This is a genomic window from Sinomonas notoginsengisoli (assembly GCF_021554725.1).
Classification (GTDB): domain Bacteria; phylum Actinomycetota; class Actinomycetes; order Actinomycetales; family Micrococcaceae; genus Sinomonas; species Sinomonas notoginsengisoli.
Map to the genome: position 1 here is coordinate 1 of NZ_JAIZDP010000007.1, position 178,627 is coordinate 178,627.

The 178,627-nt window shown below is 69.0% G+C and carries 164 protein-coding genes, 2 tRNA genes and 4 riboswitches; of the genes, 74 read left to right on the forward strand and 92 right to left on the reverse strand.

Translation table 11 applies throughout. From position 1 onward, the window contains the following. Positions 1–390: 390 nt before the first annotated feature. The 7 genes from LF262_RS12015 to LF262_RS12045 all read right to left on the reverse strand — a co-directional run bounded on the left by LF262_RS12015 (position 391) and on the right by LF262_RS12045 (position 7,434). The gene (locus tag LF262_RS12015) at positions 391–966 is read right to left on the reverse strand and encodes a hypothetical protein (protein WP_235780637.1); all 576 of its coding nucleotides are present in this window, start codon (positions 964–966) and stop codon (positions 391–393) included. A 274-nt stretch (positions 967–1,240) separates the two neighbouring features. After that, on the reverse strand, positions 1,241–2,953 hold the full coding sequence (locus LF262_RS12020; protein ID WP_235780638.1) for a glycoside hydrolase family 13 protein: 1,713 nt from the start codon (positions 2,951–2,953) through the stop codon (positions 1,241–1,243). Between the two features lie 79 nt (positions 2,954–3,032). Beyond that, entirely contained in the window at positions 3,033–3,923 is an 891-nt protein-coding gene (locus LF262_RS12025; RefSeq protein ID WP_235780639.1) for an excalibur calcium-binding domain-containing protein, read from the reverse strand. A gap of 270 nt (positions 3,924–4,193) precedes the next feature. Beyond that, positions 4,194–4,511: a putative quinol monooxygenase gene (locus LF262_RS12030; protein WP_235780640.1), complete on the reverse strand. Its 318-nt coding sequence runs from the start codon at positions 4,509–4,511 to the stop codon at positions 4,194–4,196. Between the two features lie 19 nt (positions 4,512–4,530). Next, complete coding sequence (locus LF262_RS12035; RefSeq protein WP_235780641.1) at positions 4,531–5,565, reverse strand: NAD(P)-dependent alcohol dehydrogenase; 1,035 nt, start codon at positions 5,563–5,565, stop codon at positions 4,531–4,533. Position 5,566: 1 nt separating this feature from the next. Then, positions 5,567–6,391, reverse strand: coding sequence for an iron-sulfur cluster assembly protein (locus tag LF262_RS12040; RefSeq protein ID WP_235780642.1), 825 nt, complete (start codon positions 6,389–6,391; stop codon positions 5,567–5,569). After that, on the reverse strand, positions 6,388–7,434 hold the full coding sequence (locus LF262_RS12045; RefSeq protein WP_235780643.1) for an amidohydrolase family protein: 1,047 nt from the start codon (positions 7,432–7,434) through the stop codon (positions 6,388–6,390). Before LF262_RS12045 ends, LF262_RS12040 begins: the two co-directional genes overlap by 4 nt. Before the next feature lie 180 nt (positions 7,435–7,614). Between LF262_RS12045 and LF262_RS12050 the strand changes: the two genes are divergently transcribed. The 4 genes from LF262_RS12050 to LF262_RS12065 all read left to right on the forward strand — a co-directional run bounded on the left by LF262_RS12050 (position 7,615) and on the right by LF262_RS12065 (position 11,784). Then, on the forward strand, positions 7,615–9,114 hold the full coding sequence (locus LF262_RS12050) for an AAA-type ATPase lid domain-containing protein (RefSeq protein WP_235780644.1): 1,500 nt from the start codon (positions 7,615–7,617) through the stop codon (positions 9,112–9,114). A 108-nt stretch (positions 9,115–9,222) separates the two neighbouring features. Then, positions 9,223–9,615: a hypothetical protein gene (locus tag LF262_RS12055; protein WP_235780645.1), complete on the forward strand. Its 393-nt coding sequence runs from the start codon at positions 9,223–9,225 to the stop codon at positions 9,613–9,615. A gap of 109 nt (positions 9,616–9,724) precedes the next feature. Beyond that, positions 9,725–11,248 (forward strand): CYTH and CHAD domain-containing protein, encoded by a 1,524-nt coding sequence (locus LF262_RS12060; protein WP_235780646.1) that lies wholly within the window; start codon positions 9,725–9,727, stop codon positions 11,246–11,248. Then, positions 11,245–11,784: a flavodoxin domain-containing protein gene (locus LF262_RS12065; protein WP_235780647.1), complete on the forward strand. Its 540-nt coding sequence runs from the start codon at positions 11,245–11,247 to the stop codon at positions 11,782–11,784. The genes LF262_RS12060 and LF262_RS12065 overlap by 4 nt, the downstream gene beginning before the upstream one ends. 51 nt (positions 11,785–11,835) lie before the next feature. Here the strand turns inward: LF262_RS12065 and LF262_RS12070 are convergent, their stop codons facing one another. Together LF262_RS12070 and LF262_RS12075 are read right to left on the reverse strand one after the other, a co-directional pair. Then, the gene (locus LF262_RS12070; protein ID WP_235780648.1) at positions 11,836–12,957 is read right to left on the reverse strand and encodes an alcohol dehydrogenase catalytic domain-containing protein; all 1,122 of its coding nucleotides are present in this window, start codon (positions 12,955–12,957) and stop codon (positions 11,836–11,838) included. Between the two features lie 94 nt (positions 12,958–13,051). Continuing rightward, positions 13,052–13,918 carry an NAD(P)-dependent oxidoreductase gene (locus LF262_RS12075; protein WP_235780649.1) on the reverse strand — a complete coding sequence of 289 codons (867 nt, stop codon included), beginning with the start codon at positions 13,916–13,918 and terminating at the stop codon, positions 13,052–13,054. Between the two features lie 114 nt (positions 13,919–14,032). Between LF262_RS12075 and LF262_RS12080 the strand changes: the two genes are divergently transcribed. After that, complete coding sequence (locus tag LF262_RS12080) at positions 14,033–14,365, forward strand: TfoX/Sxy family protein (RefSeq protein WP_235780650.1); 333 nt, start codon at positions 14,033–14,035, stop codon at positions 14,363–14,365. Positions 14,366–14,420: 55 nt separating this feature from the next. Beyond that, complete coding sequence (locus LF262_RS12085) at positions 14,421–15,086, forward strand: hypothetical protein (RefSeq protein WP_235780651.1); 666 nt, start codon at positions 14,421–14,423, stop codon at positions 15,084–15,086. Positions 15,087–15,125: 39 nt separating this feature from the next. Here the strand turns inward: LF262_RS12085 and LF262_RS12090 are convergent, their stop codons facing one another. Continuing rightward, positions 15,126–16,136: an adenosine deaminase gene (locus LF262_RS12090; RefSeq protein WP_235780652.1), complete on the reverse strand. Its 1,011-nt coding sequence runs from the start codon at positions 16,134–16,136 to the stop codon at positions 15,126–15,128. A 98-nt stretch (positions 16,137–16,234) separates the two neighbouring features. Between LF262_RS12090 and LF262_RS12095 the strand changes: the two genes are divergently transcribed. The 4 genes from LF262_RS12095 (at position 16,235) to LF262_RS12110 (ending at position 20,287) form a co-directional block, all read left to right on the forward strand. Then, positions 16,235–17,263, forward strand: a complete 1,029-nt coding sequence (locus tag LF262_RS12095) for an ABC transporter ATP-binding protein (RefSeq protein ID WP_235780653.1) — start codon at positions 16,235–16,237, stop codon at positions 17,261–17,263. A gap of 1 nt (position 17,264) precedes the next feature. After that, positions 17,265–18,887 carry an ABC transporter permease gene (locus LF262_RS12100; protein WP_235780654.1) on the forward strand — a complete coding sequence of 541 codons (1,623 nt, stop codon included), beginning with the start codon at positions 17,265–17,267 and terminating at the stop codon, positions 18,885–18,887. Further along, positions 18,884–19,450 carry a GbsR/MarR family transcriptional regulator gene (locus LF262_RS12105; RefSeq protein WP_235780655.1) on the forward strand — a complete coding sequence of 189 codons (567 nt, stop codon included), beginning with the start codon at positions 18,884–18,886 and terminating at the stop codon, positions 19,448–19,450. The genes LF262_RS12100 and LF262_RS12105 overlap by 4 nt, the downstream gene beginning before the upstream one ends. Before the next feature lie 186 nt (positions 19,451–19,636). Further along, a complete protein-coding gene (locus LF262_RS12110; RefSeq protein WP_235780656.1) occupies positions 19,637–20,287 on the forward strand; it encodes an SDR family oxidoreductase in 651 nt (216 codons plus the stop codon). Between the two features lie 43 nt (positions 20,288–20,330). On the opposite strand, the gene LF262_RS12115 is transcribed toward LF262_RS12110, so the two are convergent. Next, positions 20,331–20,798 (reverse strand): hypothetical protein, encoded by a 468-nt coding sequence (locus LF262_RS12115; RefSeq protein ID WP_235780657.1) that lies wholly within the window; start codon positions 20,796–20,798, stop codon positions 20,331–20,333. A gap of 139 nt (positions 20,799–20,937) precedes the next feature. On the opposite strand from LF262_RS12115, the gene LF262_RS12120 reads away from it, so the two are divergent. The 5 genes from LF262_RS12120 to LF262_RS12140 all read left to right on the forward strand — a co-directional run bounded on the left by LF262_RS12120 (position 20,938) and on the right by LF262_RS12140 (position 26,036). Next, complete coding sequence (locus LF262_RS12120) at positions 20,938–21,360, forward strand: universal stress protein (protein ID WP_235780658.1); 423 nt, start codon at positions 20,938–20,940, stop codon at positions 21,358–21,360. A gap of 143 nt (positions 21,361–21,503) precedes the next feature. After that, on the forward strand, positions 21,504–21,827 hold the full coding sequence (locus LF262_RS12125; protein WP_235780659.1) for a hypothetical protein: 324 nt from the start codon (positions 21,504–21,506) through the stop codon (positions 21,825–21,827). A 183-nt stretch (positions 21,828–22,010) separates the two neighbouring features. Further along, entirely contained in the window at positions 22,011–22,583 is a 573-nt protein-coding gene (locus LF262_RS12130) for a dihydrofolate reductase family protein (protein WP_235780660.1), read from the forward strand. 91 nt (positions 22,584–22,674) lie between these two features. Continuing rightward, a complete protein-coding gene (locus LF262_RS12135; protein WP_235780661.1) occupies positions 22,675–24,864 on the forward strand; it encodes an McrB family protein in 2,190 nt (729 codons plus the stop codon). Next, complete coding sequence (locus LF262_RS12140; RefSeq protein ID WP_235780662.1) at positions 24,861–26,036, forward strand: 5-methylcytosine restriction system specificity protein McrC; 1,176 nt, start codon at positions 24,861–24,863, stop codon at positions 26,034–26,036. Before LF262_RS12135 ends, LF262_RS12140 begins: the two co-directional genes overlap by 4 nt. Positions 26,037–26,124: 88 nt before the next feature. On the opposite strand, the gene LF262_RS12145 is transcribed toward LF262_RS12140, so the two are convergent. Next, positions 26,125–26,622, reverse strand: a complete 498-nt coding sequence (locus tag LF262_RS12145) for a MarR family winged helix-turn-helix transcriptional regulator (RefSeq protein ID WP_235780663.1) — start codon at positions 26,620–26,622, stop codon at positions 26,125–26,127. A 54-nt stretch (positions 26,623–26,676) separates the two neighbouring features. On the opposite strand from LF262_RS12145, the gene LF262_RS12150 reads away from it, so the two are divergent. From LF262_RS12150 to LF262_RS12165, 4 genes are all read left to right on the forward strand, one after another. Continuing rightward, positions 26,677–27,393 (forward strand): hypothetical protein, encoded by a 717-nt coding sequence (locus tag LF262_RS12150; RefSeq protein ID WP_235780664.1) that lies wholly within the window; start codon positions 26,677–26,679, stop codon positions 27,391–27,393. A 56-nt stretch (positions 27,394–27,449) separates the two neighbouring features. Then, entirely contained in the window at positions 27,450–27,863 is a 414-nt protein-coding gene (locus LF262_RS12155) for a nuclear transport factor 2 family protein (RefSeq protein WP_235780665.1), read from the forward strand. A 135-nt stretch (positions 27,864–27,998) separates the two neighbouring features. After that, entirely contained in the window at positions 27,999–28,370 is a 372-nt protein-coding gene (locus tag LF262_RS12160) for an iron chaperone (protein WP_235780666.1), read from the forward strand. A 70-nt stretch (positions 28,371–28,440) separates the two neighbouring features. Further along, positions 28,441–29,145: a DNA alkylation repair protein gene (locus tag LF262_RS12165; protein WP_235780787.1), complete on the forward strand. Its 705-nt coding sequence runs from the start codon at positions 28,441–28,443 to the stop codon at positions 29,143–29,145. A gap of 26 nt (positions 29,146–29,171) precedes the next feature. On the opposite strand, the gene LF262_RS12170 is transcribed toward LF262_RS12165, so the two are convergent. The 4 genes from LF262_RS12170 to LF262_RS12185 form a co-directional block, all read right to left on the reverse strand. Then, a complete protein-coding gene (locus LF262_RS12170; RefSeq protein WP_235780667.1) occupies positions 29,172–29,852 on the reverse strand; it encodes an HNH endonuclease family protein in 681 nt (226 codons plus the stop codon). Between the two features lie 332 nt (positions 29,853–30,184). After that, entirely contained in the window at positions 30,185–31,060 is an 876-nt protein-coding gene (locus tag LF262_RS12175) for a pullulanase X25 domain-containing protein (RefSeq protein WP_235780668.1), read from the reverse strand. A gap of 242 nt (positions 31,061–31,302) precedes the next feature. After that, positions 31,303–31,971 carry a hypothetical protein gene (locus tag LF262_RS12180; protein WP_235780669.1) on the reverse strand — a complete coding sequence of 223 codons (669 nt, stop codon included), beginning with the start codon at positions 31,969–31,971 and terminating at the stop codon, positions 31,303–31,305. A 138-nt stretch (positions 31,972–32,109) separates the two neighbouring features. Further along, a complete protein-coding gene (locus LF262_RS12185) occupies positions 32,110–32,544 on the reverse strand; it encodes an acyl-CoA thioesterase (RefSeq protein WP_235780788.1) in 435 nt (144 codons plus the stop codon). 466 nt (positions 32,545–33,010) lie between these two features. Here LF262_RS12185 and LF262_RS12190 point away from each other — a divergent pair, with 466 nt between their 5' ends. Together LF262_RS12190 and LF262_RS12195 are read left to right on the forward strand one after the other, a co-directional pair. Further along, positions 33,011–34,411 carry an FAD-dependent oxidoreductase gene (locus LF262_RS12190; RefSeq protein WP_235780670.1) on the forward strand — a complete coding sequence of 467 codons (1,401 nt, stop codon included), beginning with the start codon at positions 33,011–33,013 and terminating at the stop codon, positions 34,409–34,411. 56 nt (positions 34,412–34,467) lie between these two features. Continuing rightward, positions 34,468–34,914: a pyridoxamine 5'-phosphate oxidase family protein gene (locus LF262_RS12195; protein ID WP_235780671.1), complete on the forward strand. Its 447-nt coding sequence runs from the start codon at positions 34,468–34,470 to the stop codon at positions 34,912–34,914. 28 nt (positions 34,915–34,942) lie between these two features. Here LF262_RS12195 and LF262_RS12200 read toward each other — a convergent pair whose 3' ends face one another. From LF262_RS12200 to LF262_RS12235, 8 genes are all read right to left on the reverse strand, one after another. Beyond that, positions 34,943–36,982 carry an ABC transporter ATP-binding protein gene (locus tag LF262_RS12200; RefSeq protein ID WP_372462772.1) on the reverse strand — a complete coding sequence of 680 codons (2,040 nt, stop codon included), beginning with the start codon at positions 36,980–36,982 and terminating at the stop codon, positions 34,943–34,945. Then, entirely contained in the window at positions 36,979–38,748 is a 1,770-nt protein-coding gene (locus LF262_RS12205) for an ABC transporter ATP-binding protein (RefSeq protein WP_235780672.1), read from the reverse strand. The genes LF262_RS12200 and LF262_RS12205 overlap by 4 nt, the downstream gene beginning before the upstream one ends. Before the next feature lie 160 nt (positions 38,749–38,908). Next, positions 38,909–40,978: an MDR family MFS transporter gene (locus LF262_RS12210; RefSeq protein ID WP_235780790.1), complete on the reverse strand. Its 2,070-nt coding sequence runs from the start codon at positions 40,976–40,978 to the stop codon at positions 38,909–38,911. A gap of 16 nt (positions 40,979–40,994) precedes the next feature. After that, the gene (locus tag LF262_RS12215; RefSeq protein ID WP_235780673.1) at positions 40,995–41,534 is read right to left on the reverse strand and encodes a MarR family winged helix-turn-helix transcriptional regulator; all 540 of its coding nucleotides are present in this window, start codon (positions 41,532–41,534) and stop codon (positions 40,995–40,997) included. A 164-nt stretch (positions 41,535–41,698) separates the two neighbouring features. Beyond that, positions 41,699–43,384 carry a thiamine pyrophosphate-binding protein gene (locus LF262_RS12220; RefSeq protein ID WP_235780791.1) on the reverse strand — a complete coding sequence of 562 codons (1,686 nt, stop codon included), beginning with the start codon at positions 43,382–43,384 and terminating at the stop codon, positions 41,699–41,701. A 56-nt stretch (positions 43,385–43,440) separates the two neighbouring features. Continuing rightward, positions 43,441–44,472: an agmatinase gene (gene speB / locus LF262_RS12225; RefSeq protein WP_235780674.1), complete on the reverse strand. Its 1,032-nt coding sequence runs from the start codon at positions 44,470–44,472 to the stop codon at positions 43,441–43,443. A gap of 247 nt (positions 44,473–44,719) precedes the next feature. Further along, complete coding sequence (locus LF262_RS12230) at positions 44,720–45,448, reverse strand: hypothetical protein (protein WP_235780675.1); 729 nt, start codon at positions 45,446–45,448, stop codon at positions 44,720–44,722. 220 nt (positions 45,449–45,668) lie between these two features. Beyond that, complete coding sequence (locus LF262_RS12235) at positions 45,669–46,244, reverse strand: cupin domain-containing protein (RefSeq protein ID WP_235780676.1); 576 nt, start codon at positions 46,242–46,244, stop codon at positions 45,669–45,671. 239 nt (positions 46,245–46,483) lie between these two features. Between LF262_RS12235 and LF262_RS12240 the strand changes: the two genes are divergently transcribed. Beyond that, positions 46,484–47,602 carry a VIT1/CCC1 transporter family protein gene (locus tag LF262_RS12240; protein ID WP_235780677.1) on the forward strand — a complete coding sequence of 373 codons (1,119 nt, stop codon included), beginning with the start codon at positions 46,484–46,486 and terminating at the stop codon, positions 47,600–47,602. A gap of 115 nt (positions 47,603–47,717) precedes the next feature. Next, positions 47,718–48,698: a matrixin family metalloprotease gene (locus LF262_RS12245; protein WP_235780678.1), complete on the forward strand. Its 981-nt coding sequence runs from the start codon at positions 47,718–47,720 to the stop codon at positions 48,696–48,698. 51 nt (positions 48,699–48,749) lie between these two features. Here the strand turns inward: LF262_RS12245 and LF262_RS12250 are convergent, their stop codons facing one another. Continuing rightward, a complete protein-coding gene (locus LF262_RS12250) occupies positions 48,750–49,664 on the reverse strand; it encodes a LysR family transcriptional regulator (protein WP_235780679.1) in 915 nt (304 codons plus the stop codon). Positions 49,665–49,761: 97 nt separating this feature from the next. Here LF262_RS12250 and LF262_RS12255 point away from each other — a divergent pair, with 97 nt between their 5' ends. Beyond that, positions 49,762–50,787, forward strand: a complete 1,026-nt coding sequence (locus LF262_RS12255) for an MBL fold metallo-hydrolase (protein WP_235780680.1) — start codon at positions 49,762–49,764, stop codon at positions 50,785–50,787. A gap of 37 nt (positions 50,788–50,824) precedes the next feature. Continuing rightward, on the forward strand, positions 50,825–52,165 hold the full coding sequence (locus LF262_RS12260) for an MFS transporter (RefSeq protein ID WP_235780681.1): 1,341 nt from the start codon (positions 50,825–50,827) through the stop codon (positions 52,163–52,165). A gap of 95 nt (positions 52,166–52,260) precedes the next feature. Here the strand turns inward: LF262_RS12260 and LF262_RS12265 are convergent, their stop codons facing one another. Beyond that, entirely contained in the window at positions 52,261–53,385 is a 1,125-nt protein-coding gene (locus LF262_RS12265) for an LOG family protein (protein WP_235780682.1), read from the reverse strand. 191 nt (positions 53,386–53,576) lie between these two features. Then, positions 53,577–54,152, reverse strand: a complete 576-nt coding sequence (locus tag LF262_RS12270; protein ID WP_235780683.1) for an HhH-GPD-type base excision DNA repair protein — start codon at positions 54,150–54,152, stop codon at positions 53,577–53,579. A 378-nt stretch (positions 54,153–54,530) separates the two neighbouring features. Between LF262_RS12270 and LF262_RS12275 the strand changes: the two genes are divergently transcribed. Continuing rightward, positions 54,531–55,271 (forward strand): GntR family transcriptional regulator, encoded by a 741-nt coding sequence (locus LF262_RS12275; RefSeq protein WP_235780684.1) that lies wholly within the window; start codon positions 54,531–54,533, stop codon positions 55,269–55,271. A gap of 29 nt (positions 55,272–55,300) precedes the next feature. Beyond that, the gene (gene iolB, locus LF262_RS12280) at positions 55,301–56,203 is read left to right on the forward strand and encodes a 5-deoxy-glucuronate isomerase (RefSeq protein WP_235780685.1); all 903 of its coding nucleotides are present in this window, start codon (positions 55,301–55,303) and stop codon (positions 56,201–56,203) included. Positions 56,204–56,237: 34 nt separating this feature from the next. Here iolB and LF262_RS12285 read toward each other — a convergent pair whose 3' ends face one another. From LF262_RS12285 to iolC, 7 genes are all read right to left on the reverse strand, one after another. Then, a complete protein-coding gene (locus LF262_RS12285; RefSeq protein ID WP_235780686.1) occupies positions 56,238–57,098 on the reverse strand; it encodes a hypothetical protein in 861 nt (286 codons plus the stop codon). 94 nt (positions 57,099–57,192) lie between these two features. Beyond that, entirely contained in the window at positions 57,193–58,248 is a 1,056-nt protein-coding gene (locus tag LF262_RS12290; RefSeq protein WP_235780687.1) for a Gfo/Idh/MocA family protein, read from the reverse strand. 27 nt (positions 58,249–58,275) lie between these two features. Next, positions 58,276–59,187, reverse strand: coding sequence for a sugar phosphate isomerase/epimerase family protein (locus LF262_RS12295; RefSeq protein ID WP_235780688.1), 912 nt, complete (start codon positions 59,185–59,187; stop codon positions 58,276–58,278). A gap of 15 nt (positions 59,188–59,202) precedes the next feature. Continuing rightward, the gene (locus tag LF262_RS12300; protein ID WP_235780689.1) at positions 59,203–60,702 is read right to left on the reverse strand and encodes a CoA-acylating methylmalonate-semialdehyde dehydrogenase; all 1,500 of its coding nucleotides are present in this window, start codon (positions 60,700–60,702) and stop codon (positions 59,203–59,205) included. Positions 60,703–60,773: 71 nt separating this feature from the next. Further along, entirely contained in the window at positions 60,774–62,717 is a 1,944-nt protein-coding gene (gene iolD / locus LF262_RS12305; RefSeq protein WP_235780792.1) for a 3D-(3,5/4)-trihydroxycyclohexane-1,2-dione acylhydrolase (decyclizing), read from the reverse strand. A gap of 11 nt (positions 62,718–62,728) precedes the next feature. Beyond that, positions 62,729–63,736, reverse strand: a complete 1,008-nt coding sequence (locus LF262_RS12310; protein ID WP_235780690.1) for a Cgl0159 family (beta/alpha)8-fold protein — start codon at positions 63,734–63,736, stop codon at positions 62,729–62,731. After that, positions 63,733–64,737 (reverse strand): 5-dehydro-2-deoxygluconokinase, encoded by a 1,005-nt coding sequence (gene iolC / locus LF262_RS12315; protein ID WP_235780691.1) that lies wholly within the window; start codon positions 64,735–64,737, stop codon positions 63,733–63,735. The genes LF262_RS12310 and iolC overlap by 4 nt, the downstream gene beginning before the upstream one ends. A 249-nt stretch (positions 64,738–64,986) precedes the next feature. Here iolC and LF262_RS12320 point away from each other — a divergent pair, with 249 nt between their 5' ends. The 3 genes from LF262_RS12320 to LF262_RS12330 all read left to right on the forward strand — a co-directional run bounded on the left by LF262_RS12320 (position 64,987) and on the right by LF262_RS12330 (position 68,047). Further along, entirely contained in the window at positions 64,987–66,234 is a 1,248-nt protein-coding gene (locus LF262_RS12320; RefSeq protein WP_235780692.1) for an MFS transporter, read from the forward strand. Positions 66,235–66,291: 57 nt separating this feature from the next. Next, a complete protein-coding gene (locus LF262_RS12325; protein WP_235780693.1) occupies positions 66,292–67,047 on the forward strand; it encodes a flavodoxin family protein in 756 nt (251 codons plus the stop codon). Between the two features lie 70 nt (positions 67,048–67,117). Then, positions 67,118–68,047: a DMT family transporter gene (locus tag LF262_RS12330; RefSeq protein WP_235780694.1), complete on the forward strand. Its 930-nt coding sequence runs from the start codon at positions 67,118–67,120 to the stop codon at positions 68,045–68,047. Between the two features lie 42 nt (positions 68,048–68,089). Here the strand turns inward: LF262_RS12330 and purU are convergent, their stop codons facing one another. From purU to glyA (LF262_RS12360), 6 genes are read right to left on the reverse strand one after another with little or no spacing between them, the layout of a single operon-like run. Continuing rightward, the gene (gene purU, locus LF262_RS12335; protein WP_235780695.1) at positions 68,090–68,995 is read right to left on the reverse strand and encodes a formyltetrahydrofolate deformylase; all 906 of its coding nucleotides are present in this window, start codon (positions 68,993–68,995) and stop codon (positions 68,090–68,092) included. Positions 68,996–68,999: 4 nt separating this feature from the next. Then, positions 69,000–69,725: a sarcosine oxidase subunit gamma gene (locus LF262_RS12340; protein WP_235780696.1), complete on the reverse strand. Its 726-nt coding sequence runs from the start codon at positions 69,723–69,725 to the stop codon at positions 69,000–69,002. Beyond that, a complete protein-coding gene (locus LF262_RS12345; RefSeq protein ID WP_372462773.1) occupies positions 69,718–72,696 on the reverse strand; it encodes a 2Fe-2S iron-sulfur cluster-binding protein in 2,979 nt (992 codons plus the stop codon). The genes LF262_RS12340 and LF262_RS12345 overlap by 8 nt, the downstream gene beginning before the upstream one ends. Further along, the gene (locus LF262_RS12350; protein WP_235780697.1) at positions 72,693–73,010 is read right to left on the reverse strand and encodes a sarcosine oxidase subunit delta; all 318 of its coding nucleotides are present in this window, start codon (positions 73,008–73,010) and stop codon (positions 72,693–72,695) included. The genes LF262_RS12345 and LF262_RS12350 overlap by 4 nt, the downstream gene beginning before the upstream one ends. Positions 73,011–73,046: 36 nt before the next feature. After that, positions 73,047–74,264 (reverse strand): sarcosine oxidase subunit beta family protein, encoded by a 1,218-nt coding sequence (locus LF262_RS12355; protein WP_235780698.1) that lies wholly within the window; start codon positions 74,262–74,264, stop codon positions 73,047–73,049. Continuing rightward, on the reverse strand, positions 74,264–75,580 hold the full coding sequence (glyA, locus tag LF262_RS12360; RefSeq protein ID WP_235780699.1) for a serine hydroxymethyltransferase: 1,317 nt from the start codon (positions 75,578–75,580) through the stop codon (positions 74,264–74,266). The genes LF262_RS12355 and glyA (LF262_RS12360) overlap by 1 nt, the downstream gene beginning before the upstream one ends. 123 nt (positions 75,581–75,703) lie before the next feature. Between glyA (LF262_RS12360) and LF262_RS12365 the strand changes: the two genes are divergently transcribed. The 3 genes from LF262_RS12365 (at position 75,704) to LF262_RS12375 (ending at position 78,225) form a co-directional block, all read left to right on the forward strand. Beyond that, complete coding sequence (locus LF262_RS12365) at positions 75,704–76,366, forward strand: GntR family transcriptional regulator (RefSeq protein WP_235780700.1); 663 nt, start codon at positions 75,704–75,706, stop codon at positions 76,364–76,366. A 111-nt stretch (positions 76,367–76,477) separates the two neighbouring features. Continuing rightward, complete coding sequence (locus LF262_RS12370) at positions 76,478–77,587, forward strand: S-(hydroxymethyl)mycothiol dehydrogenase (RefSeq protein ID WP_235780701.1); 1,110 nt, start codon at positions 76,478–76,480, stop codon at positions 77,585–77,587. 5 nt (positions 77,588–77,592) lie between these two features. Next, positions 77,593–78,225 (forward strand): MBL fold metallo-hydrolase, encoded by a 633-nt coding sequence (locus LF262_RS12375; protein ID WP_235780702.1) that lies wholly within the window; start codon positions 77,593–77,595, stop codon positions 78,223–78,225. 172 nt (positions 78,226–78,397) lie between these two features. On the opposite strand, the gene LF262_RS12380 is transcribed toward LF262_RS12375, so the two are convergent. Further along, positions 78,398–79,903, reverse strand: a complete 1,506-nt coding sequence (locus LF262_RS12380; protein ID WP_235780703.1) for a PucR family transcriptional regulator — start codon at positions 79,901–79,903, stop codon at positions 78,398–78,400. A gap of 152 nt (positions 79,904–80,055) precedes the next feature. On the opposite strand from LF262_RS12380, the gene LF262_RS12385 reads away from it, so the two are divergent. From LF262_RS12385 to LF262_RS12410, 6 genes are all read left to right on the forward strand, one after another. Further along, positions 80,056–81,648: a purine-cytosine permease family protein gene (locus tag LF262_RS12385; protein WP_235780704.1), complete on the forward strand. Its 1,593-nt coding sequence runs from the start codon at positions 80,056–80,058 to the stop codon at positions 81,646–81,648. A 115-nt stretch (positions 81,649–81,763) separates the two neighbouring features. After that, positions 81,764–82,558, forward strand: a complete 795-nt coding sequence (locus LF262_RS12390) for a creatininase (RefSeq protein WP_235780705.1) — start codon at positions 81,764–81,766, stop codon at positions 82,556–82,558. 149 nt (positions 82,559–82,707) lie between these two features. After that, positions 82,708–83,961, forward strand: a complete 1,254-nt coding sequence (locus tag LF262_RS12395) for an aminopeptidase P family protein (protein WP_235780706.1) — start codon at positions 82,708–82,710, stop codon at positions 83,959–83,961. 170 nt (positions 83,962–84,131) lie between these two features. Then, positions 84,132–84,989: an IclR family transcriptional regulator gene (locus LF262_RS12400; protein ID WP_235780707.1), complete on the forward strand. Its 858-nt coding sequence runs from the start codon at positions 84,132–84,134 to the stop codon at positions 84,987–84,989. A gap of 72 nt (positions 84,990–85,061) precedes the next feature. Beyond that, positions 85,062–86,426: an MFS transporter gene (locus LF262_RS12405; RefSeq protein WP_235780708.1), complete on the forward strand. Its 1,365-nt coding sequence runs from the start codon at positions 85,062–85,064 to the stop codon at positions 86,424–86,426. A gap of 123 nt (positions 86,427–86,549) precedes the next feature. Beyond that, positions 86,550–87,335, forward strand: a complete 786-nt coding sequence (locus tag LF262_RS12410; RefSeq protein WP_235780709.1) for an IclR family transcriptional regulator — start codon at positions 86,550–86,552, stop codon at positions 87,333–87,335. Between the two features lie 23 nt (positions 87,336–87,358). Here the strand turns inward: LF262_RS12410 and LF262_RS12415 are convergent, their stop codons facing one another. Both LF262_RS12415 and LF262_RS12420 read right to left on the reverse strand, forming a co-directional pair. Then, on the reverse strand, positions 87,359–87,796 hold the full coding sequence (locus LF262_RS12415; RefSeq protein WP_235780710.1) for a nucleoside deaminase: 438 nt from the start codon (positions 87,794–87,796) through the stop codon (positions 87,359–87,361). Continuing rightward, positions 87,793–88,866, reverse strand: a complete 1,074-nt coding sequence (locus LF262_RS12420) for a zinc-dependent alcohol dehydrogenase family protein (protein ID WP_235780711.1) — start codon at positions 88,864–88,866, stop codon at positions 87,793–87,795. Before LF262_RS12420 ends, LF262_RS12415 begins: the two co-directional genes overlap by 4 nt. Positions 88,867–88,945: 79 nt before the next feature. Here LF262_RS12420 and LF262_RS17130 point away from each other — a divergent pair, with 79 nt between their 5' ends. Next, the gene (locus LF262_RS17130) at positions 88,946–90,628 is read left to right on the forward strand and encodes a LuxR family transcriptional regulator (RefSeq protein ID WP_235780712.1); all 1,683 of its coding nucleotides are present in this window, start codon (positions 88,946–88,948) and stop codon (positions 90,626–90,628) included. A gap of 136 nt (positions 90,629–90,764) precedes the next feature. Beyond that, on the forward strand, positions 90,765–91,892 hold the full coding sequence (locus LF262_RS12430; RefSeq protein ID WP_235780713.1) for a flavin-containing monooxygenase: 1,128 nt from the start codon (positions 90,765–90,767) through the stop codon (positions 91,890–91,892). A 183-nt stretch (positions 91,893–92,075) separates the two neighbouring features. Here LF262_RS12430 and sucD read toward each other — a convergent pair whose 3' ends face one another. The 7 genes from sucD to LF262_RS12465 all read right to left on the reverse strand — a co-directional run bounded on the left by sucD (position 92,076) and on the right by LF262_RS12465 (position 99,170). Then, positions 92,076–93,011: a succinate--CoA ligase subunit alpha gene (gene sucD, locus LF262_RS12435; RefSeq protein WP_235780714.1), complete on the reverse strand. Its 936-nt coding sequence runs from the start codon at positions 93,009–93,011 to the stop codon at positions 92,076–92,078. Positions 93,012–93,023: 12 nt separating this feature from the next. Then, positions 93,024–94,202 carry an ADP-forming succinate--CoA ligase subunit beta gene (sucC, locus tag LF262_RS12440; protein ID WP_235780715.1) on the reverse strand — a complete coding sequence of 393 codons (1,179 nt, stop codon included), beginning with the start codon at positions 94,200–94,202 and terminating at the stop codon, positions 93,024–93,026. A gap of 218 nt (positions 94,203–94,420) precedes the next feature. Further along, the gene (gene pcrA, locus LF262_RS12445; protein WP_372462776.1) at positions 94,421–96,961 is read right to left on the reverse strand and encodes a DNA helicase PcrA; all 2,541 of its coding nucleotides are present in this window, start codon (positions 96,959–96,961) and stop codon (positions 94,421–94,423) included. 120 nt (positions 96,962–97,081) lie between these two features. Next, positions 97,082–97,330, reverse strand: coding sequence for a hypothetical protein (locus LF262_RS12450; RefSeq protein WP_235780717.1), 249 nt, complete (start codon positions 97,328–97,330; stop codon positions 97,082–97,084). A 50-nt stretch (positions 97,331–97,380) separates the two neighbouring features. Further along, entirely contained in the window at positions 97,381–97,890 is a 510-nt protein-coding gene (locus LF262_RS12455) for a DUF892 family protein (protein ID WP_235780718.1), read from the reverse strand. A gap of 132 nt (positions 97,891–98,022) precedes the next feature. Continuing rightward, complete coding sequence (locus tag LF262_RS12460; protein WP_235780719.1) at positions 98,023–98,211, reverse strand: hypothetical protein; 189 nt, start codon at positions 98,209–98,211, stop codon at positions 98,023–98,025. A 119-nt stretch (positions 98,212–98,330) separates the two neighbouring features. Beyond that, positions 98,331–99,170, reverse strand: a complete 840-nt coding sequence (locus LF262_RS12465) for an inositol monophosphatase family protein (protein ID WP_235780720.1) — start codon at positions 99,168–99,170, stop codon at positions 98,331–98,333. 76 nt (positions 99,171–99,246) lie between these two features. On the opposite strand from LF262_RS12465, the gene LF262_RS12470 reads away from it, so the two are divergent. Continuing rightward, positions 99,247–99,891, forward strand: a complete 645-nt coding sequence (locus LF262_RS12470) for a hypothetical protein (protein WP_235780721.1) — start codon at positions 99,247–99,249, stop codon at positions 99,889–99,891. A gap of 25 nt (positions 99,892–99,916) precedes the next feature. Here the strand turns inward: LF262_RS12470 and LF262_RS12475 are convergent, their stop codons facing one another. After that, the gene (locus tag LF262_RS12475) at positions 99,917–100,771 is read right to left on the reverse strand and encodes a hypothetical protein (RefSeq protein WP_235780722.1); all 855 of its coding nucleotides are present in this window, start codon (positions 100,769–100,771) and stop codon (positions 99,917–99,919) included. Between the two features lie 87 nt (positions 100,772–100,858). Between LF262_RS12475 and LF262_RS12480 the strand changes: the two genes are divergently transcribed. Together LF262_RS12480 and LF262_RS12485 are read left to right on the forward strand one after the other, a co-directional pair. Beyond that, a tRNA-Arg gene (locus LF262_RS12480) sits at positions 100,859–100,932 on the forward strand. A gap of 13 nt (positions 100,933–100,945) precedes the next feature. Then, positions 100,946–101,398 carry a DUF6314 family protein gene (locus tag LF262_RS12485; RefSeq protein ID WP_235780723.1) on the forward strand — a complete coding sequence of 151 codons (453 nt, stop codon included), beginning with the start codon at positions 100,946–100,948 and terminating at the stop codon, positions 101,396–101,398. 85 nt (positions 101,399–101,483) lie between these two features. Here LF262_RS12485 and LF262_RS12490 read toward each other — a convergent pair whose 3' ends face one another. The 4 genes from LF262_RS12490 to LF262_RS12505 all read right to left on the reverse strand — a co-directional run bounded on the left by LF262_RS12490 (position 101,484) and on the right by LF262_RS12505 (position 106,469). Next, positions 101,484–102,653, reverse strand: coding sequence for an alkaline phosphatase family protein (locus LF262_RS12490; RefSeq protein ID WP_235780724.1), 1,170 nt, complete (start codon positions 102,651–102,653; stop codon positions 101,484–101,486). After that, a complete protein-coding gene (locus LF262_RS12495; protein WP_235780725.1) occupies positions 102,650–103,930 on the reverse strand; it encodes an alkaline phosphatase family protein in 1,281 nt (426 codons plus the stop codon). The genes LF262_RS12490 and LF262_RS12495 overlap by 4 nt, the downstream gene beginning before the upstream one ends. A 152-nt stretch (positions 103,931–104,082) precedes the next feature. Further along, the gene (locus LF262_RS12500) at positions 104,083–104,502 is read right to left on the reverse strand and encodes an NUDIX hydrolase (protein WP_308190533.1); all 420 of its coding nucleotides are present in this window, start codon (positions 104,500–104,502) and stop codon (positions 104,083–104,085) included. A 65-nt stretch (positions 104,503–104,567) separates the two neighbouring features. Next, the gene (locus LF262_RS12505; RefSeq protein WP_235780726.1) at positions 104,568–106,469 is read right to left on the reverse strand and encodes an ABC transporter ATP-binding protein; all 1,902 of its coding nucleotides are present in this window, start codon (positions 106,467–106,469) and stop codon (positions 104,568–104,570) included. 185 nt (positions 106,470–106,654) lie between these two features. Between LF262_RS12505 and LF262_RS12510 the strand changes: the two genes are divergently transcribed. Both LF262_RS12510 and LF262_RS12515 read left to right on the forward strand, forming a co-directional pair. Beyond that, a complete protein-coding gene (locus LF262_RS12510) occupies positions 106,655–107,407 on the forward strand; it encodes a hypothetical protein (protein WP_235780727.1) in 753 nt (250 codons plus the stop codon). Next, complete coding sequence (locus tag LF262_RS12515) at positions 107,404–108,102, forward strand: hypothetical protein (RefSeq protein WP_235780728.1); 699 nt, start codon at positions 107,404–107,406, stop codon at positions 108,100–108,102. The genes LF262_RS12510 and LF262_RS12515 overlap by 4 nt, the downstream gene beginning before the upstream one ends. 145 nt (positions 108,103–108,247) lie before the next feature. Here the strand turns inward: LF262_RS12515 and LF262_RS12520 are convergent, their stop codons facing one another. From LF262_RS12520 to LF262_RS12565, 10 genes are all read right to left on the reverse strand, one after another. Beyond that, positions 108,248–111,331, reverse strand: a complete 3,084-nt coding sequence (locus tag LF262_RS12520; protein WP_235780729.1) for an alpha-mannosidase — start codon at positions 111,329–111,331, stop codon at positions 108,248–108,250. Between the two features lie 93 nt (positions 111,332–111,424). Then, positions 111,425–112,285, reverse strand: coding sequence for a formate dehydrogenase accessory sulfurtransferase FdhD (gene fdhD, locus LF262_RS12525; protein WP_235780730.1), 861 nt, complete (start codon positions 112,283–112,285; stop codon positions 111,425–111,427). 190 nt (positions 112,286–112,475) lie between these two features. Then, entirely contained in the window at positions 112,476–113,846 is a 1,371-nt protein-coding gene (locus LF262_RS12530; RefSeq protein ID WP_235780731.1) for a molybdopterin-binding protein, read from the reverse strand. Beyond that, positions 113,843–114,151, reverse strand: coding sequence for a DUF6457 domain-containing protein (locus LF262_RS12535; protein ID WP_235780732.1), 309 nt, complete (start codon positions 114,149–114,151; stop codon positions 113,843–113,845). The genes LF262_RS12530 and LF262_RS12535 overlap by 4 nt, the downstream gene beginning before the upstream one ends. After that, positions 114,144–114,953, reverse strand: coding sequence for an NTP transferase domain-containing protein (locus tag LF262_RS12540; RefSeq protein ID WP_235780733.1), 810 nt, complete (start codon positions 114,951–114,953; stop codon positions 114,144–114,146). The genes LF262_RS12535 and LF262_RS12540 overlap by 8 nt, the downstream gene beginning before the upstream one ends. Continuing rightward, complete coding sequence (locus LF262_RS12545; protein WP_235780734.1) at positions 114,917–115,417, reverse strand: HNH endonuclease; 501 nt, start codon at positions 115,415–115,417, stop codon at positions 114,917–114,919. Before LF262_RS12545 ends, LF262_RS12540 begins: the two co-directional genes overlap by 37 nt. Before the next feature lie 273 nt (positions 115,418–115,690). Continuing rightward, positions 115,691–116,488, reverse strand: coding sequence for an NlpC/P60 family protein (locus LF262_RS12550; RefSeq protein ID WP_235780735.1), 798 nt, complete (start codon positions 116,486–116,488; stop codon positions 115,691–115,693). Between the two features lie 106 nt (positions 116,489–116,594). Next, positions 116,595–117,362: a C40 family peptidase gene (locus LF262_RS12555; RefSeq protein ID WP_235780736.1), complete on the reverse strand. Its 768-nt coding sequence runs from the start codon at positions 117,360–117,362 to the stop codon at positions 116,595–116,597. 19 nt (positions 117,363–117,381) lie between these two features. Beyond that, positions 117,382–117,541: riboswitch (cyclic di-AMP (ydaO/yuaA leader) on the reverse strand. A 140-nt stretch (positions 117,542–117,681) separates the two neighbouring features. Next, complete coding sequence (locus LF262_RS12560; protein ID WP_235780737.1) at positions 117,682–118,500, reverse strand: M23 family metallopeptidase; 819 nt, start codon at positions 118,498–118,500, stop codon at positions 117,682–117,684. 3 nt (positions 118,501–118,503) lie between these two features. Continuing rightward, positions 118,504–118,720, reverse strand: a riboswitch (cyclic di-AMP (ydaO/yuaA leader). Between the two features lie 237 nt (positions 118,721–118,957). Beyond that, the gene (locus LF262_RS12565; protein ID WP_235780738.1) at positions 118,958–119,653 is read right to left on the reverse strand and encodes an iron-dependent transcriptional repressor DtxR; all 696 of its coding nucleotides are present in this window, start codon (positions 119,651–119,653) and stop codon (positions 118,958–118,960) included. A 199-nt stretch (positions 119,654–119,852) separates the two neighbouring features. On the opposite strand from LF262_RS12565, the gene serC reads away from it, so the two are divergent. After that, positions 119,853–120,986 carry a phosphoserine transaminase gene (serC, locus tag LF262_RS12570; protein ID WP_235780739.1) on the forward strand — a complete coding sequence of 378 codons (1,134 nt, stop codon included), beginning with the start codon at positions 119,853–119,855 and terminating at the stop codon, positions 120,984–120,986. Between the two features lie 111 nt (positions 120,987–121,097). Here the strand turns inward: serC and LF262_RS12575 are convergent, their stop codons facing one another. Together LF262_RS12575 and LF262_RS12580 are read right to left on the reverse strand one after the other, a co-directional pair. Beyond that, positions 121,098–121,616, reverse strand: coding sequence for a DUF3027 domain-containing protein (locus LF262_RS12575; protein ID WP_235780740.1), 519 nt, complete (start codon positions 121,614–121,616; stop codon positions 121,098–121,100). A gap of 2 nt (positions 121,617–121,618) precedes the next feature. Beyond that, positions 121,619–121,993 (reverse strand): cold-shock protein, encoded by a 375-nt coding sequence (locus tag LF262_RS12580; RefSeq protein WP_235780795.1) that lies wholly within the window; start codon positions 121,991–121,993, stop codon positions 121,619–121,621. A 180-nt stretch (positions 121,994–122,173) separates the two neighbouring features. Here LF262_RS12580 and LF262_RS12585 point away from each other — a divergent pair, with 180 nt between their 5' ends. The 10 genes from LF262_RS12585 to LF262_RS12630 all read left to right on the forward strand — a co-directional run bounded on the left by LF262_RS12585 (position 122,174) and on the right by LF262_RS12630 (position 135,525). After that, on the forward strand, positions 122,174–122,458 hold the full coding sequence (locus LF262_RS12585) for a hypothetical protein (RefSeq protein WP_235780741.1): 285 nt from the start codon (positions 122,174–122,176) through the stop codon (positions 122,456–122,458). Next, on the forward strand, positions 122,458–124,851 hold the full coding sequence (locus LF262_RS12590; RefSeq protein ID WP_235780742.1) for a helicase-associated domain-containing protein: 2,394 nt from the start codon (positions 122,458–122,460) through the stop codon (positions 124,849–124,851). The genes LF262_RS12585 and LF262_RS12590 overlap by 1 nt, the downstream gene beginning before the upstream one ends. Before the next feature lie 46 nt (positions 124,852–124,897). Next, the gene (locus LF262_RS12595) at positions 124,898–126,625 is read left to right on the forward strand and encodes a DNA repair helicase XPB (RefSeq protein WP_235780743.1); all 1,728 of its coding nucleotides are present in this window, start codon (positions 124,898–124,900) and stop codon (positions 126,623–126,625) included. A gap of 223 nt (positions 126,626–126,848) precedes the next feature. Beyond that, positions 126,849–128,957 (forward strand): MSCRAMM family protein, encoded by a 2,109-nt coding sequence (locus tag LF262_RS12600; RefSeq protein ID WP_235780744.1) that lies wholly within the window; start codon positions 126,849–126,851, stop codon positions 128,955–128,957. A 252-nt stretch (positions 128,958–129,209) separates the two neighbouring features. Beyond that, positions 129,210–129,668, forward strand: coding sequence for a DUF6220 domain-containing protein (locus LF262_RS12605; RefSeq protein ID WP_235780745.1), 459 nt, complete (start codon positions 129,210–129,212; stop codon positions 129,666–129,668). A 37-nt stretch (positions 129,669–129,705) separates the two neighbouring features. Then, positions 129,706–131,631 carry a multicopper oxidase family protein gene (locus LF262_RS12610; protein WP_235780746.1) on the forward strand — a complete coding sequence of 642 codons (1,926 nt, stop codon included), beginning with the start codon at positions 129,706–129,708 and terminating at the stop codon, positions 131,629–131,631. Between the two features lie 91 nt (positions 131,632–131,722). Further along, positions 131,723–132,436: a response regulator transcription factor gene (locus LF262_RS12615; protein WP_235780747.1), complete on the forward strand. Its 714-nt coding sequence runs from the start codon at positions 131,723–131,725 to the stop codon at positions 132,434–132,436. A 2-nt stretch (positions 132,437–132,438) separates the two neighbouring features. Then, a complete protein-coding gene (locus LF262_RS12620) occupies positions 132,439–134,001 on the forward strand; it encodes a sensor histidine kinase (RefSeq protein WP_235780748.1) in 1,563 nt (520 codons plus the stop codon). Between the two features lie 165 nt (positions 134,002–134,166). Continuing rightward, complete coding sequence (locus tag LF262_RS12625) at positions 134,167–134,457, forward strand: WXG100 family type VII secretion target (protein ID WP_235780749.1); 291 nt, start codon at positions 134,167–134,169, stop codon at positions 134,455–134,457. 132 nt (positions 134,458–134,589) lie between these two features. Beyond that, positions 134,590–135,525: a ribonuclease HI family protein gene (locus LF262_RS12630; RefSeq protein WP_235780750.1), complete on the forward strand. Its 936-nt coding sequence runs from the start codon at positions 134,590–134,592 to the stop codon at positions 135,523–135,525. A 142-nt stretch (positions 135,526–135,667) separates the two neighbouring features. On the opposite strand, the gene groL is transcribed toward LF262_RS12630, so the two are convergent. From groL to LF262_RS12650, 4 genes are all read right to left on the reverse strand, one after another. Next, on the reverse strand, positions 135,668–137,296 hold the full coding sequence (gene groL, locus LF262_RS12635; RefSeq protein WP_235780751.1) for a chaperonin GroEL: 1,629 nt from the start codon (positions 137,294–137,296) through the stop codon (positions 135,668–135,670). Positions 137,297–137,567: 271 nt separating this feature from the next. Continuing rightward, complete coding sequence (locus LF262_RS12640; protein WP_235780752.1) at positions 137,568–138,788, reverse strand: ABC transporter substrate-binding protein; 1,221 nt, start codon at positions 138,786–138,788, stop codon at positions 137,568–137,570. A gap of 38 nt (positions 138,789–138,826) precedes the next feature. Then, positions 138,827–139,465, reverse strand: a complete 639-nt coding sequence (locus LF262_RS12645; RefSeq protein WP_235780753.1) for a LytR C-terminal domain-containing protein — start codon at positions 139,463–139,465, stop codon at positions 138,827–138,829. A 48-nt stretch (positions 139,466–139,513) separates the two neighbouring features. Then, entirely contained in the window at positions 139,514–139,831 is a 318-nt protein-coding gene (locus LF262_RS12650) for a DUF3263 domain-containing protein (RefSeq protein WP_235780754.1), read from the reverse strand. Positions 139,832–140,023: 192 nt separating this feature from the next. Here LF262_RS12650 and LF262_RS12655 point away from each other — a divergent pair, with 192 nt between their 5' ends. Together LF262_RS12655 and LF262_RS12660 are read left to right on the forward strand one after the other, a co-directional pair. Beyond that, positions 140,024–140,707, forward strand: a complete 684-nt coding sequence (locus tag LF262_RS12655; RefSeq protein WP_235780796.1) for a uracil-DNA glycosylase — start codon at positions 140,024–140,026, stop codon at positions 140,705–140,707. A 45-nt stretch (positions 140,708–140,752) separates the two neighbouring features. Next, positions 140,753–141,622 (forward strand): siderophore-interacting protein, encoded by an 870-nt coding sequence (locus LF262_RS12660; protein WP_235780755.1) that lies wholly within the window; start codon positions 140,753–140,755, stop codon positions 141,620–141,622. 37 nt (positions 141,623–141,659) lie between these two features. Here LF262_RS12660 and LF262_RS12665 read toward each other — a convergent pair whose 3' ends face one another. Then, a complete protein-coding gene (locus LF262_RS12665) occupies positions 141,660–143,375 on the reverse strand; it encodes a threonine/serine exporter family protein (protein WP_235780756.1) in 1,716 nt (571 codons plus the stop codon). A gap of 12 nt (positions 143,376–143,387) precedes the next feature. Then, the gene (locus tag LF262_RS12670; protein ID WP_235780757.1) at positions 143,388–144,527 is read right to left on the reverse strand and encodes a lipid II:glycine glycyltransferase FemX; all 1,140 of its coding nucleotides are present in this window, start codon (positions 144,525–144,527) and stop codon (positions 143,388–143,390) included. Positions 144,528–144,644: 117 nt separating this feature from the next. On the opposite strand from LF262_RS12670, the gene LF262_RS12675 reads away from it, so the two are divergent. Then, the gene (locus LF262_RS12675) at positions 144,645–145,217 is read left to right on the forward strand and encodes a type 1 glutamine amidotransferase domain-containing protein (RefSeq protein WP_235780758.1); all 573 of its coding nucleotides are present in this window, start codon (positions 144,645–144,647) and stop codon (positions 145,215–145,217) included. A gap of 13 nt (positions 145,218–145,230) precedes the next feature. Here LF262_RS12675 and LF262_RS12680 read toward each other — a convergent pair whose 3' ends face one another. The 5 genes from LF262_RS12680 to gcvP form a co-directional block, all read right to left on the reverse strand. Then, positions 145,231–146,643, reverse strand: coding sequence for an L-serine ammonia-lyase (locus LF262_RS12680; RefSeq protein ID WP_235780759.1), 1,413 nt, complete (start codon positions 146,641–146,643; stop codon positions 145,231–145,233). A gap of 89 nt (positions 146,644–146,732) precedes the next feature. Then, a complete protein-coding gene (gene glyA, locus LF262_RS12685) occupies positions 146,733–148,067 on the reverse strand; it encodes a serine hydroxymethyltransferase (protein ID WP_308190534.1) in 1,335 nt (444 codons plus the stop codon). Next, complete coding sequence (gene gcvH / locus LF262_RS12690) at positions 148,064–148,444, reverse strand: glycine cleavage system protein GcvH (protein ID WP_235780760.1); 381 nt, start codon at positions 148,442–148,444, stop codon at positions 148,064–148,066. The genes glyA (LF262_RS12685) and gcvH overlap by 4 nt, the downstream gene beginning before the upstream one ends. 64 nt (positions 148,445–148,508) lie before the next feature. Further along, positions 148,509–149,669: a glycine cleavage system aminomethyltransferase GcvT gene (gene gcvT / locus LF262_RS12695; RefSeq protein ID WP_235780761.1), complete on the reverse strand. Its 1,161-nt coding sequence runs from the start codon at positions 149,667–149,669 to the stop codon at positions 148,509–148,511. 83 nt (positions 149,670–149,752) lie between these two features. After that, on the reverse strand, positions 149,753–152,650 hold the full coding sequence (gene gcvP / locus LF262_RS12700) for an aminomethyl-transferring glycine dehydrogenase (protein WP_235780762.1): 2,898 nt from the start codon (positions 152,648–152,650) through the stop codon (positions 149,753–149,755). A 42-nt stretch (positions 152,651–152,692) separates the two neighbouring features. Beyond that, a riboswitch (glycine riboswitch) is annotated at positions 152,693–152,789 on the reverse strand. A 1-nt stretch (position 152,790) separates the two neighbouring features. Further along, a riboswitch (glycine riboswitch) is annotated at positions 152,791–152,889 on the reverse strand. Between the two features lie 226 nt (positions 152,890–153,115). Between gcvP and LF262_RS12705 the strand changes: the two genes are divergently transcribed. Further along, positions 153,116–155,623 (forward strand): bifunctional YncE family protein/alkaline phosphatase family protein, encoded by a 2,508-nt coding sequence (locus tag LF262_RS12705; protein ID WP_235780763.1) that lies wholly within the window; start codon positions 153,116–153,118, stop codon positions 155,621–155,623. A gap of 87 nt (positions 155,624–155,710) precedes the next feature. On the opposite strand, the gene LF262_RS12710 is transcribed toward LF262_RS12705, so the two are convergent. The 4 genes from LF262_RS12710 to LF262_RS12725 all read right to left on the reverse strand — a co-directional run bounded on the left by LF262_RS12710 (position 155,711) and on the right by LF262_RS12725 (position 159,748). Then, positions 155,711–155,899 carry a hypothetical protein gene (locus LF262_RS12710; RefSeq protein ID WP_235780764.1) on the reverse strand — a complete coding sequence of 63 codons (189 nt, stop codon included), beginning with the start codon at positions 155,897–155,899 and terminating at the stop codon, positions 155,711–155,713. 169 nt (positions 155,900–156,068) lie between these two features. Next, a complete protein-coding gene (locus LF262_RS12715; RefSeq protein WP_235780765.1) occupies positions 156,069–156,704 on the reverse strand; it encodes a GNAT family N-acetyltransferase in 636 nt (211 codons plus the stop codon). A gap of 105 nt (positions 156,705–156,809) precedes the next feature. Beyond that, a complete protein-coding gene (locus LF262_RS12720; protein WP_372462774.1) occupies positions 156,810–159,443 on the reverse strand; it encodes a Tex family protein in 2,634 nt (877 codons plus the stop codon). 74 nt (positions 159,444–159,517) lie between these two features. Next, entirely contained in the window at positions 159,518–159,748 is a 231-nt protein-coding gene (locus tag LF262_RS12725; protein WP_235780766.1) for a hypothetical protein, read from the reverse strand. An 87-nt stretch (positions 159,749–159,835) separates the two neighbouring features. Here LF262_RS12725 and LF262_RS12730 point away from each other — a divergent pair, with 87 nt between their 5' ends. Next, positions 159,836–160,456, forward strand: coding sequence for an L-threonylcarbamoyladenylate synthase (locus LF262_RS12730; protein ID WP_235780767.1), 621 nt, complete (start codon positions 159,836–159,838; stop codon positions 160,454–160,456). Positions 160,457–160,530: 74 nt separating this feature from the next. Here the strand turns inward: LF262_RS12730 and LF262_RS12735 are convergent, their stop codons facing one another. Both LF262_RS12735 and LF262_RS12740 read right to left on the reverse strand, forming a co-directional pair. Continuing rightward, positions 160,531–161,463 carry a hypothetical protein gene (locus tag LF262_RS12735; RefSeq protein ID WP_235780768.1) on the reverse strand — a complete coding sequence of 311 codons (933 nt, stop codon included), beginning with the start codon at positions 161,461–161,463 and terminating at the stop codon, positions 160,531–160,533. 97 nt (positions 161,464–161,560) lie between these two features. Continuing rightward, positions 161,561–162,025 (reverse strand): GatB/YqeY domain-containing protein, encoded by a 465-nt coding sequence (locus LF262_RS12740; RefSeq protein WP_235780769.1) that lies wholly within the window; start codon positions 162,023–162,025, stop codon positions 161,561–161,563. 99 nt (positions 162,026–162,124) lie between these two features. On the opposite strand from LF262_RS12740, the gene LF262_RS12745 reads away from it, so the two are divergent. Together LF262_RS12745 and LF262_RS12750 are read left to right on the forward strand one after the other, a co-directional pair. Continuing rightward, positions 162,125–162,601: a hypothetical protein gene (locus LF262_RS12745; protein ID WP_235780770.1), complete on the forward strand. Its 477-nt coding sequence runs from the start codon at positions 162,125–162,127 to the stop codon at positions 162,599–162,601. Positions 162,602–162,640: 39 nt separating this feature from the next. Beyond that, positions 162,641–164,809: a transglycosylase domain-containing protein gene (locus tag LF262_RS12750; RefSeq protein ID WP_235780771.1), complete on the forward strand. Its 2,169-nt coding sequence runs from the start codon at positions 162,641–162,643 to the stop codon at positions 164,807–164,809. A gap of 176 nt (positions 164,810–164,985) precedes the next feature. Here LF262_RS12750 and LF262_RS12755 read toward each other — a convergent pair whose 3' ends face one another. Then, the gene (locus tag LF262_RS12755; RefSeq protein WP_235780772.1) at positions 164,986–165,750 is read right to left on the reverse strand and encodes a dienelactone hydrolase family protein; all 765 of its coding nucleotides are present in this window, start codon (positions 165,748–165,750) and stop codon (positions 164,986–164,988) included. Between the two features lie 25 nt (positions 165,751–165,775). Next, a complete protein-coding gene (locus LF262_RS12760; RefSeq protein WP_235780773.1) occupies positions 165,776–166,354 on the reverse strand; it encodes a TetR/AcrR family transcriptional regulator in 579 nt (192 codons plus the stop codon). Between the two features lie 57 nt (positions 166,355–166,411). Between LF262_RS12760 and LF262_RS12765 the strand changes: the two genes are divergently transcribed. Continuing rightward, on the forward strand, positions 166,412–167,149 hold the full coding sequence (locus LF262_RS12765) for an MBL fold metallo-hydrolase (protein ID WP_235780774.1): 738 nt from the start codon (positions 166,412–166,414) through the stop codon (positions 167,147–167,149). A 321-nt stretch (positions 167,150–167,470) separates the two neighbouring features. Beyond that, positions 167,471–167,719, forward strand: coding sequence for a hypothetical protein (locus tag LF262_RS12770; protein ID WP_235780775.1), 249 nt, complete (start codon positions 167,471–167,473; stop codon positions 167,717–167,719). 64 nt (positions 167,720–167,783) lie between these two features. On the opposite strand, the gene LF262_RS12775 is transcribed toward LF262_RS12770, so the two are convergent. Next, positions 167,784–168,443, reverse strand: a complete 660-nt coding sequence (locus LF262_RS12775) for a cyclodeaminase/cyclohydrolase family protein (protein WP_235780776.1) — start codon at positions 168,441–168,443, stop codon at positions 167,784–167,786. A gap of 126 nt (positions 168,444–168,569) precedes the next feature. Here LF262_RS12775 and LF262_RS12780 point away from each other — a divergent pair, with 126 nt between their 5' ends. Both LF262_RS12780 and LF262_RS12785 read left to right on the forward strand, forming a co-directional pair. Next, the gene (locus tag LF262_RS12780) at positions 168,570–168,872 is read left to right on the forward strand and encodes a DUF4193 family protein (RefSeq protein ID WP_235780799.1); all 303 of its coding nucleotides are present in this window, start codon (positions 168,570–168,572) and stop codon (positions 168,870–168,872) included. Positions 168,873–168,937: 65 nt separating this feature from the next. Continuing rightward, the gene (locus tag LF262_RS12785; RefSeq protein WP_235780777.1) at positions 168,938–169,618 is read left to right on the forward strand and encodes a DUF1345 domain-containing protein; all 681 of its coding nucleotides are present in this window, start codon (positions 168,938–168,940) and stop codon (positions 169,616–169,618) included. 103 nt (positions 169,619–169,721) lie between these two features. On the opposite strand, the gene LF262_RS12790 is transcribed toward LF262_RS12785, so the two are convergent. Next, positions 169,722–170,252: a hypothetical protein gene (locus tag LF262_RS12790; protein WP_235780778.1), complete on the reverse strand. Its 531-nt coding sequence runs from the start codon at positions 170,250–170,252 to the stop codon at positions 169,722–169,724. Between the two features lie 159 nt (positions 170,253–170,411). Here LF262_RS12790 and LF262_RS12795 point away from each other — a divergent pair, with 159 nt between their 5' ends. Next, the gene (locus LF262_RS12795) at positions 170,412–170,708 is read left to right on the forward strand and encodes a hypothetical protein (RefSeq protein ID WP_235780779.1); all 297 of its coding nucleotides are present in this window, start codon (positions 170,412–170,414) and stop codon (positions 170,706–170,708) included. Between the two features lie 156 nt (positions 170,709–170,864). Here the strand turns inward: LF262_RS12795 and LF262_RS12800 are convergent, their stop codons facing one another. Then, positions 170,865–171,083, reverse strand: a complete 219-nt coding sequence (locus tag LF262_RS12800) for a hypothetical protein (protein ID WP_235780780.1) — start codon at positions 171,081–171,083, stop codon at positions 170,865–170,867. 347 nt (positions 171,084–171,430) lie between these two features. On the opposite strand from LF262_RS12800, the gene LF262_RS12805 reads away from it, so the two are divergent. Next, positions 171,431–171,589: a hypothetical protein gene (locus LF262_RS12805; RefSeq protein ID WP_372462775.1), complete on the forward strand. Its 159-nt coding sequence runs from the start codon at positions 171,431–171,433 to the stop codon at positions 171,587–171,589. Positions 171,590–171,606: 17 nt separating this feature from the next. Here LF262_RS12805 and LF262_RS12810 read toward each other — a convergent pair. Next, a tRNA-Thr gene (locus tag LF262_RS12810) sits at positions 171,607–171,680 on the reverse strand. A 181-nt stretch (positions 171,681–171,861) separates the two neighbouring features. Beyond that, on the reverse strand, positions 171,862–172,758 hold the full coding sequence (locus LF262_RS12815) for a DsbA family protein (RefSeq protein WP_235780781.1): 897 nt from the start codon (positions 172,756–172,758) through the stop codon (positions 171,862–171,864). A 239-nt stretch (positions 172,759–172,997) separates the two neighbouring features. Between LF262_RS12815 and LF262_RS12820 the strand changes: the two genes are divergently transcribed. The 4 genes from LF262_RS12820 (at position 172,998) to LF262_RS12835 (ending at position 178,068) form a co-directional block, all read left to right on the forward strand. Next, a complete protein-coding gene (locus LF262_RS12820; RefSeq protein ID WP_235780782.1) occupies positions 172,998–174,455 on the forward strand; it encodes an alpha,alpha-trehalose-phosphate synthase (UDP-forming) in 1,458 nt (485 codons plus the stop codon). Between the two features lie 3 nt (positions 174,456–174,458). Then, the gene (gene otsB / locus LF262_RS12825) at positions 174,459–175,247 is read left to right on the forward strand and encodes a trehalose-phosphatase (RefSeq protein WP_235780783.1); all 789 of its coding nucleotides are present in this window, start codon (positions 174,459–174,461) and stop codon (positions 175,245–175,247) included. A gap of 236 nt (positions 175,248–175,483) precedes the next feature. Beyond that, positions 175,484–176,566 (forward strand): ABC transporter ATP-binding protein, encoded by a 1,083-nt coding sequence (locus tag LF262_RS12830; protein ID WP_235780784.1) that lies wholly within the window; start codon positions 175,484–175,486, stop codon positions 176,564–176,566. A gap of 125 nt (positions 176,567–176,691) precedes the next feature. Continuing rightward, positions 176,692–178,068: a DUF4032 domain-containing protein gene (locus LF262_RS12835; protein ID WP_235780785.1), complete on the forward strand. Its 1,377-nt coding sequence runs from the start codon at positions 176,692–176,694 to the stop codon at positions 178,066–178,068. 38 nt (positions 178,069–178,106) lie between these two features. Here the strand turns inward: LF262_RS12835 and LF262_RS12840 are convergent. Then, the coding region (locus LF262_RS12840) for an SRPBCC domain-containing protein (RefSeq protein WP_235780786.1) at positions 178,107–178,627 on the reverse strand (521 nt) is incomplete at its 5' end.

Here is a 178,627-nt window from a genome sequence, read left to right on the forward strand (position 1 = left end):
TAGGAGGTCCACCATCCGCAGCCGGGCGGGCTCGCCGAGGGCCGCGTGCACGGCGGCACGGCGCTCCAGCGAATTCATCTCAGTCTTCATTGAGTCAATTTTGACTGGAATGACGTCGGGAGCGCAAGCTGGTGGCAGGAGACCGACTTCCGTGAGGGCTGGGCCGCCGTCGGCGATCGCACCCTGCTCAAAGAACAGAGAGATATGAAGACATGCATGTGATGGGCCAGACCAGTATCGAAAGCAGGTTCCCATCACGTAAAGCAACTCTTACTGAACGCTAATGTTCAGGTTTCCTGACGAGTTGCTTTTCGGGGCGCGACGGCGCGAGGTCGCCTTTGCGGTGCGGGTGCCCGGCTCGGGACCGGGCACCCGCCGCATCGGTCGAGATCAGTCGTCTTCGCTCGGGGCAACCACGCAGGCATCCCCCACGAAGGCTCCGGCGTACCCCGGTGCGCCGAGCGCGGTCGCGGCAGCCTTAGTCAGGCTCAGTCCGGCCGCTGTGCCCGCGCAGGAGGGCAGGGAGCCGTTGATGGGCTTCGGAGCGCCGAGGGCGAACAGGTCGACCCGCCCCGGGAGGCGCTTCCCGTTCAGCTGCGCCTTCGCGTCGAGGAGGCCTGTCCCGAGGTTGATGTCGAAGTTGGTCAGACGGAGGTCGCCGCCGCCGAGCGGCGTGAACTCAAGTCCGCCGACGTGCCCGATGACGCCCTCGTCGACTTCGGTGATGGGGAAGGACACCTGGGCAACCCCGCCCGGCGCAGTCAGCTGGGCAGGGGCGATCGTCTTGACATGGAGGGCATTGACCAGGACCGGCACAAGCGCCGGGTTCAGCACCACGGTCGTCGCCCCGGAGCTAGTAGGGGCAGACCATTCGCCCGCGTCGGCATTGGCGGCGGGCGCGAGGAGGACGGATGAGGCAAGGGCTGCGGCTGAGGCAGCAACGGCAATGAAACGGCGAGTACGCATTGATCTACTCCAAACGACGAGGGCAACGATGGCCTGGGCTTTGCTCGATCAGACAGACGAACATTCCTGATTCGTGTATCTCGATTAACGAGCAATTCGACTGTCGAGATAAATTATGACCACGCTGACCGTCGAGCGCAAGCCCCAACAGCGGGAAGCAAACATGGCGCGGACTTGAACTGGCTAGATCCCTGCCAAACACCGCCCTCTGGACGGACATCCGCAGCACATGTCGGTGCCGCACCCGCGAAGGCGCGTCACCGGCGTCTTGCGCTCAGGAACCGGCGGTGCGGAGCCGGCAGACGAATTCCCACGGCTGCAGATCGAGGCCCGGGCTGTCCGGGTAGTTGCCAAGGAGCACCGCAGCTTCGGCCCACCCGGGGTCACCCACGTCCACTGCCTGCGGCTCGCCCGAGAAGTTTCCAAGGACCAGCAGCTCCTGCCCACCAAGGCGCCGGGTGAACGCGTAGACCTGCTCGTGGTCCGCTAGGAGCATCGTGAAGTCGCCATCTGCGATGACCGGCAGCTCGTGGCGGAGCCGGATGAGGTCCCGGTAGAAGTTCAGCACCGAGTCGGGGCGGTCCTGCTGCTCGGCGGCGTTGATGTGGGCGGTGTTGGGGTTGACCGAGATCCACGGCGTGCCAGTGGTGAAGCCCGCGTTGAGGCTGGCATCCCACTGCATGGGGGTTCGGGCGTTGTCCCGGTTGAGAGGTGCGATCGAGGCGAGGACCTGCAGCGGGTCGAGGCCGAGCGGGCCGGTGGCCTCCCGATAGTGGTTGATGACCTCGATGTCCCGGTGTGCGTCGATTCCGGTGAAGGACATGTTGGTCATGGCGAGTTCCTCGCCCTGGTAGACGTACGGTGTCCCACGGTGCAGGTGCAGGATCCCGCCGAGCATCTTTGCTGAGGCCTCGCGGTAGGCGCCATCGTCGCCGAACCGCGAGACGATGCGCGGTTGGTCATGGTTGCCCCAGTAGAGGCTGTTCCAGCCGCGGGCCTCGAGCCCCTTCTGCCAGCGGCCCAGGGAGGCCTTGAGGTCAGTGAGGCGCAGCTGGCGCGGGTTCCACTTGGTGCCGTGCCGGTCCAGGTTCATGTGCTCGAACTGGAACACCATGTCCAGCTCGGCCCGGGCCGGGTCGGTGAAGGCGACGGCCTCCTCGACCGTGACATCCGGCATCTCACCCACCTTCAGGAGGGCCTCGCGGCGGCCCGCGAACACCTCGCGGTGCATCTCCTGCAGGAACTCGTGGATGCGCGGGCCGGAGATGTAGCTTCGGCGGTCGTGGCTGTACAGCTCGCCCTCGTGCATCTCGCCGTCCGGCAGGGCCGGGTCCTTGGAGAGGAAGTTGATCACGTCCATGCGGAACCCGTCCACGCCGCGGTCCAGCCACCAGTTCATCATCGCGTAGACGACGCGGCGGACCTCCGGGTTCTCCCAATTCAGGTCCGGCTGCTTGCGGGAGAAGATGTGCAGGTAGTACTGGCCGGTGGCCTCGTCGAACTCCCAGGCCGGCCCCGAGAAGATGGACGCCCAGTTGTTCGGCTCGGCGCCCGGCGCGCCGGGCTCGTATCCGGGGCGGGCCGGTCGCCACCAGTACCAGTCACGCTTGGGCGAATCCAGGGACGCCCGGGACTCCGCGAACCACGGGTGCTCGTCCGAGGTGTGGTTGACCACGAGGTCCATGACCAGCTTCATGCCGCGGGCATGCAGGCCCGCGATGAGCTCGTCGAGGTCGGCGAGGGACCCGAAGAGAGGGTCGACGTCCTGGTAGTCGCTGATGTCGTACCCGTTGTCGTCCTGAGGGGAACGGTAGACGGGCGAGAGCCAGACGGCGTCGACACCGAGGTGCTCGAGATAGTCCAGCCTGCCGATGATGCCCCGCAGATCACCGATCCCGTCCCCATCCGAATCCGCGAAGCTGCGCGGGTAGATCTGGTAGACCACCGCGCTGTGGAACCAGTCACGCGAATCGCTCGGAATCGGCATGGAGCCCAGTATGCCCCTCGGCTCCCCTCTGAAACGTGAGCGCACGACTGCGGGTGGGAACCCGCCGTCGTGCGCTGCCCTACTTCTCGCAGGCGACTCCATCGCGGTCGCGGTCCAGCGCCAGCCGGTACCCGGGCTGGCCTGCATAGAGCGGGGCGGCCCCAGCGGCCTTCGCATCGGCACAGCTGGCGAAGTACACGCTGCCCGATCCTGGTGCTGCAGGTGCCGGGGCCGGAGCTGGCGCCGCGGGCGCGGGTGCCACCGGAGCCGCGGGCGCTGGCGCCGGCTGCTGACGTGCAGCCTCCGCCTTGCGCTGCTCCTCGGCCACGCGGGCGGCTTCGGCGTCCTGGGCCTTCTTGGCATCGGCCGCGCGCTGATCGGCGGTTGCCTTGTCGATCCACACGAGGCTGCCCGCCGCGTTCTTCGTGCAGACGAGGTCCACGCCGGCAGCGGCATAGCGCTCCGAGTCCACAGTGCAGGCGTCGTTCTCGTGATGGAGCGCGACGAGCACGGTGGACGTCGAGGTGGGACACGGCGCAGCCGACGCCGACGATCCTGCCGAGGACGCCGCCCGGCTCGGCTTCAAACTCGCCGCCGAAGATGCCGTGGACGTCGCCGTCGCCGTGACCGTCACCGTGGGCGCAGGTGTGGCACACGCGGTCACCGTCGGCGTCGGGCTCGCCGAGAGGGTCCCATCGCTGCCCGCGACGTTTGATGCCGTGGTGGTAGCCGCAGGCGCCGAGCGGCTCCCGGCGACGGCGGTGCTCATGCCGAAGACAACAAGCGATCCCGCCACTAGGGCGACCGCTGGACCCCGACGGACGTACTTGCTCCGGCGGAATAACCACACGAGTCCGATGACGAAGCCGATCGCGGCGATGACCGAAACGACCACAGGAATCACCCCGAGCAGGATGAGCCCAACGATGATACTTCCGAGAGTGATCCAGATCTTCGATGCCCTGCTCATGGCAGCGGCACCCCCCTTCCCCCATGCCCCCCAAAGGGGCTCCCCATTGGCGCGGATGCGGCGCCAGGCTCACCCTAGTTTCAGCGGGCGCGGAGGCCAAACCAGGCGGTGATCTTACGCTGGGAGTCTGATCGCCAGACTGCTTCCACCACTGAGACTCACAAGACTCACAAGACTCACAAGCCCCCCTTACCTCGCACACAAGGCGGGCGGACGACGCCGGGCCCGCACCCGCCGTCGTCCGCCCACCACTCGCGGTAGCGCGCCTGCCTACTTGACCGCGAGCTCCCCCAATTCGGACCAGCCGTCCACCTTCACATTGATGATGTCCGGCGTCCTGGAGAGGTACGCGGGCAGCTCCTCGGTGGCCTTCTTGAAGTGCGCCGACTTCACGTGCTCGCCACCGGCCTCGTCGTCGCGGAACGCCTCGAGGAGCACGTAGGTGTTCGGGTCCGCGAGCGAACGGGACCATTCGAAGAAGAGGCAGCCGTCCTCGGCGTTGGTGGCCTCGGTGAAGCCGCGGGAGATCTCGGGCCAGGCGTCGGCGTGCTCAGGCTTGACGGGGAATTTCGCGCTGATGTAGATCAAGGTCTTCCTCCTGGAAGGACTACGGGACGAGGATGGCGCGGCCGCGGACCTTGCCGGCGTCGAGGTCGGAGATGGCCTGCTGGAAGTCCGCGAGGGCGTACTTCTGGGTGTGCAGGGTCACGGCGCCGCGGGCGGCCAAGGCCATGAGGTCCTGCAGGTCGTTGTAGGAGCCCACGAGGTTGCCGATGATGTTGATCTCGGTGGAGATGATGTCGATCGTGGGAACATCGATATTCTCTCCATAGCCGACCACGTAGTAGTCCCCCGCCTGGCGCAGCATCCGCACGCCCTCGGAGGTTGCCCCGCCCTCGCCCACGAAGTCGATCAGGGCCTCGGCCCCGTGCCCGCCGGTGAGCTCGAGCACCCGCTCCACCTGGGACCCGTCCGCGAGCACGCCCTCGTCCGCGCCGATCGACGTCGCCAGCGCGAGCGCGTCCGGGTTCCGGTCCACCACCACGATCCGGGCCGGGGTCAGCGCCTTGAGGACCTGGATCCCGATGTGCCCCAGGCCACCGGCGCCGATCACCACGCACGTGTCCCGCGGGGTCAGCCGCTTCGCCGCCTTCGCCGCGGCGTGGTAGGCGGTCAGCCCCGCATCGGCCAGGGCCGCCACGTCCGCCGGCTCCAGCGCGTCGTCGATCTTCACCACCGACCGGGCCGAGGTGAGCAAGTACTCCGCGTACCCGCCGTTGGTGTCGATGCCGGGGAACCGGCTGTTCTCGCAGTGCACGTCGTCCCCCGAGCGGCAGGCCCGGCACAGCCCGCACGTGATGAGCGGGTGCAGGATCACCTTGTCCCCGGGCTTGACATTGCTCACCGCACTGCCGACCTCATCCACCCACCCGGCATTCTCGTGCCCGATCGTGTATGGCAGGTGCACCTGGGACTTCTCCGCCCACTGGCCCTCCAGGATGTGCAGGTCCGTCCGGCACACCCCGGCACCGCCGATCCGCACGACGACGTCCCACGGCCCCGTCGCCTCCGGCCTGGGCACCTCGGCCATCTTCAGATCATCGTGGTACCCCACGACCTGCACAGCACGCATCGAATTCATCTCAGCTCTCCTTGACGTGAATGGGAAGTAGGTGATGGTAGTCCGCCGGCTCGGCGCCGTCAGCCCTTCCAGCCTGGTCGCTGCCGGATCCCTCGTACCGGGTGCGCAGCAGGCCCCGGCAGAAGTGTGCGTTGCCGTCGATCGAGATCCTCGTGGACCGTGCCCGGCGCAGCGCGAGCGGCACCTCCTCGGGGGCGTACCCGCGCCCCGCGTGATCCACGAGCACGACGGCGTCCGACCGGTTGGGCAGGCCCAGCGCCTCGCGCCGGCGTAGCAGGGCGTCCTTGTCGCTGCCGACGCGCAGGTCCGCGAGGGTCACGGTGCCAACGGCGCCCTCGGGCAGGGAAGCATCTGCGCGGAGGAGGTCCGTGAGGCAGCGCTCCGCAGCGGCGGTGTGCGCCTTGCGGCGGAAGACGAGCCGGAGCTCCTCGAGGTCCTGCTCGGCCTCGTGCTTGAACGTGCCCTTGTACCCCGCGTCAGCGGCGAGACCCGCGTTGATCAGGTCCGAATCGTGGTGGTCGTCGAGCTCGACGACCACGGTGCGCATTCCGGCGATGGCCGAGACCGCGTCTTTCGCGTCCGAGGCCATGAGGTAGGCGAAGTTCGGCGAGCAGAACGAGGTGGGCAGCCGCAGGTGCACGATCGCCGCCCACGCTGGGGACGCGCCGTCGTGCGTCCGGCGGACCTCGACCGAGCGGACGAATCCCAGGCCGGTGATCGGCTCGTCGAGCTCGGGATCGACCACGGTGGCGAGGGCGTCGAGGACCTCTCCCCTCAGGACGGTCTCGGCGGCCTCGCTCGCTCTTGTCGCCGCGACGACCGTCATTGCGCCGCGCCCAGATCCGCCATGCCCGGCTGCCGCGGGCCGGTGGCGGTCTCGTCTGCCTCGGGGACCTGGAGCTCCTCGGGCACCGGGATCCCGTACATCTTCGCCGCGTTCAGGCCGAGGATCTTCTTCTTCTGGGCCACGCTCAGCTGCGCATACTCGGTCATGTCCTCCGGGATCTGGAAGTCCACGAACTGCTCGACGAGCCACCGCGGAGTCCAGAGGGCGTAGTCGCTCGAGAAAAAGATGCGGTCCTCGCCGAGCCAGTAGACGAGCTCGCCGATGATCTGCGCGAAGTACCGCGGACGGGTGTGCATGAACGGCATGGCCACCGCCAGGCCGCCGTAGACGTTGGGCTCCTGGGTGGCGATCCAGCAGAAGTCCTCGAGGCGCGGCAGGCCCACGTGCTCGACGATGAAGTTCAGGTCCGTGAAGTCGGAGGCCGCGTGGTCCACGTCGGCCACGTCGAAGGCGTCCCGGTCTAGCGGCCGGATCGTGGGGCCCTTGTGGACGTGGATGTTCGTCACCCCGAGCTTCTGGCACTCCTCGAAGTACCGGTACGTCTCGGGGTCCGAGAGCTTGTACCCTCGCGAGTCCCCGTGCCACTCGGCGGTGTAGAGCTTGACGCCTGTGAACTTCATCTTCTCGTGGTCCGCGCGGAGCCGGTCCAGGCCGTTCTCCCCGTTGCGGGGGTCGAAGCAGTGGTTGTACGTGAGCTTGTCCGGGTGGGCGGACGCGAGCCCGAACGCCTCCTCCGTCTGGCCGAAGCCCCGCTTGTAGAACTCCCCCAGGTACGCGGGCTGGAAGATCGCGTGGTCCACGTAGCCGTCCTCGAAGAGGTCCTTCATGAGCCGCTCGCCGCCCTGGTAGAGGTACTCCTCGTACGTCCAGAGCTCGGATTCCGGCGAGAGGTTGCGGTGGTAGTCGTAGAAGCAGTCGATGAACTGCTTGCCGTGAATGTTGCGCTGGTTCTCGGGCCGCGCGTCCCAGAGGGCGATGTGCGCGTCGACGATGAAGTAGTTCTCGCCATCCTTGGTGTACATGCCGTGGTCTCCTTCGCTGCGACTGCCGTAGTCGCGGTGAGACCACCGTAGGGACGACGGCGGCCGCTGGCACCACGCACGGTGTCTCACTTTGAGACGCGCATCACACATTCCTGAGGCGTCACGCTATCCTCGAGGGAGTGCCAGGATTCGGGGTCCAGGGCGAGGAGGTCGGCGCCGATGCCGGAGGACAACCTGCGGCCGGCCGTCGCGGCCCCGCACGGAGCGATCGTTCCTGCATCCCGGCGGCTCTTGGCCTCGTGGCAGCGCAGCGAGCGGTACGGCGTCTCCCCCGAGTCGATCGATCCGGTCTGGACCGGCGAGGTGGCCACGGACTCCCTGTTCTTCGAATGCGGCCGCGAGGTGCTCACCGACCTGCACACCACCTTGGCCGACGAGCCGGTCAGCCTCATGCTCACCGACGCGGAGGGGCTGGTCCTGAACCGCTTCAGCTCCAACCCGGTCCTCCTGCATGCGCTCGACGCCGTGCACCTCGCCCCGGGCTTCGCGTTCTCTGAGCGCGAGGCCGGCACCACGGGCCTGGGCCTGGCACTCGCCGACCGCGTTCCCAGCCTCGTGCGGGCTGCGGAGCACTACAACGCGAGCCTGTGCACGTACACGTGCGCCGCGGTTCCGGTCCTCGACCCGCTCTCGGGCCGGCTCGAGGGAAGCGTCAACATCACCACCTGGTCGCAGCAGTCGCACGCGCTCCTCCTGGCCCTCGCGCAGTCCGCCGCCAGCAGCACCGCCGCCCTCATGCTCGCGCGGTCGCATGGACGCACGCCCCGGCCCCAGCCCCAGGGCGGAGTATTCAGGATCCAGGGCAGCCGGATGGAACAGGGGCAGGAGACCCTCCAGGCCATGTCCCCTGCCTGGAGGGCTGCGGAGGCCGCCGCGGAGAGCGCCCTAGCCTCCGGCCACGCCGTCGCCGCCCTCGGCGAGCGCGGCTCGGGCCGGGCCACCCTGCTCGCCCAGGCCCTGCGCCGGGCACGTCCCCGCACCCGGGTCCTCACCGTCGATGTCCCCGCGCCGACTGATGTTCCGGCGTGGCTCGGCCTCTGGGTGCCGGAGATGACCAAAACCGGCACCGCCGTCATCATCGAGAACGCGGGAACGCTGCCGGCATGGGCCGTGCACGAGGTGCATGAGGCCATCGCCGCGGGGGCCACGTCGTCGCCCGCACACTGGGCTGTCACCGCGGAGCGGCTCGACGACATCCCGGCACCCATCGCGGCGCTGGTCGGCACCATGGTCGATTTGCCCCCGCTGCGCGAGCGCCCTGGGGACATCATGCCCATCGCCCGCCATGCCGCGCGCGAGGCTCGGCTGCGCGACGTCGCCTTCACCCCCGCCGCCGAGCACGCGCTCACCGCGTACGAGTGGCCGGGGAACGCGGACGAGCTCGTCCACGCCACGCGCGCCGCGGCCTCGCGCGCCGAGACGATCGACCTGCAGCACCTGCCCCCTGGCGTGCTCAGCCGACCGCCCGCGCGCCTCACGCGTCTCGAGGCCCTCGAACGGGACGAGATCGTCCGCAGCCTCTCCCGCCCCGGCACCACCGTTGCGCAAGCCGCCGCCGAGATCGGCATCAGCCGCGCCACCATCTACCGGCGCATGGCCCGGCTCGGCATCACCATGCCGAACGCCCCCAGCCCGCGCGACTCCGGGGCCCAAGAATAGGCCTAGGGTCGCACTGTCCACTAAGGGAGCCCCGCCCACACGCGGCTCACGCACTCGCCCGTCCCCGCGGCACAGATTCCGCCTCGAGGTTTGGGGGACGATGGAGCCATGAGCGATGAGACGGAGATGATCCAGCGCGGCATCGGAATCCTGACAGCGGCCCTGTCCTGGGAGCCCGAGGACCCGGCCGCGACAGCGATGTTCAAGGAGTCACTGCGGACGCTGGCCCGAGTGGACGACGCCGTGTCGGTGTCCTTCACCGGCGGCTCGCCGGAACAGGCGGCCGTGCTGCGCGAGGCCCTCCCCCAGGTGATCCGGCAGGTCATCGAGGCCATGGCCCCTGACTACACGCGCCTGGTCCTGGGGATGGCCATCGGGTTCAAGTCGGTGGCCGAGGCGTACCGGCGGGACGTGCCGGCCGCGGATGTCGCCGCCATCCTCCAGGCCGCCTCGCTGAACCTCGCCGAGGGTGCCGACGAGGACGAAGAAGACGACCAGTAGGATCACCGGAACGCGGCGCACAGCGACGGTGCTGGCCCGCGCGGTGCTGCGGCTCAGTGCGGGCCCTTCGTCCTGTGCACTCGGGTAGAAGGCGGCCTAGGCTGTGACCATGGCCGGTCACGACTCCCTTGAAGTGGAGCGAAAGTACACCGTCGACGACGGCATGACCGTCCCCTCCCTCTCAGACCTCCCAGGGGTGGACCGCGTGAGTCCCTCCGGCATCCACCGCCTCGAAGCCATGTACTTCGACACGCCACAGCTGGCCCTAGCGGCACACGGAATCACACTGCGCCGGCGCACCGGGGGGCCGGACGCGGGCTGGCACCTCAAGCTTCCCGCGGGCAAGGGTGCGCGCCACGAGGTCACCGAGCCCCTCGGCGTGGACCCGACAGTGGTCCCGGCGCGCCTGAAGGGCCTCGTGACGATTTATGTACGGGATGCCGAGCTGGTTCCCGCGGCACGGGTGAGCACCCGGCGCGCCACAGCACATCTGCTCAGTGAGAGCGGAAGGGTCCTCGCGGAGTTCAGCGACGACCGGGTCGAGTCCCAGGCACCGCCCGGCCTGGGCCCACTCCAGAAGTGGCGCGAATGGGAGATCGAGCTCGAGAAGGGCTCCGAAGACCTCCTTTCCGCCGCCGACGAGCTGTTGGCCGAAAGCGGGGTGCATCCCGCCACCCTCCCGTCGAAGCTGGCCCAGGCGCTCGGGCCCTCCCTCCCCCAGAAAGAGCCCGTCGAGGCCCCCACGCGCAAGGGGGAGGCCGGCGTCGTGCTCCTCGCCTACATGCACCAGCAACTCGAGGCGCTCAAGGCGGAGGATCCCGGCGTGCGCCTCGATGCCCCAGACGCCGTGCACCAGCTACGAGTCGCGGGGCGCCGCATGCGGTCCGCGCTCGCGACCTTCAGGAAGCTCGTCGACGCGGACACGGCGAACCGCCTCCGGGAGGAGCTCGCATGGCTGGGGGGCACCGTCGGACAGGCCCGCGACGTCGAGGTGATGCGCGAACGGCTCGAGGCCCTGGTCGCGGCCGAGCCGCCCGGAGTGCTGACCAGCGCGGCCACAGGACGGATAGAGCGGGAGTCGGCTTCACGCTACCGGCAGGCGCACGACGTCGGCCTGGCCGCCTTGGACGGGGAGCGTTACTTCCGCCTGCTCGACTCCCTCGAGGCGTTCCTCGCCGACCCGCCGCTGGCCGATCAGGGCCGGAAGAAGGCCTCCAAGACGATTGCGCGCCGCATAGAGAAGGACATCGAGCGGCTCCGTGCAGCGGTCCGTGCCGCCCACGAGGTGGAGGACGCCGAGACCGGGGACGAGGCCACTCTCGATGCCGCCCTCCATGAGGTGCGCAAGAAGGCCAAGCGCCTGCGCTACGCCGCCGAGGCGGCGACCCCGGTCCTGGGAAAGCGCGCCTCAAAGCTCGCCGCAGCGGCCGAGCAGATCCAGGACACGCTCGGGGCCCTTCAGGACTCTGTGGTGATCCGGGAACACCTGCGCGATCTCGCGGCCCAGGCCGAGGCCGACGGCGAGAGCACCTTCAGCTTCGGGCGCCTGCATGCGCTCGAGCAGCAGCGGGCCGCAGAGGCCCGCGCCCACTTCGCCCGCGATTGGGCCGATTTCACCAAGGAGCAGTCATGACACAAATCCTCGTTGCCTACGGGACCGCCGAGGGGCACACGCGCACGGTCTCCGAGTTCATCGCGGACGTGCTGCGCGGGCGGGGCCATGACGTCATCGTTGCTGACGTGGCGGAGACGGACAGGGTCCCCGAAGGGTGCTGTGCGGTGATCCTCGGAGGGCCGATTCACGTGAACAAGCACGATGCCCCGGTGGTCGACTTCGCCGCGAGGAACGTGGCGGCTCTCTCGGCCACTCCCTCGGTGTTCTTCTCGGTGAGCCTCGGCGTCCTCTACGACGTTCCGGAGGCACAGAAGCATGTGCGCGAATTCGCGGAGGCGAGCGGATGGCAGCCCCCTACCGTATGGCTCGTCGCCGGGGCGCTCCTCTACACCCAGTACAGCTTCGTCAAGCGGCAGCTCATGAGGACCATCGCCGCCAGCAAGCCAGGCGCGCTCAGCACGGACACCAGCAAGGACCATGACTACACCGACTGGGACGAGCTGCGGCGCTTCGCCGAGGACTTCGCGGACGAGCTGGCCACGGCCGCAGCCTGAGCCACCTGTCTGCATACGCCTGCTCGTGGGTGAGTCGGACCGCTAGGCCGCTCACCCGGCGTCGAACGTCACCACCTGCCGGATCACGCCGCCCGAGGCGAGCGCGTCCATGCCATCGTTGATCTCGTCGAGCGTGATCCGGCGCGAGACGAGCCGCTCGAGCGGGAGCCGGCCCTCCCGCCAGAGCCGCTCGAACCCGGGCACGTCCCGCTTGGGCACGGCGGAGCCGAGGTAGCTGCCCACCACGGTCTGCGCCTTGGCGGTGAGCTGTAGCGGCTCGATCTCCGCCGTCGCGCCGGGGGCCGGAAGCCCCACCGTCACGAGCGTCCCGCCCAGGCCCAGCAGCTTGAAGGCTGTCTCGAACGCGCGTGGGTGGCCCACGGCTTCGAGCACCACGTCAGCGGCCACGTTCCTCTCGATCGCCTCCGCCGGTGTGAGCGCTTCCGCTGCGCCCCACTCGCGCGCCGTCGCGAGCTTGGACTCCTGCGCGTCCACTGCGACAACATGGGAGCCGGTCGCGAGGGCCGTGAGGAGTCCGGCCATGCCAACTCCCCCGAGTCCCACAACGGCCACGCTCGTCTCCGGCGTGATCCTGGCGGCGTTGAGCATGGCCCCGCCGCCGGTGAGCACGGCACAGCCGAGCAGGGCCGCGACGGTGGGAGGCACGTCGTCACCGACGGGGACGATCGAGCGCTCGTCGACCACGGCGTGGGTCGCGAAGCCGGAGACTCCCAGGTGGTGCTGGACCGTCTCGCCTCCCCGCGTCAGATGGCGCGTGCCGGTGAGCAGCGTCCCCGCGGCGTTCGCCGCACTGCCCCGCTCGCATGGGAGCCGCCCATCAGTGGCGCACGCGGCGCATTCACCGCAGCGCGGCAGGAACGTCATGACGACCCGCTGGCCGGGGCCCACGGATTCGACACCCTCGCCGACGTACTCGACGATGCCGGCTGCCTCGTGGCCCAGCAGCATCGGCAGCGGGCGCGGCCGGGACCCGTTGACCACGGACAGATCGGAGTGGCATAGGCCGGCCGCTTCGATCCTGACGAGCAGCTCACCCGGTCCGGGCCCCGTGAGCTCAAGCTCGTCAATCGTGATGGGGCGTGAGTCCGCGTATGGCGGCTCGGCGCCCATAGCGTTGAGGACGGCGCCGCGGATGGTCTGGGTGGCGGGCATGGAGGACTCCTTCGACCGGCGTTGTGCTACTCGCAGTCAAGCAAGAATCGCCCGGCGGGCCAAGGCCGCACGCGAGAGCGCATCCAACCGCGGCTCAACCGCCGTGGTGGAACGCCTCGACGACCGCGGCCATGTCCTCGCCGCTGTGGCCTGACTCCAGGGCCGCTTCGAACCGTCCGCGCAACGCGTCCATGAGCGCCGAGCTCACCCCGGAAGACCGCAGCGCCTCGGCGATGAGAGCCGAATCCTTCGCGGCACCGTCGAGCGGGAACGCTGGCGGGAAATCCCCGGCGATCATCGCCTTGCCCTTGAGCTGGGCATAGGCACTGTCCGTCCCCGCGCCGGAGATGGTGTCGAGGAACAGCTGCGGGTCGAGCCCCAGCCCGCGTGCGAGGTCGATGGCCTGGGCCGTCCCGCCCACGAGCGTGAGCACCCACGAGTTCATGACGAGCTTGAGCCGCTGTCCGTCCCCCGGCTGCTCGCCGACCCAGACCGTGGTGGACCCGATCGCGTCGAACGCGGGCGCAACGGCCTCGCGCACCTCACTGGGGCACCCCGCCAGCACGGTGAGCGTCCCCTCCTGCGCGGGCTGCTTCGTGCCCATGACTGGCGCGTCAACGAAGGGCACGCCCGCCGCGCGCGCCTGGTCGGCGAGCCGCTGGGCCCCATCGGGCCCCACGGTGGCGCTCTGCACCCAGACCGCGCCGGGCTTCATGCCGGAGAACACCTCCGCCATGACATCGGCGGTCGCCTCCTCGTCGAAGAGCATGGTCAGCACGAGGTCAGCACCCGCAACCGCCTCGGCCGCGCTCTCGGCGACCCGCGCGCCGTCGTCCGCGAGTGCCGCTGCCCGCTCGCGGCTGCGGTTCCAGACGGCGACGTCGAACCCTGCCTTGGCGAGGTTCCGCGCCATCCCCGCGCCCATGATCCCCGTTCCGAGGACCGCTGCCTTTGTACCCATGTGTGCCTTCCTTTCGCCTCGGTCCACGCTAGTTCCCGCGACGCCACAGCCTCAAGGGGCATCGCCGCTTCAAAGGGCATTGCCGCGGCAGGCACACGCTGCGACGATGACTGCGTGGCGTACAGCACTGAGCTCGCGGAGCGGATCCGCGGCGTCCTCGCCGGCACCGCGGACTTCACCGAGAAGAAGATGTTCGGGGGCCTCGCGTTCCTGGTCGGCGGCAACATGGCGGTGAGCGCGAGCGGCGAAGGCGGACTGCTCCTGCGCGCCGACCCGGCGGCCAGCAAAGAGCTGTGTGCGAACCCCGGCGTCGAGCGGGCCGTGATGCGCGGCAAGGCCATGGACGGCTGGCTCCGCGTGGATGATGACGCCATCGCGGACGACGCCGGGCTGCGCCGCTGGGTCCAGGTCGGCGTCGACTACGCCCGGTCGCTGCCGGCCAAGTAGCCAACAGGGCGCGGAGCATTCCCCTCAGCGGAGCGCGTTTGGCAGACTGCGGAGGATGACCCAGTTGACCAGCATGTTCGGCCGCCTCTTCGCCGCCGGCTTCGGCGCTGTCAAGGCCCTCCGGCCGCACCGCCCCATCCACACGCAGGGCGTACTGCTGGCCGGGTCTCTCGAGGTTGACGGCGGCACCTCGGGGATCCCGTTCCTGGACACGCCCTCGTCGACGCCCGTGACGGCCCGGCTCTCGCGCTCGCTAGGCCTACCTCTTCCGTGGCCGGACATCATCGGGCTCGCCCTCCGCTTCCCGAAGCACGACGGCGACGCCGACCTCCTGCTCGCATCCACAGGCTGGGGCGTCCCCGGCAGGTTCTTCCTCACCATGCACCGCACGGCCGGACCGGCGAACCTGACGTCCCTCATGCCCTACCGGGGCAGTCGCGGTGCCGTCCTGCTGGGCGCCCGTACGCTCGGCTCGGACCCGGGCTCGCCGGGCCGGTTCGCGCCGGACGCCGAGTGGGAGCTCGCGCTGTCCTGGACCGCTCCGCGCGGAGTCTGGCATCGCTGCGGGAGGATCATCCTCGCCCCCGTCCTCGATTCCGAGGGCAGGGTCCAGGACACCCCAGAGCGCTTCGACCCGCTGCTCAACGAGCTGCCCACGGCCGGCACATACGGGTGGACGCGGCGCCTGCGCGAGCACTCGTACCGGCGGGCGCGAAGCTAGGCTTCCGGTTGCTCGAACGCCGTCTCGGTGATCCCGCGCTCACTCTCGCGGGCGCGCGCCCTCCCACCTCTCGATCTCGGCGAGCAGCTCGCCCTTTCGCTCCGCGGAGGCGAAGCTCGCGGTGACCGAGTTTCGGGCCAAGAGGCCCAGCTCCGCGGCGGAGAGGCCGAACTCCTCGGCGACAGCCTCCAGATTCTCCCCCGCATAACCGCCGAAGTATGCAGGGTCGTCCGAGTTCACGGTCACGTGGAGCCCAGCGGCGAGCATGGCCGGCAACGGATGGTCCGCCAGCCGGTCCACAGCGCGGAGCCGCACGTTGGAGAACGGGCAGACGGTGAGCGGGATGCCGTGCTCGGCCAAGTGCCGCACGAGCTCTGGGTCCTCGAGGGACCGGATGCCGTGGTCGATCCGCTCCGCGCCCAGCTCGCGCAGCGCGTCCCACACATACTCGGGCCCGCCCTCCTCCCCTGCATGCGCCACGGCGTGGAGGCCGAGTGCACGGGCCTCGGCATAAATAGGGGCAAACCTCCCTGCGGGGTTGCCCACCTCGGCCGAGTCCAGGCCGACACCGAGCAGCGCCTCGGGCCGCGTCCGCGCTTCAGCCCACACCTCCTCCGCCTCCTCCACTGGGGCGTCCCGCAGGAAGCACAGGATGAGCCCGCCGGTCACGCCCAGGTGAGCGGCAGCGTCGAGCGCGTCCTGCAGGCCCCCGATCACGTCTGCATACGGGACCCCGCGGGCGGTATGGGCCTGGGCGTCGAAGAACAGCTCGACGTGGCGGACGCCCTCGGCCGCGGCCCGGCGGAGATAGGCCGCGGCGAGGTCGCGGAAGTCCTCGCGCGTGCGCAGCACATCCATGCAGGCGTAGTACAGGTCGAGGAAGGACTGCAGGTCCGTGAACCGGTACGCGGCGCGCAACTCCTCAACGGACGCGAAGGGCAGGTCGACGCCGTTCCGCACCGCGAGCGCGAACGCGAGGTCAGGCTCGAGCGTGCCCTCGACGTGCAGATGCAACTCGGCCTTGGGCAGGGTGAGGGCGTCGGAGGTCATGCGCTCTACCCTCGCACACGGCGCCGCCTCCGGCCTTTACGCAATCTTTGCAGTTCTGAATATTCACAAAATTGTGAAAACGGAGTAGCCTTAATGGCATGGACACCGTCATCAAGACTGTCGACCTCCACAAGCACTTCGGCCGCGTCCACGCCCTCGACGGCCTCGACCTCGAGGTGGCGCGCGGAGAGGTCCACGGCTTCCTCGGCCCGAACGGGGCCGGCAAATCCACCACCCTGCGCATCCTGCTGGGCCTGGCTCGTGCCACCTCGGGCAGCGCCACCGTGCTCGGCAGGGACCCTTGGTCTGACGCGGTGGACCTCCACCGTCACGTCGCGAGCATCCCCGGGGACGTCAGCATCTGGCCCAACCTCTCCGGTGGCGAGGCTATCGACCTCATCTCGCACCTGCGCGGCGGCACCACCGACCACGCGGCCTATAGGGCGCGCAAGAAGGAGCTGTGCGAGACCTTCGACTTCGACCCCACGAAGAAGGGCCGTGCGTACTCGAAGGGCAACCGCCAGAAGGTAGCCCTGATTGCCGCCTTGGCCACGGACGCGGAGCTCTACCTCCTCGACGAGCCCACAAGCGGCCTCGACCCGCTCATGGAGGCGGTGTTCACGCGCGAGGTCCGCAGACTCGCCAACGCGGGCGCCACCGTGCTCCTCTCAAGCCACATCCTCTCCGAGGTCGAGCGGCTCGCCGACCGGGTCAGCATCATCCGCTCCGGCAGGATCGTGGACGGCGGCACGCTCGACTCGCTGCGGCACCTGACCCGGACGGAGATCTCCTTTTCCGCCGGGGCCCCGGGCACAGCCAGCCACATCGACACGGAGGCGCTCGCCCTGCGTCCCGAGGTCCACGACCTCACAGTCGCGGACGGCCGCGTGAAGTTCGGCGCCGACTCGGACCGCGTCCACGAGGTCCTGCCGCTTCTCGGCACCCTCGGCGTCAAGGGCCTGCTCGTCTCGCCGGCCTCGCTCGAGGAGCTCTTCCTCCGCCACTACGGCGACACGGTGGACCAAACCCCGTCAGAGGGCGAGAAACGGAAGCACGACGACGGCCATCACCATCGCCGCCACCGGACCCCGGAGAAGACCCCGGCCAACACCAGCACGGGAGCCTGACATGGGCACGTTCCTCACGCTCTACCGGCAGCGCCTGCGCCGTGACCGGTGGCAGCTCGTCGGCTGGATCCTCGGCATCGCGGCCATGGCGATGTTCTCGGTCGCCGCGGTCGCCAAGACCTATGGCGACTACACCACCCAGGCCGAGATCCTCAAGGTCGCCCTCGCGACGCCAGCGATCCTCATCTTCCGCGGGCTCGCCCGCGGTCCGGGGATCGGAGCCTTCACGTTCTTCGAGATCTTCACCTTCCTCGCCCTGCTCGCGGGCTGGATGAGCACGTTCATGGCGGTCCGGCACTCGCGAGCGGAGGAGGAGACCGGACGGGCGGAGATGGTCTCCTCGACGCCCGCTGGGCGCATGCTGCCCCTCGCCGCCACGGCGGTGCACGGTGTGGTCGCGAACATCCTTGCCGCAGCCGTCGTCGCACTCGGGTTCATCGCCTCAAACCTGGACCCGGCAGGCTCAATTGTGGCCGGCGCCGCGACGGGCGCCGTGGGCATCTCCTTCCTCGGGATCGGCCTCCTCGCCAGCGAGTTTATGAGCACCTCGCGAGGTGCCAACGCCATCTCGGCCTCGCTCGTGCTCGCGGCGTATCTCCTCCGCGGCTTCGGTGACGCCGCGGGCACGCCGGGCGCAGACGGCATGTCCATGACGGCCGGGTGGCCCAGCTGGCTCTCCCCCATCGGCTGGGGCCAGCAGACCTTTGCCTATACGGGCGACCGCTGGTGGCCCCTAGTACTCCCGCTCGCCCTCGGGGGCGTGTGCATCGCGGCGACCGCGCTGATCCGGGACCGGCGGGACGTCGGTGCCTCCCTTCTCGCGGGACGCACAGGACGCGCGGACGCCCGCCCCGTCCTGAACGGCTCGTTCGCCCTCGCGGCGCGGCTCCAAATGGGCTCCATCATCGGCTGGTGCATTGGCGGTCTGGCAACCGGGCTCCTGACGGGTGGCCTCGGATCGGCGGTCGGGGCGGTGACCCAGACGAACCCCGAGGCCACCAAGGCCCTTCGCAGCATGATCGAGGCCCAGGGCGCCTCGACGTCGCAGCTCCTCGTCTCGGTCTTCTTCCTCCTGGCGGGTGTCCTCGCAGCCGCGTGCGCGCTCCAGGCGATCATCCGCGCGCGGCAGGAGGAGGCGAGCGGAACCGGCCCGTGGCTCGTGTCCCAGCCGCTCGGCCGCATCCGCTGGTTCGCGGACTACCTCGCCCTCGGGTCGCTCACGATCGTGGCCGTCATGCTCCTCACCGCGGCGGGCGCGTGGGTCTCGCTCGTCGCCTCCGGCGACACCTCTGAGGCCGTGGGCAACGTCTGGATGTCTGCGATCGACCAGATCCCGGCCGCGCTCATCTTCCTGGCCATCCCGGCGCTCGTCTTCGTCGCCTGGCCGGAGGCGACGATCCCCGCCGGGTGGACTGTCCTGGGGGTCGCCGTGCTGCTGGGGGTCTTCGGCGGCCTGATCGGCGTCGACCAGTCGATGACGGACCTCTCGCCGTTCTCGCATACCCCCGTCCCGGGCCCGGGTGGCCGCGACTGGGCGGGAGGGTTGTGGATGCTCGGCATCTCCTTGGTGGCCACGGTCTCCTCGCTCGCGCTGATGCGCCGGCGTGAAGTGGGATCGTCGTGAGTGCTCAACCGAGCCGCTCCGCGGACGCGCAGGACGACGGTTCTGCCGCCACCGCGCGTGCCCCCGCCGGCGACCGGGCCGGCGTCGTCCGTCCCGAAGCAGAAGTGAGGCGCATCCCGGAGGCCGCCGAGACCTCCGCCGCGGTCATGATCGCGGCGGGCTTCCCCAAGATGCCGGCGCGGGCGCTCATGGCGCTCGTGGTCTCAGAGGACGGCGCTCTCACCGCGGCGGAGCTGGGCGAGGCACTCGGGGCGAGCCCTGCCGCGGTCTCCGGCGCAGTGCGCTACCTGCAGACCGTCGGATTCGCGCACAGGGTCTCGCAGCCCGGCAGCCGGCGCGACAGGTACGCGCTCCCCGAGGACCTCTGGTACGTGGCGACCCTGCGCCAGAACCCCGTCTACGATCGTCTGGGTGCACTCTCGGCGGCCCTTGCCGACGATCTCCCCGCCGGCTCCGCCGCCCGATCCCGCGCGGAGGACATGGCCCACTTCTACCGGTTCATTGCCGAGCACATGCCCAAGCTCTTGGATGAGTGGGAGGCTGAGCGCAACCTTGGCGGGTGAGCCGACGCGCGCTCCAGCCCTGTTCCTCGCTCGGCGCGTCGCTGTCCGGCGTGTCGCGTGCGATGTGCACCAGCGAGTGGGCACGAACGCGCGCGCGTGGCAGGCTGGTACCGACCCGAGCACGGTGTAGCCCAGGCTGCCAGGCACAGACCGGCAAGCACGGTCCAGCAATCACGAGGAGCACGCATGTCCCGCATCGCCATCATCGGAGGCCACGGCAAGGTCGCCCTCCTCCTCGCGCCGATCCTCGTGGGCCGTGGGGACGAGGTCACTTCTATCGTGCGGGACCCGGAGCATGTCCAGGACGTTGAGGCGACCGGCGCCAAGGCCGTCGTCGCGGACGTCGAGTCCCTCGATGAGCGGGGCCTCGCGGAGATCCTCGCCGGCCACAACGCCGTGGTGTGGTCGGCTGGGGCCGGCGGAGGGAACCCCGAGCGGACGCGCGCGGTGGACCGCGACGCCGCCATCCGTTCCATGAAGGCGGCAGCGACCGCGAGCGTCCCGCGCTACGTTATGGTTTCCTACCTCGGTGCGCGGCCTGACCACGGGGTGCCAGAGTCGAACCCGTTCTTCCACTATGCCGAGGCCAAGGCCGCCGCGGACGAGCACCTCCGGAACACGGCGCTCGACTGGACGATCCTCGGCCCGTCCGCACTCACCCTCGACCCCGGTACCGGGAGGATCGCACTGGCGGACCACTCAGACTCCCGCGGCGTGAGCCGTGAGGACGTTGCCGCTGTCGCGGCTGCCGCCCTGCGGGAGCCTCGCACGGTCCGGCAGTTCGTGGGCTTCACCCAGGGCGAGACCCCCATCGAGGAGGCGCTCGCCTCGCTCTGAGGCCCGCCTGCCGACATCAACCGCCTCGTCTGACGAACAATCGCTAGGTGGCCGCGTTCTCGATCGCCTCGAGGCCGCGTTTGAACGAGGCCTTGACTGGTTTGCCTCTGGAGAGCCTGATCATCCTGCAGATCGCCCTGCCCATCAAGGTGCTGCCAGTGCGGTTCCACACGACGTGGATGAGGCTGCCGCCGCTCCTGCCTGCGCGGATGCTGGCCCAGACGTAGCTACCGGGACGAGAGAAGTTGCTCTCCTGAACGGTCCATCGGACTGTAGTGGGATCTGACCAGTCGTAGAGCTCGCGCGCCCAGACCACCCCACCGGGTGCCTTGCTGCCCTCTCGCACCTCAGCTACGGTCTCGCCCACTGAGTAGACCTCGTAAAGGGAGGGCTCGATGCCGGGCCAGAGTTTGGGGCGCCGGTCGGAGAAGTCCAGCAACGCTGAACGCACCCTCTCCGGTTCGGCTGTGGTCTCCACATCGAACCCGACTGTGTGCTCCTTGACGTTCATGAGAACAGCTTGCCCTTCGGGCAGCGTCCGGACATCGCGCGATCGCGCGATTCCATCTGAGCGGAAGGGCCAGCCGCCCACCGGAACTGCGCCGGGTACTCTGGGCGGCATCAGGTGGTCTATCCGAGAGGGGCGCATCATGACCGGACCGATCGTTGTCGGCGTGGACGGCAGCGAGACCGCCCGCCGCGCCGCCGAGGAGGCGCGGGACCTCGCGGTGGCGCTGGGGGCGCCGCTGCACATCGTCTCAGCCTTCGAGACTGACCGTACCGAGGTCCTCGGCAGCGGCAGCGACACGTGGATCGTCTCGGACGCTGACTCGACCGTGAAGACGGCGAAGACGGTCGCCGCGGACCTCGAGACGCCGGGCCTCACAGTCACCTACGGCGCAGCGCGTGGCCGGCCCGCCGAGGCCATCATCGCCGAGGCGGAGCGCGTCGGGGCCCGCATGATCGTGGTGGGGAACCGTGGCATGCGGGGCCTCGGCAGGCTCCTCGGAAGCGTGGCCAACTCAGTGGCGCATTCCGCGCCGTGTGACGTGCTGATCGTCAAGACCGCCTAGCAGCGCTCATGCGCGAGGGGCACAGGCCCGGCGGGTCGAGACTCGATGCGTCCGAACCGGTGTCCGCGGCGATTGACGTTTCAATTGAGCAACAGGGCCTCGGAATCCACGGTTGGGTCACCGCACCGTGATAGGCGTTGACCATGCAGACGTGGGAAAGCGAACACAGTGACCAGTACGAGAGGATCGTCATCTCACAGCCCGTCACGGAGTCGGACCGCAACTCGGACGTGCTCCGCATACCGACCAGCGCTCTGGCGGTGTTCCCGGTGGCCCCAGAGGTGGTCCGGGTGTCCGTCAACGGCGACGAGCGGTCGGTGCTGTGGAGCCCGCGGAGCAACGACCGCCGCTCCGGGACGCTCGCCGTGGGCATGGACGTGATGAGCGGGCTCCCCATGCGCGAGGCCGTGCAGATCGGCGTCAAGGACGGGGTCTTCCACCTCCGCCCGGCCCCTGAGGCTGCCTGACGCGAGAATTGTCGGACCCCTCTGTTCTGCTGGGGGTGCGGTCGGCCCTGCCTGGGACGGCTGCGTCAGGGGGGCCGCTGCGTCGGGACAGGGCGCAGCGCGCAGGGGTGATGTCCGGGACGGCGAAGATGGGGGGCCGCCCCGGGCATTGCCGCGTGGACAGAGAGCGGCCAGAGTTGACCCATGGGCCGCCTCGTCTATATGAACCTCGCGTCCGTGGACGGCTACATCGCCGACCGCACGGGCAACTTCGACTGGGCTCGGCCTGACGACGACGTCCACGCCGCGGTCAACGACCTCCTGCGGCCCATCGGGACGTACCTCTACGGGCGGCGCGTCTACGAGGTGATGCGCTTCTGGGAGGACGCGGACATCACGGCCGAGCAGAGCGCCGTGGCACATGACTTCTCGGAGATCTGGCAGGCCGCGGACAAGGTCGTCTATTCCCGCACCCTCCCCGAGGTCACAACGGCGCGCACACGGCTCGAGCGCGCATTCGACCCGGACGAGGTCCGCACCCTCAAGGAGGGCTCGGCCTCGGACCTCGCGATCGGCGGCCCGGGCCTCGCTGCGGCCGCGTTCGCCGCCGGGCTCGTGGACGACGTCCGGCTGTTCATCGTGCCCGTCACGGTGGGCGGCGGAACGCCTGCGCTACCGGATGCGCGGCTCGATCTGGACCTCGCCGACGAGCGCCGGATCGGCCGCTTCGTGTACCTGCACTACGCCGTCCGGACCCCGGGAGGGGCGACCGTGTGAGCTCGGCGAAACCCGGGCGCGTCGTTCATCAGAACATGATCTAATGCTCTCGTGCCGTGGTCGCGGCGTGGGCGCAGGAGGCAAAGCATCAATGGTGGAAGCGGGCGTTCCCGAGGGGCAGTACTGGTTCGTCGGATCGTATTACCCGGACCAGGAACCGAAGGACCAGACCGAGCGGTTCATCTCCGAGCACATCTGGGAGAACGGCTTCGAGGACCGCTATCTGGACACCGTCAAGTCGATGAAGGTGGGCGACCAGATCGCCCTTAAGACCACGTACGTGCGCCGCACGGGGCTCCCCTTCGACCCGCACGGGCATGCCGTACCGGTCATGGCGGTCAAGGCAATCGGCGTCATCACGGCCAACCCTGGTGACGGCCGCAAGATCGGCGTCGACTGGACGCGCGTGGACCGCCCGCGTGAGTGGTACTTCTACGCGGGCCGCCACACCATCTGGAAGGTCACTCCCAGCCACTGGATGCGCGCGGCGCTGTTGAAGTTCACGTTCTGGGGCGAGGCGCAGGACACCGACCGGTTCCGCAACGGTCCTGCATGGGCTAAGCGCTTCGGCGACTTCGATCCGAAGCCCGAGCAGCGCTTCGAGTGGACCGCGTTCTACGAGGCGATGGCGACGGCGCTGCTGAGGTTCCGCAACCGCCGCACCGAGCTGCTCGACCACCTGCGCGAGATGCAGGAGCGCCACGAGGAGCTCGGCTTCCTCATGGACCGGGACTGGCGGGACAACCCGGTGCCGCTCAAGGACATCTGCCCCTTCACAGTCATGGGCACCTTCAACCGGGGGACGACCCCCGCCAAGCGCACGGAGATCGCTGCCGACTGGGCAGCGTTCCTCGGCGTCACCGTCCCAGCGCCCACCAGCTTCGACGGAATCCCGCTGCTGAACAACCAGAACTCCTGGTTCTTCCCGCCAGCCGGGACGCGCCAGCGGGACGACATTGACAGCCTGTGGGACGTGCTTGAGACGGCGCTGGCCGCCGCCGGCTCCGCCGAGGACCACGAGCGGTTCCGCCTCGCCGCTGCGTACGACCGCGCCCGCGATATCTACCGGGTGGGCACCAAGCTCACCATGGGCCTGTTCTGGATCCGGCCGTGGAACTACGTCCCGCTCGATGGCCGCTCGCGCCAGTACCTCAAAACCGAGCTCATGCTCGACCAGGACTTCTTCACGGCCGACGGCTCCGCCTACGTGACCCTCCTGGACACCCTCGCCTCGAAGTTCGAGGATCCCCAGTTCGCGGTGCACTCCTTCCCCGAACTGACCTGGACGGCCTACCTCGAGCGCTACGGCCACGGTGCCCACAGCGACCTGGGGGATGCGGACGAGGCGCCCGAGCCCGAGGACGACCCCACGCCGATGTCCCCGCAGGCCAGCTACACCGTGCATGACATCGTCACCGACGGCTGCTTCATTGACGAGGCCGACCTCAGCGACTACCTGGCACGGTGGCGGTCCAAGAAGAACCTCATCCTCCAGGGCCCTCCCGGCACAGGCAAGACGTGGCTCGCACGCCGCCTGGCGTATGCCCTCATCGGCACGAAGGACAACAAGTCCGCCCTCCGCGCCACGCAGTTCCACCCGAACTCGAGCTACGAGGACTTCGTGCGCGGATGGCGGCCGGGCTCCGACGGCAGGCTGACCCTCGTGGACGGCCCGTTCCTCGAGATGGTCGAGCGGGCGAACGCCAATCCGGACGTCCCCCACGTGATGCTCATCGAGGAGATCAACCGCGGCAACCCGGTGCAGGTCTTCGGCGAGCTCCTGACCCTCATCGAGGCGGGCAAGCGGTCCCCGCGCGAATCGCTGCAGCTGGCGTACCCGCGCTCGGGCACCGAGAGCGTCCACGTGCCGAGCAACCTCTACATCATCGGCACCATGAACCTGGCCGACCGCTCGCTGGCGATCATGGACCTCGCGTTCCGCCGCCGGTTCGCGTTCGTCTCCCTCGAGCCGAGTGTCAACGACGCGTGGCAGTCCTGGATGTCGGCCCGGCACGGCGTGGACTCCAAGGAGCTCGAGCTCGTCCGCTTCCGCTTCGAGGCACTCAACGACCGCATCGCCGATGACCCGACGCTGGGCTCCGAGTTCCGTCTGGGCCACTCCTTCGTCACTCCCCCCGCTGAGGAGCGCGTCGCCTCGTTCGCCGACTGGTTCCGGGGCGTCGTGGACACGGAGATCGTGCCGACCCTCGAGGAGTACTGGTTCGACGACGCGGCCAAGGCGGAGGCGGCATCGGCGGCGCTGCTCGAAGGCCTCGAGTGACCGAGGCGCACCCGGAAGAGCGCACGACGGCGCGCGGCCCCTCCGCCGCGGCTGACGGTTCCGTCGTGGTCGCGGACGGGGTGCGCATCCCCGTGCGCAACGTGTGGCTGCTCCTCCTGTACGCCTCGGAGTTCTACCAATCCGGCCCGGAGGCCTTCGACGGGATCGAGGAGTATCCCGAGAAGCTCCCCGAGCTCTTGGCCGAGCTGCTCGTCGCGAGCGCCGAGGACCGCCTGCGCAGGCCGCTCACGCCGTCGTTCTCCAAGACGTCGCGGGACCTCGCGAGGGTCCGCGGCGGGATCGACACACTCCGCACCGAATCGCACCAGCTGCTCTCCCGCGGGCTCGTGGCGTGCCGGTTCGAGGAGCTCACGGTGGACACCCCCCGCAATCGCCTCATCCGTACCGCCCTCGATTCGATTTCACGCCTGTGCGCGGACGAAGAGCTGATGCGCCGCTGCCAGGGACAGTCGCAGCGGCTCGCCCAGCTCGGCGTGGGCACGCTCGACCTGCGGGCGGGGCAGCGAGACCAGGCCGCGTCTGCCGCGGCGCGGCTCACGCGCAACGACCAGCGTGACCGGTCGGTGCTCCTCGCAGCCCGCCTTGCACTCCAGCTCTCGCTCCCGTTCGGGCGGACCAGGCCGGGCCATGGCCGCGGGGTCCTCGACGAACGCCAGTTCCGGAACCTGTTCGAGCGGGCCGTGGGCGGCTTCTACTCGGTGTACGGGCGCCCGCACGGCTGGACCGTGCAGCGCGGCCGCAAGGTCGGATGGAAGACGAGCGGTGCGACGCTGGGGCTGGCGGCCGTCCTTCCGCACATGGCCACCGACGTCTGGATCGACGTGCCGGCCCGGGGCCGCCGGCTCATCATCGACACGAAGTTCACAGCGGCCCTGCGGCCCGGGCGGTTTGCCCGCGAGACCCTGAGCTCGGGCCACCTCTACGAGCTCTACACGTACGTCCGGGAGCAGGAATCAGGCACCGACCCCGCCTCGCTGACGGCCGGGGGGCTGCTGATCTATCCGTCCGCGGGCAGCCCGCTCACAGAGTCCTTCATCTCCTCGGGACATCGCCTCGGGGCCGCGACCGTGGACCTCTCCGTGGCGTCCGTCCTCGTCCGGGACCAGTTCATCGCTGCCGTGGCGCCCTACCTCGGAGCGCCCCAGACGTAAGGGCGTCTCCCCACGGTCAGTAGTTTCGGGCTGGCAGCATTGGCGTGTGTCGCGCACAGAGTCTGCCACGGACGGGACTCTCTCGGCGTCAGCGGGAAGCGTCGCGGTAGCCCACGTGGACCTCGGTGTCGAGGCCGCGAAGGGAGCTCAGCCTCGAAAGGAGACCGAACAGCTCGGCTGTCTGATCGGGAGTCAGGCCCTCGACAATTGCGGCCTCCTGCGCCTCAGCGGCGCGTCGCAGTGAACGCAGCAGGCCTGCCCCCGGCTCGGTGAGCTGGAGCTCCTGGACCCGCCGGTCTGCCGCGCTCCGCGTCCGGGTGACGAATCCGGCGCCCTCCAGCCGGTCGATGAGCGCGACGACGCGGCTCTGGACGGAGCCGAGTCTCCCTGCGAGCTCGCGCTGGCTGATGCCCGGGGACCGGCCGATGATCCGGATCACACCGGCCTCCGACGGGGAGATGCCCAGGCCTCGGGTCTGGTCGGCGAAGAGCTCGGTCGCGTGCTCCCCGAGCTGGGAGAGCAGAAATCCGATGCGGGCTGGGCGCGGCCTGTCCCCGAGGGACGCGGCTGGCTGAGCGTCTGGCATAGACCCAAGAATACAGCATTGACTGTACGATTCACTGAGTGAATAATTATTTCTATGACTGATTCAGCAGCTCCCCTCGCCCACCAAGAGGACGCTCGCCAAGGGCGTCGGCCGGAGGGCCCCAACGCCGGGATCCTCGCGATCGTCGTGCTCGTGCTCTCGATCGCGGCCGTCGCCCTGCCTGCCATGGCAGCGGGCACAGCGTACCCTTCACCGTCGACTGCCTCCGACGCCATCGCGCGCTACTTCACAGATCACTCCTTCCCAGCGAACCTCACCGGATTCCTCACCTTCGGGGCCTCGGTCCCGCTCGGGATCTACGCGGCGACCATGTACGCACGCCTCCTCCGGCTCGGCATCCGCGTGCCGGGTCCCCACATCTCGTTCTACGGCGGCACCGCAGGCTCGGTCATGCTCGGCGCCTCCGGCCTCCTCATCTGGGCCATGGGCCAGTTGCCAGGCGAGGCCCCCGCCGCCGTCGTGCACCTCGTCGCGGACGCCGCGTTCGCGCTCGGCGGCTTCGGCTTCGCCGCAGGCACCGGGTTGCTCATCGCGGGCATCGCGGTACCCGCCCTCATCCTGCGGCTCACCCCACCATGGCTCGCGTGGGCCGGGCTCGTCCTCGCGGCCTTGGGCGAGATCTCGTTCCTGGGCATGTTCTGGCCGGGAATCGACTATCTCCTGCCGATCGTCCGCTTCGTCGGGCTGGCCTGGCTCACCGCAGTCGGCTTCATGCTCCCCCGATCCCGCCACGAGGTCCCGAAGCGCTGAAGCTGACCATCGTGGAGAATCCGCGAAAAGAAGACCCTTACGGAAGGAGCACCACCATGGAAACCGTCACTGAAGACGTCTTGGACGTGGTGAACGCGTGGGCCGCGGCCGAGCTGGAGGGAGATGTCGAAGCCTACGGCAACCTGCTCATCGACGATTTCCAAGGCATTGGACCCGTCGGGTTCGTCCTCGACAAGGGCCGCTGGGCCCAGCGGCATCTCGGCGACGTGGTCAACGAGGAGTTCGAGATCCTCGAGCCGCACCTACGCCTCTACGGCGACACGGCCCTCGTCGAGGCCGTCCAGCGGCAGAAGACCCAGGCCCGCGGGCGGGACGCGAGCGCGTCGTTCCGCGTGCTCATCGTGCTGGTCCGCGACGACGGTCGCTGGCTCATCGCAAACATCCAATTGAGCGGACCGCTCATCGCGCCCGGGGACTCCGCACCGTGGCTGCGGGAGCAGAACCGATGAGGACGGACACCCTTCGCGGGCAGCGTGTCAGTGGCACGCTGCCCGTTGCGGCGCATCCGAACTGAGGTCCAGCACCGTGAAATGACCGGGTGCTACAGCTAGTCTCCCCGCCCCCAGCGGTGCGAGGATGGGCGGATGGGCGAGGTTACCGACTATGTGGCAACCCTCGACGGATCCGATGCCGAGGCCGTGAGGCACGTCTACGACGTGGCCCGAGAGGTTGCTCCCGAGGCGTCCGAGGGGCGCAGCTACGGCATGGCAGCGCTGCTCCTGCACGGCAAGGGGTACGCGAGTGCGGTCGTGACGAAGAACCACCTCTCGCTCTTCCCCTTCAGCGGCCAGGTCCTCGCAGGCCTTGCCGAGAAGCTCCAGGGCTTCGACTGGGCCAAGGGAACGCTGCGATTCAGCGCCGAGCACCCAGTCCCGGACGATCTGCTGCGGGAGATTTTCGCGGCACGGATCGCCGAGATCGAATCGAAACTCGACGGCTCCAAAAAGCACGCCTGAGCTGCGGCTTTCCCGGTCAGTTGGGTCTACCCTCGAAGCACGTTCGGTGTTCAGCCTTGGGGGGTTGGCGATGGTGGCCGGCACGCGGACCGCGGGGGGCTTCCTGGCGGCGCTGGAGTCCCTGAGCTCCGATGACGAGCTCAGGAAGTACAAACGCGCGTTCCCGCTCGCCACGCGGGGCAGCGACCGGTTCCTCGGTGTGCCGATGGGCTCGGTGTTCGAGCTTGCCCGCGCCTCGGTGGAGATGCCTCTCGACGAGGTGGAGCGGCTCCTTGAGAGTCCGTGGCACGAGGCCCGTGCTGGCGCGGTCGGCATCATGGACTACCAGGCACGCTTGCGCACCACGACGCCCGAGCAACGCCGAGAGCTCTACGAGCTCTACCTGCGCCGTCACGACCGGATCGACTCATGGGACCTCGTGGACCGGGCCGCGATCCATGTGGTCGGCGGCTACCTCGCGGACAGGCCCCGGGACCCGCTCTATGCGCTGGCCCGCTCGTCGAGGCCTCTGGAGCGGCGCACGGCGATCGTCGCATCGATGTACTTCCTCGGCACCGAAGACAGCCGCGACCTGTTCGAGATAGCCGAGCTGCTCGCCAATGACCCGGATGAGTCGGTGCAGAAGGCCACGGGCTGGGCACTCCGGGCGGCCGGCAACCCTGAGCTCGAGGACTTCCTCGATCACTGGGCACCTCGCATGGCCCGCGTCGCGTTGAGGTACGCGGTCGAGAAGCTGCCCAAGGTGACCCGGGAAAGGTACCTCAAGGCCTCCTGAGCTTCAGGGCCGGCCCCGCGGGAAGCTCATGCCGCCCGGCACGCCCCGAGCAACTCGGCCGCCTTGTCATGCTCGGCCTGAGTCATCCAGAGACCGTACGCCGCCTTGACCTCGACGATGTTCACCGCGTACTCGCAACGGAACGACTTGTTGGGCGGGAGCCACGTGGCCAGGTCCGAGTCACCCTTCTCCTGGTTGGCCGCGCCCTCCATCGCCCGGAGGTTCGAGGGATCGTTCGCGAACTCAACCCGCTTCTGGGCCGTCCACTGCTGGGCGCCCTTCTGCCATGCATCCGAGAGCGCAACGACGTGGTCGATCTGCACGTCGGCTGATCGCTCGCCGCGCTGGAAATCGATAGTTTTGCCCGTATAGGGGTCCTGCAGGGTGCCCGAGACCAGCACGCAGTCTCGGGTGCCGGCCTTGAACGCAGGGTCGCGAAGGTCCCGCCGCAGGATGTCGTTCCGGGTATCGCAGCCGTTGTGGTCCGCGTCCGCCCAGGCTTGGCCGAACTGGGCACGGGTGTAGCCCGTCTTCGGCGCCCGGCCCTTCGCCGGAATCGCCGCCAGCGCGGTCTTGGCCGTCTCGAGGCGTGCAGCCGGAACGCTGCCGATCTGGGCCTGCACGCCGGGCAGCGGGGAGTCGAGGCCAGGGACGCTCACAAGGCCCACGAGCCAGGCAAGCACAACGCCGAGGGCCCCGATGCCCATGAGGAAGCCAACTGCGCGGGACCATCGCCGACTCCTGGCCAGCGGCCGAGACGATCGTTGGAACATAGTGAGCCCCCCACTGGATGACGACCTGACCCCTCCACCCTACGAGAATCGCCGACACTATTCGGGCCCGGCTCCCGCTATGTGGAGAGTGGACGCTGCGGAACGCGCGTCGACGCGAAGAAGCCTCGACGCCACGCGGCGGCCCGGGTCCGTCGGTCCGCCCCGGGCCGTCAGGCGTCCGCCCCGGGCCGTCAGGCGTCCGCCCCGGGCCGTCAGGCGTCCGCCCCGGGCCGTCAAGCGTCAGATCGGTCAGGCATCCGGATCGGTCAGGAGAACGCGATGTCCTTCGTGGCGTGGTCGTACGCGATGGTGACCGGGCCGCCGTCGTGCGAGAGCTCGTGGTTGGCTCCGTTGAAGGTGCCGAACGCGCCGTAGTTCTCATCCCAGGAACGGTTGATCGCGATCTTGAAGGCGTAGTGCCCAGCTGGGAGGTCAACGGTACGGACCCAGCGGCGGGAGGCCCGGTCGAGGCCCATCTGGACCGCGTCGGCGTTCGGCTCCCAATCGCTGTGCGCGCCGAGGTGTGATGCGAAATTGCCGGCGATCGCCACAGCCTTCGGCTGATCGAGGTCCACGGCGCCCGGCGCCTCAGCCTGCGCACCGGAAGCCTCAGGTGCGGCAGCCTCAGGTGCGACCGCTTCCGACAGCTCCACGGGCACCTGGACAGGCGTCGGGACGACGTCCGTGCCGGAGACGGCCTTGGCCGTCGCGGACTTCGGTGCGGCCCTCTTCGCAGGACTCTTGCGGGCCGACTTTTTCGTGGCCGGCGGCGCGGCGGGCACGGGCGTGCCAGCGGGGACTGGCGTGCCGGCGGCGAGCGCCTCGGCGAGCGACTGGGCGGTCGGGAAGGCGACCGTGGCTCGGAGTCCTTCCTCGGTGATAGCCCAGCCGGAGCGGCCCTTCACCATCCAGCCAGCCCTGACGAGCTTGGCCGTGGCGGAGGTCAGGGCCTTGTGGCCACGCGGGATGCCTCCCGCGAGGAGGACCGCCTCGTTCTCATCGAAGGGCACAGCGTCCACGGCAGCGGACAGTACGGCGCGGGCGTCCACCGTCTCATTGGCCCATGCAGCCCGTGCGAGCCCATCCAGCACCGCCTTGAGACGGAGATCGAGCTTCTCTGTCGCGTTCGCGTTCCTCGCCATAGCTACCCCTCGTTCCTTGCCTGATCCAGCCGAGCCCATGACTCATGAGCCCGCCTCTCCATGCTGGCCCGTTACTCGCCGGTTGCCTTTGTCGGTGACCGAGTGTGACGTGGCGAACAGGAGATGAGCCCCAGCATTCCGCCTCTCGGTTTCGTTCCGGTTACGCGCACGCGACCTCCGGGGAAAGAGACCGGGCGCGCCGGCGGATGCACCGCCGGCGCGCCGTGGTCCATTCGAGAGGGTCAGCTCGCCGTCGCTGAGCAGGATGCGGAGGCGGCAGCGCCGCTGCCCGTGTTCTTGGCGACGCTCTTGCCGTCGATCACGATCTCGCACGAGACAGCCGCTGCCTTGTTCTGGAAATCGGAGGACGTGACGGTCAGGAGGGCCGAGGTGAACCCGGTCGAGGTGACGTCCTTCGACCAGTCGGCCGCGATATCGGTCTGGCTCGAGCCGCCGGGCGTCCAGTAGTGGACTGAGGCAGCGCCGTTGCTCGCGACCTTATACTGGATCGTGTGCTTCGCACTGGCCTGGGCCGAATACGTCTCAAGGCCCTTGGAGATCGCCGTCGATGCGGTGGACACAGCGGCGGCGACCACGACATTGACGATGATCGCTGAGATGATCGCGATCACGGACAGGATGAGCCCGGTGATGGACATCGCCTTGCCGCCCATCTTCCGGAAGAGCGCGACGAGCGCGCAGGCGAGGCTGGCAATCGCCAGGGCGAAGGCGATGACGTTCACCACGGGGATGAAGCTGAACACGAACGCGAGCGCGCCGAGAACGAGCGAGACGATCGCGAGTGCCGAGCTGCGGCGCGGCGGCTGCGCACCTCCGTAGACAGTCCCCTCGGCCGGACGGCCTTCTGGCGTTCCCGAATCATTCATCGGAGACATGGGCGTGGTAGACATGGGTCCCCCCTTGGATCCTGACACGAGTCCGCCGGCCCCATGCCGGCAATCCTGCGCGTCGGGATGATGTTCTGCCCGGGGTCCGACATTTCTCGTGCTCTCACGGGCCAGGGTGAGGAAGGCCACTCAACTCGTCTGTCAGCGGGAGAACAGCCCCGGCCCGACATATGGGGCAAGGCGGGTGCGCTGCTCCTCGGTGAGCCGCATCAGGCGCCCGGAGGATTCGTCGACGAAGGCCAGCTGCGTGGTCGCACGCGCGCACTCGTGCTTCTCCACTGGATCGTGGACCACGTAGTCGAGTGTCAGGGCGGCTGCCTTGAGCCCGCTCACCCACACGTCCACCTGGGCCGGCACATTGCGGTAGTCGAGCGGGCGCAGGTACCGCACCCGATGCTCCACGACCAGGGCGAGCGTTCCTACCGCGACCTCAGAGAACAACGGCACGAGCGGCTCGGCGCCGGAGGCACCTGTTCCACCAGGAGGTCCAAACGCCGCGATCCGCGCCTCCTCGAGCATGCGGACGATCTGCACGTTGTTCACGTGCCCATACGCATCCATGTCTCCCCAGCGCATCGGGACAAGGACGCGAAGCCGCTGCGCGCCGTCGTGCGCCCCTGAAGGAGGTTCCCCTGCAGTGCTCTCAGTGCTCACCACACGGGTGTACCACAGACCTGCCACGGGACACCGCCCGGGACGCTTCGTGCCCCGCCAGCTCCAGCCCCGCGGCTGGCCCCTGCATAGCCCGTTTCTCTGCGGGACCGAGCGTTTCCTGCTCGGCGCCCCGCAGCGAACCGATGGCTCCAGCGTACGGACGGCATCTTGCACTGCGGTGTCCGAACTGTTTAATCGCGGTGACGCCTGCACCCGCCGCCCGGGTTCACGACGGGCTGAGCCTCATACCCGTCCTTGAAAGGGCTGGGCCGCGCACCACGCCCGCGAGGCGGCGCAATGCCCGCGACGGGACCGCTCTGTATCCCGACGTTGATGCTGTGAAGCGTGGATAGGATGGGAGCAACTCCTCACGGAAACGGCGGAATCCATGGATGTTCTAGAGTTCGACGACGTGTTCGTCGGCTGGGGCAAGGGCGGCAAGACGCTCGCTGGGATCCTCGGCCGGGCGGGCCGCCGGGTCGCGATGATCGAACAATCGGACGCCATGTACGGCGGCACGTGCATCAACATCGGCTGCGTGCCCACCAAGGCCCTGATCTATTCCGCACACCTCGGCCACGAGGGCGGGGACGCGGCGCACTACACGGATTCGATCACGCGCAAGAACGCCCTGACGGCGAAGCTGCGCGGCGTGAACTTCTCGATGCTCGACACGATCGACACCGTGACTGCCGTCACCGCCCGGGCGGAGTTCGTGGGGCCCAAGCGCGTGCGGCTGAGTGCGGGCAGCGACGAGCGCGAGATCACGGCCGAGCGCCTCTACATCAACACCGGTTCGTTGCCCGTGATCCCGGACATCCCGGGCCTCTCCGAGGGCGGCCAGGTGCTGAGCCCGCGCGTCCACGTGTCCACGGACCTCATCTCGGAGTCCAACCTGCCGGCGCGCCTCGTGATCGTGGGCGGCGGGTACATCGCCTACGAATTCGCCTCCATGTACGCCGCGTTCGGCTCCGAGGTCACCGTCGTGGACCGCTCCCCCATCCCGCTCAGGCATGAGGACCGTGACGTTGCCGAAGCCGTCGCGGCCGCCCTGGCCGGCGACGGGGTGCGGTTCCTCCAGGGTGCGCAGGTGACGGGCGCGCACGACGACGGATCCTCACCTCTGCGGGTGGATGTCGCCTCCGACGACGGGCCGGTCACGGTCGAGGCCGACGCCGTGCTGCTGGCGCTTGGGCGCCGTCCCGCGACCGAGGGTCTTGGACTCGACAAGGCGGGCGTCGAGACCGACGGGCGGGGCGCCGTCGTCGTCGATGAGCGCCTCCGGACCACAGCGACGGACGTATGGGCGCTCGGCGACGTGAACGGCGGACCGCAGCACACCTACGTCTCGCTCGACGACCACCGGATTGTACTTGCCCAGGTACTAGGCGGACCGGAGCGGACCACCACGGACCGGAACACCATCCCGACCACCACGTTCGTCACACCGCCGTTCTCGCGGGTGGGTCTCACCGAGGGCCAGGCGCGGGAGCAGGCCGCCGAGCGCGGCTGGGACGTGGGCGTGGCGTCGAAGGAGGTCTCCAAGATCGCGGCGATGCCGCGGCCCAAGATTGTCCGTGACCCGCGCGGGCTCCTCAAGGTGGTCGTCGACCGGAAGACCGACGCGATCCTCGGGGCCACGCTGTTCTGCGTCGACTCGCAGGAGATCATCAAGCTCGTCTCGCTCGCGATGGACAATGGGCTGCCGTACACCGCCCTGCGGGACCGCATGTACACCCACCCGTCCTCGTCCGAGGCCTTCAACGAGGTGCTCGGATCCATCGCCTGACCGCCACGTCCACTGCCACATGTCCGGCCGCGGGGCCGGGGAGAGAGGGGAACACGATGCTGTTCGACCACGACAACGACGAGCCGATCCGCGTCCTCACTGACGCCGAGAGCTGGGCACTGCTGGACAACGCGCGCCACGGGCGCCTCGCGACCACCGCAGCGGGCGAGCTGGACATCGTGCCGATCAACTTCAAGGCCTCACACAGCAAGCTGTACCTGAAGACGACGCCCGGCACGAAGGTCGCGGAGCTCACCATCCACCCGCAGGTCGCGTTCGAGGCCGATGGCATCCTCCAGGACGAGGCCTGGAGCGTGGTGGTCAAGGGGACGGCCCGCGTCCTCGAGCACTCGGACGACATCGCAGCCGCCGAGGCGGTGGGCATCGAGACGTGGCTGCCGACCACGAAGAGCGTCTACCTCGAGGTGACCCCCTCGTCCATCGCCGGCCGGCACTTCCAGCTGGGCGCCGAACCCGAGCAGACCACGGCGCGGGACTACTGACCACGGCCGACGAATGGGCCTCCCCCGTCTACGTCCGGGGGCCAGCCGACGCCGAGACCGCAGCTTCCTCCGCCTCGTGGTCGGTCCCGCCAGCGAACTGGCTCATGTAGAGCCGGCGGTAGGCGCCGCCGCGCTCGAGGAGCTCCTCGTGCCGGCCCTGCTCGACGATCTTGCCGTTCTCCATGACCAGGATCGTGTCCGCGTCCCGGATCGTGGAGAGCCGGTGGGCGATCACAAACGAGGTCCGGTCCGTGCGCAGCGCGGCCATGGCCTTCTGCACGAGCAGCTCGGTGCGGGTGTCCACGGAGGAAGTGGCCTCGTCGAGGATCAGGAGCGAGGGATTGGACACGAACGCGCGGGCAATCGTGATGAGCTGCTTCTCGCCCGCGGCGATGTTGGTGCCTTCCTCGTCGATCACGGTGTTGTACCCGTCTGGGAGGGACCGCACGAAACGATCCACATACGTGGCCTTGGCGGCAGCCATGACCTGTTCCTCGGTCGCGTCGAGGTTGCCGTACCGGATGTTGTCGTAGATGGTGCCGCCGAACAGCCACGCGTCCTGGAGCACCATGCCGATCTTCGAGCGGAGCTCGTCGCGGGAGAGGTCGCGGACATCCACTCCGTCGAGCAGGATCCGTCCGGCCTGGATCTCGTAGAACCGCATCACGAGGTTCACGAGCGTGGTCTTGCCGGCACCGGTCGGACCCACGATCGCCACGGTGTGCCCGGGCTCTGCCGTCAAGGAGAGGTCCTCGATGAGCGGATTGTCCGGCGAGTAGGAGAAGGAGACGTGCTCGAAGTCCACGTGCCCGTCCGTGACGGCCGGCAAGTGGCTCGTCGCGGTCTCGAGCTCCTGCTCCTCCGCGTCCAGCAGCTCAAACACGCGCTCGGCCGAGGCGACGCCGGACTGGAGCATGTTGGCCATGCCGGCGATCTGCCCGAGCGGCTGCGTGAACTGGCGTGAGTACTGGATGAACGCGGTGGCGTCGCCGAGAGTCATCTGGCCCGCCGCGACCCGCAGGCCTCCTACGACGGCGATGCCCACATACGCCAGGTAGCTGATCCAGTTCATGATCGGGAACATCATGCCGGAGACGAACTGGGCGCCGAACGAGGCCTTGTAGAGCTCCTCGTTCTTGCCGTCGAAGCCCTCGGCCATCTCCCTCTCGCGCCCGAACAGGATGGCTAGCTCGTGGCCGGAGAAGGACTCCTCGATATGGCCGTTGAGGACCCCCGTGTCCTTCCACTGCGCCTTGAACAGCTTCTGGCTGCGGGCACCGATCACGCCGGTCACCACTGCGGAGAGCGGCAGGGCGACGAGGGCGATGAGGGCCAGCTCCCACGAGACGATGAACATCATCACGATGATGCCCAACACCTGCAGGATCGAGGAGAGCAGCTGCGAGAACGCCTGCTGGAGCGCCTGCTGGACGTTGTCCACGTCATTCGTGACCCGCGAGAGGAGGTCGCCGCGCTGCCGGGTGTCGAAGTATCCGAGCGGCAAGCGGTTGATCTTGGACTCGACGTCCCGGCGCAGCCGGTAGACAACACGCATCACCACGCGGTTGAGGATGAAGCCCTGGGCCCACATGAAGAGGCTCGCCACGAAGTACATGACGAGGATGACCGCGATGAGGAACGTGAGCTCGTTGAAGTCGATGCCCTGGCCGGGCACAAGGTCCATGGCCGAGAGCATGTCCGCGAAGTTGTCCTGCCCCTGCGCGTGCAGGCCCTGGACCACCTGGTCCTTCGTGACGCCGGGCGGCATCTGCTTGCCGATGACCCCAGCGAAGATCACGTCCATGGCTTTGCCGAGGATCTTCGGCGCCACCACGGACAGCACCACGGAGACGATGATGAAGGCGACCACGACCCCCATCCACGCCATCTCTGGGCGGATCAGGCCCAGGAGGCGCTTGGCTGCGGCGCGGAAATCCTTGGCCTTCGGGGTGGGCATCTGCTGCCCGAAGCCTCCCCCGTCATGGCCGCCGCGGGCGCCGGTCCCTTCGCCCTCTTCGGTCTCCTCGGGCTCGGGTTGTGCGGCGGTCTGCTTGGCTTCCTGGCTCATGCCTGCTCCCCCGTGGTGCCCGCGCCCGCGACGCTGCGCACTTCTTCGACGCTGATCTGCGACTGCACGATCTCCTGGTACGTGGGCGAGGTCTCCAGCAGCTCCTCATGGGTTCCGCGGTCCACGATCTTCCCGTCGTCGAGGACCAGGATCTGGTCGGCACCCATGATGCTCGAGACGCGCTGGGCGACGACGATCATGGTCGCCTCCCGGGTGCGGGCCTTGAGAGCGCGGCGGAGCCGGGCCTCGGTCGTGACATCGAGGGCTGAGAACGAGTCGTCGAACAGGTAGACCTTTGGCTGTGCTACGAGCGCCCGGGCGATGCAGAGCCGTTGGCGTTGGCCACCCGAGACATTGGTGCCCCCCTGCGAGATCGAGGAGTCCAGGCCCTTCTCCTTCGCGCGGACGAACTCCGCGCCCTGGGCGACCTCTAGCGCATCCCACAGCTCGGCGTCGGACGCCGCCTCTTTCCCGAAGCGCAGGTTGTAGCCCACGGTCCCCGAGAACAGGTAGGGGCGCTGGGGGACCATCGCGACCCGGGAGGTGATCTCGTGTCGGGGCATCTGGGAGAGGGGGACGCCGTCGAGCAGGACCTCGCCCTGCCCCGCGTCGTAGAGCCGCGGCACGAGGTTCAGCAGGGTCGTCTTGCCTGAGCCGGTCGAACCGATGATGGCGACCGTCTGGCCGGGCCTGGCCGTGAAGGAGATCCCGCTCAGCACAGGAGCCTCGGCGCCAGGGTACGCGAAGGAGACGTTGCGGAACTCGACGACTCCCTCGGCCTTCTCGGGCACGACCGAAGCGGTGGGCTCGCCCATGGAGGGCTCAACGCCGAGGACCTCGCCGATGCGGTCGGCACACACGCTGGCACGCGGGATCATCATTGCCATGAAGGTGCCCATCATGACGGCCATGAGGATCTGCAGGAGGTACTGCATGAACGCGGTGAGGGAGCCGATCTGCATGTCCCCGGAATCCACGCGGTGGCCGCCGAAGTACAGGACGGCGGCGGTGGCCGCCTGGAGCAGCAGCATGATGATCGGGAACATGAGCACGAAAATCTGCCCGACCTTGAGCGAGATGTCCGTCAGGGCCTTGTTCGCGTCCGCGAAGCGGTCCTCCTCGAAACGCTCGCGCACGAACGCGCGGACCACCCTGATGCCGATGATCTGCTCACGCAGGACGCCGTTGATCGAGTCGATCTTCGCCTGCATCGTCCGGAACAGCGGCATGAGCAGGTAGACGAGGAGCCCAACAACCGCGAACAGCACGCCCACCGAGACCCACACGAGCCACGAGAGGCCCGCGTCCTCGTTGAGTGCCATGATGATGCCGCCCACACACATGATCGGGGCTGAGACCATGAAATTCAGGCCCATGAGCATGACCATCTGGATCTGCTGGACGTCATTGGTTCCCCGGGTGATGAGCGTCGGTGCGCCGAACCTCTGGAGGTCTTGGGCTGAGAACGACGTGACCTTCCGGAACACGCCCTGGCGCAGGTCGCGCCCGAAGGCCATGGCTGTCTTCGATCCGAAGTAGACGGCGGCGATGGCTGTGAGGACTTGAACGAACGCGATGCCCAGCATGAGGCCGCCCTGCCGCCAGATGTAGTCCGTATCGCCCTTCGCGACGCCCTGGTCGATAATGTGGGCGTTGATGCTGGGCAGGTAGAGCGTCGCGATGGTGGTGGCGAGCTGGAACACGACCACGGCAACGATCCATGGCCAGTAGCGGGCGCTGTAGCGCCGGATGAGAGTGACGAGCATCGACGTCCTTCAGGTCTGGGGCCTCGCAGGTATGCCGGACGGGGCGAGTCAAGCGTAGGCCCCCGGGAACGCGCGGGACATCAGCCTTGAGGACGAATCGGGCAGCCTGCGGACACGGTGCGTCCGCAGGCTGCCCGATGCCTTCCCCCTGGGGCGAAGGTCAGCTCGCGGTGTGCCGTCCCCGCGTCGCGAGGTACAGCGCCGCCTCCTTCTGGAGCTCCCGCTCGGCGGCGAGCTCCCGCTGGATCTCGGCTAGCGTTGCGGCGGCCTCGCCCTGCGAGCGTGCCGTCTGCCCCAGCTGGTCGGCGAGCTTCTGCTGGGCGTCGAGCTGGCCCGCGAGCCGGGCCATGAGCTCCGTGAGCTGCAGCTGCTGCCGGGCCAAGAGCCGTTGGGTCTCCTGGAGTGCCTCGAGCGTCCCCACGTCGCGGCCCGTCACCGGGGCCGTCTCCGCCTCGGCGAGGAGGAGTTGGAGCTCGCTGTCGAGCCCGCCCTCCTCCCCCGCCGTGCCTGCGAGGACCTCGCGGATGGCGGCTCGGCGCTGGGCGGACGACGGCGCGCCGGTCGCCGCAGGCGAGGACCCAGCCGAGGACGCGGCATCGTGCGCGATGGGTGCGGACGAGGGCGAGCCCGCCGCCGCGGGCGAGGACACAGCCGAGGACGCGGCGTCGTGCGCGGGGCCGGAAACGACGGGCAGCGCGGCGGTCGCCAGCGCATCGGCGCCCGGAGCAGGCTTGACGATGTCCACGGTTCGGCGCAGCGGGACCTCCTTGATGAACAGGACCGCGATGAGGGCCACGACCGCGATGACGGCCGCGATGAGGAAAACGCGGGCAGTCGCGTCGCCGAACGCGCCCCGGACGATGTCCGCGATCGGCGCGGGCATGTCCTTGAGGTCCATGCTGCCGCTGGCGGAGCCCCCCGCAGCCTTGATGCCGTGGTCTACCAGGCCCTGGACCACGAGGTCGCTCGAGCGATTGCTCAGGACGGCCCCGAGGACCGAGACGCCGACGGCGCCGAAGACCGAGCGGAAGAACGCGACCGTAGAGCTGGCCGTGCCGATGTCCGAGGCGCGGACGGTGTTCTGCACGCCGAGCACGAGGTTCTGCATCATCATGCCCAGGCCGGTGCCGAGAACGAACGTGTACAGGCCCGTGAGCCACAGGTCGGTGGTGTGGTCGAGCGTGCCGAGGAAGCCGAGGCCCGCGATGGTCAGGACCGAGCCGAGGACGAGGTACCGCTTCCACCGGCCGTAGCGAGAGATGAGCTGGCCGGAGACGACCGAGCCGAGGAAGTTGCCCGCGATCATCGGCAGGGTCAGCAGGCCGGCCTCGGTCGGGGTCGCGCCGCGGGCCACCTGAAAGTACTGGCCCAGGTAGGAGGACGAGGCGAACATCGCGACGCCGACGGCCCCAGACGCGATGATGCTGAGGGCTGTGGTGCGGTCCGCCACGATCTTGAGCGGGATGATTGGCATCGCGACGCGGGACTCCACGATCACGAGGAGGATCAGGCCCAGGACCGAGCCGCCCACCATCGCGGCGGTCTGCCAGCTCCACCAGTCGTAGTAGTCGGCCTTGCCGGCGAACGAGACCCAGATGAGCAGGGTGCTCACGGAGACCGTGAGCAGGATCGAGCCGAGCCAGTCGATCTTCGCTGCACGCTTGACGTGCTTGATCTTCAGCGTGGCCTGGATCAGGATCAGCGCGATCACGGCGAGGGGCACGCAGACGAAGAACGTCCAGCGCCAGCCCAGCGACGAATCCACGATGAAGCCGCCGAGGAGCGGGCCGCCCGCTGTGCCGACTGCCATGACGGCGCCCATGTACCCGTTGTACTTGCCGCGATCGCGCGGCGGGATCATCGTGCCGATGATCGCCATGGCCATGGCGGTGAGGCCGCCCATGGCGACACCCTGGACGACGCGGGCACCGATGAGCCACGGGATGTTCTGTGCGAACCCGGCCAGGACCGAGCCGGCCACGAACAGCACGATGTTCAGCTGCGTGAGGAGCTTCTTGTCGAACAGGTCCGAGAGCTTGCCCCAGATCGGGGTGGTGACGGCATTGGCGAGGAGGGCTGCCGTGATGACCCAGGCGAAGTCCGTCTGGGTGCCCTTGAGGTCCGCCATGATGGTGGGCAGGGCATTGGCCACGATCGTCGAGGAGAGGATCGCGGTGAAGAATGCTGCGAGGAGGCCCGTGAGGGCCTCGAGGATCTGCTTGTGGCTCATCTGCGGAGCCGCGGCCTCAGCGGGCTGCAAGGGCTTCCTCCTGTGTCTGCGTGGTCTGAGGGGTCGGGGGGGTCTGGAGAACCGGCGGGCTGCTCTGGATCGGGGCGGGGCGCATGGGGCGCGCCCCGGTGCGGAGGGCGTCCGAGAGCTGGCCGATCGCCAGGATGGCGTGGGCCGCCTGCTCCTCGTCCCAGCCGGCGAGGTAGCTCTGGAGACGCGAGATGCGGTGCTCCTCGATCTCGTTCAGGGCCGTGGCACCCGCTTCGGTGAGGGCGACCCGCTGGGCACGCCGGTCCTCGGGGTCCCTGTGGCGCTCGACGAGGCCCAGCCCCTCGAGCTCGGCCAAGTGCCGGCTCAGTACCGGGGCGCTCACGCCGAGCTGCCCTGCGAGGTCGACTGCGCGGCCTCCGTGCTCGGCGATCATGCGCAGCACACCTTGGGACGCGACGCCCAGCTCCCCGTGCTTGAGCTCGGACGTCGACAGGCAGCGGATCACGCGCTGGAGGTCGAAGACACGGTGGATCAGTTCGCGTGCGGATCCGGGATCGACGGGCATGACTGCACCTCTCTCGAATAATTGCTTGTTGCAACTATACATCAGATGGTTGCTTGCCCAAACTAATTCCCTAGGTGTCCTTAGTAACATGGAGGGTCCCTTAACGCCGCGCGGCCACGTCCGCAGGGGCCTCCTGCCGACGCGGCCGCACAGACGTTCCGGAGCTACTCGAGATGCGTGGGCGTGAACATCCTCAGGAGCGTCTCGACCACGACCACATTCGGCCCGTCCGCGGCGAAGGCCTCCTCGAGCGCCTCCCGCACGTCGGCGGGAACCACGCGGCGCGCGGGAACGCCGAAGGACTCCGCGAGGGCCACGAAGTCCGGCCGCGCAAGCTCGGTCGCGGTGGCCTTGCCGAAGGCGCCCACCATATATTCGCGGAGGATCCCGTAGCCGCCGTCGTCCACGATGAGCCACGTGACGGGCACGTTGTGCTGCCTCGCAGTGGCGAGTTCGGCGATCGAGTACATCGCCGAGCCGTCGCCGGAGACGGCGAGCACGCGTGCGGGCCGGCCCAGGGCCGCCAGCCCCACGGCCCCGCCGATGGCCGCGGGGAACCCGAAGCCCAGCCCTCCGGCTCCCTGGGCCGAGTGGAACTGCCCTCTCCGGGAGTCCCAGCAGCTCCACGCCCAGTACGCAGAGATGGTCATGTCCCAGAAGGTCTGCATGTCGTCCGGCACTGCGGCGCGGATGTCCGCCATGAAGCGCCGCTCCTTGGCCACGTCCTGCGACTCGAGCCGCTCGCGTACTCTCGCAAGCGAGTCAGCCACGACCTCCTCGGGCGCCTTCCCGTGCCAGTCCGGCTCGAGTGTCCGGCCGTCGAGCGCCGCGGACAGGGACGTGTCGAGGGCGGTGTTCAGCGCTTCCAGCGCTTGCCCGGCATCGGCCCGGATCCCCAGGCCCGGCCGGTTCGACTCGAGGACCCGCGGCTCGGCGTCGATCTGGATGATCCGTCCCCTCGGCTCGAAGGTGAAGTAGTTCGAGGTGACCTCGCCGAGCGAGGAGCCGACCACCACCAGCACATCCGCGTCCTCAAGCAGCTCGGTCATGTGCCGATCCTCGATCCAGGACTGCAGTGAGAGCGGGTGCTCCCACGGGAACGCGCCGTTGCCGCCGGGGGTGCAGATCACTGGCGCGCGCAGCTGCTCGGCCAGGTGCAGGAGGGACTTCTCCGCGTGCCCGCGCCGCGTCCCGCCGCCGGCGATGATCGCGGGCCGCTTCGCCTCGCGCAGCCACTTCACGGCCTCGCGCACGAGCTCGACCCGGGGCGGGTTGTCCGCGGCCTCGGCGAGCGCGTCCTCGACCGGCGGGACCATGATCGGGTCCAGCAGGACGTTCTGCGGGATCTCCACCCACACCGGCCCCTGCGGTGAGGAGATCGCGTCGGTCCACGCGTCCTGGATGGCGCTCGGAATCCCGGAGGCGTGCTGAATGAGCCGCTGGCTCTTGGTGACGTTCGCCGCTGAGGCCTTCTGGTCATCGAGCTGGTGCAGCATCCCCTTGCGCCGTGCGCCGAGGCCCTCGAGCGGGATCTGGCTCGCGATCACCACCATGGGCACGCCGGTAGCGTAGGCCTCCTGAAGACCCGCCAGAGACGTCAGCGCGCCCGGCCCAGTGGAGAGGAACAGCACCCCGACCTCGCCCGTGGCCCTCGAGTACCCGTCCGCGGCGAACGCCGAGTTGTTCTCGACGCGGCTCGAGACGAAGTGCAGGCTGCCTCGCCCCATCGCGTCGAACAGGCCGAGCGCGTGCTGGCCGGGAATGCCGAACACGGTCTTCGCCCCGAGCGCCTCGAGCGTCTCGACAACGAGGTCGCCGCCGTTGCGGACGTGCGCGTCGTCGCGTGCCACGGCGATCTGGGCGCCCGCTGCTGCGGCGTCACCAGACCACGGCGACTCGACCGGCGTCACTGCGCGCCCGCCGTCGTGTGCTGCTGGTTCCGACTCCGCTCAAGCCCCAGCCTGTCCTCAGCCTTGGGCAGTTCGCTCATGAGCGTCACGAGGTCGTAGGCCACATGGCTCGCGGCGACGCCGGTGATCTCGGCATGGTCGTAAGCCGGCGAGACTTCGACCACGTCGGCGCCGACAATATTCGCCCCGCGCAGCCCGCGGAGGATCTCGAGGAGTTCACGGCTCGTGATGCCGCCAGCCTCGGGTGTGCCGGTGCCCGGGGCGTGTGCCGGGTCGAGGACGTCGATGTCAACCGAGATGTACAGGGGGCGGCTGCCGATGCGATCGCGCAGCTTCGCGACGGTCTCGCGCACGCCCTGATAGTAGACGTCGGAGGAGGTGATGATGCCGAAGCCGAAGCGCCGGTCGTCCTCGAGGTCCTTCTTGCCGTAGAGCGGACCGCGGGTGCCGACGTGGGAGAGCGCATCCGTGTCGAGGATGCCCTCCTCGACGGCTCGTCGGAATGGCGTGCCGTGCGTGTACTCGGCGCCGAAGTACGTGTCCCACGTGTCCAGGTGCGCGTCGAAATGCAGCAGCGCCACCGGCTCCCCCGCGCGCTCACACGCGGCACGGAGCAGCGGCAGGGCGATCGTGTGGTCGCCGCCGATCGTGAGGAGGCGCGCGCCGTCGGCCGTCAGGTCCAGCGCGTTGTGCTGGATCGTCTCGATGGCCTCGTTGATATTGAAGGGGTTGACTGCCATGTCCCCGGCGTCCGCGACTTGGGCGTTGGCGAACGGCGAGGCGTCGAGCGCCGGGTTGTACGGGCGGAGCAGGCGGCTGGCCTCGCGGACGTGATTCGCGCCGAACCGGGCTCCCGGACGGTAGGACACGCCGGCGTCGAAAGGGGCGCCGACGACCTTCACGTCCGCGCGTGCCACTTGGTCCAGCCGCGGCAGCCGGGCATACGTGGCCGCGCCCGCGAAGCGCGGGATCCGGGACGAATCGATGGGGCCGAGGTTTCCGTTCTCCTCGATGCGCAGCTCTTGCAAGGTGACCTCCGTAGGTGTGGCGCGTTTGTGACCCACACTACAGGAAAAGTTGTCTAGGAAGCATCGCTTGTTTACTTCTATTGGGGTGATCGCGCTGTACACCACGCTCAGGAACAGCGCCCCGACCTGCTGGCCCTGCTCCCCCTGCCTAATCGCTCCCTCCGGCGCCGACGACGAGGCCGGGCTGGCTGGCGGCGCTTTTCCTTCCCTGCAGGCCGGCATACGCTCCGCAAGCCGAGGGGATGGATCAGGACGCGGTGAGGCTCAGGACGAGGGCCTTGACCTGCTGCCCCTCGGACGAGGCCCACCATGCCTTCGCGTGATCCGCCGATCCGCACTTCTCGACGTCCGGGCCCAGCTCGACGAAGACGCCATACGGGGCCTTCGAGGCGGGATCGGCCGGGGTGGGGCCACTCGGCGGCAGGCCACGGAGGACGCCCGCCCCGTCGGCCGGTACCGACTGTCCAACCTTGAGCGTGCAGATCCCGCCGGAAGCGCCCCCGCCGGTCGGCTGCTCGAAGAGCAGCGCGTACTGGAGTGGCGGAGACAAGCCTCCGCCGGACAATCCGGGAAGGGCTCCGGACTCCAGAACCGTGCGCTGGACCGGAACTCCGACGTCGTAGGACGTGAAGTTGACGAGCACCGTCACGACCACCTTTCCGGCGGCGTCCTTGAGCGGGACGTACTCCACCTTCCTCGGAACGTCTCCGTGCACGACCCGCTCGCCGGTCCAGGTAGCAGGATGCCGGAACGACAGCTTTTGGCTCGTGAACGTGAAGGTCGCCAGGTCGGCGGTCGGACTCGGCGTCGGAGACTGCGGCGCGGCGGTCGCGGACTGCGGAGCGGCGATCGCGGACTGCGAGCTGGGCTGCGCGCTCGGCGCGGCTGTGGAGCCGCAGCCGGTGAGTACCAGCCCGAGCGCGAGGGCGGCGCAGGAGAATGCCACGCTACGACCGGAGCGGGCGGTGGTTGTCATGACTGGCCCCCTAGGTGAGTGCGAATGAACAGAGCGTGAGGCGAATACAGGCATGCCTGCGTCCTCACCGTCGCACCCTGAACGCGGCCGCGATAGAGTCGAAGACTTATTCCATCGAAACGAAATAATATTTTGCCGAGCCAGCGGAAGTTGGCGCGATCCGAGAAGCAGTCTGGGAACTCGAGCATCGCCAGCCGCGCACGACGGCGCGAGCGCGCCGCTAGCGCGAGGCGGCCGGCACTAGAACCCACAGCACCGTGGTGGGCTCGCCTGTGGGATTGACCCACGAGTGCGGCTCACGTCCGGGGAAGGTCAGCGTGTCCCCCGCGCTGAGGGTGTAGCGCTCGTTGGTCATGATGAGCGTGAGCTGGCCTCGCACCACGTGGAGGACGTCCACGTCGCAGTCCACGGCGTACAGCTCGGATTCCCCGGCCCCGTGAGGCGCGATGTCCGCCTGCAGCAGCTGGACACGCCGCTCGGACCGCGAAGTGAGCAGCTTCTCGACGATCCCCTCGCCGCCGAGTGAGATGCGGGGGGCGTCCGCCGCGCGGGTGAGGTGGGTCTCGGGGACGGCGAACAGGTCGCCAATATCGAGTGAGAGGACCTGGCACAGCGTGACGAGTGAGGCGACCGACGGGGAGGTCAGGTCGCGCTCCACGCGTGAGAGGAAACCCTTCGTCAGCCCGGTGGCATCGGCAACCTGCTCGATCGTCATGCGCTGCGACTGGCGCGCAGCGCGGATACGCGAGCCAATGGCAACGGGCGCATTGCTCGGCTCGACGGGCAGGGCTTTCATGGGCTCTCTTTCCTGTTGGTCGCTCAAACATAGGCTACGTGACAACCCCTGTTGCCTCCTAGGCATCATGGCCGGCGGGGCGTGGGTCGCCGCCGCGGATCCCGTACACCCGGCCCAGTGAGTTCAGGCTCGCCTAACTCCCGAGTGAGGGGCAGCCGGGCGATAAATCGCACCGAATCGGTCTAAAGTGGCCGGGGCAATGGGGCTCGCACCGCACCCGTTTCCCGCAGGAGCCATTGATGCAGAAGATACTTCCCCCTTCCCGGGGCCACCGTCCCGAACCCACGCCAGCAGACATCCGCCGCTGGCGGCAGTACCTCGCGGACGAGAAGGCGGAGGCCGCGATCTACCGCGCGCTCGCCAGCCGTCGCGAGGGTGAAGAGCGGGACATCCTTCTTGGGCTGGCCGAGGCGGAGGGCCGCCACGAGGCGCACTGGACCGCGCTTCTCGGAGACAAGGTGGGCAAGCCGCGCGCCGCATCGCTGCGAAGCCAGCTGCTCGGATTCCTGGCCCGGCACTTCGGCAGTGTTTTCGTGCTCGCCATGGCGCAGCGTGCAGAGAGCCGTTCCCCCTACTCAGACGACCCCTACGCCACACCTGCCATGGCCGCGGACGAGCGGATCCACGAAGAAGTGGTCCGCGGCCTCGCCATCCGCGGCCGCACCCGCCTCTCGGGAACGTTCCGTGCGGCTGTCTTCGGTGCCAATGACGGCCTCGTGAGCAACCTTTCCCTCGTGGCCGGCATGGCGGCTGCTGGCGTGGCCAGCCATCTGGTGCTGCTCTCAGGAATCGCAGGGCTCCTTGCCGGCGCCCTCTCCATGGGCGCGGGCGAGTTCATTTCGGTGCGGTCCCAGCGGGAGCTGCTCTCCGCCTCGAAGCCCACCCAGATCACACTCACCGCCGCACCGGACCTGGACCTGACCGCCAACGAGCTGGTCCTCGTGTACAAGGCGCGCGGCATGAGCCAAGCGGCGGCCGAGCACCGCGCCGCCGAGCGTCTCGGGTACTTCTCGTGCGACTGCGACCCGAGCCTGTCCCTCCACCCTGAGATCGAGGCCGTCGAGGACGAGCACGAGGCGATCGGCTCCGCCTGGGGTGCGGCCATTTCCAGCTTCTGCTTCTTCGCCTCCGGCGCGATCGTCCCGATCATCCCCTTCCTCTTCGGCATGGTCGGCGTCCCCGCGCTGTTCGTGGCAGGCATCCTCGTGGGCCTCGTCCTGCTCGGCACGGGTGCGATCGTGGGCCTGCTCGCGGGCGCTTCGCCCCTCACCCGCGCATTGCGGCAGCTCGGAATCGGCTTCGGCGCCGCTGCCGTCACGTACTTCCTCGGGTTCGTCTTCGGGGTCTCGCTCGGCTAGACCTGCCCTTGGGCGGCCGCGTGCGGCCGGCCAATGCGCCTCCCCTCAAAGTGTCGGCGGTTCGCCCTAAGCTGACCGGAGAAGCGCGGTGCACGGCCGTGCCAGAGGGGGGCAGATGGACGACGGCGAGCGGAGACTCCCGCGGTCAAGCGACGGACGGATCCCGCAATGGGCCATCGATGAGGAGGCCCGGCGCGTACTCGCCGACCTCGACCGCCGCCTCCCACCGGATCTTGTCCGCGCAGCGCGGCCGGCACGCTCCCGCCGGAGGCGACGCCCTCAGAAGCTCGCGCAGGGCAGTAGGAGGACGGCTCTGATCCTGAGCGTCGCAGTGGGCCTTGTCTCCTTCGTGCTGTGGGTCCGCTGGCTGATTCCCGCAGCGGGGCCTGGGAATCGGGTGGGCTCCGACTCTATCGGGTCACTGCTCACGGTCGGCGACCGCCCGCCACCGGGGTTCGAGGAGGGCCAGCGGCCAAAGCTGCTGCCGCCGCCCGGTGGCGGCACGCACGTTTTCCTTCAGACACGGGCCGACGGCAGTCCCGTGGGCTATTCGCCCTGCCGGCTCCTCCACTATTCCGTCAACCCCAAGGGCGCACCGCCCGGCGCCGTCGAACTCGTTGACCGGGCCGCATCGCGCATCGCCGCCACCAGCGGGTTCGCGCTGCACCGCGATGATCCGACGGATGAGGAAGCATCCTTCGACCGGCCGGCCTATCAGCCCCAGCGGTACGGAGAGCGATGGGCACCCGTGATTGTCGGCTTCTCGACGCCCGAGCAGGTGCCTCGCCTCGAGGGCGACACGGCAGGGCTGGGCGGCAGCGCCGTCGTGCAGTTCCCGGGCAGGGATCCCGCCCTCGTCACCGGCGTGGTCATCCTGGATGGGCCGGACCTCAGCGCGATCCTCGCACGGCAGGGAGGCCAAGCCATCGCGGAGGCCATCATCCTCCACGAATTCGGACACGTGCTCGGCCTCGGCCATGTCAATGAGTCATCCGAGCTGATGGCTGAGCGGAACACGGGGCAGCTGGACTTCGGACCGGGCGACCGCGCGGGCCTCGCACAACTCGCAGCGGGGACGTGCCGCCCGGACATCTGACGCTTGCGCCGAAGCGGCGAAACAGTAGGACGACGCCAACGGGTGACCACGTCACCCCTCATCTACCCGGGCCGCAAGCTCTCGTGCCGCGCCGATCACCGCATCCACCCTCCGGGGGCGCTGCAGCCCCGGCGGAACGGCGGCGACCACAAAGTTGGACGGCGTGGCGTCCGCGATGGGAACGAGCACGACTCCTGCCGCCCGGAAATGCTCCTCCATGGCCTCCCACACGTTGATCACGGAGAATGCGAGGCCTGTCGCCACGATCCCCCGGATGTTCTCGGCGACGACGCTCTTCCAGCGGACACGCGGCTCGACTCCGGCCGAGCGGAACATGGCCATGACACGCTCTGCGCTGGGCGGGACGTCGAACAGCACGGCATCCTCGTCGGCGAGGTCCGCAAATCGCAGCAGGTCCCGGCCGGCGAGCGGATGGCCCTCAGCAAGCATGGCTTGCGGGCGGGACTCGGCGAGGGTGACGAGGTCGACGCCGCTGATCGCCTGGAGCGAGTAGACGAAGGCCGCGTCGAGCTCACCATCGGCGACGCCCCGCTGCAGCTCCTCCGCGGCGCCTTCGACGAATTCCAGCTCGATCTCGGGCCAGCGGGCCGCCGTCTCAGCGAGGAGCCTGGGCATGAGGCGCGGGCTGATGGCGATCATGCAGCCGAGCCGGACGCGCCCCCTCAGTTCCTCCCATCCCGCGCGGATGCTCGCCGGGATCTCCGCCGCTTCGTCGAGGACGCGCCGCGCCCGCGCGCCGAGGGCGATGCCGGCGGCGGTCGGGACGAGCCGCTTCGAGCGGCTCCGCACGAAGAGGTCCACACCCAGTGCGCGCTCAAGCTGGCCGACGGCCATTGACGCGGCGGCCTGGGAGATGCTGCTGCGCCTGGCGGCCTCGGTGACGGACCCTGCATCGAGCACTGCGACGAAATACTCGAGCTGTCGCAGCGTGAACTCCCCCGGCATAAGTGCTCCTGATAAGGCTCCTCGGATTGATTGATTATACAAATCCTGTGGTCTTCACCACACTGGAACGCAGACCAACCCAGAAGGAGTCCGCACCATGGCATCGAGCCTTGCGCCCCACGTCGTCACCCTCGGCACAGCCGGCGGCCCCCGCTGGTGGGCCGCCGCCGATTCCGGCGAGCGCACGGGGATCGCGACTGCGGTGGTCGTCGGGGACGCGTTCTACCTCGTGGACCTCGGTCAGGGTGCGGGCCGACGCATCGCCCAAGCGGGCCTGGACCTCGCGCGCCTCCGGGCGCTGTTCATCACCCACCTGCACTCGGACCACGTCTACGACCTCGCCGGACTCGGGATCTTCGGCCTCTACGCGCTCCAGGACCGCGCCGGCAAGAACCCGGTGCGCATCATCGGTCCCGGGAACCGGGGCGAGCTGCCCCCGGTGTCCCCGCGCGCCGTCGTGCGCCCCGAGCCGCTCGCTCCGGCGAGCCCCACGCCGGGCACGCGAGAGATGTTCGAGACCCTCATGGCCGCGCACGCCACGGACCTCAACGACCGCATACTCGATTCCCTCAAGCCGAGCCCCCTGGACGTCTTCAGCGCCGAGGACGTCGAGATCCCCGCGGGAATCGGGTACCACCCCAACGACAACCAGACGCCTGAGATGGACCCGTTCGAGGTCTACCGGGACGAACGTGTCACAGTCACCGCGATCCTGGTCGAGCACCCGCCCGTGGCCCCGGCATTCGCGTTCCGCTTCGACACCGTCGAGGGCTCAGTGACGATCTCCGGGGACACGTGCTACACCCCCAACCTCATCACCCTCGCCCAGGGCACCGACCTGCTCCTGCACGAGGCCATCGACTTCGACTGGGTCGAGTCGCTCTACGCCGACAAGACCGACGAGCCATCCCGCGCCGCCCGCGACCACCACTACAAGTCCCACACGAGCGTCCGCGAGGCTGCCAAGGCCGCCGAAGCCGCCGGCGCCGCGACCCTCGCTCTCCACCACCTCGTGCCCGGCCACGCGCCGGACGCCGTCTGGGCCGAGGCCGCGGAGCACTTCTCCGGCAGCTTCGTGCTCCCGAACGACCTCGACGTCATCCCCTTCGGCCGTCAGCGCTGACGCCCGGCTGAGTCCATCATTGGAAGAGGAACGAACTGTGACTACTGAAAGCACCCTGCCCGCCGCAAGCACTGTGGGTGGACAGCAGGCGGCGCCCGCCGAGACGCTCAACACGAAGGACATGCGCCGCATCCTGGCCTCCTCCTTCGCCGGCAGCGCGATCGAGTACTACGACTTCATGCTGTACGCGACCGCCGCGTCGCTCGTGTTCAACAAGGTGTTCTTCGCCAACCTCGGGCCCGGCTTCGCCCTGTTCGCCTCGTTCGTGACGCTCGCCGTCGGGTACGTGGCCCGGCCGCTCGGCGGCCTCATCTTCGGCCACTTCGGAGACCTCATCGGGCGCAAGAAGATGCTCGTGCTGTCCATGATGATCATGGGCGCGGGGACGATCGCCATCGGCCTTCTCCCCACGACAGCCCAGGTCGGCATGATCGCACCGATCCTGCTCGTGCTGCTCCGCCTGCTCCAGGGCGTGGCGGTGGGCGGTGAGTGGGGTGGCGCGGCGCTCATGGCCATCGAGCACGCGCCCAAGAAGCACCGGGGCTTCGCGGCGTCCTTCGCGAACGCCGGCGGTCCCGCGGGCGCGATCCTCGGCACGCTCGCCCTCTCGCTCTTCGCCGCGCTCTCGGGCAGCCAGTTCCTCGTCTGGGGCTGGCGGGTTCCGTTCCTGCTCTCCGCACTCCTGATCGCGGTGGGCCTCGTGATCCGCCTCAAGGTCTCGGAGACTCCCGCGTTCCAGCGCCTCCAGGACGCGAGCGAGAAGCGCCGCGTGCCGATCGTCGACGTCCTGCGCCATTCCAAGCGCGCCGTGCTGTTGGGCCTCGCCGCCACCACCGCGTTCTACGTGTGCCAGGCCATGACCACCGTGTGGGGCGTCTCAGTGGCCGTCGAGTCCGGCGCGGACAAGAACGGCGTGCTGAACATCAAGGCCGGTGCGGCTGTCCTCACGCTCATCATGTGCTTCGTCTCGGCTCGCCTCTCGGACCGATTCGGACGACGCCGCGTGCTCGCCTTGGGCGCGATCTTCGGCATCATCGCGGCGTACCCCACGATCCTGCTTATGACCAACGGCACGCTCTGGGGATTCGGCCTCGCGATCTTCATCGGCAATGGCCTCGTGCAGGGCATCCTCTACGGTCCGATCGCCGCCTACGTGGCAGAGCAGTTCCCGACCCGCCACCGCTACACGGGCGCCTCGCTCGCCTACCACACCGCGTCGATGCTCGGCGCTGGCTTCGCGCCGATGATCATCACGGGCCTCACCCTCGCCGCAGGCGGCGCGCTGTGGCCGGTGGCTGCGTTCTGGATCGCGATCCTCGCGATCGCACTCGTCGCCGTGATGTCGACCACGGAGGGCACGCGCCGCGAGATCGACTGACTCGAAACACTCTCCACGGACATGACCCCTCAACCGGGTTTCCGGTTGAGGGGTCATGTCCCTGCGTTGCGGGGTCATTTCCCTGCGTTGCGAGGTCACCCGAGGGCGGCGATGGCCTCCTCCGCAGAATCCACGAGGTGGAGGCTCTCCGCCATGCCGCGACCCTCCGCGAGGCTGCGCAGGAGCGGCCACGCCGGCAGGTCCTCGGTCCAGTGCTTCACCCCGACGAGCACCATCGGCGTGATCGTCTCCGCGGCGCCGTAGTAGTTCTCGCACGCGTCCTGGAAGACCTCTTGGACGGTGCCAGCCGCACCGGGCAGGAACACGACGCCGCCCGTGCACTTCTGGAGCAGCACCGCCTCCCGGACCGAGTTCGCGAAGTACTTAGCGATATGGGTCGCGAACATGTTGGGCGGCTCATGCCCGTAGAACCACGTGGGCACACCGAGGTTCCACGTCCCGCCCGGGCGCTTCCCGAGCACAGCGAGCGCCGCCCGCGCCCACGCACTCACCGATGGCCGGAACACGGGCACGATGGCGATCTCCCGCAGCGCCGCCTCCAGCTCGCCTTCGTCGAACGCGGACAGGTACGCGCCGAGGTTCGCCGCCTCCATCGCGCCCGGCCCCCCGCCGGTGGCCACCAGATGACCAGCCGCCGCGATTCCGCGCGCGAGGCGAGCGGCGTCGTCGTACGCCGCACCTCCCCGACGGGCGGTGTGCCCTCCCATGATGCCCACGATCTTCCGCCCCGCGAAGGGGCCCGTGAGCGCTTCCTGGAGTGCCTCACCGATGTGGTGGTCGTGGAGGGCCGCCGAGATCGCCGACTCGATGCCCGCGGGGCCTTGGCTCTTGGTCCAGGCGTAGATGAGCGCGTCGGGAGTCGCCTCATAGGGGCGCGCGGTGACGCCCTCATAGAGCTCCGGGCCGGTGTACAGGGCGGGCCGGTAGGGGTTGAACGGCAGGCCCGGCAGGATCGGGAACACGAGCGCGCCTCGTGCCCGGAGCGACTGCTCCATGCCCTCTTGGAGGTGGCAGCCGAGGAACATCGCCCCCGAGGGGTCCAGCGCCTTGAGCACCGTGGAACGCTCCGTGAGGTCAAGGGACTGCAGGTGCCATCCGGCCATTTCCGAGGCGCCGCCCGCGACGAGGGCGTCGAAGTCCCCGAGCGACTCAACCTCCAGGGTCCGCGGCGTCGGGCCCAAGGCCGGTATCGCATTCATGGGGTCAGGGTAGCCGGACCTCCCAATCAGTCCATCCTGCGGCGCAAGCCCATCGGGGAGATCGAGGAAGAACAGGACATCGCGCACCTGTCCAAGTCCCTCGGACTGTGGCAGCAGTAGATCGAGTGGCGAGGAGCGCACGACGGCGACCACTCGCCGTCGTGCGCCCCTCGCCGCCGCTGGATCCCCGCTCAGGCAGTCTTGGCCTTCGCGGCCGCCTTCTGGGCGCGCTTGTACTCACGCACCTTCGCGAGTGATTCGGGCGAGACGATGTCCGCCACGCTGCGGTACGAGTCCTGTTCGCCGTACGCCCCGGCGGCCTCCCGCCACCCGGCGCCCTGGTAGCCATACTGCTTGCCGAGCAGCGCGAGGAAGATCTTGGCCTTCTGCTCCCCGAATCCGGGGAGCTTCTTGAGCCGCTTGAGCGTCTCGGCCCCGTCCGGCGCGCCCTGGGTCCAGATCGCGGACGCGTCCCCATTCCACTCCTTCTCCACTGCCGCGCACAGGGCCTGCACGCGGGCGGCCATCGACCCTGGGAAGCGGTGCACCGCCGGTGTCTCCTTGAAGAGGGCGGCGAACTCGTCGGGGTTCAGGTGCGCGAGGGTGGCGGCGTCGAGGGTTCCGGCACGGTCGGCGATCTTGAGCGGGCCGGCGAAGGCGGTCTCCATCGGGACCTGCTGGTCCAGCAGCATCCCGATCAGCAAGGCGAGCGGATCCTCGGTGAGCAGACGGTCAGCGGCGTCATCGCCGGTGATGTGCAAGGTCATGCCGCCAGTCTTGCACCCCGGTGCGCCGGGGTCGACCGCGCACGGCGGGCCACGCGCCGTCGTACGCTGATGTGCCTCTGGTTCCGAGATGCAGGGCCGAGATATCAGGACCCATCAGCCATGTCCTTCCCGATGAGGCGTGCCGCTCGAGTGGGATCATCCAGGCGGTGGTCCGCAAGGATCAGTGACAAAGCCACCCCTACTTGCAAGCCGAACGCGGAGAGTTTTGTCCTGACATATGGTCACTTGACTCTTTCGCTAGGGCATGGCGCTCCCTACCGTGCATCGCACACAGTGCTACGATCGATCTATAGCTTTTGTCCTATCAACCAAACAAGCATGCCCGCATCGGCGCCGGGAATGCGACGCGGAGGGGTCATGGCAGCAACCCTCAACATTCCCATCGACCGCTCGTCCCCAGTTCCGCTCTACCATCAGGTGGTCCAGGGGATCGAGGGGATGATCCGCAACGGCGCGCTCGAGCCCGGGTCCAAGCTCGAGAACGAGATCGAGCTCGCCGCGCAGCTCAACCTCTCCCGGCCCACCATGCGCAAGGCCATGGATGAGCTCGTCCGCTCGGGCCTTCTCGTGCGCAAGCGCGGCGTGGGCACTCAGGTCGTGGCCAGCCAGGTCAGGCGGCACCTCGAGCTCTCGAGCCTCTTCGACGACCTTGCGCGCGGCGGGAAGAAACCCACCACTCGCGTGCTCAGCTTCCGCCACGGCCCTGCAGAGGCCGAGGTGGCGGACACTCTGCAGTTGCCCGCCGGGGTCGGCGTCTACCACTTCACGCGTCTGCGCGCGGTTGACTCCAAGCCGCTGGCCCTCATGGAGAACTGGGTGCGGGACGATATCGCCGAGCTCACCGAGGGTGGCCTCAGAGAGCACGGCATGTACCAGATCCTCCGGGATGCCGGCGTGAATTTCCGCCTTGCGAACCAGCGTATCGGCGCGGCCGTCGCGGACGAGCGGCAGGCCGAACTCCTCGAGGTCGCGCGGGGCTCCGCCCTCGTGACCATGGAACGCACAGCCGTGGATGACGCCGGCCGCAGGGTCGAAACCGGCCGGCACGTTTACCGCGCCGACTCGTACAGCTTCGAGATGACGCTGGTCCAGCGCTGACGCGCACGGCGTCTGGTGAAAGGAATCACATGGCGAAGTGGGTCTACCCCCTCGGTTCGGCGAGGGATGGCGACTGGCAGGTCTCCCTCGGCGCCCATGACTCCTCCACGGCCGTGGACGGCTGGCAGCACACAGGCGTCAAGGTCACCCACCTCGCGCCGGGAGCCGCGGCCTCGCTCGAGGCTGCGGGTGAGGAGCGGATAGTGATCCCCCTCTCGGGGGCGTTCGAGGTGACGGTCGACGGCGCCACGTACCATCTGCGCGGCCGTGCCTCCGTCTTCGCGGGCCCGACCGACGTGCTCTACACCGGGACCCGCAAGGCCGTGGAGATCCGAACGCACGACGGCGGGCGGGTCGCCGTGGCACTCGCCCCCGCCAAAGCCTCGTACCCGACTCGGCTGATCCGGGCCGAGGAGACCCCGGTCGAGCTGCGCGGGGCGGGGAACTGCTCACGCCAAGTGCACAACTTCGGCACGCCTGCGGCACTCGAGGCGGACCGGCTCATCGTGTGCGAGGTCATCACTCCGGCAGGCAACTGGTCCTCGTACCCGCCGCACAAGCATGATCAGGAGAAGGACGGCGAGACGTTCCTCGAGGAGATCTACTACTTCGAGACGCGGCTCGCGCCCGGCTCCCCCGCCGTGTCCGAACGCGCGGTGCAGGACCCGGTGGGCTACGCCCGCGTCTACGCCTCTGATGAGCGGCCCATCGACGTGGCGGCCGAGGTGCGGACGGGCGACGTGGTGCTCGTCCCGTACGGCTGGCACGGCCCCGCCATGGCGGCCCCCGGTTACGACCTGTACTACCTCAACGTCATGGCCGGACCCGGCCGGGTGCGGGAGTGGCTCATCAGCGATGACCCGCACCACGGCTGGATCCGCACCACGTGGGACGCCCAGCAGGTGGACCCCCGCCTGCCCTTCACCGCCTAGGCCTCGCGGCCAGCACGTCGCGGGGGCCCAAGGGTCAGCGGCCGGACGAGCTCGCCGTGCTCGAGGACGTCATCTGGCTGCTCGAGGTCGAGCCGCTCGACGATGTCGATGCCGACGACTTGGAGCTCGTCGAGGACGCCGAACCGCTGCTCGTTCCGGAGCTGGACGTCGAGGCCGAAGAGGTGGAAGAGGTGCCGGAGGCCTTGGCCAACATGTCGTTCACGAGGCCTTCGAGCTCGGACTGGTCTTTGTCGCCCAGACTTCCGCCGCTCTTCGTCGCCACCACGAGGAGGCGTCCTTGGGCGCCGGAGACCTGCATGAGCATGTCCGAGCTGTTCCCGCCGCGCGTGCTCACGGTGCCGAACGTCTCTGCCGCCTTGGTCTTGGCCTGGAGCTGCTTGCTCGTGACGGTGACCTTCTGGGTGAGCACGGAGACGGTGAACGTGGCGCACTTGTCCATCTTGCCGCTGACGTCCTTCAGGAGCTGCTGCGCGTCCGCTCCCTGGTCGCTCGACTGCGCGGACGCGGTCCTGGGCCTCTGGCTGTCGGAGAGGGCGACGGCAACGGACCCCTTGTCGACGCTCTTGACGAGGCCAGCGGTGGCGATCGACTTGCAGTCGCTCGGATCAACGGTCGCCGTGTCAAGGAGGATTTTCCCGAGGTCCTTGCCCTGGTTCACCTGATCCTGCGAGTAGAGCTTCAGCTCGTTGCCGTCCGAGTCTTTCAGGCCCGAAACCATGCTGCGGAGCTCGTTCTCCGAGTAGACCTTCGCCGTAGGGCTGGTGGACCCTGACCCCGACGACGACGGCGTGCTCCCGCCGCCACCTGTGCACCCTGCCAGGACCAATGCGGTGGCCCCTGCCACGCCCACACCGAAGACTTTCCTCATGTCCATCTCATCCTCCGTCCGACGCGGCGCGTCACGCGGGGGCTTTACCCCGAAGGCCGAACATCCAACCTCCGGGCCCTCGGAAGCCGGGACGGTGTCGTCACGGTCGAGGAAGCCGATCGCCTTCTCCAAGGGCCGCACTCGCGCGGTAGAGAGCAGGCTTCTGGTTGAGCACGACGGCGACCCGCTCACCGCTCTTCTGCGCCTCGACTCCCGCTTCGCAGCAGGCGGCAGTGGCGTAGCCGTCCCATGCGGAGGGACCGCCGATCTCGCCGCGGAGGGCGGCGTCCGCCCAAGTCTGGACCTCGACGTCGTACGCCGCACCGAAGCGCTCGATGAAGCTGGGCGTCACGACGCCGCCCCACCGGCCGGCACGCCGCACGTACGGGCCGCCGTCGTTCCCGATGTCCACGATGCCGTCCTCGAAGACCGCCTGCGTCCCAACCTCGTAGCCGAACTGGGCGTTGACGAAGATCTCGACGTCGACGAGCACGCCGAATTCGGTCTCGATGAGGACATGCTGGGGGTCGTGCTGGCCAGCCGGCGCCTTCGAGGTGGCCTTGCCGAGCCGGACCTGAACGGAGGTGATCTCCTCGCCGGTGAGGTACCGGATCACGTCGAACTCGTGCACCACAGAGTCGTTGATGAGCATCTCGTTGGTGAAGCCCGGGGGGGTGTCCGGGTTGCGGTGCCTGCAGTGGAGCATGAGCAGCTCGCCGAGCTCGCCCGAGCGGACGAGTCCGCCAAGCTGTGCGTACTCGGCGTCGAACCGGCGCATGAACCCGACTTGGATGCGCTGGCGGCCCAGCTTCTGCTCGGCCTCGACGATCTTCCACGCCGATTCGGCGTGCGTCGTGAGCGGCTTCTCGCACAGGATCGGGATGTCCAGTTCGAGGGCCTCGAGGAGCGCCTGCTCATGCAGGAACCCGGGGGTGGCGATGACGACGGCGTTCACGTCCCCGGACTCGTAGGCCTCAGCCGCCATGGCGAAGGCCCGGGCGCCGGGGATACCTGCAATCGCGGCCTTGGCCCGGTCGAGATCGATGTCGGCGACGGCGGCCACGTCAGCGCCGTGGATGCGTCGATGCAGGCGCTGAATGTGGTCAGCGCCCATGCGGCCGGCACCAATGACGGCAACGCGAAGGTTCTCAGACATGGGAAGATGCCCTTCTTCCTGGGCGGATCAGGAGACGCTCGTGCGGGATCCGCACGAGAGAAGGTACCTGCGGGTCCGTTTGGCAATGGGGAGCGGCACATCGAACGGGATCGGGTACATGTCCTGCTCGACGATCCCGAAGACTGGGCGGTCGAGCCGCTCGACAGCCTCGATCACCTCGCCGAGGTCGGGCAGCCCCGACGGCGGCTCGGCCATGACACCTGCGGTGTTGGCTGCTGCCCAGGTCAGATTCTCGGCGCGGACCTTCGCGAGGACGTCCGGGTCGATCTGCTTCAGGTGCAGGTAGCCGATGCGGTCCGGGTACTTGCGGATGAGGTCCACGCTGCTCGCGCCGCCATATTCCGCGTGGCCGGTGTCGAGGCACAGCGTGAGGAGCTGGGGGTCCGTGTTCTCGAGCAGCCGCTCGATATCGGCCTGCCCCTGGACGTGTGAGTCGGCGTGCGAGTGGAACTGCTGCGCGAGGCCGAACTGCTCCTGCAGCCGGCGGCCCAGCTCGTCGTGGCCCGCGAACAGGGAATCCCACTGCGCGGGGGTGAGGACCTCGTTCTCGACCGGCTCGCCCGTGACATCGTCGCGCCACATCGCCGGGATGACCACGATGTGCTTCCCGCCCATCGCAGCGGTCAGCTCGGCGACCTGGCGGGCCGGCTCCCACGCTTCTTCCCACTGGTCCCGTCCCCGGTGGAACGCCGTGAACACCGTGCCGGCCGAGACCCGAAGGTCACGGGCGCTGAGCTCGTCGGCGAGGCGGGAGGGGTCCGTGGGGAGGTAGCCATAGGGGCCCAGCTCGATCCACTTGTAGCCGGCCTCGGCCACCTCGTCGAGGAAGCGCTCCCACGGGGTCTGCTTCGGATCGTCGGCGAACCAGACGCCCCAGGAGTCGGGCGCGGTGCCGATGATGACCTTGTTCTCAGTCACGGTTCGAATCTGCCTTCAGTTCGAGGGGAAGCTGTAGGTGGCGCCGGATGCGTGGGTGGGCTCGGGCCAGCGCTGGGTGACCACCTTGGCGCGGGTGTAGAAGGCCACGCCCTCCTCGCCGTAGATGTGCTTGTCGCCGAAGAGCGAGTTCTTCCATCCCCCGAACGAGTGGTACGCGACCGGGACGGGGATCGGGACGTTGACCCCGATCATGCCCACGTGCACACCCCGGTGGAACCTTCTGGCGTTCGATCCCGAGGAGGTGAAGATGGCGGTGCCGTTGCCGTACGGATTGGCGTTGATGAGCTCGATGGCTTCCTCGACCGTCTCAACGCGGACCACGGACAGGACCGGGCCGAAGATCTCCTCGGTGTAGGCATCCATGTCCGTTCCGACGTTGTCGATCACGGTCGGGCCGAACCAGTTCCCGCCCTCCTTGCCGGCCACCGTGAACTCCCGGCCGTCCACGACCAGGTCAGCGCCGGCGTCAGCCGCGGAGGTCACGATGGACTTCATCCGGTCCTTGGAGGCGGCGGTGATGACTGGGCCCATCTCGGCGTCGGGCTCGGTGCCCTCGGCGACCTTGACGGCCTGGGCGCGGTCCTTGACCTTGCCCACGAGCGAGTCGGCGGCGTCGCCCACAGCGACGGCGACCGAGATGGCCATGCACCGCTCGCCAGCGGAGCCGAACGCGGCCGCCGCCAGATGGTCCGCGGCGTTGTCCATGTCCGCGTCGGGGAGGATGATGGCGTGGTTCTTGGCACCGCCGAGAGCCTGGACGCGCTTGCCGTGCGCGGTGGCGGTCTCGTGGACGTGCTTGGCGATGGGGGTCGAGCCCACGAACGAGATCGCGTCGATGTCGGGGTGGGTCAGGAGCCCGTCTACGGTCTCCTTGCCGCCGTGCAGGACCTGGAACACGCCATCGGGCAGGCCGGCCTCCTTCCAGAGCTTGGCCAGCAGCAGCGAGGCCGAGGGGTCCCGCTCGGAGGGCTTGAGGATGAACGTGTTGCCCGTGGCGATCGCCACCGGGGCCATCCACAGCGGCACCATGACCGGGAAGTTGAACGGCGTGATGCCGGCGACCACGCCGACTGGCTGGCGGTAGGAGAACACGTCGATGCCGGTGGAGGCCTGGTCCGAGTAGGCGCCCTTGAGCAGCTGCGGGATGCCACAGGCGAACTCGATGACCTCCAGGCCCCGGCCGATCTCGCCCTTCGCGTCCGAGATGACCTTGCCGTGCTCGGCCGTGACCAGCTGGGCCAGCTCCTCGATGTGGGAGGCGACCAGCTCGCGGAACCGGAACAGCACCGCGGTGCGCTTGGCGAGGGAGATGTCCCCCCAGGACTCGGCGGCCTTGCGGGAGTTCGCGACCGCGGTCTCGAGGTCGGCGGCGTCAGCCAGGCGCAGCTCGCCCGTCTGCTCGCCGGTGGCCGGGTTGAAGACGGGCTGCGTCCGCTCGCCGACGCCGTTGGTCTCCTCGCCGTTGAGGAAGTGGGGAATGGTCTTGACAGTCATCTCGAAAATGCTCCTCTGGGTAATTCCGATGGGGATCTGCGGACGACGACGCATTGCCGCCACCCGCGGGGTCAGCCGAGCAGCGTGCGCTGCTGTGCTTTGTGGTCGATGTAGGTGGCGAAGGCGGCCTTCGTGGACTCGAGCTCGGAGGCGCCCGAGACGGGGACGTCCCACCAGGACTCGGAGGACGGGGCGTCGACGAGCGGGTCGGACTCGATGTGGATCACGATCGGGCGGGTGCCCTCGGGTGCGGCCTTGGCCTTGCCGATCGCGGCCTCGAGGTCGGCGATCGCATTGGGGCCGGGCTCGATCCGGTACACCGTGACGCCGAGGCTCTCGGCGTTGGCAGCGAGGTCGATCGGGAGCTTCTCTCCGTCGTCGAACGTGTGGTGTTCCCGGTCCAGAGTGCGGTACTTGGTCCCGAAGCGTTGGGAGCCGAGCTGCTCGGAGAGCGCCCCGATCGAGGCGTAGCCGTGGTTCTGGATGAGCACGGTGATGAGCTTGAGGCCTTCCGCCACGGCGGTGACGAGCTCGGTGTGCATCATGAGGTACGAGCCGTCCCCGACCATGACGACGACGTCCCGGTTCTCGTCACCACGCCTTGTGGCATCCAGGGCGGCGCGCTTGACGCCCAAGCCGCCGGGGATCTCGTAGCCCATGCAGGAGTACGCGTACTCGACGTGGTAGCCGAACGGGCCGCGGATGCGCCACATCTTGTGCAGGTCCCCGGGGAGGGAGCCGGCGGCGCAGATCACGACGTCGCGCGGGTCCATCGCGCGGTTGACCGCACCTATGATCGCGTTCTGGGACACGAGGGGCTCATTGTCCTGGGCGAACGCCGCATCAACGGTCTCGTCCCAGCGCGCCTTCTCGTCGGCGACCACCCGCTCGAGGTCCGCGCCGACGCGGTAGCCGCCCAGCGCCGTCGTCAGTGCGAGCAGTGCCTTACGCGCGTCGGCGACGATCGGCAGCGAGGTGCCGTGCTTGTAGGCATCGATGGGGGCGACGTTGATGTTCACGAACTGCACGCCCGGGTTCTGGAACGCCGTCCGGGAGGCCGTGGTGAAGTCCTCGTAGCGGGTGCCGATGCCGATCACGAGGTCGGCATCGCGCACGAGCGCGTTGGCCGCCGTCGTACCGGTCGAGCCGACCGCACCGAGGGCCTGGGGGTGGTCCCACGCGAGGGAGCCGACGCCGGCCTGGGTCCACCCGACCGGGATGCCAGTGGCCTCGGCGAAGGCCCGCAGCTGCTCGGTGGCGAAGGCGTAGAGCACGCCGCCGCCGGCGATGATGACCGGGCGCTCCGCGGCGCGGATGCGGCGGGCGGCCTCGACGATGTTCTCGGCCTCGGGCTCGGGGCGGCGGATGCGCCACTCGCGCTCGGCGAGGAACTCCTCGGGCACGTCGAAGACCTCGGCCTGGACGTCCTGCGGCAGGGCGATCGTCACCGCGCCGGTCTCGGCGGGGTCCGTCAGGACGCGCAGGCCGTTCAGAAGCGCCGAGAAGAGCTGCTCGGGCCGGTTCACGCGGTCGAAGTACTTCGAGAGCGGGCGGAACGCGTCGTTGACCGTGATGTCGTAGCCGTGCGGCTGCTCGAGCTGCTGCAGGACCGGGTCCGCGGCGCGAGTCGCGAACGTGTCGCTGGGCAGGAGCAGGGCCGGGAGGCGGTTGGCCGTGGCGAGCGCCGCGCCGGTGAGCAGGTTGGACGAGCCGGGGCCGATCGACGTCGAGACCGCGAACGTCTGCCGGCGCCGGGTGTGCCTGGCGTACCCGACGGCCTGGTGGGCCTGGGCCTGCTCGTTCCTTCCCTGGTAGTACGGCATGAGCGCGGGGTCCGCGACCTGCCACTGCTTCAGGGCCTGGCCCACGCCGGCCACGTTGCCGTGGCCGAAGATCCCGAACATACCGGGGATGAGCCGCTCACGGTACTCGGTGCCAGAACCAGCGGGCCCCCCAACGGTATCAACTGTGTACTGGCGGCCGAGGAACTCCACGAGTGCCTGGGCCACCGTCATCGTGCGGGTAGTCACTGGGCCGTCTCCTTCGCGTCGGGTCCCGGGGGGATTCCGTTGGTGTGCAGCAGGGAAGCCGCGGCTGCGACGGCACCGGCCACGTCGCCGTCGGCCGGGTAGAGCAGGGTGCGGCCGACGGTGAGGCCCTGCACGCCTGGGAGCGCGAGCGCGCGGCCCCACGAGGCGAAGACCTCGTCCTGGTGGCCGGTCGGGTCCCCGCCCAGGAGCACGGTGGGCATGGTCGTCGCTGCCATGACCCGCTCCATGTCCGCCACGACGGGCAGCTTCATCCACGTGTACGCGCTCGTGGAGCCGAGGGCCTGGGCGATCGCCACGGACTTGATGACGGCTTCGGGCGAGAGGTCGTTCTGGACCCTGCCGTCCACCCAGGTCGAGAGGAACGGCTCGACCATCGCGATGAGGCCGCGGGCGGCCAGGGCGTCGACCGTCTTGGCCGTGTTCTCCAGGATCGACGCCGTGGCCGGGTCGTTCAGCGCGATGCGGGTGAGCATCTTGCCGCCGTCCGCACCGAGGGCCGCGAGCGCCTCGGCGGTGTGGCCGGTGAAGCGGTCGTCGAACTCGTTGACGAGCCCGGCGAGTCCGCCGCGGTTCATCGAGCCGAAGACGAGCTTGCCGTCCAGCGCGCCGAGCAGGAGCAGGTCGTCCATGATGTCCGGGCTCGCGAGCACGCCGTCCACGGCCGGGTTCGCGAGGGCGATCTGGAGCCGGTCGAGAAGGTCGCGGCGATCCGCCATGGCCTCCGGCCGGCCCTGCGCGGCGAGGGCCCCGCGGGCCGGGTGGTCGGCCGCAACGATGAAGCTCTGCTGCCCCAGGACGAGGCCGGGGTGGCGACGGCGCTCCGCGGCTGCGCGGGCCACCGCCTTCGGGTCCTCGAGGCGGATCTTGGTGAGGTGCTCGTAGCGGCGGGGATCGTCATCGTGGGCGTTGGCGAGCGGTGCGGAAGGAGCGGCCGTGCCGCGCACGACGGCGCCGCTCACCGTGGTCTCGGGCGTGGCCGTCATCGGGCCACCGCCTCGGGGACGAGCCGGCCGCGTTCGGCCAGCAGCGAGGTGACCTCGGCCGGCGTCGGCATCGCATCCGAGCACGCCAGGCGCGAGGCGACGATCGCCCCGGCTGCGTTCGCGTAGTCGAGGACCTGCGCGAGCGGCCAGCCGGACAGGAGGCCGTGGCAGAAGGCGCCGCCGAAGGAGTCCCCAGCGCCGAGGCCATTGAGGGTCTCGACCGGGACCGGGGCAGAGACGACGCGCTGGGTGCGGGTCTTGGCCATGACGCCCTCGGGGCCGAGCTTGACCACGGCGATCTCCACGCCCGCGGCGAGGAGGCGGTCGGCCTGTTCGTCCGGGGTGCCGTGGCCGACGGCGACCGCGCACTCCTCCTCGTTGCCGATTGCGACGGTGACGTGGGGCAGCACCTTGGCCACCTGCTCGCGGGCGGCGTCCTCGGACTCCCAGAACATCGGGCGGTAGTCGAGGTCGAGGACCGTGAACTGGGCCCCTGTGCTGCTGGCCTCTTCGAGGCCTGTCCGGGGGCGGGCCTCGTGGGCGGCGATGTGGGCGGCGCGGCTGGGCTCCTGGCACAGGCCGGTCACGGTGGACCAGAAGATCCTCGCCTCCCGGACCGCGTCGAGGTCGAGGTCCTCAGGGCAAATCTGCAGGTCCGGGGCCGTGGGGAAGCGGCCGTAGAAGTAGAGCGGGAACTCGTGCGTGACCGGCATGATCGCGCAGAACGTCGCCGGGGTCTGGAGGCCCGCGACGGGGGCAACGTAGCGGTCGTCGACGCCGAACGCGGCCAGCTCGCGGTGGAGGTACTCGCCGAAGGGGTCGTCGCCCGTTCGGGTGATCACCGCCGTCGTACGCCCATGGCGTGCGGCAGCGACGGCGACGTTCGAGGGCGACCCGCCGAGGTACTTGCCGAAGCTCGTCACGTCCGCCAGGCCGACTCCGATGTCGTTCGGGTAGATGTCGACGCTGATGCGCCCCATCGTGAGAAGGTCGTAGGTCACTTCGCGGTGCCCTTCCTGCTACGCCCACTGTGCCGGGCCGGCTTCGCTGCCTGTGGCGTCGGCCACAGGTCCACTCTGCTACACATTTAATGTCCTGTCAAAAGTTTGTACTGACATATTTACAATATCTTTAAGGTCTGAGTCATCGTACTTTGTCGTTACAAAGGGTTCCCCGCCCTCGCCGGATCGCGTGAGAGAGTGGGACTCGCGTCGCCCGCAACCACTCTCCCCGCACCTCGGAAGGACCCCGTGACCCGCCGGATCGGCCGCACCGCGGCGCTAGCCCTGATCGCCGTCGGCCTCCTGTCGCTGAATGCCCGTGCCCCGATCGTCGCGCTCGGACCAGTGCTCGGCGACATCCAGGCCGACACCGGGCTCAGCTCGGCCGTCGTGGGGCTGCTCGCAGCGATCCCGGTGCTGTGCTTCGGGCTCATCACCCCAGGCGCGGCCTGGCTCACCGGGCGGATCGGCATCAACCATGCGGTCCTGTACTTCTTCGGCGGGCTGGCGACCGGCGTCGTGCTGCGCTCCTACGGTGGCGCGACGGGCGCCCTCGCCGGAACCGTGGTGATTGGCGTGGCCATGACGATTGCGAATGTCGCCACTCCCCTGCTCGTGGGGCGGGACTTCCCCCTTCAGGCCGCGCTCATGACGGGGGTGACGACGGCGGCCATCAACGTCGGCACGACGCTCGCCTCCGCTCTCGCGGCGCCGCTCGCAGCGGCCATCGGCTGGCAGGCCTCGCTCGCCTCCTGGCTCGGCTTGACGGCCGTCGCGGCGGGCGCCTGGCTCTTCGTGTTCCCCCCGGGCAAGGACGGCCCGCGGTGGTCCGAGGCGGACTTCCGCGGCCGGGCCGCGAAGGCCCAGCCAAGCACCGAGACCGGGCCCCTCCCCCTCCTTCCGCGGGCCACGGTGGGTCCCGCGAACCGGCGCATGATGTGGCTCTTCACCGTCACGTTCGCGCTGCACAATGTGGGCTACTACGCGATGACCCTGTGGCTGCCCACCTACCTGGCGGACACGCAGGGGATGACGCCACCCGAGGCCGGGCTGGGCGCGAGCCTCCTGCAGGTGTTCGCGATCGCGGGGCCGATGCTCATCCCCGCTCTCATGCACCTCTTCGGGTGGGGTCCGATGCGGCTGTTCGCGCTCATGGCCGCATGCTGGATCATCCTGCCGGCCGGACTCCTCGTGGCGCCGGGGGCGTGGGTGCTGTGGGCGGTGCTCGGCGGTATCGCGCAGGGCGGGATGTTCACGGTCGTGTTCACGGTGGTGATCAGGCGGGCCCGGACCCTGGACGAGAACCGGCGCATGACAGCCGTCATCCAGTCCGTCGGGTATGCGATCGCGTCCGCAGGTCCGATCGTGATCGGCGGCCTGCACGAGGCCGCCGGCAACTGGGCGGCTCCGCTCGCGCTCGTCCTCGCGGCGCTCGTGGTCATGGCCGCCTCCGGCTTCCTGGCGATCCGTCCACGCACGACGCCGCCCCTCGCCTGACGGCACAGACGTCACCTAGCATCGTGGAGACGGGGAGCCTGACGGAAGGAGCCGGCCATGCTGCCGGAATCGGTCCAGACCTTCATTGACGCCGAGATCGCGGCGAGCACCACCGACTTCAGCGACCTCCGCGCGGTCTACTTCAACGGCACGCTCAAGCCCAGTCCCCAGCAGAGTCACACCGACGGGCTCATCGATGTCAGCAGGCACGTGCTCGAGGGGGTGGGGGCAAGCGTCGAGGTGGTGCGCGCCGTCGACCACGACTTCCCTCCGGGCGTCTACCCGGACATGCGCGAGCAAGGCGCGGCCACCGATGGGTTCCCTGAGCTGTACCACTCGCTCGTCGAACCCGCGGACATCGTGGTGCTTGCCACGCCGACGTGGCTCGGCGACCAGTCCTCGGTGACTCGGAGGGTGGTCGAGCGGCTGTACGGGTGGTCCGGCGAGGCCAACGCGAAGGGTCAGTGGGCGTACTACGGCAAGGTCGGCGGCGCGATCGTCACCGGCAACGAGGACGGCGGCAAGCACTGCGCCGCCCAGCTGCTCTACGCTCTGAGCCACATCGGCTTCACCATCCCGCCCCAGGCTGACGCGTACTGGAACGGGGAGGCCGGTCCCGGCCCCTCCTACCTCGACGACAACCGGGGTGCGAAGAACAACTGGACCACACGCAATACGGTCTTCGCCGCGTGGAACATGCTCCACACCGCGCGGCGCCTCAAGGACGCCGGGGGCATCCCCGCCCACGGGAACGTGATCTCCAACTGGGACCTGAGCAACCAGGACCACCCCAATCCGGAATACCGGGGCTAGGCTGGAGCGCCGGGCGATATCGCGCGATCGCGCGATGGCCGAGGTGGCGGCACGCGCGCACACTGATCGCATGAACACTGCTGGACGCAAGGACACCCAGACGGTTCTGGTCTTCGTTGGCGCCCTCATCGTCGCGGGCGGCAATGGGGTGGCGATCCGTTACAGCAACCGGGAACTGGACCCGCTCTTCGGCGCTGCCCTCCGCTTCGCCGTCGCCGCGCTCATCTTCGCCCTCGTGATGGCGGCCGAGCGGAAGAAGTGGCCCCGGGGTAGGCAGCTCGTGGGAGCGTTCCTCTACGGGCTGCTGAACTTCGGGCTGGCCTACGGGCTCATCTACGAGGGACTCCGAGAGGTGCATGCCGGCCTCGCCCAGATCGTGCTCGCCTCCGTCCCGCTGGCCACCCTCCTGCTCGCAGCCGGAGCGGGAATCGAGGCCTTCAGTTGGCGCCGGCTCACGGGCACCGTCGTCGCCATCGCCGGAATCGCCGTCATGAGCGGGGTCGGCACGACGATGCTGTCCGCATCCTCGCTGCTGGGCATCGTGGCGATAGTCGCGGCGGCCGTCTCCGTCGGCGCGGGCGCCGTGGTCGTCAAAGTCTTCCCGCCGACGCCGGGCGCCGCGCTCAACGCCATCGGTATGGGGACAGGGGCGCTGACGCTAGCTATCGCCTCGCTCGCATCCGGTGAGCACTGGACGGCGCCGACCCGGAGCACCACGTTCGGGGCGCTCGGCTTCCTCGTGGTCTCGACCGTCATCCTCTTCGCAGCCTTCCTCTTCGTTCTGAGGCGATGGAGCGCGTCGGCCACGGCGTACCAGTTCCTCTTCCTCCCGATCCCCGCTCTCATCCTCTCGTCGTTCCTGGACGGCGAGCCCCTCACACCTGGCCTGTTCCTGGGTGGGCTGCTCGTGCTCGGAGGAAGCTACCTCGGGATGCGCCCCCGCACGCGTGAGGGCCACTCCCGGGGAGCCGTCGTCAGGACGGTGGCTCATGGGAAGTGACCCTCAGCGACGGTGTCGGTGCCGTTCAGCCGGCGGATGATGCTACCGCAGCACCACCGTGCGGCTGCCGTTGAGGATCACGCGCCCCTCGCATTGCCACTTGACGGCGTTGGAGAGCGCCTTAGTCTCGGCGTCCCGACCCACGGCCACGAGGTCCTCGGGCGAGTGGGTGTGGTCCACCTCGATGACCTGCTGCGAGATGATCGGCCCCTCGTCCAGCTCGGCGTTGACGTAGTGGGCGGTGGCCCCGACCGTCTTGACGCCGCGCTCCCACGCCTGGTGATATGGCTTGGCGCCCTTGAAGGACGGCAGGAACGAGTGGTGGATGTTGATCACCCGTCCCGCCATCTTGGTCGCGAGCGCGTCGGAGAGCACCTGCATGTAGCGGGCCAGGACCACGAGTTCCACCTCGTACGAGTCCACGAGCGTGAGCAGCTTCGCCTCCGCCTCGGGCTTCGTCTCCTTCGTCACGGGGATGTGGTGGTACGGGATTCCGTGCCACTCGACCAGGCTGCGCTGGTCCTCCCAGTTTGAGACCACCGCGACGATCTCGATCGGCAGCTCCCCAATCCGCTCCCTGAAGAGCAGGTCATTGAGGCAGTGTCCGAACTTGGACACCATGAGCAGCACGCGGGTCTTCTCCGCGGCCGGGCGGAGCTTCCACGTCATCCCGAACTTCTCGGCAATCGGGCCGAACTCCCCGCGCAGGCGATCGCCGTCGTCGTCCGCCTCCGAAGCGGAGGGCGAATCCGACGCCACCTCGTCTCCGGTCTCGCTGCCGGCAGGCGCCTCGAAATGCACCCTCATGTAGAAGTGCCCCGCCCGGCGGTCCCCGAACTGCTTGATGTCGATAATGTCGCAGCCGCGCTCTGCGAGGAACCCGGAGACCGCGTACACGATCCCCGGCGCCTCGGCGCAGTCCAGCGTCAGGACGTACTCGGTTGTCATGCTGCTACCGTACGCCCAGCTCTGTGCGCTCGCGAACCGCGAATTCACGCATGGCGTCGACCAGCCAGCGGCCCACGTGGTCTGCGAAGGAGGCACGCGGCAGGATCCGGTAGCATTCCTCGCCGGTCTTCCACAGCAGGACGGGCACGTGGTCCAGGACGGTCGCGATCGCCCGGCCCGCGGCGAAGTTGCGCGGGTGCAGATCGAACGAGATGCCCTTCTCGAGCACTGCAAGGGCGCTCGGGCCGCTCAGCTCAAACGTGGTGCGGTTCGCCGAGAGGTCGACGACGGCGCCGGGCGTCCGGCCGCCGCCCTCGCCGAGCGCCGCGCCCACGCGGGCGGCCTCGGCCTGGCCGCGGTCGTGAGAGGCCGAGTCGTCGTCGATGCCGTCATTGCGGGCCACATCGCCGACGGCGAGGAACTCGTCCGGACCGATCCACAGGACGGTGTAGCCGCCTCCCGTCGTCGTGCTCCCGTGCTCAGTGGGCAGGGGCACCCCGAGGGCGGATTCGATGGCTGCGGAGCCGGCCGAGCCCGGCACGGCCCGAAGGCCGAGCTGGGTCAGGAACGGCACCTCGCGCACCGAAACGGGGCGGCCGGAGGCCGCCGTCGCCGCGCCAGCCGCTGCGAACGCGTCCGCGAGATGGGCTGCGGGGCTCCGCCGGAGGCTCGGGGCGCCCGGCCCGGCGAGCGGGGATTCAGCAGTGGTCACAATAGTCGTCTCAGCCATCACGGCGCTTCCCTTCAGGATCGAACAGGACGGTCTCGCTGACCGTGACATCCACGAGCCGGTCCCCGGCAACGGCGGTGAGGATCTCGCCGATGCGGTTGCGGCCGTTCTTGATGAGCGCGAGCGCGAAGGAGCGCCCGAGAGCAGCCGAGTGGTAGCTCGACGTCACGAACCCCTGCATCGGCACGGGGCCGTAGGAGGAGTCCGTGGACACGCCCTGCTCGATGATCTGTGTGCCCTCCGGGAGCCGGAAGGACGGATCGACAGGGAGCAGGGAGATCAGGTGCTTGCGGTCCGTCCGGGCCGTGTCGTCGCGGGCGTACGATCGCTTGCCCACGAAGTCCTTGGCCTTGGACACGATCCACTCCATGCCCGCGTCCTGCGGCGTCACTGTGCCGTCGGTGTCCTGGCCGACGATCGGGTAGCCCTTCTCGGCGCGCAGCACGTGCATGGTCTCGGTGCCGTACGGGGTGATGTTGAACTCCGCTCCGGCCTCGGCGACGTCCTCCCATGCCTGCAGCCCGTACCACGTGGCCACATTGATCTCGTAGGCGAGCTCGCCGGAGAACGATATGCGGCACACGCGGGCGGGGATGCCGGAGGCGAGGGTTGTCTCGCGCCAGGCCATGAACGGGAAGGCGTCGTTGTCGACGGTTAGCTCCGGCGCCACCTTGGCGATGACCGCGCGGGACTTGGGGCCGACCACGGCAACGGTGGTCCACTGCTCGGTCACGGACGTGAAGTTCACGTCGAGAGCGGGCCACTCGGTCTGGTGCCACTCCTCGAGCCAGTCGAGGACCTTCGCGGCACCGCCGGTGGTGGTGGTCATGAAGTAGCGGTCCTGGTCGAGGCGGAGGGTCACACCGTCATCGAAGATCATGCCGTCCGGCCCGCACATGACGCCGTAGCGGCCCAGGCCCGGGGCGAGCTTCTTGAACGCGTTGGTGTAGATGCGGTTGAGGAACTCGCCCGCGTCCGCGCCCCAGACCTCGATCTTGCCAAGCGTCGTGGCGTCCATGAAGCCGACGGACTCGCGCACTGCGGCGCATTCGCGCAGCACTGCCTCGTCCATGGTCTCCTCACCCTGCGGGAAGTACCAAGGGCGCAGCCACTGGCCCACGAACTCGAACTTCGCGCCGTGCGCCACGTGCCACGGGTGGATCGACGTGATGCGCTCCGGGTCGAACAGCTCGCCCCGCTTGCGGCCGGCCATCGCCGCGAAGGCGACCGGCGCGTACGGGGCGCGGAACGTCGTCGTGCCGATCTCGCCAATGCCCGCGGGAGCTTCGCCTGTTCCCTGCGCCTTCAGCGCGGCCGCGATCACGCCGATCGCGTTCACGCCGGAGGTCTTGCCCTGGTCGTTGGCCGTGGAGATGGAGGTGTAGCGCTTGACGTGCTCCACCGAGCGCATGCCCGCGCCCGTCGCACGCAGCACGTCGTGGACGGTCTGGTCGCGCTGGAAGTCCACGAAGTGGGTATTCCAGTCGGCCGGCCCGCCGGTCTCGCCCGGGACTAGCCAGACTTGGCGCGTCGGGGCTGAAGCGACCGCGGGACGGGACGATACCGCAGTGGCGTGCTGGCCCGCCTCGGTCACGAAGCCTGCATTGAACGCCGCGACCGCGCCGGCGTGGGCGCCCTCGGAGACCACGTCGGCGGTCTCGTACGAGCCGCGGGCCGACCCGACGACCTGCTGGGCGTCGACGGTGCTCGCCGGGACGAATCCGGCGAGGTCCTCGTCCCAGCGCAGCTTGCCCTGGCGCTGGCTGAACAAGTGCACGAGCGGGCTCCAGCCGCCCGAGACGGCCAGGAGGTCGGCCTCGATCCGCTCGGCAGTGCCGGTGAGACGGTTGGCGGCGTCGAGTCCCCGCACGACGACGGCGCTCACCCGGCCGCTCTCGGCCGAACCCTCGGTGCCGCTCACCACAGAGCCGGGAATCACGCGGATACCCTCGGCCTCTGCGGAGAGGGCCGCAGCGGTCCTCTGCGGCCGGGCGTCCACGACGGCCGCAACGGGAACGCCCGCCGCGACGAGGTCGGCCGCGGTCGCGTAGGCGGAGTCGTTGGTCGTGAAGACTACCGCGGAGGATCCCGGGCGCACGCCATAGCGGTTGAGGTACGTGCGGGCCGCGGAGGCGAGCATGATGCCGGGGCGGTCGTTGTCCGCGAACACGATCGGGCGCTCGTGGGCGCCGGTCGCGAGGACAACCTGGCCGGCGCGGATGTGCCAGAGCCGCTGGCGGGAGACGCCCTGGGCGCTCAGCTCGCGGGCCTTGGCCGCGCCGAGGTGATCTGTGCGGGACTCGAGCGCCACGATGTAGTTCGAGTCGTAGGAGCCGAACGCGTTCGTGCGGGTCAGGACGGTGACCTCGTCCGCTGCGGCGAGCTCGGCAGCGGCCGCCGCGACCCATTCGGGTGCGGGGACGCCGTCGACCGTCTCGACCGGTGCGGACAGCAGGGAACCGCCCAGCTCGGGCTGGTCGTCAATGAGGATCACGCGGGCGCCGGTCGCCGCGGCCTCGCGGGCCGCCGCGAGGCCGGCCGGGCCTCCGCCGATCACGAGCACATCCGTGTGGACGTGCTTCTTGTCGTAGTAGGCCTCGTCCTTGCGGGGATCGAGCGTGCCGAGCCCCGAGAGGTACGTGGCGTCGAGGCCGTCAGTCAGCTCGACGATCGTGGCGGGCAGCATCGTCTCGTCCACGCCGCCGGCGCCGCGGTCCTTGACGGTGAGCCGCGCGTTGGGCTCCTCGACGCCCGCGGCGAGGATGCCGCGCGGGCGGCCCAGGTACATGGATGGGCCGACCTCGGCCACGCCGTTGGCTAGGAGCGCAGAGGCAACCGTGTCGCCGGCGAAGCCGGTGTACTCGGTGCCGTCCACGGTGAAGGTCAGGGGGGTGCCGCGGTCAATCCGCGCTGTCTCCGTCCGCCCGCCGGCGGACTGCCCTGCGGGGAGACGGTGGCTCTGGCTGGTCACTTCTGGCCTCCATTCGTGGCTGCGGGTGCGGCGGCCGGTGCGGACCCTGCCGCCGGGGCCGCGCCGGCGTAGATGCTCTTGAACTCGTAGGTGGCGGTGTCACGGATCGCGTTGAACCACTTGCGGCAGCCGGCACTGTGGACCCAGCGCTCGGCGAAGGTGCCCTTGGGGTTCTCGCGGTAGAAGAGGTACCTGGACCACTCGGCGTCGCTCAGCTCGGCGGGGTTCTCCGGGTAGGCCACGTGGGCCTGACCGCCGTAGTGGAACTCGGTCTCGTTGCGGGGCCCGCAGTTCGGGCAGGTGATGAGAAGCATGCTCTTGGCTCCTTTCTGTCTTTCCTGGGCCTGGGCTCAGTGGGCCACGGCAGCGGCGCCGTGCTCGTCGATGAGTGCGCCGGTCTCGAAGCGCTCGAGGGCGAACGGTGCATTGAGGGCGTGCGGGGCATCGTTGGCGATCGTGTGGGCCATGGTCCAGCCGGCGCCGGGGGTTCCCTTGAAGCCGCCGGTGCCCCAGCCGCAGTTCACGTACATGCCTTCCACCGGGGCCTTGCCCACGATCGGGGAGGCATCGAGCGTGACGTCGACGATCCCACCCCACGTGCGCAGCAGGTGCGCCCGGGCGAAGATCGGGAACAGCTCGACGGCCGCGGCCATCTGCTCCTCGATGACGTGGAATGCGCCACGCTGGCCGTACCCGTTGTAGGAGTCGATGCCCGCGCCCATGACGAGCTCGCCCTTGTGCGCCTGGGAGACGTACACGTGGACGTGGTTTGACATGACCACCGTGGGGTGGACCTTCTGGTGGAGCTCGGAGACGAGCGCCTGCAGCGGGTGGGACTGGATCGGGAGGTCGAAGCCGGCGAGCTTGGCCAGGACGGACGAGTGGCCGGCCGCGCACAGGGCGACCTTGCCGGTGGCGATCGTGCCCCGGTTGGTCTCGACGCCGACCACGCGGTTGCCGTCCTTGACGAAGCCGGTGACCTCGCAGTTCTGGATGATGTCCACACCCAGTTCGTCCGCCTTGCGCGCGAACGCCCATGCGACGTGGTCGTGCTTGGCGATGCCTGCGCGTGGCTGGTAGGTCGCGCCGAGGACGGGGTAGCGGATGTCCTCGCTGGTGTTGATGATCGGGCACAGTTCCTTGACCTGGTCCGCGTCCAGCCACTCGGCGTCCACGCCGTTGAGCTTGTTCGCCCCGACCCGGCGGACGGACTCGCGCACGTCCTGGAGAGTGTGGGCGAGGTTCATGACGCCCCGCTGGCTGAACAGGAAGTCGTACTCGAGCTCCTCAGGCAGCTGCTCCCACAGCTTGAGCGAATGCTCGTAGATCGCCGCGGACTCGTCCCACAGGTAGTTCGAGCGGATGATCGTCGTGTTGCGGGCCATGTTGCCGCCCGCGAGCCATCCGCGCTCGAGGATTGCGATGTTCGTCATGCCGTGGTTCTTGGCGAGGTAGTAGGCCGTGGCGAGCCCATGGCCGCCGCCGCCCACGATCACCGCGTCGTACGAGGGCTTGGGGTCCGGGTTGTGCCAGAGGAAGTCCGGGTGCTCGGGCAGGAGGTCCGCCATCACTGGGCTCCGTTCTCGTGATCGGCCCCGGCGCTGGCCGGGGACAGGTTCGGGTAGAGGGGGTGCTTGTCGGCGAGGACGGCGACGCGGCTGCGCAGCGAGACGGCCAGCTCGTCGTCGAACTCGGGCTTGAGGGCGGCGGCGATGATGTCAGCCACCTCGAGGAACTCTTCGGCCCCGAAGCCGCGGGTGGCCAGGGCGGGTGTGCCGATCCGCAGGCCGGAGGAGACCATCGGCGGGCGCGGATCGAACGGGACGGCGTTGCGGTTCACGGTGATGCCGATTCGATGCAGGCGGTCCTCGCCCTGCTGGCCATCGAGCTCGGAGTTGCGCAGGTCCACGAGGACCAGGTGCACGTCGGTGCCGCCGTTCACGACGCCGATCCCCGCCTCCGCGAGGTCGGGCTGCAGGAGGCGCTCGGCCAGGATCCGAGCGCCCTCGAGCGTGCGGTGCTGGCGGTCCTTGAACTCCTCGGTCGCAGCGAACTGGAAGGCGACGGCCTTGCCGGCGATCACGTGCTCGAGGGGGCCGCCCTGCTGGCCGGGGAACACCGCGGAGTTGACCTTTTTGGCGAGGGCGGCGTCATTGGTGAGGATGGCGCCGCCGCGCGGGCCGCCGAGTGTCTTGTGCGTGGTGGTGGTGGTGAGGTGGGCGTGCGGGACCGGGTTCGGGTGGAGGCCCGCGGCCACCAGGCCCGCGAAGTGGCTCATGTCCACCAGCAGGTACGCACCGACCTTGTCCGCGATGCGGCGGAACTCGGCGAAGTCGAGCTGGCGGGAGTAGGCGGACCAGCCAGCGATCATGAGCCTGGGCCTGTGCTCGTCGGCAAGTCGCTCCACCTCGGCCATGTCGATCCGGTGGTCCTTCTCGGAGACCCGGTACGGGACGACCTTGTAGAGCTTGCCGGAGAAGTTGATCTTCATGCCGTGCGTGAGGTGGCCGCCGTGGGCGAGGTCTAGGCCCATGATCGTGTCGCCGGGCTGGATGAGCGCGTGCATTGCGGAGGCGTTGGCCTGTGCGCCCGAGTGCGGCTGGACGTTCGCGAATTCGGCGCCGAAGAGGGCCTTGGCCCGGTCGATGGCGAGCTGTTCGATGACATCGACGTGCTCGCAGCCGCCGTAGTACCGCCTGCCGGGGTATCCCTCGGCGTACTTGTTCGTCAGGACCGAGCCCTGCGCCTCCATCACGGCGGACGGGGCGAAGTTCTCGGATGCGATCATCTCGAGCGTTCCCTGCTGGCGGGCGAGCTCCGCGTTGATCGCCGCCTGGATCTCTGGATCGGCCTGGGCGAGGGGGAGATTGAGAAGATTCTCCATGGTGCCTCCTGGTCTGCCTTCGACTTTGATATTTAACTAATCATCAGCTGATATATTAGTTCTGCACCGATAGTATGGTCCAAGTCACAGGGAGTCAAGCAGGGTCTCGGAAGGAGGCGGAAGGTGAGCATTGAAGCGTTGGAGGGAGCGGCGTCGTCCGTCTCCTTGGCCGAGCAGGCGTACCTCGCGCTCCGTGATCGGCTCATCATGCTGGAGATCAAGCCGGGCGACCCGATCAACGACTCTGCCCTCGCTGCGGAGCTCGGTGTCGGACGGACCCCTGTCCGCGAGGCGCTCAAGCGGCTCGAGGTAGACCACCTCGTGGTCTCCTTCCCGCGGCGTGGGACGTTCGCGACCGCCGTGGACATCACCGAGCTCGCGGACGTCTCAGAGATCCGCGAGCAGCTCGAGCCCCTCGCGGCCAGACGCGCCGCCAAGGACGCCTCGGCGGCGATGCGAGCGCGCCTGAGGGGGGCCGCGGACGCGATTGAGGCGCTCGCCGAGCCGCTCGACCAACGCGAGCTCATGCGCTACGACATCACCGTCCACCGGCTCATCTACGCCGCGGCGGGGAACCCGCACCTCACGGACACGCTCATCCGCTACGACAACCTCGCCACACGCATCTGGTGCGTCGTGCTGGACAAGGTCCCCTCGGTGGCCGGACACGTCCAGGAGCATGCGGACCTGCTGCGCGCGATTGTCGGCGGGGACGCCGAGACCGCCGGACGCCTGGCCCTCGACCACGTCACGAGCTTCGAGGCCACGATCCGCAAGGCCCTCTGACCCAGGCCTGACCACCCAGAGGCCGCACCGCCGACGCGAGACAGGGGCGGCTCGGAAACCGGCTATGGTCATCATGAACCGACACCCTTTCGGACCCTCGGAGGCTTCCCCATGACCACTGCAGACCACGGACGGCAGATACACGAGGTGAAGGCCGTCGTCGTGCGCGAGAAGAACGCGCCCGCGACCGTCGAGACGATCCTCGTCCCTGACCCGGGCCCGGGCGAAGCGCTCGTTGACGTCCTCACGTGCGGCGTCTGCCACACGGACCTGCACTACAAGCAGGGCGGCATCGGCGATGACTACCCCTACCTGCTCGGGCACGAGTCCACCGCCGTGGTCTCCGCCGTCGGCCCCGACGTGACGGACCTCAAGCCCGGCGACCGCGTGATCCTGAACTGGCGGGCGGTGTGCGGCCAATGCCGCGCGTGCCGGAAGGGCCAGCCGCAGTACTGCTTCGCCACCCACAACGCGACCCAGAAGATGACGCTCGCCGACGGCAGCCCGCTCACCCCCGCCCTCGGGATCGGCTCCTTCGCGGAGAAGACGCTCGTTGCCGCCGGCCAGTGCACCACGATCGACGAGGACGTCGACCCCGCCGCAGTCGGCCTGCTCGGCTGCGGCATCATGGCGGGCATTGGCGCCGCCATCAACACCGGCGAGGTCAAGCGCGGCGAGTCCGTGGCAGTGATCGGCTGCGGTGGCGTGGGCATCGCGGCGATCGCCGGCGCCAAACTCGCGGGCGCGACGACGATCATCGCCGTTGACCTCGACCCCGCCAAGGTGGAGCTGGCCAAGAGCCTCGGCGCGACACATGGCGTCGTGTCCCGCGAAACGGACCCAGTCGAGACGATCCGCAGCCTCACCGGCGGGTTCGGCGCGGACGTGGTGATCGACGCTGTCGGCCGCCCCGAGACCTACAGGCAGGCCTTCTATGCCCGGGATCTCGCCGGCCGTGTGGTCCTCGTCGGCGTCCCCACGCCCGAGATGACGCTCGAGCTGCCGCTCCTGGACGTGTTCGGCCGCGGCGGCTCGCTCAAGTCCTCGTGGTACGGGGACTGCCTCCCCTCCCGCGACTTCCCCATGCTCGTCGAGCAGTTCAAGCTCGGCCGCCTGCCCCTGGACGCGTTCGTGACCGAGCGGATCGGCCTCGGCGACGTCGAGGCCGCATTCGAGAAGATGCGGTCGGGCGTCGTGCTCCGCTCTGTGGTGGAGGTGTGACCGCCATGGGCAGCGCCCGGATCGAGCGTCTCGTCACGTCCGGCACGTTCTCGCTCGACGGCGGCACATGGGAGGTGGACAACAACGTCTGGATCGTGGGCGACGACGCCGAGGCGATCGTCATCGACCCAGCGCACGACGCCGGCGCTGTCGCCGACGCGGTCTCGGGCCGCACCGTGGTCGCGGTACTGCTCACTCACGGCCACGACGACCACATTCGCCACGCGCGGGAGTTCGCGGACATGGTAGGCGCGCCGGTGCTCCTGCATCCGGCCGACCTCATGCTGTGGCAGGCCGTGTATCCCGGTGCTGCACCGGACGCGGAGATCGCCGACGGCGAGCCGTTCTCAGTTGCGGGCACCGAGCTCGTGGCCCTCCACACGCCGGGCCACTCGCCCGGGTCCGTGTGCTTCCGGCTCCAGGCCCTCGGCACCGTGTTCACCGGCGACACCCTCTTCGCAGGCGGTCCCGGCGCCACAGGGCGCTCCTACTCGGACTTCGGCACGATCATCGAGTCCATCCGCAGCCGGCTGCTCACGCTGCCCGCCGAGACCGTGGTCAACACAGGCCACGGCGACTCGACGACGATCGGCGCCGAGGCCCCGCACCTGCAGGAATGGATCGACCGGGGCCACTGAGGCCGCAGGTGTGGACGGCCCGCGTGCTGGGTACGGTGACGATCATGCGCGCCCACTCATCGTGCGCACTGAGCACGAGCGCGATACCTCCACCTGGACCCTGTCCATGCTCGACGACGGGCGAGGACGCCCTCATAGAAGAGCCTGCCGATGCCCGGGACATCGTCGCCGATCAAGGCCGCGGATCATCCTTCAGCTGGGCGTTCCCGCGCACGAGCTTCACCGCGAAGGCGAGCGTCCCGAGCTTGCCGCGGCCCCGAGGATCCCCACCGATCGCGGCGAAGATGCGCCGCAGCCGCTTGTGCAACGACTGACGCTCGAGGAAGAGGATCTGGGCGGCATCGGTCGCGTTGCAGCCGGTCGAGATCCACACGTCCAGCGTCCGAACCAGCTCCCCGCCGGTGCGCTGGTCAAGCCTGATGAGCTCCCCCAGCGCCTCCTCCACGATCGAGTCCACGGCCCCGCGGGTGAGCGAGCGCTCGGCCACCCGCTCCACGAGGAAGTCGGCGGCGTCGTGCACCGCGTCAGTCCACTTGGACGAGCGCCCGAGCCGCCACGTGGCCCGGGCCTCGGCGAGGGAGAAGGCCGCCTGCCGGATGGACGGCGCGGTGGGCCCAAGGGCCCCTGTGAGGCCGGCCCGGCCGACGGCCTCGCGCAGGACCCCGAGGAGCCGCTCGCGCTCGGCCTCCCCGCCGCCGTCCCCGAGGGGCATCAGAATGTCCACCCAGACCCCGTCCACGAGGAGCAGGGCGAACGGCAGGGCGGCCCGGGCCCGCTGCTCGATGTCCGAGGGCCCGTCGGCGGGGCGGCGGACCACCGCCATCGCCACCGGCTGGTCGGCGCGGATGCCAGCGGCCTGGCTCAGCTCGATGAGGCGGTCGCCGCCTCCCCCGGCGCCGATGAGGCGCAGCAGCTCATCCTCGGCCAGCCGGGCCAGACTGGGCCGATGCTGCTGGGCGAGGGCGAGCGCCGCGATGCTCCGCACCCGCGCGAGCACGGTCTCGAGGAGTTCTGCATCGGCATCCGGGGCACCCACGAGCTCGAGGCGGGCGACGCCGATCCCGCCGACCGTGAGCTCTGCATCCGGCCCGTGCGCTCCCTCCGGCGCGTCGGCCCCTGCCGCGGCGAGCACGGCCCCCCGACTGTCGACCACCCGAACATGCACATTCAGCGACTCGGCGATGAGTTCGGTCAGGGGGCCAAGCTGGGCACCCGAGCTCGCAATCCGCTCGGTGAGCGACTGCGAGAGCCGGTCGGCGACCTGGAGTGCGCTCACCTGGCCTGAGACGATGCGCCGGTTCACCGCCTCGGCAACCTCGACGAAGGGGACCACCTGCCGCAGCTCGATGAGGGGCAGGGCCGCCTCGTCTGCCGCCTCGACCAGTTCTGCGGGCAGTCTCCGTCCTGTCCCCGCCGTCTCGACGGCGAGCGCAGCCACCCGGCGCGAGGCAAGGCTCCAGACGTACTCCGCCTGGGCCGCGGGCTTGAGGGCGAGCAGTGCGGCGCCGCCCGTCAGCAGGAGCTCACCCCCGGAGAGGAGCGGGGCGATCTCAAGCACCTCGCTCGAGTGCACCCACCGGACGCGCGCAGCGGAGAGCCCGGCGCCACCGCCCACCACGACCGGTGCGCCGACGGCCAGGACGCCGCTGGCGAGAATGGCCGTCAAAGGCAGGGACACGGCAAACCTCCGGGGTGGAGCGACAATATGTCGCCGGGATACCGCTCGGTAGGCGACAGATCGAGTCTAGGAGGTGACGCGCCACACATCTACGCTTGAAGACAGCCGGCTACTCGCTCCCCCAGCGATTCCCTTCAAGAAAGTAGTCTCACATGAGCCTTCGTACTCAGAGCAAGACTGAGGACGCCACCCACGTCGTTGAAGACGTGCTGCAGCCCGTCCCCGAGTCAGCTCGCACCACCAAGGTCTCCGGGCAGTTCTGGATCTGGGCTGGGGCCAACGTTGCCCCCATCAACTGGATCCTCGGCGCCCTGGGCATCAACATGGGCCTCGGCCTCGCCGACACGATGACGGTGCTCATCCTCGGCAACATCATCGGCATGTTCGGCTTCGGCTTCTTCGTCCTCCTGGGCCAGAAGACCGGCGCCACCGGCATGCTCCTCGCCCGTGGCGCCTTCGGACGGCGCGGCGCCTACATCCCCGCAGCGATCCAGGCGATCGTCGCCGTCGGCTGGTCCGCGGTGAACACGTGGGTCATCCTCGACCTCGTCATGGCCCTCTTCGGCATGATCGGCTGGGTCGACCCGACCCAGATGAACCTGGGCTGGAAGATCGCCGTCGCGGCCGTGATCATGGGCGTCCAGGTCGCCATCTGCTACCGCGGCTACGGCGCGATCGCCAAGTTCGAGCGCATCACCATGCCGCCGACCCTGCTCGTGCTCGTCGCGATGTCGATCATCGCCTGGACCCAGCTGCCCATCGACTGGAGCTACGCCGGCCCGACCGGCAACGTGCTCGAGGGCGGCGAGCGCATCGCCGCGATGTCCGGCATCATGACCGCCATCGGCATCGGCTGGGGCATCGGCTGGTTCACCTACGCCCCCGACTACTCGCGCTTCGTCTCCAAGAGCATCCCCAAGAAGAAGCTGTACTTCACCTCGGTCCTCGGTCAGTTCCTGCCGGTTATCTGGCTGGGCCTGCTCGGCGCGAGCCTCGCCACGATGAACGGCACGGCGGATCCGGGCGAGCTGATCGTCAAGAGCTTCGGTGTCATGGCCATCCCGGTCATCCTGCTCGTGATCCACGGCCCGATCGCCACGAACATCATCAACCTGTACACGTTCGGTGTGGCCACCCAGGCCCTGGACATCCGGATCTCCCGCAAGAAGATCTCGATCATCGTGGGCATCTTCTCGATGTGCGCCGTGGTCCTGTTCCTCTTCGCCGAGGACTTCGCGACGCTCCTGGACGGCTGGGTCGTGGCCATCGCCGCCTGGGTCTCCACATGGGGCGGCATCATGGCGGTCCACTACTTCGTCTTCGAGCGCCACCACAAGAAGTTCGACTACCTCTTCCTGAGCCCGAAGGACACCCGCCTCAAGGCGGTCAACCCGGTCGCGCTGATCGCGTTCTTCGCAGGCCTGGTCATGACCTGGCTGTTCATGTACGGCGGCGCACCGATGTTCCAGGGCCCAATCGCCACTGCCATGGGCGGCGTGGACCTCTCGTGGCTCGCTGGCACGGCGACCTCGGCCGGCCTCTACTTCGCCCTCGGCTACCCGCGGTTCAAGAACCGGATCCACCATGGTGTGCCGCTGGGGATCATGGGCGGCGTGAGCGACCAGGACTACCTCGAGTCGCACGGCGATGCGTCGGCGCACGACGGCGAGTACGCGCCGTCGTCCGTCGCCTCGCCTCCCGCCGGGGTCCACGCAGCTGCCGCGGACTCGGCCACGGTCTCCTAGGCCTTCGCCACCTAGGCCTTCTCTCGACAGACGGCGGCGGGCCCATGGTCCGCCGCCGTCCCCTTGCCCCATGGCCTTCCCCCCGGCCTTCCCCACGCCCTTCTTAGGAGGAACCATGCCCAGAAGCGTCTTCATGGAGGAGATCGATGCGTTCACGTACCGCGAGGCGATCGCGGATGGCGCACCCGTCATCATCCCCGTCGGCTCGATCGAGCAGCACGGACCGCACCTCCCCCTCAACACGGACGTCATCCTGTCCAAGGCCATGAGCGCTCGGCTCGCCGAGTCGCTCCGCGGGCTCGTGGCGGCGCCAATCGTCTACGGGTACAAGTCGCAGCAGCGCTCGGGCGGCGGCAACTATCTGGGCGGGACTACGAGCCTGGACGGCACGACGCTGATCTCGATCGCCAAGACACTCACGCTCGAGTTCGCGCGGCACGGCGCCCGCCGGCTCGTGTTCCTCAACGGCCACTTCGAGAACTACCAGTTCCTGTACGAGGGCGTGGAGCAGGCCACCGCGGAACTCGCGATGCGCGGCCACGACGTCTCGGCCGTGCTGCTCTCGTACTGGGACTTCGTAGACGAGGACACCATCGAGAGGATCTACAAGGGCACGTTCCCCGGCTGGGACGTCGAGCACGGCGGCGTCCTCGAGACGTCCCTCATGCTGCACCTGCACCCCGAGCTCGTCCGTCTGGACCGCGTCATGGACCTCCCGGCGGCCCAGCTGCCCCGGTACGACGTGCTGCCCGTCCGAGCCGAGCTCACCCCGGCTTCGGGGTGCCTCTCGTCCGCCGCAGCCGCGTCGCGCGAGGCCGGCGAGCTGCTCCTCGAGCGCACGTCTGCAGCCCTCGCGGCGGAGGTCGGCGCCGAGCTCGGGGCGTCGCTCACTGCGGCCACAGGCCGCTAATCGTTGCGTCGAACGCAACGTTGATGCGTCACCCTTGACCGTAATGATCACCACAGCTAGATTGAAAACAACCAAGTTGCATTGAACGCAACTAGGATTCCAAACTTCACTTCACCCACGCATACACCACCCCTTCCAGAAGGAGACCCATGTCCGTCGACCTGAACCCCGTCACCAACGTCGCCGAGCTCGAGCGCCTCAAGGTGCTCCACAACGGCAGCAAGGGCAAGCTCACCTTCTCCGATGCCGAGTTCGAGCGTCGCCTCGCCGGCCTCCGCCAGATCATGGCGGCCAAGGACCTCGACGCCGTCATCCTCACCAGCTACCACGGCATCAAGTACTACTCGGACTTCCTCTACACGACGTTCGGCCGCAACTACGCCCTGGTCGTCACCGCCGACGACTCGGTCACCATCACCGCCAACATCGACGCCGGCATGCCGTGGCGCACCTCGTACGGCGAGAACATCGTCTACACCGACTGGCGCCGCGACAACTTCTACTTCGGTCTCCAGGAGGCCCTCCGCCAGCGCGGCGTCAAGGCCAACCGCCTCGGCGTCGAGGACGACTTCCTCCCCGGCCTGACCCGCGAGAAGATCGCCGCGGCCTTCCCGGGCGCCGAGCTCCTGGACGTCTCCCAGGACGCCATGCGGCAGCGCATGATCAAGTCCGCGGAGGAGATCGAGGTCATCAAGCACGGCGCCCGCATCGGCGACCTCGGCGGCGAGGCCATCCGCAACGCCATCCGCGAGGGCATCTCCGAGTACGAGGTCGCCCTCATCGGCACCGAGGCCATGGTCCACGAGATCGCCAAGACCTTCCCGGACCGCGAGGTCCGCGACACCTGGGTCTGGTTCCAGTCCGGCATCAACACGGACGGCGCCCACAACTGGGCCACGACCCGCAAGCTCGAGAAGGGCGACATCCTCTCCCTCAACTGCTTCCCGATGACCTCCGGCTACTACACGGCCCTCGAGCGCACCCTCTTCCTGGGCCAGCCCGACGAGGAGAGCCTGCGCCTGTGGAACATCAACGTGGAGGTGCACCGCCGGGGCCTCGAGCTCATCAAGCCGGGTGCGGTCTGCAAGGACATCGCCGCTGAGCTCAACGAGATCTACGTGGGCTATGGCCTCCTGCCCAACCGCACGTTCGGCTACGGCCACTCGTTCGGCGTGCTCTCGCACTACTACGGCCGCGAGGCCGGCCTCGAGCTCCGCGAGGACATCGACACCGTGCTCGAGCCGGGCATGGTCGTCTCCATGGAGCCGATGATCACGGTCGCGGACGGCCAGCCGGGCGCGGGCGGCTACCGCGAGCACGACATCCTCGTCATCGGCGAGGACACGGTCGAGAACATCACGAAGTTCGGGTTCGGCCCGGAGCACAACATCGTCGAGGCCTGATCCCCGGGTCAGCATGCCAGACGGCGATCCCCTCTTCCGGGGCCGGGCTCGTCACGGGGACTGGCCCCGGCGAGCACAGCGGCGCCGCATCCTGCTCAGGCAGGGTGCGGCGCCGCCGTCGTCCGATCCTCACGAGAACGCCACGCCCCCGCCACCGAAAGGGAACCACCGTGCTCGAGCGCACCGGCGAGAACGCCTTCGAGAACGACGACGGCGAGCAGCCCGAGGGGCGCGGCACATCCCCCACCACCAACGCGATCGCGGTGCTGCGTTGCTTCACCGCGGACGAGCCGCTCCTGGGCGTCACGGACATCGCCGCGCGCGTCGGGCTCCACAAGAGTTCGGTGTCCCGGATGCTCGCGACCCTCGAGGCGGAGCATCTTGTCGAGCGGGACGCCGAGACGCGGCGGTACCGGCTCGGACTCGGCGTCATCGGCATCGCAGGACCGCTGCTCGCGGAGCTGGATGTACGGAGAGTGGCTCACCCGGTACTGCGGGAACTCACGGAGCGTACCCGCGAGACGAGCGCGCTGCTCGTGTGGAGCGGCCATGAGGCAGTCTCGGTCGAGCAGGTCCCGAGCCCTCACCTCGTCAAGCACACCACGGCCCTCGGCACCCGGTACCGGACGGCGCTCTCGGCGTCTGTGCAAGTCTTCCTCAGCGCACTGCCCGCCGCGCGGATGCGCAGGCTGGTCGTCGACGGCACGGTCGCGCACGCACACACGGACGACGCCGGCCTGGACGCCCTGGCGATGCGGCTCGCCGCAGCTGCGGAGCGGGGATACGCCGTGAACTTCGGCGAGACCTCCCTCGAGGAAGTCGGGGTGTCCTCGCCGGTGCACGACCATCGTGGCGAAGTCGTCGGGGCGGTGCTCATCTCGGCTCCCCGGTTCCGGGTCTCACGTGAGCAGCTCGAGTCGCTCGGCGCTGCCTGCGCCCAGGCAGCTGAAGCCATTGGGCGCCGGCTCGGCGGGGAAGTCACAAACTCTTCATACGGAAGGACCCGCACACAAACCCTTGCCATGTGATGATAGACACACCTATTCTGATGCAACCGAGTTGCGCGAATCGCAACCCTGAGTTCAGGTGGTTTGTATTCCATGAACACCGAGCATTCCTCCAAGGCGGCCCCCGTGAACGTCGACGTCGACGCATCGCTGAGCGGCCAGCCCCGCCCCAATCACGGCCACGGCATCGGCAAGGAAGCCCGCCGCCGCGTCATCTGGGGCAGCTTCATCGGCAACTTCGTCGAGTGGTTCGACTACGCCGTCTACGGCTACCTCGCCTCAACGATCGCCGCCGCATTCTTCCCCGAATCGGACAAGCAGACCGCACTCCTGGCGACGTTCGCCGTCTTCGCCATCTCCTTCTTCGTGCGCCCGCTCGGGGGATTCGTATGGGGCCACATCGGCGACCGGCTCGGCCGACGCACCGCGCTCTCCCTCTCCATCCTCATCATGAGCGGCGCGACGTTCTGCATTGCCCTCATCCCCTCGTACAGCCTCATCGGGATCGGCGCGCCCCTCGCCCTGCTCGTGATCCGCGTGATCCAGGGCTTCTCGGCTGCAGGTGAATACGCCGGTGCCTCGGCCTTCCTCGTGGAGTACGCCCCCGCAAACCGCCGCGGGCTCTACGCCGCCGTCGTGCCGGCCTCGACCGCCGCGGGCCTCCTCCTCGGCTCGCTCCTGGCGGCGCTGCTCTCGATTGTCCTGTCCGACTCGCAGATGGCCGAGTGGGGCTGGCGCCTGCCGTTCCTCCTCGCGGCCCCCATGGGCCTGATCGGCCGGTACATCCGAACCAAGCTCGAGGACACCCCCGTGTTCCGCGAGCTGGCCAAGGAGGACGAGGTCATCCACGCCCCCGTCAAGGACATGTTCGCCAACCACTGGCGCTCGCTCCTGCTCGCTGTCGGCGCCGTACTGCTGAACGCCGTCGGCTTCTACGTGATCCTCTCCTACATGCCCACGTACCTCTCCACAGAACTCGGCTTCGGGGCCACGGAGTCCTTCTTCGCCACAACGATCGCGCTGCTGACGTACATCGGCTTCATCTTCCTGACTGGCCTCGCTTCGGACAGGTTCGGCCGCAAGCGAGTACTCATCTCGGCGTCGGTCTCGTTCATCCTGCTCACCGTCCCGGCGTTCGCACTCCTGGACACCGGGAACTTCCTGGTGATCCTGCTCGTCGAGGTGTTCCTCGGCGCCATGCTGACCCTCAACGACGGAACCCTGCCAAGCTTCCTCGCCGAGCTGTTCCCGACCCGCATCCGCTACTCGGGCTTCGCCGTCAGCTTCAACCTCGCCAATGCTGTCTTCGGCGGCACGGCACCGTTCATGGCGACCCTGCTCATCGGCCTCATGCACACCAAGCTCGCCCCCGCCTGGTACCTCGTGGCCGCGGCGGTCATCTCGCTCATCGCAGTCCTGTGCGCCAAGGAAACCTCGCGCAAGCCGCTCTCGCACTGACCCGTGCCCGGCACGCCACGGCGCCGCATCCCGGCTGACACTGTCAGCTGTGGTGCGGCGCCGTCGTCGTGCGCTCCTGTCGTGAGCCACGGTTCTGCCCTGCCGCGCCGATAGGGTGTGTCCATGAGCGACAGCAGCGACACGTCCGAGGGGCGGGGCTCCCCCGTCTCGACAGCCATCGCCGTGCTGCGCTGCTTCAGCGTGGACGAGCCGCTGCTGGGCGTCACCGAGATCGCTGCCCGCGTGGGCATGCACAAGAGTTCCGCGTCGCGGATCCTCGCCACGCTCGAGTCGGAGGAGCTCGTGGAGCGGGACCCCGCGTCGCGACGCTACCGCCTGGGGCTGGGAATCATCGCGATCGCGGGCCCGCTGCTCGCGGACCTGGACGTGCGCCGTGTGGCCCTTCCCATTCTGCGCGAGCTCACCGAGCGAACCGGGGAGACGAGCGCCCTCCTTCTGTGGAGCGGGCATGAGGCCGTCGCCGTCGAGCAGGTCCCGAGCCCTTCTCAGGTCAAACACACCACTGCGCTCGGCACGCGTTACGCGACCGCGCTCTCAGCATCGGTCCAAGTGTTCCTCGCGACGCTGCCCGTCGAGCGGGTCCGGGAGCTCGTCTCCAGCGGCGCCGTATCTCTCCCCGCGACGGACGATCCCGGTCTGGACGGCTATGCGGTCCGACTCGCCGAAGCGACCGACCGCGGATACGCGGTCAACTACGGCGAGACGTCGATCGACGAGGTGGGCGTGGCGGCTACCGTACATGACCACCGTGGGGACCCCATCGCGGCAGTCCTCGTCTCCGCGCCTCGGTTCCGGGTGTCCGAGGCGCAGCTCGCGGCCCTCGGCGCGGCCTGCGCGGAGGCCGCCGCGGACGTCACCCGCCGCCTCGGCGGAACCCCCTCACGCTGAGGGGTCCTCCCTGCGTCGATGGGTCACTCGGCGATGTCCTCAGCCCAGAGCTCCGGATTCGCGCCGATGAACGCCTCCATCATCGCAACGGCGCGCTCGTCGTCAAGCACCTCCACCTCGACGCCCCGGGAGCGCAGCAGCTTGAGCTCACCGCCGAACGTGCGGGCCTCCCCCACGACCACGCGGGGGATCTTGAACTGGATAATCGTGCCCGTGCACATCGCGCAGGGGGCCAGTGTCGTGTAGAGCACGGTGTCGCGGTAGGTGCGCTGCCGCCCCGCCGCGCGCAGCGCGGACATCTCCCCATGGGCGATCGGGTCGCCGGCCTGCACCCGCTCGTTGTGCCCGACGGCAACCATCTCGTCCCCGCGGACCAGGGCCGCCCCAATGGGGATCCCGCCCTCGGCCAGGCTGGCGCGGGCGGCTGCGAGCGCCGCCTCGAAGCCAGGGTGTGCGCTCACCGCTGCTGCGCGCCGGCCGGAACGAGCATGACCTTGATCGCCCGACGCTCATCCATCGCGCGGTACGCCTCGGCAGTGTCCTCGAGCGGCATGACCGAATCGAACACGAGGCCGGGGTTGATGGCGCCGGAGAGGACGTCCTCGAGCAGTTCCGGCAGGTACTCGCGCGTGGAGGCAGCGCCTCCGCCCACCGAGATGTTCTTGGAGAACATGGTGCCGATCGACAGCTCGGCCCCACCAGCGGGCACGCCCACGAATCCGACACTTCCGCCCGGCCGTGCACAGGCGACGGCTTGGTCCATCGACTCCTTGGTGCCAACGCACTCGAGGACCGAATCCGCAAGTAGCCCGCCGAGGATCTCGCGCACCTCCTTGGCAGCCTCCTTGCCCCGCTCCGAGACGACGTCCGTCGCGCCGAACTGCCGGGCGATCGCAGCGCGGTCCTCGTGTCGCGACATCGCGATGATCCGCTCGGCGCCCAGACGCTTCGCCGCGAGGATCCCGCAGAGGCCCACGGCGCCGTCGCCCACCACCACGACGCTCTGCCCCGGCCCCACATGGGCGGCGAGCGCCGCATGGTGCCCGGTCCCCATCACGTCAGAGAGGCTCAGGAGGCTCTTGGTGAGCGCCTCGTCCGGGTCCGTGACCCCCGGGACCGCAACGAGTGTGCCGTTGGCCAGGGGCACCCGGACCCGCTCGCCCTGGCCACCGTCCACGGGCAGGCCTTGCTCATCGGTGCCGCCCCACGCGGCGCGGTGCTCGCAGGCCACCTGCACCCCGTTGCGGCACGGGGCGCACTCGCCGCACGAGATGGCCCACGGGGCCACGACGAGATCGCCGACCTTGACCGCCGTGACGTCGTCGCCGACCGCCTCGACAACGCCCATGAACTCATGCCCGATCGGATGCGGCGACTTGGTCTCGCGCACGCCCCTGTAGGGCCACAGGTCCGAGCCGCACACGCAGGCGGCGGTCACCCGCACCACGGCGTCGCCGGGGAGACGGACCTCCGGGTCGGGGCGGTCCTCGACGCGGATGTCGCGGGTCCCGTGGATCATGGTGGCGCGCATGTGTTCTCCTGGAGGTCAGAGGGAAGGCTCTTTGGGCCGGGTAGTTCAGTCCCAACCTACTCCGGTCTATCCTCATCTCGTGGCCGTACACAGCTCCGCGCCGCTCCTCGACGACGGACGTCGGCTGTACGAGTCCGGTGCCTGGAGCCGCGCGCTTGAGGCGTTTGAGCGCGCTGACTCCGTCGAGCCCCTGCCGGGCCATGACCTCATGCTCACTGCGTTCAGCGCGTACCTGCTGGGTCGCGAGGACCGCAGCATCGACCTGCTCGCCCGTGCCTTCCGGGACTTCCTCGACACGCACGACGACGCCGCTGCCGCCCGCGCCGCGTTCTGGCTCTCCTTCGCACATGACACCCGCGGGGACCGCGCCCGCGCGGAGGCGTGGGGACGCCGGCTCGAGGGGATCGTCGAGGACGGCCGTCTGGGCGGCGAACGGGCGCTGCTGCTCTCGGGGATGGGACACCGCTCGCTGGCCTCCCCGGATCCGTCCGAGACCAGGCATGCACTCGAGCTCTCGCGGGAGGCCATTGCGCTCGCCCGGCTGGCCCAGGACACCGACACCGAGGTGTTCGCGCACCTGAGCGCCGGTTGGGCCCTCCTCCGGTTGGGGAGCGCCTCAGAAGGCCTCGGCGAACTCGACGCCGCCATGGCCGCGGTGACATCGAACGAGGTCCAGACACCGATCGTGAACGGCGTGGCCTACTGCTCCGTGATCTCCGCCTCGCTGTGGGCCGATGACGTGGCCCGCGCCCGTGAGTGGACCACTGCCGCGACCGCTTGGTGCGACCGGAACACGGAACTCGTCCCGTTCCGGGGCCAATGCCTTGTGCACCGGTCGCAGGTGAAAGTGCTCGACGGCGACTGGCCGGGAGCGCTCGACGAGGCCCTCATTGCCTGCAACCGGCTGCTGCCCGCCGACGCCGGATTCGCGAGCTACCAGCTCGGGGAGGTTCACCGACTCGCCGGACGGTTCGGAGAGGCAGAGGATGCTTACCGGATCGCCAACTCCGCGGGGCACCGCCCTGAGCCCGGACTCATGCTGCTCCGCCTCGCCCAAGGCCGCATAGACACGGCGGTTTTCTCGGCCAGGCGCCTCGCCATCGAGCTGACCAGAGCCTCGGAGCGGGAGGCGTTTCTGCCGGCCTACGTCGATGTCATGGCAGCCGTCGGCGATTCCGACGCAGCCTTGGTGGGGGCGCGGGAGCTCGCAGAGCTGGCGGGCGCGACCGGGCTGGCAGGATCCCGCGCCAGCCTCCGGCGTGCCCGCGCACTCACCGCAGAGGGGACGGCCCGCTGCGCTGCCGGCGAGGCGCAGCTGGCGGTCGCGAGCCTCCGAGAGGCCTCGATGGCGTGGCACGAGCTGGGCATGCCGTACCCGGAGGCCCGTGCCAGGGCAGTTTTGGGCCGCTGCTATGCGGTCTTGGGCGATGACGAGGCTGCGGCCCTCGAGGTCGACGCCGCCCGCGCCGCCTTCGAGCGACTCGGAGCCGTTCCGGACCTCGCGGCGCTGCCGGCGAGCCCGGCTCGCGGCGCCGCAGCAGCAGGAGGCGACGTCGCGCCGTCGCCCGTGGTCCCTCTCACAGAACGGGAGGCGGAAGTCGTGCGGCTCGTGGCAGAGGGCCTCACGAACCGGGCTATCGCCGGCCGGCTCGTGCTGAGCGAGAAGACCGTCGCGCGGCACCTCGCGAACATCTACAGCAAGCTGGGCATCGCCTCCCGCGCCGCGGCGACCGCCTACGCGTACCGCCACGGTCTCGTCTGAGCCCCTCCCTTAATGTTGCGAGGTCACCACCCAGCAACCCGAGGTCACCACGTGCACAGAATGACCCATCCCTCCACACGCGGGATGCATCATCCACCCGATGCAAGCCATCCGACCGCCACCGTACCGTCGAAGTATGACCAGCACCCAGCCCCAGACACCCCTTCCGCCACGGCATGACGACAACCCCCGCTCGGTTGAGACGATCATCATCGGGGGCGGCCAGGCCGGCCTCGCGACGGCGCACTGGCTCGCCGAAGCTGGCAGCGAGTTCCTCCTCCTTGAGGCGAGTGAGCGGATCGGAGCACAGTGGCGCGAGCGCTACGACTCCCTTCGCCTCTTCACCCCAGCAATCGCCAACGGTCTCCCCGGCGAGCCGTATCCTGGTCCGAGGTTCGCGTTCCCGAGCGCGCGCGAGCTCGGGGACTACCTCGAGTCCTACGCTGTGCCACTCGCAGACCGCATCCTCACCGGCGTCCGCGTCACGTCCGTGGTCGCCCTCGACGGTGCTGGCTTCCGCATCACGACCACTGCCGGCGAGTACCTGGCCGACAATGTCGTGATCGCGGTGGGCTCCGACGCGACGCCGAAGGTCCCGGAGGCCGCCGCACGACTGGATCCGGGAATCCGGCAGATGCACTCCAGTCAGTACCGCAACCCGGGACAGCTCCTCCCCGGCCCGGTGCTCGTCGTCGGGGCCGGGACCTCCGGGGCGGACCTTGCCCTGGAGGCTGTCCAGACGGGGCACGAGACATGGCTGTCCGGCCGCCACCCGGGTGAGATCCCCTTGAACGAGCGAATCCGCGGGCCGCTGTTCTGGCTCATCTCGACCTACGTCCTCACGCTCAAGAACCCCATCGGCCGCAGGGTCCGGCCCAAGATCCGGTCCGGCAGCGCACCCCTGGTCCGCACCAAGCGGGCCGATCTCGATGCCGCGGGCGTCCATCGGACCCAGGCGCGCACGGTCGGCGTCGTCGACGGGAGGCCGCAACTCGATGACGGCACCGTCCTCGACGTCGCCAACGTCCTGTGGTGCACGGGGTACCGCGGTGACTACTCGTTCGTGCCCGCCGCGACGATCGGCCCCGACGGCTTCCCTGCCCAGGTGGACGGGGCGGCCGACGACGTTCCCGGCCTCTTCTTCGTGGGCCTCGTGTTCCAGAGGGCCTTCAGCTCGCACCTCGTTGGCGGCGTCGGGAGGGACGCGAAAATCGTCGCGGACATGATCGCCGCCCGCTCCCGCGTCGGCGCGCCGGCCCGTTGAATCGGCCCGGATTCCGACCGTCTTTCGGCCGCTGCCACCGCGTGCCGCCCGGGACACGCCGCGAAAGAGAGAGTCTCGCGGGCAAGAAGTGGTCGGAATCCTTCGCGGGGACCTGATGACGACGACGGCCGGGCACCCTCCGCGAGGAAGGTGACCGGCCGCCGTCGTGCTCGAGAGAACCCGTTAGAGGTTCGAATCCGGGGTGTGCACCGGGTAGACCGAACGGAGGAGGTGGGCGGTTTCGGACGGCGTCCTGCCGACCTTCACGCCCGCGGCCTCGAGGGCCTCCTTCTTGGCCTGGGCGGTGCCGGAGGAGCCGGAGACGATGGCACCGGCGTGGCCCATGGTCTTGCCCTCCGGAGCGGTGAAGCCTGCCACGTAGCCGACGACCGGCTTGGTGACGTTGTTCTTGATGAACTCGGCCGCGCGTTCCTCGGCGTCGCCGCCGATCTCGCCGATCATGACGATTGCCTTCGTATCCGGGTCCTTCTCGAACGCCGCGAGGGCGTCGATGTGCGTGGTGCCGATGACCGGGTCGCCGCCGATGCCGATGGCGGTGGAGAAGCCGAGGTCACGCAGCTCGTACATCATCTGGTACGTCAGGGTCCCCGACTTGGACACGAGGCCCACGCCGCCCTTGCCGGTGATGTTGGCCGGGGTGATGCCCACGAGGGACTCGCCCGGGGTGATGATCCCGGGGCAGTTCGGGCCAATGATGCGGGTGGCCTGGTTGCCCTCGGCGTCCTTCTTGGACTGCGCGAGCGCCCAGAACTCCGCGGAATCCTGGACTGGCACGCCCTCGGTGATGACCACGACGAGGCCGATCTCGGCCTCGATGGCCTCGACCACGGCGTCCTTGGTGAAGGCCGGCGGGACGAACACGATCGTGGTGTCCGCACCGGTCTCGGCCATTGCCTCCTTGACCGAGGCGAAGACCGGGAGCTCGAGGGCGTTGCCATGCTGGTCCTCGTGGCTCACCGTAGTGCCCGCCTTGCGGGCGTTGACGCCGCCCACAATGTTGGTGCCGGCCGCGAGCATGCGCGCCGTGTGCTTCGAGCCCTCGCCACCGGTGATGCCCTGGACGATGACCTTGTTGTCCTTATTGAGGAAGATCGACATTTTCTCTCGTCCTTACTTCACTGCGTTCGAGGAGTTCGCCAGCTCGGCGGCCTTGTCGGCGCCCTGGTCCATGTTCTCGGCGAGGGTGACCAGCGGGTGGTTCGCCTCGTGGAGGATGCGGCGGCCCTCGTCGACGTTGTTCCCGTCGAGGCGCACGACGAGCGGCTTGTTGGCCGAGTCGCCGAGCTTGTCCAGGGCACCCACGATGCCATTCGCGACGGCGTCGCACGCGGTGATGCCGCCGAAGACGTTGACGAAGACGCTCTTGACCTGCTCGTCACCGAGGATGATGCCCAGGCCGTTGGCCATGACCTCGGCCGAGGCGCCGCCGCCGATGTCCAGGAAGTTGGCGGGCTTGACGTTGCCGTGCTTCTCGCCAGCGTACGCCACGACGTCCAGCGTGGACATCACGAGGCCAGCGCCGTTGCCGATGATGCCGACCTCGCCGTCGAGCTTGACGTAGTTCAGGTCGAGGGCCTTGGCCTTGGCCTCGAGCGGATCCTCGGAGTCCTTATCGGCGAGCTCCTCGTGCTCGGCGTGGCGGAAGCCAGCGTTCTCGTCGAGGGAGACCTTGCCGTCGAGGGCGATGATGTCCCCGGCACCGGTGCGGACGAGCGGGTTGACCTCGACCAGTGTGGCATCCTCGCCCTTGAAGACGTCCCACAGCTTGACCAGGACTGCCGCGACCTTCTCGCGCAGCTCCGGGGCGAACCCGGCAGCCTCGACGATCTCGGCAGCCTTACCTGCGTCGATGCCCGCGGCCGGATCGACCGGGACCTTCGCAAGGGCCTCGGGACGCTCGACGGCGAGCTGCTCGATCTCCATGCCGCCCTCTACGGAGCACATGGCGAGGTAGTTGCGGTTGGAGCGGTCGAGGAGGACCGAGAAGTAGAACTCCTCGGCGATGTCCGCGCCGGCGGCGATCATGACCTTCTTGACCGTGTGGCCCTTGATGTCCATGCCGAGGATGTTGGTCGCGTGCTCGAACGCCTCGTCGACGGTCTTGGCGACCTTCACGCCGCCGGCCTTGCCGCGGCCGCCGACCTTCACCTGAGCCTTGACGACGGTGACCCCGCCGATCTTCTCGGCCGCGGCCTTGGCTTCCTCGGGGGTGTACGCAACGATCCCGGCAAGCACGGGAACACCGTGCGCCTCGAACAGATCGCGCGCCTGATATTCAAACAGGTCCACGGTTCAGGTCCTCTACGTCGAAAGTAGTTCTGACTCGGAGCACGCACGAGAGTGCCGTGGGGAGCTCCCCTCGGCGGGCCTGATGCTCCAAGGGAAAACTGTAGTCCCTCACAGCGTTGCGGATTGAACCGGGCCGACTTTCGTGACCAAGCGCACAGCTCTACCATGTGTAGAATTCGCGCACCACGTTGCTCCCACGTCGGCGCAGGAGAAGGGCTCTAGCTGACCTTGGTCAGCGGCGCGTACCTGAGCAGGAGGCGCTTCTCGCCAATGTCGAAGCTGACCTTGGCGACGGTCTTGTCCCCGGCACCCTCGACCCCGATCACGGTGCCGTTGCCGAACGCCGTGTGGTTGACCTTATCCCCCACCGCCACGGAGATGACCTCCTTCTGCGGTTGCACTCGGCCCTTCCTCGTGGACGCGGACGCCGTGGAGGTGGCCGGGGAAATCGAGGAGAAGCTCGTGTTCCTGCTCGTCCCCGCGCCCCAGGAGGATCCGCCGAAGCGCCCACCGAGCCGGTCGTACCGGCCGTTCCCTTCGCTGCCCGCAGTGCCCACAGCGGGAGGCCTCTTGGAACCCTCCCGCTTCCAGTCGATGAGCTCGGCAGGAACCTCCCCGATGAACTGGCTCGCGGGGTAGTACTCGCTCTGGCCCCAGAGGCTGCGTACCTCCGAGCGCGTGAGGTAGAGCCGCTTGCGCGCCCGCGTGAGCCCCACGTACGCCAGGCGCCGCTCCTCGGCGAGCTCCTCGGGATCCGTCGCGGAGCGCCGATGCGGGAACACGCCGTGCTCCATGCCCGTGAGGAACACCACCGGGAACTCGAGGCCCTTGGCCGTGTGCAGGGTCATGAGGGTCACGACGCCCTGCCGCCTCGCCTCGGCGACCGCCGCGTCCACCTCAGCCTGGGAGGCTCCGTCCGGCGCATCGGGGATCTGGTCCGCGTCGGCGACGAGGGAGACCTGCTCGAGGAATTCCTCGAGGCTCCCCTCAGGGTTGTCCCGCTCGTATTCGCGGACGACGGCGACGAGCTCGGCCAGGTTCTCGACGCGCGACTCATCCTGGGGGTCAGTCGAGCTGCGCAGGCCCGCGAGATAGCCGGTCTGCTCGAGCACCGCTTCGAGCGCCTCTGCCGCGCCCGACCCCTCGGCCACGGCGGCGAGGTCGTCGAGGAGCTTGACGAAGGAGGTGACCGAGTTCAGGGAGCGCGTCGCGATCCCTGGGGCCTCCTCGGCCCGTCGCATGGCGGCCATGAAGGAGGTCCGCTCCCGCTCGGCCAGGGCGGCGATCGTGCCCTCGGCCCGCTCGCCGATCCCCCGCTTGGGCTCGTTGAGGACGCGTCGGAGGTTGACGTCGTCGTCCGGGTTCACCAGCACGCGCAGGTAGGCGAGGGCGTCCTTGATCTCCTTGCGCTCGTAGAAGCGCGTGCCGCCCACAACCTTGTACGGCAGTCCCACGCGCATGAGGATCTCCTCGAGGCTGCGGGACTGTGCGTTGGTGCGGTAGAACACGGCGACGTCGCCAGGACGGAACTCGCCGGTGTCCGTGAGCCGGTCGATCTCCTTGGCGATGAACCGCGCTTCCTCGTGCTCATTCTCGGCCGCGTACCCGATGATCTTCTCGCCCGACCCTTCGGCGGTCCAGAGTCGCTTCTCGGGCCGGTTCGGATTCCTTGAGATGACGGCGTTCGCAGCGGAGAGGATGGTCTGCGTGGAGCGGTAATTCTGCTCGAGCTTGATGGTCCGCGCGTTCGGATAGTCCTTCTCGAACTCCACGATGTTGCGGAGGTCCGCACCGCGGAACGCGTAAATGGACTGGTCCGAGTCGCCGACGACCGTCAGTTCGGAGGCGTCCTCCCCCGCCCCGACGATCTCCCGCACGAGCGAGTACTGGGCATGGTTCGTGTCCTGGTACTCGTCCACGAGGACGTGCCTGAACCGGCGCCGGTAGGTTTCGGCCAGCGCCGGGAAGGCCCTGAACATGTACACGGTTTCGGCGATGAGGTCGTCGAAGTCCATGGCGTTCGCCTGGCGCAGGCGCTGCGTGTAGCCCTTGTAGACCTCGGCGACGCCGGCCTCGAACGGGTCGTTCATGTTCGCACGGGCTGCGAAGTCGTCGGCGTCGATGAGCTCGTTCTTGAGCGAGGAGATCTTGTGCTGGATGGCCTTCGGAGCCACCTTCTTGGGGTCAAGTTCGAGGCCCTTGTGCACGAGCGTGATGAGGCGCAGCGAGTCGGCCGAGTCGTAGATCGAGAAGTTCGAGTTGAGGCCTACGGACTTGGCCTCCCTGCGCAGGATCCGCACGCACGAGGAGTGGAACGTGGAGATCCACATGCGCTGCGCCCGCTCGCCCACGAGGGACTCAATGCGCTCGCGCATCTCGGCCGCGGCTTTGTTGGTGAAGGTGATGGCGAGGATCTCGCCGTGGTGCGCGCGGCGTGTGGCGATGAGGTAGGCGATGCGGTGCGAGAGGACGCGGGTCTTGCCGGAGCCCGCTCCCGCGATGATCAGCAGCGGACTTCCCGTATGGGTGACGGCCTCGAGCTGCTGCTGGTTCAGGCCCTCGAGCAGGTGTGCGGCCTCAGCCTCGGCCTCGCGCCGGGCGTCGTCCGCCGGATCCGAGGCGGGCAGCCAACCCTCGGGAAGGTCCTCGGGCGCCCCGTACTCCTCCTCGGGGGCGGGCGGGAGCTCTTCGGGATCCGGTTCCTCCGCCCTGCCGGGCGTGCCGGACTTGGGCAGGTGGGCGTAGGGATCGAAGAGCATATCCATGATCCATCCATGGTAGTCCGGACCCCGACACTTCTGCGGTGGCGGCACCAGACACGCAGCCACGAGCGCGGTCCGGCGTGGAACCTCTGCCGGACCGCGCTCGCACGCGAGACGTCAGCCGCCGTCGCCGGCTCTCCGCACGCCGTAGTGGTGGCCTTCGCTGTCCGTCTCGATCTCGATCCCGGAGAGTTCCTTCTCCTCCTTGATGTCCTCGGGATTGTGGCCGTGCCGTTCAGGCTCCTGCATGCTGCGACGGTTGGCCGGACCGTACAGTGCACGCAGATGCCCCATGGCCCGCATGAAGGATTCGGGCTTCGTCTCATGCTCGCCCGGCTCCCGCTGGTGTGGTTCGTGATGGCTCATCGCGCACCTCCCTCCTGTGCCTGGTTCAACGATGCGCCGTCATGCAGAGTTCATTCAGGTCTGGTCTGGACCGTCTCACCGCTCGCGAAGACCTGGCGCATGAGATCGAGGACCCGGTTCCGGGATGCCAGCTGTTCCACGAGGCACCGCTCGAGCTGGTCGGCCAGATGGCCGCTGATCCATTCCCGGGCATACACGGTGAGCGGCTCGTACATGGCAATGGCCTCGTAGAGGACCTCGAGCGCCAGCGGCAGGACAGCAAGGTCCTTGATCCCCTCGGCGGTCTTGCGGAGAACTGTGTGTGCCTCCTTGTCGAGCCCCTCCGCGGCATGCCCTGGGGGGACGGCCACGTTCCGCTCGAGTTCCGCGAAGCAGTCCTCAAGCACCGCAGCGTGCAGGCGCGCCTCCTCGCTGAGATCGAGCATGAGCGCGCCGACTTCCCGGCGCTGCGACTCCTGCTCGAGGACCCCTAGAGTCACGATCGCGCGGCGGCTCGCCCCGCGGGCAATGCCGAGGCGGTACACGAACAGTTCATGCGCCTCGGAGAAGTACTCGAACATCGCAGAACCTCCCTCCCAGCGGGCCAATGGCGGGCGCGAGGTCTGGTGGCACCTGCGACGACGTCCGTCCCAGTCCTAGGACAATTCTCCCGCCGGCTCTCTGCCGGGGCAATGAACGGGCGTGCCCGTCGGCTACTCGTCGGCGCTGCGCTGCTGCTCGGCAATGTCCGCCGGATCGGCCTCGACAATGACCTCCTCCGAGTCGATCAGGCCGTCCTCCTCGTCCCATACCGTCTCGTCAGGCTCTACCGAGTAGTCGAGCGAAGGGTCCTCGTCTTCGCTAAGGCTGCGGGCCGGATCCTGGCCGTCGATGCTGGCCATCGTTCCCTCCTTGGCGGTGGTGGTTCAGGGTTCCTCCAGCAGATCACCGGGCCCGTACGGAGGTCAAGGCCGCCCGCGTCAAGGCCGTCCGAGGCCCCGGGGCAGCGTCATCCGGCCGTTCAGGTGAGCTGAGCAGAGGCGAGGGCCGAGACGATCTCGCGGACCGCCGTCGTGCCTCCGGCCGCGAACCACGTGAGGCCGTTGACCTCCACCGTGGCCGTGCTGCCCCCGGCCGCGGTGACGATCGCCTTGCCCGGGAGCCAGTCCCACTGGGGGCACGAATGCTGGAACCAGGCGCCGATCTCGCCCTCGGCGACTCGGCCGAGGTCGCATGATCCGGAGCCGAGGATGCGGAGCGAGGCCGACCGGATGGCCGCGGCGTGCCACGGCATTGCGGAGAACGGCTGTTCGAGCCAGCGCGGCTGGATGGACGTCGCAACCCCGAGCGCGCCCAGAGCAGCGTCTGCCGGACCCCGCAGTGGCACCCCGTTCAGGGTGGCAGGTACCTCCCGCCCGCCGAGCCACAGCTTGTCCTCCTGCGGCTGGAAGATCGCACCGAGGAGGGAGTCGGGGTCTGACTCGGAGATGGAGGCGGGTCCGCGCAGTGCGAGGGCTGAGCACCAGTAGGTCGATCCGGAGAAGAAGTTGTACGTCCCGTCCACAGGGTCTATCACCCAGGTCCGCCCGGACAGCGAGGGCACGTCGGTGCCCTCCTCGCCGAAGGCCCCGTCCTCGGGCCGGCAGCGGCGCAGCTCAGCCAGGATGTAGGCCTCCGCCGCCTTGTCCGCGGCCGTGACGATGTCGGACACGGAGGTCTTGCGCTGGGCCTCGAGCCCGGCCCGACGCATGGCGAGGGCGAGTTCGCCCGCCGTGCGCACGAGGGCTGCGGCGAGATCGGCGTCGGTCAACGATGGGTCGAGGTGGGGAAGGTCCAGGAGGGGGTCACGGGGCTCAGCCACGTGCCCAGCCTACCCGCGCAGCCTGACCGGCCCTCACTGTGCAAAGGCCCCTATCCGGGGGACGGATAATGGACGCATGTCGAAGACTCCCGCCCAGCGGGCGCGCAAGCACGGCGACCGCGCAGCCGTCGCGCCGGCAGCCCACGCCGGGCCGCCTGCCAACCCGACCACCAGGCGCACGCCCGAGCAGGCGCAGGGGAACGCGCGGCTGATCATCATCGCCGGACTCGCAGCGAGCGTGTTCATGTTCTGGTACTACCACCTGCTGGTGCTCTCGCAGATGGCCCAGCTCTCAGGCGGTCTCGCGATGCCGGACTCGCTCATCCTCGGCTTCTCCCCGGACTACGCGCACCAGCTCCAGGGCGCCCTCGACGACGCCGCACGCGGCCAGCTGAACTATGTCCACAAGACCGCCGGCACCATCTTCCCGCTCGCGGTCGGCTTCACGTTCCTGCTCGTCTTCGGCACCTGGCTCAAGCGGAAGGCACTGCGCTGGGCCGCGTTCGCGCTCATCGCGGTGTTCGCCGTGGTACGCCTGTGGGGCAACGTGGCCGTGGACAACGCTATAGCTCCCGGCGCGGACGCGGGCTCCGCGCTGCTCGCCTCGGTTCTCGTCGTGGCGGGATGGACGCTGCTGTTCCTCGTCCTCATCGGTGCCGGAGCCGCTGTCCTGACCGCGAGGCGCCCGAGCACCACGACGCCTGCCGACTCGGACGACTGACCTCGCCCTCTCAGGCTCTCACCTTCTAGGCCCGCGCCCTGGACGCCCGCTCCTGCCGAGCCGGGACCCCGAAACGGTAGGCGATGACTCCGCCCGCCAGGGCTATGCCGGCCGTGATCGGATACGCCATGAAGCGCTCGAACGTGCCCGGCTCGGGCACGTGGAGCGCCAGCGCGCCGCCCACGAGGGTCGCGACGAGCGAGGACCCGCCGCACAGCAGCACCGGCCACGCGGCCGCCGTGCGCCGGATCCAGAGGATTCCCAGAACCACCAGGGCCACTGAGCCGCACAGGAAGTAGGCTCCCGCCCCGACGAGGTGGATGGTCTCGTTGGAGTCCTGTGGGACTAGCCCAACGGTGGCAACTCCAGCGCCGGCGAGGCCCAGGAGGATGCGCACCGCGAGCGTCGCGGCCCACGGCACCGCGACTGCCGGATGGCCCGACCTGATCGCCGCGGCGAGCCCACCGCGGGAGGACAGGGGCGGCGTTAACCGCGGGCGGCCGCTGACGGCGCTCTCCTCCGCCCGCGCGAGGAGAGCATGGGACAGCCTCGCCTCGGCTCGGACGGCGGGCGCGTCGGCGGCGACACGCAGCACTGCGGACGTGATGAGAAGCGCGGCGATGACCATTCCGAGGCCCTGGAGCCCGAACGAGACATTCATGAGCGCATGCAGCGGCGAACAGATCTCGCGCGTGCCATGGGTGCCGCAATGCACCTGGCCGAGGTCGCTGATGAAGTTCAGCCGGCGGCTGTACGGAGTTGGGCCTCGCCACGCCGCGATCGTCGCCGCCTCCGCGACGAAGAACTGTAGGAGGCTGACCGCCGACCACGCGCCCAGATAGTGCCGGACACGTCCTGTCGGTGCGTCTGCGAATGCCACGCGCCCAGCCTAGCCACCCGCCGGGCGTGACCGGCGGAACCCGGCCACCCGGTATGATTGGGTCCGTGCCCGGGCCAGCCCGGGCGGGCCCCCGTAGCTCAGTAGGATAGAGCGGCCCTCTCCTAAAGGGCAGGCCATCGGTTCGATTCCGGTCGGGGGCACTTGTCATATCCAGTGGCTGACCTGGCCGCGTACCTCGCCGGGACGTGGACCGTGGAGCGCACCATGCTCGACCGGGCCAGCGGCGTCCGCGGCAGCTTCGCCGGCAGTGTCACGTTTGAGCCGATGCACGACGGCGCGCTCGCCCAGCGCGAGCATGGAACCGTGCGCTGGGGGAACCACAGCGGGCCGGCCTCACGTGAGTACACGTGGCAGCCGGGACCCTCCGCCGGGGTCATGGAGGTCTTCTTCCCCGACGGCCGCCCATTCCACACTGTGGACCTGACGGGCGCGTCCGCTGAGGGCGCGCACTGGTGCTCCCCTGACGACTACCGAGTGCACTACGAGGCCGTCGGGCCGGACGAGCTGCAGTACACATGGGACGTGCGCGGCCCCGCAAAGGACCTGCTCCTCGAGAGCGTCCTGCGCCGGGCCCAGGGAGTGGTTGTACGCGCCCACGGCGCATAGCAGGCCGGGAACGGCATGGCAGGCCGTGGCGCGCGCCTGTTATGCCCGGGACGGCCTGTTATCACGAGACCCGCGAGGGAGAGAGTCAGACGCCCTTGTTGTAGACGTCCAGCCCGAACCGGTTGAGCCCCGGGGCACCGGCGTAGCCGAGGTACGGAAGGCCGTACAGGTCCTCGATGCTCGCGAGCAGGCTGTAGTGGTTGTACGAGGTCGTGGACCAGGTGCCCCCGGCCGTGAACGGCGACACCACGAGGGCGCCCACACGCCCGCCGCCCATGCCGCTGATGCCCGGAAGCGCCGCATTCGGCCCGGGGCCCTCGCCGCAGCACGCGCTCGCGTCCTGCTGTGGCCCGTCCGACTCGTCGAACGTGATGACGAGGACGCCGTCCTGCTTGAACGCGGGCGAACCCGTGATCACTGGGACCCACTGCTTGAGCCACGCGTCCGCGGACACCAGTCCGCCCGGCTGGCCGTCCACGCACGGCGAGTCGTGCCCGTCGTGGCACAGGTTCGGCGTGATGAACGAGGCCGTGGGGGTGGTCGAGGCCGAGGCAAGGTCGCCGCTCAAGGCGGACAGGTCGACATCGTTCGCCGCGCAGGCGGGCGAGCCCGTGATGCCCGCGAAGTACACGAACGGGTTGTGCCGGGCCGCGTACTGGTCTCCAATCCGGGCTTTCTGCGTGTCGTCGATCGCGCCGAGCTGCGGGTGGCGGCAGGGCGTGCCCATGTCCTCCATGTAGCCCTTCCACGTCTTCCCGGCCGCGGTGAGCTGGTCCGGGAGGGTTGGGACGGCCGCCGGGTAGACGCACCCGGACCCCACGGCCTGGCCCTGTGCGGCCGTGCCGGTCTGGAGGAACGGCGTGTAGCTCTGGCAGTCAGCCTGTGTCTGGCCGTTCGGGCCCTGGCCGGAGATCTGCGAGATGTAGTTGTCGAGCGAGTTGTGCCCGGTCCCGTAGTACGTGTTGAGCAGGACGCCCTGGCCGCGCAGCGTCTGGGACAGATACGGCGCCTTGGACGCCGGGCCCCACGTCTCGTCGTACCCCTTGTTCTCGAGGTTGATGACAAAGACGTGCGCACTCGGTGGGAGGTAGTGCGGCGCCGCGTCGTCGGCCGTGGCCGGCTGGCCTGCCGCGCCGCGCACGATTGCGAGGGCGGCGAGCGCCAGCACCGCTAGGGCCGCGAGCACGACGGCGAGCGGGCGCCGTCGTGCGACGGCGGTGAAGCCGCTGTTCCGCGGCGGGACCGGGGGGGTCATGAGAGCTTCCATCCTTCCGCGATGGCGCGGGCCTTGAGCGGGTGCCACTCGTCCTCCGGATCCCCGCCGGGCAGCGGCGTACAGGCGGGTCCGGCGACGAACGGCGGGACGAGGTAGGTGGGCGCGCTGAGGTTCGGCGCGCTGGCGAGGTCGAGGACCTCGGCAATGTTGGCGGCGTTCGCATCACGGGGGGTGAGGGCCCGGAGGCCCCAACGCCACTCGATCGCCTTGAGGACCGAGGTGTGGTCGTAGGTGCCGGACACAATCGCGCCGCGGCGGGCGTACGGGGAGATGACCAGGGCCGGGACACGGAAGCCGCGCAGCGCCGTCGTGGGGCTGAGGTCTGGGGCGGTGGTGGGCGCCACGTGGTCGTAGAAGCCGCCCCATTCGTCGAAATTGACCACGAGCATGGTGCGGGACCAGACCGGGGACTTCGTGACGGCGTTGTAGATCTCGTTGAGGAACAGCTCCCCGGAGCGGATGTCCGCATGCGGGTGGTCGTCCCCGGAGGTGCCGGACCCCTCGTCCATGAACCGCGGGTCCACGAAGCTCACAGACGGCAACGTGCCAGCAGCACAGTCGGAGAGGAATGAGCTGTAGGGGGCCGAGATCGGCATGTATTTGGTGCCCCACAACGCCACGAACGGCACGTCCGAGTAGTAGTACTTCCCGCTCACGCCCGCGGCGGCGAGGCGGTCCCAAATGGTGGGTATCGTCGCGTTCGCCGACGAGTTGTGGATGCGGTCGGTCTGCGCCGCATGCTGATAGAAGCGGTTCGGGTACGTCTCGGCCATCACCGCGGCGTAGTAGTTGTCGCACACGGTCCAGCCGGGCGCGGCCTGGGCGAAGAACGCGAGATCGGAGGCGCTGTAGTAGCCGGCGGCGAAGTCGTCGTTGTCTCCAGCGCGGAGGAAGCCGTCGCACTTGCCGTTGTTGTAGGAGATGAGCCCGCCTTCGTGCGAGTGGTCGGGGTCGGGGTGCGCACAGCCTTGGTAGTCCGTCAGGTGGTGCGTGGCGTGGGGAACGCCGTAGCGGTCGATGAAGGCCAGGCCATCCTGCTTGCCGTTCGCACCCGGAAGCCAGCCGAGGAAGTGGTCGAACGAGCGATTCTCCATCATCACGACGACGATGTGGTCGATCCCCGACGTGGCGGGATTGCTGGGCAGGGCCGAGGGAGCGATGCTCCGGGCGGCCGACGGCGCGGCGCCGCCCGTGAGGGCGGCCGCGCTGGCTCCGAGCGTGGCGGCCGAGAGGAAGTTGCGGCGGGAGATGGTCACGCCACAACAAGTTACCTGCGAGTAGGCCGCGGACTGTCCGACTTCAGCGACTGTTCAATCGCGGTTCACGGACTTCCCATGGATCCCACAGCTTGGCGCCACATTCTGAAAGTTCCCTGACAACCGCGCCGAGCTCACTCTCCGCGCGGGGGTCACCGAGTTGCCCCGCCGCGTGCGAGCAGGGGCAGGATGTGATCCGCCAGCAGTGGCGCGAGGTCAGGCGCTGGGTCGGCGGCCGGGTCGATCCACCTGAGCTCGGCGATCTCCGCCGAGGGATGCACCTCGGCCGGGTTGTGGGTGCCGGGGGCGACAAAGACCGTCGCCTCGATATCCGTTTCCGCCTCGTTCGCCGCATGGGCGAGCCAGAAGCCCAGAGGCTCAAGATCCGCGGAAGGCACCACAATGCCGGTCTCCTCGAAGAGCTCACGGCTCGCGGTCTCCGCCGGGGACTCGCCCGCCTCGGGCTTCCCGCCGGGATGCATGAACATCCCGGTCCCGCGCTTGCGCACAGTCAGCAGGCGACCGTCCGGCGCGAACACGCAGACAGCGGATACAACGATGCGTTCGGGCACTGTCCGAGCCTACCGAGTGACCAGTCAGGGTTGGGACATGACCCCTCAACCCTCGACGAAGGGGGCTACTCGGCGCCCTCCGTGTATCCGGCCGCAGTGGCTGTCAGCTCCGAGAACTGGGTCGTGTAGAGCTCCGCGTAGCGTCCGTCGGCGGCGAGGAGTTCGCCATGGGTGCCGCGCTCCACGATCGTGCCGCCCTCGACCACAAGGATCTGGTCGGCCGCCCGGACCGTGGAAAGCCGGTGCGCGATCACAATGGCGGTGCGGCCCTCGAGTGCCTCCCCCAGGGCGGCCTGGACGGCGGCCTCGTTCGTCGAGTCCAGAGCGGCCGTCGCCTCGTCGAGGATCACCACCCGCGGCGCCGCGAGCAGGAGCCGCGCAATGGTCAGCCGCTGGCGCTCGCCGCCCGAGAGGCGGTAGCCGCGCTCCCCCACCACAGTCTCGAGGCCGTCCGGCAGCGAGCGCACCATGTCCTCGAGGCGCGCTCGGCGCAGCACCTTCCACAGGTCTGCCTCCGTGGCCCCCGGCCGCACGAGGCGCAGGTTCGAGGCGATGCTCTCGTGGAACAGGTGTCCGTCCTGGGTCACCATCCCTACCGTGCCGCGCATCGAGGCGAAGGTTGTGTCGCGCACGTCGGTTCCGCCGATCCGCACGGCCCCGGAGTCGACGTCGTACAGGCGCGAGAGCAGCTGGGCGATCGTCGACTTCCCAGCCCCGGAAGACCCCACGAGCGCAATGGTCTGCCCCGGCTGGACCCGGAATGAGACCCCGTGCAGCACCTCCTCGCCTCCGCGGGCGTCGAGCACGGCAACCTCCTCGAGCGAGGCGAGGGAGACTTTTTCCGCACTCGGGTAGGAGAACCGCACGTCGTCGAACTCGACTGCCACGGGGCCGCCGGGAAGGGGTCGCGCGCCGTCCTTCTCTCTGATGAGGGGCGTGAGGTCGAGCACCTCGAACACGCGCTCGAAGCTCACGAGCGCGCTCATGATCTCCACCCGCGCATTGGAGAGGTTGGTGATCGGCGCGTACAGGCGAGTGAGGAGCAGTGCGAGCACGACGACGTCCCCCGCCGCGAGCTGCCCGCCGATCGCGAGCCATCCGCCCACCCCGTAGACGAGCGCGAGCGCGAGGGCCGAGACGAGAGTCAGTGCGGTAATGAAGGTGTAGGAGAGCATTGAGGAGCGGATCCCGATGTCCCGCACGCGCCGGGCGCGCACGGCGAACTCGCGCGACTCCTCGTCCGGCCGGCCGAAGAGCTTGATGAGCGTCGCGCCAGGGGCGGAGAAGCGCTCCGTCATCTGGGTGCTCATCGCCGAGTTGTGCGCGGCGGCCTCGCGGCGCAGGTCGGCGACGCGGGCACCCATGCGGCGCGCCGGAACGAGGAAGACCGGCAGGAGGATGAGGGCCAGGACAGTGACCAGCCACGACTTCTGGGCCATGACGGCTACGGTGAGGATGAGCGCGACTGCGTTGCTCACGACGCCGGAGAGGGTCCCGGCAAACGCGGCCTGAGCCCCGATCACGTCATTGTTGAGCCGGCTGACGAGCGCACCGGTGCGGGTGCGCATGAAGAACGCGATGGGCATCTTCTGCACATGGTCGAAGACTGCACGGCGCAGGTCGAGGATCACGCCCTCCCCAATCGTCGCCGAGAGCCACCGCGTGAGCATTCCGAAACCCGCATCGGCGAGCGCGACCAGCGCAATCAGCGCTGCGAGCCAGACCACCGTGGACACGGATGCGCTGGACACGATCGCGTCGACGACCTGGCCGGCGAGCACCGGGGTCGCGACCGCAAGGAAGGCCGTGACGATCGAGGCCAGCACAAAGGCAACGAGCCGGGCGCGGTGCGGCCGAGCGAAGTCGAGGACGCGCCGGAGGGTCTCGCGGCTGAAGGGGCTCTTCCCGCCTTGGGCGCGCGAGATCTGGTGCAGCGAGCTCCACGCCGCACTCTGCATGCTGCTCATGAGTTCTCCTGAACGTGAAAGACCCGCCGACTCGCGATTGGGGGGTGCGCGAGCCGGCGGGCTAAATCCAGCATAGGCCAGCTGCAGGCCGGACGTAAAATTCATCTCTGCCCATCAGTAGAATCGATCTGCAGAACGTCGGCACGTGCGGGAACAGTCCCGGCGGGCGCATACAAGGGGGGTCCATGCCGGTTTCAGCTCTCGTCTTCCGGGACTGGCTGCAGGAGCTCGCTCCGGGACGGTCCGCGGCGGATGTATGCCGTCGCTCTGGGCTCAAGCGCAGCACACTCGCCCAGCAGATGGTTCGCGGGAAGGTCACGGAGGCCACGGTGGTGGCGATTGCCCGCGCCTATGGCGAGAATCCGGTTGTCGGCCTCGCTCGCTTCGCCCCGTACAAGGACCTCGCTGCAAGCACCGCCGCACCCACCGACGCAGAACTGCTGAGCCAGGTCTCCACGTCGCGGCTCCTCACGGAGCTGCTGGTGCGCAGCGGCGAGCTCGCCGAGCTTCGCGCAGGCCCCTCCGGGGCGCACATCCCCCATGACCGCCTCGACTGCACCACCTGCGAGCCTGACGTGCGGCACTGGGTGGACGCGATTGACGACGGCGACCTCCGCCACCGCGTGAGCGACGCCGCGGGGATCGCCCCCCAGAACTTCTCCGCCCAGCTGCGCGCAAACCGTCTCAGCCCCGAGCTTGCCGTCAGCACTGCGCGCGAGGCCGGCGTCGGTCTCCGCAACGGGCTCGTGGTGACTGGGCTTGTCACAGCGCAAGAGGCCGGATGGCCCGGCGAGGTGTGGGAGGGAGCAGTGCGGCGCCTGCCGGACGCCGAGCTGGCCTTCATGGCTGCCGACCGGCTCAGCCTGCTCGGCCGCGCCCTGCGCCGGCAGACCTCGGACGAGCGTGCCGTGCAGCGCGTGTGGGAGCACCTCGGGTGACCTGGCTCGCCTGGATTACCTTCGGACTGGCACTCGTGCTCGCAGCAGTCCGTATCCCTGCCGCCGTCAGGGGCCAGAACCGGCTCATGCTGGGCCTCTTCGCGCTGATCGCGGGAGCAGTACTGTTGAGCATCCAGGGCCCGTACCTGGCGATCGACGCCGCCTTGGGCGGGTTCAACCTCACCAATCTCGTCCTGAGGTTCCTCCTGTTCGCGATCTCGCTGCTGCTCGCCGTGCGGATCGCGCGCGCCTTCAACGCCCGGGACGCTCAGCACATCCTGCTCGGACCGTGGGGACTCGCGGCCCTCGGGCTCGTGTGCGTGGGGACGGTGGTGTCCTTCCTGCTCATGGGGGCCGTCCCCTCGAGCGTGGGACTCGGTGCAGGCGAGGACGAGCACTGGTTCGAGGCCTACGCGTCCTTGGGCCGCGTCTACCCGACGTTCACCGGCCTCGTGCTCCTCCCGTGCCTTGTCCGCGCCGTCCGGCTGCGCGGCCTAGGCGTGCTTCGAAGCGCTGCCGCCCTTCTCGCAGCGGGCTACGTTCTGCTCGCGCTGACGAACCTGTTCCCGCTCATGCCGGATGAGTGGGTAGCCGCGAAGCAGACCATGAACTACGGCTCCCTCCTGCTCCTGCTCACTGGCCTCGCAACTATCTGGATGGCCAGCGTCGTTACCCGCCGTCGTAGCGAAACATAGGGGTAAAATCCAGTCGCCGGAGGAACTGAATTCACATTTTCATTAGTTCATGCCACAATCATGAATGTGTGAACAAGCCCCTGCCGGGGGGACAGGGGTTCCGCATTGGGGGGATGAGTGGCGGCGGCCTTCGGGCCGCCACCACTCAGCCAAGTGAGGTGGCTTCCCTCGGCGCTGGCGCGTCAGAGGCGTTCGAACGCCGCAGCCGCAGTGTCACAAGTTCGAACGGGCGCAGCCGCAGCCGCGCGGCACCGTCAAGCACCGATTCCACCGGCGTCGGGGCACCGCTGCCAGAGGGCCGTTCAAGCAGGTCCACCGCTGCGATGCCAACGCAGTCGAAGCCCGCACGCACCTCGACGGATGCCCGGGCGCCAAGAGACTCGTAGAGCCGCACCACCACGTCCCCGGTCCCGTCCTCGGCCAGTTTCACTGCCTCGACCACCACTTGTGGATTGTCCAGCACCACGAGGGGTTCCACATCCCGCGCGCCGCGCACGATCCGTTGCGGGAGGTTGACGTCGTAGCCCTCGCGAATGGCCTCGGCAATGTCCGCACCGGGCGTCACGACCGTCGTAAAGCTGTGGACCCCGGCGTCCGCAGTGGGATCGGGGAACAGCGGTGACTTCAGCAGCGAGAGGCGGACGGTCGTCGTCGTCCCTCCGTCTCCGCGCACGCTCCGCGTGACGTCGTGGCCATACGACGTGCAGTTGGCGATCGCGATGCCGTAGTCCGGCTCGCCGACATGAATCCACCGGTGCGCGCAGATCTCGAACCGCGCCGCGTCCCACGAGGTATTGACCGGGATGGGCCGGAAGACGTGGCCGAATTGGGTCTCGGACGCGCTGCGGTCCGCCCGCACGTCCAGGCCGAAACCAAGCTTGAGCAGCTTCTGGCGCTCGTGCCAGTCAACCTCGGTCTCGATCCGCAGTCCTCGGGCACCTGGAGCCAGGACGATCCGCTGCACCACGCTCGAGTTCCTGAATGCCCGGCGAACCTCGAGCACCGCGTCCGCGCCGGTGCCGACGGCCGGCGCCACCGAGGCCGCCGCCGTGATGGCCTCGACGTTGTGCCGGTAGAACTCGTCGAGGTCCCACGCGTCCCACTCGTTGGGCATGTCGCGGTGCAGCTCGAGGAGATTCCCGCGGGCGCCCGGGGCGATCGCGTTGCGGCCTGTCACTGCGTCCACGAGGCCCACGAGGAGGCCGTCGCTGTCGATCTCTGCGGTCATGGTGCCGTTCTCGAGGATCCATCCGCCCGCCCGCCCGGGCAGCACGCGCGCCGCACTGCCCGGACGCACGACGGCGCCACCCCCCAGCGCGGGCACGCCACCTCGGGCGTGGGGGGCTGCGTTGAGGAGGATCTCCCGCTCCCCCGCCCCCACGAGCGTGCCCGCAGCGTCCGCGATGAGCCGATCGAGGTCATGGCCGATGGCCTCGTAGTTCCGCTCGGCATCCCGGTGCACCCATGCGATGGAGCTCCCGGGGAGGATGTCGTGGAACTGCTGGAGCAGGACGAGCCGCCAGATCCGGCGCAGCTCCTCGGCCGGGTAGGGCGCCGCGGCGCGGACGGAGGCGGTGGCGCACCAGAGCTCGGCTTCGCGCAGGAGGTGCTCGCTGCGCCGGTTTCCGGCCTTCGTGCGGGACTGCGCCGTGTAGGTGCCGCGGTGCTTCTCAAGGTACATCTCGCCCGTCCACACGGGAGGGCTGGCGTACTCGGCCTCGGCCTCGTGGAAGAACTCGCGAGGCGTGCCCACGCGGACCCGGGGCGAGCCCTCCAGGTTGCTGTAGCGGCGCGCCGCCGCCATCATCTCGCGCGTGGGGCCGCCGCCGCCGTCCCCGAAGCCGAAGGGGACAAGTGAGACTCCTGCCCGCCCGTGCTCGCGGAAGGTCCGCTCCGCGTGGGCCAGGTTGGAGGCGCTCAGGTCCGAGCTGTAGGTGTCAGCAGGCGGAAAGTGGGTGAAGACGCGCGACCCGTCGATCCCCTCCCAGACAAAGGAGTGGTGCGGGAACCGGTTGATCTGGTTCCAGGAGATCTTCTGTGTGAGGAACCAGCGGCAGCCTGCCGCCCTCACGATCTGCGGCAGCGCGGCCGAGTAGCCGAACGAGTCTGGAAGCCACGCTTCCTCGCACTCAACACCGAGCTCCTCGAGGAAGAACCGCTTGCCCTCGACGAACTGGCGGGCCAAGGCCTCGCCGCCGGGCATGTTCGTGTCCGATTCGACCCACATGCCGCCCACGGGCATGAACCGCCCCTCGGCGACCTTCTCCTTGATCCGTTCGAAGAGGAGCGGATACCCGTCCCGGATCCATGCGAGCTGCTGTGCGGACGAGCAGGAGAACGTCAGGTCCGGGTCCTGGTCCATGAGCGCCACGACATTCGAAAAGGTGCGCGCGCATTTGCGCTGGGTCTCGCGCACGGGCCACAGCCACGCGGAATCGATGTGCGCATGGCCAGTCGCGACGATCCGGTGTGCGCTGGCCTCCGCGGGCGAGGTGAGCACCTCCGCGAGCGCCGCGCGGCCGTCCGCGGCGGTGCCCGCCACGTCCTGGGGGTCCACGATGTCCGCCATGCGCTCGAGCGCCCGGAGGATCAGGTGGCGGCGGGGGCGGTCCATCGGCAGCTCGTGCATGAGGCCCCAGATGGCCGAGACGTCCTGGACGAGTTCCCAGACGGTGACGTCCCGCTCGGCGATGACGAGGGGGCCGAAGCGGTACAGAGGAGCGTCCCCGGCGGTATCCCTGTCCCCCAGGGGAGTCGGCTGGAAGAGCCAGCCGCCCGCAAGGTCCGGGTTCGCCGCAGCCTCGACGTAGAAGTCCACCTCCGGGCCGCCCCCGAGCGCCTCGAGCGGAACGTACCGGTTGCGGGGATTGAGGGCCTTGGCAATGCCGCCGTCAGGCAGCCACGCGAGGCCTTCGCACTGGAACCCGGGAAGCTGCGCGGTGTAGCCGAGGTCCACGAGGACCTCGACATCCGTGCCCGGTCCTCCCCAGCCCTCTGGCACTCGGCCCGTGAGGTGCAGCCACGTAGTCCCCCACGCTCGGCCCCATTCCTCGCCGGCATCAGCGGGGCGGAATGCCTGGGCGCGCGCCTGCTCGAACGGAACGGGCTCACTCGGGGCATCCCAGCGCTCTACGGCAAGCGGAACCACGCGCCGGTAGACGGCGGGGAAGATCCGCTCACGGAAGAACCGGTCGATACGGGCCTCGGTGATGAGCCGATCGTCATGCACGTGCCTGCCTCCAGCCCGGAAAGTCCAATCAGTTGACTAACCTGTGGATCTACAAGCTACCCCGAAGTACGCTCTGGCGGAACCGCCTGCCGGTTACGATACGGGCGCGAGCCGCTCATGCCCGGCGTACACATTGAAGCCTTCGCCCCTGCTGAACCCGATGAGGGTCACGCCGGACTCCTCGGCCAGCTCGACGGCGAGCGTCGAGGGCGCGCTCACAGCGGCCAGGACAGGTATTCCCGCCATCGCGGCCTTCTGCACGAGCTCAAAGGATGCCCGCCCGGAGACCTGCAGGACCGTTCCGGACAGGGGCAGGCGCGCCTCACGCAGGGCCCAGCCGACCACCTTGTCCACGGCGTTGTGCCGGCCCACGTCCTCGCGCAGGCACTCGAGCTCCGCGCGGCTGCCCTCGTCGTGGACCGAGAACAGGCCGGCCGCGTGCACGCCGCCCGTCTTGTCGAACAGCGCCTGCGCCGCCCGGAGCCGAGCGGGCAGTCCGGCGACGAGCTCGGGCAGGAGGCGCACGGCGTCGTGCGCGGGACTGTGGCGCGAGTTCCGGCGAACCGCCTCGATCGAGTCCGTCCCGCAGATCCCGCACGCGCTCGAGGTCACGACGTTCCGGCCGAGGTCGGGCAGCGCAACGCCGGGGCGGAGCTGGGCGTCGACCACATTGAACGTCTGGTGGCCCTCGGCGTCCTCGCCCGCGCAGAACCGCTCGGAGACAATCTGCCCGGGTTCCCAGACCACTCCCTCGGAGATAAGGAACCCCGCCACGAGGTCGAAGTCGTCGCCCGGAGTGCGCATCGTGACGCTGTACTTGAGGGTGCCGGCAGGTCCCGTGAGGCGGATCTCGAGCGGCTCCTCGACCGCGAGCACGTCCTCCTTGTGGCGGACGGGATGCTCGCTGCCGAGGACGTACTTGTGCACCTTCCGGCGCTGGCTCAGACGGCCCACGGCACCCTCCTTACATTGTCACCGGCAGACGCCTCAGCTCAATTGTCCCCCGCGTGCGCCACGGCCGTGGAGCCAGCCGTCTGCTTGCCGGCCACACGTGACTCGTTGCTCATAGTGACCCATCCTGCCGCGCCGCGGCGACAATCTCGACCCAGTGCCCAGCATGCGGGCATCGCCGGGGCACCGGGGATCAGGCGTCGAGGGCGCTCCAGTCGACCGGCCCCGTGGTGCCAACGGTCCGCCTTCTGGACTTCGCCTTCTCAGCGGGCGTGGACGACGGCGCGGACTCGCCGAACGGGCGGCCCCACGGCAGCGGCAGGCACGGCACAGGGGCGCCGAGCTCGAGCCCATGCGGCGGGACGACCATGAACCCATCCGCGCGTGCCAGTCCGCGCAGCATGCCCGATCCGATGCCCGCGGCCGGCGATGCCATGCCGTACATCCTTCGGAACGGAACGACCCGAGTGCGCTTGAGCTCCGGCTCGAATACCTCTCCCGAGGGAAGCTCGACGGCGCGCGCAGGCTCCCGCCCGGACAGCGCAGCGAGCAGCGGCTCGCCGACCGTGACAAGGCCGACGACGGCCGCGAGCGGGTTTCCTGGGAGACCGAGGAAGAACCGCCCGTCCGGAAGCTCCGCGAGGACGGTCGGATGGCCAGGGCGCATGGCGACCCCGTCGACGATGAGCCGGCCTCCCATCTGGGCCACCATGTCACGGAAGTGGTCGGAGCCTCCCTTGCCGGTTCCTCCCGTGGTGACCACGACGTCCGCCGGGTCCGCCGCCGGAGCTGCCCCCGCGGCGTCGTGCGCAGCGTGGCTCCCGCCCACTGGACGGTCTGCAAGGGCCGTAGACCACTCGGACGCCGCGTCTCCGATCTTCTCGTGCCCCACGAGGATTCCGCCGTAGGCCTCGATGAGCGGCGGCACGAGGTAGGTGAAGACGTCCCGCACGAGGCCCGAGCCCGGCAAACCGCTCTCGACCACCTCCGCGCCCGTACGGACGAGCTTCACGAGCGGCCGGCCGGTGACCCGGAGCGAGTCGTAGCCTGCGAGCGCCGCGAGGGCGAGCTGTGCCGGGCCCAGGGCTGCGGCCGCCTTGAGGAGTACATCGCCCTCGCGGGCCTCCTCGCCCGCAGGGCGAAGGTCGGCGCCCCCGCCGGGCGCACCGGGCGGAGCACCCGGGGCCACGCGGAGGTGCGGCAGGCCGTCCTCGTCCGGGGCGATCTCGCCGTACTCGCGGCGGAGGACGGCGCGCGCGCCGGGCGGGAGGGCCCCGCCGGTCACGATCGGCGCTGCCTGGTGCGCTGTCAGCGGCTCGCCGGGCTCGGCGAGGATCCATGGCCCTGTCCCGCACACCGCCCAGCCGTCCATCGCGGACGAGGTGTAGTGCGGCATGTCCCGCAGCGCCGTGAGCGGCTCGGCGAGGGTGCGGCCTCCGGCACTGCCAAGAGGCACGTCCCCCGGCGGCAGCGGCCCAGCAGCCTCCGCGGCGGCGGAGCGGGCCTCGGCCCACGTGAGATGGAGCGCGTGCGGTGCGGCGGCCGGATCAGGGCCGGCGGTCATCCCTCGGTCCCGGCCGCTCCGCGGGCCTTCGCGGCCTTCAGGGCGGTCGCGACTGCGGACTCCATGGCGGCCCCGGCCTCGGAGCGGCCGCTGCCTGCGGCGACGCCGGCGGCATACGCAGCCAAGAACGTGGTCAGCGGTGCCGCGGGGCGGACGATAGCGTGCGCTGCAACTCCCGCCAGACCGAGGACGGCGTCGAGGTCGACCTCGAAGCCGTTGAGCCCCAAGGCCTCGGAGAGTTCGGCGCACCACGCGCGCAGTACGGCGTCCTTGTCGCCGGGCTCGCCTGCGGATGGCTCACTCATGGGCTTCCTCCTGCCGTGGCGTGGCACCCGGAGCCTCTGCGCGTCCGGGCCCTTCAATGCCCCAGTGCCGCGCCGCTTCCCAGGTGTCGACGTCGTCGGACACATGGCCGGGCAGCCTCAGGGGCAGCAGGTCCAGCCTAGCAATGAGGTGCCTCAGCGGCCTGTCGGCGAGGCCGCCCTCTGCCGAGAGTTCCTCGAGAACCGCGGCGAGCGGTCCCGACCGGTAGACGGCCAGGAGCGGCTGGACGTGCCCGCCCTCGTCCACGCCGAGCACGCCGTCGGCGGCCGGCTCCTCCGCGGCGGCTGCCAAGAGCCGTGCCGCCGCCTCCTGCGCCCGAGGAAGGTCCGCTGCCAGGACCGCCACCCAACCCGGGGGTGTGCCCGGCGCGGACAGAAGCGCAGCAAGGCCCGATGCGAGCGCCGCGAGGGGCCCGGCGTAGGCTGGCTCCTCACGCGTGTAGAGCACGGCGCGGGCTTCTGGCGCGGGGACACAGCCGGTAGCCGAGGCCGGCCCGCAGGGAAGGGCGTCGGAAAGCGGGGCGGGGCCGCCCGGTTCGCCGGGACCCGGTCCCACGACGGCGGTGAGGCGTGCCGTCGCCACCGCGTCGAGGGCGTGCTCGAGGAGAGTTGCGCCCCGGTAGGCGAGCTGGGGCTTGGGGAATCCGCCGAGCCTTGACGCACGGCCTCCCGCGAGGATTACCGCGTCGAAGCCAACCGCCGCGGCGGGCGAAGGGTCCGCGGCAGGCGAGCCGTCGCCGTCGTGCGTCAGGCCGCCGACTCCGGGGCGAGGAATGGACTCCACTGCGCTGCGGGCTTCTCCAGTTCCTTGATCTGCCAGACGACGCCGACCGGTGCCGCGGGCGCGAAGCGCAGCTTCCAGCCCATCTCGCCTGGGGTGTGGTCGCCCTTGACGTTGTTGCACCGCAGACAGCAGGCCACAAGGTTCTCCCAAGAGTCCGCCCCGCCACGGGAGCGCGGGAGGACGTGGTCCACCGTGTGGGCCGCCTTGCCGCAGTACGCACACGCGTGCGCGTCCCGACGCAGAACGCCACGTCTGCTGACTGCAGTCCCGTGGGTCCGCCGCGGCCTGATGTACCGATGGAGCAGAATCACCGAGGGGCGCCCTAGCACATCGCGCGGTCCGACGACTGGCTCGCCGTCTTCCGCCACGACGCTCGCCTTTCCGGCGAGCACGAGCACGAGCGCGCGGCGGAAGGTGACCACTGCGAGCGGTTCATATCCAGCATTGAGAACGAGTGTGCGCATGCGCGTTCCTCACGGCCGCACCCGGTCAGGGGCACAGGGCCGGCTGCCCTGTGCGTAGCCGGGCTGATCGACTCTCCAAGAGTACTGAACAGTACCGCGATTAAACGAACACGGTGTCTGGAGGGACCCGGGCGGTCCAGCAGCGTTCACCGGCCAGACACCTTGTGACGTGGGTGTGACATACGCGAGGACGCCCCCTCCCGATGGGGAGAGGGCGTCCTCGACTGGGGGCTTTGGAGGCCGTTCGCTGCCTCCGCCAGATCTGCGCTGCGGTCAGCCGATGCGGATGGGAACGGGGCCGGAGCCGACGTAGGCGCTGAAGAGCGCCGTGGTGCCGCCATTCCATCCGCCGTGGACGGCCATGCCGTTGCCCACGTAGACAGCGATGTGGGCCATGCCCATGCCGCCGTTGGCGTAGTACAGCAGGTCGCCCGGCTGGGCCTCCGCCATGCTGACGGTGCGGCCGAGGGACAGGTAGCCTGCTGGCCACCCGTGGTAGTTGATGCCGACAGCCGCGAGCGAGTTGGTCGCGAGCATCGTGCAGTCCTGCGCGACGCCGAGCTGTGCATATGCGGCGGCGGCGATGGCAGCGCCCTTGCCCGACGAGGCGGCAGGCTTGGGGGCCGGAGCCGGGGCGGGCGCGGTGGCCGCGACCTGGACCTTGGGGGCCGGAGCGGGCTGGGCGGGAGCCCGTACGGCAGGAGCCGGAGCCGGGGCGGGGGCCGGAGCCGGGGCCTCGACCACCGGAGCGGGAGCGGGAGCCTCGACTACCGGGGCAGCGACCGACTCGACGGCCGGGCGCTCAAAGCTGAGATTCGCCGTGGCCTCGGCCGAAATCGGTGCCTGGACGGCACTCTCGACATCGAGCGCAACCGGAGCGGAGGCTTCCCGCTGGGTGGGGACGCCAGCATTGGCAGCGACGCTGCCGGTGAGCACAAGGCCACCAGCGGCGGCGACGACGGCGGCCTGACGGCCGACGCCACCGGCGTTCTCGGTGACGGCCTTCGCGATGACTGCCAGCGAGGAGGTGTTGGCCGCGCGGTGGCGGGCAATGCCTGCACGTGTGGTCATGGAGGGGGTTCTCTCTTTCGTGTTCTTCAGGCCGCAGGGGGTAGTGCGGCCTTCAGTGGGCAACACGGTCACGAGCAAGCCGCATCACCCGGGGTACGGATTGTTCTCAGCGGGCCATGGTGTAGAAAGCCGACGAGCCAGTAGCGCTCACCGCGTGGAGCAGGGTGCCCTGGGAGGGGTTCAGGGCACTGATCATCATCCCATTGCCGACGTAGATGCCGACGTGGGCGCCGCCGTTCTGGACCACCAGGTCACCCGGGGAGGGGGTGGCGGTCGGGGTCATGACGGACCACGCCTGGACGCGGGGAATGCTGATGCCGGCCTGCGCGTAGACCCACTGGGTGAAGCCCGAGCAGTCCCAGCCGGCAGGCGTGGTGCCGCCCCAGACGTACGGGTGGCCGATGCCGGTGTAGGCGATGCCAGCCAGGCTCGAGCCGGCTGCATTCACCGTCGCCGCGGCACGCGGTGCCGACGACTGGGTGGTGACAGCGGCCCGCTGGGCTGGCGCCGGCTGAGCGGCCGGCGCTGGCTGAGCGGCCGGCGCTGGCTGAGCGGCCGGCGCCGGCTGAGCGGCCGGAGCCTTCTCGACGACGGGCGCGGCAACCGTCTCGACGGAGGGGCGCTCGAAGGAGATCTGGACTTCATTGGACGCGACGACGCTCGGCGCAGAGGCGTTTGCCACGTCGGAGAGGGCGGAAGCCTCACGCTGGGTTTCCGCGGCCTGGGCGGGAAGCCCGGCGCTGATGATCAGACCGGACGCCGCCGCGATGACGGCCGCCTGGCGGCCGATCGTGCCTGCATTTCCGGACATTGCCTGCGCGACAGCCTCAAGCGGGCTCGTGCGGGCCGGAAGCGCGCGGTGGCGCGCAGTCAACGTTCGAGTCGACACAGAAATAGCCTCTCCCAATGCCTACGAGGTGAGCTGTCGGGTTCGGATGGAAAGTATCCGGCGCCCTGACGGATCAGGCCGCTTAACCCCAAGGCCCTCCGAAGAGGACCAAAAGTGGTTCCCCCGCCTCTGCCAGCGGTATGTGCGAACGGCTCCGGGAAGTGGCAGAGCTCGGCGAGCTTCCCGAATGTTCCAACTTGGTAGGAGCTGGAACAGGAATGACCCTACCCGAGACCAGACGAAAAGTCACATTCGGATCACGGCCAGAAAAACGGGCGTCACGAACAGGACACGGCGGCCGTGATCAGAGCCAGCCGGTCGGATCTACGACCTCGCCGTTCACCATGACTTCGAAGTGGAGATGGCAACCCGTCGAGGCCCCGCTGGTCCCGCTGAGGGCGATGAGAGAGCCTCGGTCGACCTTCTGCCCCACTGACACGGAGAACGATGCGAGATGGTTGTACGTCGTCTCTAGCCCGTTCCCGTGGTCGACCACGACGCGGTTGCCGCCGCCGTACGGATGCCAGCCGGCGAAGGTCACCGTGCCGCCCGCCGCTGCCTTGACCGCCGCGCCGCACTGGGCCACGAAGTCCTGCCCCCTGTGGAACTCGGCCACGCCCGTCAGGGGGCTCACCCGGGAGCCGAAGGGCGAGGAAGGATCGATGGAGTCCAACGGGGCACCAAGCGCATGGTGCGCCTCAGTCGGCGTGATCCTGCCTGCTGATTCCGACTCGAGCATGTGCCTGAGGCGGCCGTCGGGGTCCACCGTGCTGCCCACGGACGCGCGGGAGAAGGCCACAACAGCGTCCGTCGAGGCCGTCACCTCGGGCTGCTGCTGTGCGATTTCCATGGCGGGGGCAGTCTGGGGCGCCTGGCCTGCGGCCGTGGGGACAGTAACGGTGAGCACGAGCCCTGTGGCCGCGAGCGCTACGCCGGCCTTCTGCCCTACACCACCGGCCGCGGCCATCTCTGCCAGCTGGCGCATGGGGCCCGGGCGGGCGGCGGCCCGGCGGCCCCGCTGCCCGTCACTGCGCGAGCCTGCCCCTGTGGAGGTCGACGGCGTGGGGTGGTGGGCGGGCGGCACAGTGGCCCGCCGCCGCCCACGGGTGGCTAGCTGCGTCAAGCGATTCCCTCTCTGTCATCGCCTGCGAAGTTAGCTGTCGGGTTCGAGTCAGAGAGCCACAGACTCGGCCCAGCCGCGTCGGGCAAGGCAGGCGACGGCCTGAGGCTGGCGCGTGCGGGTTCTTCCGAAGCGTGCTGCGGGCTTCACCCCAAAGCGGCTCACGCCGCCACCGGTGGTTCCCCCGCCTCTGCCATCATCTGGATTCTGGTCCAGACCCGCTGGCAGAGCTCGGCGTGCAGGTCGGACGACGTCAAGACGTCTCGGCGTCGTTTCTAAGAATACGAGCGAAGTGCAGAATGTAACAATTCCGTGATCTTTAATGAGACTTAGCTCACAAGCTACTTGCGGGTAGGCATTAATCCAAGCGGTAGAGTTTTTGTCTCTTTCTGTGAACCTGTGTGAGGTCTCCGCGAGGTCGAGGTCCGCGGGCCGGGATCGCGAGGGGATGAGGGGCGAATCAGCCGACGGAGACGAAGACGTGGGCGGCGACCTCCGCGGGGAGCTCGAGAGCTCCGTCCACGCTCGCCACCCGAACGGAGATGTAGTCGCCCACCCGCTCGAGCGAGATCTCGGCGCCCGGATGGATGCCGCCCTCGTCGAGCTGGACGAGGAGCTCCGGATCCACCTGAATCGGCTCGGCGAGGCGGCACACCACCACGCGAGAGCCGGGAGCGTACTTCCCCATCGCCTCGACGAGCGTCACGACGCCGTCGGTGAACCCCTCGGACGCCTCGCCGCCCAGATCCTCGAGCCCTGGGATCGGATTGCCGTAGGGGGACTCGCTGGGCCGGCCGAGGAGCTCAAAGAGCCGGCGCTCCACCCTCTCGCTCATGACGTGTTCCCACCGGCAGGCTTCGTCGTGGACGTACGGCCAGTCCAGGCCGATCACGTCGGCCAGGAGACGCTCGGCGAGCCGGTGCTTTCGCATGACCTCGGTAGCGCGCTTGCGCCCCGCGTCCGTGAGCTCGAGGTGGCGATCGCCGGAGACAACCACGAGTCCGTCCCGCTCCATGCGCGCGACAGTCTGGGACACCGTAGGGCCGGAATGGCGCAACCGCTCGGCGATGCGCGCGCGCAGAGGAGTAATGCCCTCCTCCTCGAGCTCGAGGATGGTGCGCAGGTACATCTCGGTGGTATCGATGAGGTCGGACATGCGTGCTTCGAGCTCCTGGCGTGGTGGGCGGTGGGGGTCACTGCTCGATAGAGAGTCTAGCTTATTTTGATCTGCTCAGATTAGGCGCCGAGGGCGCTCAAGTGCGGATTCGCACGGTCCCGCGCGGGTGCGGCACACTTGATCCGGAGCGGGAGGGCTGAGCCCCCGCCCCAGACCGTATCCCAAGGAGGGCGCCCCCGTGAGCGAGACCAGCCAGCTTCAGATCCCCGCCGACCTCCTGCCGGCGGACGGCCGCTTCGGGGCAGGACCGTCCAAGGTCCGCAGAGAGCAGGTCGACGCGATCGCGGCCGCAGGCGCGAAGCTGCTCGGGACCTCCCACCGTCAGGCTCCCGTCAGGAACCTCGTCGGCAGCGTGCGCGAGGGCCTGAAGAGCTTCTTCAAGGCCCCCGAAGGCTACGAGGTCATCCTCGGCGTGGGCGGCTCGACGGCCTTCTGGGACGTCGCCTCGTTCGGCCTCGTCCGCTCGAAGGCCCAGCACCTCTCCTTCGGCGAGTTCGGCTCGAAGTTCGCCAAGGCCACGGACAAGGCGCCCTTCCTCGAGAGGTCTTCGATCATCGCCTCCGATCCCGGAACGCGCCCCGAGCCGAAGGCCGAAGCCGGCGTTGACGTATATGCCTGGCCCCAGAACGAGACCTCGACAGGCGTCGCCGCACCCGTGCAGCGCGTCGACGGCGCCGATGAGAACTCGCTCGTGGTCATCGACGCCACGAGTGCCGCAGGCGGCCTCCCGGTAGACGTCGCACAGAGCGACGTCTACTACTTCGCCCCCCAGAAGAACTTCGCCTCCGACGGCGGGCTGTGGCTCGCGCTGTTCTCCCCCGCCGCCCTCGAGCGCGCTGAGGAGATCAAGGCCACGGGCCGCTGGATCCCCGACTTTCTCGACCTCAAGACCGCGATCGACAACTCGAGGCTCAACCAGACGTACAACACCCCGAGCCTCACGACCCTCGTGAGCCTGGACGCGCAGGTCGAGTGGCTCAACTCCCACGGCGGCCTCGACTGGGCCACCGCCCGCACGGCGGACTCGGCGAGCCGGGTGTACGAGTGGGCCGAGGCCACCCAGTTCACGAGCCCGTTCGTGGCAAAGCCCGAGGAGCGTTCCAACGTCATCGCGACCGTCGACTTCGACGAGTCCGTCGACGCCGCACAGGTCGCTAAGATCCTGCGCGCAAACGGGATCGTGGACACCGAGCCCTACCGCAAGCTCGGCCGCAACCAGTTGCGCATCGCCACGTTCGTGGCCATCGACCCCGAGGACGTCAGCAAGCTGGTCCAGGCCATCGACTATGTGGTGGCCCAGCTCAAGGGCTGACACTCGCCGTTCCACCGATCCGGCAAAGCGGACGACGTCGGGCCCCCACCTCCGCGGGGGGGGCCCGACGTCCCGTTGGCTTGTCAGTGGTCGTCTGGTGCCGTCTCCGTCTCAGGAACCGGCATCGGGCTGCGCCGGCGTTTCGGACTGTCCCGGCGCTTCAGGCGCGGTGCCCTCAGAAGGCTCGCCCTCGCCGTCGTGCGGCGTGGGCTCCTCGGAAGCCGCAGGCTGCTCGGCGGCCCGCTCCTCGGGGCGGACTCGCTCCGACCAGGGCACCCACTCAGGGGCGAGGACGGCGTCGTCGGAGGGAACGAGTCCGATCTCGCTCACAGTGGCCACCTTCGAGCGCGTGATCCGGGCCATGGTGACGTACCACTGCCAGCCCCGATAGCCCGGCAGGAGCGAGGTGAACAGGTGGGTCACCACACGCTCGCCCTCGCTCTTGGCCGCCAAGTGTTCCCCGATGTCCTCGGGCCGGGCGATGTCGGCGAGGGCCGCCCTCGCCGTGTCCACGGCGGCAGCGGCCGCCAGGAAGGAGTCCGGCTTCCCAACACGCCAGACAGGCACGCCGGTCTTGCGCTTGGGGGCTGGTGCCGCGCCGGTCTGGGCGGGGACGGAGGCGTCAGTCATGGCTAAGCGTCGAGCTGGTCGGCGACACGGCGGAGGACGGCAGCGATCGAGGCACCCTTGTCGGGGTAGGTGCCCTTGGAGAGCTGGCCCGAAAGGTTGTCGAGGACGCTCACGAGGTCCTGCACGATCGGCGCGAGCTCACGGGCAGGCATGCGCTTGGCCCTGGCCACGGACGGAAGCTTGTCGAGGACCCGCACGGACAGCGCCTGCGGCCCACGGCGCCCGTCGGCGATGCCGTACTCGAGCCGAGTCCCCGTCTTCACCTCCGTCTCGGCGGGCACGGCGGAACCGGGCAGGAAGACCTCCTGCCCGTCGTCGCCGGCGATGAACCCGAAGCCCTTCGCCTTGTCGAAGAACTTGACCTTGCCTGTGGGCACTGCCCCAACCCCCATCCGTGAGGACTCGAAGGATCCGCTCGCGGCATGCGGGCCTCGTCCAGAGGACGGCCTGCACAGCTGTGACGAACGGGTTGCTGTACTGCATCTAGGTTACTGGCTCGCACCGCCAAAGTCGGCCCGGTGCCAGCACCTGCGCCCTCGCGCTGTTAGGTTGGAGCCATGGTGCCTTCCGTGCCTCATCAGGGGCCCCTTGACCCGACGGCGGGTGGCGAGCGCAGCGTTTCCCACACTGCCACGCCCACCTGGCGGCGCACAGTGACCGCTGCCGGCGTGATCCTCGCTGTGGTCTCGCTCGTGGCGTGGGCCGTCATCCTCGGCGCCGCGGCCGCCGGGGGCAGCGAGCCCACGTGGGTGGGCGCTCTGGCCCTGTACGGCCTCCCCGCCGCGTTCTTGCTCATGGGGGTCGCGATTGCGGGGGCCGTCATCGAACGGAGGCGCCGCTAGTGTCATCCATCCGCGCACTCGCCGAGGAGCTCTCGGCACGCGGCAATGATTCACTCCGCCGCCTCTTCCTGGCCCGGCCGGACCTCATCCTGCCCGGAGTGCCCGACTTCGCCGCCCTCGCCGCGCGGGCCTCTGCACGGGTCAGTCTGCAGCGCGCGCTGGAGGGACTGACCAAGCCCGAGATCCAGGTCCTCGAGGCGCTCGTCCTGACCACCAACGAGGACGAGGGCAGGAGCGGCAGTGCCGTCGAGCTGCGCCACGCCGTGGGCAACGCCACGCTCGGCACCCTCGAGACGATCCTCGCCAACCTCTCGCAGCTGGCCCTCGTGTACCGGGCGGATCCGCCGGACACGATTCACTCTGCCTCCGGGAGCCGCCGCCGCTACTACCAGCCGGTGACCCGTGTCCGGGAGGTTCTCGGCGCCTATCCGGCGGGCCTTGGTCGCTGCTACACCGAGCTGGCCACTGCATCCCCGGTGTTCGCTGAGCATGCCGCCCGGATCGTCAACGCGATCGGGACCCTGCAGCCGGACGGGCAGCACCAGCACGTTGAGCACCACATCGCGGCTGCCTACGCCCTCGAGCGCTGGGCTGCCCTGCCCGAAGCCCTCGATGGAGCCCCGCCGCGCACTGAGGAAGTCCTCGCCAAGTTCGCCAACTGGCCCGTCGGCGCCGTGCCTCGTGCGGCGTCCCGGATCAGGCCGGGCCACAGTACCGACAACCCTGTCGACTGGCTCCTGACGCACGGCATCCTCGTGCCGCTCGACGACGAGCATGTGGAGCTTGCCCGGCCCGCTGGCCTCGCCCTACGGGGCGGACGGATTGTCCCGGACCTTGCGATGGCTCCGCCTCCCGCGACGCTCGCAATGACCACCGCTGCACTGCGCCGCAACGCCGCCCTCGGCGCGATCGGTGACATTCTGCGCGCGGTGAGCGCCCTCGCGGTCGAGGCCTCCGAACGGCCGATCGAGACGCTTCGCGCCGGTGGGGTGGGCACTCGGGAGATGCGCCGCCTCGCGGTGGTGCTTCGAACCGATCTGGATCCGGCGGTGTTCGCCCTCGAACTTGCGGCCGCAGCCGGAGTCCTGAGCCTGGATCCGGACACCTCGACGTGGCGGGCCACCGGCGCAGAGGCCTGGCTGGCCCTCGCCCGTCCCGAGCAGTGGCTCGTGCTGGCTACCGCATGGCTTGACACGACCCGCGTGGCCTCCCTCGCCATGTCCCCAGAGGGCCGTGACCAGCTCGCCCCGCTGGCGGGCGAAGGCCAGCGCTCGGACGCGCCCGGCGTGCGGCGCAGGATCCTTGAGGTCGCGGCGCAGCTGGCCGACGAGGTTGCCCGGCCGGACGGACGGGTACCGGTTCCGGACCCGGACTCGATTCGGACGCGGATCGACTGGCTCCAGCCGCGGCTCGTCCGGCGCCTGCGTGGCCTCCTTGAGACCGTTCTGGCCGAGGCTGCGCTTTTGGGCTTCATGGGGTCCGGCTCCGTGACGGAGGTGGGCGCAGCAGTGCTCCGCGACGACTTCGACGCCGCTCGCGACAGCCTGGCGGGGCTGCTCCCGGCCGGCCTCGACAAGGTCCTCCTGCAGGCCGACCTGACGGCCGTGGCACCGGGCTACCTCGATCCCCTGCTCGCCCGCCGGCTGGGCCTCCTGGCAGACCCCGAGGGCCGCGGCCCTGCCACGATCTACCGCTTCTCGGAGGCGAGCCTGCGCCGTGCCTTCGATGCAGGCGAGGACGCGGCGTCGGTCCATGCCTTCCTCACCGCGCACTCCTCGACGCCCGTGCCCCAGCCGCTCGCCTACCTCGTCGACGACACGGCGGCACGGCACGGCCGCATCAAGGTGGGCCGCGCGGGAAGCTTCATCGCGAGCGACGACGAGGCCGCGCTGGCGGGCGTCCTCACGGATCCGGCAGCGCGCCAGCTCGGCCTCACCCAGATCGCACCGACCGTCATCGTGAGCAACGCCTCACCCCAGGAAGTCGCCAACGTGCTCCGCGAACTGGGCCACTCGCCCGCCGTCGACACGACCCTCGACCCCGTGGTCCGGCTCCGCCACGCCGGCGTCAGTCCCCTGCGCGTTCCCGCCCCGCGCCCGGCTGTCCCCGACCCCGAGTCGATCGAGACCCAGCTCGCGATCCTGCGGACCCAGTCACCCGTAGGCCCGAATGGTGACGAGGCCTCCCCGGCGATCGGCATCGAGACCCTGCAGAAGGCCATCCGGCTCAAGCGGGCGGTACGCTTGAACATTGTCGACGCGCTCGGCAACTCGAGCGTCGAGGAGCTGCGGCCGGTGTCCATCTCGGCCGGACGCGTGCGCGTCTTCGACCCGGAGCGCGAGACGGAGCGGGTGCTCTCTGTGCACCGGATCATCGACGTCGAGCTGGCCTGATCCTCGAAGGGGCTGGCGTCGGCCGGCCTGAGGAGGAGGCGCCAGCGTGAGTGACGGACCACTCATCGTCCAGAGTGACAAGACGATCCTGCTCGAAGTCGACCACCCCGACTCCACCGACGCACGCCACTCCATCGCCGCTTTCGCCGAGCTCGAGCGGGCGCCCGAGCACGTGCACACATACCGGATCACGCCGCTGGGGCTGTGGAACGCCAGGGCCGCCGGCCTCGACGCCGAGCAGGTCCTCAACACGCTCCTGACGTACTCGCGCTTCCCGGTCCCGCACGCGCTCCTGATCGACATCGAGGAGACCATGTCCCGCTATGGGCGGCTCCGGCTCGAGAAGGACCCCGTGCACGGGCTCGTGCTGCGGTCCGAGGACTTCCCGGTGCTCGAGGAGGTCCATAGGGCCAGGAAGATCGCCCCCATGCTCGGCCCGCGCATCGATGCGCAGACCACCGTTGTCCACTCCTCCCAGCGCGGAGCGCTGAAGCAGGCACTGCTCAAAATCGGCTGGCCCGCCGAGGACCGGGCTGGCTATGTTGACGGCACGCCGCACCCGATCGCCCTCACCGAGACCGTAGCGGCTCCCGCCGCGGAAGGCGGGACGCACGACGTCGGCACCTCGCCGGCGTCGTCCGCCTCACCGGCGGCGGCACGCGGCGGATGGGCGCTCCGGCCGTACCAGCGCGTCGCGGCGGAGAACTTCTGGGCGGGCGGCAGCGGCGTCGTCGTGCTCCCGTGCGGTGCGGGGAAGACCCTCGTGGGGGCGGCAGCGATGGCCCAGTCGTCCACCACCACGCTCATCCTCGTCACCAACACGGTCTCGGCAAGGCAGTGGCGCAGCGAGCTGCTCAAGCGGACCACGCTGACCGAGGACGAGATCGGCGAGTACTCGGGCGCAGTGAAGGAGGTCCGGCCGGTCACCATCGCGACCTACCAGGTCCTCACCGCCAAACGCGGCGGCCTGTACCCGCACCTCGAGCTGCTGGATGCAAACGACTGGGGCCTCATCATCTATGACGAGGTGCACCTGCTCCCGGCGCCGATCTTCCGCATGACCGCGGACCTCCAGGCGAGGCGGCGGCTCGGGCTCACGGCGACACTCGTGCGCGAGGACGGCCGCGAGGGAGAGGTGTTCTCACTCATCGGGCCCAAGCGGTACGACGCTCCGTGGAAGGACATCGAGGCGCAGGGGTACATCGCGCCCGCGGACTGCGTAGAAGTGCGCGTGGACCTTCCCCGCGACGAACGGATGGCGTATGCCATGGCCGACGAGGCGGACAAGTACCGGCTGTGCGCGGCGAGTGAGACGAAGACCGGCGTGGTTGAGACGCTTGTGGCCCGGCACGCGGACGAGCAGCTCCTGGTGATCGGCCAGTTCCTCGACCAGCTCGGAGAGATCGGCGAGCGCATCGGCGCGCCCGTCATCACCGGCGCCACGAGCGTCAAGGAGAGGCAGCGGCTCTTCGACGCATTCCGCGCGGGCGAGGAGAAGCGGCTCGTCGTGTCCAAGGTGGCGAACTTCTCGATCGACCTGCCCGAGGCATCGGTGGCCATCCAGGTCTCGGGCTCGTTCGGGTCCCGTCAGGAGGAGGCCCAGCGGCTCGGCCGGCTCCTGCGGCCCAAGGCAGACGGCCGGGCAGCCCGCTTCTATGCGCTCGTAGCCCGGGACACGCTCGATCAGGACTTCGCTGCGAAGCGGCAGCGGTTCTTGGCCGAACAGGGATACGCCTATCGGATCCTCGATGCCGGGGACATTCCGGGTTCCTGAGCGGTTTCCTGTGTGACGCGAATTGTCGCGATATGGGTCGCATTTCCTGGCTAGATCGCTCGTACAATGGGCACGGCAGGCCCGCTGGGGGCGGTGGACCTGCGGCGCTGGGGGCAGCGCATCCCGTCCGCACTACGGGTCCACGGGGCGTGTGTCTGACGCCCGCTGAGGCTGCTGGGGGCCGCTCGCGCGCAATGCCGCGCGGGCATTGGTATTCGTTCTCTTGGAAGAGAACTCCCAAATGAAACTCATCCATCGCACCCGATGGGGTGCGCTACTCGGCGTGGGCGTGCTCGTCTTCGCCACGGCCGGACCGATTAGCGCGGCCACGCTCCCGGGAACCAATTTTGATGCAGGCAACGGCTCACTCGCTGCGACGTCCCCTGAAGTCGATTGGACGACGCCTGCCTTCGGCGTCAGCTGTTCGGACAGCACATTCAAGTCCTTCTGTCGCGATGACCTTGCGGCCGGGAAGAACGACAATGCGTTCGGCAACGGCACGAAGGAAGACGACTTCACACCGTCGGTAGTCAGCGGAGCGATTCCGCCCAACAAGAGCGATCTCACGCGCTTCTTCGCCAAAGTCAAGACCGAGACCAATCCGACGACGGGCAAGTCAGCTGACTTTGCGTACCTCGCGTGGGAGCGGCAGAACAACCCGTCCGGCACCACAAACATGGACTTCGAGCTCAACCAGAGCAAGCTGGTCGATGCCAACGGAATCCCGGTCCGGACAAACGGCGATATCCTCATGGACTTCCATCTGGCCAACGGCGGAACGAGCCCGACCATCATCTGGTACCCATGGAACGCGACTTCTGGCACATGCCAATCAGCCGCGGCGCCACCCTGCTGGGGGATTGGCACTCAAATTGCAAACTCCAGCGGACAGATCGACAACTTCCAGGCGTCTGTCAACACAAAAACTGGCCAAGCCAGCGACCCGTTTGTTGGCACCGTACTCACCACGGCGCCGGGCGTACTCGACCCGTTCACGTTCGGTGAGACAGCCGTAAATCTCGAGGGAGCCGGCATCATCAAGGCGGACTCGTGCGTGACGCTCAACAACGCCTATGTCAAGAGCCGGTCCTCGGACTCGTTCACTTCTGAGGTCAAGGATTTTATCCTGCCGATCAACCTTGGCTTCCAGAAGTGCGGCTCGATCACCATCGCGAAGAAGTCCATTGGTGATGTGGGCACCTTCAACTACACCACTGCCTCGACGGCCACGACCATCCCCGGTTCGTTCAGCCTTACCACGACCGCGACCACTAACCCGGCAAGCGTCGCCATCACGCCGGTCGGCAGCACGGATACGAAGGCACTTCGTGCGGGGACGTACACATTCACTGAGGAGACTACATCTGGCTTTGATCCAACGGGCCTGAAGTGCAACGCGCTCAAAACTGACGGCTCACCCGGCACCTCGACGGCGCAGCTGACAGGAAACACGGCCGCGGCGGTCACTCTCGTGGCGGGCGAGAATGTCACCTGCACTTTCGAGAACACGGCGCATGGTGCGATCAAGGTTGAGAAGACGACAGTCGGTGGAGTAGGTACGTTCAACTACACCGACATCCTCAACGGGACCGCTGGTACGCCGTTCTCGATCACGACGACAGCGGCAGGAACGCCAACCTCGAACTCAAACTCGACGTTCGCCAGCATCCAGCCCGGCACCTACTCCTTCACAGAGGGGTCAACCACAGGGTTCGACCTCACGGGCCTGTCATGCACCAATGGCACAACTACCAAGACATTCACCACCTCGACCGCGAATGTCTCAGTGGCACCAGGCGACAACTGGACGTGTACATTCACCAACACGCATCGCGGCACGATCACCGTGCACAAGGAGGACGACGCGACGCCGCCTGCCGCCCTAGCCGGGGCAATCTTCACGCTCCTCGACTCGACGGGCAACGCGCTGCCAGCCAGCACAGCCGATAGCCTCACCTGCACGACCGACGCGAGCGGCAACTGCTCGTTCACGAACGTGTTGCCCGGCACCTACACGGTGCGTGAGACCACGACTCCGACCGGATACACCACCGCGCCCGACCAGACCGGGGTCGTCGTTGGGGCTGGTGCGACAGTACCGCTCAGCTTCACCGATCCGCGCGAGTTCACGGTCATCGTCCTAGTCTGCAAGAACGCCGATCACTCGCTGTACAGCAGCAGCGTTAGCCTCGATCGTTCGGCGCCCGTCCAGTCGCTTGGCTCGGCGCCAGTCGGTGGGCCGGACGCGGCGACGTTGTGCGGCCTCGGCGGAGCTACATTCAGCCCCGAAGGCACAGGCAGCCACTTGGCAGGTGTCAACATCCCGCAGTGACCCACTGCCCGCTTGAGCGGGCCTGAACCACCGGCACCGCCGGCATCCATCGGGAGCCCTGTCCGCCCAGGACGGGGCCCCCTCTTTGGCGTCTCCATCCATCAATTGGATAAATGTTTACAGCGTGCCGGACGCGGTCTACGCTGGAGGTGCTGGGAAGCACCTCCAGTCCTCGCTGGGCGCTCTGACCGGGGCGTGAGGACTCGATTCGGTCCAATCACCTCCATATCGCACACTCATCTGGAGACTCCCATGCGCAAGGCATTCCTCGTCGTCACTGCCCTCATGTTCCTCGACACCATCGTCCAGCTCTACCTCGCGGCCTTCGGCACCTTCGGCTCGCACGTGATCGGGGACGACGCATTCGACTACCACGCCTTCAACGGCCAGGTAGTGCTTCGTTCGCTCGCGCTGCTGTCGATTGTCTTTGCTGCCCTGGCGCGAGCCGGGAAGAACACCATCTGGCTGACGGTTGGCGTCTTCCTGCTGACCTGGGTCCAGCTTCTCGTCTTCATCGTCGGCGGTATCCTGACGGGCGCGGGTCGCGACAACCCGACGGTTGCCGGGGCTTGGGCCGTCTCGACGCACGCCGTGACGGGCCTGCTCATCATCTTCAGCTGCTACTGGCTGTTCCTGCGCGCCCGCCGCCTCGACAAGACCGGCTCGGTGACCAAGGCCTCCGAAGCTCCGCGGCCCGCAGCGACGGTCTGATCCGCACCCGCTGCACCGCCCTCCTCGGACACTTACCATGGCCAGCTCGGCCGTCCTCGGCGTCGACCTGATCCTCGCCGTGGCCTGCGCCGCGGCGTGGGCGGGTGCGCTCACCGCAACGCTGGTCCTCGCGCGCGCGACGCCGCCGGGCTGGCTCCCGCGGTGGGGCGCCGGGGCCGCCGCCGGCCTCGGAATAGTTCTCGGGGCCCTGCGAATCGGAGTCTTACTCACGGGCACACCCGCACTCACCGGCGATCGGCTGCTCGGGGCCACAGCGCTGGCCGCACCCGGCTGCCTGGCTGGCCTCGCCGCGGTCGTGATTCCGCCGCTCATTCCGGCCAAGGCCCCGCAGTGGCGCTCAGCTGGCCTTGCCGCTGCCGCCTCGCTCACGGCCGCCGGGGCGCTCGCAGCCCTCACCCTGGGAACGCCGGCAGGGTGGCTTCCCCTCGCCGTGCTCGCCGCAATGGCGGTGATCGGCACAGGGGTGGCGAGCGTCGGCCTCACGAAGGGGTGGCGGCACCGCGCCGTCGTGGCCGCCGGGGCTCTCGGCGTGGCTCTCCTTGCCGGGTCGCTCTCCGTGGCATGGATGGACAGCCGGGCGGCCGCGCCGTCGTCCTTCCACGAGGCGGGGCATCACACCGTCGGCTCAGCCATGCAGCCCGCATCCGCCGTCCGTGGCGTCGATACCCTCCGCGCCGCACCGCCCACGGGGGCGGTACGCGAGTTCACGCTGCATGCCCGCGCAGAGAAGGTGGCACTCGATGACGGGCGCACGGTAAGTGCGATCACGTTCGGCTCCCTGCCCGGTCCGGAGCTGCGGGCCGTCCAGGGCGAGACCATCAGGGTTACCCTCGTCAACGACTCCGTCGCGGACGGCGTCACGCTCCACTGGCACGGCTATGACGTGCCGGATGCCATGGACGGTGTGCCTGGGGTGACCCAAGATGCCGTCATGCCCGGTCAGTCCTTCACCTACGAGTTCCCGGCCGCCCAGGCGGGAACCTACTGGTACCACACCCACCAGAACGGATCGGCGGACGTGCCGCTCGGGCTGTATGGGGCGCTCATCGTGGACCCTTCACCAGGGAGTTCCTCCGGCGTCAAGGACCTCACCGTTCCCGTTCACTCAATCGGCGGGTCTACCCTGTTCGGCAGCCACGCCGGCACGTGGGCGGAGACGGTTGCTCCGGGCACCTCGGTACGGGTCCGGCTGATCAATACGGACCAGCTCTCCCAGCGGTTCAGCGTGGCCGGAGCCGCATTCCGGCTCGCCGCGGTGGACGGCGGCGACATCACCGGCGGCACGGAGCTCACCGGTGTAGCGCTGCCCCTCGCGGCAGGCGGGCGCTACGACGTCGCGCTCACCATGCCCGACCACGCGGTGCAGATCGCCCTTGAAGGCTCCCGCAGCGGCGGTCTCACCCTCGTCCCGCCAGGGGCGCCCGCACCGTCGTCCGCGCCCCGCTACGCCGCGGGACCGGAACTCGACCTCACCTCGTACGGCCTGCCAGCGGCGGCGCCGGCACCGACCGCAGACGCCGCGGCCACCTACGTCGTCGACCACCTCCTGCGGTTCGTCGACGGCCTGCCGAAATTCGCATTTACCGTCAACGGAGCGGTGTACCCGAACATCCCGCCGCTCGTGGTGCACCAGGGCGAGAAGGTGCTTTTGACCTTGGTGAACCGCAGCGACGACATCCACCCGATGCACCCGCACGGCCATCACGTCCGCGTGGTCAGCATCGACGGCAGAGCCGTCACGGGAGAGCTGCGCATGGACAGCCTGGAAGTGCGGCCAGGGCAGACTTGGACGGTCCTGCTCACCGCGGACAATCCCGGGATCTGGATGGACCACTGCCACAATCTGAACCACGCGCGGGACGGCATGGTGTTCCACCTCGCCTACGAGGGGATCGAGTCGCCCTTCAGACAGGACGGGTCATCCGCGAACCGTCCGGAATGAGTCACGTTCGCCAACCACCTCGGTTCCATCGAGGACGCCCGGCCACACCGCACAGCCAACGTCCAGAAGATTCTCAGAAACTGGGGGCACGATGGGGACTGTGAAGAAGACTGACCACGAAGCCAAGCTCCTCGTCGTCGATGATGAGCCCAACATCCGGGAACTCCTCTCAACCTCGTTGCGCTTCGCGGGGTTCGAGGTCGTGGCGGCCGGGAACGGGCGCGAGGCGCTGGCCGCGGCAGAGGCACAGTCTCCTGACCTCGTAGTCCTCGACGTCATGCTGCCGGACATGGACGGCTTCACCGTCACGCGCAAGCTCAGGGCGGCCGGGCGGCACGTGCCCGTCCTCTTCCTCACCGCGAAGGACGAGACCGAGGACAAGGTCCAGGGCCTCACGGTGGGCGGCGACGACTACGTCACCAAACCCTTCAGCCTCGACGAGGTCGTCGCGCGCATCCGCGCCGTCCTGCGCCGCACCCAACCGGTGCTGGACGACGACGCGGTGATCCGCGTTGACGACCTCGAGCTCGACGACGACGCGCACGAGGTGCGGCGCGGCGGCGTGAGCATCGACCTCTCCCCGACCGAGTTCAAGCTCCTGCGCTACCTCATGCTCAACCCGAACCGTGTCCTGTCCAAGTCGCAGATCCTTGACCACGTGTGGGAGTACGACTTCAACGGGGACGCCTCGATCGTGGAGTCCTACATCTCCTACCTGCGCCGGAAGGTGGATGCCAACGGACCCGGGCTCATCCAGACCAAGCGCGGGGTGGGCTACGTGCTGCGGACGGCGGAGAAGCGCTAGAGGTGCTCGCCCACTGGAAGAGGGCGTCGCTGCGCACGCAGCTCGTCGCGATCATGATGGTCCTCCTCACCGGCGCCATCTTCCTGACCGCGGCGGTCACCGTGACCCAGCTGCGGACGTACCTCGTGGGCCAGCTCGACCTCCGGCTGACCACAGCCTCCGACTTCGCCAAGAACAACCAGGACATCGACCTCCTGACCAACCCGAACCCCATAGTCCCGCAGGATTATGTGCTCGTCATCTACCCGCAGGGCGCATCTCCGAGCGTCTACTACGCGCCGGACGACGCCTCCGGCCGCCCCGACATCCCGGCGATCACGCCGGACGAGGCGCGGACGATGCAGCAGCGGGACGAGGTGCGCCAGGTCCGGGGGACGGTCAACTCGATCTCCTGGCGCTACACGGCGATACCGGTGCGGATCGTGGCCGGCAATGCCCCCGCCGCGATCGTCATCGCCCTGCCCCTGACCGATGTCGAGGACGCCATCCAGCACACGCTCGGCCTCACGGCCGGCGTGGGGATTGTGACGCTCGCCTCGGTGTTCGCCATCGCCATGTGGACGGTCACGCGGGCCTTCCGGCCATTGCGGCGAGTCGAGAAGACGGCGGCAGCGATCGCCGCGGGGGACCTTTCCCAGCGCGTCGACGGGGAGGCCCCGGGCACCGAGCTCGGACGCCTCTCCACCTCGCTCAACGCGATGCTCTCCCACATCGAGGTTGCCTTCCAGGCGCGCATGGCGTCGGAGGGGCGGATGCGGCGCTTCATCTCCGACGCCTCGCACGAACTCAGGACACCGCTCGTGACCATCCGGGGGTTCTCAGAGCTGTACCGGCACGGCGCACTCGCCACGGACGATGAGGTGGCGACGGCGATGGGCCGCATCGAGAGCGAGGCCAAGCGCATGGGCACGATGGTCGAGGACCTGCTCACCCTCGCGAGGCTAGACGAGCAGCGGCCGCTCGTGCTCAAGCCTCTGGACCTGCTGCCGGTGGGCCATGACGCGGTGGTGGACGTGCGCGCGTCTGCCCCGGACCGCGAGGTTCGGCTCGTGGGGCTCGACGGCCCTGCGCCGAGTGCGGCGCCGACGCTCGGTGACGAGGCCCGGATCCGTCAGGTGGTCGGCAATCTGATCGGGAACGCCCTTCAGTACACGCCAGCCGGCAGCCCGCTCGAGGTGGCGGTCGGCACGCGCCATCAGGGGCCCCGAGCGACGGCCGTCCTCGAGCTCAGGGACCATGGGCCGGGGATCGAGGAGAAGGACGCGGCGAAGATCTTCGAGCGCTTCTACCGCGCGGACACCTCCCGCACGCGCGAGACCGGCGGAACGGGCCTGGGTCTGGCCATCGTGGCAGCGATCATCGGCTCCCATCATGGCACCGTGAGGTACCAGGACACCCCCGGCGGGGGCTCGACCTTCGTGATCGAGATGCCGTATGTGCTGGTGCCGGACAGACCGTCCGAGCCCCCGACCGGATCCGGCGACGCGGGCGCGTCCGGGAACGGCTGGACCCGCAGCTCGGAGCGCACGACGGCGCACGGCGGCACGGGCACTCAACGCACCTGACGCTGCGTCGCCACCCGCACTGGTCACTTCTCCTCCGCGCAGACGGCACATTTCCGCGGGTTGTCCACATACGGGTGCGCGTTGCTGCAGCGCGGTGGCAGCCCTTCCTAGGGTCGAGGCAGAGGAGCGGATCGGCCGCGACTTATCAGGGAAGGAACGGGAACCATGGCGATCATGAAGGTGGACACCGAGGCGATCGGCTCGAGCGCCCAGGCCGTGCTGGCAACCTCGGAGCGCGTGCGCGCCGAGGTGCAGTCGATGCGAAACAACCTCGAGAACCTGCGAGCCACCTGGGAGGGGCAGGCGTCCAACAGCTTCCAGGCCCTCGTGGCAGATTGGTCGCGAACCCAGGCACAGGTCGAGGCCTCCCTGGGCCAGATCGGCGCGGCACTGCACCACGCGGGCACCGCCTACGGGGACATCGAGACGAGCAACATGCATCGTTTTGCCAGCTGAACCCCGCTCCCCTGACGTCGGCCTGCCCGCCCTTCCCGCAGCTGGGGCCGGGCAGGCCGAAGCCTGCGGCGGCGTGCAGCCGCGGGTTGCCGTTCTGCGAGCAGTGACAGCGGGCTCTGGCAGGATGGACCCATGACCATCACTGCCGCCGCAGACGGCTCCGCCCTCGGCAACCCCGGCCCCGCAGGCTGGGCCTGGTACGTCGACGAAGACCACTGGCACGCGGGCGGGTGGCCCCACGGGACGAACAACCAGGGCGAGCTCATGGCAGTCCTCGATCTGTTCCGCTCAACCGTGCACATGGCGGATGAGCCACTGCGCATCCTCTGCGACAGCCAGTACGTGATCAACTGCATCACCAAGTGGATGCCCGGGTGGAAGCGGCGCGGCTGGAAGAAGGCGGACGGCAAGCCGGTGCTCAACGTCGACCTCCTCGCACAGATCGACGCCGAACTGGCTGGGCGGGACTACACCTTCGAATGGGTCAGGGGCCATGCCGGCCATGCTCTCAACGAGGCCGCGGACGCCAAGGCCCGCGCCGTTGCCCTCGCGTTTCAGTCCGGCCGGGCGCCCGGCGAGGGTCCGGGCTTCGGTGTCCCCCTTGTGAGCGCGGCAGCGCCGGGCACGGCAGGAGCCCCGGGCCCCGCGGGCCAACCGGACCGGCCGGCGAGCGAACAGGCCAGCCTCTTCGACGAGATCGCGCCGGAGGCCGCCGAGGCCGGGCAGCCGCGCGACCTCGATGCGGTGGTCGAGCTTGAACAGTCGCTCCTCAACCCCGATGTCCGGACCGACTACGGCCAGCTCGCCTACCTCCTCCACCCCGACTTTCAGGAAATCGGCGCGTCCGGGCGCCTGTGGGATCGAGAGGAACTCATCGAGGAGCTCGTCCAGAGGGGCGGGCAGGCGCCACGCTTCGAGCTCCTCGACGCCGTGCCGCTTGCCGATGATCTCATCCACATCGTGTACCGGACCGTGGCTGAGACCGCCTCCGAGCTGCGCTCCTCGCTGTGGCAGCGCACGGAGGGCCGCTGGCGAGTCCGCTTCCACCAGGGCACGCCGGAGGCCTGAGACCCGCTCCCGCCTTCCGCCGGGTCCCGCACGTCTGACTCCACGAACGCCGACGGCGAGGTCCCCACCGAAGTGGAGACCCCGCCGTCGTGATTCGCGGCTCCTAGCGCCTCCCGAATCCAGGAAGGAGGAGGTGGGACGGTTAGAAGCCGCCCATGCCGCCCATGTCGTCGCCACCGGGCATGGCCGGTGCGGCCTTCTCCGGCTTGTCGGCCACGACGGCCTCGGTGGTGAGGAAGAGGCCCGCGATCGAGGCGGCGTTCTGCAGCGCAGAGCGGGTCACCTTGACCGGGTCGTTGACGCCAGCGGCGAGGAGATCCTCGTACTGACCCGTGGCGGCGTTGAGGCCGTGGCCGGCGGGCAGACCGCGGACCTTGTCGGCGACGACGCCGGGCTCGAGGCCGGCGTTGAAGGCGATCTGCTTCAGCGGCGCCTCGATGGCGACCTTGACGATGTTGGCACCCGTGGCCTCGTCGCCCTCGACGGCGAGGTTGGCGAACGCCTTGGCGCCGGCCTGGATGAGGGCCACTCCACCACCGGCGACGATACCCTCCTCAACGGCAGCCTTCGCGTTGCGGACGGCATCCTCGATGCGGTGCTTGCGCTCCTTGAGCTCGACCTCAGTGGCCGCGCCCGCCTTGATGACGGCCACGCCGCCGGCGAGCTTGGCGAGGCGCTCCTGGAGCTTCTCGCGGTCATAGTCCGAGTCCGAGTTCTCGATCTCGGCCCGGATCTGGGCCACGCGGCCGGCGATCTGCTCGGCGTCGCCGGCACCCTCGACGATCGTGGTCTCGTCCTTGGTCACGACGACCTTGCGGGCCTTGCCCAGAAGGTCGAGCGTGGCGTTCTCGAGCTTGAGGCCAACCTCCTCGGCGATGACCTGACCGCCGGTGAGGATCGCGATGTCCGTGAGCATGGCCTTGCGGCGGTCGCCGAAGCCCGGGGCCTTGACGGCAACGGACTTGAACGTGCCCTTGAGCTTGTTGACGATCAGCGTGGCCAGGGCCTCGCCCTCGACGTCCTCGGCGATGATCAGCAGCGGCTTGTTGGCCTGCATGACGCGCTCGAGGACCGCAACGAGGTCCTTCACCGAGGAGATCTTCGAGTTGACGATGAGGACGTACGGATCCTCGAGGACCGTCTCCTGGCGCTCAGCGTCAGTGACGAAGTACGCGGAGAGGTAGCCCTTGTCGAAGCGCATGCCCTCGGTGAGCTCGAGCTCGAGGCCGAAGGTGTTGGACTCCTCGACGGTGATGACACCCTCCTTGCCCACCTTGTCGAGGGCCTCGGAGATGAGCTCGCCGATCTGCGCATCGCCGGCGGAGATGGACGCGGTCGCGGCGATCTCCTCCTTGGTCTCGATCTCCTTGGCGGACTCGAGCAGCTCGGCGGTGACGGCCTCGACGGCCTTCTCGATGCCACGCTTGAGGGAGAGCGGATCGGCGCCGGCGGCAACGTTGCGGAGGCCTTCCTTCACGAGGGCCTGGGCGAGGACGGTGGCGGTGGTGGTGCCGTCGCCTGCGACGTCATCGGTCTTCTTGGCGACCTCCTTGACGAGCTCCGCGCCGATCTTCTCGTACGGGTCGTCGAGCTCGATCTCCTTGGCGATGGAGACACCGTCGTTCGTGATCGTGGGGGCGCCCCACTTCTTCTCGAGGACGACGTTGCGGCCACGAGGGCCGAGGGTGACCTTGACGGCGTCGGCCAACTGGTTCAGGCCGCGCTCGAGACCGCGGCGGGCCTCTTCGTCGAATGCAATGATCTTGGCCATGACGGCTTGGTCCTTTCGGGACGTGTCTGTCGGTAGGCCACCTGCTGCAGCGCCCGCGACGGCCGGCGCCCCTCCCGCGATGTCGCGGTCAGCGTGCGCCTCACCCCAGCAAGGTGTTCCTGTCTCCCGCGGATCAACTGGTTTAGCAGTCTCACCGCAAGAGTGCTAGGTCAATGTTTAGCACTCACCCACTCCGAGTGCAAGCGCGCGGGCGGGTTGTCACGCGCCTCGCCGCGCGCGTTCGCCCGCAGCGCACCAAGCCGCGCGCGGGTTACTGCGTGACGGTCACCTCGTCGTTGCGCGTGGGCAGGTTGTCGGCGCCGAAGCCGAAGACCATGAAGCGGGCCGTGGTGACATCGCCGTGGGAGTCGAACGCGATCGGGCCCGACTGCCCGTCATAGTCCACGGAGGTCCCCTTGGCCTGGGAGGCGAGGCATGCAGGGAGCCCCGTGCACTTCTCCCGCTGTCCGTTTCCCTGCACCGAGCCGTTTCCCTGCACCGAGCCGCCCGAGACGGAGACGAGCTTCGAGGCGATGGAGGGCCCGCCGTCGTCCTTCGCTGCGCCTGCCGAGAGGATGGCGAGCGAGGCAGCATCGTACGCCTCGGCGGCGAAGGTCATGTCCGTGAGGCCGGGCGCGTGCTCGAGCACGGCGGACTGGAACTCAGAGTCCGGGAACACGCCGGGGACCACCGCCTTGGCGCCTTCCAGCGCGCGGTTGGCCAGCGCCGGACCGTAGCGGCCCAGGAGCCCGCTCGAGAGGAGGAGCCTCGAGCCGGGGACCCCCGCGTCCCGCACGCCAGCGAGGATGGCCTGCCCCTCTGTCTGTGCAATCAGGACCACGGCGTCGGCGACCTTCGCCCCGCCCGCTGCCGCACCGGCAGCGTGGCCCGTGAACTCGGTGCTTCCGGTTTCCTTCAGGCCCACCGCCCGGGCCGCGGCGGAGGCACCGTCCGCCTCGGCCTTGCCGTGGTCCCCCGCCTGGTGGAGGATCGCAATGCTCTTCGCTCCGGCGCGCCGTGCGAGCTCCACGAGCGCGGCGCCCTCCGCGCCCTCGGGGGCCGCGGTGCGGAAGTAGTAGCCGCCGCTGCGGTAGGTGCTCAGCGAGGCGGCGGTGTTGGCCGGGGAGATCAGGGGAACCTTGGCCAGGGAGAGGACGTCGATGGCCGTGCGCGCGTGGCCCGAGTCAGTGGGGCCGATCACGGCGTCGGCCCCGGCTGCGATCAGGTGCCGAGCGGCGGCCTCCATGTCAGACCCAGTCTCGGGAGGCAGCATCTCCACAGGCTTGCCGCCGAAGCCGCCGGCTGCGTTGGCCTGCTGGACAGCGAGGACCACCGCCGCGCGCTGGGCGTCGTTGAGGTACTGCGACTCCCCCGTCGAGTCCAGGAGCAGGCCAAGCCGCAGCACGCCGTCGCCCGAGGCCGGGGGAGACGCATTGCGCGCATCCACCGCCCCTGCGCACGCCGCGAGCGCCAGCACAGAGGCGAGCGCCACTGCGGCAAGGGGCCTGCGCGCTCCCCGAAGTGGCACCATCAGCCGGCGTACCCCGGGCCGACCACGACGGCCAGCGGGAGCCCCAGCGCCGGAGCCTCCTGAACGGTTGCGATGCCGACATCCGCAGCGAGTGCCTTCGCCGAGGCGGCCTGCGCGGCGCTCTGGTAGTAGACGACCGAGGCGTTGACCGGCGCACCGCCCCAGTTGCCAACCGTCGAGACGGCCCATCCAGTTGTGCGGGCCGTGGCAGCCGCGCGGGTGCCAAGTCCAGCGATGCCGGACGCGTTGTACACACCGACCTCGAGAGACTTGTCCGCCTGCGCGGGCGCGGCCGTAGTGGGCGGCGCCGTGGGTGCGGCGGACGACGGCGCACGGCTGGCCGGGGAGGAGGCCGCCGGCGTGCTGGGGGAGGCGGGGCCGCTGGAAGCCTTTGGTGCGTTGGAGGCGGTGGAACTCGTTGCGGCGGCTGGCGACGGGTTGAGCCCGATGTTGGGAAGCACGAAGTAGGCGATGGCCCCGATCACGAGCGCGACGATCGCAGCGGCCAGAATCCAGCGGAGCCCCTGAGCGGACGGCGCCCCGCCATCGGCTCTCGTCCCCCCACGTGTCCTGTGCACGCCCTGTCTGCGGGGCGACTCGGGGACAGCGTCGAATTCGTCGCGCGAATACGTGTTCATGCCTGGGTCAGGTCCTTGTGGTGGCCAGCTGGGGGACAATGGGCAGCGTCAGGCGCCCCCGCCGATCCGGCGAGCAGTGCGGGCACGCTGCCGCGACGTCCTCAGTCTACGCAACCGCTTGACGAGCATCGGATCGTGCGCGAGCGCAGCCTCAGTGTCGATGAGCGCATTCAGCTGCTGGTAGTAGTGCGTCGCCGAGAGGTCGAAGAGTTCCCTGATGGCCTGCTCCTTGGCCCCTGCGTACTTCCACCATCCGCGCTCGAGGGCGAGCATCTGCACCTCGCGCTCGGTGAGCTCGGCGGGCGTCTGGCCGTGGGCCTGGGTGCTGTCGTCACGTGCATGGGCGTGGTGTGCGGCTGCCGACATGCCCCTAAGCCTAAGAGGGAACTACAGCGATGTCATTTCACCTCGCCCGGCTCTGGCACACTGGCTGGCGTGATGGATGCCGAGCCTCTCTTCGATCTGCCTGGCCCTGCGGAGGGCGAGCCGCGCCGCGGAGGCGCCAGGCCGGCGTCGTCCGCGCAAGCGCGCGTCTCCGAAGCCCGCCAACTCGACGCGATGGCCACGGCGCCGCTTGGGGAGCTAGTCCACCCCGAGTGGGCCCGCGCCCTCGCACCGTGCGAGCCCACGCTGCGCGCGGCCCTGCGCGCCCTCGCAGCAGAGGCGCACGACGGCGGTGAGATCCTCCCTGCCCCCTCCCGCCTGCTGCGGGCGTTCAGCCGCCCGCTGAGCGAGGTCAAGGTGCTCGTGGTCGGCCAGGACCCCTACCCGACGCCGGGCCACGCGATCGGACTCTCGTTCGCGTGCGACGCGCACGTCCGCCCGCTCCCCAAGAGCCTGGCGAACATCTACCGCGAGCTCGCCGACGATCTCGGCGTCCCCGCGCCCACCACGGGAGACCTCTCGCCGTGGGCGGACGAGGGGGTCCTGCTGCTGAACAGGGTGCTGTCAGTGCGCGCCGGCGCGGCCGGCTCGCATCGGCGACTGGGCTGGGAGGCCGTCACCGACGCGGCCGTGCGGGCCGTGGTGGGACGCGGGGCCCCCCTCGTGGCGATCCTGTGGGGCAAGGACGCCCAATCGCTCGCGCCGCTGCTGGGCACGACGCCGATCATCTCCTCCGCCCACCCCTCGCCGCTGTCCGCCTCGCGCGGATTCTTCGGATCGCGGCCGTTCAGCCGGGCCAACCAGCTGCTCACGGCGCAGGGGGCGGAGCCGGTCCGGTGGGCTGCGCGCGGGGGCTGAGGGAGCAACGAGGCGTCGAAGCGCCGGAAGGATACGCTGGGAGGCATGACGCAATCCCCTGAACGCGCCGCCGCGGCGCCCGCCGAGTCCGCGCGGCCCGTGAAGAAGCCGCGCCCAACACTCGATCTGACTGTCCTCCGCACCGAGCAGATCACGCCCCACATGGTCCGCGTCGTTGCAGGCGGCAAGGGGTTCGACGCGTTCGCGGACAACGGATTCACGGACAAGTACGTCAAGATCTCCTTCCCCACCGTGCTTCCGGGCGGGGTCTGGCCCGAGGGGCCGGTGGACCTTCCCGCGCTCAAGGAACAGCTCCCGCGCGAACAGTGGCCCGTGACGCGCACATACACCGTGCGCTGGTTCGATCCGGCCGCCCGCGAGCTCGCGGTGGACTTCGTGGTGCACGGTGACGAGGGCCTCGCCGGACCCTGGGCTGCTGCGACGGTCCCCGGCGACCGACTCGTGTGCGCGGGTCCGGGTGGAGCCTACTCCCCCTCGGCGGATGCCGAGTGGCACCTCTTCGCGGGGGACGAGTCCGCGTTCCCCGCGATCGCCGCCGCCCTCGAAGCCCTCTCCGAGGACGCCCGGGGCATGGCGTTCCTCGAGGTCGGCTCGGCCCTGGACGTCCTCGAGTTCGCCGCACCCAAGGGCATCGAGCTCCGGTGGCTCTCGCGCGAGGGATACCCGGCCGGTGAGACCGTGATCCTCGCCGAGGCCGTGGCGGGGGCCGCGTGGCTGCCGGGGACTCCCCATGTCTTCGCACACGGCGAGCGCGGCGCCATGAAGGAGCTGCGGGCGGTGTTCAAGGAGCGCGGCGTGCCGCGGGAGCGGCTCTCGCTGTCCGGGTACTGGGCACGGGGCCGCGCGGAGGACGAGTTCCAGGCGGAGAAGAAGCTACCGGTCGGGCAGATCTGAGGGTCGCCCTCCGAGGGTTGTCTCGTGCGCGTGAGGATCATCTCCTGCGCGCCCGGCGGCGGCGCTCGAGCGAGGTCGCGCTGCGCGTGAACGGCCGTGCGAGGTTGTCGCCCAGCACCACTCCCGCCGCCGCGCCCAGGATGATAGCCATCGCGGTGAGCATTCCGCCGGCACCGGAGGTGATCTGGGTGGCGTCGACCGTCGCGATGTACATGGATCGGAAGATCGTCAGGCCGGGCAGCAGGATGAGGGCCGCCGGCACGGCGACCACGAGCTGGGGAGCCCCGAGCCGGAGCGCCACAATCCGGGCGAGGAAGCCCATGACCACGGCGCTCACAGCGGGTGCGAGCCTGTCCCCCACCCCGAGCAGCTGGACTCCCGTCAAGGCGAGGTACCCGGCCACGCCCACGGCCGCCGTGGGCAGTACGAGCCGGCGTGCGCTCTGCTCCGTCACAGCGATCGCCGCCACGGCCACCCCGATGAGCAGCACCTCGACCACGTAGGGGTAGGCGGGCGGGAAGGTCTCCGTGACGTCGATCCGCTCGATCCCGAGCATCTCCCCGATGGCCGTCGCCACGGAGATGCCCGCCACGAGGGCGGCGAACGTCAGGAAAGCCGAGAGGTACCGCCCCGCTGCAGTGACGGGGAAGCCGTTGATGGCGTCCTGGGTCGCCGAGACGAGCCGCGCCGTCGGCAGGAGGAGGAGGATTCCCCCCACCACCACGATCGTGGGCGTAATCGGCAGGTGCGCGGCGAACATGAGCAGCGCGATCATCGTCACGAGGAACGAGCTCGCGAGGGTGGTGAAGAAGTCAGGCACCCGCCACCGGCCGAGCACCCGCCCCACGAGCGAGACGAGCAGGTTCGAGGCGAATGCGGTGAGCGAGGCGAGGAGCCCGCCCCCAAGCACCCCCACGAACGAGGCCGCAAACGCGCCGAACGCGACGGTCACGGCCCATTTGGGGAAGGGCTTGGCGCGGCGCGAGATGGACTGCAGTCTGCGTGTGGCCTCGTTCAGGCCCACCCCGCCGGCGGTGATCTCGGTGACGAGCTGGTGCACGAGCACGAGTCCGGCATAGTTGGACGTCCACGATCGCACCACCCTCAGGAGCGAGCTCGGAGTCCCCTCTTGGGGCGCATAGTTGATCGCGACCGACTGGTTGGTGATGTCCACCTCGACGTGGCGCAGACCGAGGGCGGTGGTCACGGCGATCATCGAGGTCTCGACCTCGAGTGCGCCCGCGCCGTACCGGAACATCGTCTCGGCAAGCTCGAGTGCGAAGTCGAGGGTTCGCCGCGCGGACACGTCGGGACCGGCCGGGATCGAGGGGTTGGCGTAGGGGCTTCCGGCCAGGCGCTCCACGATGCTCATCGGCGCGGTGGGCGGGTTCTCGCCCAGCATGAGCCGGGCCAGGACGCGCTTGGCCGCGGCGTTGGCCCGCACCTGGGACGCGGTGATCGGCTGTGTCGTGGGGCCGCCGCCCGCGCCGGGTTCCGGCGTGCCTGCCCCTGCCTGTGGCGCCCCGACGCGGGGCGGGGCGGACGACGGCGGTTCCCCACCCGCCGTCGTGCGCCTGCCCGCTCCGGAGGTGCTGGCCGAGGGGATGGGCCGCGCAACGGGCGCGACGTCCGTGAAGGCGACGGGTGCGATCTGCGGTATAGCCCCCGCGGGGATGTCCCCGTGGGGGTCGTAGCCGTCAGCGACGGGATCGCCGGCGGCTTCGCGTGCGGACGTCTTCCCCGCGTCAGCCATGGCGCGCCCCGATCAGTAGAACTGCTGGCCCGTGCGGCGCGTGTAGAGCTGGCGCGCGATGCGCTCGCCCGCCGTGCTCCACGCCCTGTAGCGGAGAGGATCGATCACGAAATCCCAGCAGCCCACGAAGTCCGTCACGGTCTTGGTGAACGAGGTCTTGAACAGGCCAAGGCCGTGGAACGGGTGCGAGGTGTCCTTGAGCCGGTCCGCCGGCGGGGTTCCGCAGAAGTCGAACTCGGTGCAGCCGAGCTCCTTGACCCTGTTGGTGGCGGTCCACTGGACGAGGTGGGAGTCGCCATACTGGGTACGCCGCTGGAGCGAACCGCCATCCTTGTATGTGCCCTTGCGGCCATAGTTGATCACGAAGGCGCCCACCGCGGGGCGGCCGTTCTCGTAGACAAAGTAGAGCCGGCCCTGGCCCCGGGAGGTGAACTCCGTCCAGAACTGCCGGTAGTACTCGAAGCCGCGCACCTGGGCCCCGGTGTTGGACTTGGCGTTGAGCGTTCCAGTCATGAGGGCGTGCATCGCGCGGTAGTTCTCCAGTGTGGGCTCGGCCTCGACCACCTCGACCCCCTCGCGCTCGGCGCGGCGGACGGCGTTGCGTCCGCGGGAGTGCAGGCTCTTGAGGACCAGCCTGGGCTCGGGGGCGATGTCCAGGATTGCCGTCGAGTCGTTGGGCTGGAGGTTCGGGACCTTGACGAGGCCCGCGCCTGTCAGCACGGCGCGGGCGTCCTCGGAGTCAATGATGTCAGGCTCAATTTTGACGGCGAAGACGCCGAGCCGCTCGCGCGCCACGAGGCCCTTGATCGCCTCGAGGGCCGCAGGGACCTCGTTGACGTCGACGACGTCGGGTCCCTTGATGAGGTACCAGAATCTGCCGAGGACGGGCAACGACTTCTCGAGGACGAGGTTGTAGCTCGGCTGTGCTGGTACCTCGGCCCCGCCCGCGTGGCTGGCAGGTTCGAGCACGAGGAACCTCACCTCCCAGCCGAAGTTCCGCTTGACTGCCGCGAAGGCGGCCGACTGCAGGAGATTTCCGCCATTCGGGTTCGCGGTGACGTGCTTGTCCCAGTGGGCGATCTCGTCCGGGCTCGCGAAGCGGGCGATGAACCTGGGGTCGGTCAGGGTGGGACGGGCAGGGAGGCTGCTCAAGGGGGCTGAGTCCTTCAATCGCGGATGGGGGCCTATGCCAGTCTAGTCAGTCGGCCCGCTTCCCCCTCGCCGGGGACGGGAGGTTTGCCCGCCGCCGCATCGGGAAATGCGGAAGGCATGACACAGAACACCACAGGAAACATCACTGGCAAGAAGGTCGCGTTCCTCCTCACCAAGGGCGTCGAGCAGTCTGAACTCACGGAGCCGTGGAAGGCCGTTGAGCAGGCCGGCGGCCAGCCGGTCCTCGTGTCCCCCGAGAGCGGACAGGTCACCGCCATGACGCACGACTGGGACCACGGGGAGTCCTTTGCCGTGGACGTTCCGCTCTCCCAGGCCCGCGCCGAGGACTTTGACGCGCTGGTGCTCCCGGGCGGCTCAATCAATGCGGACCGCTTGCGGCTCGAGGGGGACGCGGTGGCCCTGGTGAAGTCCTTCGCGGAGGCCGGCAAGCCGATCTCGGCGATCTGCCACGCACCGTGGATCCTCATCGAGGCCGGCCTCGTCCAAGGGCGGCGCATGACGTCGTACGCGTCCCTGCAGACGGATCTGCGCAATGCCGGGGCCGACTGGGTAGACGAGCAGGTCGTGACCGACCGCGGGCTGACAACCTCGCGAAACCCCGGAGACCTCGAGGCCTTCTGCTCGAAGATGCTCGAGGAGATCTCCGAGGGGCAGCACGCGGAGATCTGAGCTCAGCGCGGCCTCAGCACTCCACGACGTTGACGGCGAGCCCGCCCATCGCGGTCTCCTTGTACTTGCTGCTCATGTCCCTGCCGGTCTCACGCATGGTCACGATCACCTCGTCCAGGGAAACGCGATGGGTGCCGTCGCCCCAGAGCGCCATCTTCGCGGCGTTGATCGCCTTCGCGGCGGCGATGGCATTGCGCTCGATGCAAGGGACTTGGACGAGGCCGCCAATAGGATCGCACGTGAGGCCGAGGTTGTGCTCCATCGCAATCTCGGCCGCGTTCTCGACCTGCGCGGGAGTGCCGCCCATGACCTCCGCGAGCCCGGCAGCCGCCATGGACGACGCCGAGCCGACCTCGCCCTGGCAGCCCACCTCCGCCCCCGAGATGGACGCCTGCTCCTTGTAGAGCACGCCGATGGCACCGGCGGCCAGGAGGAACCGCACCACCACGTCGTCCTTGTCCTCCTGCGTTGCCTTGTCCATGCCAGGGGCATAGTTGAGCGCGTAGTACAGGACGGCGGGGATGATGCCCGCCGCGCCGTTGGTGGGCGCTGTGACGACCCGCCCGCCGGACGCGTTCTCCTCATTCACCGCGAGGGCGATGAGGTTGACCCATTCCTGCCAGTACTTGGGGTCGCGGTCCTTGTCCTCCTTCAGGAGCCGCTCGTGCCAATCGGGCGCACGACGGCGCACCTTGAGGCCGCCGGGCAGGATCCCCTCCCTCTTGAGGCTGGACTCGACGCAGGCCTCCATGACGGACCAGATGTGGAGGAGTCCTGCTCGGATGTCCTCTTCCGAACGGGAGGCCTTCTCGTTCACGAGCATGATGTCGCTGATCGAGAGGCCCTTCGAGGAGCAGCGGCCGAGCAGCTCGGCGGCTGTGCGGAACGGGAAAGGGAGTTCCTTCTTGGACTCGTCGAGGTCCTTCTGGGCCGAGGCCTCCTCGCCCTCGCGGACGATGAACCCGCCTCCCACGGAGAAGAAGGTGGCCTCGTGCAGCAGCTCTCCCGGCCCGTCGGCGCCCTCTGCGCTGAAGACCTGGAACTTCATGCCGTTCGTGTGCCGCGGCAGGACCGTGAGGGGATGGAGCACGATCTCCTCGACCGAATAGGGCAGTTCGCGGCCCCCGGCGAGGTTGAGGGTGCCGGTCTCGGCGATGGCGGTGAGCCGTTCTTCGACCTGCTCGGGGAGGATCTCCTCGGGTTCGAAGCCCTCGAGGCCCAGGAGCACGGCGGTGAACGTGCCGTGGCCATGGCCGGTTGCCGCGAGGGAGCCGTAGAGGTCCACGCGCAGCGAGGCGACGCGTTCGAGGAAGCCCTTCTCGCGCAGCTCGCGCGCGAACACCGCACCTGCCCGCATCGGGCCTACGGTGTGGGAGCTGGACGGGCCGATGCCCACGGAGAACAGTTCGAAAACGCCGACGGCCATGACCTGGTTCCTTCCTGAAGACTGTGCTGACCTGCGGTTTGCGGGGTCCCTGGCGGGCCCTTGAGCGAGCCAAGGACCCCGCAGCCGGGTCAGTGGAGGTCGGCGACCCCGGGGTAGAGCGGGTGCGCTGCGGCGAGGGCGTCCACGCGCGCCTTGAGCGGAGTCAGATCCGCACCATCGGTGGCGATGAGCGCCTCGGCGATGATGTCAGCGACCTCGCGGAACGCGGCGTGGCCGAAGCCGCGCGTTGCGAGGGCGGGCGTCCCGATCCGGAGGCCAGAGGTGACCATCGGCGGGCGCGGATCGAACGGGACCGCGTTCCGGTTCACAGTGATGTCGATCGCCGCGAGCCGGTCCTCGGCCTGCTGGCCGTCGAGGGCCGCGTCGCGCAGGTCCACGAGGACCAGGTGCACGTCCGTCCCGCCGGACACCACGCCGATGCCGGCGGCCTTGACGTCGTCCTGCATCAGCCGCTCGGCGAGGATCTTCGCGCCGGCGAGCACGCGCTCCATGCGCTCCTTGAACTCCGGCGAGCCGGCGATCTTGAAGGCGACGGCCTTGCCCGCGATCACGTGCTCGAGCGGGCCGCCCTGCTGTCCGGGGAACACCGCGGAGTTGATCTTCTTCGCGATGTCGGCGTCACTGGTGAGGATGATGCCGCCGCGCGGACCAGCGAGGGTCTTGTGCGTCGTCGAGGTCACCACGTGGGCGTGCGGGACGGGCGAGGGGTGCAGGCCGGCGGCCACGAGGCCCGCGAAGTGTGCCATGTCGACCATGAGGTACGCGCCCACGGAGTCGGCGATCCGGCGGAACTCGGCGAAATCGAGCTGGCGCGCATAGGCACTCCAACCGGCCACGATGAGCTGCGGCCGGTGCTCCTGCGCGAGGCGCTCCACCTCGGCCATATCGATGCGGTGATCATCCTCCCGGACCTGGTACGGGACGATGTTGTAGAGCTTGCCGGAGAAGTTGATCTTCATCCCGTGTGTGAGGTGTCCGCCGTGGGCCAGGTTCAGCCCCATCACGGTGTCCCCGGGCTTGATGAGCGCATGCATCACCGACGCGTTGGCCTGCGCCCCCGAGTGAGGCTGGACATTGGCGTACTCGGCACCGAACAGCGCTTTGACACGGTCGAGCGCGAGCCGCTCGATCACGTCGACGTGCTCGCAGCCACCGTAGTAGCGGCGGCCCGGATAGCCCTCCGCGTACTTGTTCGTGAGCACGGAGCCCTGGGCCTGCATGACCGCGACGGCCGTGTGGTTCTCCGAGGCGATCATCTCGAGGCCTCCGCGCTGGCGGTCTGCCTCGGCGTCGATCGACGCGGCGATCTCCGGGTCCAGCTCGGCGATGTCGGCGTCTAGGGACACCGAACGGATCTGCTCGAACTGCGCCCTGTCGGTGCCCGGCACCGTCGCCGCGCTCACAGCTCGCCGCCGTTCTTGGCCGCGTACTCCTCGGCGGTCATCAGCGGGCCCTCTTCGGTCACCTCGACCGTGAAGAGCCAGCCGGCGCCGTAGGGGTCCTCGTTCACCAGGGCCGGGTTGTCGATGGCCTCCTGGTTGACCTCGACGACAGTGCCGGAGACCGGCGAGTAGAGATCGGAGACGCTCTTCGTGGACTCGATCTCGCCGCACGTCGAACCAGCGGCAACCTCGCTGCCAGCCTCAGGCAGGTCGAGGTAGACGACGTCGCCGAGCGCGTCGGCGGCGACTTGGGAGACGCCGATCTTGGCGGGCGTTGCGTCGGTGTCGAGCCACTCGTGCTCTTCGGAGTAGCGGAGGCCGGACTGGACCTTGCTCATGGGCGGTGTTCCTGTTCTTCTTCGAAGGGGAAAAATCAGCGGGCGCCGGAGGGCGCTGGGTGAACTACTTCTGGCGCTTGTAGAACGGCAGCTGGATGACCTCGAACGGCTCGGCCTTGCCGCGGAGATCCGCGTCGACCTTGGTGCCGACCGCCGAGTGGGCCACATCGACGTACGCAAGCGCGATGGGGTAGCCGAGCGTCGGGCTGGGCTGGCCGGAGGTGACCTCGCCAACCGGTACCCCGTCGACGAGGATCGGGTAGTGCGAGCGCGCAGCGCGCCGCCCAAGCCCCTTCAGTCCCACCAGACGCCGACCGGTCGTGGTGCCCTCGCCCTCAGCCTTCTTCGCCTCCAGCGCGGCCCGGCCCACGAAGTCGCCTTCCTTGGTCTTGAGGGCGACGACGCCGCCCAGACCTGCGGCGAACGGCGACCCCTCGCGGGAAAGCTCATTGCCATAGAGCGGCATGCCAGCCTCGAGGCGCAGCGAGTCGCGGGCCGCGAGACCGCACGGGACGAGGCCGTGGGCGTTGCCGGCCTCCTCGAGTGCCTTCCACAGCTGGACCGCGAGCTCGTTGCCGACGAACAGCTCGAACCCGTCCTCGCCGGTGTAGCCCGTGCGGGCAAGGAACACCGGAACGCCAGCGATGTCCACCTCGATGCCGGCGTAGTACTTGAGCTGGCGGATGTCCTCGTGGTCCTCGGAGCCGGCCACGGAGAGGAGGATCGCCTCGGCATTCGGGCCCTGGACCGCCACAAGGGAAGTCTCGGCGGAGGCGTCGCGCAGCGTCACGCCCTCTGCGCCGAAGGCCGTGCGTCGCGCCTCGAGCTCGCCGGCCACAGTGAGTGCGTTGCCTGCGTTGGGGACGACGAGGAAGTCCTCCTCGGCCACACGGTAGACGATCAGATCGTCGATGATCCCACCGTCCTCAGTGCAGATCAGCGAGTACTTGGCCTTCCCGACGGCGACCGCCGAGAGCTTTCCCACGAGCGCGTAGTCGAGGAACGCGGCCGCCTGGGGGCCCGTGGCCCAGACCTCACCCATGTGGGAGAGATCGAACAGCCCAGCGGCCTCGCGGACGGCGCGGTGCTCCGCAAGTTCCGAGCCGTACTTGAGCGGCATCTGCCAGCCGCCGAAGTCTGTGAAGGACGCCCCGAGGGCTGCGTGCTCGTCGTAGAGCGCGGTGTGCTTCTCGGCCGTGGCCTGGCCGGTAGTCGTTTCAGTCATGGAAGTCTCCTAGCGAAGGTTGAGCGGGGTCGAGGGGGTCGAAGCCCGGCGTGCGCAGCTTCGACCCCGCTCACCAGCGTTGATCAGTCCTCGAAGGCTTCGAGGGGCGGGCACGCGCAGATCAGGTTCCGGTCGCCGGCGGCGCCGTCGACGCGGCCCACAGGGGCGAAGTACTTGTCCTGCTTGTGGACCTTGCCCGGGAAGGCCGCCTGCTCGCGGGTGTAGGGACGGTCCCAGTCGCTCGAGACCACAGCCGCAGCCGTGTGCGGCGAGCGGCGCAGCGGGGACTCCTCGACGGAGAAGTCTCCGGTGGACACCTGGTCGATCTCGGCACGGATCGAGATCATCGCATCGATGAAACGGTCGATCTCGCCGAGGTCCTCCGACTCAGTCGGCTCGACCATGAGCGTGCCGGCCACCGGGAATGCGAGGGTCGGAGCATGGAAGCCGTAGTCGATGAGCCGCTTCGCGACGTCCTCCGCGGTCACACCGGTCTTGGCGGTGAGATCGCGCAGGTCGAGGATGCACTCGTGGGCCACGAGGCCCGCCTCGCCCGTGTAGAGCACCGGGAACGAGGAGTCGAGGCGCTTGGCGATGTAGTTGGCGGCCAGGAGCGCCGACTTCGTGGCCTCGGTGAGGCCGTCCCCGCCCATGAGCTTGACGTACGCCCACGAGATCGGCAGGACGCCAGCTGAGCCGAAGCGGGAGGCAGAGACTGGAACGCCGTGCTCCTCCGGGCCGCCCTGCCACACCGCGGCATCGCCGGGCATGAACGGGGCGAGGTGGGCGCGGGCGGCGACGGGGCCGACGCCGGGGCCGCCGCCGCCATGCGGGATGCAGAACGTCTTGTGCAGGTTCAGGTGGGAGACGTCGCCGCCGAACTTGCCCGGCTGGGCGAGGCCGACGAGGGCGTTCATGTTGGCGCCGTCGATGTACACCTGGCCGCCCGCGGCGTGGACCTTGTCGCACACGTCCCGCACGTCGGCGTCGTACACCCCGTGGGTGGACGGGTAGGTGACCATGATCGCCGCCAGGCTCTCGCGGTTCGCCTCGATCTTCGCCTCGAGGTCGGTGTGGTCGATCGTGCCGTCGGACGCGGTGGCCACGACGACGACCTTCATGCCCGCCAGCACCGCCGAGGCCGCGTTGGTTCCGTGCGCGGAGGCCGGGATGAGGCAGACGTTGCGCTGACCCTCCCCGCGTGAGCGGTGGTACCCACGGATGGCGAGCAGGCCCGCGAGCTCGCCCTGGGACCCAGCGTTCGGCTGGATCGAGACCTGGTCGTAGCCCGTGATCGCGGCGAGGTCGGCTTCGAGGCCGGCAATGAGCTCACGCCAGCCCTCGGTCTGGGAATCCGGGGCAAACGGGTGGATCCCGGCGAACTCGGGCCACGTCATGGACTCCATCTCGACCGTGGCGTTGAGCTTCATCGTGCACGAGCCGAGCGGGATCATCGTGCGGTCGAGGGCGAGGTCGCGGTCCGAGAGCTTGCGCAGGTAGCGCAGCATCTGGGTCTCAGAGCGGTGTGAGTGGAAGACCGGATGGGTCAGGTAGGCGCTTGAGCGCAGCGAGGCCGTCTCGATGTCGAACTCCCCGGCGCTGCCCTCCGCGCCGCCGCGCACGTCGAGGCCGTCGCCCGCGGCGCCCGCGCCGAACACGCCGGCAACTGTGGCGACGTGGTCCGACGTGGTGGTCTCGTCGCACGAGATGCCCACCGTGTCCGCGTCGACGAAACGCAGGTTGATGCCCTGGCGCTCGGCCTTCTCGACGATTGCTGCTGCGCGTCCTGGGACGCGGGCCTGAACAGTGTCGAAGAAGCTGCGGTGCGCCACCTCGACCCCAGCGCCGGCGAGGGCTGCCGCGAGCGAGCGGGCGTGGCCGTGGGTACGCTGGGCGATCGCCTTGAGGCCCTCGGGCCCGTGGTAGACGGCGTACATCGACGCGACGATCGCAAGGAGCGCCTGCGCGGTGCAGATGTTGGACGTAGCCTTCTCGCGGCGGATGTGCTGCTCGCGGGTCTGGAGGGCCAGACGGTAGGCGGGCATCCCGGCGTCGTCCTTCGACACGCCCACGAGGCGGCCGGGGAGCTGGCGCTCGAGGCCCTTGTGGACGCTCATGAACGCGGCGTGGGGGCCGCCATAGAACAGCGGGACGCCAAAGCGCTGCGCGCTGCCCACGGCAATGTCGGCACCCTGCTCGCCGGGCGACTTGATGAGGGTGAGGGCGAGCAGGTCAGCGGCGATCGTCACCATCGCGCCGCGCTCCTTCGCCTGGGCGATGAGCGCCGTGGCGTCGTGGACGGCACCGGAGGCGCCCGGCTGCTGGATGACGATGCCGTTGATCGGGCCGTCGGGCAGGCCAGCCGAGAGGTCCGCGATCTCGACATCGAACCCGAGCGCCGCGGCGCGGCCCTTGACGATCGCGATGGACTGCGGGAAGAGGTCGGCGTCGAGAACGGTTCGGCCCCCCGCCGCGTCCCTGTTCTTGTTGGACCGGCGCATGAGGAGCACCGCCTCGACCACGGCGGTGGCCTCGTCGAGGAGCGACGCGTTGGCGATCGCGAGTCCGGTGAGGTCCTCGACGGCAGTCTGGAAGTTCAGGAGGGCTTCGAGGCGCCCTTGGGAGATTTCCGGCTGGTACGGGGTGTACGCCGTGTACCAGGCCGGATCCTCCACGACGTTGCGGCGGATGACCGGCGGCGTGACGGTGTCGTAGTAGCCCTGACCGATCATTTGGACCCGAGGCTTGTTCTTTGAAGCGAGCGCGCGGAGCGCGGACAGGGTCTCGGCCTCGCTCAGCGCCTTGTCCAGGACGAGCGGCGCGTCCTGCTTGATGCTGTCGGGAACCGCGGTTGCGGCGAGGGCGTCGACGCTGTCGAAGCCGACAGCGTTGAGCATGTGCTTGATGTCGGCATCGCGACGGGCACCGATGTGCCGGTCGACGAAGGCTGCGGGGGTAAGGTCCGTCACGGGGAACTCCATCAATCAGGCCCGGCCCGATGGGCCCGGCTTTTGACTCCAGTTCCTCCCCGCTCTGTATGGGACCTGAGAGATTCCGCCGGATGGTTCCGGCTTGCACCGTCGGTGAGCCCCCGCTGAGTGGGGACGCTTTCCAGAGTTGCCTTGCCGCAGCGGTACGGGTGCCTGAGAGATTCCTGGGGAGGTGTTGCTCCTACGGCGCCTGCTTGCTCATGCTCGCAGGACTCTCCCGCCGCAGATCAAAGGCTGATTTGTTCAGTTATCGCCCGCACAGACGCGGCAGCGCTTGCGGGGGCGTGAACCTATTGTGCTATGCCGAGGCTCACATCGGCAAATGCCCCGCGCCACATGCGCCTTCCCAAAGTTCAGGCCGACCCTGACCGGCTTCACCGAATGGCCACGAAAGTCGGCGCTCTGTTTAGGCTCCTGTTCAGAATCCCGTCCGGCATGCTGGCTAGCGTTCCGCACATGACGAGACTGTCAAAAACCACCCGCAGAACCATCGCGGTCACCGCCGCCCTCGCCCTTGTCGGCGGGGGCGTGGCCGTCGCCGTGGCACCGCTTGTTGCGGGGCCGTCCAAGGACGGCACTGCCACGACCCCCACCGGGCAGCGTGTGACCCCGTGGGGCATCCAGACCGTACTCGGTGACCTTCCGCTCAACTCGGCCCTCTCGCCCGATGGCAAGCGTCTCCTCGTGACCAACAACGGCCAGGGCACCCAGTCCATCCAGCTCATAGACACCGACGACCACGAGGTCGAGCAGACACTCTCCTACCCGTCCCCTGAGTCGCTCTATGTGGGCCTCGCTTGGAGCCCTGACGGGACCAAGGCCTATGCGAGCGCCGCTGCGAACGCCAAGATCCGCACGTATACGGTCGACGGCGGCAAGCTCACCGAGGGCGCGCCGCTCGCCTTCCCGACAAAGACCCCGGACGGCAAGGCCCTCAACCTGTACCCGGCGGGACTCGCCGTCACCCCTGACGGCAGGCGCCTCGTGGTCGCAGACCAGCTCGGCAACGCCGTCTCGGTCGTCGACACAGCGACGGGCGAGGTGCAGACGGCACCTGCGGGCAGCAAGCCGTTCGCCGTTGCCCTCTCCCCCAACGGCAAGACCGCCTACGTGACCAACCAGGGCGCGTCCGATGTGAGTGTCGTGGACGTCTCAGGCGCCCAGCCCGCCGTCGTGCGCACGTTCGGCGTGGGCCTGCACCCCAATAAGGCAACGATCTCCTCGGACGGCTCGAGGCTCTATGTTGCCAACGGCGACGAGGACAGTGTGAGCGCCGTGGACACCGCAACCGGCGACGCGAAGACGATCAGCCTCAGCCCCTATGCGGATGCCCCGGTGGGCACTAATCCGACCGGCCTCGCGCTCGACGAGAAGGGCGGCCGCCTCTTCGTGGCGAACTCGGGCAACAACGACGTCGCTGTGGTCGACATCGCCGACCACAGCGTCTCCGGCGTGATCCCGAGCGCGTGGTACCCGTCCTCACTCGCGTTCCGGGGCGGCACGCTCCACGTGACGAATGCGAAGGGGCTCGGGGCCGGGCCCAACGACGGCCCTGGCCACCCGGATCCGACCTCGACCGCCAAGACGGCCGAGAACCAGTACTCCGGCTCGATGATCAAGGGAACGCTCTCGAGCTATGAGGTGCCGACTGGGGGCCAACTGCAGAAGGCCACCGAGCAGGTCAAGAACAACAACCGCCCGGCAACCACCGGCGTCGGCGCCGTAGTGCCTTCCCAGGCGGGCGGCCAGACGCCGATCAAGCACGTGATCTACGTGGTCAAGGAGAACCGCACCTACGATCAGGTGCTGGGGAACATAGGCCAGGGCAACGGCGATCCGGCCCTCAACCTCTTCGGTGACGACTCGGCCCCCAACATACGCGCCCTCGCGAAACGGTTCACCACGATTGACAACTTCTACGCCGACGCCGAGGTCAGCGCCAACGGCTGGAACTGGGTCACGCAGGCCAACTCGAACCCGTACGCCGAGCAGATGTGGCCGGCCAACTACTCGGGCAGGAAGGCGCCCTATCCCTCGGAGAACTCCAACCCAGAGAACGCAGCCCAGGACCCCTCGAATTCGTACGTCTGGCAGCGCCTCGACAAAGCTGGAGTGAGCTTCCGGAACTACGGGTTCTTTGTGAACAACACCGCCAATGGGGCAGTCTCGTCGGACCCTGTGCTCAACGCGAAGACAGACAAGGACTACCGAGGGTACGACCTCAAATGCCCCGACTCCTCCGGCACCTTCGCGCCGCTGGCCACGAACTGCGGCACCCCACGCGTGGATCAGTGGGTCAAGGACTTCGGCTCCCAGATCTCGTCGGGGACCGTTCCGACCGTGCAGTTCGTGCGCCTGCCGAACGACCACACGCAGGGCACGAAGGCCGGGGCCCCGACCCCGCAGGCCTACGTCGCGGACAACGACTATGCACTCGGCCGCCTCGTCGACACCGTCTCGCACTCGCCGATCTGGAAGGACACCGCGATCTTCGTCACGGAGGACGACGCCCAGAACGGCCCTGACCATGTGGACGCACACCGCACGCTTGCGCTCGTGATCAGCCCGTACACGCAGACCGGCAAGGTCGATTCGACGTTCTACTCGACCGCGTCGATGGTGCGCACGATCGGCCTCCTCGCGGGCTTCAGGCCGCTCACCCAGTTCGACGCGTACGCGACGCCCATGAGCGCCTCCTTCACGGCAAACCCGAGGCTCGAGCCCTACACGGCCCTGAGGCCGACCTACCCGATGACAGCGCTCAACGGATCGAACGCGCCGATGGCCGCACAGTCCTCAGTGCAGGACCTGAGCGGTGAGGACCGGATCGACGAGCGCACCTTCAATGAGGCGATCTGGAAGTCCGTGAAGGGCGCCGACTTGTTGATGCCCGAGCCGCAGCACACTGTGATCGGCAGTGGCAGCACCAAGACCGGATCTGACCCGGACGGGGACGGCCGCTGATCCGTCAGACCAAGTAGCCCGAGAGACACGAGGGGCCCGGATCCGTGAGGATCGGGGCCCCTCGTCCACGCGGCTTCCGCCAGCTGCTCAGCCGGCGGCCTGGGACCTATCGTGATTCAGCCGCTCCTGCACCACCTCTGTGGACCGCATGAGGCAGCGAACAGCGCCCATCATCACGGCCGCCCCGATGAAAGCCAGAACACCCACTGCGAACAGCAGCCCGCCCAGGGCCACAATGCCGAAGAACACGGCAGTCTGAAGGTTGAACTCGAACATTGCCCCACTCGCTCCGGCCCCTCAAGGTGATGAGCTCTACGCCAATTCTGACCCGAGCGGACCTGCTGGATTGACGCGAGGCCACCCTGCCGAAGGTGATGTTGCCCACACAGCCCGGAGTGCGGAGACCGCCTCGTCCTGCAGACCGTGTTTGTCGTGGAGCAGCTCGTCAGCCCGCACAGCGGGCCTTCCATTCCTCGCGCAGCACGCCGTAGACCACCGCGTCGTAGAGTTCACCGCGGACCTTGCGGGCCTTGCGGAACCTCGCTTCCTCGGTGAAGCCGAGCTTCGCGCCGATGCGGCACATGCCCGTGTTCCCGCTCCAAGTGGCGAAGTCCAGCCGGCTGCTGTCCGTCACAGCGAAGAGGTAATCGGTCCATAGCGCAAGGGCTTCGGTGCCGTAGCCACCGGACCAGTGCGCGGGGTCGAAGATGACCAGCCCGAGCCGCCGCCAGGGAAGCAGCGCGGTGCCGTCCGCGGACTCGGCCGTCGGCTTCTCCTCCCAGTACCAGGACACCTGGCCCACGAACTCCCCCGAGGCCGCGTCCACGATGGCGAGATGCTCGCGCACCGCCGGCCAATCGCCGTCGTGCGCTCTGCTCAGCAGCGAATCGCACCAGCCATTCGCGCCCTCGGCGGTCCACCGTGCATAGTAGGGCCCGTCGAAGAGCTGCCACTCGTGGACCCCGCCGCTGGCCGACCCGGGTGCGGGCGGGACGATCCAGCGGCGGAACGCCTCGATGTCGGCGGGGGTCCAGTCCCGCAGGGCCACGCGGGAGCCGCTGAGGAGCACGGGGTCGGTCACCCGGCCCACCCTACAGAGTCCAGGAAAACAGGGACCGGCAGCGTTCCCGCGCATCCACCCGGCGCCCCGTGACATCCTCGAGGCCGAGAGCGATGCCTCACGGCCTCAACGGGCAAGGCCTGCCCGTCGCAGCGCCTCCGCGAGGGCCGTATCAGCAGGGGCCGGCCCTTGCCCTCCACGCTGTCCGCCTTGGGTTCCGGCACCTTGGCCGCCCCCGCACTGACGGGACCCAGTGCTCCGCTGGCCGTCAGCCTCAGACGCACGACGCCGGTCCTCGCCTCCGCGGCCACCTCGCCGCTCACCGGGCTCACCCCGCTCCCTGCGGACCGCGCCGACCTCGTCGTCGAGGCGCAGGGTCAGCGAAATCCGCTTGCGCGCAACATCCACGTCGAGCACTTTGACCTTGACGATCTGGCCCGACTGCACGACCTCGCGCGGGTCAGAGATGAACTTGGTGCTCATCGCCGAGACGTGGATGAGCCCGTCCTGGTGCACGCCGAGGTCCACGAAGGCGCCGAACGCGGCGACGTTGGAGACGGTCCCCTCAAGGATCATGCCCGGCTTGACGTCCTTGATGGTCTCGACGCCCTCGGTGAGGGACGCGGTGACGAACTCGGGCCGGGGGTCGCGGCCGGGGCGTACGAGCTCCGTCATAACGTCCTTGACCGTCGGGAGGCCAAAGCGCTCGTCGGCGAACTGCGCCGGGTCGAGCGTCGCGACGCGCTCCTTGGACCCGCCCGCGGCTTCGAGGATGCGCGTCGCCAGCCCGTAGGCCTCAGGGTGGACGGCCGAGGCGTCGAGGGGCTGGGTGCCGCCGGAGATCCGGAGGAAGCCCGCACACTGCTCGAAGGCCTTCTCTCCGAGGCGCGGGACCTTCTTGAGGGCGGCGCGGGACGCGAACACTCCGTTCGCATCGCGGTACTCGACGATGTTGCGGCTGAGGGTGGGGCCCAGTCCTGCCACGCGGGCCAGGAGCGCCGGCGAGGCGGTGTTCACGTCCACGCCGACCGCGTTCACGCAGTCCTCGACCACGGCGTCCAGGGTCCGCTCGAGCTTGGACTGCGTCACATCGTGCTGGTACTGGCCCACGCCGATTGACTTCGAATCGATCTTGACGAGCTCGGCGAGTGGGTCCTGGAGTCGCCGTGCGATCGAGACCGCGCCGCGGAGCGACACGTCGAGGTCCGGGAGCTCCGCGGAGGCCAGTGCCGAAGCGGAGTACACGGAGGCCCCGGCCTCCGACACGATCACCTTGGCGCTGCGCGGCATCCCGAGGCGGGTCAGCAGCTCCCCTGCAAGCCGGTCGGTCTCGCGGCTCGCGGTGCCGTTGCCCACGGCGATGAGCTCGATGCCGTGCTCGCGGGCGAGCTTCTCGAGCACCTCGAGGGCCTGGTCCCACTTCTTCGCGGGCTCATGGGGATACACGGTCGCCGTGGCCACGACCTTGCCCGTGCCATCCACGACGGCCACTTTGACGCCCGTGCGCAGGCCCGGATCGAGGCCAAGGACTGCCCGGTTCCCTGCGGGCGCCGCGAGGAGCACGTCTCGGAGGTTGGCGGCGAACACCTTGACCGATTCGTCCTCGGCGGCGTCAAAGAGACGGGAGCGGAGGTCAGATTCGAGCTTGGCAAGGAGCCGACCCTGCCAAGCCACCTTGACGGTCTGCCGGAGCCACTTCCCGGCGGCGGTCTCCCAGCCGCCCCGGACGCCCAGCGCACGGGCTACTGCGGCCTCATAGCCGGCCCGGGCGTCGGCGAGCGCGGACTCGTCCCGGGGATCGGCCTCGACGATCTCAAGGGACAGTGCACCCTCGCGCTCCCCGCGCAGCAGCGCGAGCACACGGTGGCCGGGAAGTGCGTCGACGGGCTGGACGTAGTCCTCGAAGTCAGCGTACTTGCCCGCTTCCCGCGAGGCTCCCGCCACGGCAGGCGAGGGGGCGGCGCCAGGGCGGGTGGCGGCGTCGTCCGCACTCGCCTTCCCCGCGCCCTTCGCCGCGGAATGGATGCGCCCGCCGCGGAAGAGCCTTTCGCGCAGGTCCGCCACGAGCTCCGCCTTCTGCCCGGCGCGCTCGGTGAGGATGGCGCGCGCTCCGGAGAGGGCGTCCTGGCCGGTCGCGATGCCGTGCTCCACATTGAGGTAGGCCGCAGCGAGGGCGTCGAGGTCCTGGGAGGGGTGAGCGATGATGGCATCCGCGAGCGGCTCGAGGCCGGCTTCACGGGCGATCTGCGCGCGGGTGCGCCTCTTCGACTTGTAGGGCAGGTACAGGTCCTCGAGCTGGGACTTCGTCGTCGTGGCGAGGACCGCGGCCTGCAGCTCGTCGGTGAGCGCGCCCTGCTCGGCGATCGAAGTCAGCACGGTCCGGCGGCGGTCCTCGAGCTCGCGCAGGTAGCGCAGGCGCTCCTCGAGCTCACGCAGCTGCGCGTCATCGAGCGTACCGGTGGCCTCCTTGCGGTACCGGGCGATGAACGGGACGGTCGAGCCGCCGCCCAACAGCCCCACCGCGGCCTTCACCTGCCAAAGGGCAACGCCCAGCTCGGCGGCGAGGATGCGGGCGATCGCCTCGGCGGTCTCCTCCTCGCTCGGCAGAGTGGGCTGGATCTGGGTCGGGGCAGTCTCGATGCTCACGGTTCTACTCTGCCCTATGCCGCCGACACTCCTCGTCGTCGTCCCCCGATGCCCCACGCAGCAACAGCGCACACGGCGTGGAGACCGGTGGGACGGATTGCGCGATGGTCGCATTGCGGTGGTCGGCGTCCGGCAGGAGCGAGGAGTGCGGCCCTCGCGGTGACGAGCGCACGGACGACGATGGACGCTCAGGCCAGGCAGGCGGCGCAGGCACCCACCTCGAGGTCGGCATTGGCCAGCACCGCACCGCACTCGCGGCACCATGCGTGGGCCTCGAGGTCGATGCACGCAGCGCAGAGGTGCTCCTCGAATTCGGCGAGGGCACGGCCGCAATCACGGCACGTGTCCTCGACGAGCGTGAGGCGTGCGCGCTCCGGACCCGCGGTGAAAATGTTGCTGTGGACTGCTGCTGTGCTCATAGAAAAAGGCTAAGGAAGAGCTCCGACTTTTCTCGTCCACGGCCTCGGAGAGTTGCCAATTGAGCTGGCGTACGTAGGCTGGCGGGCATGGCCAGATTCTTCGACGTGCACCCGGTCGATCCCCAGCCCCGGGCGATCGGCCAGGTGGTGCAGATCCTGCGCGAGGGAGGGCTCATCGCCTACCCGACGGACTCCTGCTACGCGCTCGGGGCCATGATGGGCAACCGCGAGGCGCTGGACCGAATCCGCCGAATCCGCCACCTCGACGACAAGCACCACTTCACCCTCGTCTGCGCGGAGTTCGCCCAGCTGGGCCAACTGGTCGAGATGCCGAATGACGTGTTCCGCGCCATCAAGGCCGTTACCCCCGGGCCGTACACGTTCATCCTCCCGGCGACGCGCGAGGTGCCCAAGCGCATGCTCCACCCGAAGAAGAAGTCTGTCGGGGTGCGCATTCCAGACAATGCCGTGGTCCGGGCGCTCCTGCATGAGCTCGGTGAGCCGCTGCTCTCCTCTACCCTCCTCCTCCCCGGAGACGAGGACCCCCTCACGGACGGCTGGGACATCAAGGAGCGGCTCGACAACGTCCTGGATGCCGTCATCGACGCCGGCGAATGCGGGGCGGAGCCAACCACGGTCGTGGACTTCACCTCGGGCGGCGCCGAGATCGCCCGCCACGGCGCTGGGGACGCGAGCCGCTTCGAGTAGCTGCAACGCGAAGGGGCCGCACGCCGGCGGGCGCGAACCCGCCGTCGTGCGGCCGCCATCCGCCTAGGGACGGGTCAGCCGAAGGACGGCGGCAACTTGTATGCGCCGCCGTCGAGGCAGCCGTTCTGCCCGGACAGGTTGGCGTAGCCCTGCTGGCCGTTGTAGGCCCAGTTGCTCCAGTTGCCCTGGATCTTCCATTTGTCTCCATTGGAGAACGTCACGTAGTCCGAGCCGAAGGACCAGGCGCACTTGTCCGCGTTCTCGTTGCCGGAGCCGTCGTACCAGGCATTGATGTTCGGATCCGTCCGGGCTTCGCTCAGCTCGTGGCCGCTCACGTTCGCGAGCGCCTGGAGGCCCGGGCTTTGGCCGGGGACCGTCGAGTTGGGGTCACAGCCCGGATCGCCGTCGAGCTTGAAGAAGAAGGCGTACTGGACATGGACCCCATTGACGGTGCCGTCGGAGTGCCACGCGCAGTACCGAGCATGGCCCCGGGGAATGTCAGTGTAGACGGGATAGTAGCCCTGACCGGAGGGATCAGGGTCCGGGATGGCCTTCCCGACCTCGGCAAGGACCGCCGACTGGGAGGACGAGGCGGACGAGTAGTCCAGCACGGTCCTCGTATATGTCACAGAGGACGTGACTGGGACTCTCCCGGACTGCGTGTACTCATCCGAGGTACGCGCGTAATCGCTCGCGTTCATGCCCTGGTAGAACCTTGCGATTCCCGTGACCTTGTCGCCCGGGTCGGTCTGCCACGTCGTCCCCCAGAAGATGGGGCGGATATCGGGCACGGAGGTCAGGATGGTGCCGCCGTGGTAGCTCATATTGGGCGACTGGGGCGCGTGTCCCTGTCGCGGCGAAATGCCGCGGGCAAGGCTCACATGGGCATTCCCCGCCGGATCGGGCTCGGGCGGGGCAGCTGTCGCACTGGGCGCGGCCAGGGCCGCTCCGAGCAGGAGGGCGGAAAGAGCGAATGCGGTGCGGCGTGCAACAGTTGAAGTGGTCACGGAGTGCCTCCTCGCAGTGCTGGTGGGGCCTGGGGGTGCGTGGCCCTCGACGCGAGGCTACACGTCGCGAGGTGCCGCGAGAAGGAGCCGCGAAGCCTCAAGTGAGCCGGGCGCGGACAATCTCGCTGACGGCCTTGCCGTCGAATCTCCCGGCGACCTCCGCGGTCACGGGCTTCATGACCTGGCCCATCTGGCGCATGGTCAGCTCGGTTCCCTCGGCCCTGAGCGCCGCGACCACGCGGTCGACGATCTGCTCGACCTCGTCGCGGGTGAGCGGCTTCGGCAGGTACGCCTCGATGACCTCGGCCTCCGCGAGCTCCGCCGCGGCCCGTGAATCCTCCCCCGCCTGGGCGTAGATCTCAGCGGTCTCGCGGCGCTTGGACGCCTCCTTCTGCAGGAGCGTGGTGAGCTGCGCCTCGTCGAGCGTGATGGGGGTCTTGCCGGACTTCTCGCGCGTCTCGATCTCGCCCAGCACGTTGCGCACGGTGGTCAGCGCGGTCTTGTTCCCCGACTTCATGTGGGTGACCACATCGGCGTGGAGCCGCTCCTTGAGCGTCGGCATGGGGACCCGTCTCCTTCGTGGATGTCCTGGCGTCGATGGGACGCCCGTCTGCCCCAAGCGTAGGCGCTTCTACAATGGAAGGAGCCGGAGGAGGCCCCCGTGGGACGCATACGCTACAGGGTCCAGGGCCCGCGGCACGGACGCCCGTACCGCCGCCCCACCGCTCTCCCGCGCCCAGCTGCGCCATCGCCTCCGGGCACCCGTTCGGTGCAGGGCCGGCCCGCACAGCCGCGCTCGACCCCCTCGGTCCAACCCGTGCTCCGGTGGGACCGGATCCCGAGGGTCCGGCCTGTCCCCTTGGCCGCACTCGTCCTGAGGTGGCTCGTCATCGCGGTGCTGTGCCTTGCCGTGCTCGACATCGCGAGGGTGGCCGGGGTCCCGATTGTTCTGTTCGTCCTGGTCTGGACCGGCGTGAGGCTCATGCGCCGGCACCCGGGCCGCCCCCACAGGATCCGCGCACGGCAAGCGGCAGGGGCTCCTGGCGCTGTGACTCCGCGCCGTCCGGCACCGCCCGCACGGGGCAATCCCTACGATCTCGAGACCTATCTCAAGCGCCTCGGCGAGGACCCTTCCTGAGGTCTCGCCCACGGGTGGCGGACCCCCTAGGATGCGGAGATGGGCATCCTCATCGCTGCGGCCAAGGCCCTCGGGAGGCTCGTGGCCTTCTTGGTGATCAGCGCCCTGGCCGGGGCGCTGGTCGCGGGGATCTTCATGCCGGTCGCAGCCGCGACGTGGGGCGCGACGAACGGCACAGTGCAGTTCTTCGACGATCTCCCCACCGAGCTCACGGTGACGCCCCCAGCGCGGGTCAGCAAGATCCTGGCCGGGGATGGCTCGGAGATTGCGACCCTCTACAACGAGAACCGCACGCCCGTGCCCCTCGATGCGATCTCTCCTCACGTGAGGAATGCGATCATCGCCGTCGAGGACTACCGGTTCTACGACCACGGAGGCGTGGACACCACGGGGATCGTCCGCGCGGTGGTGGCGAACATCCGCGGTGACCGCCAGGGTGCCTCCACACTCACGCAGCAGTACGTGGCCAACGTGCTCAAGGAGAACATGCTCGCCAAGGGCGAGGACCCCACCGTGGTGCTCAATGGGCAGAAGGGCATCGGCGACAAGCTGCGGGAGATGAAGCTTGCCATAGCCCTCGAGAAGAAGTATTCGAAGGACGACATCCTCGCCGGGTACCTCAACTTGGTCTTCTTCAACACCCACGCCTACGGTGTCCAGGCCGCCAGCCAGTACTTCTTCTCGGTGGACGCCAAGGACCTCACCCTCCCTCAGGCTGCGCTGCTCGCCGGCGTGGTGAACGGGCCCACCATCTACGACCCCACCGCACATCCGGAGGCCTCAGTCCAGCGGCGCGACCTCGTGCTCGACGCGATGCTCAAGCATGGGTACGTGACGCAGAAGGAGCACGACGACGCAGTCACGGCACCGCTAGAGCTCAAGGTCAGCCCTCCCAGGCAGGGCTGCCCCTACGCCGCCCAGGCCCAGTACTTCTGCGACTATGTGCTGCACCAGATCCTCAACGACCCGGCCTACGGAGCGACAGCGGACGACCGCTATCAGAAGGTCACGCGTGCGGGGCTGACCATCACCACGACCCTCGACCCGCGTCTCCAGGCCCCGGCCCAGGCCCAGGTCGATGCGACGGCCGGCGCGAACCCGGACAAGTGGGGAACCTCTCTCGTGACCGTCCAGCCCGGCACGGGCAAAGTCCTGGCGATGGCACAGAACACCCGCATGCTTGCAGGCCAGGGACTGAACTTTGTGACGAACTACAACTTCAACGTGGACCGCACTGACGCCAAGGGCAACGACCTCGGGGGCGCGGGCGGGTTCCAGCCCGGCTCGGCCATGAAGCCCATCACGCTCACGGCCTGGCTGAGCGAGGGCAAGCCGACCGACCAGATGGTCGACGCCGCCAAGCGCCGCTACCCGCTGAACCACCCTTGGCGCGATACCTGCGGCAAGGTCATCGGCGCGTACGACGACACGACGGTGAGCCGCGGCACAGCCCCCGACCTCCAAAACGACGAGCCTCAGTGGTACCGGCCCATGACGGTCCGCGAGGGCATCTACCAGTCCATCAACACCGCCACGTTCGCCTCGGCAGCGGAGCTCAGCGACTTCTGTGACATCCAGCGCGCGGCGGACGCGCTCGGCATGCGAGACGGTGGCGGCAAGGACACCAAGCTCGACATGTCCACCCTCGGCAACCTCCTGGGCGGCTTGAGCGTCTCCCCCCTGACCATGGCCTCCGCCTACGCGACGTTCGCAGCGAACGGGACGTACTGCACCCCGATGTCGATCACCGCCGTCACGGACGCCCAGGGAAAGAAGATTGGCGGCCAGACGCAGGCGTGCCAGCCGGGCGCCATCAAGCCCGATGTCGCGAAGGCTGCGACCAACGTCCTCCAGGACGTCCTGACCAAGGGCTCGGGGTACAACATCAAGGACGACGCAGGCAAGACCATCACCCTCGGCGTGCCCGATGCCGCCAAGACCGGCACGAACGAGTTCAACAGCGAGACCTGGCTCGTCGGCTACACCCGCGGCCTCGCCACCGCCTCATACTTCGGAGAGCCGCTCGGGAACCCTGAGGCCCACATGGGCCGGAACGTGATAGTCAACGGCAGGTACTGGAAGAACATCGACGGCGCATACATCGCTGGGCCACAGTGGGCGTGGTACATGCAGAAGGTGCTCAACCTCTACGACCACGGCAACTTCGACCCCCCGCCGCCCAGCCTCATCAACGCCCCGAAGAAGTAGCCGCGCGCGGGCCGGCACGGACGCGCCCGGGAACCCTGGGCTCCCGGGCGAACGCACGCTTCTCAAGCACTTCCATGATGGGCCCATGCGGGGGCGGTGACCAGAGCGGGCGGCGGGCGCACGACGGCGCGTGGGCAGGCGGCGTCGTGCGCGAACCCACCGCCGTGGTCGCCGCCCTAGGCCGCGGGCCGGTCCTTGAGGGTCGCGTCGAGGAGCTCCCGCAGCCTGCGGAAGTGCTCCTCGGCGGCCTCCTCGTGGTACGCGGAGGTGTCTGCCATCGTGTAGCCGTGCGCCGCCCCGGGGTAGATCTCGTTCGACGCCGTGAGTCCGGCCCCGCCGAGAGCGTCGCCGAGCCGTGCCACCGCCTCGGGGTCCATGCTCCGATCATGGTCTGCGTGGAGGAACACGAACCGGGCGCGGGCGTCGGGGAGACCGAGGTGCGGGCTGTCGGGGGTATCGGTGGCGAGGCCAGCACCGTGGAACCCGCCGGCTGCGGCGATCTCGCGATGAGTGCTCGCAGTGCGGACGGCCAGCCGGGCGCCCATGCAGTAGCCGGTGGTGCCGAGCGGACCGGGTGCAACGCCGTCGAGAGAGCGAAGTGCCTCCACCCAGGCAGCGGCGTCGGCAACCGCCTTGTCGGCGGTGAGCCGGCCGACCCGGGGGAACGCGACCTCGCCCGCGGACTGGCGGCCCTCGGGGGTGGTCATGTCAGTGCTGGGCCTCAGCTCCTCGACCGTTCCCTCGCGGTAGAACACGTTCGGTGCGAGGACCACGTAGCCCCAGTCGGCGATGCGCTGGGCCATCTCCTCGATGCGGGGACGGATCCCGAAGGCGTCCATGTAGAGGATGACGCCGGGGAACGGGCCTTCGCCGGTGGATGGGCGGGCCACAAGTGCCTGGGCAGTGCCGTCCGGAGCAGGGATCTCGATGAGCTCAGTCATGCCCACAGGCTAGCGGTCTTGGCTGCTAGCGGCCGAGTGTCTCGGACAAGGCGGCCAATCCGTACTCGAAGGCGCGTTCGACGTCGCCCCCGAGGCGGAACGCCCCGCTCAACTCCATGCTCATGAAGCCGTGGACCCATGCGGTGACGAGCCGCGCGGCGTCAAGGGCCCGTTCGGGGCCGACGAGTGCCTCGGTGACGGCGAGCGCAGGGGCGGCCGCGCGTGAGAGGTGCTCGGGCTGCGGCCTCGCGGCCGCTGGCTCCTGGGCGAAGATCAGCTGGTAGGCCGCGGGCCGCTCCTTCGCGAAGGCACGGTAGGCGCGCCCGAGCCGGGTGAGGGCGGCGCGGGCGGTGGCCGCGTCATGGTGGCTCGCCCCCACTCCCGCAGCCGCTTCGAGACGAGAGCCGAGGTCGAGCACGGTAGCAACCGCGACGCGGCCGAGCAGCTCGTCGCGGCCGCCGACGCGCTTGTAGAGCGACGGCGCTCGCACACCCACGCGGTGCGCCACGGCCGCCATGGTGAGGCCCGCGACCCCTGAGGCCTCGAGGAGCTCCTGCGCCGCGGCGATGATCTCTGCCACGTTCGTGCGTTCCGGGGTGGGCACGGGCTCCTCCTTCATTGCTATTGCTATTAGCCATGATAGCTAATTACCCTAGCCATTATGGAACTAGCCCCAGGACTCCACCGGATCGGAAACGACATTGTCGCCGCCTACCTCGTCATCGAGCCGGGCGGCATCACCGTCATCGATGCGGGACTTCCCGGCCATTGGAAGGACCTGCAGGCCGAGCTTGCGGCGCTGGGCCGCCCAGCCTCAGACATCCGTGCCGTGCTGCTCACCCACGGCGACAGCGACCACATTGGGTTCGCGGAGCGCCTGCGGCGCGAGCACGGTGTGCCCGTCTACGTGCATGGCGCGGACAGCGCCCGCGCGCGGGGCCTCCAGTCCACCAGACCGAGCTGGGGCCCCATGCGTCTCGGGCCCATCGTGAAGTTCATGGCGTACGGGATCGCGAAGGGCGGGATGAGGCCTGTGCACCTGACGGAAGTGCGCGAGTTCGCCGCCGGGGACGTCTTGGACCTGCCGGGCGCCCCGCGGATCTTCGGACTCCCAGGCCATTCCCCCGGGAGCGTCGCCATCTATGTGCCGTCCGTCGACGCAGTCTTCGTGGGCGATGCGCTGACCACCCGGCACGTCCTCACTGGTCGGAGTGGGCCCCAGCCGGCGCCCTTCACGGACGACCCGCCGGAGGCACTTGCCTCGCTCGAGCGGCTGCGAACCATAGGGGCCCAGTGGGTCCTCCCGGGCCACGGCACGCCCTGGCGGGAGGGTGTTGGGAAGGCGGTCGACGCCGTCGTCCGCGCCGCGCACGACGCCGCGGGGTCGCCAAACGCCTGACACCTGCCCGGGCGGGTGGTGCAGGGAGGCCCGGACACGCACCGTGGAGGGGCCGGAATGGCCCCTCCACGGGAAAGGCGGGTTACCAGCCCGCCGTGCGAGAACCTTGATTGGGAGAGGAACTCACCCCGGTAGTTACCCGAGCGTCCGAGACCGAAACCCGACCTTGCTCTTAGTACTGGGCCGTTCTAAAATATAAATATACATTTTTAGAGATGGCAAGGGGGATGAGATGAACTTCCCGCCAGTATCGAGATCCTGTACATAGAGGACTGCCCGCAGTGGCAGACGGCTCTGCAGCTCACCCGTTCCGCCGCACGCATGGCGGGAGCCGCCGAGGTGGATGTGTTCGCGATCGAGGTCCAGGATGGCACGCAGGCCTCGCGTCTGGGGTTCGCCGGCTCCCCGACGATCCTGGTGAACGGCCGCGACCCCTTCCCGGCCATCCCGACGCAGCAGCTGGCGTGCCGGACGTTCCAGACGCCCCGAGGGCCAGCGGTCCTCCCCGACAAAGAGCAGCTGACCGACGCGATCCGTGCTGCGCTGACCCGTCGGGCCGGGGACCGCTAGGCCACCCGTCTGCACGGTCCCCGGCCCTGGCACCATCGGTGGAGCCCGGCCGAGGCAGCTGATCTCAGACGGCGCCTGTCGGTGCCGCCCGGCGGTCGACCTCGGCTGTCAGGGCGTCGATGCGTTCCATTGCCTGCTCGAGACGCCCGACACTGGACCATAGGTCTGGGTGCTGTCCCCGGACCTCCTCAAGGCTCTTCCCGGCGGACCGCAGGGACGCTAAGTCGAAGCTGACGTTTGTGCGTGCACCGGCGACGGCCGCCCGAAGGGCGCCGAAGGCGACCACGACGTCGGCGATGAGGGCCCGATTGCCGTTGGCCGCGAGCCAGGCGAGATCGTCGACAGCTTCTATCGCCCGATCGCCGAGGACTGCCGAGGCTTTGGCAGCGTCGACGCTCGCTGTGCGTATTGCTTCATCCCGCTGGAGGCCGGGATCCAGCCGGAACGCCGCCCCGAAGGCTCGAGACGCCGAGGCGTCGTCATCGGCCAGCTGAAGCGCAGCCCGACGGAGTGCCTGTGCCCGGCCCTGCAGCGCGTCAACCTCCTGACGCCGCGGGCCTTGCGCCTCGGTGTACCCGGCAACCATGGACGCCAAGGAGGCGGCGACAGCGAGCATCACCCCCGTGCCTGCACCGCCGCCAGGCGAACCTGTGGATTGTGCGAGGGCATTGGTCCATGCCTCAACGGTCGAGGTGCCAGTGGTGATGTCCTGGGAGTTGTCCACGAGTTCACCCTTGCCCAGAATTGGCCCCGCGACACCGCCGGTCGGAGCAGGGCGATGGCAGGTCCGCCGGGCGCAGGTGGTACGGTTGCTGGTCACATCATCTCCAGCCGAGAGGACTCCAAGCACGTGGCCGCCGATTACGACGAACTGCGCTCCGACGTCAAGGAAACCCAGAACAGCACACTAGAGGCTGTGAAGTCCGTCAGTGCACCCGACCCGCGCAGCGTGGTGAGCGAGCTCGACGTCGACGAGAGCGGCGAGAGCGGCAGCATGCCCGGCGGGGAGTTCGTCGCCGAGGAACTCACGGTGCAGGTCATCCCGCAGGGCGAGGACGAGTTCGTCTGCCAGTCGTGCTTCCTGGTCCGGCACCGCTCCCAGAAGGCTCTGGAGAAGGACGGGCTCGCCTACTGCCGGGACTGCGAAGGCTGATCCTCCAAGCGGCCCTTCCGCGAGCTTCCCGGTCTCGATTCCCGGCGTGCGGGTAAAGGACAGCCATGAATGCACGCTCTGTCCCCACTGCCGGCACCTCGGCTCGGGCCGCCACCGCCCGCCTCCGCACGTGGACAATGCTCGCGGCGGGTGTCGCCGCCGCCGTCCTCATCGGCCTCACCTCCTCGTGGTGGCACGCCCCAGCCGCCGGCTGGGGGGCGGCTGCACTCGTGTACGACATCTGGGTCCTGGTGAGGGTCCTGCCGATGGACGCCGATCAGACCCGGGCACATGCACGCCAGGAGGACCCTCGCCGGGGCACCCGTGACTTCCTCATCCTCTGCGCGAATGCCGCAGCGATCATCGCCGTCATCATGGTCATCGCCTCAGGGAGCCAGTACAAGGGCGCTGCGAAGGTGGGCCTGGCCCTTCTCGCCATCCTCGTAGTAGCAGCGTCCTGGCTCATGCTCCATACCATCTTCATCCTGCGTTACGCCGAGGTCTACTACACGTCAAGACACCCCGGAGGAATCGGGTTCAACCAGGACGAGCCGCCCAAGTACACGGACTTCGCCTACCTCGGATTCACCCTCGGGATGACGTTCCAAGTTTCGGACACCAACCTGACTACCCCGCAGATCCGCACCGAGGCACTCAAGCAGGGCATCCTCGCCTACGTCTTCTCGACTGTCATCCTCGCCGCAACCATCAACCTCGTCATCGGGCTCGCTACCCAGAACAACTGAATTCAGCAACTGCGCCCGAGGCGGTGGTGGCCACCTCGATCTGCATCAGCGAAGCGCTTCCCGTGGACTGCGGTTAGGTGACAGTCCGGCTCCTCCCTGGCCATCAGGGTCCCTTGATCGCTTCGTTCCGGAAGCGTGCCTTCGCTGTCGCCCGCATGATCCCAGTGAGCGCTCCTATTTGCTCAACGGCGCGGACGTGGAGGCGCTCCATCTGGGCGGCGTCGATGCGGCCGTCTTCTTCCGCGAGGAGCTGGAGCGTCTCCCACAGGAGCGATTTCCCTGTCACGGCGCTGATGAGGGACTCCAGCTCGAGCTGAGGGTGGTGGCCGGCGCTGCCGTGGGATGGGTTGAGTGGGGCCAGCTTTGAAGCCTGTTCGCCGACCCACGAGATGGCCTGCTTGTGAACTGGGACCTTCATGCCAAGGGTCTCCACGATCCGCTGGAGCTCCTCGGAGTCCTCCTTGATCTCGTCGGTCAGCCTCGTCATGGTGGGGCCGTAGGGGGTCCCTGTCCATGCCTTGGCCGCCTCTTCGATCAGGTGTTCGCCTGAATTGGCTGCAACCACGTGGTTGTGGAGGTAGCCTGCCAGCACGTCGTCCGAGATCCGGTTCTCGGTCTCCGGTGTATCACTCATCAGTCCTCCTGTGCGCCGTCGGTACGGCTCAGCGTTACCCGATGATGCGGCCGCCCAACCGATTGCCGGTGTGGCCCTGGGCGCCGGTCCTACCCTGGCTGCTAGCTTGAGTGTGTAGAACGGCCTGGGAGGGCCGGCTTCTGGACGGGGGGGACGGACATGGAGAACTACAGGCCGCGCAGCTCGGTTGTACCGACCGCCATCGGTCTCATCCTGCTCTGGCTCGTGGCGCCGGGGGTCGCGGCCTTCGGCTTCCTCATCGCCGGCACCGCGAACCCCGATGCGCTCCGGGTCGCCTTCCCGATCTACTTCCTCGCGGTAGGGATTGGCTTTATCGGGGGCATCTGCCTCCTGGTGAGCACCTTCCGCGCCCTGCGGACCATCGACTTCCTCGGCCGCCGCGAGGCTGCCCGCATGGACGCCGAGGACTACCAGGCGGGCTACGCCCGGCGCTGACCCGAGGCCGGGGCCATCCGGGAGGCTGGGCACGACTGGGCCCTCAGCCACATAGTCAGCCGCCACGGTTAGGTGCCGAGGTGACACCGGGGCGTGAGCCGCTCAAAATGCGCTCACGCGGTGACGGCGGGCCTATCGACGTCTCCTAGGTGTGCCTCAGCGGCCCTTCTCCTCGAGCTTCAGCCCAATGCCGATCGCGAAGAAGGTCGGCGCCCAGTGGCCGACGAAAATGCCCCAGCGGTCGGATTGTGCGCGGTCGTGGTTCGGGTTCATCCGGCTGATGGCCCAGGAGACGAACGAGAATCCGATCGACCCGAACCCGGCCATGTAGGCGTATTCGCTCTTGATTCCCATCTCATGCAGCTTCTCGAGCATGACAGCAACCTCCAGTGTGAGGGGGAAAGATCCGTACGTAATGTCCTTGCCCATTCCCTCCGGCGTGAACCATTCCGGCGAGCGGGCACCGTCATGGCGTCGACCCCGCGCTCACGCCTTGGGCGGCTAGCTCTTGGTGTAGCTGACCACGATGGGCGCTCGGTGCCCTACCCGGGCGTCCTCAGAGAGCCCCTCCGGCAGCGAAGGGGCGGCAAGGGCCCCGACGAGCCCCTGTTCACCAGCTCCCAGGGCCACGAGATCCGGGGGAACAACTTCCGCAAGCGCGTCTTCCAAGCGGGGCGTCGCTGGCCATCTCGGCCGGGGCGATCGTCAAGGCCGTCCAGCACATGCTCGGCCACGCGTCGGCCGCCATGACCCTCGACGTCTATGCCGACCTCTTTGACGACGATCTCGACCGCGTCGCGACGAAACTGGACGCAGCTGCGGCGAATCGAGGCCAGAATGTGGCCACAGAGACCAGAGGCATCGTGACGACCCTACTCTGACGTGGGGATTCTCTCTGAGCCCCCTGCCGGATTCGAACCGGCGACCCTCTGTTTACAAGACAGATGCTCTGGCCAACTGAGCTAAGGGGGCGGGACGCCGCATCGGACGCGCCATACAAGACTACCGGGTCCGCTCGCGAGCCCGAAACCGCGCCGGCGGCCCCTCAGCGCCCAGAGCACCCCGATGCCAAGGCGGCCCGGCCCCCGAGGGGCCGGGCCGCCGTCGTGCGTGAAAGAAGGCGCCACTGGCCTAGGTCAGCCACCGGTGGGGGTCAGCCCTTCGCGGAGATCGCGGCGTCGAGGAACTGGTCGAACGGGGTCTTTGCGGCGTCGCCGACGCCCCACTGCTTGCCGTCCACGTACACGGTCGGCGTGCCGGTCACGCCGGAGGAGGAGGCGAGCTGGGTGTCGTACTTGACCTGCGGCCGGTAGGTCTTGTCGTCAACGGCCTGGCTGATGTCCGCCCCGAGGCCCTTGGCGATGTCCTTGAGCTTCTGGTCGGAGAGGCCAGAGCTGCCCTCGGCGGGCTGCTGCGCGTACAGCGCGGCGAGGAAGTCGGCGTACTTTTCCGGGTGGAAGTTGGCGACGGCCGCCGCGGCGTTCCCCGCACGCGAGGAGTAGTTCGTGGACGACTGCTGGTCCAGGAAGCCGAGCACCCGGTACTCGAGCGTGATCTTGCCGTCGTTGCGCGCCTGGTTGAGCTTGTCCCCGTAGGTGTCCTCGAACTGCTTGCAGATCGGGCAGATGAAGTCGACGTACATGACCACCTTGACCGGCTCGCCCTTCGCGGACGCCTCCACGCCGGGCGCATTGGCGGGCTCGCCGGCAGAGGGCTTCGCCGAGGGCGTAGGCACATCAGAGACGTTGACCGTCCCGGCCGGGACCGTCTTGACGTCGCCGCCCTTGCCGAGAGTCACGCCGCCGTACTGGTTCGTGTTCGCGGCCCGGGGCCCGCTGTCCCCGATCGGCGCGTTCTGCCGCATCGACGTTGTGACTACAAGGGCAACCACCGCGATCACCGCAACGAGCGCGACGACCACCCCCCACCGGATGAGCAGCTTGTTGCGGCGCTCCCGCTTCTGCTGCTCCTCGCGGATCTGGCGGGCCTTCTCGCGTGCGGCGGCGGTGCGCTCTGCCTTGGTCTGTCGTGGCTGATTGGCGGGGCTCATCGTTCCTCGTGATCGGTTCGCGGCGTGCCTTCAGGCACACGGGTGACGGCGACGGGCCCAGTGTAGTGGAGCGCACGCCTCGACCGCGTCCACGCCCACGGCGCACGAGCCCCGTCAGGCTTCCTCACAAGCCAACGTGCCATGATTCCACCGAGTTCCGCGGGAACGGTGTGACGTGCCGCTCAGGGCGCCCCGGGTAGGGTGGGAATATCCACTAGGAGTACCCGAAGGGGCTGATCGTGAGCCAGAGGACAGAACCGACCACGGGAAGGGCCGCGCCTGACCAACAGTATGACTTCCTCGTGGTCTCCAACCGCCTTCCCGTCGACCGCGTGGGCGAGGGCGAGAACTCGGGGTGGCGGCGCTCCCCCGGCGGCCTGGTCACGGCGCTCGCCCCGGTCATGGAGAATTCCGACGGCGCGTGGGTCGGCTGGCATGGGGCCCCCGACGAGGAGGTCAGCCCGTTCGAGGACGAGGGAATCCAGATCCTGCCGGTGCCGCTCTCCACCGATGAGGTCGAGAACTACTACGAGGGCTTCTCGAACGCAACCCTCTGGCCCCTTTACCACGACGTCATCGCGCCCCCGGAGTTCCACCGCGCCTGGTGGGATTCCTACGAGCGGGTCAACCAGCGCTTCGCGAATGCGGCGGCCTCACACGCGGCAGAGGAAGCCACGGTGTGGGTGCAGGATTACCAGCTCCAGCTCGTCCCCGCCATGCTCCGCACGCTCAGGCCCGATCTGAAGATCGGCTTTTTCAACCACATCCCGTTCCCCCCGCAGGAGATCTTTGCGCAGCTGCCGTGGCGACGGCAGGTCCTCGAAGGGCTGCTCGGCGCCGACCTCCTCGGCTTCCAGCGGCCCAACGATGCGGCGAACTTCTCCCGCGCGGCGCGCCGCTACACGCGGGCCACCGGGAAGGGCACGCACCTGAGCGTGAGGGACATGACGCACGACGGCGCCGGCTTGCCTCGTGTGCGCGAGGTGCGGGCCGAGGCGTTCCCCATCTCCATCGACACCGCCCGCATCTCAGAGCTGGCCCAACGCCCGGACATCATCGAGCAGGCCCGGCAGATCCGCCGTGACCTCGGCGACCCCACCACGATCATGCTCGGCGTGGACCGGCTCGACTACACCAAGGGCATCCGTCATCGCCTCAAGGCATACGAAGAGCTCCTCACGGACGGGCGGGTCAAGGTCGGGGACGTCACGCTCATCCAGGTTGCGAGCCCGAGCCGGGAGCGGGTCGAGCAGTACCGGATCCTCCGCGAGGAGATCGAGGGGACGGTGGGCCGGATCAACGGCACGTTCGACACGATGCAGCACACCGCCGTGCGCTACCTCCACCACTCCTACCCCGCCGAGGAAATGGTCGCGCTGTACCTCGCCGCCGACGTCATGCTTGTCACCGCGCTGCGGGACGGCATGAACCTCGTGGCGAAGGAGTACGTCGCCGCCCGCTCTGAGGGGACGGGCGCTCTCGTGCTCTCAGAGTTCACTGGGGCGGCGGACCAACTCCGACAGGCCCTGCTGGTCAATCCACACGATATCTCGGGCCTCAAGGACGCCATCACCACTGCGATCACGCTTCCGCGCGGAGTCGCGACGCGGCGTATGAAGGCGATGCGGCGACAGATCGTGGTCCACAACGTCGAGGAATGGTCCTCGTCATTCCTCGCCCGTCTGAAAGAGGTCTGAGACATGGGCATTGATGAATCCCTCCGCAGCGCGCTCGGACACCTGGCGACGTCGGAAAGGCTGCTCGTGGCCCTCGACTTCGACGGCGTGGTCGCGCCGATCGTGACCCGCGCCGAGGAGGCACGGCCCCTTCCCGCGACCGCAGACGCCGTCGTGCGCCTCACGTCCCTGCCCCGGACCTGGACGGCGTACGTATCGGGGCGCGCCCTCGCAAGCCTCATGGCGGTCGCGAGCCCGGACGTCCGCACACTCCTCATCGGCAGCCACGGCGCGGAGGTCCGCCTCGGTGGCGAGGAGCATCCCGTGACCCTCGACCCGGACCAGCGCGATGCGCTCGAGGTCCTGCACCGCGTCTTCACTGACGTCTCCTCCCAGGCATTTGGCACGTGGGTGGAGGAGAAGCCGGCGGGTCGAGTCCTCCACACAAGGCAGGCCGACCGCAAGGACGCTGCCAGAGCCGTCGAGTCCGCGCGCAAGCAGCTCGCCTCCCGGTCTGATGTCTTCCTCAAGGATGGCAAGGAGGTCCTTGAGGGGTCGGTAGTGCATGCCACCAAGGGCGAGGGCCTGGCCTTCCTCAGGCAGGTCACCGAGGCGGACGCGGTGTTCTTCGCCGGCGACGACGTCACCGACGAGGACGGCTTCCTCGCCTTGGAGGCGGGCGACGTCGGTGTCAAGGTCGGCACCGGGGATACCGCGGCCTCCTTCCGCGTGGGCAGCCCTGAGGACATCGCTGAGATCGTCGCCCTTCTGGCGCAGCTCAGATCGGAGCTGCCTGCCCAACGCACTTCGTGAGCGCTCATTCCACATCGTGGACGTCACGGCGGCGACATTTCCTCGCGCGATGTGATGTGTGCCATACTCCCAGTGTGAGCGAGGGCGCTGCCCCCGATTCTCGGGGTGTGCCAAACTGGCGGCGCCGCAATTCGGCGGCCAGTGTGGCGCTCCCCTTCGCGGGACACAACTGAATAACATGAACCATTCACTACGGATCGTCCGGCACGTACCTGCCGGTGAAGGGATCGATGACTGTGGCTACAGTTACGTTTGACAATGCAACGCGCCTTTACCCCGGCACCGAAAAACCGGCAGTCGACAAGCTCAACATCGAGATTGCGGACGGCGAATTCCTCGTTTTAGTTGGCCCTTCCGGCTGTGGCAAGTCAACCTCCCTGCGCATGCTCGCGGGCCTCGAGGACGTCAACTCGGGCCGCATCCTCATCGGTGACCGCGACGTCACGGACGTCCCGCCGAAGGACCGCGACATCGCGATGGTCTTCCAGAACTACGCCCTGTACCCGCACATGAGTGTCTCGGACAACATGGGCTTCGCGCTCAAGATCGCGGGTGTCTCCAAGGAGGAACGCGCCCAGCGCGTCAGGGAGGCTGCAAAGCTCCTCGACCTTGAGCCGTACCTCGACCGCAAGCCGAAGGCCCTCTCCGGCGGCCAGCGCCAGCGCGTCGCCATGGGCCGCGCGATTGTCCGCAACCCGCAGGTCTTCCTCATGGACGAGCCGCTCTCGAACCTGGATGCGAAGCTCCGCGTCCAGACTCGTACGCAGATCGCCTCGCTGACCCGTCGACTCGGTGTCACCACCGTTTACGTCACTCACGACCAGGTCGAGGCGATGACCATGGGGGACCGCGTCGCGGTGCTCAAGGACGGGCTGCTGCAGCAGGTCGACACCCCGCGCAATCTCTACGACCGCCCGTCGAACGTGTTCGTTGCCGGGTTCATCGGCTCCCCCGCCATGAACCTGCTCGAGCTCCCCGAGGCCGATGGCGGCGTGAAGTTCGGGGGCGCGGTCTACCCGGTTGCGCGAGAGGTGCTCTCGGAGGCCACGGGCTCCACCGTCACGGTCGGTGTCCGTCCCGAGGACCTCCAGACGGCCCCGCAGGGCGAAGGCCTGCAGGTCGAGGTCGATGTAGTCGAGGAGCTCGGCGCGGATGCGTATGTCTACGGGCACACGAATCTGGATGGCCAGAACCACGACATTGTCGCCAGGGCCGACGGCCGTAAGCCTCCGGCGAAGGGCGAGACCATCTGGGTTCGTCCGCAGCAGGGCCACGTCCACCTGTTCGACACCAAGACGGGTGAGCGCCTCGGCGACTGAGACCAAGAAGACGGGCTGAGAACCCGCGCACCTGTTCACAACGCGATGTGCCCGCCGGTCCTCCCCGGCGGGCACATCGCGTTGAAGGGGCCCCACCTCGCACGAACCGCGGAAGAATGGAACCCATGACCGACCAGAGCGCCACCTGGCAGGACGAGCCCACGGACTACGACGAGGTGGGCAAGCTGCCCTGGCGCGATCCGCTAGAGGAGCGGCCGGCCACCCTCAGCTCGCTCAATATCACGGCCGCCGTGGCGGACCCCGAGCTTCTCGACCTCCCCTGGCACATCGCGCTCGAGGACTGGCCCGACGAGTACCTCGCCGCACTCCCCCGCGGCATCTCCCGGCACATCGTCCGGTTCGCCAAACTTGGCAGCTCGGTCATTGCAGTGAAGGAGACCAGCGAGCACGTGGCTCGCCACGAGTACCACATGCTGCGCAAGCTGCAGCGGCTCGATGTGCCGTGCGTGGAGCCGGTGGCCGTCATCCGGGACCGCCACACCCCGGATGGACGGCCGCTTGACACGGCCCTCGTGACCCGACACCTCAAGTTCTCGCTCCCCTACCGCGCGCTCTTCTCGCAGAAGCTGCGTCGGGACACCCTGACGCGCCTCATCGATGCCCAGGCCCTCCTGCTCGTCCAGCTGCACCTTGTCGGGTTCTATTGGGGAGACGTCTCGCTCTCGAACACGCTGTTCCGGCGCGACGCGGGTGCCTTCGCTGCCTACCTCGTGGACGCCGAGACCGGCGAGCTGTACCCGGACCTCTCGACCGGCCAGCGCGAGTACGATCTCGAGATCGCGCGCGTGAACATCGCCGGTGAGCTCATGGACCTCCTCGAGGGCGGGCTCATCGACGAGGAGGTGGACCCGGTCGCGACAAGCGAGCGGATCATGGAGTCCTACCGCAACCTGTGGGCTGAACTCACCGAGAAGGAGTCTTTCGAGCTCGGCGAGAGGTGGCGTGTGGCCGCCCGCATCCGCAAGCTCAACGAGCTGGGCTTCGACGTCGAGGAGTACGTGATCAAGACGACGCCGGACGGCTCGACGATCCAGCTCCAGCCCAAAGTGGTCGACGCCGGCCATCACCAGCGCCGCCTCCTGCGCCTTACCGGCATTGACGCCCAGGAGAACCAGGCCCGCCGACTCCTGAATGACATGGACACGTTCCGCGCCGAGAACTACCCTGGCCAGGATGAGGAGATCAGCGCGCACGCCTGGGTCACGCAGGTCTTCGAGCCGATCGTGAGGGCTATCCCACGGGAGCTCGCGGGCAAGCTCGAGCCGGCCGAGGTCGTCCATCAGGTCCTCGAGCACCGCTGGTACATGTCGGAGCAGCTTGAGCGTTACGTCCCGCTCGCCGAGACCGTCCAGTCCTACATCGACAACGTGCTGCGCCACCGTCGCGACGAGGCCGCCATCATGCTCCATCCCGACACGCAGATGCTCAAGGTGATCGAGCGCGAGGAGGCCCGCCATCGTGAGGAGGAGCTCGAGGGCTGAAGGGGCCGAGCCACGTCAAGCGGCAGCCAGACCAGGCGCTAGCCTTCCTCAGCCGATGGGGCGGGTTGGCCGAAGAAGGCTGCGAAACGCCCGACGATTCTCGGCCACTCGTTGTACTTCGCGAACTGCTCCGCTCCTTCGGCGCCGCGCGCCCAGCCGTCGTGGGTCAGGACCACGAGGGTAACGCCTGGCCCGTCGCTGAACTCCACACGCACCCGCGTCGGTGCGTCCGCGCGCCAGCCCAGCGTCCAGGCCATCTCGAGGAACCGACCCGGCTCCTCGGATGTCACTTCGCCCCACGTCTGCAGCTGCCCATCGTCCCCCTCCTCGCCAACCAGGCCATCCTCGATGAAGACGTGGGTGCCGTCGCCGAACCCGGTGTAGGCCGCGGGCCACCACAGGTGAATGTCATCGACAAAGGCGTTGTAGACGAGGTCACGGGGCGCGGGTATGGAAAGTCGGCAGACGCGCGACGGCGGTGCCTCACCCGCCGCTGCCGCCTCGCCCTCGCTCTGGGGGGCGTGGGAGAACAGGGAATCCATGGGCCGATAGTAGCCCT

Bases quoted from the DNA above. Each gene is read 5' to 3' on its own strand.
- LF262_RS12015 (WP_235780637.1), bottom strand. From the start codon at position 966: ATGCGTACTCGCCGTTTCATTGCCGTTGCTGCCTCAGCCGCAGCCCTT.
- LF262_RS12020 (WP_235780638.1), bottom strand. From the start codon at position 2,953: ATGCCGATTCCGAGCGATTCGCGTGACTGGTTCCACAGCGCGGTGGTC.
- LF262_RS12025 (WP_235780639.1), bottom strand. From the start codon at position 3,923: ATGAGCAGGGCATCGAAGATCTGGATCACTCTCGGAAGTATCATCGTT.
- LF262_RS12035 (WP_235780641.1), bottom strand. From the start codon at position 5,565: ATGAATTCGATGCGTGCTGTGCAGGTCGTGGGGTACCACGATGATCTG.
- LF262_RS12040 (WP_235780642.1), bottom strand. From the start codon at position 6,391: ATGACGGTCGTCGCGGCGACAAGAGCGAGCGAGGCCGCCGAGACCGTC.
- LF262_RS12045 (WP_235780643.1), bottom strand. From the start codon at position 7,434: ATGTACACCAAGGATGGCGAGAACTACTTCATCGTCGACGCGCACATC.
- LF262_RS12050 (WP_235780644.1), top strand. From the start codon at position 7,615: ATGCCGGAGGACAACCTGCGGCCGGCCGTCGCGGCCCCGCACGGAGCG.
- LF262_RS12055 (WP_235780645.1), top strand. From the start codon at position 9,223: ATGAGCGATGAGACGGAGATGATCCAGCGCGGCATCGGAATCCTGACA.
- LF262_RS12060 (WP_235780646.1), top strand. From the start codon at position 9,725: ATGGCCGGTCACGACTCCCTTGAAGTGGAGCGAAAGTACACCGTCGAC.
- LF262_RS12065 (WP_235780647.1), top strand. From the start codon at position 11,245: ATGACACAAATCCTCGTTGCCTACGGGACCGCCGAGGGGCACACGCGC.
- LF262_RS12070 (WP_235780648.1), bottom strand. From the start codon at position 12,957: ATGCCCGCCACCCAGACCATCCGCGGCGCCGTCCTCAACGCTATGGGC.
- LF262_RS12075 (WP_235780649.1), bottom strand. From the start codon at position 13,918: ATGGGTACAAAGGCAGCGGTCCTCGGAACGGGGATCATGGGCGCGGGG.
- LF262_RS12085 (WP_235780651.1), top strand. From the start codon at position 14,421: ATGACCCAGTTGACCAGCATGTTCGGCCGCCTCTTCGCCGCCGGCTTC.
- LF262_RS12090 (WP_235780652.1), bottom strand. From the start codon at position 16,136: ATGACCTCCGACGCCCTCACCCTGCCCAAGGCCGAGTTGCATCTGCAC.
- LF262_RS12095 (WP_235780653.1), top strand. From the start codon at position 16,235: ATGGACACCGTCATCAAGACTGTCGACCTCCACAAGCACTTCGGCCGC.
- LF262_RS12100 (WP_235780654.1), top strand. From the start codon at position 17,265: ATGGGCACGTTCCTCACGCTCTACCGGCAGCGCCTGCGCCGTGACCGG.
- LF262_RS12110 (WP_235780656.1), top strand. From the start codon at position 19,637: ATGTCCCGCATCGCCATCATCGGAGGCCACGGCAAGGTCGCCCTCCTC.
- LF262_RS12115 (WP_235780657.1), bottom strand. From the start codon at position 20,798: ATGAACGTCAAGGAGCACACAGTCGGGTTCGATGTGGAGACCACAGCC.
- LF262_RS12120 (WP_235780658.1), top strand. From the start codon at position 20,938: ATGACCGGACCGATCGTTGTCGGCGTGGACGGCAGCGAGACCGCCCGC.
- LF262_RS12125 (WP_235780659.1), top strand. From the start codon at position 21,504: ATGCAGACGTGGGAAAGCGAACACAGTGACCAGTACGAGAGGATCGTC.
- LF262_RS12130 (WP_235780660.1), top strand. From the start codon at position 22,011: ATGGGCCGCCTCGTCTATATGAACCTCGCGTCCGTGGACGGCTACATC.
- LF262_RS12135 (WP_235780661.1), top strand. From the start codon at position 22,675: ATGGTGGAAGCGGGCGTTCCCGAGGGGCAGTACTGGTTCGTCGGATCG.
- LF262_RS12145 (WP_235780663.1), bottom strand. From the start codon at position 26,622: ATGCCAGACGCTCAGCCAGCCGCGTCCCTCGGGGACAGGCCGCGCCCA.
- LF262_RS12150 (WP_235780664.1), top strand. From the start codon at position 26,677: ATGACTGATTCAGCAGCTCCCCTCGCCCACCAAGAGGACGCTCGCCAA.
- LF262_RS12155 (WP_235780665.1), top strand. From the start codon at position 27,450: ATGGAAACCGTCACTGAAGACGTCTTGGACGTGGTGAACGCGTGGGCC.
- LF262_RS12160 (WP_235780666.1), top strand. From the start codon at position 27,999: ATGGGCGAGGTTACCGACTATGTGGCAACCCTCGACGGATCCGATGCC.
- LF262_RS12165 (WP_235780787.1), top strand. From the start codon at position 28,441: ATGGTGGCCGGCACGCGGACCGCGGGGGGCTTCCTGGCGGCGCTGGAG.
- LF262_RS12170 (WP_235780667.1), bottom strand. From the start codon at position 29,852: ATGGGCATCGGGGCCCTCGGCGTTGTGCTTGCCTGGCTCGTGGGCCTT.
- LF262_RS12175 (WP_235780668.1), bottom strand. From the start codon at position 31,060: ATGGCGAGGAACGCGAACGCGACAGAGAAGCTCGATCTCCGTCTCAAG.
- LF262_RS12180 (WP_235780669.1), bottom strand. From the start codon at position 31,971: ATGTCTACCACGCCCATGTCTCCGATGAATGATTCGGGAACGCCAGAA.
- LF262_RS12185 (WP_235780788.1), bottom strand. From the start codon at position 32,544: ATGCGCTGGGGAGACATGGATGCGTATGGGCACGTGAACAACGTGCAG.
- LF262_RS12190 (WP_235780670.1), top strand. From the start codon at position 33,011: ATGGATGTTCTAGAGTTCGACGACGTGTTCGTCGGCTGGGGCAAGGGC.
- LF262_RS12195 (WP_235780671.1), top strand. From the start codon at position 34,468: ATGCTGTTCGACCACGACAACGACGAGCCGATCCGCGTCCTCACTGAC.
- LF262_RS12200 (WP_372462772.1), bottom strand. From the start codon at position 36,982: ATGAGCCAGGAAGCCAAGCAGACCGCCGCACAACCCGAGCCCGAGGAG.
- LF262_RS12205 (WP_235780672.1), bottom strand. From the start codon at position 38,748: ATGCTCGTCACTCTCATCCGGCGCTACAGCGCCCGCTACTGGCCATGG.
- LF262_RS12210 (WP_235780790.1), bottom strand. From the start codon at position 40,978: ATGAGCCACAAGCAGATCCTCGAGGCCCTCACGGGCCTCCTCGCAGCA.
- LF262_RS12215 (WP_235780673.1), bottom strand. From the start codon at position 41,534: ATGCCCGTCGATCCCGGATCCGCACGCGAACTGATCCACCGTGTCTTC.
- LF262_RS12230 (WP_235780675.1), bottom strand. From the start codon at position 45,448: ATGACAACCACCGCCCGCTCCGGTCGTAGCGTGGCATTCTCCTGCGCC.
- LF262_RS12235 (WP_235780676.1), bottom strand. From the start codon at position 46,244: ATGAAAGCCCTGCCCGTCGAGCCGAGCAATGCGCCCGTTGCCATTGGC.
- LF262_RS12240 (WP_235780677.1), top strand. From the start codon at position 46,484: ATGCAGAAGATACTTCCCCCTTCCCGGGGCCACCGTCCCGAACCCACG.
- LF262_RS12245 (WP_235780678.1), top strand. From the start codon at position 47,718: ATGGACGACGGCGAGCGGAGACTCCCGCGGTCAAGCGACGGACGGATC.
- LF262_RS12250 (WP_235780679.1), bottom strand. From the start codon at position 49,664: ATGCCGGGGGAGTTCACGCTGCGACAGCTCGAGTATTTCGTCGCAGTG.
- LF262_RS12255 (WP_235780680.1), top strand. From the start codon at position 49,762: ATGGCATCGAGCCTTGCGCCCCACGTCGTCACCCTCGGCACAGCCGGC.
- LF262_RS12265 (WP_235780682.1), bottom strand. From the start codon at position 53,385: ATGAATGCGATACCGGCCTTGGGCCCGACGCCGCGGACCCTGGAGGTT.
- LF262_RS12270 (WP_235780683.1), bottom strand. From the start codon at position 54,152: ATGACCTTGCACATCACCGGCGATGACGCCGCTGACCGTCTGCTCACC.
- LF262_RS12275 (WP_235780684.1), top strand. From the start codon at position 54,531: ATGGCAGCAACCCTCAACATTCCCATCGACCGCTCGTCCCCAGTTCCG.
- iolB (WP_235780685.1), top strand. From the start codon at position 55,301: ATGGCGAAGTGGGTCTACCCCCTCGGTTCGGCGAGGGATGGCGACTGG.
- LF262_RS12285 (WP_235780686.1), bottom strand. From the start codon at position 57,098: ATGGACATGAGGAAAGTCTTCGGTGTGGGCGTGGCAGGGGCCACCGCA.
- LF262_RS12290 (WP_235780687.1), bottom strand. From the start codon at position 58,248: ATGTCTGAGAACCTTCGCGTTGCCGTCATTGGTGCCGGCCGCATGGGC.
- LF262_RS12300 (WP_235780689.1), bottom strand. From the start codon at position 60,702: ATGACTGTCAAGACCATTCCCCACTTCCTCAACGGCGAGGAGACCAAC.
- iolD (WP_235780792.1), bottom strand. From the start codon at position 62,717: ATGACGGTGGCCCAGGCACTCGTGGAGTTCCTCGGCCGCCAGTACACA.
- LF262_RS12310 (WP_235780690.1), bottom strand. From the start codon at position 63,736: ATGACGGCCACGCCCGAGACCACGGTGAGCGGCGCCGTCGTGCGCGGC.
- LF262_RS12325 (WP_235780693.1), top strand. From the start codon at position 66,292: ATGCTGCCGGAATCGGTCCAGACCTTCATTGACGCCGAGATCGCGGCG.
- LF262_RS12330 (WP_235780694.1), top strand. From the start codon at position 67,118: ATGAACACTGCTGGACGCAAGGACACCCAGACGGTTCTGGTCTTCGTT.
- purU (WP_235780695.1), bottom strand. From the start codon at position 68,995: ATGACAACCGAGTACGTCCTGACGCTGGACTGCGCCGAGGCGCCGGGG.
- LF262_RS12340 (WP_235780696.1), bottom strand. From the start codon at position 69,725: ATGGCTGAGACGACTATTGTGACCACTGCTGAATCCCCGCTCGCCGGG.
- LF262_RS12350 (WP_235780697.1), bottom strand. From the start codon at position 73,010: ATGCTTCTCATCACCTGCCCGAACTGCGGGCCCCGCAACGAGACCGAG.
- LF262_RS12355 (WP_235780698.1), bottom strand. From the start codon at position 74,264: ATGGCGGACCTCCTGCCCGAGCACCCGGACTTCCTCTGGCACAACCCG.
- glyA (WP_235780699.1), bottom strand. From the start codon at position 75,580: ATGGAGAATCTTCTCAATCTCCCCCTCGCCCAGGCCGATCCAGAGATC.
- LF262_RS12370 (WP_235780701.1), top strand. From the start codon at position 76,478: ATGACCACTGCAGACCACGGACGGCAGATACACGAGGTGAAGGCCGTC.
- LF262_RS12375 (WP_235780702.1), top strand. From the start codon at position 77,593: ATGGGCAGCGCCCGGATCGAGCGTCTCGTCACGTCCGGCACGTTCTCG.
- LF262_RS12385 (WP_235780704.1), top strand. From the start codon at position 80,056: ATGAGCCTTCGTACTCAGAGCAAGACTGAGGACGCCACCCACGTCGTT.
- LF262_RS12390 (WP_235780705.1), top strand. From the start codon at position 81,764: ATGCCCAGAAGCGTCTTCATGGAGGAGATCGATGCGTTCACGTACCGC.
- LF262_RS12395 (WP_235780706.1), top strand. From the start codon at position 82,708: ATGTCCGTCGACCTGAACCCCGTCACCAACGTCGCCGAGCTCGAGCGC.
- LF262_RS12405 (WP_235780708.1), top strand. From the start codon at position 85,062: ATGAACACCGAGCATTCCTCCAAGGCGGCCCCCGTGAACGTCGACGTC.
- LF262_RS12410 (WP_235780709.1), top strand. From the start codon at position 86,550: ATGAGCGACAGCAGCGACACGTCCGAGGGGCGGGGCTCCCCCGTCTCG.
- LF262_RS12420 (WP_235780711.1), bottom strand. From the start codon at position 88,866: ATGCGCGCCACCATGATCCACGGGACCCGCGACATCCGCGTCGAGGAC.
- LF262_RS12430 (WP_235780713.1), top strand. From the start codon at position 90,765: ATGACCAGCACCCAGCCCCAGACACCCCTTCCGCCACGGCATGACGAC.
- sucD (WP_235780714.1), bottom strand. From the start codon at position 93,011: ATGTCGATCTTCCTCAATAAGGACAACAAGGTCATCGTCCAGGGCATC.
- pcrA (WP_372462776.1), bottom strand. From the start codon at position 96,961: ATGCTCTTCGATCCCTACGCCCACCTGCCCAAGTCCGGCACGCCCGGC.
- LF262_RS12450 (WP_235780717.1), bottom strand. From the start codon at position 97,330: ATGAGCCATCACGAACCACACCAGCGGGAGCCGGGCGAGCATGAGACG.
- LF262_RS12455 (WP_235780718.1), bottom strand. From the start codon at position 97,890: ATGTTCGAGTACTTCTCCGAGGCGCATGAACTGTTCGTGTACCGCCTC.
- LF262_RS12460 (WP_235780719.1), bottom strand. From the start codon at position 98,211: ATGGCCAGCATCGACGGCCAGGATCCGGCCCGCAGCCTTAGCGAAGAC.
- LF262_RS12470 (WP_235780721.1), top strand. From the start codon at position 99,247: ATGTCGAAGACTCCCGCCCAGCGGGCGCGCAAGCACGGCGACCGCGCA.
- LF262_RS12490 (WP_235780724.1), bottom strand. From the start codon at position 102,653: ATGACCCCCCCGGTCCCGCCGCGGAACAGCGGCTTCACCGCCGTCGCA.
- LF262_RS12505 (WP_235780726.1), bottom strand. From the start codon at position 106,469: ATGAGCAGCATGCAGAGTGCGGCGTGGAGCTCGCTGCACCAGATCTCG.
- LF262_RS12510 (WP_235780727.1), top strand. From the start codon at position 106,655: ATGCCGGTTTCAGCTCTCGTCTTCCGGGACTGGCTGCAGGAGCTCGCT.
- LF262_RS12530 (WP_235780731.1), bottom strand. From the start codon at position 113,846: ATGACCGCCGGCCCTGATCCGGCCGCCGCACCGCACGCGCTCCATCTC.
- LF262_RS12535 (WP_235780732.1), bottom strand. From the start codon at position 114,151: ATGAGTGAGCCATCCGCAGGCGAGCCCGGCGACAAGGACGCCGTACTG.
- LF262_RS12545 (WP_235780734.1), bottom strand. From the start codon at position 115,417: ATGCGCACACTCGTTCTCAATGCTGGATATGAACCGCTCGCAGTGGTC.
- LF262_RS12550 (WP_235780735.1), bottom strand. From the start codon at position 116,488: ATGACCACACGTGCAGGCATTGCCCGCCACCGCGCGGCCAACACCTCC.
- LF262_RS12565 (WP_235780738.1), bottom strand. From the start codon at position 119,653: ATGTCCGACCTCATCGATACCACCGAGATGTACCTGCGCACCATCCTC.
- LF262_RS12575 (WP_235780740.1), bottom strand. From the start codon at position 121,616: ATGACTGACGCCTCCGTCCCCGCCCAGACCGGCGCGGCACCAGCCCCC.
- LF262_RS12585 (WP_235780741.1), top strand. From the start codon at position 122,174: ATGGTGCCTTCCGTGCCTCATCAGGGGCCCCTTGACCCGACGGCGGGT.
- LF262_RS12605 (WP_235780745.1), top strand. From the start codon at position 129,210: ATGCGCAAGGCATTCCTCGTCGTCACTGCCCTCATGTTCCTCGACACC.
- LF262_RS12610 (WP_235780746.1), top strand. From the start codon at position 129,706: ATGGCCAGCTCGGCCGTCCTCGGCGTCGACCTGATCCTCGCCGTGGCC.
- LF262_RS12615 (WP_235780747.1), top strand. From the start codon at position 131,723: ATGGGGACTGTGAAGAAGACTGACCACGAAGCCAAGCTCCTCGTCGTC.
- LF262_RS12625 (WP_235780749.1), top strand. From the start codon at position 134,167: ATGGCGATCATGAAGGTGGACACCGAGGCGATCGGCTCGAGCGCCCAG.
- LF262_RS12630 (WP_235780750.1), top strand. From the start codon at position 134,590: ATGACCATCACTGCCGCCGCAGACGGCTCCGCCCTCGGCAACCCCGGC.
- groL (WP_235780751.1), bottom strand. From the start codon at position 137,296: ATGGCCAAGATCATTGCATTCGACGAAGAGGCCCGCCGCGGTCTCGAG.
- LF262_RS12645 (WP_235780753.1), bottom strand. From the start codon at position 139,465: ATGAACACGTATTCGCGCGACGAATTCGACGCTGTCCCCGAGTCGCCC.
- LF262_RS12650 (WP_235780754.1), bottom strand. From the start codon at position 139,831: ATGTCGGCAGCCGCACACCACGCCCATGCACGTGACGACAGCACCCAG.
- LF262_RS12655 (WP_235780796.1), top strand. From the start codon at position 140,024: ATGGCCACGGCGCCGCTTGGGGAGCTAGTCCACCCCGAGTGGGCCCGC.
- LF262_RS12660 (WP_235780755.1), top strand. From the start codon at position 140,753: ATGACGCAATCCCCTGAACGCGCCGCCGCGGCGCCCGCCGAGTCCGCG.
- LF262_RS12665 (WP_235780756.1), bottom strand. From the start codon at position 143,375: ATGGCTGACGCGGGGAAGACGTCCGCACGCGAAGCCGCCGGCGATCCC.
- LF262_RS12675 (WP_235780758.1), top strand. From the start codon at position 144,645: ATGACACAGAACACCACAGGAAACATCACTGGCAAGAAGGTCGCGTTC.
- LF262_RS12680 (WP_235780759.1), bottom strand. From the start codon at position 146,643: ATGGCCGTCGGCGTTTTCGAACTGTTCTCCGTGGGCATCGGCCCGTCC.
- gcvH (WP_235780760.1), bottom strand. From the start codon at position 148,444: ATGAGCAAGGTCCAGTCCGGCCTCCGCTACTCCGAAGAGCACGAGTGG.
- gcvT (WP_235780761.1), bottom strand. From the start codon at position 149,669: ATGACTGAAACGACTACCGGCCAGGCCACGGCCGAGAAGCACACCGCG.
- gcvP (WP_235780762.1), bottom strand. From the start codon at position 152,650: ATGGAGTTCCCCGTGACGGACCTTACCCCCGCAGCCTTCGTCGACCGG.
- LF262_RS12705 (WP_235780763.1), top strand. From the start codon at position 153,116: ATGACGAGACTGTCAAAAACCACCCGCAGAACCATCGCGGTCACCGCC.
- LF262_RS12710 (WP_235780764.1), bottom strand. From the start codon at position 155,899: ATGTTCGAGTTCAACCTTCAGACTGCCGTGTTCTTCGGCATTGTGGCC.
- LF262_RS12720 (WP_372462774.1), bottom strand. From the start codon at position 159,443: ATGCGACCATCGCGCAATCCGTCCCACCGGTCTCCACGCCGTGTGCGC.
- LF262_RS12725 (WP_235780766.1), bottom strand. From the start codon at position 159,748: ATGAGCACAGCAGCAGTCCACAGCAACATTTTCACCGCGGGTCCGGAG.
- LF262_RS12730 (WP_235780767.1), top strand. From the start codon at position 159,836: ATGGCCAGATTCTTCGACGTGCACCCGGTCGATCCCCAGCCCCGGGCG.
- LF262_RS12740 (WP_235780769.1), bottom strand. From the start codon at position 162,025: ATGCCGACGCTCAAGGAGCGGCTCCACGCCGATGTGGTCACCCACATG.
- LF262_RS12750 (WP_235780771.1), top strand. From the start codon at position 162,641: ATGGGCATCCTCATCGCTGCGGCCAAGGCCCTCGGGAGGCTCGTGGCC.
- LF262_RS12755 (WP_235780772.1), bottom strand. From the start codon at position 165,750: ATGACTGAGCTCATCGAGATCCCTGCTCCGGACGGCACTGCCCAGGCA.
- LF262_RS12765 (WP_235780774.1), top strand. From the start codon at position 166,412: ATGGAACTAGCCCCAGGACTCCACCGGATCGGAAACGACATTGTCGCC.
- LF262_RS12770 (WP_235780775.1), top strand. From the start codon at position 167,471: ATGGCGGGAGCCGCCGAGGTGGATGTGTTCGCGATCGAGGTCCAGGAT.
- LF262_RS12785 (WP_235780777.1), top strand. From the start codon at position 168,938: ATGAATGCACGCTCTGTCCCCACTGCCGGCACCTCGGCTCGGGCCGCC.
- LF262_RS12790 (WP_235780778.1), bottom strand. From the start codon at position 170,252: ATGAGTGATACACCGGAGACCGAGAACCGGATCTCGGACGACGTGCTG.
- LF262_RS12795 (WP_235780779.1), top strand. From the start codon at position 170,412: ATGGAGAACTACAGGCCGCGCAGCTCGGTTGTACCGACCGCCATCGGT.
- LF262_RS12800 (WP_235780780.1), bottom strand. From the start codon at position 171,083: ATGCTCGAGAAGCTGCATGAGATGGGAATCAAGAGCGAATACGCCTAC.
- LF262_RS12805 (WP_372462775.1), top strand. From the start codon at position 171,431: ATGCTCGGCCACGCGTCGGCCGCCATGACCCTCGACGTCTATGCCGAC.
- LF262_RS12815 (WP_235780781.1), bottom strand. From the start codon at position 172,758: ATGAGCCCCGCCAATCAGCCACGACAGACCAAGGCAGAGCGCACCGCC.
- otsB (WP_235780783.1), top strand. From the start codon at position 174,459: ATGGGCATTGATGAATCCCTCCGCAGCGCGCTCGGACACCTGGCGACG.
- LF262_RS12835 (WP_235780785.1), top strand. From the start codon at position 176,692: ATGACCGACCAGAGCGCCACCTGGCAGGACGAGCCCACGGACTACGAC.